This is a genomic window from Pseudomonas sp. microsymbiont 2 (assembly GCF_054788395.1).
The window spans coordinates 5,314,135-5,544,820 of record NZ_CM139112.1 but is presented as its reverse complement, the minus strand read 5'-3'; the positions used below and the strand labels follow the sequence as shown (position 1 = coordinate 5,544,820).

The following is a 230,686-nucleotide window of genomic DNA, read 5'->3' as shown; positions in this document are numbered from 1 at the left end:
GACCACCGTGCCGAGATCATCGCCACGGCCATCCTGAGCATTGGCGTGGTGGCGGCAGGCCTGCTGGTGCACCGCAAGCGTGGCGCTGCCGCGCGGGTGGCGCTGGATAGCTGATCCGCTGGTGTGAAATGAAAAGGCCGCGTCCTGTGAGGGGCGCGGCCTTTTTGTTTGCCGATGCCGGCCCTTTCGCGGGCAAGCCCGCTCCCACAGGTGTCTCGCAAGTCTGCAAGGTAGTGGAGAGCCTGTGGGAGCGGGTTTACCCGCGAAGAGGCGGGTGCATGTTGAGCGGCACTGTCAGCCGAACTGCTTCTGCTGTTGTTGCTGCTTGGCCACCAGTTCCGAGGCGGCAACATAGGCATCCTGGAACTCGTCGCTCTCCAGCCAGGCCATGGTCGCGTCTTCGTCGGTGCCGTCGAGCCACGCGCGGTAAGCGGTGAACACCATGACGATGTAGTCGGTGGCGTGTTCTTCCTTGTGGCCCTTGAGCACCAGTGCCAGCAGCGGATCGACCAGGAACACCGAAATCATCGGTACCAGGCCGTTTTCCTGGGCTTCTTTCATCTTGTCGAACAGGCTGTTGTAGCTGCCCGATTCCATGGCCTTGTTGAACACCTGCTCGACGCTGGCGCTGTCGCCGGCGCTGGCCTTGACCGCCTGGCCGCTGCGCACCATGCGGTTCTGCTTGGCCTTGGTGGCGGCGCGCTTGGCGCGTTTCTGTTGTTTGGTGTTGGTGGCCATGGGGGATCCTTGGGGTAGCGGGTAAAGGCGCGTATTGAAGCTTAGTTGCCCGGGAAACCCAAGTAGGTATTCGAGATTGTCGGGGGCGCTTTGCGCCCCTTTCGCGACACAAGGCCGCTCCTACAGGTGATCGCGTAACCTCTGTAGGAGCGGCCTTGTGTCGCGAAAGGGCTGCGCAGCAGCCCCAAGGATTCAACTGGCCAGCACCGCCGGCTCATCCTCCTCGAACCCTCGCGAGGCCCGCCCGACCAGCAACGGATCCGGTGCATGCGCCACGCTATGGTCCTTGCCCGGATAATCCAGCGAATGCAGGAAATGCCGAATGCAGTTGATCCGCGCCCGCTTCTTGTCGTCCGACTTGATCACCGTCCACGGCGCGTCGGCGGTGTCGGTATGGAAGAACATCGCTTCCTTGGCCGTGGTGTAGTCCTCCCATTTGTCCAGCGACTTGATGTCGATGGGCGACAGCTTCCAGTGCTTGAGCGGGTCGTCGCGGCGGGAGATGAAGCGGCGCAACTGCTCCTCGCGGTTCACCGAGAACCAGAACTTGAACAGCAGGATGCCGCTGTTGCACAGCATGCGCTCCAGCTCCGGGGCCTGGCGCATGAATTCCAGGTATTGCAGCGGGGAGCAGAAGTCCATGACCTTCTCGACCCCGGCGCGGTTGTACCAGGAGCGGTCGAAGAACACCATTTCACCGGCCGTGGGCAGGTGCTGCACGTAGCGCTGGAAATACCACTGTCCCTTCTCCTGCTCGGAAGGCTTCTCCAGCGCGACGATGCGCGCGCCACGCGGATTCAGGTGTTCCATGAAGCGCTTGATGGTGCCGCCCTTGCCCGCGGCGTCGCGGCCCTCGAACAGCACGACGATGCGCTGGCCGGTTTCCTTCACCCAGTTCTGCACCTTGAGCAGCTCGATCTGCAGGTCGTGCTTGGCCTTCTCGTAGTCCTGGCGGCGCATGCGCGTGCGGTACGGGTAGTTGGCCGGCAGGCGTGCCGAGGTGCTGTCTTCGTTGCTGCCTTTGCGGGCGTTGGCCACTTCCAGGGCGGCGGGCTGCTGGCTGACCTGGGTGATCGCTTCCTGCGCGGCGGCGCTGGCGCTCGGTTTGCGCTGGCGTGGGCGCCGGGTGCGGGTGGCGGGTTTGACGCTGGCGCCGGTATCGGCAGGCGCTGGCAAGAGGAGGGCGGCGGATTCTTCGCTCATGGAGGTCCTTGCGGGGTCGGTCGAATGTCCACCTTCCATCCTACGAGCGGGCAGGGGATGGCTTCTTGATGTCGATCAACCGGGCATGCAGGATCCCGAGGCAGAAATCGCAGGCAACAAAAAACCCGCACTAGGCGGGTTTTCTGTTTTGCTTCGACTGGCTTTGCAACCACCCGATGCTTAATGGTGGTGCCCAGAGACGGAGTCGAACCGCCGACACGAGGATTTTCAATCCTCTGCTCTACCGACTGAGCTATCTGGGCGACGAGGTGCATTAAATAGATTTCCGAACCGATCGTCAACGACTTTTTTGAAAAAATTTAAATTAATTCCGTCGCTTACGGTTTTCGGGGTCAGTTCGAGGGTGGCACGTAGCCTTCGGCCTGGGCGTAGTCCTCGCCGGCGAAGAACTTGTCCATCTCGGCCTGGATGAATTTGCGGTCCTCGGCATTCATCATGTTCAGGCGCTTCTCGTTGATCAGCATGGTCTGGTGGTCCTGCCACTCCTTCCAGGCTTTCTGCGAGATGTTTTCGAAGATGTCCTGGCCCTTGGCGCCTGGATAGGGCGGGCGGTCCAGGCCTGGGAGTTCTTCGTTGTACTTGCGGCACTTCACGGTGCGGGTCATCGGGATTCTCCTGCAATCAGTTCGTCGGCCGCGCGTTGCAGCAGCTTCTTGACCGGGGCGGCGAGGCCCAGGCGCGGCGGGGTGGCGAGGTTATACCAGAGCCAGTCGGGCTCGGCCACGTGCGCGCCGACGGGGTCGACACGCACCAGCCAGGGCTCGATGGCCAGCTGGAAATGGCTGAAGGTGTGGGTCAGCCCCTCTAGCGCCTGGCTACCGGTCAGGCGCAGGCCGTGCTGGTAGGCGAGGTCGTCGAGCTGTTCGAGGCTGTCCAGCTCCGGCAGGCTCCAAAGGCCGCCCCACAGGCCGGTGGAGGGCCGGCGATAGAGCAGGATCGCGCCTTCGTGGTTGGTCAGCAGCGGCATCAGGGTCTTGCGCTGGGGCAGGGCCTTGCGCGGCTTGGGTTCGGGGTAGCGAGTCTCCTCGCCGTGCAGGTGCGCTTCGCAGCCGCGCTGCAGCGGGCAGATCAGGCAGCTGGGCTTGCTGCGCGTACACAGCGTGGCGCCCATGTCCATCATCGCCTGGGTGTAGTGGTTGACCCGGGTCATCGGTGTGTAGCGTTCGGCGGTGGCCCAGAGCTGGTTGGCCACTTTCGGCTCGCCGGGGTAGCCGGCCTGCGCACTGAACCGGGCCAGCACGCGCTTGACGTTGCCGTCGAGGATCGGCGCGCGAATGCCCATGCTGATGCTGGCGATGGCCCCGGCGGTGGAGCGGCCGATGCCGGGCAGCTCGGTGAGCTGCTCGACACTGCGCGGGAATTCGCCGCCGTGCTGCTCGACGACGATCTTCGCGGCCTTTTGCAGATTGCGCGCGCGGGTGTAGTAGCCCAGGCCCGTCCACAGGTGCAGCACCTCGTCTTCCGGCGCCTCGGCCAGGGCCTGCACGGTCGGCAGCGCCTGCATGAAGCGGTCGAAGTAGTTGAGCACGGTGCTCACCTGGGTCTGCTGCAGCATGATTTCGGAGACCCACACCCGATACGGGGTGATGCCCTGTTGCCAGGGCAGGTCGTGGCGGCCGTGCTGGTCGTACCAATCCAGCACGGCGCTGGAGAACTGCTGGGGGCTCATCGCTTGAACAGCCCCTTCAGCGCGTCTTTGAGTTCCGGGCTCACCTTGTCTCCGAGTTTCTCTTCGAGCTTTTCATCGATCTTGTCTTTCAGGCGGTTGCCGGCCAGCTTCGCCGCCACCTTGCCCAGGCCGTCCTGATCCAGGCGGCAGGCCTTGGCGCCCAGCTCCAGCGGGCCACGGCAGCGCAGCGGCACTTCGACGCCGACATAGCGCTCGTTGACCTGGCAGGCCGGGTCTGGCATGGCGCGCTGGTCGCCCTCGACGATCACGCCGACGTTGTAGTCCATGCCCAGCACGCGCAGGTCGAGGTCGCCATGGCCATTGACGGTCAGGCCGGGGATACGCGCCTTGAGGTCGGGGTTGCTGGCCACGCCGTTGCGCAACACCAGGCTGCCGCGCAGTTCCTGGAAGGGCGTGTCCTTGCCTCGCGGCTCGCCGCTGAGCTGCTTGCGGTTGAGGGTGGCGATGGCCTGGCACAGCTGCTGCTCGAGGTTGGCGTTGACCAGCACACCGTCGGTGATGGTGAAGCTGGCGTTGCCGTTGAGCGTGTCGACCAGCGCCTTCTGGCTGTTGCCGGTGGCGGTGAGGTCGCTGTTCAGGGCCAGCAGGCCCTTGACCGGCGGTGGCTGGTCGGGGCTTTCGCGCTTGATGAAGTGCTCCACCGGCACGCGATTGATCTTGGTGTTCACGCCAACCTGCGGCACGGCAGGGCGCACGTCGACGCTGCCTTTGGCCTCGAAGGTGCCGTTGTACAGGCCGCCGCGCAGGGTCTGCAGGGTGATCAGGCCACCCTGGCCGGTGGCGGTGAGCTGGGCGTCGCTGATGGGCAGCTTGTCCAGCGTCAGTGCGCCGAACGACAGGTCGGCCTGCAGGTCGAGGGCGCGCAGGCGATCCACCGGCAGCAGCTTGTCGCTGCTCCAGGCCACCTGGGTCGGGGCGTTGGGCAGTGGCGTGGAGCCTGCGCCCGCGACGGCGGCGGCCTCTTGCTGCTTGACCTCGGCCTGACGCGCGGCGGTGGCGCCCTTGGCCTGCTCGCTCTTGGCGGGGAGGTAGCGATCGGCGTCGAACGTGTCGCCTTTGAGGCGAACGCGCAGGGCCTGCTTGGCGAAGTCTTCGACCGCCACGCGGCCGCTGAAGGTGCTGTCGTCCAGTTTCACCGCCAGGTCTTCCAGCGCCAGGCTGTTCTGCGTGCCCTGCAAGCGGGTGACCAGCTCCAGTTTCTTGAACGCCGCCGGGTCGGCGGTGGCCGGCAATGGATGGCCGATGCCGTCGAGGAAGGTGCGCAGGTCGAACTGGGCGATGGACAGGCCGCCGCTGACCTGCGGCGCCTTGTCGAGGTCGCGCACGTTCAGCTCGCCCAGGGCGCGCAGCTGGTTGGCCGAGACTTTCAGGCCGCTCCAGGAGGCGACGTTGGCGGCCAGGTCGACCAGTACCTGGCCCTGTGCGGCGAAGGTCATGGTCTTGCCGGCCAGCGGCTCGCCCGAAGTTTCGCCGGACAGGCGCATGTCCTCGAGGTTGTAGCGCTTGAGTTTGCGATCGAAGCGCAGTTCGCCGGTGAGTTCGGTGCGCGCCTTCATGTTCGGCTGGCTGGCGCTGAGGAACGCGCTGGCCTTGAGCGGGATGTTCGCGCCTTCGTGCACCGGGCCGGTGCTCAGCTGGATGCTTTCGGCACCGTAGGTCTGGCCGGCCTGCTCGTCGGTGTAGAGCACGCGGGCGTTGTTCACGGTCAGGCTGTCGATGTCGAGCTTGACCGAGCGCTCGCTGCTTTGCGGCTTGGCAGGCTCGTCAGCAGGCGTTTGCGCCGGTGTGGCGGCGGGCGTGGTGGCGACGGTCGGGTCCGGCAGCGGCTTGCCGATGTCTTCCCAGTTGCCGTGGCCGTTGGCGTCGCGGGTCAGCGTGAGGTTCAGGCCCTCGACCCGCACGTCGCTCATCTGCACTTCGCGGCGCAGCAGCGGCAGTACGCGCACCGACAGGCCGAGCATCTGCAGGTCGGCGAAAGGCACCTTGGGGTTGTTCAGGGTGGCGATGCTCGCCTCGTGCAGCTCCAGGCCAAGCCAGGGGAACAGGCTCCAGCCAATGTCGCCGTTGAGGGTCAGCTCGACGTGGGCCTTGTCGCGGGCCAGCTGGCGGATCTCGTCTTTGTAGTCGTTGGGATCGAAGAGGTGGGTCAGGGCGAAGCCCAGCGCCACGATGATCAGCAGCAACCCGAGAAGTCCCAGCCCCAGGATTTTGCCGAACGCTTTCATGGGCGAGTCCTTGTAGTCCGATTATGAAATTCAGCGGCGAGTATAACGCCGTGATCGTTTGCTCGGCGTATCCGACGTTTCGACAGTGGCAATGGCGGCAGTTCCTTCGGACTTCATCGCGGGGCAAGCCCGCTCCCACGCTGATCGGGGCGGGAGCGGGCTTGCCCCGCGATGAGGCTGAACGGCCAGCAGTACCGTTTCAGTTGGCAAAAAAAACACGATATCAGATTGCTTTCATGGCATCGGCTGCTGGTAATCTTGCGCCGCCCGTGGAGCCCCCGCGACCCATTGTCGCGGGGTGTCGCCCGAAGCGGCCGGGCTGCCTTGCGTGCAGCATACAGAGCCCTCCGCGAGCATCGCCCACCTACAAGAAGGAGCAATCCATGAACAGCAGTATCACGGCGGGGGCGGTGGCGAGCGCGCCAGACTTCCTGTCGAAGGAGCGCATCATCGCCCGTCCGGGCTTCAACCGCTGGCTGGTGCCCCCGGCGGCCCTGGCCATTCACCTGTGCATCGGCATGGCCTATGGCTTCTCGGTGTTCTGGCTGCCGCTGTCCCAGGCCCTGGGCGTCAGCGCGCCGGTGGCCTGCGCTGCCGACATGGGCTTCGTCGCCCGTCTGTTCAGTGCCGAGTGCGACTGGCCGATCTCCATGCTCAGCTGGATCTACACCCTGTTCTTCGTGTTCCTCGGCTGCTCGGCCGCGGTGCTCGGCGGTTGGCTGGAGCACGCCGGCCCGCGCAAGGCCGGCCTGGTATCGGCGCTGTGCTGGTGCGGCGGCCTGCTGATCTCGGCGATCGGCGTGAAGACCCACCAGCTGTGGCTGATGTGGCTGGGCTCGGGGGTGATCGGCGGGATCGGCCTGGGTCTGGGCTACATCTCGCCGGTGTCGACGCTGATCAAGTGGTTCCCGGACAAGCGCGGCATGGCCACCGGCATGGCGATCATGGGCTTTGGCGGGGGTGCCATGGTGGGCGCGCCGCTGGCTACCGCGCTGATGGGACATTTCTCCAGCCCGACCGAAGTGGGCGTGTGGCAGAGCTTCGTCGCCATGGCCGCGATCTACTTCGTGTTCATGACCGCAGGCGCCCTGGCCTACCGCGTGCCGCCGACCGGCTGGAAGCCTGAAGGCTGGACGCCGCCGGCGAAGAAGGCCAACGCCATGGTCACCGACCGTCACGTGCACGTCAGCGTGGCCTGGAAGACCCCGCAGTTCGCCCTCGTTTGGCTGGTGCTGTGCCTGAACGTGTCGGCTGGTATCGGCATCCTCGGCATGGCCTCGCCGCTGCTGCAGGAAGTGTTCGCCGGCAAGCTGCTGGGCAACGAACTGACGTTCAGTGAGCTGAACGCCGCGCAACTGGCGCAGATCGCCGCCATCGCCGCCGGCTTCACCGGGCTGCTGAGCCTGTTCAACATCGGCGGACGCTTCTTCTGGGCCTCGTTCTCCGACTACATCGGTCGCAAGAACACCTACTTCGCCTTCTTCGCCCTGGGCGTGGGCCTCTACAGCCTGGTGCCGAACATGGGGCACATCGGCAACGTGGCACTGTTCGTGGCGGCGTTCTGCATCATCCTGTCGATGTACGGCGGCGGCTTCGCCACCGTGCCGGCGTACCTGGCCGACCTGTTCGGCACGCAGATGGTCGGTGCCATCCATGGTCGCCTGCTGACTGCCTGGGCGGCGGCCGGCGTGCTGGGGCCGGTGCTGATCACCTATCTGCGCGAGGCGCAGCTGGCGGCGGGCGTGGAGCGGGCCGCGGCCTACGACATGACCTTGTACATCCTCGCCGGGCTGCTGGTGCTGGGCTTCATCTGCAACATGCTGGTGCGACCGGTGGCGGACAAGTACTTCATGACCGATGCCGAACTGGCTGCCGAGCGTGCGCTGAGCCATGACAAGGGCGCCGATTCGGCGCGCTCGCTGGAATGGCATGCGGCGCCGGGCAGCCTGCCGCTGGTGCTGCTGGCCTGGGCCGTGGTGGTGATTCCGCTGGCCTGGGGGGTGTGGATCACCTTGCAGAAGACGGCGGTGTTGTTTCATTGATGGATGACACGGCCGGCTGATTGGCTGGCTTCAAGGGCCTCATCGCGGGGCAAGCCCGCTCCCACGCCAGATCGTGGGAGCGGGCTTGCCCCGCGATGGGTTCAACAGAAAAATCTGCTTGTATAGACCTGTAGGCCCATTCCACCCCCGTAATTACTAGCCCTGCCATATGTCATCCGCGTTTCAAGCCGGCGCGTTCTGGGCCTATAATGGAGCCCTTTTCGCCCAATGATTTTGCGGAGCTGGTGATGGTCGAACGTAAGGCTTCCGTCGAGCGCAATACCCTGGAAACCCAGGTCAAGTGCTCGATCAACCTCGATGGCAGCGGCAAGGCCCGATTCGAAATCGGCGTGCCTTTCCTTGAACACATGCTCGACCAGATCGCCCGACATGGGCTGATCGATCTGGATATCGAGTGCAAGGGCGACCTGCATATCGACGATCACCATACCGTCGAGGACGTCGGCATCACCCTCGGCATGGCGTTCGCCCAGGCCATCGGCGACAAGAAAGGCATCTTCCGCTACGGCCATGCCTATGTGCCGCTGGACGAAGCGCTGTCGCGGGTGGTCATCGACTTCTCCGGCCGCCCGGGCCTGCAGATGCATGTGCCCTATACCCGCGCCACCGTCGGCGGCTTCGATGTCGACCTGTTCCAGGAGTTCTTCCAGGGTTTCGTCAACCACGCCCTGGTGACCCTGCACATCGACAACCTGCGTGGCCACAACACCCACCACCAGATCGAGACCGTGTTCAAGGCTTTCGGCCGCGCCCTGCGCATGGCCGTCACCCTCGACGAGCGCATGGCCGGGCAGATGCCGTCCACCAAAGGGTGCCTGTAAATGCAGACGGTAGCCGTAATCGACTATGGCATGGGCAACCTGCACTCGGTGGCCAAGGCCCTCGAGCACGTGGGCGCCGGCAAGGTGCTGGTGACCAGCGACGCCGCGGTGATTCGTGAAGCCGACCGCGTGGTGTTCCCGGGTGTTGGCGCGATCCGCGACTGCATGGCCGAGATCCGCCGCCTGGGCTTCGACAGCCTGGTGCGTGAGGTCAGCCAGGACCGCCCGTTCCTCGGCATCTGCGTGGGCATGCAGGCCCTGCTCGACCACAGCGAAGAGAACGACGGCGTCGACTGCATCGGCCTGTTCCCCGGCCAGGTGCGCTTCTTCGGCAAGGACCTCAAGGAAGACGGCGAGCACCTGAAAGTGCCGCACATGGGCTGGAACGAGGTCAGCCAGACCATCGATCACCCGCTGTGGCATGACATTTCCGACCGTGCGCGCTTCTACTTCGTGCACAGCTACTACATCAACGCCGGCAAGCCGGGCCAGGTGGTCGGTCGCGGCCACTATGGCGTCGACTTCGCCGCCGCGCTGGCCGACGGTTCGCGCTTTGCCGTGCAGTTCCACCCGGAGAAGAGCCATACCCATGGCCTGCAGCTGCTGCAGAACTTCGTCGCCTGGGATGGGCGCTGGTAAATGAGCCGATCGAAGACCAAGGCCCCGATCATCACGCTGGCCCCGGAGCAGGAGCGCGAGGCGCTCGACACGCTCAAGCGCTTTCTCGAAGACCGCTTCGAGCTGCAACTGGGGTCGTTCGAGGTGGCCGAGGTCCTCGAGCTGTTCAGCAAGGAAATTGCACCCCACTACTACAACAGGGCGATTGCCGATGTTCAGCTGCACCTCAAGGAGCGGTTCGAGAGCATCGAAAGCGACCTGTGGGCGCTCGAGAAGCCCTGAACTCAACGAACAAGACAGGTTTCCAAGATGCTGATTATCCCCGCTATCGATCTCAAGGATGGTGCCTGCGTGCGCCTGCGTCAGGGCCGCATGGAAGATTCCACGGTATTTTCCGACGACCCGGTGAGCATGGCCGCCAAATGGGTCGAAGGTGGCTGCCGCCGCCTGCACCTGGTCGACCTCAACGGCGCCTTCGAAGGCCAGCCGGTCAACGGTGAGGTGGTCACCGCCATCGCCAAGCGCTACCCGACCCTGCCGATCCAGATCGGCGGCGGCATCCGCTCGCTGGAAACCATCGAGCACTACGTCAAGGCCGGCGTCAGCTACGTGATCATCGGCACCAAGGCGGTCAAGCAGCCCGAATTCGTCGCCGAGGCGTGCAAGGCGTTCCCGGGCAAGGTCATCGTCGGCCTGGATGCCAAGGACGGCTTCGTCGCCACCGACGGCTGGGCCGAAGTCAGCTCGGTGCAGGTCATCGACCTGGCCAAACGCTTCGAGGCCGATGGCGTCTCGGCGATCGTCTACACCGACATCGCCAAGGACGGCATGATGCAGGGCTGCAACGTGCCCTTCACCAAGGCCTTGGCCGAAGCCACCTCGATCCCGGTGATCGCCTCGGGCGGCATCCACAACCTGGGTGACATCAAGGCCCTGCTGGACGCCAAGGCCCCTGGCATCATCGGTGCCATCACTGGCCGCGCCATCTACGAAGGCACCCTCGACGTCGCCGAGGCCCAGGCCTTCTGCGACAACTACCAAGGCTGAGGAACGACCATGGCACTGGCCAAGCGCATCATCCCTTGCCTGGACGTGGACAACGGCCGGGTGGTCAAGGGCGTCAAGTTCGAGAACATCCGCGATGCCGGCGACCCGGTGGAGATCGCCCGCCGCTACAACGAACAGGGCGCGGACGAGATCACCTTCCTGGATATCACTGCCAGCGTCGACGGCCGTGACACCACCCTGCATACCGTCGAGCGCATGGCCAGCCAGGTGTTCATCCCGCTGACCGTGGGCGGTGGCGTGCGTACCGTGCAGGACATTCGCAACCTGCTCAACGCCGGTGCCGACAAGGTGTCGATCAACACCGCCGCGGTGTTCAACCCGGAATTCGTCGGTGAAGCGGCGGACCGTTTCGGTTCGCAGTGCATCGTCGTCGCCATCGACGCCAAGAAAGTCTCAGGCCCGGGCGAAACGCCGCGCTGGGAGATCTTCACCCATGGCGGGCGCAAGCCGACCGGGCTGGATGCGGTGGAGTGGGCGAAGAAGATGGAAGGCCTGGGTGCCGGCGAGATCCTGCTGACCAGCATGGATCAGGACGGCATGAAGAATGGCTTCGACCTCGGGGTTACCCGGGCGATCAGCGATGCGCTGGGGATTCCGGTGATCGCCTCGGGTGGCGTGGGCAATCTGCAGCACCTGGCGGACGGCATCCTGGAAGGGCATGCCAGCGCGGTGCTGGCGGCGAGCATCTTCCACTTTGGCGAGTACACGGTGCCGGAGGCCAAGGCCTATATGGCTTCGCGCGGGATCGTCGTTCGCTGACAGAGTGCTGGGAGGGCTATGCCCTCCTTTCGCGACACAAGGCCGCTCCTACAGGGGAACGCGTATCCATCCGGCAAACGCATATCCCTGTAGGAGCGGCCTTGTGTCGCGATGGGCCGCAAAGCGGCCCCCATTGCATCACCCGTGGTTCTTGCCGAGCAGCGCATGGTAAAGCTCGGTATCCCCAAGAATCCCCACCACCTTGTCGTTATCCTGCAGCACCAGCTTGTTGCCGGTCTGGTAGCGAATCTGCAGCGCCTCACGCATGCCGATATCGGCGTGCACCACGGTCGGCCTGCGTTCCAGCAGCTCCACATCCTGCCCCGGTGCCCAGTTCTGCATGTCCAGCCCGTTCTGGCCCTGGCGTGCACGCTTGATCGAACCACCCTCGCCAAGGTCCAGCCACGAGTCGATCCCCGGATCCAGGCACACCGAGCCGTTGACCCGCTTGCACTGTTCCAGGCTGCGCATCAAGCTGCGGCCACACAGCACGTTGAGCGGGTTGGTATGGGCGACGAAGGTGCGCACATACTCGTCGGCCGGATTGAGCACGATGTCCTCGGGCTTGCTGTACTGGATGATCCGCCCGTCCTTCATGATCGCGATGCGGCTGCCCAGCTTCAGCGCTTCGTCCAGGTCGTGGCTGACGAACACGATGGTCTTGCTCAGCTTGCTCTGCAGGGCCAGCAGCTCATCCTGCAGGCCCTGGCGGATCAGCGGGTCGAGGGCCGAGAACGGCTCGTCCATCAGCAGGATGTCGGCGTCCATCGCCAGCGCCCGGGCCAGGCCCACGCGCTGCTGCATGCCGCCCGAGAGCTCGTCGGGCTTCTTGTTGCGCCACTGGGTCAGGCCCACCAGTTCGAGTTTTTCATCGACCAGCTTGCGCCGTTCCTTTTCCGGGCGCCCCTGCATCTCCAGGCCGAAGCTGATGTTCTCGCGCACCGTCAGCCAGGGCATCAGGGCGAACTTCTGGAACACCATGGCGATGCGCTTGGTGCGCATCATCTTCAGCTCCGCCGGGGTGCAGTGGGCGATATCGATATGCTTGCCTTCGTGCTCGACGAACAACTTGCCGCGGCTCACGGTGTTCAGGCCATTGATGCAGCGCAGCAGGCTCGACTTGCCCGAGCCGGACAGGCCCATCAGCACGCAGATCTCGCCCTTGTTGATATCCAGGTTGGCCTTCTCGACACCGACCACCAGGCCGGTCTGCTTGAGGATCTGCTCGCGGGTCTGGCCCTGGTCGAGCAAGGCCAGCGCCTCGCGCGGCTTGCTGGAGAAGATGACGTCGACGTCTTCGAAACGAATGATGCTCATGCCTCACCCCTTACCGGCAGTTCCGGTTGCTTGCAGATGCGGTCGAGCATGATCGCCAGCAGCACGATGGCCAGGCCCGCTTCGAAGCCCAGGGAAATATCGGCGGTGTTCAGTGCGTTGACCACCGGCTTGCCCAGGCCGTCGGCGCCCACCAGGGCGGCGATCACCACCATCGACAGTGACAGCATGATGCATTGCGTCACGCCGGCGGCGATGCTCGGCATGGCGTGGGGCAGTTCGATGCGGGTCAGCAGCTGGCGGCGCGAGCAGCCGAACGCCTTGCCGGCGTCCATCAGTTCCTGCGGCACGTCGCAGATGCCGAGATAAGTGAGGCGGATGGGCGCGGCGATGGCGAACACCACGGTGGAGATCAACCCCGGTACCACGCCCAGGCCGAACAGGGTCAGCGTGGGGATCAGATAGACGAAAGTAGGCACGGTCTGCATCAGGTCGAGCACCGGGCGCATGGCGGTGTAGAACATCGGCTTGTGCGCGGCGGCGATGCCCAGCGGCACGCCGATGACCACGCAGACCACCGTGGCGAAGGTGACCTGCGCCAGGGTTTCCATGGTTTCCTGCCAATAGCCCAGGTTGAGGATCAGCAGGAACGACAGGGCGACGAAGACAGTGAGGGCCCACTTGCGCTGGATCAGGTGGGCGAGGGCGGCGAACAGGGCGATGAGCACGAACGGGTTGAACCAGGTCAGGGCGCTGGTGACCCCATGGATCATGAATTCCAGGCCTGCGGCGATAGCGTCGAAATAGGCGGCGCCATTCTGGGTCAACCATTCGACGAATGAGGCGATGTACTGCCCCAGGGGTATTTTCTGATCGATAAGCATGATAGCGAGCTTCCACCTGCAAAGATTGAAATCAGTCCGGGGCGGCACGGTCCGCCCCGCGGTGTTGCCTGAGCGTCTTGCGTTATTGCGTCAGTTTGGCCTTGGCCGCCTCGAGGCTGGGCTTGCCGTCCACGGTGGTCACGCCGGCCAGCCAGGCATCCAGTTTGCCGGGGTTGTCCTTGAGCCACTTCTTGGCCGCGGCCTCGGGTTTCATCTTGTCGTCCAGGACATAGCCCATCATCGTGCTTTCGTCCTTGAGCTCGAACGACAGGTTCTTCAACAGCTGGCCAACGTTGGCGCATTCCTGGGCATAGCCCTTGCGGGTGTTGGTCAGCACGGTGGCCTTGCCATAGTCGGGGCCGAAGTAGGCGTCCCCGCCAGTCAGGTAGTGCATCTTGAAGCGGGTGTTCATCGGGTGCGGTTCCCAGCCGAGGAACACGATCGCGTCGTCGCGTTTCTGCGCCCGGTCGACCTGGGCGAGCATGCCGGCCTCGCTGGACTGCACGATCTGGAAACCGGCGTCCTTGAGGCCGAAGGCGTTGTCGTCGATCATCTTCTGGATGGTGCGGTTGCCGTCGTTGCCTGGCTCGATGCCGTAGATCTTGCCCTTGAGCTCCTGCTTGAACTTGGGAATGTCGGCGAAGTCCTTCAGGCCCTTGTCGTACAGGGCCTGGGGCACGGCCAGGGTGTACTTGGCGTTTTCCAGGTTGGCGCGCACGGTCTCGACGGTGCCAGCGTCGCGGTATTGCTTGATGTCGTTCTCCATGGTCGGCATCCAGTTGCCGAGAAACACGTCCAGGTCCTTGCCGGTGGCCAGCGACTTGTAGGTCACCGGTACCGAGATCATGGTGGTGTGGGTCTTGTAGCCCAGGGCTTCGAGCACGACGCTGGTGGTCGCGGTGGTGACCGTGATGTCGGTCCAGCCGACATCGGAGAAACGCACCGTCTGGCACTGCTCGGGTTCGGCGGCCTGGGCCAGCAGCGGAGCGGACAGCAACGCGACCAGCAACAGCGAGGGTGAACCTTTCATGGATGGACTCCTGTGATTTTATCTTCGGGTTCGCGTGGGTCGCCGGGCGTTCTCAGGGCTCCGGTCGACCAGGCCTGCAGAGGGCAGGATGCGAGGCCGTGCAATACGAGTCGCTTTCGATAATCCTCCAGCGTTCGGCAATCGCCTACTGGTGGCGTCGTATCCAGTACAGGAAGGGTCGTATCCAGTACGGGCGATGTCGCAACTGGGTTTTTCCACCCCCAAGCCTCGGTTTTTGCGTCGTCCGGGCGCTGGAAAGCGGCGCGCGCAGGGCCGGTACAGCGGCGGCGCTGCTGGACAAAAGTACGTCGGTTGCAGACGGCGAGGGGGTGGGCAAAAGCCCGATGATGCGAGCATTCCAAGGCGGCTCGAAGGTTCAGCCTAGCAGTTGCGCAAGGCGGCGTTCGACGCGGCGAGACAAGCCCATCAAGAGGTGATTCGACAATGGCCATCAGCGTGTTCGACCTGTTCAAGATCGGTGTCGGGCCCTCCAGTTCCCATACCGTCGGCCCCATGCGTGCCGGCGCGCTGTTCGTCCAGGGCCTGCGCGAGCGCGGCGAACTGGAGCGGGTGCGGCGCATCGTAGTACGCCTGTATGGCTCGCTGTCGGCCACCGGTGTCGGCCATGGCACCGACAACGCCACGATCATGGGCCTGATGGGCGAATGGCCCGACGCCATCGACCCGAACCAGATCACCCCGCGCATCGCCGACCTGCGCGAAACCAACGTGCTCAAGCTCGACGGTCGCTTGCCCATCGAATTCGTCTGGGCTCGCGACATGCTGCTGCTGGACGAGAACCTGCCCTATCACCCCAACGCCATGACCCTGATCGCCGAAGGCGAGGGTGGCGAGCTGCACCGCGATACCTACTATTCGGTGGGCGGCGGCTTCGTGGTCGATGCCGCCCAGGCCGCCAGTGGTGTGCTGGACGCCGACCAGACCGTGCTGCCCTATGACTTCAACAGCGCCGCCGAACTGTTGCAGTTGTGCAAGCAAAACGACCTGAGCGTGTCGCAATTGATGCTGGCCAACGAGAAAGTCTGGCGCGATGAAGAAGAGATCCGCGCCGGCCTGCTCAAGCTCTGGCAGGCGATGCAGGAGTGCGTGAACAACGGCCTCAAGCATGAGGGCACCTTGCCCGGCGGGCTCAACGTGCGCCGTCGCGCCGCCCGCCTGCACCGCAGCCTGCAGGAACTGGGCAAGCCCAACGTGATCGGCTCGACCATGAGCGCCATGGAGTGGGTGAACCTCTATGCCCTGGCGGTCAACGAAGAGAACGCCGCCGGTGGGCGCATGGTCACCGCGCCCACCAACGGCGCGGCGGGGATCATTCCGGCGGTGCTGCACTACTACATGCGTTTCTCCGATGTGGTGGATGAATCCAACGTGGTGGACTTCTTCCTCGGCGCGGCGGCGGTGGGCATCCTGTGCAAGAAGAACGCGTCCATCTCCGGCGCCGAGGTCGGTTGCCAGGGCGAGGTCGGTTCGGCCTGCGCCATGGCCGCCGCAGGGCTGGCCGAAGTGCTCGGCGCCACGCCGGCGCAGTTGGAGAACGCCGCCGAGATCGCCCTGGAGCACAACCTCGGGCTGACCTGCGACCCGGTCGGCGGCCTGGTCCAGGTGCCGTGCATCGAGCGCAACGCCATCGCCGCGGTGAAGGCCATCAATGCCGTGCAGATGGCTCTGCGGGGCGACGGCGAGCACTTCATTTCCCTCGACCAGGTGATCCGCACCATGCGTGACACCGGGGCCGACATGCACGACAAGTACAAGGAAACCTCGCGCGGCGGCCTGGCGGTCAGCGTCATCGAGTGCTGATGCGCCGTTCTGGCCCGCGCCTGACCGATGCGCCACATTCTGGCGCACCGGTTGTCATCTACCGACCGTCGCCTGTCGTTACCAGCAGGGTCGTTGTCGGTGACACTCAAGTCTGTCGCATCTGGGCAACCTTCCCACAAGTGCTACCGAATTGCTCAGCGGTGACGCGCAGGGGCGCTGGCGCGCCTGTTTGCGTTTGACCTCACGCTCATTGCCCGGACCGCTGGAAGGCGCATGCCGACGTCGTTTTTGGGTTTTATTGGATGAGCGTTCAATTTCAGGCATGCCATTTGCGTTGAGATTGGCAAAGCCCCTGCATACGAAACGGGGCCATTACAACAACAGTGCTCGCCTGAGGCACACCCTGCATTGTGTGAGGAGAAATCGCGATGACGTCGTACACCTCCGGGAACCCAACCCAGAACCGCACAGCACCCCAGTCCATCGGCTTTCTCCTGCTGGACAACTTCACCCTCATTTCCCTGGCGTCGGCGGTCGAGCCGCTGCGCATGGCCAACCAGCTGTCCGGCCGCGAGCTGTATCGCTGGCACACGCTGACGGTCGATGGCGGCCAGGTCTGGGCCAGCGACGGCCTGCAGATCACCCCCGATGCGGCGATGCACAACGCCCCGCCCATCGACACCGTGATCGTCTGCGGCGGCGTCGGCATCCAGCGTACCGTTACCCGCGAGCATGTCACCTGGCTGCAGGCCCAGGCCCGCCAGTCGCGCCGCCTTGGCGCGGTATGCACCGGCAGCTGGGCGCTGGCCTGCGCCGGCTTGCTCGACGGTTTCGATTGCAGCGTGCACTGGGAATGCCTGGCGGCGATGCAGGAAGCCTACCCACGGGTGAACATGAGCACCCGGCTGTTCACCCTCGACCGCAACCGTTTCACCAGCTCCGGCGGTACCGCGCCGCTGGACATGATGCTGCACCTGATCAGCCGCGATCATGGCCGCGAGCTGTCGGCGGCGATCTCCGAGATGTTCGTCTACGAGCGCATTCGCAACGAGCAGGACCACCAGCGCGTGCCGCTCAAGCACATGCTCGGCACCAACCAGCCGAAGCTGCAGGAAATCGTCGCGCTGATGGAGGCCAACCTCGAAGAGCCGATCGACCTGGACGAGCTGGCGGTCTACGTGTCGGTGTCGCGGCGCCAGCTCGAGCGCCTGTTCCAGAAGTACCTGCACTGCTCGCCGTCGCGCTACTACCTCAAGCTGCGCCTGATCCGTGCCCGGCAGCTGCTCAAGCAGACACCGATGTCGATCATCGAGGTGGCGTCGGTGTGCGGGTTCGTCTCCACGCCGCACTTCTCCAAGTGCTACCGCGAATACTTCGGCATTCCGCCGCGTGACGAGCGCGTGGGCTCGAACACCACCCAGCAGGTGGCGATGATGCCGATCCCGCAGGCCATGGCCCTGTCACCGCACAGCGGGCCACTGGCGGCGCTGAGCCAGGCGCGCAACGAGTCGACGTTTGCCAGTGTGCGCCTGTAGCTGAAAACTGGCCCTTGTAGGAGCGGCCTTGCGTCGCGAAAGGGCTGCAAAGCAGCCCCAGCAATCTAGGCATCAACGCTAAGATCCTGGGACTGCTGCGCAGCCCTTTCGCGACGCAAGGCCGCTCCTACACCGGGCCAGTCAATGCTTCAGGCGCGTTTGTTGAACTGCGCCAAGGCCGGCAGCAACTGCTTGTCGATGGCCTGGCGCACGGCCGGGAGGATGGTCGCGCTGCCGGTGTACATCTGCTCGACCATGCCCTTCAGGGCCCGCGCATTGGGCTCGGTCAGTCCGCGTATCACCACCTCGCACGCCTGCTCGGCGCTGGCGCCGGCCGGAATGTCGAAACCCCGCGAGCGCAGCTGGCCCAGCAGGTCGTCCTGGTCGATCAAGTCCGCATGCATCATGACTAATGTCCTTCGCCGCTGTTGTTTGCCATCGATTCTGTGTCCGGCGCGCCAGGGCGGCAAGGGCGGATTGTCGCGATGGCCGCTTTGGCTAAGAACAGGTCGTTTACGGCTAAATCGAGCGTACTGGAAGGTCGCACACTTAAGTCATTCACGGCACCGAGGGTTTGGTCACCCTCACGTCATGCACAGTGGATGTTGCTCGCTCTTGGCCCCGGATGCTCACGGCTTTCCGGGGTTGTTTTTTTTTGAGCGGTGGGGCTGCGCAACAGCCCCCCAGGATCTGTCAGCCAACAGGTAACCCCAGCACACGCCCGACAAACTGTGGAGCCTGCAGATCACGCTGCTCATCCATCAGGCCCTGCAGCAGCGCAACACTGTGCTCGCCAAACGGCGCCGACTTCGGCCCCGCCAGGTCCACATGCAGCAGCATCTGCTCACTGGCCGCCAACGCCTCGTCAAACCCCTCCCGGTGCAGGCTGTGGTACAGGTGCAGGCGCTTGCCGTCGAAGCCGATGATCTGCGTCTGTACCCACACCTCGGTATCGAGTTTCACCTCGTGCAGGTAGTTGATGTGCGCCTCCAAGGTGAACAGCGAGTGCCCGCTCTGGCCTCGTGCGTCGGCATCCAGACCGATGCGCTCCATCAGCGCATCGGTGGCGTAGCTGAAGATCAGCAAGTAATAGGCATCGCGCAGGTGGCCGTTGTAGTCGACCCATTCCGGCAACACCCGGGTACGGTAGGTGATCAGGGCGGGCATCGTTTTCTCCTCAATCGCCAAAAGCCATGCCGTGCTGGGCTTTGCTGGATTTCACCGCTTCCAGCACTGCCAGCAAGGTGTCGTCACGATAACGCTCCAGCGCGGCGATGCTGCGTTCGCCCAGCTGCACCGAGGTACCTTCCACCACATCGTCTATCAGCTTTTCGGTCAGCTCCGGCGCCGGCAGGTAGGTCCAGGGCAGCTTCAGCGCCGGGCCGAACTGGGCCATGAAGTGGCGCATGCCAGCGTCGCCACCGGCCAGTGTATAGGTGAGGAAGGTGCCCATGAACGACCAGCGCAGACCGGCGCCGAAGCGAATCGCGTCGTCGATCTCGCCGGTGCTGGCGACGCCGTCATTGACCAGGTGCAGAGCTTCGCGCCAGAGCGCTTCGAGCAGGCGGTCGGCGATGAAGCCGGGGACTTCCTTGCGCACGTGCAGTGGGCGCATGCCTAGCGCGGTGTAGATGCTTTTCGCTGCCTCGATGGCCTCGGGGCTGGTGTTTCGGCCGCCGACGATCTCCACCAGCGGCAGCAGGTATACCGGGTTGAACGGGTGGCCGACCACGCAGCGCTCGGGGTGAGTCGCCGACTCGTAGAACTCGCTGGGCAGCAGGCCCGAGGTGCTGGAGCCGATGATCGCATTCGGCTTCGCGGCGGCGCTGATCCTGGCATGCAGGTCGAGCTTCAGGTCCAGGCGCTCGGGGGCGCTTTCCTGGATGAAGTCGGCGTCGCGCACGCATTCTTCGATGGTGGCCACGAATCTCAGGCGGTCCTGGGCGGCACCAGGGGCCAGGCCCTGCTTTTCCAGGGCCGGCCAGGCGTTGGCGATGCGCTTGCGCAGCGCAACCTCGGCACCCGGCGCCGGGTCCCAGGCCACCACGTCCAGGCCATGGGCCAGGGCGCGGGCGACCCAGCCACTACCGATGACGCCACTACCCAGGGCGGCGAAGGTCTTGATGTCGGTGATGAACGGCATATCGAGCTCCTACTGGTAAATTTCATGACGTGGTGACGCACCCTGTGGGAGCGGGTTCACCCGCGAACACCGGCATAGCCGGTGCCATCCACAGCGTCGTCCGATTCGCGGGTAAACCCGCTCCCACAGCAAAGGTGTGCAAGCGTGTTTCAGCGGCGCTTGAGGTTCATCTTTTCCCGGCCCTCGGCCGGGGTGAGCACGCGGGCGCCCATGCGGGTGATGATCTCGGCCGCCCGCTCGACCAGCTGGCCGTTGCTGGCCAGCACGCCGCGGTCCAGGTACAGGTTGTCTTCCAGCCCGACCCGCACGTTGCCGCCGAGCAGCACCGCCTGGGCGGCCATCGGCATCTGCATGCGGCCGATGCCGAAACCGGCCCAGGTGACATTGGCCGGCAGGTTGTCGACCATGGCCTTCATGGTGGTGGTGTCGGCCGGCGCGCCCCAGGGAATGCCCAGGCACAGCTGGAACAGCGGGTCGTCCAGCAGGCCTTCCTTGATCATCTGCTTGGCGAACCACAGGTGGCCGGTATCGAAGATCTCCAGCTCGGCCTTCACCCCCAGCTCGGTGATGCGCTTGGCGCCTGCGCGCAGCTGGGCCGGGGTGGAGACGTAGATGGCGTTGCCGTCGCCGAAGTTGAGGGTGCCGCAGTCGAGGGTGCAGATCTCCGGCAGCAGCGCCTCGACGTGGGCCAGGCGCTCCAGCGGGCCGATCAGGTCGGTGCCCGGGCCGAATTCCATGGGTGATTCGCCCGGGCCGATCTCCAGGTCGCCGCCCATGCCGGCGGTGAGGTTGACGATGATGTCCACGTCGGCCTCGCGGATGCGCTCCATGACTTCACGGTACAGCGCCACGTCGCGGCTGAAACGGCCGGTTTGCGGGTCGCGGACATGGCAGTGGACCACGGTGGCGCCGGCTTTGGCGGCTTCGACGGCAGATTCGGCGATCTGTTGCGGGGTCACCGGGACCAGGTGGCTCTTGGCGACCGTGTCGCCGGCGCCGGTGAGGGCGCAGGTGATGATGACGTCGTGGTTCATGGTGGATTCCTTTTTGTGACTATGGGCCGGATCTCTGTAGGAGCGGCCTTGTGTCGCGATAGGGCCGCAAAGCGGCCCCATCAACATATGCCTGATGCATGAATCCTGGGGGCGCTTCGCACCCCTTTCGCGACACAAGGCCGCTCCTACACCGACCGGGTTGACCTGTCGGTGCGCGAGTAGGCGATGAGGGTCTGTCAGTTGGCGGTGAGCTTGAGGTTGTCCGCGGCCGGCTTGCCGTCGAAGGTGGTCACCCCCTCGAGCCAGCGGGCCTTGTCCTCGGGGTGGTCCTTGAGCCACTGCCGCGCCGATTCCAGCGCGTCCTTGTGGTCGAGCAGCGGCTGCATCATCCGGCTCTCGTCCTCGGCGCTGAAGCTGAGGTTGGCCAGCAGACGATGGGCGTTGGGGCAGCGTTCGGCATAGTCCGGCGCGGTCACCGTCCACACCGTGGCGCGGCCCTCGTCGGGGCCGAGGGCGCCCTGGCTGTCGCCCAGATAAACCATGTCGATGTTCACGTTCATCGGGTGCGGCGCCCAGCCGAAGAACACCACCGCCTCCTTGCGCCGCACCGCGCGGTCGACCGCGGCGAGCATGCCGGCCTCGCTGGACTCCACCAGCTGGAACTTGCCAAGGTCGAACTGGTTCTTGGTGATCATCGCCTTGATCTGGGTGTTGGCACCCGAGCCCGGCTCGATGCCGTAGATCTTGCCGCCGAGCTCCTTCTGGAACTTGTGGATGTCGGCGAACGTCTTCAGGCCCTTGTCGGCCAGGTACGTCGGTACCGCCAGGGTGGCGCGGGCATCCTCCAGGCTGGGCTTGTCGAGCACCTTCACCTGGTTGGCCTGGACGAACGGAGTGATGGTCTGGGTCATGATCGGGTTCCAGTACCCCAGGAACATGTCCAGGCGCTTGTCGCGAATGCCGGCGAAGATGATCTGCTGCGAGGCGCTGGTCTGCTTGGTCCGGTAACCGAGGCCGTCGAGCAGCACCTGGGCCATGGCGCTGGTGGCGATGACATCGGTCCAGTTGACCACGCCCAGGCGCACATCCTTGCAGACGGCGGGTTCGGCGGCGAACAACGGAGTGGCGAGGGTGGTGCTGAGTGCGAGGGACAACAGGCTGCGGCGGATAAAGCGTTGCATGGTGGCTCTCCATCGGCAGTGCATATTGTTATGGGTCCGGCCTCTGCGGGCCGTGTGGACAAGCTACGCTGCCAGCGGGGTGGAAAATCGCACCCTGGCGACCAACAATTGCACGGAGGCGACCACCTTCACCGTGGAGCATGCGATGCCGCAAACCATCCTCTTCCTGTTGTTGCCGGGGTTCTCGGCCATGGGCTTCATCAGTGCCATCGAGCCGCTGCGGGTGGCCAACCGCTTCCGCGGCCCGCTCTACCGCTGGCGCGTGCTGAGCCTGGACGGTGGCGCGGTGCAGGCCAGCAATGGCATGTCGGTGAATGCCGACGGTGCGCTGGGACAGGCCGAGGAAGGACACCTGCTGCTGGTGGTCGCCGGTTTCGATCCGCTGCTCTGCTATGGCCCGGCGTTGCAACAGGCGCTACGCCGCCTCGACCATGAAGGCGTGATGCTGGGCGGCATCGACACGGGCGCCATGGTGCTGGCCGAGGCGGGCCTGCTCGATGGCCATCGGGCCACCCTGCACTGGGAAGCGCTGGATGCGTTCAAGGAGCGCTACCCACGCTTGCAGGCGATCCAGGAGCTGTTCGAGATCGACCGCCGGCGCATCACCTGCGCCGGCGGCACCGCGTCCATCGACCTGATGCTCGACCTGATCGCCCAGGCCCATGGCAGCGAGCTGGCGGTGCAGGTGTCCGAGCAGTTCGTGCTCGGGCGCATCCGCCCGCGCCAGGACCACCAGCGCATGCAGATAGCCACCCGCTACGGGCTGCGCAACAAGAAGCTGGTAAAGGTGATCGGCGAGATGGAGCGCAATACCGAGCTGCCGCTCAATACCCAGGTGCTGGCCGAGGCGGTGCAGGTCACCCGACGGCAACTTGAGCGGTTGTTTCGCCTGCACCTGGACGACACGCCCAGCGGCTTCTACCTGCGCCTGCGCCTGGACAAGGCCCGCCAGCTGCTGCGCCAGACCGACATGAGCGTGCTGGAAGTCGGGGTTGCCTGCGGGTTCGAGTCGGCGTCGTATTTCACTCGGTGCTATCGGGCACGGTTTGCCTGCTGCCCCCGCGAGGACCGCCAGACGCCCGCGCGCCTGGCGCTAGGTGTGTCGCCGTAGCGGGAGCTTTTTCCCGATGCTTGTCGGACGAAGGGTTCTATAGCGTGAGCAATCCACTGACCCAGCAAGGATTGCCATTATGTTTCCTACCCACCAGACCACCCGATTCGCCGGCCTCGCACTGGCTCTGGGGGTTGTCCTGGCTTCTGCCCCCTGGCGCGTCGACGCGGCCGTGGCGGGCTGTGAAAGCACGACCACTGACCGCTTCCAGGACTACTACCAGCCCGGCTGGAATGAGCTGGTCGACTATCCCGACGGCCGACAGAAAATGATCATCGCCTCCGATCCCCAGGCGTTCCGCTACATGCGTCAGCGCATGAACGAGTACGAGGAGGATATCGACTCGGCTGGCTGGTACCGGACCGCGCCTGTCTACAAGGCGATCGCCCGCGAGCGCGACGAGCCCTACCATGTGCCGGTGGTGATCAACGGCGATATCACCGAGTTCGGCCATGGTAACGAGCGAGCGGCGATGCAGAGCATGCTGCGCAAGATGGCCGGCGGTGTGGGAGGGCCGTTGATGCTGCCCGGACTGGGCAACCACGACTACCAGAACAATGTCGACGACTGCGCCAACAATGGCTGCGCCCGGGATGCCGTGTGCGACCACATTGCCTGGGTCCAGGATATCGAGCCGGTGAATGCCTTCGACTACAGCTTCGAGAATGACACCCACCAAGGTTCGCTTTCCTACTCTGTGACGGTCGGGCGTGTGCGCATCATCCAGCTGAATCACGAACCCACCTACCAACGCCAGTGGAGCACGGGCGGCGGGTTCACGCTGAGGCCCAAGCGTTACTTCTCGATTACCCACTCCGTCGACTGGCTGCAAGGGCAGCTGGAGGAAGCTGTGCGTAACGAGGAGGTGGTCATCGTCAACATGCACGCCAGTGAGGACTGGAGCGACGAATGGATGCGCTATCAAGAGTTTCCGGCATTGCTGGAGGCGTATGGCGTGCTGGCGGTGTTCTCTGGGCACACCCATTGGAACGTCGGGAGGTATCACTACGGTTTCGCCAGCGTGCCCAACTTCAAGAGCGGTGCGCTGAATGCCGGTACCTACCTGCGGCTGACCTTCGACTGGCCGGCGCAGCAGCTGGTGGTGCAAGAGGTCAGCATGGACGGCTACTTCGACCAGGCCCATGTGCTCGAGCTGCATCCGGCACGCAGGTGACCGAGCCTGCGCGCAAAGGCGCCGGCTCGGTTGGCGGTCACTGCTGACCGATCGACTGCAGGTACTCCGAGCGCTCGTCGCTGCGTTGCGCGACGCAGGTGTTCCAGGCCGCCTCGAACGCCTTGCTGCCCGGCTTCTCGGCCCAGGTCTCGACCTTGCAGTCGGCATCGCGCAGCTGCGTCCACAGCTTCTCGGCGGCCTCCATCTTGCCGCTAAGCGCCGTGGCCTTGTCGCTTTCGTCGGCATACTGGTCGCGGATGCGCTGGATCAGGTCGTCATAGGCCGCCTTCAGCTCGCGCTCGGCGGTCTGCTTGTTGTAGGCGGCGCAGGCATAGCCTTGCTGGTCGTTTTCGACGTTGTCGCAGGGCGTGCTTTCTTCCTCGGCGGCGTGGGCGCCGCAAGCGACGGCCAGCAGGGCCAGCCATGCCATTGATTTCATCCGTTTTCTCCTGAACAGGCTGACGAATCGCTGGATTCTCGCTCAGCGCAGGTTCGGGCGATAGCTCCCTGACGAAAAGTTCATCAAAGGCCCTTGTCGAGACTCGCTCTCATTGCCGAGGGCCGTGCCAGAGCGTGCCCTGTCGGCCGTTGACGCTTTCGGCAAACCCCCTGTCGTTTTTGCATCGGGGCGCCGCGGGCGGCAGGCATATGCTGGCCCCAAAGCGCCGGCACAAGGTTTGGCGCATGCAGACTTCAATAAAAGGGGACAGCCTGATGAGCCCAGCCGAACTTCACGCCGACAGCATCGTCATCGACGGCCTGATCATTGCCAAATGGAACCGCGAGCTGTTCGAGGACATGCGCAAGGGCGGGCTGACCGCGGCCAACTGCACGGTCTCGGTGTGGGAGGGCTTCAAGGCCACCGTCGACAACATCGCCGCCAGCCAGAAGCTGATCCGCGAGAACAGCGACCTGGTGATGCCGGTGCGCACCACCGCCGATATCCGCAAGGCCAAGGAACTGGGCAAGACCGGCATCCTCTTCGGCTTCCAGAACGCTCATGCGTTCGAGGACCAGATCGCCTACGTCGACGTATTCAAGCAGCTCGGCGTGGGCATCGTGCAGATGTGCTACAACACCCAGAACCTGGTGGGCACCGGTTGCTACGAGCGTGACGGCGGCCTGTCGGGCTTCGGTCGCGAGATCGTCGCCGAGATGAACCGCGTCGGCATCATGTGCGACCTGTCCCACGTCGGCTCCAAGACCTCCGAAGAGGTCATCCTCGAGTCGAAGAAGCCGGTCTGCTACTCCCACTGCCTGCCCTCGGGCCTTAAAGAACACCCGCGCAACAAGTCCGACGCAGAGCTGAAGTTCATCGCCGACCATGGCGGCTTCGTCGGCGTGACCATGTTCGCGCCGTTCCTGGCCAAGGGCATCGACTCGACCATCGACGACTACGCCGAGGCCATCGAGTACACCATGAACATCGTTGGCGAAGACGCCATCGGTATCGGTACCGACTTCACCCAGGGCCACGGCCAGGACTTCTTCGAGTACCTGACCCACGACAAGGGCTACGCCCGCCGTCTGACCAACTTCGGCAAGATCATAAACCCGCTGGGAATTCGCACTGTCGGCGAATTCCCCAACCTCACCGAGACCCTGCTCAAGCGCGGCCATTCCGAGCGCGTGGTCCGCAAGATCATGGGCGAAAACTGGGTCAACGTCTTGAAAGACGTCTGGGGCGAGTAAGCCGCTCTCCAAGCCTGAAAGCCCCTGCCAGCAACGCCGGGGCATCCAAACAAAAAATTTTATGGAGTTTAGTTTCCATGGCCAAGATCGCCCCGCAATTGCCAATCGAAGTCGACAGCGAGACCGGTGTCTGGACCAGCGACGCCCTGCCGATGCTCTACGTGCCACGGCATTTCTTCGTCAACAACCACATCGGCATCGAGGAAGTGCTGGGTGCCGACGCCTACGCCGAGATCCTCTACAAGGCTGGCTACAAGTCCGCCTGGCACTGGTGCGAGAAGGAGGCCGAATGCCATGGCCTGGAAGGCGTGGCGGTGTTCGAGCACTACATGAAGCGCCTGTCCCAGCGCGGCTGGGGCCTGTTCGAGATCCAGGACATCGACCTCGATAAAGGCACCTGCAGCGTCAAGCTCAAGCACTCGGCATTCGTGTACGTGTATGGCAAGTGCGGCCGCAAGGTCGACTACATGTTCACCGGCTGGTTCGCCGGGGCCATGGACCAGATTCTCGCTGCCCGCGGCAGCTCGATCCGCACCGTGGCCGAACAGGTCTACGGCGGGTCGGAAGAAGGCCACGAAGATGGCCTGTTCGTTACAAAGCCGTTGTAAGCCGGAGATAGCGTCATGGCCTTCGAAGCAATGTTCCAGCCGATTCAGATCGGCAAGCTGACCATCCGCAACCGCGTGCTCAGCACCGCGCACGCCGAGGTCTACGCCACCGACGGCGGCATGACCACCGACCGCTATGTGAAGTACTACGAAGAGAAGGCCAAGGGCGGCATCGGCCTGGCCATCTGCGGCGGCTCGTCGGTGGTGGCCATCGACAGCCCACAGGAGTGGTGGTCGTCGGTCAACCTGTCCACCGACCGCATCATCCCGCACTTCCAGAACCTCGCCGACGCCATGCACAAGCATGGCGCCAAGATCATGATCCAGATTACCCACATGGGCCGTCGCTCGCGCTGGGACGGCTTCAACTGGCCGACCCTGATGTCGCCGTCGGGCATTCGCGAACCGGTGCACCGCGCCACCTGCAAGACCATCGAGGTGGAGGAGATCTGGCGGGTGATCGGCAACTACGCCCAGGCCGCGCGCCGGGCCAAGGAAGGTGGCCTGGACGGCGTCGAGCTGTCGGCCGTGCACCAGCACATGATCGACCAGTTCTGGAGCCCGCGGGTCAACAAGCGCACCGACGAATGGGGCGGTACCTTCGAAGGCCGCATGAAGTTCGGCCTGGAGGTGCTCAAGGCCGTGCGCAAGGAGGTCGGCGACGACTTCTGCGTGGGCATGCGTATCTGCGGTGACGAGTTCCACCCCGATGGCCTGAGCCACGAGGACATGAAGCAGATCGCCGCCTACTACGACGCCACCGGCATGCTCGATTTCATCGGCGTGGTCGGCTCGGGCTGCGACACCCACAACACCCTGGCCAACGTCATCCCCAACATGAGCTACCCGCCGGAGCCATTCCTGCACCTGGCGGCCGGCATCAAGGAAGTGGTCAAGGTCCCGGTGCTGCACGCGCAGAACATCAAGGACCCGAACCAGGCCACACGGATTCTGGAAGGCGGCTACGTCGACATGGTCGGCATGACCCGCGCGCACATCGCCGACCCGCACCTGATCGCCAAGATCAAGATGGGCCAGGTCGACCAGATCAAGCAGTGCGTCGGTGCCAACTACTGCATCGACCGCCAGTACCAGGGCCTGGATGTACTGTGCATCCAGAACGCCGCCACCTCCCGTGAATACATGGGCGTGCCGCACATCATCGAGAAATCCACCGGGCCGAAGCGCAAGGTGGTGGTGGTCGGTGCCGGCCCTGCCGGCATGGAGGCGGCCCGTGTCGCCGCCGAACGCGGCCACGACGTCACCGTGTTCGAGAAGAAGGACCAGATCGGCGGGCAGATCACCATCGCCGCCAAGGCGCCGCAGCGTGACCAGATCGCCGGCATCACCCGCTGGTACCAGCTGGAGTTCGCCCGCCTGAAGGTCGACCTGCGCCTGGGCACCGCCGCCGACGTGGACACCATCCAGGACCTGCGGCCGGACATCATCGTGCTGGCGGTGGGCGGTCATCCGTTCGTCGAGCAGAACGAGCACTGGGGCGCCGCCGAAGGGCTGGTGGTCAGCAGCTGGGACGTGCTCGACGGCAAGGTCGCGCCGGGCAAGAACGCGCTGGTGTACGACACCATCTGTGAATTCACCGGCATGTCCACGGCGGATTTCCTGGCCGACAAGGGCAGCCAGGTGGAAATCGTCACCGATGACATCAAGCCGGGCGTGGCCATGGGCGGCACCACTTTCCCGACCTACTACCGCAGCCTGTACCCCAAGGAAGTGATCATGACCGGCGACATGATGCTGGAGAAGGTCTACCGCGAGGGCGACAAGCTGGTGGCGGTGCTCGAGAACGAGTACACCGGGGCCAAGGAGGAGCGGGTGGTCGACCAGGTGGTGATCGAGAACGGCGTGCGTCCGGATGAGCAGCTGTACTACGCGCTCAAGGACGGTTCGCGCAACAAGGGCCAGATCGATGTGGAGGCGTTGTTCGCCATCAAGCCACAGCCGATCCTCGGCCAGCCGGGCGAGGGCTACCTGCTGTACCGCATCGGCGACTGCGTGGCCCAGCGCAACGTGCATGCGGCGATCTACGACGCCTTGCGGTTGTGCAAGGATTTCTGATCGCACCGCCTCTCTAGAGGCGGGATTGGCCCCCTGTAGGAGCGGCCTTGCGTCGCGAAAGGGTCGCGAAGCGACCCCGGGATCTGTGCATCACCGCTGAGCCCCTGGGGCTGCTACGCAACCCTTTCGCGACACGAGGCCGCTCCTACAGGGGTCGATGCCGCCCTTGAGAGCGGCGCAGGATTCTAGCTGTTGTGGGAGCCTCCCATGTTGAACACCCTTCTACCCATCCTGCTGTTCACCGCCCTCGGCCTGGCGGTGCTCGGCGCCCTGCGCCGGGTGCGCATGTGGCGGCGTGGGCGACCGAGCCCGGTGAACCTGCTCGGCGGCCTGCTGGCCATGCCACGGCGCTACCTGGTGGACCTGCACCATGTGGTCGAGCGCGACAAGTACATGTCCAGGACCCACGTCGCCACCGCAGGCGGCTTCGTGTTGTCGGCCGTGCTGGCGATCCTGGTGCATGGCTTCGGCCTGCACAGCAAGATTCTTGGCTATGCCTTGCTGGTGGCCACGGTGATCATGTTCACCGGCGCGATCTTTGTCTTCAAACGCCGACTGAACCCGCCCGCGCGCCTGTCCAAGGGGCCGTGGATGCGCCTGCCCAAGAGTCTGTTGATGTTCGCGGCAAGCTTCTTCATCGCCACCTTGCCAGTCGCTGGCATCCTGCCGGAGGGCACGGGTGGCTGGGTGCTGGTGGCTTTGCTGGGCGTCGGTGTGCTGTGGGGCGTGTCCGAGCTGTTCTTCGGCATGACCTGGGGCGGCCCGATGAAGCATGCCTTCGCCGGCGCCCTGCACCTGGCCTGGCACCGCCGCGCCGAGCGCTTCGGCGGCGGCCGCTCCACCGGTCTCAAGCCGCTGGACCTGGAAGACCCCAATGCACCGCTGGGCGTGGCAAAGCCGGTCGACTTCACCTGGAACCAGCTGCTCGGCTTCGATGCCTGCGTGCAGTGCGGCAAGTGCGAGGCGATGTGCCCGGCGTTCGCCGCCGGCCAGCCGCTGAACCCGAAAAAACTCATCCAGGACATGGTCATCGGCCTGGCGGGCGGCACCGATGCGCAGTTCGCTGGCAGTCCATACCCAGGCAAGCCGCTCGGTGAGCATGGCGGCCATCCGCACCAGCCGATCGTCAATGGTCTGGTCGACGCCGAAACCCTGTGGTCGTGTACCACCTGCCGTGCCTGCGTCGAAGAGTGCCCGATGATGATCGAGCACGTTGATGCCATCGTCGACATGCGCCGCCACCTCACCCTCGAAAAGGGCGCCACCCCGAACAAGGGCGCCGAGGTGCTGGACAACCTGATCGCCACCGACAACCCCGGTGGCTTCAACCCCGGTGGGCGGATGAACTGGGCGGCGGACCTCAACCTCGACCTGCTGTCCGAGGTGAAGCGTACCGAAGTGCTGTTCTGGGTTGGCGACGGCGCTTTCGACATGCGCAACCAGCGCACCCTGCGCGCCTTCGTCAAAGTGCTGAAGGCCTCGGGCGTGGATTTTGCCGTGCTCGGCCTGGAAGAGCGCGACAGTGGCGACGTGGCCCGGCGCCTGGGCGACGAGGCGACCTTCCAGCAACTGGCCAAGCGCAATATCCAGACCCTGGCCAAGTACCAGTTCCAGCGCATCGTCACCTGCGATCCGCACAGCTTCCATGTGCTGAAGAACGAATACGGCGCCCTCGGCGGCGATTACCAGGTGCAGCACCACAGCACCTACATCGCCGAACTGATCGCGGCGAACAAGCTCAACCTCGGCCAGCACAAGGGCGGCAGCGTCACCTACCACGACCCGTGCTACCTGGGCCGCTACAACGGCGAGTACGAAGCCCCGCGCGAAGTGCTCAAGGCCCTGGGCATCGAGGTGCGCGAAATGCAACGTTCAGGCTTCCGTTCCCGCTGCTGCGGCGGCGGCGGCGGCGCGCCGATCACCGACATCCCTGGCAAGCAGCGGATTCCCGACATGCGCATGGACGATATCCGCGAGACCGAGGCCGAGCTGGTGGCCGTGGGTTGTCCACAATGTACGGCGATGCTCGAAGGCGTGGTCGAGCCGCGCCCGCAGATCAAGGACCTGGCCGAGCTGGTCGCCGATGTGCTGATCGAAGAGGCAACTCCTGCGAGCCCAAAGTCGCAAGCGAGCAAACGTGAACCTGCGGAGGTGCATTGATGAGCGACATCATCCGCCGCGACCCACGCGCTGAGTGGATCGCCCGTAACCGCCTGCACCCGTTGCATGCGGCGATGCAGACGCAACAGACGAGCTGGATGGGGCCCAATGGGCTGATCCGCAAGAACCCGCATGCGATCGCTGCTGGTTTCATCGGCCCCACCGGCCTCAAGCGCATCGACCGCAGCGGCGCCCAGCAGGGCACCGCCGTGGGCGGACGGCGCTCGACGACCGCCGAGGTGCAACTGCCGCTGCATCAAGTAGCGGAGCCGGCGTTCTACATCGCGGTCGTGCCGGACATGGTCGGTGGTCGCCTCGGCAGCCACGACCGCGACTTGCTGGGACTGGCCCATGGCCTGGCCGGCAGCGACGGCGCGGTGCTGGCCATCGTTTTTGGCGAGCACAAGGAAAATAACTTTTCCACAGCCGGCGTCGATCGGCTGCTGGTCATCGAGGGCGAGGCCTTCGAAGGTTATGCACCGGAGCAACTGGTGCAAGGTCTACGGGCTGTGGATAACCAGTTCGCGCCGCGGCACTGGTTGCTGCCCGACAGTCGCAGCGGTGGCGGCGAGTTGGGCCGGCGCTTCGCCGCGGCCCTGGGCGAGCGCCCGGCGACGCGGGTGTGGCAGGTCAAGGATGGCCAGTGCATCGGTCGTGCTGGCGCCGGTCAGCAGGATATCCAGCGCTCGCTGCCACGGTTGATCCTGGCCGCCGCCGAGTGCGCCGAACCCGTCAGCGAGACCCGCCACGAAGCCTTGCCGGTGGAGTTGTCCACAGGCGTTGCCCGTAGCCTGTCGCGGATCGAGGATCTTGGTTCGGTGGCCGTCGATCCAGCCGCCATCGCCATGGCCGAAGCCGAGTTCATCGTTTCCGGTGGCAACGGTGTCAAGGATTGGGACCTGTATCACAGGGCCACCGCAGCCCTGGGCGCCACCGAGGGCGCGTCGCGGGTGGCGGTGGACGACGGCTTCATGCCGCGCAACCGCCAGGTCGGTGCCACTGGCACCTGGGTCACCGCGCGGGTCTACGTGGCTGTGGGTATCTCCGGCGCCATCCAGCACCTGCAGGGCATCGGCGCCTGCGACAAGGTGGTGGCGATCAACATGGACCCGGGTTGCGACATGATCAAACGGGCCGACCTGTCGGTGATTGGCGACAGTTCGGCGATTCTCCAGGCATTGATCGACGCTGTGGATAACTACCGCAGCGGTGGCCAGCGCGACGCGGCATAGGGGCAGCGAGCATGAGTACGAAAGTCATCAGCCTGGTCTCGATCGGCGCCCACCCCAGCTCCGGCCGCGCCCGTCGAGCCGAGCAGGATGCGCGGGCCGTCGAGTTGGGTTTGCAGCTGGCTGGGGATAACTTGCAGGTGGTGCATGCTGGCGATCCTCGTGAAGAGGCGCTACGTGCCTACCTGGGCATGGGGCTGGATCACCTGGATGTGCTGGAACAGCCCGCTGGCGCCGATGTGCTGGGCGTGCTTGGCGACTATCTACGCGACGCGGGTGCCCAGCTGGTACTGACCGGCAGCCAGGCCGAAACCGGCGAGGGCTCGGGCATGTTGCCGTTCCTGCTGGCCGAGAAGCTGGGCTGGCCGCTGGTGGTCGGGCTGGCTGAAGTGGAGTCCATCGATAACGGCACCGCCCAGGTGCTACAGGCATTGCCCCGTGGCCAGCGCCGCCGCCTGAAGGTGCGCCTGCCGCTGTTGGCGACTGTGGATAACGCCGCACCCAAGCCTCGGCAGAGCGCGTTCGGCCCGGCGCGCCGAGGCGTGCTGGCGGCGCGCCATGTAGAGGTGGTGGCAGATCCGCTGCTGGCCGAAGATGCCCTGCAACCTGCCCGCCCACGGCCCAAGCGGCTCAAGGTGATCAAGGCCAAGAGCGGCGCCGACCGCATGAAGGCCGCCACGGCCAAGGCCAGCGGCGGTGGCGGCAAGGTGCTCAAGGATATTTCCCCGCAGGAAGGCGCCGAAGCCATTCTCAAGTTGCTGGTGGAGGAGGGCGTGCTGCGCTGAGGCATTGTACCCAGAATCTGTTGGGGCTTCTGTGGATAAAGTGTTTGTGCAATGCTGCAGGCCTTTATCCATAATGCCTGCATAAGATTGATCGATTTTTGTACAAGAGAAGCCACGGTCTGCCCGTGGCTTTTTCATTTGGGTGTGCGGGTGGATCTTCGACATTACCCACAATTGCTGTTGGCCGGTCTGTGGATAATATGTTCGGCCTCTGCTGCAGGGCCCGATTTAATTGGCCTTAAGGCGCTAGCTCAAAAAATGATCAAATGACTTCGATATCGCCTGCATACTCGTGTTTTCAAGGTGTTGTGGGGTTATCCACAGTGATTTTTCAAGCACGCACTGGCTTGCCCACAAAGTCTGTTGGCGAAGGTGTGGACAAGGTGTTCGGATAACGCTGGAGCCAGCGGATTCATTGAGTTACGTAGATTTGATCAGAAATTGATCAGGGGCGAGCAGCGCGTTTGCATGATGAGTTTCCACAATTGCTGTTGGCCGAGTTGTGGATAAAATGTTCGTGCTTGTCTGCGTGCCTTTAAGGGTAGGGCCTGCGTTAGTTTGGTCGTTTTTTGAACAGTGCCGGAAGGCACTGCAGAGTGGATAGTTGCCTTGAGAGTGTCAGAAGGTGGGGATTCGAGTGCAGAGGGTGCTCGAATTGCGAAGGTGCCAGCAAGCTGGCACCTTCGCAGGGAGGTCCGTTTGCAGTGGGTTACTGCGCCTTGATTTCCTTGAGGTACGACGCAGGCTCGGCCCCCAGGTTGTTGAGCATGCGCTGGCTGTACCAATCGATGAAATTCACCACGCCGAACTCATAGGTCTTCGAGTATGGCCCTGGTTGGTACGCCGTCGAATTGATCCCCCGCTGGTTCTCCTCCGCCAACCGCCGGTCCTGGTCATTGGTGGCGTCCCACACCTTGCGCATGTCCTCGGGGTTGTAATCCACCCCTTCCACCGCATCCTTGTGCACCAGCCACTTGGTGGTGACCATGGTTTCCTGGGCGCTGATCGGCCATACGGTGAACACGATCATGTGATCGCCCATGCAGTGGTTCCACGAGTGCGGCAGGTGCAGGATGCGCATCGAGCCCAGGTCAGGGTTCTTGATACGGCCCATCAGCTTTTTGCATGCCACCTTGCCGTCCATGGTCATCGACACGGTGCCCTTGAGCAGCGGCATGCGCACGATGCGGTTACGCAGGCCATGGCTCTTGTGCAGGTACGGGATCTTCTCGGCTTCCCAGGCAGCAGCCGAGGCGGCGACGTGGTCCTTGAATTCCTGGCTGGCGCGGGGGTCTTCGGTGTCGTCCCATTCCAGCAGGGTCTTGAGCAACTCGGGGTGCGAACCGTTGCAGTGGTAGCACTCGCGGTTGTTCTCCAGCACCAGCTTCCAGTTGGCCTTTTCCATCAAGGTGGTCTGCACCGCCACCTTGGTGTTCTCCATGTCGTACGGTTCCATGTAGTGGTCGAGGGTCGCCAGGAATTCGTCGATGGCCGGCGGGTTCTGCGCCAGGCTGATGAAGATGTAGCCACCGGCGACCTTCACGTGCACAGGCTTCAGGCCGTACTGGTTCATGTCGAAGTCGGCGCCCATCTCGGTGCCGGCGAACAGCAGGCGGCCGTCGAGCTCGTAGGTCCACTGGTGGTATGGGCAGACCAGCTTGGCCACCTTGCCCTTTTCGCTGACGCACAGGCGCGAGCCACGATGGCGGCAGACGTTGTGGAAGGCATGCACCTTACCTTCCGCGCCACGCACCACGATGATCGGGTTCTTGCCGATCTGCAGGGTGAGGTAGTTGCCCTTGGCCGGGATCTCGCTGACCAGGCCGGCGATCAGCCATTCCTTGTGGAAGATCTCCTGCATGTCGATCTGGAACAGGCGTTCGTCGCTGTAGAACGGTTGCGGCAGCGAGAAGGTGCGCTCGCGGGTCTGCAGCATCTCGGCGGTGGCCTTGCGTGCAGGTTCCAGTGGATCGCCCAGGCTCAGGGTTGCGGTGACGTCCATCGTGTGGTTCCTCGGGGCCGCGTGCGGCCGGCAAAAGGTGGCTAATCGTTGTTTTTGTGCCGCAAGGCTGCTGGTGGTCAAACAGCGTGTTGTTTTGCCGAGAGTGTGCGTTCGGGCACTGAAATGGCCATGTCCACGGGCGACATGGCCGATTCGAATTCCGACGCGCCAACCCCCGTAGCGCGGGGCTGGTCGCGATAAGCACGCCGATGTCGCGGATGGGAATGTACAAGGCCTGCGGCTTGCGCATTATCGGAGCCATAAGAAAGGCCGACCGTCGGCTGCTGGAGATGAACATGTCCGATACCTTCCTCAATCCGGTCACCACCCAGACCTGGGCCAATGGCCGCCACATCGTGCGCTGCGTCAAGGTCATCCAGGAGACCTGGGACGTGCGCACCTTCTGCTTCATGGCCGACCAGCCGATCATGTTCTTCTTCAAGCCCGGGCAGTTCGTCACCCTGGAGCTTGAGATCGAAGGCCGGCCCGTGATGCGCTCGTACACCATCTCCAGCTCGCCGTCGGTGCCCTACAGCTTCTCGATCACCGTCAAGCGCGTGCCGGGCGGGCTGGTGTCCAACTTCCTCCATGACACCATGCACGAAGGCGCCGAGCTGCCGGTGCATGGGCCGGTGGGGCTGTTCAACGCCATCGACTTTCCGGCGCCCAAGACCCTCTACCTGTCGGGCGGCGTCGGTATCACCCCGGTGATGTCCATGGCCCGCTGGTTCTACGACACCAACGCCAACGTCGACATGGTGTTCGTGCACAGTGCCCGCTCGCCCAAGGACATCATCTTCCACCGCGAACTGGAGCAGATGGCCTCGCGCATTCCCAACTTCAGCCTGCACATCGTCTGCGAGAAGCATGGCCTGGGCGAACCGTGGGCGGGATATCGCGGCTACCTGAACCAGCGCCTGATGGAGCTGATCGCCCCGGACTACCTGGAGCGCATCATCTTCTGCTGCGGCCCGACGCCCTACATGAACGCGGTCAAGCGCATGCTCGAGGCGGTCGGCTTCGACATGAAGAACTACCACGAGGAGTCATTCGGCGCGACGCCGCCGGAAGCCAAGGCCGATGCGGTGGAGCACGCCGAGCAGGCCGCCGACGCGCCGGAAGTGGATGTGGCCGACCTCAACCTGGTGGAGTTCGTCGGCAGCGACAAGAGCATCCGTGTGGCCCCGGGCGAGACCGTGCATGCGGCGGCGGCCAAGGTCGGGCTGATGATTCCCAAGGCGTGCGGCATGGGTATCTGTGGCACCTGCAAGGTGCTCAAGCTCGGCGGCGAGGTGGAGATGGAGCACAACGGCGGGATCACCGAGGAAGATGAGGCCGAGGGCTACATCCTTTCGTGCTGCAGCGTGCCGAAGGGGGATGTGCGGATCGAGTATTGATCTGAGCGTGCAGGGGGCTGCTACGCAGCCCATCGCGACACAAGGCCGCTCCCACAGATACAGCGCAAGATTGTAGGTTGCGCTTTACCTGTGGGAGCGGCCTTGTGCCGCGAAAGGGCCGTAAAGCGGCCCCAGCTTTTTCAGGTACGGAAGCGGGCTACCAGGCTGTTCAGATCCACCGCCAGGCGCGACAGCTCGGCACTCGCCGCGCTGGTCTGATGCGCCCCGGTGGCGCTCTGCACCGACAGGTCGTTGATGTTCACCAGGTTGCGGTCCACCTCGCGGGCCACCTGGGCCTGCTCTTCGGCGGCGCTGGCGATCACCAGGTTGCGCTCGTTGATCTGCGCCACCGCGCCGGCGATGGTGTCCAGCGCCAGGCCGGCGCCGCGGGCGATGTTCAGGGTCGACTCGGCGCGCTCGGTGCTGGTGCGCATCGAGTCGACGGCCTGCTCGGTGCCGCCCTGGATGCTGCCGATCATTCGCTCGATCTCGCTGGTGGACTGCTGGGTGCGGTGGGCCAGGGCGCGCACCTCGTCGGCGACCACGGCGAAGCCACGACCGGCCTCGCCGGCGCGGGCGGCCTCGATGGCGGCGTTGAGCGCCAGCAGGTTGGTCTGGTCGGCCAGCCCACGGATCACATCCAGTACCTTGCCGATATCGCGGGACTGTTCGGCCAGGTGGGTGATCAGCTTGGCGGTGGCCTGCACATCGCCGCTCATGCGCTCGATGGCGCCGACGGTCTCCATCACCAGGTCACGGCCATCGCCGGCCGAGCGGCTGGCTTCGCTGGAGGCCTCGGAGGTGCTCACCGCGTTGCGCGCCACTTCCTCGACCGCGCTGGTCATCTCGGTGACGGCGGTGGCGGCCTGCTCGATCTCGTTGTTCTGCTGCTGCAGGCCACGGGCGCTCTCGTCGGTGACGCTGTTCAGCTCTTCGGCGGCGGAGGCCAGCTGGGTGGCGGAGCCGGCGATCAGTTGCAGGGTGTCGCGCAGCTTGTCCTGCATCTTGGCCATGGCCTTGAGCAGCCGCGCCGCCTCGTCGGTGCCTTCGGCGTGGATGTTGTGAGTCAGGTCGCCCTCGGCGATCTGTTCGGCGGCTTGCAGCGCCTCGTCGATGGGTTTGACGATGCTGCGGGTGAGCAGGAAGGCGAACAGCAGGGTCAGCACCGTGGCGGCCAGCAGCAGGCCGATCACCAGGGCGAAGGCGCCGCTGTACTGGGCGGCGGCCTGGGCGTTGGTGGCGCTGGTCTGGTCGGTGTTGATGCGCACCAAAGTGTCCATGACCTTGTTGATCTGCTCTGAGTTGGCCAGCAGGTCGCGGTTGAGCAGGTCGCGCAGCGCGTCCAGATCGCCACTTTGGCTCAGGCTGCGCATGCGTGCTTCGAGCTGTCGGTACTGGTTGAGCAGCACGCCATACTGGTCGAAGGCGGCTTTCTCATCGGCGGCGGTCACCAGTGGCTCGTAGGTGCGGCGAGCCTTGTCGATCTGCGCGTTGCGTTCGTCCAGCAGGCGCAGGGTGTCCTGCTGGGTGGCCGGCTCGCGGTTGAGCAGCAGGCGGTAGGACAGGGTGCGCAGGCGCAGGTTGAGTGCGGTCAGTTCATCGAGGGTCTTGATGCTGGGCACGCTGACTTCTTCGATGGTCACGCCGGCCTGGCGGATGTTGCCCATCTGGATCAGCGAGAACACGCCCAGACCCAGCATCAGCAGACCGATCACGGCGAACCCGAGCAACGCGCGCGGCGCGATATTCATATTGCGTAAGGACATGGAGGCGGTTCCCAAGGCAGAGGAGGTGCCGCGATCCATGCGACGGAAGAAGACCTGCCTGCCTATCGGTCGTGACCGGCAAGTCTTGAGTCCGTAATGCAAAAATTGTGAGGCAGCTAACTATTTTCCTGACCAGCGGTTGATCCAGGTCGGAACAAGGGGGCTGATCCTGGGTCAACCTGAACCAGGCAAAAACCTTTTGAATCCGATATTTAATGGCGGGGGCGCAGGTTTTTCCTTATCGTGTGCGCCCTTTGCAACAACCCGAGATAGACGCATGTTGGAAACTTCCCTGAATCAACTCGAGCAACTGGTCAGCGACCTGATGCACAAGAACGCGCAACTGGCCGAGCACAACGCCAGCCTCAGCCAGGAATTGGCCCAGGCCAAGGAAGAGAACGACAGCCTGCAGTTGTCGCTGATGGAGCAGGAAGAGAAGCACGGCGCCACCGCCGCACGCATCCAGGCCCTGGTCGAGCGCGCCAGCGCCGGTGTCGTGAACGCATGAGACTGCAAGCGCAGCCGGTCAACGTCGTGTCCATCCTCGGCAACGACTATTCGCTGAAGGCCCCCGCGGGCCAGGAAGACACCCTGAACCAGGCCGTGCGCATGCTCAATGTCGCCCTGGCCGAGACCAAGCGCCAGTTCCCGACCCTGATCGGCGACAAGCTACTGGTGCTGGCCGCCCTGAACCTGTGCTCCAAGCAGATCGAACTGCAGCGTGAGCACGACCGCACCCTCGAGCGTACCCAGGCGCAGATCGACGCCACCGTCGATGCCATCAGCCGGACCATCGGCGACCAGTAAAGCGCTCAAGCATCCCCTGTGGGAGCGGGTTTACCCGCGAAGACGTCGGTGAAGCCACCCTCGTCTTCGCGGGTAAACCCGCTCCCACAGTCGTTTGGTACTGTCGCAGATCACTGGAATAACTGGATACTTAAGTGTATACACTTCCCGAAAAACAATAATGATCGGGGAGTGGAACATGCGCATCTGGCGGCGGAGCATCCAGTGGCAACTGATCGCAAGCATGGGCGCCGCCCTGCTGGCGAGCATTCTGGTGGTGGTGGCGATCTACACGATGGCGCTCAACCGCCTCACCGAACGCTACCTGGTGGATACCGCGCTGCCGGCCAGCGTCGAGGCAATGCGCAACGATATCGAGCGCATGCTCGGCCAGCCGCTGGTGGCGGCGGCTGATATCGCCGGCAACACCCTCCTGCGTGACTGGTTGGCCGCTGGTGAAGCCCCGGCCGAGCTGCCGCGTTTCATCGAGTACCTGGACGCGGCCAAGCAGCGCAACCATGCCTTCACCACCCTGTTCGCCTCGACCGTCAGCGGCCACTACTACAACGAGAAGGGGCTGGACCGCACCCTCAGCCGCGCCAATCCCAAGGACTCGTGGTTCTACGGCTACATCGACAGTGGCGCCGAGCGTTTCATCAACATCGATATCGACGGCTCGACCGGCGAGTTGGCGCTGTTCATCGACTATCGGGTCGAGAAGGACGGCCAGTTGGTCGGCGTGGCCGGCATGGGCCTGCGCATGACCGAACTGTCGAAGCTGATCCACGACTTCAGCTTCGGCGAGCACGGCAAAGTGTTCCTGGTGCGCAATGACGGCTTGATCCAGGTCCATCCCGACCAGCAATACAGTGGCAAGCGCCAACTTGCCGAGCAGTTGGACGCCGAGGCGGCCAAGGCTGTGCTGGTTGGCGGCGAAGGTTTGCGCAGCAGCCGTTTCCAGCGCGATGGCGAAGACTACCTGGCCCTTGGCCTGCCTCTGCGTGACCTGAATTGGACCCTGGTGGCCGAAGTGCCGGAGGCCGAGATCTACGCCCAGGCGCGTCAGGCCATCTGGCAGACCTGCCTGATCGGCGGTGGCGTGGCACTGCTGTCGTTGTTGCTGGTGGTGCTGCTGGCCCGTGGCTTGGTGCGACCGATTCGCCAGGTCACCGCGGCACTGGTGCAGATCGGCGGTGGCGCGGGTGACCTCAGCCATCGTCTTGACGATTCGCGCCAGGATGAGCTGGGCGACCTGGCCCGGGGCTTCAACCGTTTCCTCGACAGCCAGCGTGGCCTGATCGGTGAAGTGCTGCGCACCACCGAACGCCTGCATTTTTCGGTAGAGCAGGTGACCCAGGTAGTGGACAACACCGCCGAACGCTCGGGCCGCCAGCAGGAAATGACCGAGATGGTCGCCACCGCCGTGCATGAGATGGGCCTGACCGTGCAGGACATCGCCCAGAACGCCGGCTCCGCCGCCCACGCCTCGCAGTCGGCGCGCGACGAGGCGTTGCAGGCGCGGGAGGTGGTACGCCGTTCCATCCACAACATCGAAGGCATGTCCGGGGAGATCGGCCGGGCTGCCGAGGCGGTGACGCGACTGGCGGACGAAGTCGCCTCGATCGACGAAGTGCTGGCGGTGATCCGCAGTATTTCCGAGCAGACCAACCTGCTGGCGCTCAACGCCGCCATCGAGGCGGCGCGGGCTGGAGAGATGGGCCGGGGCTTCGCCGTGGTGGCCGACGAAGTGCGGACCCTGGCGCGGCGGACCCAGGTGTCCACCGATGAAGTGCAGCAGATGATCCAGCGTCTCAAGCACGGCGCGGGCACGGCGGTGGCGTCGATGCAGGCGGGTCAGCAGGCGACCGGCAACGGAGTCGAATCGAGCCAGCGCACCGGGGCATCGCTGGGGGCGATCACCGATCAGGTCGAGCGCATCAGCGGGATGAACGAGCAGGTGGCCACGGCGACCGAGGAGCAGTCGGCGGTGACCGAGGAGATCAACCGCACGGTGCAGGGGATTTCCGACCTGGCGCGGCAGACGGCCAGCGAAGTGCAGGGGTGTCGCGAGGAGTGCCAGGCGCTGCGTGGATTGGCCGATGACCTGGCGCGGCAGATGGGCGGGTTCAGGCTTTAATCGGTGCTGGATTCTTCGCGGGTAAACCCGCTCCCACAGGTTGTTCACTGCCCTTGTGGGAGCGGGTTTACCCGCGAATGCGATCGGTCAGGCGCCGAAGATGGCGCGGATATCCGCCGCCAGCTGACGCACGCGTGTTTCCTCGGTATCCCACGAGCACATGAACCGTGCGCCACCGCTGCCAATGAAGGTGTAGAAACGCCAGCCCTTGTTGCGCAGCGCCTCCAGCGCATGCTCCGGCATCTGCAGGAACACCCCGTTGGCCTCCACCGGGAACATCAGTTCCACGCCCGGCAAGTCACTCACCAGTGATGCCAAGAGCTGCGCGCAGTGGTTGGCATGCTGGCCATGGCGCAACCAGGCGCCGTCCTCCAGCAGCCCGACCCACGGCGCGGACAGGAAGCGCATCTTCGACGCCAGCTGCCCGGCCTGCTTGCAGCGGTAGTCGAAGTCCTCGGCCAGGTCGCGGTTGAAGAACAGGATCGCCTCGCCCACCGCCATGCCGTTCTTGGTGCCGCCGAAGCACAGCACGTCGACGCCGGCCTTCCAGGTCAGCTCGGCCGGCGAGCAGCCGAGGAAGGCGCAGGCATTGCTGAAGCGCGCGCCATCCATGTGCAGGTTCAGGCCCAGTTCCTTGCAGGTGGCGCTGATCGCCTTGAGCTCGTCGGGGCGGTACACCGTGCCCACTTCGGTGGCCTGGGTGATGGTCACCACGCGCGGCTTGGGGTAGTGGATGTCCTGGCGCTTGAGGGCCACTTCGCGAATCGACTGGGGTGTCAGCTTGCCGTTGACGCTGGCGGCGGTCAGCAGCTTGGAGCCGTTGGAGAAGAACTCCGGCGCGCCGCATTCGTCGGTCTCGACGTGGGCGGTCTCGGAGCAGATCACGCTGTGGTAGCTCTGGCACAGCGAGGCCAGGGCCAGGGAGTTGGCGGCGGTGCCGTTGAAGGCGAAGAACACCTCGCAGTCGGTCTCGAACAGCTTGCGGAAGTATTCCGAGGCGCGTTCGGTCCATTGGTCGTCGCCATAGGCGCGGTCGTGGCCGTGGTTGGCCTTTTCCATGGCGGCCCAGGCTTCGGGGCAGATGCCGGAATAGTTGTCGCTGGCGAATTGTTGGTTGTTGTCGGTCATGACGCCTGTCCTTTTGTACGACGCAGGATCGCACTGTAAACCATCGATTTGGCGGTTGCCTATACAGGCTGTTTGACCCGGATGCAGCCTTGTGGGAGCGGGCTTGCCCCGCGATTGCGCCAGCCCTGCCAATGGTTTTACCCGCACCACCGTCATCGCGGGGCAAGCCCGCTCCCACAAGGCCCCAGCATGGCGCTTTCAGCCAATGTCGTAAACGCGCCATTGCAAGGCGCGCGCAGGCATCTGTACCGCCGTGCCCGGTCATACCATCGCCGCAAAGGGTGGGAAAACCCTCACCAGACAAGAAACGATCGCTGCCGGGAGATACACGATGTTCAGCAAGCAAGACCAGATCCAGGGTTATGACGACGCACTGCTGGCGGCGATGAATGCCGAGGAACAGCGCCAGGAAGATCACATCGAGCTGATCGCCTCGGAGAACTACACCAGCAAGCGCGTGATGCAGGCCCAGGGCAGCGGCCTGACCAACAAGTACGCCGAGGGCTACCCAGGCAAGCGCTACTACGGTGGCTGCGAGCATGTGGACAAGGTCGAAGCCCTGGCCATCGAGCGCGCCAAGCAACTGTTCGGCGCCGACTACGCCAACGTTCAGCCGCACTCCGGTTCTTCAGCCAACAGCGCCGTCTACCTCGCCCTGCTGCAGGCCGGCGATACCATCCTGGGCATGAGCCTGGCCCACGGCGGCCACCTGACCCACGGCGCCAAGGTGTCGTCCTCGGGCAAGCTGTACAACGCTGTTCAATACGGCATCGACACCACCACGGGCCTGATCGACTACGACGAAGTCGAGCGCCTGGCCCTCGAGCACAAACCGAAGATGATCGTCGCCGGTTTCTCGGCCTACTCGAAGACCCTCGATTTCCCACGTTTCCGTCAGATTGCCGACAAGGTCGGCGCGCTGCTGTTCGTCGACATGGCCCACGTCGCTGGCCTGGTCGCCGCCGGCCTGTACCCGAACCCGATCCCCTTTGCCGACGTGGTCACCACCACGACCCACAAGACCCTGCGCGGCCCGCGTGGTGGCCTGATCCTGGCCAAGAGCAACGAAGAGATCGAGAAGAAGCTCAACGCTGCCGTGTTCCCCGGCGCCCAGGGCGGCCCGCTGATGCACGTGATCGCCGCCAAGGCGGTGTGCTTCAAGGAAGCACTGGAGCCTGAGTTCAAGAGCTACCAGAAACAAGTCATCGAAAACGCCCAGGCCATGGCCCAGGTGTTCATCGAACGTGGCTACGACGTGGTCTCCGGCGGCACCGACAACCACTTGTTCCTGGTCAGCCTGATCCGCCAGGGCCTGACCGGCAAGGACGCCGACGCCGCCCTTGGCCGCGCCCATATCACCGTCAACAAGAACGCCGTGCCCAACGACCCGCAGTCGCCGTTCGTCACCTCCGGCCTGCGCATCGGCACCCCGGCCGTCACCACCCGTGGCTTCAAGGTCGCCCAGTGCGTGGCGCTGGCCGGCTGGATCTGCGATGTGCTGGACAACCTGGGCGACGCCGATGTCGAGGCCGATGTGGCCAAGAACGTCGCCGCGCTGTGCGCCGACTTCCCGGTCTACCGCTGAGTGGAGCAGAACACCATGCAACGTTATTCGGGCTTCGGCCTCTTCAAGCACTCCCTCAGCCATCACGAGAACTGGCAGCGCATGTGGCGCACGCCGACGCCGAAGAAAGTCTACGACGTGGTCATCGTCGGCGGTGGCGGCCATGGTCTGGCCACGGCCTACTACCTGGCCAAGGAACATGGCATCACCAATGTGGCGGTGGTCGAGAAGGGCTACCTGGGCGGCGGCAACACCGCTCGCAACACCACCATCGTGCGTTCCAACTACCTGTGGGACGAGTCGGCGCACCTGTACGAACACGCCATGAAGCTGTGGGAAGGGCTGTCCCAGGACATCAACTACAACGTGATGTTCTCCCAGCGCGGCGTCTACAACCTGTGCCACACCCTGCAGGACATCCGCGACTCCGAGCGTCGGGTCAACGCCAACCGCCTCAACGGCGTGGACGGCGAGCTGATTCGCACCGAGCAGGTCGCGGCCGAGATCCCCTACCTGGACTGCTCGAAGAACACCCGCTACCCGATCCTCGGCGCCACCGTGCAACGGCGTGGCGGCGTGGCCCGTCACGACGCCGTGGCCTGGGGCTTCGCCCGTGCCGCCGACGCCCTGGGCGTGGACCTGATCCAGCAGACCGAGGTGATTGGCTTTCGTAAAGAGAACGGCGCCGTGATCGGTGTCGAGACCAACAAGGGCTTCATCGGCGCCAAGCGCGTCGGCGTGGTCACCGCCGGCAACTCCGGGCACATGGCCAAGCTGGCCGGTTTCCGCCTGCCGCTGGAGTCGCACCCGCTGCAGGCCCTGGTATCCGAGCCGATCAAGCCGATCATCGACAGTGTGATCATGTCCAACGCCGTGCATGGCTACATCAGCCAGTCCGACAAGGGCGACCTGGTGATCGGCGCCGGTATCGACGGCTGGGTCGGCTACGGCCAGCGCGGTTCCTACCCGATCATCGAGCACACCCTGCAGGCGATCGTCGAGATGTTCCCGATCCTCTCCCGCGTGCGCATGAACCGCCAGTGGGGCGGCATCGTCGACACCACCCCCGACGCCTGCCCGATCATCTCCAAGACCCCGGTGAAGAACATGTTCTTCAATTGCGGCTGGGGCACTGGCGGCTTCAAGGCCACTCCCGGCTCGGGCAACGTGTTCGCCGCGAGCCTGGCCAAGGGCGAGATGCACCCATTGGCCGCGCCTTTCTCCATCGACCGTTTCTACAACGGTGCGCTGATCGACGAACACGGCGCCGCTGCCGTCGCCCACTGACCCGGAGACAACCGTCATGTTGCAAATCTTCTGTCCCCACTGCGGCGAGCTGCGCTCCGAGGAAGAGTTCCACGCATCGGGCCAGGCGCACATCGCCCGCCCGCTGGACCCGAATGCCTGCTCCGACGAGGAGTGGGGCACCTATATGTTCTTCCGCGACAACCCGCGCGGCATCCACCACGAGCTGTGGGATCACGTCGCCGGTTGCCGCCAGTACTTCAACGTCACCCGCGACACCGTGACCTACGAGATCCTGGAAACCTACAAGATCGGCGAGAAGCCGCAGGTCACCGCCGCCTCGAAACAGAGCACCGCGCCAGCGACCGCCAAGGGCCAAGGGGAAAAAGTATGAGCCAGACCTATCGCCTCGCCAGCGGCGGCCGTATCGACCGCAGCAAGGTGCTGAACTTCAGCTTCAACGGCAAGACCTACCAGGGCTATGCCGGCGACACCCTGGCCGCCGCGCTGCTGGCCAACGGCGTCGACATCGTCGGGCGCAGCTTCAAGTACTCGCGTCCGCGCGGGATCATCGCCGCCGGCACCGAAGAGCCGAATGCCATCCTGCAGATCGGCTCCAGCGAAGCCACTCAGATTCCCAACGTGCGCGCCACCCAGCAGGCCCTGTATGCAGGCCTGGTGGCCAACAGCACCAACGGCTGGCCGAACGTCAACAACGACATGATGGGCATCATCGGCAAGGTCGGCGGCAACATGATGCCGCCCGGGTTCTACTACAAGACCTTCATGTATCCCAAGTCGTTCTGGATGACCTACGAGAAGTACATCCGCAAGGCGGCGGGCCTCGGCCGTGCGCCGCTGCAGAACGATCCGGACAGCTACGACTACATGAACCAGCACTGCGACGTGCTGATCGTCGGCGCCGGCCCTGCCGGCCTGGCCGCCGCCCTGGCCGCCGCGCGCAGCGGTGCCCGGGTGATCCTCGCCGACGAGCAGGAAGAGTTCGGCGGCAGCCTGCTGGACACCCGCGAGACCCTCGACGGCAAACCGGCCGCCGAATGGGTCAGCGCTGCGGTGGCCGAGCTGGAAAGCCTGCCGGAGGTCACTCTGCTGCCACGCAGCACGGTCAACGGCTACCACGACCATAACTTCCTCACCATCCATGAGCGTCTCACCGACCACCTAGGCGACCGTGCGCCGATTGGCCAGGTGCGCCAGCGTGTGCATCGCGTCCGTGCCAACCGTGTGGTGCTGGCTGCCGGCGCCCATGAGCGTCCGCTGGTGTACGGCAACAACGACCTGCCGGGCAACATGCTCGCTGGTGCCGTATCAACCTACGTGCGCCGCTACGGCGTGGCCCCGGGCCGCAAGCTGGTGCTGTCGACCAACAACGACCACGCCTATCGCGCCGCGTTGGACTGGCACGATGCCGGTTTGCAGGTGGTCGCCATCGCCGACGCCCGCCACAATCCGCGTGGTTCGCTGGTCGAAGAGGCCCGCGCAAAAGGCATCCGTATTCTCACCTCCAGCGCGGTGATCGAGGCCAAGGGCAGCAAGCACGTCACCGGCGCCCGCGTGGCCGCCATCGATGTGCAGGCGCACAAGGTCACCAGCCCTGGCGAAACCCTCGAGTGCGACCTGATCGCGACTTCCGGTGGCTACAGCCCGGTGGTTCACTTGGCCTCGCACCTGGGCGGTCGCCCGGTATGGCGTGAGGATATCCTTGGCTTCGTGCCGGGCGATGCCCCACAGAAACGTGTCTGTGTCGGTGGCGTGAACGGCGTCTACGCCCTGGGCGATGTGATCGCCGATGGCTTCGAAGGCGGCGTGCGCGCGGCCACCGAGGCCGGCTTCAAGGCCAGCGCCGGCACCCTGCCGAAAACCCTGGCGCGCAAGGAAGAGGCCACCGTGGCGCTGTTCCAGGTGCCCCACGACAAGGGCACCGCCCGTGCGCCCAAGCAGTTCGTCGACCAGCAGAACGACGTCACCGCGGCTGCCATCGAACTGGCCACCCGCGAGGGCTTCGAGTCGGTCGAGCACGTCAAGCGCTACACTGCCCTGGGCTTCGGCACCGACCAGGGCAAGCTGGGCAACATCAACGGCCTGGCCATCGCCGCCCGTTCGCTCGGGATCGGCATCCCGGAAATGGGCACCACCATGTTCCGCCCCAACTACACGCCGGTGACCTTCGGCGCGGTGGCGGGCCGGCACTGCGGCCACCTGTTCGAGCCGGTGCGCTTCACCGCCCTGCATGCCTGGCACCTCAAGAACGGCGCCGAGTTCGAGGACGTTGGCCAGTGGAAGCGCCCGTGGTACTTCCCCAAGCCCGGCGAAGACATCCATGCCGCCGTGGCCCGCGAATGCAAGGCCGTGCGTGACAGCGTCGGCCTGCTGGACGCCTCGACCCTGGGCAAGATCGACATCCAGGGCCCGGACGCCCGCGAGTTCCTCAACCGCATCTACACCAACGCCTGGACCAAGCTCGACGTGGGCAAGGCCCGCTACGGGCTGATGTGCAAGGAAGACGGCATGGTCTTCGACGACGGCGTCACCGCCTGCGTCGGCGACAACCACTTCATCATGACCACCACCACCGGTGGCGCCGCCCGCGTGCTGCAATGGCTGGAGCTGTACCACCAGACCGAATGGCCGGAGATGAAGGTGTACTTCACCTCGGTCACCGACCACTGGGCGACCATGACCCTGTCCGGCCCCAACAGCCGCAAGCTGCTGGCCGACGTCAGCGACATCGACCTGGACAAGGAAGGCTTCCCGTTCATGAGCTGGAAGGAAGGCCTGGTCGGCGGCGTGCCGGCGCGGGTGTTCCGCATCTCGTTCACCGGCGAGCTGTCGTACGAGATCAACGTCCAGGCCAACTACGCCATGGGCGTGCTGGAGCAGATCGTCGAGGCCGGCAAGAAGTACAACCTGACCCCGTATGGCACCGAGACCATGCACGTGCTGCGCGCCGAGAAGGGCTTCATCATCGTCGGCCAGGACACCGATGGTTCGATGACCCCGGACGACCTCAACATGAGCTGGTGCGTGGGCCGCAACAAGCCATTCTCGTGGATCGGCCTGCGTGGCATGAACCGCGAGGACACCGTGCGCGAGAACCGCAAGCAGCTGGTGGGCCTCAAGCCTGTGGACCCGAACGTGTGGCTGCCCGAGGGTGCCCAGCTGGTGTTCGATCCGAAGCAGCCGATCCCGATGGACATGGTCGGCCACGTCACCTCCAGCTATGCGGCCAACTCCCTGGGCTATTCGTTCGCCATGGGCGTGGTCAAGGGTGGTCTCAAGCGCATGGGCGAGCGGGTGTATTCGCCGCAGGCCGACGGCAGCGTGATCGAGGCCGAGATCGTGTCTTCGGTGTTCTTCGATCCGAAGGGCGAGCGGCAGAACGTCTAAGGCTTCCGGCTGGTAACGCCGGACCCTGTGGGAGCGGGTTCACCCGCGAATGCGATGTTGGCTGTACCGCCGCATTCGCGGGTAAACCCGCTCCCACAGGTTCGGTGTCGCTCTGACCCACAGAATTCAAGGCAGGTAAGAAATGAGCGCTATCAACGTCTTCCAGCAAAACCCAGGCTCTGACGCCAAGGCCCAGTCGCCGCTGCACCACGCCGACCTGGCCAGCCTGGTCGGCAAGGGCCGCAAGAATGCAGGCGTGACCCTGCGCGAGAAGAAATTCCTCGGCCACCTGACCATTCGTGGCAACGGCCACGACCAGGCCTTCGCCGGCGGCGTGCACAAGGCCCTGGGCCTGGAGCTGCCGGTGGCCCTGACCGTGGTCGCCAACGGCGAGATGTCGCTGCAGTGGATGGGCCCGGACGAGTGGCTGCTGATCGTGCCCGGCGGCCAGGAGTTCGCCGTCGAGCAGAAACTGCGCGATGCCCTCGACGGCCAGCATATCCAGGTGGTCAACGTCAGCGGCGGGCAGACCCTGCTCGAATTGAGCGGCCCCAACGTGCGCGACGTGCTGATGAAGTCCACCAGCTATGATGTGCATCCGAACAACTTCCCGGTCGGCAAGGCCGTCGGCACGGTGTTCGCCAAGTCGCAACTGGTGATCCGCCGCACCGCCGAGGACACCTGGGAACTGGTGATTCGTCGCAGCTTCTCCGATTACTGGTGGTTGTGGCTGCAGGACGCGTCGGCCGAGTACGGCCTGGCCATCGAAGCATAAGGAGCAACAACATGAGTCGGGCACCGGACACCTGGATTCTCACTGCCGACTGCCCGAGCATGCTCGGCACGGTCGATGTGGTGACGCGTCATCTCTACGAGCAGCGCTGCTACGTCACCGAGCACCATTCCTTCGATGACCGGCTGTCGGGGCGGTTCTTCATTCGCGTGGAGTTCCGCGTGCCGGATGGCTTCGACGAAGATGCCTTCCGTGCAGGGCTGGCCGAGCGCAGCGAGGCCTTCGGCATGGCCTTCGAGCTGGTCGCGCCGAATCACCGCCCCAAGGTGGTGATCATGGTGTCCAAGGCCGACCATTGCCTGAATGACCTTTTGTATCGCCAGCGCATTGGCCAACTGGCCATGGACGTGGTCGCGGTGGTGTCCAACCACCCCGACCTCGAACCGTTGGCGCACTGGCACAAGATTCCCTACTACCACTTCGCTCTCGACCCCAACGACAAGCCGGCGCAGGAGCGCAAGGTAGTGCAGGTGATCGAGCAGACCGGCGCGGAGCTGGTGATCCTCGCCCGCTACATGCAGGTGCTGTCGCCGGAGCTGTGCCGCAGGCTCGATGGCTGGGCGATCAACATCCATCACTCGCTGCTGCCCGGGTTCAAGGGCGCCAAGCCGTATCACCAGGCCTACAACAAGGGCGTGAAGATGGTTGGCGCCACCGCGCACTACATCAACAACGACCTGGACGAAGGGCCGATCATCGCCCAGGGCGTCGAGGTGGTGGACCATGCCCACTATCCCGAGGACCTGATCGCCAAGGGGCGCGATATCGAATGCCTGACCCTGGCGCGGGCTGTTGGTTATCACATTGAGCGGCGGGTGTTCCTCAACGCCAATCGGACTGTGGTGCTTTGACATTGGGGCTGCTTTGCAGCCCATCGCGACACAAGGCCGCTCCTACAGGATTGCGCTGTCCCCTGTAGGAGCGGCCTTGTGTCGCGAAAGGGCCGCACAGCGGCCCCGGCTTTTGGCCTGCCGTGAACAGGTATCTGCCTGTCGCATCCAGTCACCGCCCCACCGCCCATCCAGCCCACAATCCCCTTCATCCAGTAACACAGGCCGCCCACGGACGGCGGCGCTTTCCACCACCGCTGCATAAATACAAATCAAGCGAGGTAAGAGCATGTCTGGTAACCGTGGAGTGGTGTATCTCGGCGCGGGCAAGGTCGAGGTGCAGAAGATCGACTACCCCAAGATGCAGGACCCGCGCGGCAACAAGATCGAGCACGGGGTCATCCTCAAGGTGGTCTCCACCAACATCTGCGGCTCCGACCAGCACATGGTCCGTGGCCGTACCACTGCCCAGGTCGGCCTGGTCCTGGGCCACGAAATCACCGGTGAAATCGTCGAGATGGGGCGTGATGTCGAACGCCTGAAAATCGGCGACCTGGTGTCGGTACCCTTCAACGTCGCCTGCGGCCGCTGCCGCTCCTGCAAAGAGATGCACACCGGCGTCTGCCTCACCGTCAACCCGGCCCGCGCCGGTGGCGCCTACGGCTACGTCGACATGGGCGACTGGACCGGCGGCCAGGCCGAGTACGTGCTGGTGCCCTACGCCGACTTCAACCTGCTGAAACTGCCGGACCGCGACAAGGCCATGGAGAAGATCCGCGACTTGACCTGCCTTTCCGACATCCTGCCGACCGGCTACCACGGCGCCGTCACCGCTGGTGTCGGCCCGGGCAGCACGGTCTATGTCGCCGGTGCCGGCCCGGTCGGCCTGGCCGCCGCTGCTTCCGCGCGCTTGCTGGGCGCCGCCTGCGTGATCGTCGGCGACCTCAACCCGGCCCGCCTGGCCCACGCCAAGGCCCAAGGCTTCGAGGTGGTCGATCTGTCCAAGGACACGCCTTTGCATGAGCAGATCGTCGACATCCTTGGCGAGCCGGAAGTGGACTGCGCCGTCGACGCGGTTGGCTTCGAGGCCCGCGGTCACGGCCATGAAGGCGCCAAGCACGAGGCCCCGGCCACCGTGCTCAACTCGTTGATGCAGGTGACCCGCGTGGCCGGCAAGATCGGTATCCCCGGCCTGTACGTGACCGAAGACCCGGGTGCGGTGGATGCCGCCGCCAAGATCGGTGCGCTGAGCATCCGTTTCGGCCTGGGCTGGGCCAAGTCGCACAGCTTCCACACCGGCCAGACCCCGACCATGAAATACAACCGCCAACTGATGCAGGCGATCATGTGGGATCGCATCAACATTGCCGAGGTGGTGGGCGTGCAGGTGATCAGCCTGGATCAGGCACCGGAAGGCTATGGTGAGTTCGACGCGGGCGTGCCGAAGAAATTCGTGATCGACCCGCACAAGACCTTCAGCGCGGCGTGATGGCCAGCCCTTCGCGGGAAAGCCCGCGAAGGGCTCTGGCGGTGATTGGGCCGGAACAAAGTGCCGCACTCCCAGTCCAACCCTCGTTTCCCGGCCATTCCGGCCGACGAGGTCCCTTCCGATGAAAGCACTCACCCTGGCAACCCTGATGACCCTGGCCGCAAGCCCGGTGTTCGCCTTCAACCTCAACGATGTCGCCAATGCGGTCTCCGCCACGCAGAACCCGAGCGGTCAGGTGCAGGCCCCTGCGGCGCAGGCCAACCTGCTCAATACCTTGGGCAGCGAGCTGAAGATCACCCCGGAACAGGCCATTGGTGGGGCGGGAGCGATGCTCGGGCTGGCGCGCAACAACCTCAGTGGCGATGACTATGGGCAACTGACCAAGGCCGTGCCGGGGCTGGACCTGCTCTCCGGCAACAATGCCCTGGGTGGGTTGGGCGGCCTGGGGCAGTTGCTGGGCAAAGACAAGAACAGTTCGGCCCTGAGCAATGCCCTGGGCGGTGAGGTGGAGAATCGCAACGACCTGGATAACGCCTTCAAGGCGCTGGGCATGGATACCGGGATGATCGGCCAGTTCGCGCCGTTGATCCTGCAGTACCTGGGGCAGCAGGGGATCGCCGGATCGCTGCTGCAGAACCTGGGAAGCTTGTGGAATACCCCTGCGCCGTTGAGCCAGCCATCGGTCTGAGCGCCCTACACACGGCACTGTAGGAGCGGCCTTGTGTCGCGAAAGGGCCGCTCCTACAGGGACCGCGAAATCCTGTAGGCGCGGGCCTGCCTGCGATTAGGCCATTGGCTTCAACGCATCTCGGCGCGCAACTCCTCGATCCGCTGGTCCTTGTCCAGCCACAGCTGGTTGACCCAGGCCTGCACCGTCTGGCGGAACGCCGGATCGCTCTCGTAATCGCCTTCGCTTAGCGCCGGGTCCAGCTCACGCACGCGAATGTCGATGATCACCCGGCTGATGCTGCCATTGAGCAGGTCCCAGAACCCCGGCGCCTTGTCGCCGGGATAGACGATGGTCACGTCGAGCAGTGCATCCAGCTGCTCGCCCAGCGCCGCCAGCACGAAGGCCACGCCGCCGGCCTTGGGCTTGAGCAGGTGGCGGTAGGGCGACTGCTGTTGCTCGCGCTTGGCCTCGGTGAAGCGGGTGCCTTCCAGGTAGTTGACCACGGTCACCGGCTGGCGCTTGAACAGCTCGCAGGCGGCCTTGGTGATTTCCAGGTCCTTGCCCTTGAGTTCCGGGTGCTTGTCGAGGAACGCCTTGCTGTAGCGCTTCATGAACGGGTAGTCCAGCCCCCACCAGGCCAGCCCCAGCAGCGGCACCCAGATCAGCTCTTTCTTGAGGAAGAACTTGAAGAACGGCACCCGGCGATTGAGGCTTTCGATCAGCGCGGGGATGTCGACCCAGGTCTGGTGGTTGCTGACGCACAGGTATGAAGTGTCCTTGCGCAGCGTGTCGACGCCGCGGATGTCCCATTGGGTGGGGATGCACAGGGCGAAGATGACTTTGTCGATCTCCGACCAGGTTTCGGCGACCCACATCACCGCAGCCGATGCGTAGTCGCGGCCACGGCCCGGCAGCACCAGCTTGAGCAGGGCGAAGACCAGCAGCGGACCGATCAGCACCAGGGTGTTGAGCAGCAGCAGGGTGAGGGTGAGGATGCCGGTCAGCAGGCGACGCATAAAGGAGACTCTTGTTGTCGGAAGGAAACGGTTGGCAATGATAAGCAGGGCGACGGCCTACGCCAAACGTCGTACGTCCATTAACTGGGACAAATGTTTCACATTGTGTTGTTTACCCTGTGACAACGAACCTATCCTGCCTGCCTGGTCTAAGCACTGACCCCTCTCAAGGAAGCCCGCATTGTGAAACCCCTGCTTGCCCTGCTGTCCCTTCTGGCGCTGCCGGTGATGGCCGCGGAACCGACGCTTTATGGCCGTTACGAGAACATCGCGCTGCCGGAGATCGGTGAAACCCTCAAGGCCAAGATGGACACCGGTGCCTATACCGCGTCGCTGTCGGCCAAGGATATCGAGCTGTTCAGCCGTGATGGCGAGGACTGGGTGCGTTTCCGCCTGGCGACCAAGGATGCCGATGGCAAGGTCTACGAGCACAAGCTGGCGCGCATCAGCAAGATCAAGAATCGCGCCGACGAGGAAGACGAAGGCGATGTACCCGAGCTGTCGCGGCGCCCGGTGGTGGACCTGGAGCTGTGCCTGGGCGATGTGAAGCGTACCGTGGAGGTCAACCTGGTGGACCGCAGCAGTTTCAACTACCCGTTGCTGGTGGGCGCCAAGGCCCTGCGCGAGTTCAAGGCGGCGGTGAATCCGGCGAAGAAGTTCACCGCGGGCAAGCCTGACTGCTGATTCGCCAGCTACAAGCTGCAAGCTGCAAGAAACAGCGGATCGGTGTAAGTTGCCACGATCCGTTTTCACTTGCAGCTTGCAGCTTGAGGCTTGCCGCTCAGATGCCCCACATCCTCATCGTCGAAGACGAAGCCGCCATCGCCGACACCCTGATCTACGCCCTGCAGGCTGACGGCCACAGCACCGACTGGGTGACCCTCGGCAGCGCCGCCGTAGAGCAGCAGCGTCTGTGCCCGGCTGACCTGGTGATCCTCGACATCGGCCTGCCCGATATCAGCGGTTTTGAAACCTGTCGCCAACTGCGCCGCTTCAGCGAGGTGCCGGTGATGTTCCTCAGCGCCCGTGACGCCGAGATCGATCGCGTGCTGGGCCTGGAAATCGGCGCCGACGACTATGTGGTCAAGCCCTTCAGCCCGCGCGAAGTGGCGGCGCGGGTGCGGGCGATCCTCAAGCGCATGGCGCCGCGCGCCGAGCCCGCCGAACCGCTGGCGTTCCAGGTCGACACCCTGGCCATGCGCATCGTCTATCGCGGTCAGCCGCTGGCGCTGACCCGCCATGAGTTCCGCCTGCTGCAATGCCTGCTCGAGCAACCGCGCCGGGTGTTCAGCCGCGAGCAATTGCTCGATGGCCTGGGCGTGGCCTCGGACGTGGGCTACGAGCGCACCATCGACAGCCATATCAAGAGCCTGCGCGCCAAGCTGCGTCAGGTCGCGACCGACGCCGAGCCGATCCAGACCCACCGCGGCCTGGGCTACAGCTACAGCCCGGATCACGCCTGATGCGCCTGGGCATTCGCATCTTCCTGGTGTACTTCCTGTTCGTCGGGCTGGCCGGGTATTTTTTGCTCAATACCGTGCGCGAGCAGATTCGCCCGGTGGTGCGCCAGGCTTCGGAAGAGACGCTGGTGGACACCGCCAACCTGCTGGCGGAGATCCTGCGCGACGATCTCAGGCACGGCACCTTGAACCAGAGCCGGCTGTCGCACGTCCTGCAGTCCTACGGCGAGCGCCGACCGAGCGCACAGATCTGGGGCCTGGCCAAGACCCAGGTCAGCCACCGCATCTACGTGACCGATGCCAAGGGCATCGTGCTGCTCGACTCCACCGGCCAGGACCTGGGCAAGGACTACTCGCGCTGGAACGATGTCTACCTCACCCTGCGCGGCCAGTACGGCGCGCGCTCGACGCGCAGCGATCCGGAGGATGAAAACACCTCGGTCATGCACGTGGCGGCGCCGATCCTCGACGCCGGCAAGGTCATCGGCGTGGTCACCGTGGCCAAGCCCAACAGCTCGCTGCAGCCGTACATCGACCGTTCCGAGCGGCGCCTGCTGACGCTCGGGGTGGGGCTGATCGTGCTCGGCCTGCTGGTCGGCGCGGCTTTGTCGTGGTGGCTGACCCGGTCGTTGCGGCGCCTGACCCACTACGCCGAGGCCGTCAGCGCCGGCGAGCGCGCCGCCTTGCCGCACTACAAGGGCGGCGAGCTGCTGCAACTGGCCACGGCGGTGGAGCGCATGCGCACGCAACTGGAGGGCAAGGCCTACGTCGAACGCTACGTGCATACCTTGACCCACGAACTGAAGAGCCCGCTGGCGGCGATCCGCGGCGCCTCGGAGCTGCTCCAGGGCGAGATGCCCGCCGAGCAGCGGGCGCGCTTCGCCGGCAACATCGAGCGCGAGAGCGAGCGTTTGCAGCAGATGATCGAGCGCCTGCTCAACCTGGCCCGTGTCGAACAGATGCAGGCACTGGAGGATGAGCAACAGGTGGCGTTGGCAGCGTTGGTCGACGAGCTGCTGCTGGGCCATGCGGCACGGATAGAAAGCAGCGGCTTGCGAGTGCGCCAGCGGCTGCCGGAGGGGACACGACTGCTGTGCGACCCGTTCCTGATGCGTCAGGCGCTGGCCAATCTGCTGGACAACGCCCTGGATTTCACGCCACCCGGTGGCGCGCTGCTGTTCGAACTGGAGCGGGCGGGGGAGCGGGTGGCGCTGAGCCTGTTCAACGAAGGGCAGGCCATTCCCGGCTATGCCATCGGCCGGGTCGCCGAACGTTTCTACTCCTTGCCAAGGCCAGGCTCCGGACGCAAGAGCACGGGCCTGGGGCTGAACTTCGTCGCCGAAGTCATGCAACTGCACGGCGGGGCGCTGGCGGTCGACAACGTCGACGGTGGCGTGCGGGTCAGGCTGTGGCTGCCGGCGCGGCGCTTCGGCTGAGCGCTCAGGCGGCCTTGGCGGGCAGTCGGCTCAGGTGCAGGGCCACCAGCAAGGCCAGCGCCAGCAGGCTGCCGATGAACAGGCCGATACCGTTCCAGCCGGCCTGGTGCCAGAACACGCCGCCCGCCGTGCCGGCGACGCTCGAACCTGCGTAGTAGCAGAACAGGTACAGCGATGACGCCTGGCCCTTGGCCTTGAGCGCGCGGCGGCCGATCCAGCTGCTGGCCACCGAATGCGCGCCGAAGAAGCCGAAGGTGAATACCAGCATGCCGACGATGACCAGCGCCAGCGGGCTGGCAAGGGTCAGCAGCAGGCCCGCGGCCATCACCAGGATGCTGGCCCAGAACACCTTGCGCCGGCCCAGCTTGTCGGCCAGGGCACCGACCTGCGCCGAGCTGTAGATGCCCGAGAGATACACCACCGACAGCAACCCGACCAGTGCCTGGTTCATGTGGTACGGCTCGGCCAGCAGGCGGTAGCCGATGTAGTTGAACAGGGTGACGAAGGCGCCCATCAGCAAGAAGGCCTCGAGGAACAGCCAGGGCAGCCCGGCATCCCTGAAGTGCATGACGAAACCGTCGAGCAGGCTGCGCGGGTTCAGTGGCTGGGGGCGGAAGTTGCGCGACTCGGGCAGTACCTTCCAGAACACCAGGGCCGCCACCAGGGCTAGCGCGCCAATGACCAGCATCGCCGTGTGCCAGCTGACGAAGTCGATCAGCACCCCGGTGATCAGCCGGCCGCTCATGCCGCCGATGGCATTGCCGCCGATGTACAGGCCCATGGCCAGGCCGATGTGCTGCGGATGGATTTCCTCGCTGAGGTAGGTCATCGCCACCGCCGCCAGGCCGCTCAATGACAGGCCGACCAGCGCGCGGCTGGCCAGCACCAGTTGCCAGGTCGGCATCACGGCGCTGGCCAGGGTGGCCAGGGCGGCGCAAAGCAAGGCGAAGACCATCACCGGCTTGCGCCCGATGCGATCGGAGATCGGCCCGGTGACCAGCAGGCCGAAGGCGAGCATGGCGGTCGAGACCGACAGCACCAGGCTGCTCTGCGCGGCATTGATGGCGAACTCCTGGGACAGCAGCGGCATCATCGGCTGCACGCAGTACAGCAGGGCGAAGGTGGCGAAGCCGCCGCTGAACAGGGCCAGCACGGTCTTGATGAAGGCGGGGCTGCCCTTTTCGATCCAGATGTCGCCCAGGATGGGCTCGGGTTCGGCGGGCAGGGGGGCTACGGCGGATCTCACGGAAGGGTACCTCGGGCACGGGGCCGGTGCTGCGATGGGAAAAAGCATATAGCTGGCTAATAATTAGATCCAATATATTGTTCGACCTGTTTGATAGGTTTTACGACTTGATTGGAGCCCATCATGGAGCTGCGTCACCTGCGCTATTTCATCGCCGTGGCCGAGGAGTTGCATTTCGGTCGGGCCGCCCAGCAACTGGGCATTTCACAACCACCCTTGAGCCAGCAGATCCAGGCGCTTGAGCAGGAGCTGGGGGCGCGCCTGTTCGAGCGCACCAACCGTCGCGTGGAGCTCAGCGAAGCCGGACGGCTGTTCCTCGACGAAGCGCGCCTGGTGCTGGCGCAGGTGGACAAGGCCGCCGACGTGGCGCGCCGCGCGCAACTGGGCGAGCTGGGCGAGATGAAGATCGGCTTCACCTCGTCGGCGCCGTTCACCTCGAAGATTCCCAAGGCGTTGCACGCGTTTCGCCAGCGCTTCCCGGCGGTGCATCTGAACCTGCGGGAAATGAGCAGCCGCGAGGTGGCCGAGGCGGTGCTCGACGAGTCGATCGAAGTGGGGCTGATGCGGCCCATGCCGCTGCCGGAGGGGCTGCTGGTCACCGAGCTGTTGCGCGAACCGCTGGTGGCGGTGATCAACGCCTCGCACCCATTGGCGCAAGGCAGCGAACAGGGTCTGTACATGCAGGCGTTGGCCGACGAGCCGTTCGTGTTCTTTCCGCGCAGCTACGGCAGCGGCCTGCATGCGCAGTTGCTGAGCCTGGCGCGCGCGGCCGGGTTCAGCCCGCATTTCGCCCAGGAGGCGGGCGAGGCGATGACCATCATCGGCCTGGTGTCGGCGGGGCTTGGGGTCTCGGTGCTGCCGGCGTCGTTCCAGCGCATGCGCATCGATGGCGTGGTGTACCGCACGCTGCTGGATGAGGCGGCGGTCACGGCGGTGTGGCTGGTGCAGCGTGAACGTGGCGGGTCGGCGATGGCCAAGGCTTTCGCCGAATTGCTGACGGGGCAGGTGGGCGGCCAGTAGGCGCGCGGCCAGTGCCGACGCTTTCGCGGGTAAACCCGCTCCCACAGGGATCGCGTGTGACTCATGGTCAGCGCGCTCGCTGCGGGAGCGGGTTTACCCGCGAAGCAAGATGGCTCACTTGAGGGCGGTGCCCTGCTGCGTGAGGTTCTGCGTATAGGCGTTGTTCAGCTGCTGCACGATGGCGCGATCCAGGTTGTACACCCAGCGGTTGTAGTTGCGGTGGATCTTGCCGTCCTTGTAGCCCAGCTCGCGGCTGTCGCGGTAGGCGATGCGGAACTGGCTCGGGCTGTAGTGGATGTCCACGGCGGCGTAGAAGGTGTTGCGCACGGTGATGTCGGCCTGGATCAGGCTGGGGCCGACATTGCGCGCGGTCCAGCCGCGCTCGGCGATGGCCTTGAGGATCGCCTGCTGCACCTGCGCCTGGCTGTAGTTGTGGTTGGCGGTCAGCTGCTCGGCCGGGTTGAGTACCGGCTTCGAGGTGCAGCCGGCCAGGCCGGTCAGTGCCAGGCCCAGGGCCGCGGCGCGAATCAATGGGGACATTCCTTGCTCTCCAGTCAGGGTGGTGGTGTCAGGGCCAGCGGCGGAAGATCAGCGAAGTGTTGACGCCGCCGAAGGCGAAGTTGTTGTTCATCACATGCTCGTGGCTCATGCCGCGGAATTCGCCGCGCAGGTAGTCCAGCTCGCCACAGCGTGGGTCGATGTCATCGAGGTTGAGGGTGTGCGCGTAGCGGTCGCTGTTCATCATCTCGATGCTGAACCACGACTCCAGCGCGCCGCAGGCGCCCAGGGTATGGCCGAGGAAGCTCTTCTGCGAGCTGATCGGCATGCCCGGTCCGAACAGGCTGCTGGTGGCCAGGGTCTCGGCGATGTCGCCCTGCTCGGTGGCGGTGCCGTGGCCGTTGACGTAGCCGATCGCCTCGGGCGGCAGGGCGGCATCCTCCAGCGCCAGCTCCATGGCCCGGCGCATGGTGGCCTGTTCGGGACGGGTGGTGTGCTGGCCATCGGCGTTGCTGCCGAAACCGACGATCTCGGCGTGGATTCGCGCGCCGCGCGCCAGCGCGTGTTCCAGTTCCTCGAGCACCAGCATGCCGCCACCCTCGCCGATCACCAGCCCGTCCCGGCCACTGTCGTACGGGCGGGGGCTCAGGTGCGGGGTGTCGTTCTTCAGGCTGGTGGCGTACAGCGCGTCGAACACCATCGCCTCGGTGGGGCACAGTTCTTCGGCGCCGCCGGCGAGCATCAGCGGCAGGCGGCCGTACTTGATCGCCTCGTAGGCGTAGCCGATGCCCTGGCTGCCGCTGGTGCAGGCGCTGGAGGTGGGGATCAGGCGCCCGGTGAGGCCGAAGAAGATGCTGATGTTGGCGGCGGTGGTGTGCGGCATCATGCGCACGTAGGAGTTGGCGTTGAGGCCGTCGGCCACCGAGTTGAGCAGCATGTTGCCGAACGCCTTGATCTCGTCGGTGCTGCCGGTGGAGGAGCCACAGGCCACGCCCATGCGCCCGTCGCGAATGCTCGGGTCGTCGAGCAGGCCGGCGTCGGCCAGGGCGCGCTCGGCGGCGGCCACCGCCAGGCGCGATACCCGGCCCATGCTGCGCAGCTGCTTGCGGGTCCAGTGGCCGGGCACCTGGAAGTCATCGATCGGCCCGGCCAGGCGTGTGTTCAGTTCCTCGAACCGGTCCCACTCGTGCATGCGGCGGATGCCGCTGCGCTGGCCGGCGAAATGCCCGGCGATGGTGGCCCAGTCGTTGCCCAGGGCGGTGAGGCCGGCCATGCCGGTAACCACGACGCGACGCATCAGCACAGCCCTCCGTTGACCGCCAGCACCTGGCGGGTGATATAGGCCGCCTCGGGCGACATCAGGAAATTCACCGCGCCCGCCACTTCTTCGGGCGTGCCCATGCGTCCGGCCGGGATCATCTTCAGCAGCTCGTCGACCGGCACATGCTCGTCGAGCATGGCGGTGTCGATCAGCCCGGGAGCCACGCAGTTGACGGTGATGCGGCGCTTGCCCAGCTCGATGGCCAGGGCCTTGGCGGCGCCGATCAGGCCGGCCTTGGAGGCGCTGTAGTTGACCTGGCCACGGTTGCCGATCAGCCCCGACACCGAGGTGATGCAGACGATGCGCCCCGGTGCGCGGCGGCGGATCATCGGCATGCTCAGTGGCTGCAGCACGTTGTAGAAACCGTCGAGGTTGGTGCGCATGACCTGGTCCCAGTCTTCGTCGCTGAGCGCCGGGAAGGCGCCATCGCGAGTCAGGCCGGCGTTGCACACCACGCCGTAGTAGGCGCCGTGGGTCTCGACATCGGCTTCGAGCACGGCCCGGCAGGCGGCGCGGTCGGCCACGTCGAACTGCAGTACCCGTGCCTGGCGGCCCAGCGCCCGGATTTCGACGGCCACGGCATCGGCCTCGGCGCGGCCGCTGCGGCAATGCAGCACCAGGTCGAAACCGGCGCGGGCCAGGCGCAGGGCAATGGCCCGGCCGATGCCTCGGCTCGAGCCGGTGACCAGGATGGTGTCAGTCATGGGAGGGCTCCTCTGGGTCCGCCTCGGCCAGGTAGCTGGCCACTTGCGGTGGGCGGTAGACATTCAGGCGGGCGCTGGCATGGATGCCGGGGCCGCGCAGGTGGCATTCGAACACGCCCATGCCGTTCTCGTCTTCGAGCGAGCGCAGGGCGTGGATGTGCAGTTCGCTGCCGACCGGGAAGTGCTCGACATCGCATTCGTACTTGCGGGTACCCAGCAGGAAGCCCAGCTCCACCGGTTGGCCGTTGCGACGGGCGCGGCAGCCGGCATAGGCGGCCACGCTCTGGGCCATCAGCTCGACGCCCAGCCAGGCCGGCAGGCTGCCGTCGGCGCGATTGAACAGGCCGCCAGGGCGCACCGTGGCACGGGTGTGGATCTGCTCCTGATCGCAACTGTCGATCCGCTCGATCAGGATCATGTCGCCGGCGTGGGGCAGCAGTTCGGCCAATGGCCAGGGGATCATGGGGTGTCTCCGAGAATCAGGCTGACGTTGTTGCCGCCGAAGGCGAACGAATTGCTCATCAATCGGCGTGGCCGCCGCGGGTCGAGGCGCTGGTTGCCGTCGACCAGGGCCAGGGCCGGCAGCTGCGGATCGCGCTGGCCGTCCCAGATGTGCGGTGGCAGCAGGCCCTGTGGGTTGTGCCCGCTCAGGCTCAGCCAGCAGAAGGCCGCTTCCAGGGCGCCGGCGGCGCCGAGGGTGTGGCCGGTCATCGGCTTGCTCGACGAGCAGGGCAGCGTGCTGCCGAACAGGCTGTGCACGGCCAGGCTCTCCATGGCGTCGTTGTGCGGCGTGGCGGTGCCGTGCAGGTTCAGGTAGTCGATCTGCGTCGGCGCGAGGCCGGCATTGTCCAGTGCTTTGCCCATGCACTGCAAGGCGCCGGCGCCGGTCGGGTCCGGCGCGGAAATATGGTGCGCATCGGAGCTGGCGCCGGCGCCGAGCAGGGCGATGGAGGGGCCTTGGCGGTTGCGTTCGCGGGTCATCAGGAACAGCGCCGCGGCCTCACCGATGTTGATGCCGTCGCGATTGACCGAGAACGGGTTGCAGCGTTGCTCGCTCACCGCTTCCAAGGCACTGAAGCCGTTCAGGGTCAGGCCGCACAGGCTGTCCACGCCACCGCACAGCACCGCGTCGCACAGCCCTTGTTCCAGCAGGCGGCGGGCGCTGAGCAGGGCCCGGCCGCTGGAGGTGCAGGCGGTGGAGATCACATAGGCCGGGCCGCTCAGTTGCAGCCAGTCGGCGAGGAAATTGGCCGGCGCGCTCAGCTCTTGCTGGTCGTAGCGATAGTGTTCGGGGAACTGCCCGACCTGCAGGTAATGGGCGATGCCCGCGCTGGCTTCGGCGATGCCAGAGGTACTGGTGCCGAGAATGACCGCGATGCGCTGTGGGCCATGCTCGGCGATGGCCTGGCGAATGGCCGGCTCGATCTGCAGCGCGGCGCTGTACAGCAGCTGGTTGTTGCGGCTTTGCCGGTCGGCCAGCGGCAGCGTCGGCAGCTCGCCGCTCACTGCGCCGACCGGGGGTTGGCGTCCGGGGATCCAGCCAGCCTGGTGGCGCATGCCGGAGCAATCGCCGGCGAACAGGCGGGCAGCCACTTCGGCCTGGCTGCGGCCGAGGGCGCAGACCAGGCCCAGGGCATTGAGATAGGCGGTCATGGCGTGGTCTCGCTGGGCAGTGGGTCGATTACATAGCGCAGGCCCTGGCCCAGGTTCAAGTCGAAGCGGTCGCTGGCCCGATAGGTGACCTGCCAGCGGTCGTCGAGCCAGCGCCGCTCGCCTTGCTGGCGGGCCTGCGGATACAGCTGTGGCAATTGCCTGGCCGGGGTCAGGGCGAACAAGATGGCGGCGAACAGCTCGCGGGCCTCGGGGTTGGGCGGCAGCAGGCCGTCGGCCTGCCAGCGCTGGCCATCGAGCAACTGGCGGGCCTGGGGGATGCCCAGCAGGTCCAGCAGCGACCAGCGCAGGCGGTCCTCTTCACGCTGGATCACCAGCAGCCAGTCCTGGCGCTGCCCGGCCTGCTCGCGGGCCACATGCAGTTGCTGCGGCAGGGTCAGTGCCGGCAGTTGCGCGGGCAGCGGCGTGCGCGCGGCGCAGGCGCCGAGCAGCAGGCACAGGGTCATCGCCAGCAGTGCTTTCATGCGGGCTCCAGGGGCTTGCGCGCCACCACGTTGACCAGCGTCTCCTCACGCTGGCCGACCGCTGGCGGCTTGCGCAGGCCGAGACGTTCGAGCAGGCCGAAATCCTTGGCCCGGCTCCACCACAGGTAGGGGTACGAGACGTTTTGCGGGCCGAACTCGAAGCCTTGCTCGCGGAGCATCTGCAAGTAGCCTTCGGCGCTCTTCTGCACGTGCATGGGGTGGCGGAAGAACCAGCGGATCACCCAGGTGTCGATGTAGGCCTCGGTGGACTCGGCGAACAGCAGGTAGCCACCGGGCTTGAGCACGCGATGGAACTCGGCCAAGGCCTTTTCCTGCTCGACCAGGTGGTGGAAGGTCTGGTGGCAGAACAGGATGTCGACGCTGGCATCCGGGTACTGCAAGTGGGCGCAGTCGCTGCCCTGCAGCTCCACCTCGATGCCCAGGCGTCCGGCTTCGGCGGCGCTGAGCTCGAGGCTGTGCGGGTCGGCGTCGGTGCCGAGCAGGCGCGACGGAGCGAACACCCGGTGCAGGTGCTTGAACGACTTGCCCTGGCCGCAGCCGGCATCGAGCAGCACCGGGGCCTGGGGCGGTTCGCCGTCGAACAGGCGACGCAGGTCGTCGATGGCCACGCGCAGCACGTGGTGCTGCCAGGTGTGGCTGCTGAGGAAGCGAAAACCAATACGGGTTTCCTCGACATAGGTGTCGCTCAGGTAGGGCTGCTGGCTCATGCCGGTTCCCTCGCGCACAGTTCGGCCAGGGTGCGCAGGCGCCGCCGGGGCTCGGCGACGAATGGGTTGCGGTTGTCCCAGGCGTAGCCGGCGAGGATCGAGCTGATCATGGCGCGGATCTCCGGCGAGCTGCCGGGGTGGTAGATCACGTCCTGGAAGCCGCCGTCGTACCAGCCCTCCACATACACCCGGAAGGTGTCGACGCCGCGCTTGAGCGGTTCGGCGAACTCGCGCTGCCAGTCCACCGCTTCACCCAGCAGCTGGCGGTGCAGCACGCCGGCGGCCATGCTCGCCGAGCGCATGGCGATGGTCACGCCCGAGGAGAACACCGGATCGAGGAACTCGGCGGCGTTGCCGAGCAGGGCGAAGCCGTTGCCATGCAGGCATTTGACGTTGGCCGAGTAGCCGCCGATGGTGCGCGCCGGGGTGTCCCACACCGCGTTGGCCAGGACCTTGGACAGGCTCGGGGTCTGCGCGACGAAGTGTTTCAGGCACAAGTCCAGGTCGGACGGCGCCTCGGCGAAGCGTTCGGCGGCGGCGACTACGCCCAGCGAGGTGCGGCCATCGCTGAACGGGATGGTCCAGAACCAGATATCGCGGTGTGCGGGGTGGGTGGTGATGAGGATCTTGTCGCGGTCGAAGCCGGGATGGTCGATGCGGTCCTCGACATGGGTGAACACCGCCTGGCGCACTGGGAAGTTCGACGGCGCCTCCAGGTCGAGCAGGCGGGGCAGCACCCGGCCATAGCCACTGGCATCGAGCACGAAGGTGGCCTGCACCTGGTACTCGCTGCCATCTTCGCGGCGCACGCGCAGCAGGGGCTGCGCGCCGCTCATGTCGGCGCTGACGATCTCCTGCTGGTAGCGGATCTCCACGCCCTGGGCCTCGGCCTGGTCGGCCAGCAGCTGGTCGAAGCGCGCACGCTGGACCTGGAAGGTGCTCGGCTTGCCCTGGGTGAAGGTCTGGCCGAAGTCGAAGTGCGTGTATTCGTCGCCCCAGGCGAAGGCCGCGCCGTTCTTGTGCTGGAAGCCCGCGGCCTGCAAGGCCTCGAGCATGCCGGCTTCCTCGACGAAGTCGAGGCAGTGCGACAGCAGGCTCTCGCCGATGGAGAAGCGCGGAAAACGCTGGCGTTCGATGATCAGCACGTCATGGCCCTGGCGCTTGAGCAGCGCGGCGGCGATGGCGCCGGACGGGCCGGCACCGATCACCAGGACCTGGCGTTGTTGCAGTTCAGTGTTCGGCATGAGGCCTCCTTGCCGGGGAAACAGATGTAAGGGGTAGACGGTGCAGGCCCGCCAGCGCGGGCATCAGGGTGGCGACCAGGCTCATCAGCATCAGCGCGAAGTACAGCGCCGGACTGATCAGCTGCTGGGACAGCAGCAGGTTGAGAAAGACGATTTCGCTGAGGCCGCGGATGTTCAGCAGCAGGCTTTCACGCCATTTGCTGGCGCCGGCGAACGACGGCGCCGCCCAGCTCAGGCCGAGCCAGTTGCCGAGCAGCTTGCTGAAGATCGGCAGCGCCAGCAGCGCCGCCAGCTGCCAGGTGTCGAAGCCCTGCAAGGCATGGTGCGCGTCGATCTGCACCACACCGTAGGTGAGGATCAGCGGCACCGCGAAGCCCTGTTGCAGGCGGCGGCTCCAGGCCTCGGACAGTGGCAGGCGCACCGGCACTTCGAGCCACGCCAGGCACCCCAGGTAGCCGATGCCGAAGATCAGGGCATTGAGCTTGTAGTGTTCGGCGCCGAACAGCAGTAGCAGGAACAGCAGGCCGTAGGCCTTCGGCGCGCGCAGGCCGAGGGCGTATAGCGGCAACGGCAGCAGCGCCGCCAGCAGTGGCAGCGCCAGGCTGGCGGGCTGCAGGCTGCCCTGGCCAAGGCCCAGCAGCAGCCAGCACGCCAGGTCGATCAGGATCGCCGCCTGCAGCAGACGGCGGCTGGCGCTGGGCGGGTAGTCGATGGCGCGCAGGTACAGGTACAGCACCGGGATCGCGGTGATGGCGAACACCAGGCCCAGGGCCAGCGCGCTCACCCCGCCCAGGTCGAGCAGCCACACCGCGCAGCCCAGGCCGCAGGCGAACGGCACCAGGAAGCTGGGCAGGGCGAGCTTCAGCGCCTCGCGGTCGGGGCGCAGTTCCACCACGTCGCCGAGGATATGCCCCAGCAGCAGGGCGAAACTGCAGCCGTAGAGGATCTTCAGCCAGGCCGGGGCCACCAGCGCGGGACCATCGATTTGCCAGTACGGCTCGATCCACAGGAGCATGAGCACCGGCAGCACCAGGGTCGCCAGCAGCAACTGGCTGACGATCGGGATCAGCCCCAGGCGCTTGCCCAGGGCGCTGGCCAGCGCATACAGCGCCAAGGCCAGGGCCCAGAAGGACAGGACGGTCATGGTTGCTCGTGCGCTCCATCGCCAGAGGCGGCCCAGGGCGCCAGGAGGAAACTGAAGGCCAGGCCCAGGCTCACCGCCAGGCCGAAGTTGCTCACCGCCGGGGTGCTGGACAGTGCCAGCAGGCCGAACGACAGCCAGGTGGTGAGGGCGGCGAGCAGGGTGCCAAGCAGGCTGACCGCGGCGCCGCCGATGCGCTCGTGCATGAGGATCGCGTAGTCGACGCTGATGGCGGTCACCAGCAGCAGGCCGAACAGGCTGAACAGGGTCAGTGGCTGACCGAGCCAGCCTAGGCTGGCCAGGCTGCACAGCGCCGCCAGCAGTGGCAGGGCGACGATGCGCAGCGAGCCGCGCAGGCCGAACGGCAGCACCAGCAGCACCAGGATCAGCGCGCAGGACAATAGCTTGAGTTCGGCGGCGCTGACCTGGGTGGCGGCGAACAGCTGGTTCAGCTCGCCGAGCCGATCCACCAGCTGGACGCCCTCCAGGTCATCGACCTGCAGGCGCAGCAGGGCCGCGTCGGCCTGGCCTTGCAGGCTGACGATCGCCGCCACGCCATCGCCGTCCTGGCCCAGCCACAAAGGGCGCCAGGCTTCGCCGAGCGGGCCGGCCAGCACCTGGTCGATGGTTTGCGTGGGCAACTGATCCAGCCGCGCGAGTTCTGCGTCCAGGGCGGCCTGGGGGACACCCAGGGCCAGCAGCGGTTGCCAGTGCGCGGGCAGGTTGGCCAGTGCCTGGCGCGTGCGCGCCTGTTCGGCCGGGCTGGCGATGAGCTGGCCGAGGCTCATGTAGCCCTTGAGCTTGTCCAGGTCGCGCAGCTCGCCGAGCTTGACCGACAGCGCTTGCAGGCGTTCGAGCAGCTGTTGCTGGTCGGCGCCGCGCACCAGGTAGAACTGGCTGGTGGGCTGATAACCGGTGATGCGCGCCACCGCCTGCGCCTCTTCGAGCAACTGAGGCGGGCTACCGACCCATTGGCGAATGTCGTTGTGGGTCTCGAGGCGCCACAGGCCGGTCGCGCAGAACGCCAGCAGCAGCGCCAGCAGCGCGCCACTCGGCACCTTGCGCAGCAGGCGCTGGCGCCAGCCGGTGAGGGTTTTGGCGACCCGCAGCGGCCATTGCGCCGGGCGCAGTTCGACGCCGCCCAGCAGCGCCGGCAGCAGGCACACCGCGCACAGGTAGGCGCCGACCAGGCCGGCGGCGGAGAAGGCGGCGATCTGGGTCAGCGCCGGGAACGGCGTGAAGGCCAGCGCCAGGTAGCCGATGCAGCTGGTGGCCAGGCTCAGGCTCATGCCCGGCAGGGTCAGGCGTACCGCGGGCCAGCTGCGCCAGGGCCGCAGGCTCCAGCTTTTCGACAGGTAGTGCAGGGGATAGTCCACCGCCACGCCGATCAGGCTGGAACCCAGGACCAGGGTCATTACATGCATCTGGCCGAACAGCGCCACGCACACCACCGAGCCGAACAGCATGCCCACCAGGACCGGGACGAAGGCCAGCAGCACGCGCCAGCGGCGAAAGGCCAGCAGCAACAGCAGGAGAATGCCCAGGGTGGCGCCACCGCCGACCCAGGTGATCTCGCGGCTGGCCTGCTGTTGGCCGGCGGCGGCGTGCAGCAGGCCGCTGGCCGCCAGCAGCCGCGCGCCTTGCTGTTCGGCCTGCGCGCGGCCATCGGCCAGCAGCCCGGCCACCTGCAGCGGTAACTGCAGGTCGAAGGCATTGCCCAGCGTGCGGGCGCGCAGCAGTACCCAGTGGCGACCGTCGGCCTCGGCGACCAGGGCGCCGCTGGCGGTGTCCAGGGTGACGTTGGCAGGCTTGGGCTGGCTGTTCTGGATGCGCCCGGTCAGGCCCAGCCAGTCGTCCTGGCTCGGCACCAGGCTGAAGCCGGCGAAGGGATCGAACAGGCTCTGCACGCGCTGCTCGACGAACGCGTCGGGCTGATCGCGCAGCTGCTGGCGATCCGCTGTCGAGAGCATTGCCAGACGCCCCTGGAGCAACTGTTCGCGCACGGCGCCAAGGTCGGTCTGCACGCTCCACTGGACTTTTTCGAACAGCCCGCTGGCCTGCCACTGGCCGGCCAGCCGCTCGGCCAGCGCCAAGGCCTGCTGGCGATCGGCATGGCCGACCAGTACCAGCAGTTCGCGGTTGAGCGGTTCCTGCATGCGCTGCTCGGCGCGCTCCACCAGCGGGTCATGGGTGGCGCCGGGGACCAGGGTCATCAGGTCGGCCGACAGCGGCGCGCCGCGATGCCATTGCCAGCCGGCGACGGCGAGCATGACCAGCAACAGGGCCAGGAACAGGCGGGGCAACAGACGTTCAGTCGGCAAAGTCGCTGCGCTCCGCATCGCTCAGCGCTGGGGCGCCGCTGCTTTCGGGCAGACGCAGCACGGTGCTGTCGCCCTGGGTTTCGCTCAGCTCGATGCGTTCGACGAAGCGCCCGCCACTGATGTCGATGCGCTCGAACACTTGCTTGAGCAGCAGTGAGCGGGGCGTCAGGCGCAACTGCCAGTGCGTCGCGTCGCCCGTCAGGTTCAGCTCGAAGTCGCGTTGCAGGCCGCTGCTGTCACCCTGCAGCACGGCGAAGAACAGGCGGTTCTGCTGGGCCCCGGCACTGTGGCTGGGCAAGGTCTGCCAGCCGCTCGGGTCGCGGCGGGCGATGCCGTCGGCGTCGATGCGGTAGTCCTGGCGCAGCGGGGTTTGCAGCAGCCAGAGCAAGCCATGGTCGCGGGCCAGGACGAAGCGGCCTTTGCTCAGCAGCGGCTGGGGCAGGGCGCGCAGGTGTTTCTCCTGGATGAACGGGCCTTTGACCACGGCGGGTTCGCTGAGCTGCTTTTGCAGGTCGTCGAGGGTGAAGGCCTGGGCCAGGGGGCTGATGAGCAGCAGCAACAGGGTGAGCAATGCCGGGACCTTCGCGGGTAAACCCGCTCCCACAGGTTTTGCGCTGCCTGTGGGAGCGGGTTTACCCGCGAAGAGGCCGGCAATGCCAACGCAGAGACCGTGGCTCATGGCAGCACCTTGGCGACGGCATCGAGCATCGCCTGGGGCGAGGCCAGCTGCATCTCGCCGCTTTCGATATGCACCGCCACCTGCACGGTGCTGGCACGGGTCATGCGCTCACCGGTGGTGGCGTCGCTGATCAGGTAGTGGATCTTCAGGCGATTCTCCCACTCCACCAGGCTGGCGCGCACGGTCAGGCGCTGGCCAAAGGTGGCGCCGCGGATGTAGCGCAGCTGCAGGTCGATCACTGGCCACGCGTAGCCGCTGGCCTGCATCCGCCGGTAGTCGTGCTCCAGGCGGTCGAGCAGCGCGCAGCGGGCGACTTCCAGGTACTTGACGTAGTGGCCGTGCCAGACGATGTGCATGCTGTCGACGTCGAAGAACGGGACGACGATCTCGCTGTCGACGTGGAACACCCCGGGGTTACGCATGCAGCCTCCAGTGGCGCTGGCCGATGCGTGCCAGGCACAGGCGCAGGTCGTGTTCCAGGGCGCGGTCCTCGGTGACCGGCGCGAAATCCACCAGCAAGGCCGCATGCATCTGCGCCAGGGCCGGTGGCAGGGCGTGCGCGTCGGCCAGGCGCTGGCGCAGCCAGACACCCTGGTTGGCGGCCAGCAAGGTAGCGGCGGCGACCTGTTCGGTCAGTTCCAGCACGCGCAGGGCATCGCGGGCGGCGATGGTGCCCATGCTGACCTTGTCCTGGTTGTGGCACTCGGTGGAACGGGAGAACACGCTGGCTGGCATGGTCTGCTTGAGCGCCTCGGCGGTCCAGGCGCTGGCGCCGATCTGCACGGCCTTGAAGCCGTGGTTGAGCATGGCACGCTCGGGGGCGGCGCCGGACAGGTTGCTCGGCAGGCCGTGGTTGTAGCGCACGTCCACCAGCAGCGCGAGCTGGCGATCGAGCAGGTCGGCGACGTTGGCCACCAGGGTCTTCAGGCTGTCCATGGCGAAGGCGATGTGTCCGCCGTAGAAGTGCCCGCCGTGCAGCACGCGCTCGGCGTCGCCGTCGATGATCGGGTTGTCGTTGGCGCTGTTCAGCTCGGTCTCGATGAAGCCGCGCAGCCAGCCCAGGCTGTCGGCCAGCACGCCCAGCACATGGGGCGCGCAGCGCAGCGAGTAGCGGTCCTGCAGGCGGTGCAGGGGTGGCAGCGGGGCATCGATGGCCAGGTCCTGGCGCAGCCAGGCGGCAACCTGGGTCTGGCCGGGGTGTGGCTTGGCGGCGAACAGGCGCTCGTCGAAATGCTCCGGGTTGCCCTGCAGGGCGATGACGTTGAGCGCGGTGATGCGCGTCGCCAGCTTGAGCAGGTAGTCGGCGCGGGCGTAGGCCAGGCAGGCCAGGCCGGTCATCACCGCGGTACCGTTCATCAGCGCCAGGGCCTCCTTGGGCCGCAGCACCAGCGGTTGCCAGCCCAGTTCGCGGTGTACGTCAGCGCTGCTGCGCCGCTCGCCGCGGTACATCACCTCGCGCTCGCCGGACAGCGTGGCGGCCACGTACGACAGCGGCGTCAGGTCGCCGCTGGCGCCCACCGAGCCTTCCTCGGGGATCAGCGGCAGGATGTCGTGTTCGAGGAACTGCTGCAGGCGCTCCAGCAGCACCAGGCGCACCCCCGACACGCCGTGGCTCAGCGAGCGCAGGCGGGCGGCGAGCACGGCGCGGGTGGCGGCGGCGTCGAGCAGCTTGCCCAGGCCGCAGCCATGGAAGGTGTAGAGGTGGCGCGGCAGGGCCTCGACGTGCTCCAGCGGCACGGCGACCACGCAGGAGTCGCCGTAGCCGGTGGTCACGCCGTAGATCACCCCTTCCTTGTCGAGCAGGGTGTCGAGGAAGCGCGCGCCGCGTTCGATGCGCTCGCGGTAGGCGGTGTCGCCGTCCAGCCGTGCCGAGGCCCGGCGCTCGGCCAGGGCGAGGACGTCTTCGATCGCGAGCGGCGACTCGCCGAAGGTTACAGGCTCATGCGGATGCATCGTCATCGGTCTTCCAGAAAGGGTAGAAATTGAACCACTGCAAGGGCGCCTGGCTGCAGTAGTGGCCCAGGCGCTGGGCATAGCGCGCCGCCCACTCGGCGATCACCTGGTCGCGCTGGCCGCGCCGCCACTGCACGCGCTCGGCGAAGGGTTCGAGGGTGACCCGGTAGCGACCCTGGTGCTTGAGGCAGAACAGCAGGTTGAGCGGGCATTCGAGCATGCCGGCCAGCAGCCACGGGCCTTGCGGGAAGGCGGCCGGGTGGCCGAGGAAGTCCACCTCGACCGTGCGCGCGCCGTGCAGGGGCACGCGGTCGCCGGCGATGGCCAGCCACTCGCCGCGCTCCAGGCGCTCGGACAGCTGCAGCATGACCGCCGGATCCAGCTCGCTGACCTGGATCAGGCGCAGGTTGCTCGCCCCGGCCTCGCCCAGCAGGCGATTGAAGCGCTCGGCGTGGCGGGTGTGCACCAGCACGTTCATGGTCACCTGTTCGCCGAGCTCGGCCAGGGCGCGACACACCTCGAGGTTGCCCAGGTGCGCGCCCACCAGCATCTGGCCGCGCGCGCCGCGCAGCTGCTGGCGCAGTTGCGCCGGGTCGTCGATCTCGATGTCTTCCAGGCGCAGTTTGCCGTTCCACACGTCGAGCTTGTCCAGCAGCGCCTCGGCAAAGGCCATGAACTGGCGGAACACTCGCCACTGGCCGGGCATCGGCGTCTGTCCGCCATTCCACTGGGCGAGCCGTTGCTGGTACTGCCAGGCACTGCGCCGGGCGCGACGACCGAACAGGAAGAAATAGCCGACGATGGCATGGATCAGCGGGCTGAGCAGGCGTCGGCCGAGCAGGCGCACCAGGGTGGCGGTCAGCTTCATCAGCCAGAAGCTGCCGCGCTCCTGGTGCTCGGCCCAGTGCCTGGACTGCTGGCTCATGCGCGCCACCTGCGCCAGAGGATCAGCGGCGCGCGCAGGAGCATGCCGAAGAACAGCTTGGCGTGCATCTTGGAGATCAGCGCGTTGTCGTGGAACAGGCGAAAGTGCGACAGGCCGTCCTGCGGGTAGTGGACCCGGGTCGGCAGCCAGTGCATCGGCTGGTTGCGCCAGGCCAGGCGCACGAGGATTTCCGGATCGAAATCCATGCGCCGACCGAGGGCGACGCTGTCGATCAGCGCCAGGGTCGCGGGCAACGGATAGACCCGGAAGCCGCACATGGAGTCGGGGATCTGCAGCGACAGGCTGTTGATCCAGACCCAGACGTGGGTCAGGTAGCGTGCGTACAGGCGGCCCTTGGGCACGCTGGCGTCGTACTGCGGATAGCCGCACACCAGCGCCTGCGGGGACGCCTGCGATTGTTCCAGGAAGCGGCTGACGTCGGCCAGGTCGTGCTGGCCATCGGCATCCACCTGCAGGGCATGGCTGAAGCCCAGGCGCGCGGCTTCGCGCAGCCCGGCCATGACCGCGCCGCCCTTGCCCTGGTTGACCGCGAGGGTGACCAGATGCACATCGGCCTGTGCCGCCAGCTGCCCCAGTACCTGGGCGCAGGCCGGGTGGCTGGCGTCGTCGACCAGCACGCAGGGCAGGCCGGCACGGCGCAGGTCGGCGACCACGGCGGGCAACGCCTGTTCGTGGTTGTACACCGGGATCACGGCGCAGGGCTTATGCACTCGCCACCTCCAGCAGGATTCGACCACTGGAGCAGGGCTGCCCGGCGTAGGTGTAGGCGAAGTACAGCTTGCCGCGTTCGCGGTCGAAGCGCAGGGTCAGGGTCAGCTCGTCGCCGGGGCGCACCAGCTGCTGGAACTTGAGCACTTCCATGCCGGCGAAACGGCCCTGTATGCCAAGCCGCTCGCCAGCCAGGGCGATGGCCCAGTCGACCTGCACCACGCCTGGCAACACGGGCGTGCGCGGGAAGTGGCCGGTGAAGCAGGCCAGGTCCACCGGCACGGCCAGGCGCAGATGCGTCTCGTCCTGTTCGTGCCGTAGCTCCAGCACCTCCGGTGCCAGGTTGCGCGGGGCGAGCAGCAGCGCCTGGAGGGTGGCCTGTGGCAGTTTGCCCTGGGCGTTGAGCGGCATTTGTCGCACCAGCCGCCAGCGCCTCGGCAGGGCCAGGGCTTCGCAGTGTTCGGCCATGTGCGCGCGCAGGCCCTGCACCAGCGCCCGGCGTCCCTGGTTGCGCAGGGCATGCAGGCCGCTCGGCGAGAGCACCAGCACGGCCCCGAGGTAGGCGCGGCCTTCCTCGATCATGCCCAGGCGCGCTTCGCCGACCCAGGCGTGGGCGCCCAGGACGTGCTCCAGCATGGGCAGGGACACGCGTTTTTCCTCCAGCTTGACGATGCGATCGAGGCGACCGAGCAGGCGCAAGCGCCCATCCTCGGTCAATTCGGCGGCATCGGCGCTCTGCTCGACATGGCCGTCGGGCAGGTAGGGCGAGGCGATGCGCAGGGCGCCGTGTGCGTCCAGGCTCAGGCGGACGTCGGCGAACGGCTGCCACAGCGCTTCGCCCTGGCGCCAGGCGATGCCCCCGGTCTCCGAGCTGCCGAGGATTTCCGTGGGCCACTGGCCAAGGCGCTGGTGCAGGCGCTCGGCGGCGTCGGCGGGCAGTTCGCCGCCGGAGGAGAATACCTTGCGCACGGGTTGCAGGGCCGGCCAGTCGAGGTTGTCGCCCATGCGCTTGAGCAGCGCCGGGCTGGCCACCCAGGCGAATACCGGGTGCTCACGGCTGGCGCGTTGCAGGTCCTCGGGGAAGGGCAGTTGGCGGCGCTCGAAACCGCGCCCGGCGCACAGCGGCCAGAGCACGCGGAACAGCAGGCCGTAGATATGCTGGGTGGCGACGCTGCCAATGATCCAGGCATCGCCCAGGGCGTTGCCCCACAGGCGTTCGAGGGCGTTCACCTCGTTGGCCAGCTGGCGCAGCTGCTTGTCGATGCGCTTGGGCTCGCCGCTGGAGCCGGAGGTGCACAGGCTGACGCGGCTCTGCGCCAGGTCGAGGTCGGCGGCAGGCAGCGGTTCGGCCAGCAGGGCCTCCAGGGCGGTGTCACCGGGCTGCTCGCTGAGCCACAGGTCGACCTGGCCGCCCCAGCGTTCACGGGTGCCTGGCTGCAGGTCGCTCGGCAGCAGCACCTCGGCCCCGGCGCGCCAGGCGCCGAGCAGGGCGATGGCCAGTTGCGCGGCATCCTCCAGGTAGATGGCCAGGCGCGTCACGCCGCGCTGGCGCAGGCCGCCGGCCAGGCGCAGGGCCTGCTGGCACAGCTGGGCGTGGTCCAGCTCGGGTGCCTGGGTCACCTGGCGCGGCGCATCCAGCGGGCGCAGCAGGTGTTCGAGGTTGATCCAGCTCATGGGCGTCCTCGCACACGTTGTCGTATCAGCCATTCGATGGCGAACAGCAGGCCCATCGCGACATAGGCGATCAGGCCGTTGTACAGGGTCCACCAGCTCAACGGCGCCCACAGGGTGAGGCCGGCGGCGATCAGGCCGTTGAGCAGGAAGAACAGGCTCCATGCCTGGGTGACCCGGCGCGTGTAGCGCACGGCCCGGGGTGGCAGCTCAGGGTCGCGCAGGCGGGCCAGGCGTTCGGCCATGGGCATGCCGTGCAGCAGGGTGGCGCCGAACAGGGCGAGCATGAACGCGCTGATCAGCACCGGATACCAACGCAGCAGCTGCGGGCTGTCGGACAGCCCCAGCAGGGCACAGAAGGCCAGGGCGGCCACGGCCATCCACAGGCTGCCAGGGCGGCGCGGCGCGCTCAGTGCGCGGGCCAGCCACAGCACGCCGAGCAACAGGGCGAACTGCCAGGGGGCGAAGTGGCCCATGCCGAAATGCACCGCGAAGGGATACAGTACCCCGGCCAGCAGCAGGCCGAGGCCGATCAGGCCCTTCATGCCGCGGGATTGACCAGGCGGTACACGGCTTCGACCACGTCATTGACGGTGCGCACCGACTTGAAGTCATCGGCGGCGATCTTCTTGCCGGTCTGGCGCTTGATGTGGTCGATCAGGTCGACCGCGTCGATGCTGTCGATTTCCAGGTCCTGGTAGAGGTTGGACTGCAGGCTGATGCTCGCCGGCTCCAGTTCGAACAGCTCGACCAGGGCGTCGCGCAGGATGTTGAAAATGTCTTCGCGGGTTTGCATGGTGCGGTCTCAGGCGGCCTTGCGGGCAGTGACGAACGCGGCCAGGGCGGCCACGTTGCTGAAATGGTTGCGGGTGTCCTTGGCGTCGGCGTCGATCTTGATGCCGTAGCGCTTCTGGATCGCCAGGCCGAGTTCGAGAGCGTCGACCGAGTCCAGGCCCAGGCCTTCGCCGAACAGGGTCTGGTCGTCGGCGATGTCCTCCACGCCGATGTCCTCGAGCCCCAGGGCGTCGATGATCAGCTGCTTGAGATCACGGTTGAGGTCTTGTTGTGGCGCGCTCATTGGCGGCGAGCTCCTTGATGTAGTGCTGGTGCAGGTGGTCGTTGAGTTTGCGCGAGGCCTGGGGCGCCGGCCCCTGTGCCGCGAAGGCCTGGGGGTCGATGTCGGCGCCGACCCGCAGGGTGAAATGCACGCGGCGGGCGGGAATGCGGTACCAGGGCTCATGCTTGGTCAGGGTGGTGGGGCTGACCTGGATGGTCACCGGGGTGATGATCTTCGCACCGCGCAGGGCGATGGCGGCGGCCCCGCGATGAAAGGTGGGGGGCTGGCCGGGCGCGGTGCGCGTGCCTTCGGGGAAGATGATCAGCGGCTGGCCCTGCTGCAGCGAGGCCACCGCGGCATCGAGCATGTCCATGCTGCCGTCGTTGCCGATGTACTGGGCCTCGCTCACCGGGCCGCGGGTGAACGGGTTGTCGAACAGGCTCTGCTTGACCACGCAGTTGGCCTGGCGCACGAGGCCGATGAGAAACACCACATCGATCAGCGAGGGGTGATTGGCGATGATCATCTGCCCGGGACGCCCCAGGCGCTCGGCGCCTTCGATCCGATAGGTGAGCACGCCGACGGCGTGCATGAAGCGCACGAAGCGCCAGAACAGCCAGCCGATGGTGTGGCGGGCGCGCTGGCGGTGGCGTTCGGCGCCGCCTGGCAGGCAGGCGAGCAGGGGAAACACCAGCACGCGCAGGGCCAGGCCGCCCAGGCCGAACAGCACGAAGCTTGCGGCGGTCGCCAGCAGTCGCCAGTAATAGGCGTCTCGCGTGCGGCTCACGGTTGGCGTTGCCAGTTCCATGCTCGACGCTTCCATATATGGGTGAAGGAATCCCGGCCGCTCAGCGAGGCCTGCAGCCAGCTCAGGGCGTGGGGCAGGGGCGCCGTGGCGGAGGTGGCCGCCTGGCCAGGGGTCAGTTGCCATTGCATTCCCGGGGTCAGCAGCAGGCCCAAGGCATAGGCGAAAGGCACGTCGTCGATCCAGGGGCTGTAGGCTTGCGGAGGCAACTCCTCGGTCACCACCAGAAGCACCGCCGGGGCGCCCTCGCCCAGCAGCGTCGCCGCTTCGAGCAGGCCATGCTCGAAACCATCGCCGGCCGCGGCCAGGGCGGTCATCTCGCAGGTCGATCCGCGCAGGATCGACCACTGGCCGATCACCGCGTTGTGCACCGACAGGCTGAACTGGGTGGGCGACAGTGGTTGCGCGGCGGCCAGCTCGCTGAGGATCGAGAAGGTGCGCGGGGTCTCGCCGTGACGGGAGACGAACACCAACGGCAACCGCTCGTGCCCTTCGGCCAGCGGCCAGCCCACGGCGAAGGCCATGCGCGCCAGGTGGCTGAGGCGACGGCGTTGCATGGCGGGCAGGAACGAGACATCGGGAGCGGCCCCGTCCTGATGCGGCTGCAACTCGCCGTGGGCCCATGCCTGCCACTGGGCGGAGGTTTGCAGGCCGGGGGCCCAGGCGCGCCATTGGCTGATATCGAAGCTGATCATGATGAATATGACGTTCGCGTCTGCTGTGTGCCCTGAAGGATTTCCTTGCCGTGGGAATGATCCCTGGCCACCAGCCTTGCAGGGGAGCGCATGGGCGAGTGGCGGGCATTATCCCGGTGACCGGGGTGTGTATCAATCCGCATGGTGGCAATCAGACAATCGCCGCACGCATGTGCACCATGTCTGGCTATCCATATGTGTGATTTCCGACAATCGGTTGGCTATACAGTGTCGGATGCAATCGCCACAACTTGAGCGAAGAACGCTGGCCATTGACGCCTGGTCGCCACATACTCGGGCATTCGTTGATACACGGAGGTCTGACATGCGGCGCGTGGTGTTCAATCAGAAAGGTGGCGTGGGCAAGTCGAGCATTGCCTGCAATCTCGCGGCGGTCAGCGCCAGTGAAGGCTATCGGACCCTGCTGATCGACCTGGATGCCCAGGCCAACTCCACTCAGTACCTGACCGGGCTGACCGGCGACGACATCCCCATGGGCATCGCCGACTTCTTCAAGCAGTCGCTGTCCAGCGGGCCGTTCGCCAAGAAGAACAAGGTCGATATCTACGAAACCCCCTTCGACAACCTCCATGTGGTCACCGCCACCCCGGAGCTGGCTGACCTGCAGCCCAAGCTTGAGGCCAAGCACAAGATCAACAAGCTGCGCAAACTGCTCGACGAGCTGGACGAAGATTACGAGCGGATCTACATCGATACGCCACCGGCGCTGAACTTCTATGCGGTTTCAGCGCTGATCGCCGCTGATCGCGTGCTTATCCCCTTTGACTGCGACAGCTTCTCGCGCCAGGCCCTGTACGGCCTGCTGGCCGAGATCGATGAGCTCAAGGAGGATCACAACGACGAGTTGGTGGTCGAAGGTATCGTGGTCAACCAGTTCCAGTCACGCGCCAGCCTGCCGCAGCAGATGCTCGACGAGCTGCTGGCCGAGGGCCTGCCGGTGCTGCCGGTGTACCTGGGCAGTTCGGTGAAGATGCGTGAATCGCACCATGCCAGCCTGCCGCTGATCCATCTGGAGCCACGGCACAAGCTGACCCAGCAGTTCGTTGAGTTGCATGATTTGCTGGAGCGTAGTGCGTGAGGGCTTGCAGGTGTTCGCCGAAAGTTCTTCGGCGCCCATGAGATCGAGCGCCGCCCGCGCGGCGCATCGCGACGCAAGGCCGCTCCTACATTTGTTGCAACGTGCCGAACCTGTCAGGCCATGGTTGCCCGCCTTGGCGCATGTCTTGAGACAGGTGAGGCGCCAGTGGTGCCCACACTGAAACCGCGTCGTACCCACAAGGCGGACCAGGTAATGGCACAGGATTGACTGGTCCGAAATAGATGTAGGAGCGGCCTTGCGTCGCGATGCGCCGCGCGGGCGGCGCTCGATCTCATGGGCGCTGCAAAACTTTCGCCTAGCACCTGTCAGCCCTGATGCGATCCCCTCAAACCCCTTGCCCGCGCAACCATTCCAGCAACGACTGCAACGGAAACGCCCCAGCCTGGCGCGCCACCTCGCGGCCATTCCTGAACAGGATCAGGCTGGGAATCGAGCGGATGCCCAGCTGCCCGGCGAGGTTGCGGTTGGCCTCGCTGTCGAGCTTGGCCAGGCGACAGCGGCCGGCGAGCTGGCGTGCGGCCTGTTCGAACACCGGGGCAAAACTCTTGCACGGGCCGCACCAGTCGGCCCAGACATCCAGCAGCAGCGGCAGGTCGCCCTTGATCTGGGCGGCGTAGGCACCCTCATTCAGTTCGAAGGGCTGAGAGAGCAGCACGTCCTGCTTGCAGCGGCCACATTTGGGGCTGTCGCCCAGGCGCTCGGCGGGCAGGCGGTTGAGACCATTGCAATGGGGGCAGGGGATTACGAGTGGGTCAGCCATGTAGCTCTCCTAGAGGACATCGTGGGAGAGGCGGTGCCCTCTCCCGCAGAAGGGGATGGTCATGATGAACAGCTGATCTCCAGGTGCTTGCCCCACTCCGGCGGTCGCTCGGCATACGCCTGCATCCCAGGTTGTTCCTCGAACGGCCTGCTCAGCACCTGATGCAGCCGCCGTACTTCACTGTAGTCGCCGCCCTCGGCGGCTTCGATGGCCTTCTGCGCCAGGTAGTTGCGCAGCACGTACAGCGGATTGACCGCATGCATGCGCTCACGACGCCCTTCGGCATTGCCTGGCTCGCGCTCGCAGCGCGCCTGGTACTCGGCGCTCCAGGCGTCGAAGCCGGCCAGGTCGATGAATTCGTCGCGTACCACCTGCAGGGCCTGGGCCACGGGCTGCTCGCCCAGGCGACGGAAGAACAGGGTGTAGTCCACGCCGCCGCGCTGCATGCACTGCAGCAGGCGTTCGACCAGCGCCATATCGTCGTCCTCGGCCGTGGTCAGGCCCAGGCGGCGGCGCATCAGGTCCAGGTAGTGCGCCTGGTACAGGGGCAGGAACAGCCCCAGCGCCTCCTTCAACGGTTCGACGTCGATCACCGTGGTCAGGGCCTGGGCCAGGGCGCTGAGGTTCCAGTGGGCGATCGGCACCTGGTTGGCGTAGCTGTAGCGCCCCCGGTCGTCGGAGTGGTTGCAGATGAAGTTGGCGTCGAAGTCGTCGAGGAAGGCGTAGGGACCGAAGTCGAAGGTGATGCCGAGGATCGACATGTTGTCGGTGTTCATCACCCCATGGCAGAAGCCATAGGCCTGCCAGCGGGCGATCAGCTCGGCGTTGCGCTCGACGATGCTGCGGAACATGGCCAGGTAGGGTTGTTCGGCGTCGCGGCACTCGGGGTAGTGCTGCTCCAGTACATGGTCGATCAGCACCCGCTGCTGTTCCGGCTGTTTCGTGTAGTAGAAGTATTCGAAGTGGCCGAAGCGCACGTGGCTCTGGGCCAGGCGCAGGAGCATGGCGGCGCTTTCGCGGGTTTCGCGCCATACCGGGGTGCTCGAGCCGATCACGCACAGCGCGCGGCTGCTGGGGATGCCCAGGGCGTGCAGGGCTTCGGAGGCGAGGAACTCGCGGATCGACGAGCGCAGCACGGCGCGGCCATCGCCCATGCGCGAGTAGGGGGTCTGGCCGGCGCCCTTGAGGTGCAGGTCCCAGTGCTCACCGGTATCGTTGAGCACTTCGCCCAGCAGCAGGCCACGGCCATCGCCCAGGCGCGGGTTGTAGGAGCCGAACTGGTGGCCGGAGTAGACCATCGCCCGTGGGTCGGCCTCTTCCCACAGCTTGGCGCCGCTGAACAGCTCGGCGAACACCGGCAGGTCGGCCTGGGCCGGATCGAGGTCGAGCAGGGCCATGGCCGCTTCGCTGGCGACGACCAGGCGTGGGTCGGCGATCGGGTCGGGCAGGACCTGGGTGGAGAAGGCGTCACCCAGGCGGGCGAAGCGGTTGTCGAATGTCAGGTGGTCGAGGGTTTTCACAGGCCGGCTCCGCAGTTGGAATGATCGCGGGGCAAGCCCGCTCCCACGATCGGTGCGTGGGAGCGGGCTTGCCCCGCGATGCGGTAGGACATTGTCAGGGTGTCCACCCCCTGGCGTCCACTCAGCTCGGCGTAGCGCTGTCCGGCTTGCGCTCCATCGGGATCAACTGCTGCTTGCCGCCTTTGGTATCCATCAGGAACACCTCCACCTGGCGTACCGAGATCTTGATGTCGTGCGCCTTGAACTCGCGGTTGATATAGCGGTTCATCTCGTCCAGCGTCGGGTTGCGGTCACCCAGGTCGCGTACGTGCATGCGCAGTTCATGGTCCAGCGAGCTCTCGCCGAAGTTGAGGAAGTACACCAGCGGCTCCGGATCCTTGAGCACCCGTGGGTTCTCGTGCGCGCCCTTGAGCAGTAGGTCGCGGACCAGGTCCAGGTCCGAGCCGTAGTCGATGCCCAGCTTGAGCGTCACCCGGGTGACCGTGTCGGTCAGCGACCAGTTGATCAACTGTCCGGTGATGAAGGTCTTGTTGGGGACGATGATGTCCTTGCGGTCGAAGTCGGTGATGGTGGTGGCGCGGATGCGGATCTTGCTCACCGTGCCGGACAGGTTGCCGATGGTGATGGTGTCGCCGATGCGCACCGGACGCTCGAACAGGATCATGATGCCGGAGATGAAGTTGGCGAAGATCTCCTGCATGCCGAAGCCCAGGCCCAGCGACAGCGCCGCCACCAGCCATTGCAGCTTGTCCCAGCTGACCCCAAGGGTGGCCAGGGTGCTGACGATGCCGACGCCGGCGATCACATAGGACAGCAGCGTGGTGATCGCATAGGCGCTGCCCTGGGCCAGATTCAGGCGCGACAGCACCAGCACTTCGAGCAGGCCCGGCAGGTTGCTGGCCAGGGCCACGGCGATGCCGGCGATGACCATGGCGCCGAGCAGGTCGCCGAGGCTGATCGGTACCATGCTGGCCGCAGCGCCCGTGCCGCTGCTGTACTCGTAGAGGGTGATGTTGTTGAGGTAGGAGAACACCGTGATCAGGTCCGCCCACACCCAGTACAGCCCACCGATGAAGCCGCCGAGCAGGGCCAGGCGGATCAGGCGCAGGGACTGCTGGTTGACCTGCTCGATATCCAGGGTCGGCTCCTCGACCACCACTTCGCCGTCGAGCCCCTCCTTGGCCGCCTGGCGTTTGCTCAGGGCGCGCTGGTAGGCCAGGCGCCGCGCCGCCACCGACAGGCCACGAACGAACGCGGCCTCGATCACCAGCCAGAACAACAGCAGGTAGAGGGTGTAGATCAGTCGGTCGGTGAGCTTGAGGGCGGTGTAGTAGTAGCCGAAGCACACCGCCACGAACAGGGCGATGGGCAGGGCGGTGAAGGCCACCCCGACGGCCTTGCGGAACAGCGAGGTGTCCTGGTGCGCCGGGCTGCTCAGCAGCAGGCGGCTGAGTAGCCAGGCCATCAGCGCATAGCAGGTCAGCACCACGCCGATGCCCAGCACGTCGTCGGCCAGGGCCGACGGCTGATGCTCGGCCACCGCCACCACGCCGACCAGGGCCAGCACCACGGTGCCGAGCCGGCGTACCCAGCCCCGCAGGAACTCGACCTGGGGCTTGGGCCAGCGGAAATGGATCTCGGCCACGCCGCCCGGGGCGAGGATGCGGTAGGCGGTGTAGAACACCAGCCAGGCCTGGGCGATCTGCCACAAGGCGGCGCCGAGGTTGGCGTTCTGTCCGCGGGCGTCGAGCTGCAGGGCATAGCTGCCCAGGGTCAGGGCCAGGGCCACCGGCAGGGCCAGCAGGATGTTGATCAGGATCGCCTGGGGCGTGTGCCACTGGCTGTCGCGCTTGAAGTGGCCGATGTCCTGGTGGACCTTGCCCAGGCGCCGGTACAGCGCCTTGCGCCGCCACAGCAGGGCGCCGATCACCAGGATCAGTGGCAGGAACAGCAACGGCTGCTGCACCAGGCCGTCTGCGAGTTCCTTGATGCCGGCGCCCCACGGCAGGCTGGCCACCTGGTAGGTCAGGCGCTCGGGCACCTCGCGCAGCCATTGCCAGTCCAGCGGCTTGTTGCTGGGGATCCAGAACATCTGCTCTTCCAGGGTGGTGCGCAGGTTCTGGGCGGTGCTCAGCAGCTGCTTCTGGTTCAGCTGCAGGGTGATGCACTCGTTGAGCAGCGCCGACAGCTCGCGGTTCAGCCGCTCGAGCAGGTCGCTGCGGGTGATCGCCACTTCCAGCAGGGCCTTGCGCAGCTGTGGGGTGACGTCCTCCTGGGGCTGGTTGGCCAGCAGCTTGTCGACATAGCTGGACGGGCTGCTCATCTGCTCGCGCTGCTGGTTGACCTCGAACTGGTACAGGCGGATATCGGCGATCTGGTCGGCCAGGTCGCGATCGACCTTCAGGTGCGGCAGCGCCTGCTTCTGCTTGTAGAGGATCTTGGACAGCAGCAGGCTGCCCTTGAGCACGTTGATCTGCTCGTCGAGGGCCTGATCGGCCTGGGTGAGGGTATCGAGCTGCTGCTTGGTGCGCAGGTTCTGCTGGGTCACCTCGTTGAGGCGGTCGGTGCTGCGCAGCAGGTAGTCGGAGAGCTGCAGGTTGGCGGTGCTCTCGGTGGCCAGCAGGTTACTGCCACCGGCCTTCTGCGCCTCGAGCGACTGCTGGGTGACGGTCTGCTGCGACTGGGCCAGACGCTTTTCGTTGATCAGCGTCTGCAGGTCCTGGATTTCCTGTTCCAGGCGCGCGGCGCGCTCGATCAGCAGGTCATGGCGGGCATTGCCCAGGTCTTGCAGCACACTGTTGCCGGCCAGTTCCTGGCGGCGCAGCAGGGTGAGGGCATTGAGCGAGGCCAGTTCGGCGTTGAGCTGGTTGCGCTGGTCGGCGTTGAGCGTCTTGCCGCCGTCCTTGCCGCTCTTGAGGCTGTTGTTGATCTGCTGGATGCGGTTCTGGTTGTTGCTGATCTCGGCCTGGGCGCGCTCGGGGCGGGTCTGCGAGTTGATGACCAGGCTGTTGGCTTCGGACAGCGCCTTCTGCAGCTCGCCCTGCTGGGTGCTGCGCTCGCTGAGCATCTGTTCGAGCTGGGGCACGCTGAGGCTGACGTAGCGCTGCGCCACTGGCACGCTGAGGGTGGCCTTGAGCTTGATCAGCTCGCGCTGGCTGTCGCGGATCTCCTGGGGCGCGCTGGCCAGCTGCTGCTTGAGCGCCTCGAGCTTCTTCTCGCTGTCGTCGCGGGCGGCGAGCAGTGCCAGGGTCTGCTCCAGCACCTGTTGCACGGCTTTCTGCTCGGCTTCGGGCAGCTTGCGCTCGGTGATCTTGCTCAGGCTGCTCTGGATGCCCGGGGTGGTCGGGACTTCCACCGCGGCGGCGGCGAACGAGAGGGTCAGGCACAGCCCCAGCAGGGCTGCGCGGCAGTGGTCACGCAGGGACATAGGCAGAGTTCTTGGGTAACGAGGCAAATCGGAGTTTAGAGGAACAACCCGGGTCCGGGTCGGGTACCTTCGGGGAATCTGACGCCCACTTTCTGGATCTTGTTCCCGTCCATGACCGCGACGGTCCAGATCGTGCTGTGCCATTCGATCTGGTCGCCTACTACTGGAGCGCCTCCGACCTTCTGTCGGATGAACTGCGCCAGCGGCATTTTCGCGTCCAGACCGTCGAGTTTCAGGCCATAAAGCGCGGCCACCGCGCCCAGCTCGGCGTCGCCTTCGAGCACGAAGTCGCCGAAGAAGCGCAGGTCCAGGCCACGCTCCGGCGCCTGGCTGAACAGCTTGCCCAGGGCCGGCAGGTTATGTTCGTGGCCGATCACGCAGAGCATGTCGCCGACTTCCAGCACGGTGCTGCCCGACGGGTGCAGCAGTTGCTCGTTGCGAAACAGCGCGGCGATGCGCGTGCCTTCGGGCATCTTCAGCTCGCGCAGGGCGGCGCCGATGCACCATTTCTCGGCGCCCAGGCGGTAGATGAACAGCTCCCACTCGCTGGTGACATGCACCTCGAGCGCGGAGCGGGAAATCGGCGCCGGGTCCGGCGGCACGGTGACTTTCAGCAGCTTGGCCATCCACGGCAGGCTGGTGCCTTGCACCAGCAGCGACACCAGCACGATGAAGAAGGCCAGGTTGAAGAACAGCTGGGCCTGCGGCAGCCCCGCCATCAGCGGGAACACCGCCAGGATGATCGGCACCGCGCCGCGCAGGCCGACCCAGCTGATGAAGCCCTTCTCGCGGCCATGGAAGGCCTTGAATGGCAGCAGCGCCGCGACCACCGACAGCGGGCGGGCGACCAGGATCATCCACAGCGCCAGGCCCAGGGCGGGCAGGGCGATGGGCAGCAGGTCGTGGGGCGTGACCAGCAGGCCCAGCACCAGGAACATGCCGATCTGCGCCAGCCAGGCCATGCCGTCGAGCATGTGCAGGATGCCGTGGCGGCTGCGGATCGGCCGGTTGCCCAGCACCAGGCCGCACAGGTACACGGCGAGGAAGCCGCTGCCGTGCAGGGCGTTGGTCAGCGAGAACACCGCCAGGCCGCCGGCCACCACCAGGATCGGATACAGGCCGCTGGCCAGGTTGATGCGGTTGACCAGTTGCAGCATCAGCCAGCCACCGCCCAGGCCCATCAGCCCGCCGATGCCGAACTCGCGCAGCAGGTGAGTGAGCAGGCTCCAGTGCAGGCCGGTCTGGCCACTGGCGATCATGTCGATCAGGGTGACGGTGAGAAACACCGCCATCGGGTCGTTGCTGCCCGACTCGATTTCCAGGGTGGCGGTGACCCGCTCGTTCAGGCCCTTGCCGCCGAGCAGCGAGAACACCGCCGCGGCATCGGTGGAACCGACGATGGCGCCGATCAGCAGGCCCTGGATCAGGCTCAGGTCGAACAGCCAGGCGGCGACCATGCCGGTCAGGCCGGTGGTGATCAGTACGCCGACGGTGGCCAGCGATAGCGCCGGCCACAGCGCCACGCGGAAACTCGCCACCCGCGTGCGCAGGCCACCGTCGAGCAGGATTACGGCGAGCGCCAGGTTGCCCACCAGGTAGGCGGTCGGGTAGTTGTTGAAGATGATGCCGCCACCATCGACCCCGGCGAGCATGCCGACGGCGAGAATGATGACCAGGATGGGGATGCCGAGACGCGACGACAGCGAGCTGACCAGGATACTGGCCCCGACCAGCAGAGCGCCGATCAGGAACAGGCTGTTGATGGTGCTCGCATCCAAAGGCAGTACTCCGGTACATCACGGGAAAGGACCTGGCGCGTGAACTAGCAGGTCGCGTGCCAATCGATTCTAACCTGATGAATTGGCAGGCTGTAAAGCGTTTCTGCAGATGACAAAAGCAGCGTTCAAGAGGGTGTGTGGGTTGGGTGGTGCATGAGTACCACGCTGGCGAACGGGGAATGGCGATTCTGTTGCCGACCAGAAGCTGCGAGCATCGAAGGACGCTTTATGAGCTATACCCCCGCACAACCCGAAATCGTCGCGCATGGCGAGCCCTACTTGCCAGAGCCGGCTATCCATGCCGAAACGGACATTTTTCTGCTCGATAGCCAGGATCCCTATGTGGATGCCTATGCCGTCGATTCACCGAGCACCCTCGACCCAGACCCATTGCCATCGATCGAGCGCGTCTTTGCTGGCCAGCAGGTCATGGTGCAGACACCAGAGGCATTCGCTGGCCGCAAGATCCGCGAGTTCCTGGCCAGGCACGGCATCGACGATGATCCCGAGGACTTGATCCTGGCAACCCTGATCGTGCGTTTCGTCAAGCTCAGGCCCGGCCCCTGGAAGGCGCAGGTTGCCCATGCCATGACCCTGGTTCAGGCAGCCCTCGGCGACTGGCAGCAGAGCGGCATCGGCAGTTGGTCCGATCACCTGGCGCATCCGATGACCTGGCGCCAGTCGGGCTATGCGGTGAATGAACTGGGCCCCTTGGGCAAGTCGGAGCTGGCCGACAGCCAAGCTTACGATGCGATCTACCGGCGCACCACGCCACAGACCTACGATGCCTCGAACCAGGTCGACCTCGACCCGCAGACGTTCAAGGATTTCGTCTGGGAAACCCGCCTGCAGGCGCATTACCTGGCACATCTGGATCGCTTCTGGAGCGATCATCAGCACAACTATGTCATGCAGTACAAGGGCGGCCTGGTGCGTGCGGCGTTACTGCAACGGGACGAAGGTAGCCTGACGGCGCAGCATGCCGAGATCGTGCTCAAGAGCATGACCCTGCATCCACTGACCAGTTGGGAGAACACCTCGTACCGCTATTTCACCGACAACCTGATCTCGCCCAGGTATGCGATGTGCGAATTGCGTATCTACGGTTATGTGGCCTCGGACATCCTGGCGATTCGGCGCATTGGCGGACAGGACCTGGTGCTGTACATCCCTGGCAACTCCTCGCCGTTGCATGGCTTTGCCAATCAAGGGGAGATGTGTGATTGGATCGCGCACCAGTGTCGTGATCCACGCAAGCGCGCTGCGCTGGGCAGTCACTTTCGCGCCTGCGACAGGCCCGATGGCGCTGTCTTCAGCGGTTTGGACACGGCATTGCGGGGGCTTGCCAGGTATCCCTCCAGCCTCGACAGGGAGACAGGGCTCTGGTCGCCGAGCAGCATGATCACCCTTGGTGAGCGCTTGCCCTATCCGGCCAATCACATGACCAGGCTGATCAAACAGCGCTACTACGCCGATGCGAAGTTCGAGATAGATACCCGTGGCGACTTCTATGCCAAGCGCGTGGCTGCCGGGCTGGAGGTCATGAGCAACGTGGTGGGTGCGCTCGCGCTGGTGTTCCCGGCATTGGTGCCGGTGGCTATCGCGCTGGGTGCCGGCCTGCTGGCGGCAGGCGTGGGCGAGGTCATCGCGGCCAAGCGTCGAGAAGACACCGAGCAAGGCGCACTGCGCGTGGTATTCGGCCTGCTCAACGCGTTGCCATTGGCAGGCGAGGTGAAGTCGCAGTTGCAAGCCACGAAAGCGCTGTTGGAGGGTGAGGAACTGACAGCGCTGGAGTCCGCGCAGCAGGCGCGTGACCAGGAACGGTTGGCGCGAATCGATGTGGCCGAGGACGCCGAGGGCACCGTGTTGGGCGCGCGATGGCCAACGAAGATGGAGGTCAGGGCGCATCGCCCGGTGCTGGACACGCTGTCGCCGGAGCTCAGGGCGCGCATGAACGCCCTGAAAGCAACAGGCAGCGAAGGCATGGATGTGCAGGGCGGTGGTCGTGGGACGTTCAGGGTGGATGGCAAGCTGTACATCAACTTGCGTCATGACGTGTATCGGGTGCAGTGGATCGAGCATGAGGGGCAGTTTCGTATTCGCTCCGATGCGCAGCCGGTGCAATGGGGGCCGTTTCTGCGCGCCACGCAGGAGGGCTACTGGGATCTGGACCTGCGCCTTGGGTTGCGTGGCGGCGGGAGTGCTCTTGGCAAGATGCGAAGGCCTGGGGCTGGCGCCGGCCTGACGCCTCTGCCAACGGAGATCGAAGGGATCGCACAGCAGCCCATGCTGGAGAAGATCAGTGTGACCATGCCCATGGATCGTATCGAGATCAACATACTGGGAAGGTACAGCGCCCGTTTGCGTTCCGGATCGAGGGCCACTGTCTGCTTCGATGCGGATGCCGGCTGCTGGCGAACGGTTAGCGACGGACGCTATGTGTGGACCGACAAGGGCGCACCGGAAGCAGCCTCGGAGCCGGAGTTCGACGAGTATGGCGTCTATATCGAAAAGCCATACGGGGACGAGATGGAATCAGGCTCGGCCAGCGACTATGAGCGGGTGCGTCATGCCTTGCCCAAGCCTGTCTCGGTGGAGCATTTCACGTTTCCCCGGTTGCCCTTCGTGCCCGAGCAGGCGGCCGAAATTCCCCGGGAGGTCGGCATGATCTGGGTGGGCGACCAGGCACCCGCCAGCCATTTGATCGAGCGCATGAAGGCCAATGCTGTCACCAACCCTGACCACGTCTTCACCTTGTACGTGGATGTCGACGACCTGCAGATCGTCGACGCGGTGCGCAAGGCAGGTATCAATGTGCAAAACCTGAGGGAGCAGACTTGGTTCAACCGCTGGGTCGCGGCGCCGGAGGGGCGCGCCTATCGGTACTTCAGGAACGGCGCCAATCACAACTATGCGGCGGCCTCGGACCCGTTGCGTTTTCGTCTCGTCGAAGAGCACGGCATGATCTATATGGATTGCGACGACGAACTGGTGCGGCCACTGGCGTCGGTCTCTCTCAGGGCCATGCCCCACGATGTGCTGTTTGGGCGGCCGATCGAATGGTCTGGGATGAATGGGGCGCACTACTTCGGGCCGAACAACAGCAACTTCGCCAGTCAAAGGGGCAATCCGCTGCTGGGCAGGATCGTCGACGATATCAATGCGCGGTTCGATGCCTTGCCGGCGTCGTTCCTGTCCAGGCCGCGTCCGAAGTTCAGCTTTGGACGCATGGACTCCGACGATGAGGCCTACATCGATACGATCTTCAATGTCACGGGACCTATCGGCATGGGCAGCACCATGCGCCGGCTGCGCCCGGACTACATGTCGTTCCCCTGGGGGTATCCGCAGATCCAGGTGAAGGCGCAGGCGTATGACCAATTGCGCAAGGAAGTGCTGGATCACTATTTCCCATTGCGCGATGTCGTGAAACTGGGCGCTGAACACTCCTGGCAGAGCACCTGACGCGTCGATGCGGCACATGAAAAAGGCACCGTCCGCGCAGTCGCGGGCGGTGCCTTTTTCATGTGCCTCGAACGGGGCGGCAGGCGCCCCGTGCGGGCATCAGCCTTGCTTCACTTCACGCATGGCCTTGCCTTTCACCGGTGCATCACCCGCCACGTAGTACTTGGCGGTGCTGCGTGGCAGCGGCTTGCGGCCACGGATCTTGTCCGAGATCTTCTCGGCGATCATGATCGTGGTGGCGTTGAGGTTACCGGTGATGATCAGCGGCATGATCGACGCGTCGACCACACGCAGACCCTGCATGCCGTGCACGCGGCCTTCACCATCCACTACCGCCATGTCGTCGGTGCCCATCTTGCACGAGCAGGACGGGTGGAAGGCGGTTTCGGCGTGCTCGCGGATGAACTTGTCCAGCTCTTCATCGGTTTGCACATGGGCGCCTGGGCTGATCTCGCGACCACGGTACGGGTCCAGCGCCGGCTGGGCCATGATTTCGCGGGTCAGGCGGATGCCGTCGCGGAACTCCTGCCAGTCTTGCTCGGTGGACATGTAGTTGAACAGGATGCTCGGGTGCTGGCGTGGGTTCTTCGACTTGGCCTGGATACGACCACGGGCCGGCGAGCGCATGGAGCCCATGTGCGCCTGGAAACCGTGCTCTTTCACGCCGTTGGAGCCGTTGTAGTTAATGGCCACCGGCAGGAAGTGGTACTGGATGTTCGGCCATTTGAACTCAGGACGGGTACGGATGAAACCACCGGCCTCGAACTGGTTGCTGGCGCCGATGCCGGTGCCGTTGAACAGCCACTCGGCACCGATGGCCGGCTGGTTCCACCACAGCAGCGAGGGGTACAGCGACACTGGCTGGGTGCAGGCGTACTGCAGGTACAGTTCCAGGTGGTCCTGCAGGTTTTCGCCGACGCCCGGCAGGTCGTGGACCACCGGAATGTCGAGGCTTTCCAGCAGGGCACGCGGGCCGACGCCGGAACGCTGCAGCAGCTGCGGCGAGGCGATGGCGCCGGAGGAAACGATGACTTCCTTGCGTGCGCGGGCTTCGACGCGCTCTTCGCTGTCACCTACCAGGTAGGTCACGCCAATGGCGCGCTTGCCGTCGAACAGCACGCGGTCGCTCAGGGCATGGGTGACGATGGTCAGGTTCGGGCGCTTCTTGGCCTGGTCCAGGTAGCCGCGGGCGGTGCTGGAACGACGGCCTTTCTTGGTTACCGAACGGTCCATCGGGCCGAAGCCTTCCTGCTGGTAGCCGTTGAGGTCTTCGGTGCGCGGGTAGCCGGCCTGCACGCCGGCTTCGACCATGGCGTGGAACAGCGGGTTGTTGCCGGCTTTCGGCGTGGCCACGCTGACCGGGCCTTCGCCGCCGTGGTAGTCGTTCGGGCCGATGTCGCGGGTTTCCGCTTTGCGGAAGTACGGCAGGCAGTCCAGGTAGGTCCAGTCCTCGAGGCCTGGCAGTTCCGCCCAGCCGTCGAAGTCCATGGCGTTGCCACGGATGTAGCACATGCCGTTGATCAGCGACGAGCCACCCAGGCCCTTGCCGCGACCACATTCCATGCGGCGGCCGTCCATGAACGGCTCCGGGTCGGTCTCGTAGGCCCAGTTGTAGCGGCGGCCTTGCAGTGGGAAGGCCAGTGCGGCCGGCATCTGGGTGCGGAAGTCGAAGCGGTAGTCGGGGCCACCGGCTTCCAGCAGCAGCACGGAGACGCTGGCGTCTTCGGTCAGGCGGGTGGCCAGGGTGTTACCGGCCGAGCCGGCACCGACGATGATGTAATCGTATTCCATGGGTTACTCCCATTTGAGCGGCAAGCTTCAAGCTACAAGCTGCAAGAAAAAGCAGTCGTGCGAAGCTCGCGAATGGATGAGGCCTGCAAGGGCCGGTGGCATGACGCCGACCGGCTCTTTCTTGCAGCTTGAAGCTTGGGGCTTGCAACTGGCCTTAGAAGACCGAGTTGTAGCCGCCCAGCTCGACCTGGACCGACTTGATGCGAGTGTATTGAGCCAGCGAGCTGACACCGTTCTCACGGCCGACGCCCGACTGCTTGTAGCCGCCAACCGGCATCTCTGCCGGCGATTCGCCCCAGGCGTTGATCCAGCAGATACCGGCTTCGAGCTTGTGGATGATGCGGTGGGCGCGGCTGATGTCGTTGGTGCACACGCCAGCGGCCAGACCGTATTCGGTGTCGTTGGCGCGACGGATGACTTCTTCCTCGGTCTCGTAGCTGAGGATGCTCATCACTGGGCCGAAGATCTCTTCCTTGACGATGGTCATGTCGTCGCTGCAGTCGGTGAACACGGTCGGGGCCACGAACGCGCCCTTGGCGAAGTCGCCGTCCAGCAGACGTTCACCGCCGCACAGCACGCGGGCGCCTTCTTCTTTACCCTTGGCGATGTACGACAGCACGCTTTCCATGTGCTGGAAGCTGACCAGCGGGCCGAAGTTGGTGTTCTCGTCTTCCGGGTTGCCGGCACGGATGCGGGCGACGCGCTCGGCGATCTTGGCTTCGAAGGCGGCCTTCATCGCGGCAGGCACGAATACACGGGTGCCGTTGGTGCAGACCTGACCGGAGCTGTAGAAGTTGGCCATCATGGCGATGTCGGCGGCCTTGTCCAGGTCGGCGTCGTCGCAGATGATCAGCGGCGACTTGCCGCCCAGTTCCATGGTCACTTCCTTCAGCGACGAGCTGGAGGCGCTGGCCATGACTTTCTTGCCGGTGGTGGTGCCGCCGGTGAAGGAGACTTTCTCGATGCGCGGGTGCTCGGTCAGCCAGGTGCCGACTTCGCGGCCGCTGCCGGTCAGGACGTTGAACACACCGTTCGGCAGGCCGGCTTCGGTGAAGATCTCGGCCAGTTTCAGGGTGGTCAGCGAGGTGACTTCCGACGGCTTGAAGATCATCGCGTTGCCAGCGGCCAGGGCCGGGGCGGATTTCCACAGGGCGATCTGGATCGGGTAGTTCCAGGCGCCGATGCCGACGGTCACGCCCAGCGGCTCGCGGCGGGTGTAGACGAAGGACGATTCGCGCAGCGGGATCTGCTCGCCTTCGATGGCCGGTACCAGGCCTGCGTAGTATTCCAGCACGTCGGCGCCGGTGACGATGTCGACGTAGCGGGTCTCGGAGTACGACTTGCCGGTGTCCAGGGTTTCCAGCATGGCCAGCTCGTCGTTGCGCTCGCGCAGGATGTCGACGGCGCGGCGCAGGATGCGCGAACGCTGCATGGCGGTCATCGCCGCCCAGACTTTCTGGCCGCGCTCGGCGCTCTCGACGGCCTTCTCGACGTCAGCCTGGGTGGCGCGCTGCACGTGGGCGAGGACTTCGCCGGTGGCCGGGTTGATGGCTTCGAAGGTGGCGTCGCTGCCAGCGTCGACGTAAGCGCCATCAATGTAGAGTTTTTGCGTTCCGAAACGGGCCATAGTGTCCTCGCAAGTGCAGTGTGTGGTTGGCTGCCGCGTCACGCTCCTGCCGATTGGCTGGTCGCTGCGCGCGGCTGTTCAGAGACCTGGTCGGTTGTGCCCAGGGACTGCTGTTTAGCCAGTTGTAGATCCATGTATTCGTAAGCAATTCGTATCGCCTGGTCGGTGTCGAATGCATCTCCCGACAGGGCGCCACGCAGCCACAGGCCGTCGATCAGGGCCGCCAGCCCGCGGGCGGCCTTGCGCGCATGGTAGAGCGGCAGGACGCGGCGGAACTGGCAGCACAGGTTGGAATACAGGCGGTGATCGTTGATCCGCTGCAACCTGTGCAAAGACGGCTGGTGCATGCTGGAGGCCCAGAAGGCCAGCCAGGTTTTCATTGCCGGGCCATTCACCTGGCTCGCATCGAAGTTGCCTTCGATGATCACCTTCAGGTGGGCACGCGGGCTGTCGTCCGTGAGTGCCTGACGACGCGCGATCACACCCTCGTTGAGCATGTTCATGATGTAGCGCATCGTCGCTGCGATCAGGCCGTTCTTGTCCTGAAAGTAGTGACTGATGATGCCGTTCGACACGCCGGCCAAACGGGCAATCAGCGCAATGCTGGCATCTCCCAGTCCGACCTGATCGACCGCCTGCAACGTGGCTTCGATCAACTGCTGGCGGCGGATGGGTTGCATACCGACCTTGGGCATCTTGCTATCTCCTCAGGCCTGCGGACAGACGACGAGCGGCTGCCTCGGCGAAGGCCAGTCTATTTTGTTTTGATTGAACGTTCAATCAATAAAGAATAAGCTCTGCGACAATTTGTGCCATTGACAGTTTTTCAGGCGGTCAAGAGGGCACGAATCGACACCCCAGGAAATCGTGTAACCCCCGGAATACAAGGCGTTGACGGGCATGAGCGATGCAAAGGACAGATTCTGCCGAGCGGTCATGGACTGCGCGGGCGGCCCTTGGAGCGGGCCAGGTGGTCTGTGGCGAATGCGCGCACCTTCTGCTGAGTGCGTGGCAAGGCGACAGGCGGCCGGTCTGTTTTTTTGCAGCGTTTCGATTCGGGATCACGGTTTCCAGGTGCCTTTTATAACACCTTGCGCAGTAGGGCTATTGCACCAATTGCGCGGGAAATAACTGTATAGCCTCCACTGCCGCACTGCCCGGAGCATTCGTGCAATGAGTTCTGCCTCCCTGACAAAGCCTCCCGCCGAGCGGGTACGGGTCAATCGCGTGGTGTTCTTCACCTCGGCGATGATGATCCTCGTTCTGACTGCCTTGCTGATCGCTGTCCCCGAAACCGCCGGCCAGGTGCTGGGCGTCGCCCAGAAATGGCTGACCCGTACCTTCGGCTGGTATTACATGCTGGTGATCTGCGGTTACCTGCTGTTCGTCGTCTACCTGGCCTTCTCCGACTTCGGCAAGCTCAAGCTTGGCGGCAAGGACGACACCCCCGATTTCAGCTACGGCGCCTGGGCCGGCATGCTGTTCTCCTCGGGCATCGGTATCTCGCTGCTGTACTTCGGCGCCTCCGAGCCGCTGGACCATTACTTCAACCCGCCGGAAGGCACGCCTGCCAGCCTCGAGGCCGCGCGCCAGGGCCTGCAGCTGACCTTCCTGCACTGGGGCCTGCACGGCTGGGCGATCTACGCCCTGGTGGGTCTTGCCGTGGGTTACTTCGCCTACCGTCACAACCAGCCGCTGGCACTGCGCTCGGCGCTGTACCCGCTGGTCGGTGAGCGTTGGGTCAAGGGCGGCGCCGGCCATGCCGTGGACATCTTCGGCATGTTCGTCACCCTGCTGGGCCTGGTGACCAACCTCGGCATCGGCTCGATGCAGGTGGCGTCCGGTCTGGAATACCTGTTCGGCATGGATCACAGCAAGACCAACCTGCTGGTGGTGATCCTGGTCATGGCCGGCGTGGCCACCGTGGCGGCCGTGTCCGGCGTGGAGAACGGCATCCGCCGCCTGTCCAACCTGAACATCCTGCTGTTCAGCGGCCTGCTGATCTTCGTGCTGCTGGCCGGCAACACCCTGCACCTGCTCAATGGCTTCGTGCAGAACGTCGGCGACTACCTCAACGGTGTCGTGCTCAAGACCTTCGACCTCTACGTCTATGAAGGCGACAGCGACAAGTCCGAGCGCTGGCTGGGCCTGTGGACCGTGTTCTACTGGGCCTGGTGGATCTCCTGGGGCCCGTTCGTCGGCATGTTCATCGCCCGTATCTCCAAGGGCCGTACCGTGCGCCAGCTGGTCAGCGGCGTGTTGCTGATCCCGCTGGGCTTCACCCTGGCCTGGCTGTCGATCTTCGGCAACACTGCGCTGGACCTGGTGATCAACCAGGGCGCCGTGGAGTTGGGCAAGACCGCGCTCGAACAGCCGTCGATGTCGATCTACCAGCTGCTGGAATTCTTCCCGGCCGCCAAGATCGTCATCGGTGTGGCGGTGTTCGTCGGCTTCGTGCTGTTCCTCACCCCGGCCGACTCCGGCGCGGTGATGATGGCCAACCTGTCGTGCAAAGGCGGCAAGGTCGACGAGGATGCCCCGCACTGGATGGTGGTGTTCTGGTCGGTGGTCATCACCCTGGTCACCATCGGCCTGCTGTTCGCCGGTAACTTCGAAGCCATGCAGACCATGGTGGTACTGGCCGGCCTGCCGTTCTCGGTGGTCCTGGTGCTGTTCATGTTCGGCCTGATGAAAGCCATGAAGCAAGACGTCGCGGTCGAGAGCGAACGCGCCGAACTGGCCGCCCGTGGTCGTCGTGGCTTCAGCGAGCGCCTGAGCCAGCTGGAGCTGCAACCGACCCAGGCCGTGGTCCAGCGCTTCATGGACAAGCAGGTCAGCCCGGCGCTGAAAGAGGCCGCCGAGCAACTGCGCACCCTGGGCTTCGAGGTCGAGACCCGCGTCGGCCAGTCGCGCAACATGATGGGCCTGCGGGTGATGATGGAAGAGGGCAACCCGTTCGTCTACGAAGCCAGCCTGGACGGCTACCTGGCCGCGCCGAGCGAAGCGCCGGTCGAAGGCGAGCCGGAAGTGCGCCAGCGCTTCTACCGTGCCGAGGTGTACCTGCACGATGGCAGCCAGGAATACGACCTGATGGGCTTCACCCGCGAGCAGATCGTGCGTGACGTGCTCGATCAGTTCGAAAGCCACCGCCAGCTGCTGGGGCGTGTGTACAGCTGATCACGGCTGATATGAGCGAGGGGCCCGGCGCGCAAGCGTCGGGCCCTTCGTCGTTGTGGGCGATGGTGTTGCAAGAGTAGCGCCTGGCTGTGCTGGCCGCGGCTTAGCGTGGTCCTCCGAATCCTCGACCGGAGTACTCTCATGGCTACAATCACTGTACCTTCACTCACCCTCAAGGACGCTGTCGCACGACAGTTCGCCCATCGACCCACGCTGCGCCAGGTACTGGGCAGGGAGTGTTTCAAGATCCTTGTCCGGCACTATCCGCTGGTCATCAGCAGCTACCCGCACCTCGACAGCCTGGCAGGGTTTACCCTGATGCGTGCGCGGGATGCGACCGGATGGGTCCGCTACACCCCCTTGCTCGATTACTTGCTCGAGGTGTTTCTGGTGGGGGGCCAGGTTGCACTGACTGACGATGATCACCTAAGCCTCAATCCACCACACCGTTTTCGTGCTGCCGAGGTGATCACCCGGGACATGTCTCCATCGGCGGTCAATCTTCACCTGAGCCAGTTGAATGATGACCTCGACCAACTGCTGTCAGGCCTGGTCGATCGGTTCCAGCAGGCCCAGGTCAGTTTCTGGAACGGCAGCGAGGCAGACGTGGGCGTCGTGCGTGTCGACTGGATGATGCAGATGCTCAAGGCAGCCCTGGCACGCAATGTCGAGCACCAAGGCTTGAGCGAGCCGATCAAGACGTTGCTGTATGGGGTGTTGATGGGGAACAGCGGCACGGTGCAGGTGCATGCTGTCGAGTGCTGCATGACGGTCGATGGCAGCGAGTACCGGGAGCTGTTGCCGAACCTGCTGATCAGCGGCGAGGCCGAAGAGGGCAGTCTGCTGGTGTGGTGCGAGCCTTCCGCAAGCGTGCAAGTCTTCGACGATATCCTGGGGTTCGCCGAGGCTTTGAGGAACTCGCTCGCCGCCCGCTACCGGTTCGACACGCTGTCATGGTCGCGCAGCCTGCTGCAGGGAGACCCCTTTTCCGGGCAGGCGAGGCTGTTGCTGCAGTGCACGCTGGAGCGCGTCGAGCGGCTGAAGCTGTGGCAGGCCGACACGATTCACGCGCTAGAGGCCTGCTTCGAAATATGGAGTGATCCATCGCGCGATCTTCCCGAAACCGTGGGGCCGAGTCTTGACCTGCCCACGGTCGAGCTACCCGCCTGGCTAAGCCAGGCCAGCAGTGCCGATCGCTTCGAATACCAGATGGCGTTGCAAGAGCAGGGCGCCCGCCAAGCGCTCTCCAAGGGCGTCACCTCGCTGGACGGTATAGAGACTTTGCATGCCTACACCGTGCGCCGCTTGAGCGAGCGGATGCAGGCCGACCATCCCCAGCGGACGCCTTACGACCCTGACCAGTTGCTGATCACCCTGGCGGTTCCCGATCCGGCGGTGGACGTCGAGTTGCCAGCAGCCCTGAAGCCTGCAAGGCGCCTCAGTCTGACGGAACTGGCGTATACCCAGCCGTCGGTCGAAGCGCTGGAAGTGGTGACGGGCGTAACCCGGGCCGATGGCCAAGCCGTCAATGGTTGGATGAACCCAGCCTACGTGAACCAATTGGTGGCAGGCGCGGACATCGGCGGTACCTACCCGGCCTATGCCGGACGCCTGCTCGATGACAGTGCCGGCCAGGCTGATCGAATCGCTCGGTTTGCCACCGAATGGCGCAGCGCATTGTTGTTCCAGGCACTGCGGGCGAAGATCGAAGGGCACCTGGATGAGGAATGCTGGCAGGTCGTAGCGGCTTTCTGTCGCAGTACCCGGGATTTCGCCGAGTACTTGAGCATCGCGCCATTGGCCTTCAAGTGCGCACCGGGCGCCAAGTCAGCGGACAAGGTCTTGGGCATGTTCGTGATTCGCTTCAACCTGCTGGACAAATGGATACTGTACCGCCCCATGTACGAAACCCAGGCGATCCTGCCCTTTGCCGGCCTGGATGCCTTGATGGTGAAGCTGCGCGAGACGGGTGAACTGCAGCAGAATGTCTTGGACTGGCTGCCTGACGATGTGCGTTCGGTCTATGACAACGGTGGTTTCAGCCGACCGCACCTGCATGATGCGCTGAAGTCGATCATGCACTTGCTGACCTTGGAAACCGATAACGTGGCAACCTATCTGGAGAGCCTGCGTGAGCCGGCGAAGGCCACGCCGAAATTCTGGTTGGCCGATCTCGATGCGCGGATGTACCAGGCCCGGGGTCAAATGCTGCTGATGTTGGCTTCGCGGCAGACCGTGTCGAACGCACAGCGCCGTTGGGCAATCGCCAACCAGATGGGGTGGCTGTTGTTCAACCTGGTCACGCCCATGCTGCCAGGTCCCCTGGCCGCCGTGACGTGGCTGGCGGCGCTGGTGCATAGCCTGCCGGATGATTTTCGTGCGTTGGCCAGCGGCGACGATGCGCAGAAGTCGCTCGCGCTGGTCGACGTGCTCAACAACCTGGCCATGCTGCTGGTTCACGGGCAGGGGGCCAAGGATGGCCAGGCAACGCTTGCCGTCAACGACAACTCCGTCACCCTGCAAGGTCCGCCCCGGCGTATGGTGCCTTGGGAGGCTCCAGCCTCCGTGTTTGGGGAGCAGGCCGGTTTGTCCGGTGAAGACGTTGACGTCCAGGCATCGCGGCCAGTGCGCGTCGTAGAGGCGCCTGCCCCCGAGCAGGCGATGGAGGACCGCGCGGCCTTGCAGGCCTGCGATTGGAACGAGCAGCGCTTCAACGTTCTGACACCGTCATTGCGGGCACAGCTGGCGACGTACGAGGCGTCGATCTCCTTGAGTGGTCGATTGGTCGAGCGGCAATGGCCGATGCGCGGACTGGTGAAGGTGGATGGGCACCTGTACCTGGCGCTCGACGGACGGCCCTACGAAGTGCGCGTGGATTGGGGCAGCGCGCGAATCGTGACGTCCGATGGCCGGGAAGGCCCCTGGTTGCGTCCAGGCGGTGAAGGTTGGGAGCTCGACCTGGGGCTCAGAGGGGGCTCGGGCCGGGGGCGCGCAGCGGGAGCTGCCAGCTCTACGCGCAGAAATCAGGCCAAAGGGCAAGAGATCCTGAAGAAGATCAGTGCTTGCAACACTACGATCCGGGGGATGAACGACAACATCTCCAAGATGCAGGAGACGCTGAACAAAGACAATGCCGACCTCAAGCTCCAGAGGGCCGCAGTGCATGCGCCTGGCAGCACCGCATACAAGAGAATGGCGGTGCTGGAAGCGAGTGTCAAAAGTCAGCTTGTGACGATTCGCGAGACCGCCCAGAAGCGGGAGGGCATTCGATATTCCATGATGGTTCACAACGACGATCTTCTGGCACTGCTCGATAAAGCCAAGAAGGGAAAAGTCCCCTTCCTCAACCATGACGAACGGTATGGTGTTTCTCTCAGGCTGCTGGTGGGGGAAGGTTTCACGTTGCTGAGCGTTCTGACCAAAGCCAACAGGTCTCCGGAGTTGAGTGAAGCGCGAGAGCGAGCATTTGCCGCGAACAGTGACTTGGCGGTCGAATGGCCCATCTACCAACGCGCTTTGCGTGAAGCTGTCGAAAACGAAGAGCTCATGATCCGTGCGTTGGCGCTCATCGACAAACGGGTCGTCGAGCTGCCGCCGGAGGCGCAGGTCAGCTATCTGGAGAACTCATTCAGCCGGGAGCAACTGATCGAGCAACGCCAGCAAACCTATGTCGACTATCGCTTCCATGCTGCATTGGGCTACGCCAACCTGGCGCTCGATGTCACCAGGGTCACCGATGTCCATAGGCTTGCACGTGTCTCGAGACAGCTGGCGGGTCTCTCCTTGCGTGTCGTCAGTGCCGCGCATCGCAATGTGCTGATGAGCGATGTGAGCATCGATGATCGCCTGGAGATCCTGCAGACTGCCTGGCGTCGATATGGCAACGCAATCGTGAAGGCCGATGTACTCCTGCACAGAGACACCGAGACCTACGACCCGGAAATGATCAGGCGCTACAAGGCGCGCATGAACGAGCTCAAGGACGCCATGGCGGCGGACTTGCTCCGGGCGCAGGCGCAAGCCGAGGGCGAGCCGGTAGCGGTCGAGATTTCGCCCTATCCAGTGAAAACCGGCTACCGCGCCGTGCGGACCCGAGCACAGATACTGGTCATCGCCAGCGAGGTCGTTCAAGAGGACGGTACGACGGTCTTGCAGGTGATCGAGCCGTTGAGCAACAGGGTGCTGTTGCAGTTCGAAGCCAATGAACACGGGGATTGGGTCCAGACCGGAGGAGCTGCCGATCTCGCGCTTGGCGATGAATCCGGGTCCGAATCGGGGTCGGTTTCCAGAACGGAGGCCGTCTCCAGACCGGTGTCCGAGAGTGAGGCTGAATCGGAGTCGGACACTGAATCCAGCTCGAGCTCGGACACAGCCTCTGCTACGGCTGGCGGCGGCAAAGGCGCGCAGTTGATCGACATCGCCAGGCATCTGGAAACCCAGGCGCTGGCCGATAGCGCGAGGGTGGAGGCGATTGCGCGGGGTTACCTCGATGGCGATGCGGGGTCCGAGGCGCTGATCGAGCTGGTCAACGGGCATCTGCAACAACTCGAGGACGCCAGGGCGGCCCTGCAGCGTGCGGGGGAGCAGACAGAACGTATCGAGGCGCGTATCGCGCAATGGCAAACCAACAAAGAGAACTGGCTGACCCAGTTGTACAAGGGCACCGCCTATCCAGACCTCGAGGCCCTGCGATTCCTGTTCGAGCATGGCCGGTTGAGAATCACCTACAGGTCGCGCTCGGTCATCGCCAATGGCTCGGCCATGGACGAGTACATGATCCACTGGTTGAACACTCCCCACGGTTCGGGGAAAGGCACCGAGCTTTGGGTCGCGCATTTCCATTTCGATCATCAAGGGGATGTCGCCACCGCGTTTACGCGCGGCCATCTCAAGATCGCGAGCCAGCGCATGAAGAAAGGCCCTGGCGTCAACTACGGTCGGATTACCTACGAGCAGGTCAAGGACATCATTCCATTCAACCGGTGACGCCCTGCGACGGTAACTGGCCATGCAGCGGCGGGATTGGTCCGTCATGAGCATCGCCATGCGGATGTAGCCGCCTCAACCAATGCCCCGGTTTTTCAACCGGGGCATCTTTCTTCACTGATCGAGCGCCGGTGCAGGCCGGTTGTCCAGGCTCATGCGAGCAAAGATCGATGGTAGTGCATGAGTAGCGCGTGGCGATGGCCGCAGCGGCTTAGCGTAGGCCCGTAATCACCAAGCGGAGAATCTACCCATGGCTACCCCTGCGACACCCCCGGTTACCATCAGAGAAGCCGTCGTGCTTCAGTTTGCCCAGCGCCCCTCGCTGCGTTACGTCCTGAGCAAGGCAATCCATGAGCTCCTGCTCAAGCATGATCCTGACAAGGTCACGGCCACGATCGACCATCACTCTGAAGAGCCCTACACGCTGGTTCGTCCCGGCCTGGACGGCAAGCTGCGACCTGAAAGGTTGTTGTCGTTGTTGCTGGGTGTGTTCGTGCAAGGCCAGAGGGTCGCCTTTGGTGTGCGCGATACGCTACGCCTGAAGGCTTTTGGGTTTTCCTACCTGGAAGATTTCTTCGAGCAGGTGACCGGCGTCGACAGTGACGACGACTCGATCGAACTGCCCCTCGCCCCTCTCAACGACGCTTTCAACGAGCTGCTGGAGTCTCTGGTCGCCAAGTTCCAGCAAGCGCAGGCGAACTTCTGGGATCAGGACAACGGTGCTACCGCGAGCATTGCACACATCAGCCGGCATGGCTGGATGCGCGAAGTGCTGAGATCGATCCAGTTGAACCACGTGGTGCGCTCCGGCTGGGGCGATGAGGAGAAGGACTGTCTCTATGCGTTGATGCTGGGACTCAAGAGTAGTGCCTCGGTTTCGGCTATCGAACTGACTTTCACGGTTGATGGTGCTTCGTTCAAACAGTTGCTGCCAGACCTGCTGATCGAAGCCGAGCGCGAGACGAGCACGCTCATCGTGCGTTGCGAGCCCGGTGGGCGTATCCAGCGCTTCGAATCACTGGCGGACTTCACCGACAACCTGCGCGACGAGCTGGCGCAGCGCTTGGATTTCGATGAGCTGACCTGGCAGCGGCGTACGTTCACTGCCGATCCTTTCCTGCAGCAGTCGGGCTTATTGCTGGACAGCCTGCTGGCGGATGTCGAGCGCTTGCGTATGGTGGATATCACCAGTGCCGAACAGTTGGAGCAGACCTTGGCGCGACTGGTCGATCCTTCTCGGTATTTCTACGCTGACGACCTCTTCGCGCTGCAGAGTAACGCGCCTGACCTGCCGGGGTGGCTGATTGCGGCGTCGGAGCCGGACCGTTTCGAATACCAGGTCGCCATGCTGGACCTGGCCGCTGCCCAGGGGCTTTCCCGAGGAAAGACCTCGCTCGACGGGGTGGAGGACCTGCACGCTTTCGCGGTGCGGCGCCTGAAGGAGCAGATGGCTCTGGATCATCCGGATGAGCCAGGCCCGGCGCCAGATGAGGTATTGGTCCATGTCTCGGTACCGGACCCTATCGTCGACGTGGAGCTGCCGGTGAAACTCAAGCCCGTGGGCAGCAAGACCTTGGCCGAGTTTTCCATTGCTCGTCTGGACGGCCAGGAGGACGCGCTGATTTCCTCGATCAGCCATCGCGATGGAAAACCGCTGGCCGCCTGGATGACGCCTGTTCAGGTGGTCGAGCTGGTCGAGAGGGTCGATATCGGTGGCACCTATCCGGCATACGTCGCTACTCTGCTCGACGATTCGGTCCAGCAGGCCGCTCGGATCGAACGGTTCGGTCGCGAGTGGCGCTGCGCATTGCTGTTCGATGCCTTGCGCGCCAAGGTCGAGGGTAAGCTGGACGCCGCGTGCTGGCGAGCATTGGCCGAGTTCTGCCGCAGCGAAAGGGATCTGAAGGGCAACATCGATATCGCGCCCCTGGCGTTCAAGGCCGATGCGGACAGTCAGCGGCGGGATGCCGCCATGTACATGTACGTCATTCGCCTGCGCGAGCCCGCGGCGGTATTGCTGTATCGTCCGCTTTACCAACAACAGTCTTTGCTCAGCTACGCCGACGAGGCCGCCTTGATGGACGTGATCAGCGCGGCGGGCGAGCTTCAGGACAGTGTTCTGCAATGGCTGCCTGAAACGGTTTTCAACGTTTATGCACGAGGTGGTTTCCTGGAGCCGCACCTGCGGCGAGTCATCTTCGATACCTCGATCTGGCCGGAACCGGTCAAGCCTGTGAGGCTGGCCCTGAGTCCGTTCCTGGCGGACATCGATACATGGATGTATGACGACAAGCGCCGAGCGTTGATCCTGCTGGCAGGACGTGGCGCCATTTCCAACACCCAGCAGAGGTGGGCCACGATCAAGCGCTTTGGGTGGTTGCTGTTCGATCTCGTCGCTCCCGTGCTGCCGGGGGCGCTGGGCAAGGTGGCCTGGGTCGCCGGCTTGCTGGCGCCCTTGCTGGAAACGGAAAAAGGTACAAGGCCCGAAGGTGCCGACACGATTCTCGCTGTCGACCTGGCGGCCAACCTGGCCATGGCGCTGCTGCATGAACGCCTTCCTGAAACCAGGCCAAAAACCTACGGACCTGAGTCGGAGCCGTCCAGGCTGGCCGGACCGGCGCTACGTGAACCGTTCCGTGTGGCGCAGGTAGCGCAGCAGGTCAGGCATGAACCGGAGGATCTGGCATTGCAGGATTGGACCGGGCATGTCTCGCTGGGGCACGGCTGGGGTGTTGGTCCCTATGCGCAGCGTGAGATTCTCAAGCCTTTCAAGGCTGTCGTCGATCTGGCGGGCGTGGTGCCCCACAACGATGTTTACCAGCATGACGGGCGCTCCTATGTCGCTGTGCTGGGTGACAAATACCAGGTGGTGCTCGAGGGGGAGGGGCGGCGCATCGTTGGCCCGGTCGGTGAGCCTGGCCCTTGGCTGTTTCACGACGGTGGCTGGCGGATACGAATCGATGGTTTTGCCTTGGGTGGTGCGCCGAAGCGGACAGGGGGCTCGCGGGTCACTCAGGCACAGGTCGAGAGCCAGGCGAGAACACTCAGGGCGCTGATCAACAACTACGACACGTTCAAGGCTGATGCGTTCGAGTTGAGCGAAATCGAAACGGGCTGTCGAGTCGACTGGGATAAAGCTCAAACCTTCAAGAGCAATATCGAGCAAAGCAGCAGCGGGCTCGAAAAAGACAAGCGCGATCTATTGCTGTCTCTGAGCGAGAAGAAACTAAGCGATACGAAAGCCGCGTTCGAAAAAGCGCGCAGCGATTATGTCGTTCATATGGAGAAAATGGTCGAAAACGATCTCCAGGTCATCTCCGGTGCAGAGAAACTGATCGACATGCAGCGGCGTCCCGGCATCGCCAAAGTACTCGACCGTATCACTCTTGAGGCGCAGATCATCTTCTCTCGCGAGACCATCGTGAGAAGCATTTGGGGGGCTACGCCGCGCCTGAGTGACATGATCGACTACCCCGGTCTCAGCAAATTGGGGAGTATGTTGCATGGCCGAATCGTCACCGAGGTCCCCGAGCTTTACCAGACGTTCCGCCAGCGCATAAGCGAAACGACGCTGTTGCAAGAGCGCCAGATCAAGCTTAGCAGCCAGCTCGACCAGCAATTGCCTTACCTCGATCCGCAGGGAGAGCTGGTCAGGGATTCCGAAGACCGTGTTGTGCTGCGGGTCGGTGAGCTGATGAAGCAGCGTACCCTGACGACCGTGGACATCCAGTTCCAGCAAGCGGTGCACTATTGCGAACTGACGATCCACTATGAGATGGCGGATCCGACACACAAGCTCGCGCGCTATCGCCAGACATTGATGAGCGTGCATTTGCGCGCCGCGGCCTATGCCCATGGCGAGGCGCAGTTCGGCAGTCTGACGGCCTCCGATCAGGTCGAGGCCCTGCAAAGCGCCTGGGACGAATACACCTCGGCGATCATCGGTGCGATGGACATCAGGCGTGAAGGTAGTGCGTTGTTGAACATGAGCAGGCTCGATCAATATATCGAGGTGATCGAGCTGCTCAAGAAGGATGCGGGCGATCGCCTGGTCGAGGCGATCAGTGCCTCGGATGGCGAGTCAGTCCCGGCTGTTGGCGCATACGATCCGAGTGGGCGCGTTCGTGCGGTGGCGCACAGAGCCGATGGCCAGATCGTGGTGGGCGAGCGGATCGAGGTGAAGGGTAAGCCCGTACTGGAAGTCCGCGACCCAGGGAGCAATCAGGTGATCGCCCACTTCGAGCGCAAGGAGCAGGAGTGGGTCGAGGTGGTGGATCCCCCTGCGCCTACGCCGACGGTGAGCGAGAGCGAGTTGCTTGCCCAGGCCTCGGAGGTACTTGCCAGAGACCAATTGTTTCGAACGCCTGTCGACCAGAAGCTCAAGCCCGGTCTGCTGGTACGGGCGATAGATGAGCAAATTAGCGAGCTGCAGCATCTGGCTGATGCGTTTGGCGACAATTCGGGAACCGTCGCATTGCAGGTCAAGGAACAGCTTGCCCAATGGCCGGCCAGGCGGGAGTCCTTGTTGACGGAGCTGTACAAGACAACGCGCTTCCCTGATTTTGCAGGCATGCGCTTTCTCCAGGAGCACAACCTCATTCAAGTGCAGTACCAGCGCAATCGCAAGGTGCTCAGCGATGGAGGGGCTCTGGACGAGTACGCTGTTCGGCTGCGTCAGGGCAAGGACGGCAAGCCTGGGAAGTATCTCTGGGCGGTGCACTACCACTATGCCGGGCAGGCCGATCCGGCCAACCAATTCTTCCAGGCTCACATCAAGACCTGGGAACAGCGCTTGTACGGTAGCAAGGATGCCAAGCGCTTGGCTGCCCAAGGCGATCGGATTCACCGTGAGTTGCTGACGGTCGAGCAAGGGAAAACGATCATCGCCTGGGCGGAAAGCACGAAGGCCTAGCGTGCTGGGGGGCGCAATCGTCGACATCGGCTCATCGAGGTGATGTTCAGCGATTGCTGTAGCGCCCCTGGTGGCCGTGGCCTGGCATGGCCTGGTTGCCGCGTTCGGCGATCATCTGGCGCAGGCCGATCAGTTCGATGCCCTGGCTCTTGAGCCGGGGCATTTGTTTTTCCAGCACCTCGAGTGTCTGCGGGTAGGGGTGGCCGATCAGCACCGCCGAGCCTTGCTTGCGCGCCAAGGCGACGCCCTGTTGCAGCTGTGCGCTGATCGCTTGCACGGTGCGCTCGTCGTCAAGGAACACATCGCGCGAGACATGGGCCAGATCGACGGCCTGCGCCTCGGCGGCGGCTACCGTGGCGGCGCTGGTGCGGCTGTCGACGAAGAACAGGTGGCGGCGCTGCAGTTCCTCCATCAACCAATGCATCGGCTCGCGCTGGGCGGTCATGCGGCTGCCCATGTGGTTGTTGAGGCCGGCGGCGTAGGGCACCTTGGCCAACGCCGCGTTCAGGCGTCGGGCCAGCTCTTCGATCGGTGTGCCGGGGTGCCAGGCGTAGGGGCCGGTGGCCGGATCCATGGGCATGTGCAGGATCACCGTCTTGCCCGCCTTGTGCGCTTGGCGGGCGAAGTCGGTGGCATGCGGGGTGTCGGGCATGATGGCCATCGTCACCGGCCCGGGCAGGGCGAGGGTGCGGCTGTCGCGCTCGGCGCTCTGGCCCAGGTCGTCGATGATGATGCTCATGTAGGCCTTGCCCGGCGCCGCCTGGGCGGTACCGAGCATGAGGCAGAACAGCGTGAACAGCAGATAACGCATGGGAGCGGTCAGTCACCCTTGGTGATGTTCAGGCCCTTGAGCAGGCTGAGGGCCTGGCTGAGCTGGAAGTCGTTGTCCTGCGGGCGATCCTTGCGCTTGCTGCTGCCGCTCGGGCGGTCGGCACCACCGTTGCCATTGCCCAGGTGACCCTGCAGGTCGGCTTCCTTGAAGTTGTCGTTATCGGCCTCGGCGGTAAGCTTGGCCGGACGTACCTCGATGTCCGGGACGATGCCCTGTGCCTGGATCGAGCGGCCGTTGGGGGTGAAGTACAGCGCGGTGGTGAGCTTCAGCGCACGGTCGTTGGCCAGCGGCAGCACGGTCTGCACCGAGCCCTTGCCGAAGCTGTCGGTGCCCATCAGCACGGCGCGTTTCTGGTCCTGCAGGGCGCCGGCGACGATTTCCGAGGCCGAGGCGCTGCCGCCGTTGATCAGCACCACCAGCGGCACGCCTTCGCTGGCGTCGGCCGGGTCGGCGGAGTAGCGCAGTTCGGAGTTGGCGATGCGGCCCTTGGTGTAGACGATCAGGCCCTTGGTGAGGAAGTGGTCGGCCACTTCCACCGCCGACTGCAGCACGCCGCCGGGGTTGTTGCGCAGGTCGAGGACCACGCCGCGCAGCTTCTTGCCGTTGTCCTTGCGCAGCTTGGCCAGGGCCTTGCCCACCTCTTCGCCGGTCTTGACCTGGAACTGGGTGATACGGATATAGCCGTAGTCGTTCTCCAGCAGCTGGCTCTTGACGCTCTTGACCTGGATCACCGCGCGGGCCAGCGTCACGTCGAACGGCGTGCCGCCGTCGCGCACCAGGGTCAGGGTGATTTTCTCGCCGATCTTGCCGCGCATCTTGTCCACGGCCTCGGTCATGGTCTGGCCACGGGTCGGCGCGCCATTGATCTTGACGATCAGATCGCCCGCCTCGATGCCGGCGCGCGAGGCCGGGGTATCGTCGATGGGCGAGACCACCTTGACGAAGCCGTCTTCCATGCCCACTTCGATGCCCAGGCCGCCGAACTCGCCGCTGGTGCTTTCCTGCAGCTCCTGGAAGTCCTCGGGGCCAAGGTAGGCCGAATGCGGGTCGAGGTTGCTGAGCATGCCCTTGATGGCGTTCTCCAGCAGGGTCTTGTCATCCACCGGCTCGACATAGGCGGCCTTGATGCGGTCCATGACCTCGGCGAAGGTACGCAGCTCCTCCAGCGGCAGCGGCGCCTTGGCGGTCACCTCGGTGACTGGCTTGGCGGCGACGGGCTTGGCCGGCTCGGCGGCTTGGGCCAAGGGCGCGCCAATGACCAGGGCGATGGTCAGGGCCAGCTGGGTGAGACGAGGCGAGTGCAGCATGTCGAACGAACTCCTGATCCTGTTGGCGCTCCCGGCGGGAGCATCGGTGCGCCCGTTTCAAGGGCTGCGCCGTAAAAGTAGTCGGTGCCTAGCCGCGGCACCATTGCGCAGGGTCGGTCGGGCGGCCCTGCTGGCGAATCGCGAAGTACAGCCCGGCGCTGTCCTGGCCGCCACTGTCGCCGACGGTGGAGATGGCCTCGCCGGCCTTGACGATGTCGCCGGCGCGCTTGAGCAGGCTCTGGTTGTGGCCGTACAGGCTCAGGTAACCGTTTCCGTGGTCGAGGATGACCAGAAGTCCGGCGCCGCGCAACCAGTCGGCGAACACCACGCGCCCGCCGTGTACGGCGCGCACCTGGGTGCCGGCGTTGGCGCCGATCATCACGCCATCCCACTTGGCCCGAACGTCGCCGCCTCGGGTATCGCCGAAGCGCGCCAGCAATCGACCATTGACCGGCCATGGAAGTTTTCCCCGGGCCGCGGAAAATGCGCCGCCGTAGTTGGCGCCGTCGCTGGAAACCACCGGGCCGAGGGTGGTGCGGGCCTTTTTCGGCGCTTCCTCCGGCTCCGGCGCGCGGGCGGCGGCCAGGGCCTGCTCCTTGCGGCGTTTTTCTTCTTCCTGCTTGGCCAGCAGGGCGCGCTGGCGTGCCTCTTCGGCCTCGCGCGCCTGGCGGGCGAGGGTTTCCTCGATGGTCTTGAGCACCTTGCTCAGGTCGGCCTGGTCCTGTTCACGGCTTTGCAGCTTCTGGTCGCGGGCCTTGAGGTCGCCGTTGAGCTTGGCCAGCACCTGCTGGCGCTTGTCGCGCTCGGCGACCAGGGCCTGACGGCGGCTGTCGAGGTCGGCGCGCTGGGTCAGCAGTTGTTCCTGCTGACGGGCGATGTCCTGCTCGACGTTGGCCAGCTGGCGCAGGGTTTCGTTGAAGGCGCGCAGTTGCTCCATGCGCGCCTTGCTCAGGTAGTCGTAGTAGGCCAGGGTGCGGGCGAACTTCTCTGGGTTCTGCTGGTTGAGCAGCAACTTGAGATATTCCTCGCGGCCATTGTTCTGGTAGGCCGAACGGGCCTGGATGGCAATCAGGCGTTGCTGTTCAACGCGGGCGCTCTGGAGTTTTTTTTTCTCGTGATCAAGGCGCTCCAGCTCGCCCTCGGTCTTTTTTAGTTCTTGCTGCAGTGCCTCCACCTGTTTCTCGAGCTTGCCGATATCGGTCTCGGTGGCCTTGAGGTCTTTCTGCACGCCGGCTTTTTCCTCCTGGAGCTTGCCCAGCATTTTCTTCAGCTCGGCGATGTCCTGGCGGGTGGCGTCCAGCTGCTGCTGGGTCTGTGCGCGCTCGTCGGCAGCGAAGGCCGGGGCGAGCAGGCATGACAGGGCTAGTAGGAAGAGGGCGCGGAGCATGAGGTTGGGCGTACCAAGGATGGAGACTGGCCTAGTATGCCCGCGCGGGGCTGCAAAAAAAACGCCTCGCGGCGTGTGCGGCGAGGCGTTTGTCTGGAATTCAGGCTCGCGAGCCACTGTGGGCTGCGTGGGAGCGGGCTTGCCCCGCGATCGCATTCGCGGGGCAAGCCCGCTCCCACGCAGTGATTACAGGTCGACCAGGATCGAGGTGCCGGTCATCTCGGCTGGCTTTTCCAGGCCCAGCAGCTTGAGCATGGTCGGCGCCACGTCGGCCAGCACGCCGCCTTCGCGAACCTTGACGCTGCGCTTGCCGACATAGATGAACGGCACCGGCTCGGTGGTGTGGGCGGTGTGCGCCTGGCCGGTGCACTCGTCCTCCATCTGCTCGACGTTACCGTGGTCGGCGGTGATCAGCGCTTCGCCGCCGACCTTGTCCAGGGCCTCGACGATCCGCCCGACGCAGCCATCCAGGGCCTCGACGGCCTTGACCGCAGCGTCGAACACGCCGGTGTGGCCGACCATGTCGCCGTTGGCGTAGTTGACCACGATCACGTCATAGCGCTGCTGCTCGATGGCCTCGACGATGCGGTCGGTGACCTCGGGGGCGCTCATTTCCGGCTGCAGGTCGTAGGTGGCGACCTTCGGCGACGGGATAAGGATGCGCTCTTCGCCCTCGAACGGCTCTTCGCGGCCACCGGAGAAGAAGAAGGTGACGTGGGCGTACTTCTCGGTCTCGGCGATGCGCAGCTGGGTCTTGCCGTTCTTCGCCAGGTACTCGCCCAGCACGTTGTTCAGGCTGGCCGGGGCGAACGCCGCGGGAGCCGGGATCTTCGCCGAGTACTGGGTCAGGCCGATGTAAGCCGCCAGTTTTGGCAGGCGGGCGCGGGGGAATTCGTTGAAGTCCGGTTCGACGAACACGCGCGACAGCTCGCGGGCGCGGTCGGCGCGGAAGTTCATGAAGATCACGGCGTCGCCGTCCTCGACCTTGACCGCTTCGCCGATGCGCGTGGCCTTGACGAACTCGTCGCTCTCATCGCGGGCGTAGGCGGCCTCGAGGCCGGCCATGGCGGTCGGCGCGCTGTATTCGGCGGCGCTGTCGACGATCAGGTTGTAGGCGGCGCTGACACGGTCCCAGCGGTTGTCGCGGTCCATGGCGTAGTAGCGGCCGATCAGGCTGGCGATGCGGCCCTTGCCCAGGCGGGCGAAGGTTGCGTCGAGCAGCTCGATGGACGACTGGGCGCTGCGCGGCGGGGTGTCGCGGCCATCGAGGAAGGCATGCAGGTAGATCTTCTCGGCGCCACGCTGCGCGGCCAGTTCGGCCATGGCGATCAGGTGGTCCTGGTGGCTGTGCACGCCGCCGTCGGAGAGCAGGCCGAGGATATGCACCGCCTTGCCGGCGCCGACCGCCTTGTCCACCGCGCCACCGAGTACCGGGTTCTCGAAGAACTCGCCGTCACGGATGGCCTTGGTGACGCGGGTGAAGTCCTGGTACACCACGCGGCCGGCGCCGAGGTTCATGTGACCGACTTCGGAGTTGCCCATCTGCCCGTCGGGCAGCCCCACGTCCATGCCGGAGCCGGAGATCAGGCCATGCGGCTGGGTGGCGCGCAGGCGGTCGTAGACCGGCGTGTTAGCAGCGAAGATGGCGTTGTATTCGGGGCTTTCGCTGTGACCGAAGCCATCCAGGATGATCAGGACCAGGGGTTTAGGCGTGCTCGTCATCAATCAAACTCACGGTTGTTCAAAGATGATAAAGACACGCATTTTAGGGCAAATCCGCCAGCGACGGCGAATATTCCTCCCCGTGCCCGACAAGCGCGGTCGGATATGCAACATGAAGGCTGTTTCCTTGCCGGCCCGGTGGGCTTTGGCGGTCATGGGGGGCTGTGTATACTGGCCGCCATTTTCAATCGCCTGGAACACCCCTGATGGTTGCTAACCTGATCCAATTTGCGACAAACCACTTCATCCTGGTAGCGATCTTCGTTGTACTGCTGGTCCTGCTGCTGGTCAACGAAGTCCGTCGCGGCGGCCAGAGCCTGAGCAATGGCCAGCTGACCGCGCTGGTCAACGCCGAGAAGGCGCTGGTGATCGACATCCGTCCGGCCAAGGAATACTCCGCGGGCCACATCGTCGGCGCGCTGAACATCCCGCAGGACAAGGTGGCCGGCCGCATGACCGAGCTGGAAAAACACAAAGAGAAGACCCTGATCGTCGTCGACGCGATGGGCCAGCAGTCCGGCACCATCTGCCGCGAACTGCTCAAGGCTGGCTACACCGCTGCCAAGCTCAGCGGTGGCGTTTCCAGCTGGAAAGCCGATAACCTGCCCCTGGTGAAGTGATATGAAGCCCGTCATCGTCTACTCCAGCGACTACTGCCCCTACTGCATGCGCGCCAAGTACCTGCTCGAGAGCAAGGGCGTGGCGTTCGAGGAGATCAAGGTCGACGGCAAGCCCCAGGTTCGCGCCGAAATGAGCCAGAAGGCCGGCCGTACCTCGGTGCCGCAGATCTGGATCGGCGGCACGCACGTCGGTGGATGCGATGACCTCTACGCCCTGGAGCGCGCGGGCAAGCTCGACGCGCTGCTGGCGGCCTGATTCGCACTGCATTCAAGAACATTAGGAAAAGGATCTGCAATGACTGACCAACAGAACAACGGCGCTGCCGAAGCCAACGCCCCGCAATTCTCCCTGCAGCGCATCTACGTGCGCGATCTGTCGTTCGAGGCGCCGAAAAGCCCGCAGATCTTCCGCCAGCAGTGGGAGCCGAGTGTCGGGCTGGACCTGAACACCCGCCAGAAGGCCCTGGAAGGTGACTTCCACGAGGTGGTGCTGACCCTGTCGGTGACCGTCAAGAACGGTGACGAAGTCGCCTTCATCGCTGAAGTGCAGCAGGCCGGCATCTTCCTGATCGCGGGCCTCGATGCGGCCTCGATGAGCCACACCCTCGGCGCGTTCTGCCCGAACATCCTGTTCCCCTACGCTCGCGAAACCCTGGACAGCCTGGTGACCCGCGGCTCGTTCCCGGCACTGATGCTGTCGCCGGTCAACTTCGACGCCCTGTACGCGCAAGAGATGCAGCGCATGCAGGAAGCCGGTGAAGTGCCGACCGTGCAGTGATTTTTGCCGGCAATGAAAAAGGCGACCTTCGTGGTCGCCTTTTTCATGTGTCATCTGTGCCGGCCTCTTCGCGGGCAAGCCCGTTCCCACAGGTATTGTGTGGGCCCTGAACGCAGCACAGTCCCTGTGGGAGCGGGCTTGCCCGCGAAGAGGCCGGTGCATTCAACACATCAGCTCCCGGCGAACCCCTGTTGCCGCCATGCCTCGTATACCGTCACCGCCACGGTATTGGACAGGTTCAGGCTGCGGCACCCTGGCCGCATCGGCAGACGCAGGCGTTGCTCCGCCGGCAGGCTGTCCAGCACGTCCGCTGGCAGGCCACGGCTTTCTGGGCCGAACAGGAAGGCGTCGCCAGGCTGGTACTCGACCTCGTGGAACGGATGCGAGCCCTTGGTGGTGAAGGCGAACAGCCGTGGATTGCCCAGGCTCTCCAGGCACGCGGCCAAGCTGGCATGGCGCTTGAGCGTGGCATACTCATGGTAATCCAGCCCCGCCCGGCGCAGGCGCTTGTCATCGAGTTCGAAGCTTATCGGCTCGATCAGATGCAGGTCGCAGCCGCTGTTGGCGCACAGGCGGATGATATTGCCGGTATTCGGCGGAATTTCTGGTTGAAAAAGGATGACGTGAAACATGCACGGCTCCAGGCGTGAAGATGACGAGCATTCTACCCTCGAACCGGACCTGCGTTCGAAAGCCTTCCCGCGAGTGATCCTGTCGCTGGCCATCGTCGGACTGATGGTGGGCATGATGATCGGCCGCCTTACCGCGCCCGAGGAGCGGGTGCTGGAACAGGTGGCGGTGGTGCAGGATGGGCTCGACCTGTGGTTCAACGAAGAGCCACAGCTGCATGGCGAGAATGTCGAAGGCACCGTGGCCGTGGTGTTCGAGGCCCAAGGCAAGGTCCAGCGTGGCCAGCTGATGCTGCAGGGCAAGCCGGTGGGCTGGCGCCTGCAGAAGAGCGATCAGGGGTTGCTGCTGACCGTGGTGGCCGCTCGTCCCCTGCGCGGCGAGTGGACCGGCGCAGAGGACGATGGGCGTTGGCGGGTGCAGGTCAGGCTGCACGAATAAAAGAGGGGATATCCCGGCCTGCCTGTACCAGGGTCCCCGAAAGCGGCGTTACTGCGAAGAAAAGAGGGGTTTACCCGGCCTGCCTGTACCAGGACCCCGAAACTGGAGATGTATTACCTTTTGCAGGGGGCGTGCCAGTTTTACCAAGCTCATGAATACGGGGGCTTTGATGGGGATTTGGCCGGGTTTTGAAGGGGATTTTGCCTTCGCGAGGTGCATCGGGCACAGGAACGGTGCATCGAAGGGCAGAAATGGCTGGGGCCGCTTTGCGGCCCTTTCGCGACACAAGGCCGCTCCCACAGGGAAACGCGATCGCCTGTGGGAGTAACTGTCTTCTTTGTGGAAGCTGGCTCCTTGAAGCTCAGGCTTATCGCGGTCCATGTGGGAGCGGCCTTGTGTCGCGAAAGGGCTGCGCGGCAGACTTCGCGGTCTTGCAGGTGTAGCGTCGGATCAGTGCTCCTCACCCTCTTCGTCATCCCCGCCATCGACCTTCATCCCCAGCTCCTTGATCTTGCGCGTCAGGGTATTGCGCCCCCAGCCCAGCAGCACTGCCGCGTCACGGCGGCGACCGGCGGTGTGCTTGAGCGCGGTCTCGATCATGATGCGTTCGAAACTCGGCACGGCGCTGTCGAGCAGGCTCGACTGGCCACGGGCCAGGGCCTGGTCGGCCCATTGGCGCAGGGCCTGCTCCCAGTTGGTCACCGGCGCGGCATCCTGGGGCAGGTTGAGCAGCTCCGGCGGCAGGTCGCCGATCAGCACCTCGCGGCTGGACGCCATCACGGTGATCCAGCGGCAGGTGTTCTCCAGCTGGCGCACGTTGCCCGGCCAGGGCAGGTTGCGCATGAACTCTTCGGTTTCCGGCTTGAGCAGCTTGGGCTCGACCGCCAGCTCCTGGGCGGCGCGCCCCAGGAAGTGACGGGCCAGGGCCGGGATGTCCTCGCGTCGATCCGCCAGGCGCGGGATGTGGATGCGGATCACATTGAGGCGGTGGAACAGGTCTTCGCGGAACTTGCCGGCCTGCACCAGTGATTCGAGGTTCTGGTGGGTGGCGGCGATGATGCGCACGTCCACCTTGACCGGCACATGGCCACCGACCCGGTAGAACTCGCCGTCGGCCAGCACCCGCAGCAGGCGGGTCTGGGTGTCGGCGGGCATGTCGCCGATCTCGTCGAGGAACAGCGTGCCGCCGTCGGCCTGCTCGAAACGGCCACGGCGCAGGTTGGCGGCGCCGGTGAAGGCGCCTTTTTCATGGCCGAACAGCTCGGACTCCATCAGGTCCTTGGGAATCGCCGCCATGTTCAGGGCGATGAACGGCGCCGCCGCGCGCGGGCTGTGGCGGTGCAGGGCGTGGGCCACCAGCTCCTTGCCGGTGCCGGACTCGCCGTTGATCAGCACGGTGATGTTGGAGTGACTGAGGCGGCCGATGGCGCGGAACACCTCCTGCATCGCCGGGGCTTCGCCGATGATCTCGGGGGTGCGGGCCAGGGCCTGGGGCACGTCCAGCGCCTGCTGCTCCTGGGCATGCTGGTTGGCGCGTTTGACCAACGATACCGCCTCGTCGACGTCGAACGGCTTGGGCAGGTACTCGAAGGCGCCGCCCTGGTACGAGGCCACGGCACTGTCCAGGTCGGAGTGGGCGGTCATGATGATCACCGGCAGGCGCGGGTGCTGTTCGCGGATCTGCGCCAGCAAGTCGAGGCCGCTGGCGCCCGGCATGCGGATGTCCGAGATGATCACGTCCGGTTGCTGGCGGGCAAGGCGGCCCATCACGCCGTCGGCGCTGTCGAAGCTCTGGGTGGTCATGCCTTCTTGTTGCAGGGCTTTTTCCAGGACCCAGCGGATGGAGCGATCATCATCGACGATCCAGACGGTTTCACTTCGGCTCATGGGGCGGTGGCTCCTTGTTCCAGGGGCAGGTAGATCGAGAAGGCGGTATGGCCGGGGTGGCTTTCGCACTCGATCAGGCCCTGGTGCTGGCTGATGATGTTCTGGGTAATGGCCAGGCCCAGCCCGGTGCCGTCCGGGCGGCCGCTGACCATGGGATAGAAGAGGGTGTCCTGCAGTTCCACGGGGATGCCGGGGCCGTTGTCGACGATCTCGACCCGCGCCACCAGGCGGTGGCGCACATGGCCGATGGTGAATTGACGCACGGCGCGGCTGCGCAGGCTGATACGGCCCAGGCGCAGCTCGTTCTGGCTACCGATGGCCTGCATGGCGTTGCGCACGATGTTGAGCACGGCCTGGATCATCTGTTCGCGGTCGATCAGCACGTCCGGCAGACTCGGGTCGTAGTCGCGGACCAGGGTGATGCCGCCCTGACTCTCGGCCTCGACCAGACTGCACACGCGCTCGAGCACTTCGTGGATGTTGGTCATGGCCAGCGAGGGCAACTTGTTCGAGCCGAGCATGCGGTCGACCAGGTTGCGCAGGCGGTCGGCCTCTTCGATGATCACGTTGGTGTAGTCGCGCAGGCCGTCTTCCGGCAGTTCGCGGGCCAGCAGCTGCGCCGCGCCACGAATCCCGCCCAGCGGGTTCTTGATCTCGTGGGCCAGGCCGCGCACCAGCATCTTGGTGGTTTCCTGCTTGCTCAGCTGGGCCTCTTCCTTGGTGATGCGCAGGAGCCGATCACGGGGGTGCACCTCGAGCAGCAGCAGGGTCTGGCCCTGGTGCAGGATCGGCGTCACGGCGTAGTCGACGGTGATGGTCTGGCCGGTCAGCGAGGTCAGCTGCGCTTCGCGCTTGGTGAACGGGTGCGCCTGTTCCACCGCCTGGCGCAGCGAGTTGAGCGCCTCGGTCGACTCGGTGAACAGCTCGCTGATGAACTGCCCATGGCTGCGCTGGCCGCTGACGGCCAGGAGCATCTCCGCGGCCGGGTTCATGTACTCCAGGCGCAGCTCGCCATTGAGCAGCAGCGTGGCGGTGGTCAGGTTGTCCAGGAGCAGACGGTGCTGTGCATCGCTGATGGTCATAAGGCGTCGTTGACCTCTTTTGGCACATTGGCGCTCCCGGGGCTGGCCGGGAGCGCGCACGGATGACGTGCTGGATGCAGTGAAAATGCAAGAACCAAACCAAGGCTCCGAAAAGAAGCGGAATTTGCCGATAAAGCCCTGGGTTTGCGCGAATTCGGGCCAGAAAGCCCTGGTTTATCGATTCTTGTGAACCAAATTGGGGTGCATGATGGGGCGCGCTGCTTCAACATGCACCAATATGGAGCATAGGGCGATCAGGGCGTTTTGCACAGCTGGCCGCTGGCGCGGACCAGGGCAAGATGGCGGCCAGGATCGTCCGTGCGCTGCTGCAGGGCATCGGCGAGGCGCTCACTGCACGCAGTGGATGGTGCCTGGTCGAAGCGGGCGAGGGCGGCGAGCAGTTGGCCTTGCAGGCGGTCCAGTTCGGGGCGTACGTCGCTGCCCAGGTCGCGCCGGGGAAGGTTGGGCGCCTGCCGCGCGAGGTGCCAGGTATCCAGCAGGTGATACTGGAGCAGTTTGTTCGCCTCCATCTGGTCGGCGAAGAAGGCTTCGGCCCTAGCGGGTGCCAGGTGATGGGCGGGAGCGGCCTGGCGCACGCTGGCCAGCACCTGGGCTTCGCGCGCGCTGGCCTGCACCGGCTGGCGCTGGTCCCACTTGTGCAGGGCGACTGCTTCGGCAAGGTCCAGGCGCTGCTCGAGGGTGTCGAGCAGCTGCTCGAGTGCCGGATCGGGCGATGTTGGGGAGGCACAGCCGGACAAGGCCAGGCTGCAAGTCAGACAAGGGCGGTACGCATGGCGATCTCCTGGATTGAATGGAGACCTGAGTCTCAGCAAACGAGCGAAGTCGGCCATAGGTTTAGTCCGATTCTGCGAGCGTGAAAATGAAAACGGCCTCCCGAGGGAGGCCGTTTCACAGCGATGCCGGTGACGCCAAGGCGTCGCCTACATCACACGCTGTAGTACAGGTCGTATTCCAGCGGGTGAACGAAGGTGCGGACCTTGATCTCTTCTTCGGACTTCAGCTCGATGTAGGCATCGATGAAGTCGTCGGAGAACACGCCGCCCTTGGTCAGGAACGCACGGCCCTTGTCCAGCTCTTCCAGGGCTTCCTTCAGGCTGCCGCAAACCTGTGGAATCTCTTTCGCCTCTTCAGGCGGCAGGTCGTACAGGTTCTTGTCGGCGGCATCGCCTGGGTGGATCTTGTTCTGGATACCGTCCAGGCCAGCCATCAGCAGGGCGGCGAAGCACAGGTACGGGTTGGCGGCCGGGTCCGGGAAGCGCGCTTCGATACGGCGGGCTTTCGGGCTGGACACGTACGGGATACGGATCGAGGCGGAACGGTTGCGGGCCGAGTAGGCCAGCATGACCGGGGCTTCGAAGCCAGGCACCAGACGCTTGTAGGAGTTGGTGGCCGGGTTGGTGAAGCCGTTCAGGGCCTTGCCGTGCTTGATGATGCCGCCGATGAAGTACAGGGCGGTGTCGGACAGGCCGGCATAGCCTTCGCCGGAGAAGGTGTTCTTGCCGTCCTTGGAGATCGACATGTGCACGTGCATGCCCGAGCCGTTGTCGCCGTACAGCGGCTTCGGCATGAAGGTAGCGGTCTTGCCGTAGGCGTCGGCCACGTTGTGCACGCAGTACTTCAGGGTCTGGACTTCGTCAGCCTTGGTCACCAGGGTGTTGAAGCGCACGCCGATCTCGTTCTGGCCGGCGGTGGCCACTTCGTGGTGGTGAACTTCGACGACCAGGCCCATCTCTTCCATGGCGTTGCACATGGCAGTACGGATTTCGTGGTCGTGGTCGCACGGCGGAACCGGGAAGTAGCCGCCCTTGACGGCTGGACGGTGGCCCTTGTTGCCGCCGTCGACGTCCTGGTCGGTCATCCACGAGCCTTGCTCGGAGTAGATCTTGAACATCGAGCCGGAGATGTCCGACTTGAACTTGACCTGGTCGAAGATGAAGAACTCTGGCTCCGGGCCCACCAGCACGGTGTCGCCGATGCCGGTGGACTTCAGGAACTCTTCGGCGCGCTTGGCGATCGCGCGCGGGTCGCGGTCGTAGCCTTGCATGGTGGACGGCTCGATCACGTCGCAGACCAGGATCAGGGTCGGCTCTTCGGTGAACGGGTCCAGCACGGCGGAGGAATCGTCCGGCAGCAGGATCATGTCGGAGGCTTCGATGCCTTTCCAGCCTTCGATCGACGAGCCGTCGAACATCTTGCCGGCTTCGAAGAAGTCCTCATCCAGCGCATCGCGAGCCGGCATGGTGACGTGGTGCTGCTTGCCCTTGGTGTCCGTGAAACGCAGATCAATCCACTTGACGTCATGATCTTTGATGAGTTGAACCGACTTCGACATGTTGTCCTCCGGATGGTCTAGGGCGCGGTGGGCCGCTGCCCTGGAAAAAGGGTGTTGCCGGGCGCGGATAGTCGGCCAAGCTTACCTGCCTCACAAGGGAGCAAATTGCATGCCAGTGCCCGAAAATGGCGAGGTCGGGATAAAAGGGGGCGTTGGCAGGCATTTGCGAGGTGGCGGGGTGGAAAGAATGCACCGTTAAAAGGCGCTTTTTGAATGCATGGCACTATTTTGGTGCGCCACTGAGGCGTTGTGCTTCTTTCGGGGGCCCTTTCGCGGGCAAGCCCGCTCCCACAGGATCTCCACTGGCTTCGATGATTGTGCGATCCCTGGGAGGCGGGCTTGCCCGCGAAAGGGCCGGTACAGGCGCTGCACAAGCCCCTGGCGCATTCATTGCAAAGCTTCTGATCAAAAGTTGCTCAAACCTTGAGCGATTTCCGCTATAATTCGCGCCCCCTATTTTTGGCAGGCCCTGCGCGCGCTGTTAAACCAATGAAACTTATCGTCAAAGTCTTCCCGGAAATCACCATCAAGAGCCGGCCGGTGCGCAAGCGCTTCATCCGCCAGCTCGGCAAGAACATCCGCAACGTGCTCAAGGACCTCGATCCTGAGCTCGCGGTCGATGGTGTCTGGGACAATCTCGAGGTGGTCACCCGCGTCGAGGACGAAAAGGTCCAGCGCGAGATGATCGAGCGCCTCACCTGCACCCCGGGTATCACCCACTTCCTGCAGGTCGAGGAATACCCGCTGGGCGACTTCGACGACATCGTCGCCAAGTGCAAGCACCACTTCGGCCACCTGCTGGCCGGCAAGCACTTCGCCGTGCGCTGCAAGCGCGGCGGCCACCACGACTTCACCTCGATGGACGTCGACCGCTACGTCGGCAGTCAGTTGCGCCAGCAGTGCGGCGCCGCCGGCATCGAGCTGAAGAAGCCCGAAGTGCTGGTGCGCATCGAGATCCGCGACCAGCGCCTGTACGTGATCCACAACCAGCACAACGGCATCGGCGGCTACCCGCTGGGCGCCCTGGAGCAGACCCTGGTGCTGATGTCCGGTGGCTTCGACTCCACCGTGGCCGCCTACCAGATGATGCGCCGCGGCCTGATGACGCACTTCTGCTTCTTCAACCTCGGTGGCCGTGCCCACGAGCTGGGCGTGATGGAAGTCGCCCACTACCTGTGGAAAAAGTACGGCAGCAGCCAGCGCGTGCTGTTCATCAGCGTGCCGTTCGAGGAAGTGGTCGGCGAAATTCTCAACAAGGTCGACAACAGCTACATGGGCGTGACCCTCAAGCGCATGATGCTGCGCGGTGCCGCACACATGGCCGACCGCCTGCAGATCGACGCGCTGGTCACCGGCGAGGCGATCTCGCAAGTGTCCAGCCAGACCCTGCCGAACCTGTCGATCATCGATTCGGCCACCGACAAGCTGGTGCTGCGCCCGCTGCTTGCCAGCCACAAGCAGGACATCATCGACCAGGCCACCGAAATCGGCACCGCCGACTTCGCCAAGCACATGCCCGAGTACTGCGGCGTGATCTCGGTGAACCCGACCACCCATGCCAAGCGTCATCGCATGGAGCACGAAGAGAAGCAGTTCGACATGGCGGTGCTGGAGCGCGCCCTGGAGCGCGCCAAGTTCATCTCCATCGACCATGTGATCGACGAGCTGGGCAAGGATGTCGAAATCGAAGAGGTGGCCGAGGCCCTGCCGGGCCAGATCGTCATCGATATCCGCCACCCCGACGCCCAGGAAGATGAACCCCTGGTGATCGAGGGCATCGAAGTCCAGGCCCTGCCGTTCTACGCGATCAACAGCAAGTTCAAGCACCTGGATGCCAACCGCCAGTACCTGCTGTATTGCGACAAGGGTGTGATGAGCCGTCTGCACGCACACCACCTGCTCAGTGAGGGACATGCCAATGTGCGTGTTTATCGTCCGACATAAGACGCCAGGGCTGTATGGCGGCAGCATCCGCCATCGCCCTCCCGACCACCGGGCCCGCTGAGCCGCAAACCGTACACATTGGCCGCCTACACTGGCGGCAACCGAATCCTCTGATCGAGATACAGTTGTGATCGAAAATCTGCGTAACATCGCCATCATCGCCCACGTTGACCATGGTAAAACCACCCTGGTCGACAAACTCCTGCGCCAGTCCGGCACCCTGGAGCGTAACGAGCTCAACGACGAGCGCGTCATGGACTCCAACGACCAGGAAAAAGAGCGCGGCATTACCATTCTGGCGAAAAACACCGCCATCAACTGGAACGGCTACCACATCAACATCGTCGACACCCCCGGCCACGCCGACTTCGGTGGCGAGGTCGAGCGTGTAATGTCGATGGTCGACTCGGTGCTGCTGCTGGTCGACGCCCAGGACGGCCCGATGCCGCAAACCCGCTTCGTGACCAAGAAGGCCTTCGAAGCCGGCCTGAAGCCGATCGTCGTGATCAACAAGGTCGACCGTCCGGGCGCGCGTCCTGACTGGGTTCTGGACCAGATCTTCGACCTGTTCGACAACCTCGGCGCCACCGACGAACAGCTGGACTTCAAAGTCGTCTACGCCTCGGCCCTGAACGGCATCGCCGGTCTGGACCACACCGCCATGGGCGAAGACATGACCGCGCTGTACCAGTCGATCGTCGACAACGTACCGGCACCGGACGTCGACCGTGACGGTTCGTTCCAGATGCAGATCTCGGCACTGGACTACAACAGCTTCCTCGGCGTTATCGGTGTTGGCCGCATCGCCCGTGGTCGCGTCAAGCCGAACACCCCGGTCGTCGCCATCGACACCAACGGCAAGAAGCGTAACGGCCGTATTCTGAAGCTGATGGGTCACCACGGCCTGCACCGCGTCGACGTCGAGGAAGCCCAGGCTGGCGACATCGTCTGCATCAGCGGCTTCGACGAGCTGTTCATTTCCGACACCCTGTGCGCCCCGGACGCGGTAGAAGCGATGAAGCCGCTGACCGTCGACGAGCCAACCGTTTCGATGACCTTCCAGGTCAACGACTCGCCGTTCTGCGGCAAGGAAGGCAAGTTCGTCACCAGCCGCAACATCAAGGACCGCCTGGACAAAGAGCTGCTGTACAACGTTGCCCTGCGCGTTCAGGAAACCGATTCCCCTGACAAGTTCAAGGTATCGGGCCGTGGCGAGCTGCACCTGTCGGTACTGATCGAAACCATGCGTCGCGAAGGCTTCGAGATGGCCGTAGGCCGTCCAGAAGTGATCATCCGCGAAGTCGACGGCGTCAAGCAGGAGCCGTTCGAGAACGTCACCATCGACATCCCTGAAGAATCCCAGGGCAAGGTCATGGAAGAGATGGGTCTGCGTAAAGGCGACCTGACCAACATGGTTCCGGATGGCAAGGGCCGTGTTCGCCTGGAATACAACATTCCAGCCCGTGGTCTGATCGGTTTCCGTAACCAGTTCCTGACCCTGACCAACGGTGCAGGCATCCTGACCTCGATCTTCGATCGCTACGACACCATGAAGTCGGGCCAGATGTCCGGCCGTCTGAACGGTGTCCTGGTTTCGGTCGAGACCGGCAAGGCCCTGACCTACTCGCTGGAAACCCTGCAGGCTCGCGGCAAGCTGTTCGTTGAGCACGGCCAGGAGATCTACAACGGTCAGATCATCGGTCTGAACAGCCGTGACAACGACCTGGGCGTGAACCCGACCAAAGGCAAGAAGCTCGACAACATGCGTGCTTCGGGCAAGGACGAAGTCATCGCCCTGGTTCCGCCGGTTCGCCACACCCTCGAACAGGCCCTGGAATTCATCCAGGACGACGAGCTGTGCGAAGTGACGCCGAAGTCGATCCGTCTGCGCAAGAAGATCCTCGACGAAGGCGAGCGTACCCGCGCTGCCAAGAAAGCCAAGAACTGAGACATTAGTTCAGGCTGAATGAAAACGCCCCCGGTCGAAAGGCCGGGGGCGTTTTCTTTGTGCGAGCACCAAGCCTCGGCCCAAGGGCGAACAGGCTGGTCGCATAGAACATGCTAACGCTTGCCGACGGTGAGTGACCCCTAGCATCGAGCGTTCCATTCAAGGAGCCTCGCCCATGACCTCTCCCTCATCTGTTTCCGATGAAGCCGCGCCTGCCAAGCACGATAGATTTGCTCGCCAGCGTGTGATCGAAAGCAAACTGCCCGCCTGGATATCGACGGCGAAGCCTGCAGATCATCAGGATCTGCGCAAAGCGATCAAGTCTCCCCCATCCTGGTTCTTGCAAGCGCGTCTGCTGCACCCGCAAGTCGCTCGCACGCTTGCCGATGACTACGCTGCGTATCGGCAGTGCGAAGCCGATCTGGCCGCATTGCTTGCACCGCTGCCAGACCTGGACGCGTTCGCCTCGAAAATCCTGACTCCGGCCTTCAAGAAGCGCTTCGGCCTCGATCTGGATATGTCGAAGACCTATCTGGTGAATCCCCGCAAGGCCGTGGAGTACAAGCTGAGCTTCGATCGAGATCCGCTCACCGATGCCCAGCGCGCATTGAAATTGGCCACCCAATCACTGCTGCGTTGCGCCATGCAGAATTTCGAGGCATCGGAAGCGCAGCCTGGCGGCATGGACGCTGACTCGATGCAGGCTGTCATTCTCGACAGTGATGCGTTCGTCCTCACCCGCGCGACAGGGAACAGGCTGCCCGTCGTGGCTGATCAGTTCGCGGCCTTGTCGCGGGAGCTGGACATCGGTGGCCAGTACCAGGCGTTGATCGACGCGACCTGGCAATCCGCGCCTGCGCAGCTGCTCAGCGACAGTGAGCGTTATGCCTTCAGGGTTCATGCTCACCTTGCGTACATGCGCGAAAAACTTAGTGAGTCCATGTACGAGGCGTTGCTGGAGCTATCGCTCAACAACGAGGCCAGCTATCAGGGCAGCCGCTTGCAGTGCAACTTCATTACGCTGTGGAAGCGCCAGCTCACCGGTGCCTTGATCATCGGTGTTCCTCCTTACAGGGGGCGGCTGGTGTGCTATTTGCCTGGCGCCTCCACGCCTTTGGTGGAGTACCCGTCGATCGATGCACTGATCGCAGAGCTGCCACGGCAACTGCTGGATCTCAAGGTGAGTAGCTTGCAGCGCTTGCTGCCGGCTCGCTATGAAGAAGAACTCATGGCTAAGCTGCAGCAGCGGTTGATTCCCATGAAATGGGATCCGGAGGCGAAGTTTTACCGGGTGCAGCCTGACCCGGCAGCGGAAATACCCTTGGGGGTGCACTACTTCGGGTTACCGTTCCTCGATGAGCTGGTGGCCAACAAAAAAGCCCGCCTTAAGGATGATGCAGCGTTTCATGCTGTTTCCACCGCATCCGAAGATGAGATGACTGCGCAAAAGCGCAAGGCTTACTTCATTCAGACGGCCTTCCAAGTGCTCAATGTCGCGGCGTTTTTCGTGCCGGGGCTGGGGCCGGTCATGATGGGCGTGACCGCTTTGCAGATCGGTTTCGAAGTTTTTGACGGCCTGGAAAGTTGGGCCAACGATGACCGTGAGCAGGCACTGGGCTATCTGGTGGATGTGATGGAGAACGTGGCGTTGTTCGCTGCCCTGGGCGTGGCGGGAGCCGGCGCCGGTACCCCCGCGGTGGAAAGAGCCCCGGTAGAGACCCCCTCGTTCATCGAAGAGCTCAAGCCTGTGGAAATGCCCGATGGCAAAACCCGCTTCTGGTACCCCGATCTAGCCCCCTTTGCCCACGATGTAATCTTGCCCGCCGACTTGAAACCAGATGAGTTCGGGCTTTATCACTATCAAGGCAAGACCTGGCTTGCGCTTGAAGACAAGGTCTACTCGGTCAGCCCAACAGGGTCTGGCGGCCAGTATCGGCTCGAACACCCCAGCGATGCTGATCGTTATCCTCCGATCGCCCGCCATAACGGTGCCGGTACCTGGCAACATGAGCTGGATCAACCTCTCGAATGGCAGGGGCACATGCTGGTTCGGCGTGTGGGTCTGAATACAGCTCGAATCGATGCTAGCACCGCGCAGCGCGTGCTATGGGTCAGCGGTACCTCGGAAACCGTCCTGCGGGGCATGTACAGCGATAACCTGCGTCCCCCTGCGTTGTTCGAAGACACCCTTGAGCGCTTCAGGCTCGATGAGCAGGTGGTCAGCGAACTGCCCTCGGCCAATGCCGCAACGCGAGCTGCTGCATTCGAAACTCGCTATCAGGCGCTTCACGCCAACCCACAAGGCCCTGCCAGGGCTATTCGCGCTGCCTATCCCAGTCTCCCCGGCAGCATCGCCGAGGAGCTTGCTCGCAACGTCAATGCGGACGAACTGCTGCAATTGCAAGCCGGCAAAGTCCCTTTGCGCCTTTCGCAAGAAATTCGCATCTATCAGCAACACTTGCGCCTGCAACGGGCATACGAAGGGCTTTACCTGGAGTCGGTGCGCAACCCCGATACCGATACGCTGATCCTGCACAGCATCGAGCGCCTGCCTGGCTGGTCTTCCGAGGTGCGCATCGAGTTGCGCGACAGGTGGTTCGGAGGCAGGTTGCTCGATAGCATCGGCGTCGAAGATGCCGGCATTCGCAAAGTACTGGTTCGCCAGGGCGATGGCTTCGAGGCGTTCGACAGTGATGGGCTGCATCTGCACGGGCGCGACAGCCTGTACGCGGCAGTGCTGCATGCCTTGCCCGATGCTCCCCGCGCAAACCTGGGGTTCCCTGGCTCCTGGGAAGGGGAGCGACTCAAGGCCAAGCTTCAGGGGGGGCCGCTGTTGCCGCGATCCGCGCTGCGAGAGCTGCTGAAGATGCAACCCCGCCATCCTGCCGGGCGTTCTCCCATGCGCCTCGCCGATGGTCGTGTGGGTTATCCCTTGAGCGGCAGAGGTGTAACCAACGAGTACATCGTCAGGGAGACGCTGCTCGACATGATCCGCTTGGTCGGGTTGCCACGTCGAGTGGAGTCCGCTGAACAGTTGCTCGGTGAACTGGAAGCCGCTGGCTTTAATCGTCAGCAGATCCATGCCCGACTTTGCGAACTGCTCACGGAGCGCACGACCTTGAGCGCTCGGCTAGACGCCTGGGGCGATGAATCCAGCGCGATTGTCGATCTCGACCGGCGTGCCGCTAGTCGAGGACGTATTCTTGAGGCGATCTGGCAACACTGGTCCGACACCCACCTACCAGAACTTGGACGTTCCGATACGACACTACGCCTGGAACAGGTCTTTCTGATCGACTTTCCTTCAGGGCTGCCCGATTTCTTCCTGTCGCGTGTTCAAGGCCTGCAGCTCATAGACGTGGAAATCAGCGGGCTTGCGGCCAGCTTCGATCAGGCGTTAGCGGACCCGCGTACCCTCGGCGACTTCTACCAAGGGTTTACGCAACTGACCTCACTGGACCTCAGCCAAGGCCGCTCGGTCTTGAGTTCACGAGAGCTTGCGGTCTTGACGCTTTCTCGAATCGACCAGCATTTGCCAAGGCTTCGAGTGTTGAGCCTGCGCAATCAAGGCATTACCTTCACTTCAATCGAAGCGGACCGGCTACGTCGCCTGAGCAACCTCGAGCATCTCGACCTGAGTGGCAACCGCCTCGGTGTACCCACAGGGCAAGACTTGATGCATGGACTGTCGTTGCGCTTTCTGGGGCTCGACCGCATGGGCCTGGGTGGGTGGCCAATCTGGCTCGACGAGCAGGTACTGTCATCCCTGCAGAGCCTATCAATGCGTGACAACTATCTGCAGTCCGTGCCTGACGCTCTGATCAGCGATGCTCGAAGAACCCCTCCTCAAACGATGGTTTCGCTACAAGGGAATCCGATCCAATCACGCTACCTCATGCAGGTCATGCTTCGCGATAACCCGGCCGACGCGCGGTTTGTCTTCGAAGTCGATGTGTCCCCCTCGACCCGGAGCCTCTTCGATGAAAGCCGGCGCCTTCACAGCGAGCTGCGGCGGCTCCTCGACAATTGGCAACAGGCGCCGAGTACCTCCGGCACCAGCCGTGCCAGGGCACAGATCAGTGATACGCTGCTCGCCCATCTGCACACCATGCAGATGGGCGAGCGGCGTGCTCCTTTGTCTATCGAGGCGATTGATCTGGCTGACTTTCCTTCCAATCTGCCTGAGCGCTACTTGACTCAAATTCAAGACCTGCATCTGGTCCGCATCAGCGCCAGCGCCGAGCAACTGAATACCTTCCTCGGCCGGTTTCAGGAGCTGGACACGCTGACCCTGGAGGGCTTTACCCTGCCATCGCAGGTGCTGCCCGAGGCACTGGTGGCACTCCCTGAGTTGCAGCAATTGAACCTGTATGACATCGGCCTGCAGGTGAACCAGCAAACGGTCGCCGCCTTGGCTCGCATGCCGAGGCTGCAATCGCTGGCGCTGGACGGCAATCGCATCGGCGTGATCACCGATGCTTCCCGGCTATCCGGGCGCCTGCAGTCGCTTTCATTGATCAATACCGGGCTTGAAGCATGGCCCGCCTGGGTGGAAGTCCTGTTCCCCCTCGAAACACTGGGTCTGGACAACAACCGGATCATCGACTTGCCCGAGCGTATCCTCTACAACCCTCGCAATCCGGAAGGGCAGACGGAGATCTCCCTGCTGGGCAATCCGCTGAGCGAGCACACCATGCAGCAAGCTCACGCCTCCGAACGTTATGAACGCTCTTACACCTTCAACATGGACCTGCCGGATTCGATCGCCAACGACGAGTCGCGGGACAGGCATGCTTCAGATACAGAGTCAGAGGCCGGCTCCGAGGCTAGCTCCGAGGCTGGCTCCGAGAGCGGTTCGCAGAGCGAAGGGCATATCCATAGTCCGCCGACTGCCTTCGCGCAAGGCATCCCTGACATCGAACCGTGGTTGTTGGGCGGTGGCGAGGAGAACGCGGCCCACCGCACCACCTGGCAGACACTGCTGGCGGCCGATGATGCTCCGGATTTGCTGGGGCTCGTCGGACGCCTGACCGAGGCCGCGTCCTATCGAACCAGCAGCACCCGTGCAGCTTTTGCGACCAGGGTCTGGCAGGTGCTGGAGATCGCCGCTGCCAGCATGGAGCAGCGGCAATTGTTCAACGTGATCGCCCAGGAAGCGGCAGGTACTTGCGCGGACGGTGCCTGGTTGCTGCTCAATCAGATGGAGATTCGTGTCTTCACCGATCAGGCAGTACGAGACGCCCCCGCACTTTCGCGCGGTTCGGCGCTCTACCGACTGACCGTGCGGTTGTACCGCTTGCAAGAGCTGGACGACATTGCGCGTGCAAATGCAGGGTCGAGGGATGAGGCGGAAGTCCGTCTGGCCTACCGTCTGCACTGGGCGCAAGAGCTGGACCTGCCACTGCCACCAAGCAGCATGCTGTTCCGCAGCTTTGCCAACCTGCGTCGGGGCGAGCTGGATGAAGTCTTGGCCCAGGTACAGCGTGGCGAGCATGGCGACCCATTCATTGATTACGCCGTCAGTCGTGACTATTGGGTCGATTACTTGAAAGAAGTCCACGCTGACCGCTTCGCGGCCTTGGAGCAGGATTATCGGCGGCGCGTGCTGGCAATCCCCGACGAACATCCCAGGCAAACGATCGAGCAGCTGCAGCCGATCTACGATCGCCTGCAGGTCGAGTACGGCGAGCAAGTGCTGCGTCTGATTCGCGAACTCACCATTACAGAGGGGCACGCGCACCTGCCAGGTTAGAGCCGTCAGGTTCAGGGGCCGTGGGGCTTAGCGCCCTGCGGCCTTTGGCTTGTATGCGCAATATCCAGGCCGTGGCCCGACCTTGGGATGATTGCGGCAGGTATCCGGGCGCTTGTCATAAATGGTGCACAGCCGGCTCTTGCGGTCCAGATAGAGGCAGTCGTCGTTGCTCATCCGGGTCAGGGTGAAGATCCCCGACTTCTGGTTGAAGCGTTCGATGATGCCGTCCTTTTGCAGGCGTTTGGCGATGTTCTTCGGCGGCTCGTCCTTCTCGAACTCGTCCACCACGCCGATGCGGATCAGATCCTTGATCTTCACCTCCACCGGCAGGGTGCAGCAGGTCGAGTGGCAGCCACCGCACATATGGCTGGCATAGCGCTGCCAGGTCTCCAGGCGGTCGACTTCGGCGGCGGCGATCAGGGTCGGTTTCATGGTTGCGGTTTTATTCTTGCAAGGGAAATCACGGTTTTGGGGCGCGCGATCATACCGGAGTTGTTCAAATTGTGAACAACCTTTTGCCGGTTCGGCGAGCGGTTGGTGAAAACCGCGAACCGTCGCTGTCGCTCCGTGTCAGAGCGTCTAGGCTGAACAATCTCCCTGCGCTTTCGCCCATTTGCCCGAGGATGCCTCATGTCCCAGGAAACCGAAGCCCGTGACGAAAAGGACCATAGTGCAGAGGTGGCGGCCTTTCGTGCCGCCGTGCTGGCCAAGCTGACCTACGCGGTCGGCAAGGACCCGGAACACGCCTTCGACCACGACTGGTTCGAGGCCATCGCCCTGGCCGCCCGCGACCATATGGTCGATCATTGGATGGATCACACCCGCCAGGCCTATCGGCGCAGCCAGAAGCGCGTCTACTACCTCTCCCTCGAGTTCCTCATCGGCCGTCTGCTGTACGACAGCCTGAGCAACCTGGGTTATCTGGAGATCGCGCGCGAGGCGCTGCAAGGGCTGGACGTTGACCTGGAGCGCATTCGCCTGCTGGAGCCCGACGCGGCACTGGGCAATGGCGGCCTGGGACGCCTGGCAGCGTGCTTCATGGAGAGCATGTCGACCCTGGGCATTGCCGCCCACGGCTACGGCATCCGCTACGAGCATGGCTTGTTCCGCCAGGCCGTGGTCGATGGCTGGCAGCAGGAACAGACCGAGAACTGGCTGGACTTCGGCAACCCCTGGGAGTTCGAGCGTGCCGAGGTGATCTACCCGATCAGTTTCGGCGGCAGCGTCGAGACCGTGCATGAAAGCAATGGCCAGCAGCGCCAGGTCTGGTGGCCGGGCGAAACGGTGCGGGCGGTGGCCTACGACACGCCGGTGGTCGGCTGGCGCGGCGCCAGCGTCAACACCCTGCGCCTGTGGCGGGCTCGGGCGCTGGAGGAGTTGCACCTGGAACGCTTCAATGCCGGCGACCACCTGGGCGCGGTGGCCGAGGTGGCCCGCGCCGAGAGTATCTCGCGGGTGCTGTACCCGGCCGACAGCACCGAGGCCGGCCAGGAGCTGCGCCTGCGCCAGGAGTACTTCTTCGTCTCCGCCTCGCTGCAGGACCTGCTGCGCCGTCACCTGAACATGCACAAGGACCTGCTCAACCTGCCGGACGCCGCGGCCATCCAGCTCAACGACACCCACCCGTCGATCGCCGTGGCCGAACTGATGCGCCTGTTGGTGGACCAGCACGAAATCCCCTGGGACAAAGCCTGGGAGCTGACCGTCGGGACCTTGGCCTACACCAACCACACCCTGCTGCCCGAGGCCCTGGAAACCTGGCCGGTGGCGCTGATGGAGCGCATGCTGCCCCGGCACATGCAGATCATCTACCTGATCAATGCCTACCATATCGATGCCTTGCGCGCCAAAGGCCTGCACGACTTCGACGTGCTGCGCGCGGTGTCGCTGATCGAAGAGGACAACGGCCGCCGGGTGCGCATGGGCAACCTGGCGTTCCTCGGCTCGCACAGCGTCAACGGCGTGTCGGCGCTGCACAGCAAACTGATGAAGAGCACGGTGTTCGCTGAGCTGCACAAGCTCTACCCGCAGCGCATCAACAACAAGACCAACGGCATCACCTTCCGCCGCTGGCTGTACCAGTCCAACCCGCAACTCACGGCGATGTTGATCGAGGCGTTGGGGCCGGAGGTGCTGGACGACCCGGAAGGCAAGCTCAAGGGCCTGGCGCCCTTCGCCGACAAGGCCACCTTCCGCAAGCAGTTCGCCGCTCAGCGCCTGCACAGCAAGCGTGCCCTGGCCAGCATCATCCAGGACCGCCTGGGCGTGACGGTCAACCCGGAGGCGCTGTTCGATGTCCAGGTCAAGCGCATCCACGAGTACAAGCGCCAGCTGCTCAACCTGCTGCACACCGTGGCGCTGTACCAGGCCATGCGCAACGACCCCGGCACCAACTGGGTGCCGCGGGTGAAGATCTTCGCCGGCAAGGCGGCGGCCAGCTACCACCAGGCCAAGCTGATCATCAAATTGGCCAACGACATCGCCCGGGTGGTCAACAACGACCCGACCGTGCGCGGCCTGCTCAAGGTGGTGTTCCTGCCCAACTACAACGTCAGCCTGGCCGAGAGCATCATCCCGGCGGCGGATCTGTCCGAGCAGATCTCCACCGCTGGCTACGAGGCGTCCGGTACCAGCAACATGAAGTTCGGCCTCAATGGCGCGCTGACCATCGGCACCCTGGATGGCGCCAATGTCGAGATGTGCGAGCAGGTGGGCGCCGAGAACATGTTCATCTTCGGCCTGACCGCCCAGCAGGTGGAGGCGCGCAAGCGCAGCGGCGATTTCGGCGCCGCCGCGGCGATCGCCGCCTCTCATCGCCTGGGTGATGTGCTGCAGGCGATCCGCAGCGGGGTGTTCTCGTCGGACGACCCGGCGCGCTATGCCGGGTTGGTGGATGGCTTGATCGCCTATGATCGCTTTCTGGTATGCGCCGACTTCGATGCCTACTGGGATGCCCAGCGGCGGGTCGAGGAACTGTGGCATTCACCGCAGGACTGGTGGCGCATGGCGGTGCTCAACACCGCGCGGATGGGCTGGTTCTCGTCGGACCGGACCATTCGCGAGTATGCGACCGAGATCTGGAAGGCGTTGGATTGATGTGAGGCCATTCGCGGGCAAGCCCGCTCCCACAGGATCACCACAGTGCTCGAAACCTGTGGGAGCGGGCTTGCCCGCGAATGGAGCCACAACCGACCATCGGCCTGGCGCGGGCTGAACTACCGACCTAATGTGCCGTCTGACAGCCCAGGCAAGTCTCTTTGCTCGCTAGCCCGCAACTCTCCCTGTAAACTGCGGGGGTTTTTCTCCCCCTTTCCACTTCGGAGCCATACATGTCCCGCGTTACCCTGAGTCGCTATCTGATTGAGCAGACCCGCAGCAACAACACCCCTGCCGATCTGCGCTTCCTGATCGAAGTGGTGGCGCGTGCGTGCAAGGAGATCAGCCACCACGTGTCCAAGGGTGCCCTCGGCGGCGTGCTGGGCAGCATGGGCACCGAAAACGTGCAGGGCGAAGTGCAGAAGAAGCTCGACGTGATCTCCAACGACATCCTGCTCGAGGCCAACGAGTGGGGCGGCCACCTGGCCGGCATGGCCTCCGAGGAAATGGACAACGCCTACCAGATCCCGGGCAAGTACCCTAAAGGCGCCTACCTGCTGGTCTTCGACCCGCTGGACGGTTCGTCGAACATCGACGTCAACGTGTCGGTCGGCACCATCTTCTCGGTACTGCGTTGCCCTAACCAGTACCTGAGCCAGAACGAAAGCCTTAACGAGAATGCCTTCCTGCAGCCAGGCACCGAGCAGGTCGCCGCCGGTTACGCCATCTACGGCCCGCAGACCATGCTGATCCTGACCCTGGGCAACGGCGTCAAGGGCTTCACCCTGGACCGCGAGCTGGGCAGCTTCGTCCTGACCCACGAAAACATCCGCGTACCGGAAACCACCGCCGAGTTCGCCATCAACATGTCCAACCAGCGTCACTGGGAAGCCCCGGTACAGCGCTACGTGGGCGAGCTGCTGGCCGGCGAGACCGGTCCGCTGAAGAAGAACTACAACATGCGCTGGATCGCCTCGATGGTGGCCGACGTGCACCGCATCCTGACCCGTGGCGGTCTGTTCATGTACCCGCGCGATGCCCGCGAGCCGAGCAAACCGGGCAAGCTGCGCCTGATGTACGAAGCCAACCCGATGTCGTTCATCATCGAACAGGCCGGTGGCGCTTCCACCAACGGTTACGAGCGCATCCTCGATATCAAGCCGGAGAGCCTGCACCAGCGCGTGTCGGTGATTCTCGGCTCGAAGGAAGAGGTCGAGCGCGTCACCGCCTACCACAAGGAGTAAGTCATGCTGGCACCTTGGCAGCCGTTGCTGGAGTGGTGGTTCGGTTGGGGCTCCAGTCCCCAGGCCGTGGCTGACGAGAAGAGCACGCTGTGGTTCGGCAAGCACCATGATGCCGATGCCCAGGCGCTGTTCGGCGATCTCACCGAGCAGGCCCTGGCGGGCGGGCTCGACGAGTGGCAGCAGAGTCCGCAGGGCTGGCTGGGTTTGCTGATCTTGCTGGACCAGATGCCACGCATGATCCATCGCGACACGCCGCGCGCCTTCGAAGGCGATCGGCGGGCCCAGGTGGTGGCCATGCAGGGCCTGCAGAAAGGCTGGGACTACCAGCTGCTGCCGATCCAGCGGGTATTCGTGCTGCTGGTGCTGGAGCATGCCGAGGTGCTGGACTGGCAGAACCTGTGCGTCGAGCGTTATCAGGCGTTGCTGGACGAGCAGCCGGAAGCCAATCGCCGCTTGTTCGAAGGTTTCCTCGACTATGCCGAGCAGCACCAGCGGGTGATTGCCCGCTTCGGGCGCTTCCCGCACCGCAACCTGGTGCTGGAGCGGCCGAGTACCAGCGAGGAGATGGATTTCTTGCTGGAGCCTGGGTCCCGCTTCTGAATAGCCGGGCCTGCTGCGCAGGCCTTTCGCGACCCAAGGCCGCTCCTACAGGGAATCGCATCCCCCTGTAGGAGCGGCCTTGTGTCGCGATGGGCCGCAAAGCGGCCCCCAGGGCCTTCGAATCAGATCCTGAAACTCCCCACCAGATGCTTCAACCGCTCGACCTGATGCTCCAGGTCGCTGCAGGCACGCAAGGTGCTCTGCAGGTTGTGCACCCCTTCCTGATTCAGCGTGTTGATCTCGGTGATGTCGACATTGATCGACTCGACCACGGCCGTCTGCTCCTCGGTGGCGGTGGCCACCGACTGGTTCATGCCGTCGATCTCGCCGATACGCTGGGTGACGCTGCCCAGGCGCTCGCCGGCCTGGTTGGCGATGCCTACGCTGCGGTCGCTGTGCTGCTGGCTCTGGTTCATGGTGCTGACCGCCACCTGGGCGCCGGCCTGCAGTTCCTCGATCAGGCGCTGCACCTGTTGCGCCGAGTCCTGGGTACGGTGGGCCAGGTTGCGCACCTCGTCCGCCACAACCGCGAAGCCGCGGCCAGCCTCACCGGCGCGGGCGGCCTCGATGGCGGCGTTGAGCGCCAGCAGGTTGGTCTGCTGCGAGATGCCGCTGATCACATCGAGGATCTGGCCGATGTTCGCCGTGTGGTTGTTCAGCGTCTCGATATTGCCGCTGGCGTCACTGATGCGTGCCGACAGCTGGTTCATCACCTCGATGGTCTCGCCGACCACCTGCTGGCCTTCTTCGGCCAGGCCACGGGCGGCGCTGGAGTGCTGCGAGGCGAGGGCGGCGTTCTGGGCGATTTCCTGGGCGGCGGCGCCCAGCTGGTTGATCGCCGCGGCCACGCTGCTGGTACGACTCGACTGCTGGTCAGCGTTGTGGATCGAGGCATTGGAGGCGCTCACCACCTGGCTGGCCACGGCATTCACCTGGCCGGTGGCCGAGGCCACCTCGCGGATCGACTCGTGGATGCGCTCGACGAAGCGGTTGAACGACTGCGCCAGGCTGCCGAATTCGTCCTGGGCGTGAATGTTCAGGCGGCGGGTCAGGTCGCCTTCGCCCTCAGCGATGTCACGCATGGCGCGGCCCATCACGTGCAGCGGCTCCATCAGCACGCGGATCAACAGGCCGAGCAGGGCGATGATCACCACCACCGCGATCAACGTCGCCACCACCGCCGAGCTGCGCAATTCGCCGAGCATGGCGAAGGCCGCATCCTGGTCCAGCACCAGCGCCACGTACCAGTCCGCCGATGGCACACCGTCGACATGGGTGAAGCTGATGAACTGCCGGCGACCCTCGATCTCGACTTCTTTCAGGCCGCTGCCGATGCGCAGGTCGTTGCCGGGGTAGACATCGGCCAGGGTCTTGAGCGCCAGCTCGCCCTTGGGATGGATGAGCACCTTGCCTTCACCGTTGACGATGAACGCGTGCCCGTGGCCGCCGAAGTCCAGGGTGTTGATCAGGTTGCTGATGGTCTGCAGGTCGGTGTCGACGCCGCTCACGCCGATCAGGCGCCCACCCTGCTGTACCGGGGTGGCCAGGGTGATCACCAGCTTGCCGGCCGAGACCGAGATGTATGGCTCGGTGACGATCGTCTGGCCTGCCGCGCTGGCCGCCTTGTACCAGCCGCGCACGCGCGGGTCGTAGTCGGCGGCGCGGTTGCCCAGCGGCACCGACTGCATGCTGCCGTCCTGGCCGCCGAAGTAGGTGAGGATGAAGTTGCCGCTGTACACCGGCAACGCCAGGATGCGCTCGAGGCTGCCCTTGGTCGGTCCGTCGACGGCGATCTGTTGGGCCACCGAGTTCACCAGCTGGATACGGCTGTCGAGCCAGGTGCGGATGTTGCCCGCGGTCAGGTTGCCCAGTGACTGCAATGTCGATTCGGTGTCGCTGCGCAGCGACTGGCGCTGTCGGTAGTCGTTGAACAGGACGAAGCAGGTAAAGGCGACGGCCACCACCAAAGCGGCGGCCAGCAGGATCTTGTGGCTGAACTTGAGGTTCTTGGTCATTTTTTTGAAGTCTGCGCACGGGCACTAAGAAGGGGCGGGTGCGGCAAAAGGCCACGCCACCGTTCTATGTCGTCACGCCGGGATAAAACATTAATCGTTTGCGCGCCAGCCGACCAACGGAGCACTACTAAACCTGGGGGGGCAGGGAACCGAGGAGCCATTTTCCCTTCTAAGCTCCCTGCAGGTTCTCGTCCCTGCGTATCCACCTCCAGGAGTGTCCTTCATGTCGTTGCGTTCCCTCGCCCTGTTGTCCTTGTGCGTCGTCCTGACCGCCTGCAGCAAGATCAACCAGGAAAACTATTCCAAGCTCAAGGCCGGCATGAACAAGGCCGAGGTCGAGCAACTGCTGGGCTCGCCCAAGGAGTGTTCCGGCGCGCTGGGCATGAGCAGCTGCACCTGGGGTGACGAGAAGAGCTTCATCAGCGTGCAGTACGCCGCGGACAAGGTCCTGATGTATTCCGGGCAGGGCCTCAAATGAGGCGTCTGCACCTGCTGCTGGGCGTGTGCCTGGTGATGCTGCTGGGTGGCTGCGCCACCTCGGCCACCGACCCGCTGGCGCCGAAGACCGCGGGTGCGGTCGACCTCAAGCGTTACCAGGGCAAATGGTTCGAGCTGGCGCGCCTGCCGATGAAGTACCAGGACGGCTGCGCCCAGTCCGAGGCCCATTACAACCTCAAGCCCGATGGCACGGTCGGCGTGCTCAATCGCTGCCGCACCCTGGGCGACGAGTGGCTGCGCGCCGAAGGCCATGCCACGCAGCAGGAGGCCGGGCACACCGACAAGCTGTGGGTGGAGTTCGACAACTGGTTCACCCGCCTGGTGCCGGGGGTGGCCAAGGGCGACTACTGGATCCTGTTCGTCGACGAGCGCTACCGCACGGCGATCGTCGGCAGTCCGGACCGCAAGTACCTGTGGATTCTGTCGCGCTCGCCTTCGCTGCCGGCCTGGGAGCGCGAGAGCCTGCTGGCCAAGGCTCGGCAGCAGGGATATGACACCAATCGGCTGATCTGGCGCACGCCCGACAGAGAGATCGTCGCCCGGCATTGAGCAGCAGGCTGACTCGTCCCCTGTAGGAGCGGCCTTGTGTCGCGAAAGGGCCGCAGAGCGGCCCCGGCGATATGTGCATTGACATTGAAACCCTGGGGGCGCTTCGCACCCCTTTCGCGACACAAGGCCGCTCCTACAGAGCCGGCGTTCAGGCTAGAAGCTGGCGCAATACCTCGACAAACGCCACCGCGCTTTCCTCTTCCTGGCCATGCCGCCCCTGGCGCACCACCCAGCGTCCGTCGACCATCACATCGCGCACCTGGCGATCGCCGCCCGCGAACAGCCAGCGGTTGAGGATGGCATCGCCGTCGGCCACGGCCAGGTATGGATCCTGCCCATCGAGCACCAGCCAGTCCGCGCGCTTGCCCACGGCCAATTCGCCGATCGGCTGCCCCAGCGCCTGGGCGCCACCTGCCAGCGCGGCGTCGTAGAGGGTGCGGCCAACCATCGGCTGGTCGCCGCGATACAACCGGTTGCGCCGTTGGTCGCGCAAGCGCTGTCCATACTCCAGCCAGCGCAGCTCCTCGACCACGCTGAGCGACACATGGCTGTCCGAGCCAATGCCCATGCGCCCGCCCTGGGCCAGGTAGTCCACTGCCGGGAAGATTCCGTCGCCCAGGTTCGCCTCGGTGGTCAGGCACAATCCGGCCACCGCGCCGCTGCGGGCCATGGCGGTGACTTCGTCGGCTTCGGCGTGGGTGGCGTGGACCAGGCACCAGCGCTGATCGACATCGACGTGTTCGTACAGCCACTGCAGCGGACGGCGGCCGCTCCAGGCCAGGCAGTCATCGACTTCCTTCTGCTGCTCGGCAATGTGGATATGCACTGGGCAGGCCGCATCGCCGGCGCCCAGCACATCGGCGATCTGGCCCGGCGTCACCGCACGCAGGGAATGGAAGCATAGTCCCAGCGCCTGCGCCGGTTGTTGCGCCAGCAAGGGGGCAAGCTGCTGTTGCAGGCGCAAGTACTGCTCGGTGGAGTTGATGAAGCGTCGCTGTCCGTCGTTGGGGGCCTGGCCGCCGAAGCCGGAATGGCTGTACAGCACCGGCAGCAGGGTCAGGCCGATGCCGCTGGCACCGGCGGCGGCGCTGATGCGGCGCGACAGCTCGGCAGGGTCGGCGTAGGCCTGGCCGTTCTGGTCATGGTGCACGTAATGGAACTCGGCCACCGAGGTGTAGCCAGCCTTGAGCATCTCGATGTACAGCTGACGGGCGATTACCTGCAATTGCTCCGGGGTGATCCGGCCGACCAGGCGGTACATCAGCTCGCGCCAGGTCCAGAAGCTGTCGTTGGGGTTGCCGGCCACTTCCGCCAGCCCCGCCATGGCCCGCTGGAACGCGTGCGAATGCAGGTTGGGCATGCCTGGCAGCAATGGCCCGGCCAGGCGCTCGGCGCCGGCGGCGCTGGCATCGGCCTCGATCGAGGCCAGTCGGCCGTCGGCGGCGACCTCCAGGCGGACATTGCGGGCCCAGCCCGAGGGCAGCAGGGCGCGTTCGGCGAAATAGGCGGACATCGGTGAAATCCTGTTATTGTTAACTTGTATATACATATACAGCCGTTTGCCTGCCGGGTAAACTCCGGCAAGCTACCGTTCACGCCAACCGTACAAGGATTCAACGCCGTGCCGACACCTCCTGTCTCCGCGCTGGTTGCCCAGATGGGCGAAGGGCCGGCGCCGCTCTACGCCCGGGTGAAACAGATGATCATCCAGCAGATCGAGAGCGGCAACTGGCCGCCTCATCACCGGGTGCCTTCGGAGAGCGAGCTGGTCAGCGAGCTGGGCTTCAGCCGCATGACCATCAACCGCGCCTTGCGCGAACTGACCGCCGAAGGCCTGCTGGTGCGCATGCAGGGCGTTGGCACCTTCGTCGCCGAACCCAAGAGCCGCTCGGCGTTGTTCGAGGTCAACAACATCGCCGACGAGATCGCCGGCCGTGGCCACCAGCATAGCTGCCAGGTGATCACCCTGGCCGAAGAGGCGGCTGGCTCCGAGCGCGCCCTGGCCCTGGACATGCGCGAAGGCCAGCGGGTGTTCCACTCGCTGATCGTGCATTACGAGAACGGCGTGCCGGTGCAGATCGAGGACCGCTACGTCAACGCCGCCATCGCCCCGGATTACCTCAAGCAGGATTTCACCCGGCAGACGCCCTACGCCTACCTGTCGCAGGTCGCGCCGCTCACCGAGGGCGAGCACGTGGTCGAGGCCATCCTCGCCGAGCCTGAAGAATGCACGCTGTTGCAGATCGAGCGGGGCGAGCCGTGCCTGCTGATCCGCCGTCGCACCTGGTCGGGCCGCCAACCGGTAACCGCCGCGCGCCTGATCCACCCCGGTTCCCGTCATCGCTTGGAAGGAAGGTTCAGCAAATGACCCGGTTGCAGCTGTTGCGCGCCCAGGATTACCCGCGCATGCCCTGGAAGAACGGTGGTGGTTTCACCGAAGAGATTACCCGTGACGCAGGCGACAGCCTGGACGGTTTCGGCTGGCGCCTGTCGATTGCCGATATCGAGGAGTCTGGTGGTTTTTCCACCTTTGCCGGTTATCAGCGGATTATCACCGTGTTGCAGGGCGACGGCATGCGGTTGCTGGTCGATGGCCAGGCCAGTCGGCCACTGCTGCCGTTCGATGCGTTCGCCTTCAGTGGTGAAAGCCAGGTCAGCTGCAAGCTGTTGGGCGGGGCGATCCGCGATTTCAACCTGATCTATGCGCCGCAGCGGTATCGGGCGCGGTTGCAGTGGTTCGATGGCGGCAACCGGGTGTTCAGTTCGGCGGCGACGCTGTTGCTGTTTGCCGCCAGCACTCATGTCGAGGTGGGGCTGGCCGGGGAGGAGACGCAGCAGCTTGGGCGGTATGACTGCCTGCGGATCGATGGCAACGAGGGGTTGCTGGAGCTGGATGTACAGGGGCGGTTCTGCCTGATCGAGCTGATTTCGCGCTGATCCAACTGTAACAAGATCGCGGGGCAAGCCCGCTCCCACGACCAGCGAGCGTTGGCGTGGGAGCGGGCTTGCCCCGCGATGCTTTTCGGAGGAGCGGTCCGGTTTTTTGGTTGCCTATGCTTGTACATACAAGTAAAGGTGTGTTTGTATAGTCGCCACGACACACACATGCCGTCGGACGACCGCAGAGGACATCCCCGTGACTGACAACAACAAATACCGTGACGTAGAAATCCGTGCCCCGCGTGGCAACAAGCTGACCGCCAAGAGCTGGCTGACCGAAGCCCCCCTGCGCATGCTGATGAACAATCTCGACCCGCAGGTCGCCGAAAACCCGAAAGAGCTGGTGGTGTACGGCGGCATCGGCCGCGCCGCGCGCAACTGGGAGTGCTACGACAAGATCGTCGAGACCCTGACCCGCCTGGAGGACGACGAAACCCTGCTGGTGCAGTCGGGCAAGCCGGTCGGCGTGTTCAAGACCCACAGCAACGCCCCACGCGTGCTGATCGCCAACTCCAACCTGGTGCCGCACTGGGCCAACTGGGAACACTTCAACGAACTGGACGCCAAGGGCCTGGCCATGTACGGCCAGATGACCGCCGGCAGCTGGATCTACATCGGCAGCCAGGGCATCGTCCAGGGCACCTACGAAACCTTCGTCGAGGCCGGCCGCCAGCACTACAACGGCAGCCTGAAAGGCAAGTGGGTACTGACCGCGGGCCTAGGCGGCATGGGCGGCGCCCAGCCACTGGCCGCCACCCTGGCCGGTGCCTGCTCGCTGAACATCGAGTGCCAGCAGAGCCGCATCGATTTCCGCCTGGAAACCCGTTACGTCGATGAGCAGGCCAAGGACCTGGACGATGCCCTGGCGCGCATCGCCAAGTACACCGCCGAAGGCAAGGCCATCTCCATCGCCCTGCATGGCAACGCCGCCGAGATCCTGCCGGAGCTGGTCAAGCGTGGCGTACGCCCGGACATGGTCACCGACCAGACCAGCGCCCACGACCCGCTCAACGGCTACCTGCCCGCCGGCTGGACCTGGGAGCAGTACCGCGACCGCGCCCAGACCGACCCGGCTGCCGTGGTGAAAGCCGCCAAGCAGTCGATGGCCGTGCATGTCCAGGCGATGCTCGACTTCCAGAAGCAAGGCATCCCGACCTTCGACTACGGCAACAACATTCGCCAGATGGCCAAGGAAGAGGGCGTGGCCAACGCGTTCGACTTCCCGGGCTTCGTGCCGGCCTACATTCGTCCGCTGTTCTGCCGCGGCGTCGGTCCGTTCCGCTGGGCCGCGCTGTCCGGCGACGCCGAGGACATCTACAAGACCGACGCCAAGGTCAAGGAACTTATCCCGGACGACGCCCACCTGCATCGCTGGCTGGACATGGCCCGCGAGCGCATCAGCTTCCAGGGCCTGCCGGCACGTATCTGCTGGGTCGGCCTGGGCCTGCGCGCCAAGCTCGGCCTGGCCTTCAACGAAATGGTGCGCAGCGGCGAGCTGTCGGCGCCGGTCGTCATCGGCCGTGACCACCTGGACTCGGGTTCGGTGTCCAGCCCCAACCGCGAGACCGAAGCCATGCGCGACGGCTCCGACGCGGTCTCCGACTGGCCGCTGCTCAATGCCCTGCTCAACACCGCGGGCGGCGCCACCTGGGTTTCGCTGCACCACGGCGGTGGCGTGGGCATGGGCTTCTCCCAGCATTCGGGCATGGTCATCGTCTGCGATGGCACCGACGAGGCCGCCGCGCGTATCGCCCGCGTGCTGACCAACGACCCGGGGACCGGCGTCATGCGCCACGCCGATGCCGGCTACCAGATCGCCATCGACTGCGCCAAGGAGCAGGGCTTGGACCTGCCGATGATCACCGGCTGATCGCCGCGCTTTGGATCGCACCCTTCAAGGGTGATACTGAACAACAATTTAGGGGCCTGAAGGCCCCAAGCGATTGGAGTAGCGAAGTGACCGAACTGACCCTCAAGCCCGGCACCCTGACCCTGGCTCAGCTGCGCGCCATCCACGCCGCCCCGGTGCGCCTGCAACTGGATGGCAGCGCCGCGCCGGCCATCGACGCCAGCGTCGCCTGCGTCGAGCAGATCATCGCCGAAGACCGCACCGCCTATGGCATCAACACCGGTTTTGGCCTGCTGGCCTCGACCCGCATCGCCAGCCACGACCTGGAGAACCTGCAGCGCTCGCTGGTGCTGTCCCACGCCGCCGGGATCGGCGCGCCGCTGGACGACGACCTGGTACGCCTGATCATGGTGCTGAAGATCAACAGCCTCAGCCGCGGCTTCTCCGGTATCCGCCGCAAGGTCATCGACGCGCTGATCGGCCTGGTCAACGCTGAAGTCTATCCGCACATTCCGCTCAAGGGCTCGGTCGGCGCCTCCGGCGACCTGGCCCCGCTGGCGCACATGTCGCTGGTGCTGCTGGGTGAAGGCAAGGCCCGCTACAAGGGCCAGTGGCTGCCCGCCACCGAAGCCCTGGCCGTCGCCGGCCTGGAGCCGCTGACCCTGGCCGCGAAAGAGGGCCTGGCCTTGCTCAACGGCACCCAGGCTTCCACCGCCTATGCCCTGCGCGGCCTGTTCCAGGCCGAAGACCTGTACGCCGCGGCCATTGCCTGTGGCGGCCTGAGCGTGGAAGCCGCACTGGGTTCGCGTTCGCCATTCGATGCACGGGTCCATGAAGTGCGTGGCCAGCGCGGTCAGATCGACACCGCCGCCTGCTTCCGCGACCTGCTGGGCGACTCCAGCGAAGTGTCGCTGTCGCACAAGAACTGCGACAAGGTCCAGGACCCGTACTCGCTGCGCTGCCAGCCGCAAGTCATGGGCGCCTGCCTGACCCAGATCCGTCAGGCCGCCGAGGTGCTGGGCATCGAGGCCAACGCGGTATCGGACAACCCGCTGGTGTTCGCCGCCGAAGGCGATGTGATCTCCGGTGGCAACTTCCACGCCGAGCCGGTGGCCATGGCCGCCGACAACCTCGCCCTGGCCATCGCCGAAATCGGCTCGCTGAGCGAGCGGCGCATCTCGCTGATGATGGACAAGCACATGTCCCAGCTGCCGCCGTTCCTGGTGGAGAACGGCGGGGTCAACTCCGGCTTCATGATCGCCCAGGTCACCGCCGCCGCGCTGGCCAGCGAGAACAAGGCGCTGTCGCACCCGCACAGTGTCGACAGCCTGCCGACCTCGGCCAACCAGGAAGACCACGTGTCGATGGCCCCGGCCGCTGGCAAGCGTCTGTGGGAAATGGCCGAGAACACCCGTGGCGTGCTGGCCATCGAATGGCTGGGTGCGTGCCAGGGCCTGGACCTGCGCAAGGGGCTGAAGACTTCGGTCAAGCTGGAGCAGGCGCGCCATGCGCTGCGCCGTGAAGTGCCGCACTACGATCGCGACCGTTTCTTCGCGCCGGATATCGAGGCGGCCTCGACGCTGCTGGCCAAAGGCACCTTGACCGGCCTGCTGCCGGCCGGGGTCCTGCCTAGCCTGTAACACCGCAATCGCGGGGCAAGCCCGCTCCCACGCCGATCGTGGGAGCGGGCTTGCCCCGCGATGGGATGTCCGCAGCCCTCCCGAATTCACGACCAGAACAACAATAAGGACGTGACATGCAACAAGCTCAAGGTCTCAAGCGCGGGCTATCGGCCCGGCATATCCGTTTCATGGCGCTCGGTTCGGCAATCGGTACCGGGCTTTTCTACGGTTCGGCCTCGGCCATCCAGATGGCTGGCCCGGCCGTGCTGCTGGCCTACCTGATCGGCGGCGCTGCCGTGTTCATGGTCATGCGTGCCCTCGGCGAGATGGCCGTGCACAACCCGGTGGCCGGTTCCTTCGGCCACTACGCCAGTACCTACCTCGGCCCCATGGCCGGCTTCATCCTCGGCTGGACCTACGCCTTCGAGATGGTCATCGTCGCCATCGCCGACGTCACCGCCTTCGGTATCTACATGGGCTTCTGGTTCCCGGAGGTCGCCCGCTGGATCTGGGTGCTGGGCATCGTGTTCCTGATCGGCGGCCTGAACCTGTGCAACGTGCGGGTCTTCGGTGAAATGGAGTTCTGGCTGTCGCTGCTCAAGGTCGGCGCCATCGTCGCGATGATCCTGGCCGGCCTTGGCATCATGGCCTTCGGCTTCAGCCAGGTGGGCACCGGGCACGCGGTTGGGGTGAGCAACCTGTTCGACCACGGCGGTTTCATGCCCAATGGCGTCAGTGGCCTGATCGCCTCGTTCGCGGTGGTGATGTTCGCCTTCGGTGGCATCGAGATCATCGGCGTCACCGCTGGTGAGGCGAAAGACCCTCAGCGCGTCATCCCCAAGGCGATCAATGCTGTACCGCTGCGCATCCTGCTGTTCTACGTGCTCACCCTGTTCGTGCTGATGTGCCTGTACCCGTGGCCGCAGATCGGCAGCCAGGGCAGCCCGTTCGTGCAGATCTTCAGCAATCTGGGCATCGGCTCGGCTGCGGCGGTGCTCAATATCGTGGTGATCTCTGCGGCCATCTCGGCGATCAACAGCGACATCTTCGGCGCCGGCCGCATGATGTACGGCCTGGCCCAGCACGGCCAGGCGCCACGCGGCTTCGGCAAACTGTCGAAGCATGGCGTGCCGTGGATGACCGTGGTGGTGATGGGTGCGGCGCTGCTGATCGGCGTGCTGCTCAACTACCTGATCCCGGAGAACGTGTTCCTGCTGATCGCCTCGATCGCCACCTTCGCCACCGTGTGGGTGTGGCTGATGATCCTGATCACCCAGGTCGCCATGCGTCGCAGCATGAGCCGCGAGGAAGTCGCCCAGCTCAAGTTCCCGGTACCGTTCTGGCCTTATGGCCCGGCCATGGCCATTGCCTTCATGGTGTTCATCTTCGGTGTGCTCGGCTACTTCCCCGATACCCAGGCGGCCTTGATCGTCGGGGTGATCTGGGTGGTGTTCCTGGTGGCGTCCTACCTGCTGTGGTGCAAGCCACGCGCCGGTGGTGGCGAGCCGCTCCGGGAGCCTGCCGAGCTGCACCGCTGAATTCGAAAGGAGATCCTGATGAGAACCCTCTGGCAGCACTGCCACGCCGCGACCATGACCGACGGCCGCTACGCGGTCATCGAGGATGCGGCGATCGTCACCAGCGCCGGCCTGATCGAGTGGATCGGCCCCCGCGCTGACGTGCCGCCGGTCGCGGCTGACCGCGTCGTCGACCTGGGCGGGGCCTGGGTCACCCCCGGGCTGATCGACTGCCACACCCACGCGGTGTTCGGCGGCAACCGCAGCGGTGAGTTCGAGCAGCGCCTGCAGGGCGTCAGCTATGCCGAAATCGCCGCCCAGGGCGGTGGCATCGCCAGCACCGTGCGGGCCACCCGCGCGGCCAGCGAGGACGAGCTGCTGGCCAGTGCTCGCCAGCGGGTGCAAGCGCTGATGCGCGATGGTGTGACCACGATCGAGATCAAGTCTGGCTACGGCCTGGACCTCGACAACGAGCGCAAGATGCTGCGCGTCGCCCGGCGCCTGGGCGAGGAGCTGCCGGTCACCGTGCGCAGCACCTGCCTGGCTGCGCACGCCTTGCCGCCGGAATACGCGGGCAGGGCGGACGACTACATCGACCATATCTGCGAGCAGATGCTCCCGGCGCTGGCCGCCGAGGGGCTGGTGGATGCGGTGGATGCCTTCTGCGAGCACCTGGCCTTCTCCCCGGCCCAGGTCGAGCGCCTGTTCATCAAGGCGCGCGAGCTGGGGCTGCCGGTCAAGCTGCATGCCGAGCAGTTGTCATCGCTGCACGGCTCGAGCCTGGCGGCGCGCTACCAGGCGCTGTCGGCCGACCACCTGGAGTTCATGACCGAGGAAGACGCCATCGCCATGGCCGCAGCCGGTACAGTCGCCGTGCTGCTGCCAGGGGCGTTCTATTTCCTGCGCGAAACCCAGTTGCCACCGATGGACGCCCTGCGCCGACACGGCGTGAAGATCGCCCTGGCCAGCGACCTCAATCCCGGCACTTCGCCGGGGCTGTCGCTGCGCCTGATGCTGAACATGGGCTGCACCTGTTTCCGCATGACCCCCGAGCAAGCCCTGGCCGGCGTCACCGTGCATGCCGCCACGGCGCTGGGGCTGGGCGACAGCCACGGCTCGCTGGAAGTGGGCAAGGTGGCGGACTTCATCGCCTGGCAGATCGAACGCCCGGCCGACCTCAGCTACTGGCTCGGCGGCGACCTGCCCAAGCGCGTGGTGCGCCTGGGTCACGAGATATCCAACTGAACGGTAGTTTCGTGGGGGCGGGCTTGCCCCGCGATACCGGCGAAGCCGGTGCCCTCCATCGCGGGGCAAGCCCGCTCCCACGACGGTCAATCAGATACGCTGTAGGAGTCATATGGACAAGGTATTGAGTTTTCACCAAGGCCGGCTGCCATTGCTGATCAGCATGCCCCACGCCGGGCTGGGTCTGACCGACAAGGTGCGTGACGGCCTGGTCGATCAGGCACGCAGCCTGCCGGACACCGACTGGCACATTCCGCGCCTGTACGACTTCGCCCGCGAGCTGGGCGCCAGTGTGGTGGCGGCGGAGTATTCGCGCTTCGTCATCGACCTGAATCGCCCGGATGACGACAAGCCGCTGTACGCCGGCGCCACCACCGGCCTGTACCCGGCGACATTGTTCGATGGCGAGCCGCTGTTCAAGGATGGCCAGGTGCCGAGCGCCGATGAGCGGGCCACGTACCTGGAAGGGATCTGGCGCCCTTACCACGACACAATTCGTCGCGAACTGGAGCGCCTGCGCGCAGAGTTCGGCTATGCGCTGCTGTGGGACGCCCATTCGATCCGTGCGCACATCCCGCACCTGTTCGACGGAAAACTGCCGGACTTCAACCTGGGCACCTTCAACGGCGCCAGTTGCGATCCGGAGCTGGCCGAGCGACTAGTGGGCGTATGCGTCGAGGCCAAGGACTACAGCCATGTGCTCAACGGCCGCTTCAAGGGCGGGCATATCACCCGCCACTATGGCGACCCGGCCAGCCATATCCACGCGGTACAGCTGGAGCTGGCCCAGAGCACTTATATGGAAGAAGTGGTGCCGTTCGCCTACCGCGAAGACCTGGCGCAACCGACTCAAGCCGTCTTGCGCAAGCTGCTGCAAGCGCTGATCGCCTGGGGCAAGGACCGCTACGGCCGTTGATCGTCGATGGCCGGCCCGTCTGGACGGGCCGGCCTCGGACGGTATCACTCATGCCGGACGTGCAGGATGGTCAGCTCCAGTAGTAACGCCTTCTCATGCTGCTCTTTGTCGGCCTGCAGGTTCTGCTGCAGGGCCAGCTCCTCCGCCAGCGGTAGGTCGAGCTCGCTCACTGCCCGCACCCATTCACCGAAGCGCTGCTCGATTTCGCTGAAGCGGTCCTGGTACTCCCCACGCAGACGGCTGGTCCAGGCGTCGATTTTCAGCAGGTATTCGAGATATGCGTCACTGCTTTCCCTCTCCCTTACCTGCGCCAGCACATCGGCCAATTCATCGCTGTCCAGTTGAGCGGCACTGCGATGACGCAGATTGTCGCAAAGCGGTAGGTCAAGTTCGCGACCGAGGTCGTGACGGTAAGTCAAGCGCACCGAAGCCCGATCTCCCGGGCGGGTACGCTGGCTGGCCAGCATCTCAAGCTCGCCCATGCGGAAAAACTGCCGATAGCGCTGATGCAGGCTTTCCAAGGTGTCGCCTGCATCTGCCAGCACACGGTTGTTCATCATCAGCAACTCGATGTTGTTGAACTCCTGGAGTACTCCGTCGTGGCAGGTTTGCGAGCGGGTCTTCGGATCTGGCAGGGCGGCCTCGGCGATAGCACTCATGATCGGGCGCTCGGCATCATCGGCTGCCGCCGTCACCAGCATCATGCGCACGCGCTCGCAGAACGTGACTCGCGTGGTTGGATCGAGATACGGCGCGGCATTGCGCAAGCGACCAGCCAGGCGTAGCAGGATGTTGCCATCCTCGAGCGCTTCGAGCGTGGCCCAGGCATCGCTCAAGGCGTCGTTCTGCGCCTGGGTGCCCAGCATCCAGTCTGCGCGTGTCGGTGTGTCATCCATGGCGCCAGGCACGGGAAAGTGGTGGTGATCGAGCAACGAGCCCTCGTCCGAGGAGTCGACGAGCATCAGGTTGTCAGGCAGGTCCATGGCGAAGGAACGGCTGTGCTGGCTGTCCGAATAGGTGCGGACACGCTCGATAGTGTCGTCCGACAGCGGATTGCCGAACAGCGATACCGACGAGATTGGCATCGGACTCTGGATGGTCTCCAGAATATGATCGGGCAGTTGCGTGATGTTGTTGTTGCTCAGGTCGAGGAATTCCAGGGGCAGCAGGCGATCGCACCAGGTTGGCCAGGCCGGCAGGCTCATGTTGCTCAGGTAGAGCGATGTCAGGTTGCTGGACAAGCTGCCTGGAGGCTGGGTGATGGCGCCGATTCGGTTTCCGGACAAGTCCAGCGACGATAGACGCGGTAGGCGACCAAAGGCTTCGAGCATGGCCTGGTCGATTTCCAGGCCCATGTTGCGAAACTCCAGGTGGGTGAGCCGTGTCAGGCGGGACAGCACCCCGGCCAGCGCGGAGGTCGGGGCAGCGTGTGCATCGATGGTCAGACGGGTAATGTTGGGGAAGCGATCGAGCAGCTCGCCCAGCTGCGTGGCGGAGCCGCTCACGCGGGTCAGCACCAGGGATTCCAGCCGTCCGCCAAAGAAACCAGGCAGGCGCCTGGGGAAGTGTTCCAGCGCCACATCCTCGAAGCGCAGCCGCAGGTAACGCTGGCCACGCTCCTGGTTCGCCCAGAACGTGTTGATGGCCTGTTCGATGCCGCGCCTGTCCTGTTGAGCCGCCTGTGTCAGTGGGGCCGAGGAGCTCGAGGCATCTCGCCAGCCGTCGAGTGCTTCCTGCAGCTGTCGCCGCTCACGCTGAGCGCGCTCGAGCTGTGCGGTGACGTCCGCTGGCACGTCGGCCCGCACCCGCGACACCGTGCCGCGCTCGTTGAGCAGCAAGCGCTGCAGGTGGTGCGCGTTGATGTCATTGCCCTCCAGTGAGAGCAGGGGGAGATTGGTCGTGGTGTCTGGCGCCTCGAACAGGAACGCGGGCAGCGACCTGAGGCTGTTGTTGCGCAGCGACACATGGGCGATCCGTCCCAGGGACGTCCTGCCAAGGCCGGTCGGCCATTGTCCCAGGTGCATGTTGTCCAGGCCCAGATAGTCCAGGGAAAAACCGTCGAAGTCAGGGCTGGTGTGCTGTGCGAAGCGATTGCCGCTCAGGTCGAGGCGTCGCAGCTGGTTCAGTCCCGCCAGTCGCCCGACGTCATTGGCGGTAAGGGGAATGTTCTGGTTGGTCAGGAGCAGTGTCTGCAGATTGGGCAATTGCTCGGCGATGACAGAGAGGCTGTGCTTGAAGGGCGTTGGTGTGGCCATGCGGTTGTAGGGCCGACTGACTTCCAGCTCCCGAAGTTGCGGGACCTGTTGCAGGAGGCGCTGCAGCAAGCGCTCGTGTTGCGCCCAGCCAGCCAGGCTGCCCGAGGGGAGATTGAGCAGGCGCAGTCGATGGATACGTGAGGTGAAGAACGCAGGCAACGTCATTGGGACGTCGGTCAGTGGCACACCCTGGATCGACAACTCCGCCGTGTGCTCGCCATTCTCGGCCAGCGCGGTGTCGTACCAGTGCTGCATGATGGCCGTGCGCAGGGTCTCGTAGTTCTGCGCGGCTTCGTCGGAGCTGGGCGAGATCGCTTCGCTCCAGTCATCGAGCCTGCTTTGCAGCTCGCTGCGTTGTTCGAGCAAGGTCTGCAGCCGTGCGAGCACCTGGGCCTGGGTGCGGCCAGGGCTGGTGATGATCATCAGGATCTCGGCTGCCGAACGCCGGGTGTGTTCGGTCAAGCCCGTCGCGACAATGGTGTCGAGCAAGGTCTGGCGGGTGATGCCCTGTTCCGTCGGCAGGCCACCGCTCAGTGGATAACCCAGGCGACCGTCGGCCAGGCGCATGGGCGAGCGATAGCCAGGGCGTACAGCTTGCATCCCCAGTACTTGCCTTGCCGTCGCGCGTGGCAGCGGGTGCTCCTGCAGCAATCGACGCAGCCCGTCCTCATCGGCGATGCCCAGTTGCGTCATGGCTTCGGGCAACGCCCGGCACAACGCGGCATGGAGGGTCGCGCTGGGCGTCAGAGCGGTGTCGGCGTTATCCACGCCAGTGACGAGATAGCCGGCCTCGACACTACTGATGATCCTGCGCAAGGAGGTGTCCGTCGGACCTATGTCGATGTGCTCGCCAGGCAAGTAACGCAGTTGCTGAAGTAGCAGCCGGGTTTCTGCAGGCCAGCCTGGCAGGCGTTCGAGGGTATGCATGAGCAGGCGCTCGCTGTCCCGGCTGCGCACGCTCTTGAGGTACAACCCTTCGTAGGCCCTGGCCAGGCGAATCCGCTGCTGGTAGACGCGAATTTCCTCGGCCAGGCGTAGCGGTACCTTGTCGGCGTCGAGCGCCTGCAGCTCGACAGGGCTGGCCTTGTCCAGCAGTTCATCGATGACCGGTGTCGGGAGCTTCGGGTACACCCGCCGGATCACGGCGGCTCCTGTCGCCTGGCTGGCGGGCAGGCGCTCGTAGGCCCGCTCGAACTCCTTCGACAGCACGAGGTCACCCGGCAGGCGTTGTGTGGCCTGGTCCAGCTTGAAGCGTGCAATCGTGTCCTGAAGCACGGCCGGTAACCGTTCGTTCTCCGTGAGCGTGCGCCGCAGCGCGTCCTCCTCGATACCGCTGACCTGCAGCATGTGGCGGGCGGTGTCGGTGCCGAGGTGGGTGGTCGAGAGGTCCATGCGCTGCAACAGCTTGTCGCGTGTCCATTGCATGGGATTCTCGCGCGGCAGCAGCCAGGCGCCGGCGCCATTGTGGCGCACGGCGGGACGTGCTGCTGAGGCTTTGGTCGGATGAATGAGGCGGAACTGGGCGCTCGGCGTCGCCTGCTCGACCCGGTACTGGGCGCCCTGGATCACCAGCCAGCGCTGGCCCTGGTGGTCGCGCAGGCCGTTTTCATCCGGCTCGAGGGTCTCGGGCAGCGACTGGTCGGAGTGATAGCGCGTCAGGTCAGGTTTCCACAGACGAACCTGGCCGTCGGGCATCTCGACATCCTCCAGCTCCTCGATGAAGGACGGTGTCTCCACGGTGGGCCGCTCTGCCTCTGCCTCTGCCTCTGCCTCTGGCTGTTGCGCGTCGTCAATGGCCTCGGTCCCGCCGTTGCCACGCACAATCTTGGCGACGCCGGCCATCGCCGCCATGAGCGCGATGTTCTCGGCCACGTCCACCAGGTACTTGCAGGCCAGGTCCTGCTCGTCGTTCTGCCAGCTCTCGAAGCCTTCGTAGACTTCATACGCCAGCTGCATGACACACACGGCGAGCATCGCCTCGCCCAGGCCTGGCACGAAGAAGCCGGCGATGTTGAGGGCCGTGAGCAGCCGTGTGGCGATCAAGGCATGGTGTGCCTTGGCGCTCTGCAGGTCGACGACGTGTGTCGGCACTGCGTGGAAGATGGCGTCTTTCTCGTGGCGCTCGACCTTTTGGAACGCCATTGTGCCGAGAAACGAGTAGCCAAAGGGGTGTGCCACCGGAGCCAGGCCGGCGGATGGCGCCGATACGCGTTCGCGCAGGCCTCGACGGCTCCACCCCAGAGGGGTGAGGCGATCGGCAAGCCTGCTGCTGAACGATGCCTTGTCGCGCTCGGCGACATGCTTGTCCAGATAATGGATGTTCGCCCGCAGCCGGTCGCGCAAGTCGTCTTGCAAATCCTGCAGGGAGGCAAATGCCTTGATCGGCGTTTCGCTGTCCTCGGGCGTGTACAGCGCCACGGTCTTGCGCGCTTGCTCCTGCAGGGTCACGAGCGCGATACCGACCAGTTCCACTTCCCAGAGCGAGAGCAGACTGAACTCGACGGCACCGCTGGTGGCAGCTGAATCTTCCTGATCCAGCGCGGTGGCGAGAGCGGCATCGTAAAAGGGCTGGTCTATGTCACCTTTGAGTCGGGCGAAGTGCAGGGCTTGCCGGAATGCCGATTCCTCGACCCGACCAAGGGTCTGGTAGACCGCCAACGCTGTCGCAGCGTCGGGCTTGGCCGATTCGTCTGTGGGGTAATAGATGCTGTGGAGCCTGTCGTGATACTGGCCGCCGATATCCAGTGTGCGGCACAGATCGGCGAAAGCCTCTGGGTCAAGGTTCAGTGCATTGCCGATCGGAACGGTCCCCATGAACCGGCGATGATCGAGGATGACCGACCGCTTCAGCGGGGCCTCGGCGGCGTCCATGCCGCCAGCCTCGGTGGCTGCGGCATCGAAGTTGTGCAGGGCGCTTTGCAGCAGGGAGCGGGTTGCCCGGTCGACAGCCTGGCGAGCGTCGATGGCGGTCGAGGCGTCGATCAGGCGGGCGTCCACAAGATAGGTCGCATCCACATCGAGCGTGAGGCCGAAACGCTTGGTCACGGCCTCGCTCAACTGCTGCCTGGCGAATGTCGCGAGGTCTGGAAGTTGCTCGAACAACTTCGCGACCTGCGCCTGGCGCTCGCGCAGTTTGGCGTGCTCTTCGCTCCAGGCCTTGGCGATGCTGGGCTTTTCCTGGATTGCCGTTTCCAGCCAGGCCGGTGGCCGTGGCCGCTCGCGCATGGCCGTGCGAAGCTCCGGTGAGGCGGTTTTCAACCACTGGGGCAGCTGGCGTTCGACAGTGCTGTAATGAATGCTGCGGCGCGGATGAGAGGTGTCGTTCGGGGTGGTCATCAAGTAGTCCGTCATGATCAATGGGACACGGACTATGAGGGGGGCTTGGTGGCGTGGTGGGGTAGATAGGTCTGCCAGGCGCCGGGTACGCCTGGCCCGGGGCGAGGCCGGTCGAGCACGATGGTTGCCATGGATGCATGCTCAAAGCGCAATTCGGGTTTATGATGCCAGGCGGCAGATTAAAACCTCACACGGAGTGCGCAATGCAGACCCTGTACCCGCAGATCAAACCTTACGCCCGACACGATCTGGCCGTGGAAGCGCCGCATGTGCTGTATGTCGATGAAAGCGGCTCGCCGGAAGGTCTGCCCGTGGTGTTCATCCATGGTGGCCCGGGCGCTGGCTGCGATGCCCAGAGCCGCTGCTACTTCGACCCGAACCTCTACCGCATCATCACCTTCGACCAGCGCGGATGCGGTCGTTCCACGCCCCATGCGAGTCTGGAGAACAACACCACCTGGCACCTGGTCGAGGACCTGGAGCGCATTCGCGAGCACTTGGGTATAGACAAGTGGGTACTGTTCGGCGGCTCATGGGGATCGACCCTGGCCCTGGCCTATGCCCAGACCCACCCCGAGCGCGTGCATGGCCTGATCCTGCGCGGCATCTTCCTGTGCCGCCCGCAGGAGATCAGCTGGTTCTACCAGGAGGGCGCCAGCCGCCTGTTCCCCGACTACTGGCAGGACTACATCGCGCCGATCCCGCCGGAAGAGCGCGGCGACCTGGTCGCCGCGTTCCACAAGCGCCTGACCGGCAACGACCAGATCGCCCAGATGCACGCCGCCAAGGCCTGGTCGACCTGGGAAGGCCGTACCGCCACCCTGCGCCCGAACCCGCTGGTGGTCGACCGCTTCTCCGAGCCGCAGCGCGCGCTGTCGATCGCCCGCATCGAATGCCACTATTTCACCAACAACGCATTCCTCGAGCCGGACCAGCTGATCCGCGACATGCCGAAGATCGCCCACCTGCCGGCGGTGATCGTGCATGGCCGCTACGACGTGATCTGTCCGCTGGACAACGCCTGGGAGCTGCACCAGGCCTGGCCGAACAGCGAGCTTAAAGTCATTCGCGATGCCGGCCACGCCGCTTCCGAGCCTGGCATCACCGATGCCCTGGTGCGAGCCGCCGACCAGATGGCTCGACGCCTGCTCGACCTCCCCCTGGAAGAAGCATGAAGGGGCTGATCCAGCGCGTGCGTGGCGCCCGGGTGGAAGTGGCGGGGGAGATCGTCGGTGCCATCGACCAGGGTTTGCTGGCGCTGGTGGCGGTCGAGCCTGAAGATTTGCCCGAACATGCCGACAAGCTGTTGCACAAACTGCTGAACTACCGGGTGTTCAGCGACGAGCAGGGCAAGATGAACCGTTCGCTCAAGGATGTCGGCGGTGGCCTGCTGCTGGTGTCGCAGTTCACCCTGGCCGCCGATACCCGCAACGGCATGCGCCCGAGCTTTTCGACGGCGGCGCCGCCGGCACTCGGCGCCGAGCTTTTCGACTATCTTTTGCGCCAGGCACAGGGACAGCACCCGGTCGTGGCCAGTGGTCGCTTCGGCGCTGACATGCAGGTGCATTTGGTCAATGATGGCCCGGTAACATTTATGTTACAAATATGAGGTCAAAAAACCCTTTGTTTGTCGAAAACAAGGGGTTTTGTACGATAAATAGTTTGTTCAGCCTGATGCGTTGTAACGCGACCTGCTGGATAATCGCGCGCTGCATGAGCCTGCGTTCGCAGGTTCGTTTCACTTTGACTCGAGCATTGTCTGGATCCGTTTGGGGAATCATTAGGCCCTCACGGGGTCCGAACAGTGCTCGCCAACCCGGCATTGGTCGCTGGCCGTTGGTTTCATGATCTGTTTTCGGCGAGGATTGCTCGTGATTGTAAGCCCCTGTATTGCACCAAGAATCCCCGGCAATCGGTTGCGCAAGGCCATGCTGGCCGGCGTGGCGATGGTTGGCCTGCTGAGCGCGGGCCAGCTGTGGGCATTCAATCTGGACGATGTTGCAGCCAAGGCAAAGGATCTGGCCGGTCAGAAATTCGAGGCACCGAAGAGCAACCTGCCGCCGGTGTTCCGCGACATGAAGTACGCCGACTACCAGAAGATCCGCTTCATCCAGGAAAAGGCCGAGTGGGCCAAGGACAAGACGCCGTTCAAGCTGTCCTTCTACCACCAGGGCATGCACTTCGACACGCCGGTGAAAATCAACGAGGTCACCGCCAGCAAGGTCGAGGAAATCAAGTACGACCCGAGCCGCTTCGAGTTCGGCGACGTGCCGCATGACGCCGATGCCACCAAGGATCTGGGCTACGCCGGTTTCCGCGTGCTCTATCCGATCAACAAGGCGAACAAGCAGGACGAGATCATGACCCTGCTTGGCGCCAGCTACTTCCGCGTGGTCGGCAAGGGCCATCGCTATGGTCTGTCGGCCCGTGGCCTGGCCATCGACACCGCGCTGCCGTCCGGCGAGGAGTTCCCGCGCTTCCGTGAGTTCTGGATCGAGAAGCCCAAGCCCAACGACAAGCACCTGGTGATCTACGCGCTGCTGGATTCGCCGCGTTCCACCGGCGCCTACAAGCTGACCCTGCGTCCCGGCGATGACACCCTGGTCGATGTGAAGTCGCGCGTGTACCTGCGCGATCAGGTCAGCCGCCTGGGCATCGCACCGCTGACCAGCATGTACCTGTTCGGCCCCAACCAGCCATCGAAGGTCATGAACTACCGTCCGGCCCTGCACGATTCCGAGGGTCTGTCGATCCACGCTGGCAACGGCGAATGGCTGTGGCGTCCGCTGAACAACCCGAAACACCTGGCCGTCAGTAACTTCAGCGTCGAGAACCCGCGTGGCTTCGGCCTGCTGCAGCGCCAGCGCGCCTTCAGCGACTACGAAGACCTCGACGACGAATACGAAAAGCGCCCGAGCACCTGGATCGAGCCCAAAGGCGACTGGGGCAAGGGCACCGTCGACCTGGTCGAGATCCCGACCGCCGACGAGACCAACGACAACATCGTGGCTTTCTGGAGCCCGGAGAAGCTGCCTGAGCCAGGCAAGCCATTCGAGTACGACTACCGCCTGCGCTGGACCATCAAGGAAGACCAGCTGCACTCGCCGGATCTGGGCTGGGTCAAGCAGACCCTGCGCTCCACCGGTGACGTCAAGCAGTCCAACCTGATCCGCCAGGCGGATGGCACCGTTGCCTTCCTGGTCGACTTCGTCGGCCCGAACCTGGCCAGCCTGCCGGCCGACACCGCCGTGCGCAGCCAGGTGAGCGTTGGCGACAATGCCGAGCTGGTCGAGAACAACCTGCGTTACAACCCTGAGACCAAGGGCTGGCGCCTGACCTTGCGCCTGAAGGTGCAGGATCCGAAGAAGTCGACCGAGATGCGCGCCGCGCTGCTGCGCGACGTGCCGGTCGAGCAGCCCAAGCCGGCCAAGGACGCCAAGCAGGACAAGGCCGCGGCCAAGCATGCTCACGCCAAGGCCGAGAAGGTCAAGGCCGAGGCAGCCGCCGAGCAACCCGCCGCCGACGCGGCATCCACCAACGGGACCCCGGCCACCACCGAGAAAGTGCTGACCGAGACCTGGAGCTATCAGTTGCCTGCCGATGAGTAACTCAAGCGCAAGGCCGGAATCGCTTGGCGAGTACCTGGCCCACCTTCCCCTGAACGACGAGCAGCGCGCGGAACTCGCCCGTTGCGCCTCGTTCAGCGAACTGCACCAACGCCTGGCGGCCCAACCGGCCGCCGGCACCGCCGAGGCCGCCCAGGCTTCGGTGGGCTCGCGCCTTACCGTCGGCAGCGCCGCCGAGCTCGAGGAGGCCGAGATGCTCGGCGTCGATGCCGGTGGCCGGCTGTGCCTGAAGATCGCGCCGCCGATCAAGCGCACCAAGGTCGTGCCCGAGCCCTGGCGCACCAACATCCTGATTCGCATGTGGCGGCGCATGACCGGCCGCACCAATGCCCCGCAGCCGCCCAAGCGCGAGCTGCCGCCGGCGCGCTGGCGCACGGTCGGCTCGATCCGCCGCTATATCCTGCTGACCTTGATGATCGGCCAGACACTCGTCGCCGGCTGGTACATGAAGGGCATCCTGCCGTATCAGGGCTGGTCGTTCGTCGACTTCGACGAAATCCTCAACCAGCCGCTCTGGGACACGGTGGTGCAGGTCTGGCCCTATGCCTTGCAGACCTCCATCCTGATCCTCTTCGGCATCCTGTTCTGCTGGGTGTCGGCGGGCTTCTGGACCGCGCTGATGGGCTTCCTCGAGCTGCTCACCGGGCGTGACAAGTACCGTATTTCCGGCAGCAGCGCCGGCAATGAGCCGATCGCCGCCGATGCCCGTACCGCGCTGGTGATGCCGATCTGCAACGAAGACGTGCCACGGGTGTTCGCCGGCCTGCGCGCGACCTTCGAGTCGGTGGCCGCCAGCGGCAACCTCGACCGTTTCGATTTCTTCGTGCTCAGCGATACCAACGACACCGACATCGCCGTCGCCGAGCAGCAGGCCTGGCTCGACGTATGCCGCGAGACCAAGGGCTTCGGCCGCATCTTCTACCGCCGCCGTCGGCGCCGGGTGAAGCGCAAGAGCGGCAACCTCGACGACTTCTGCCGGCGCTGGGGCGGCGACTACAAGTACATGGTCGTACTCGACGCCGACAGCGTGATGAGCGGCGAATGCCTGAGCAGCCTGGTGCGCCTGATGGAGGCCAATCCGGACGCCGGCATCATCCAGACCGGGCCGAAAGCCTCGGGTATGGACACCCTGTACGCGCGCATGCAGCAGTTCGCCACCCGTGTGTACGGCCCGCTGTTCACCGCCGGCCTGCACTTCTGGCAGCTCGGTGAGTCGCACTACTGGGGCCATAACGCGATCATTCGCATGAAGCCGTTCATAGAGCATTGCGCCCTGGCGCCGCTGCCGGGCAAGGGCGCCTTCGCCGGCGCGATCCTTTCCCACGACTTCGTCGAAGCCGCGCTGATGCGCCGTGCCGGTTGGGGCGTGTGGATCGCCTACGACCTGCCGGGCAGCTACGAAGAGCTGCCGCCGAACCTGCTCGACGAGCTCAAGCGCGACCGCCGCTGGTGCCACGGCAACCTGATGAACTTCCGCCTGTTCCTGGTCAAGGGCATGCACCCGGTACACCGCGCGGTGTTCCTCACCGGGGTGATGTCGTACCTGTCGGCGCCGCTGTGGTTCCTGTTCCTGGTGCTGTCGACCGCGCTGCTGGCGACCAATACCCTGATGGAGCCGCAATACTTCATCGAGCCGTTCCAGCTCTATCCGCTGTGGCCACAATGGCATCCGGAGAAGGCCATCGCGCTGTTCTCCACCACCATCGTGCTGCTGTTCCTGCCCAAGCTGCTCAGCGTCATCCTGATCTGGGCCAAGGGCGCGATCGAGTTCGGCGGGCGGATCAAGGTCACCCTGTCGATGCTGCTGGAGATGCTGTTCTCCATGCTGCTGGCACCGGTGCGCATGATCTTCCACACCCGCTTCGTACTGGCTGCGTTCCTCGGCTGGGCGGCGACCTGGAACTCGCCGCAGCGTGACGACGACTCCACCCCGTGGAGCGAAGCGGTGCGCCGTCATGGTCCGCAGACCCTGCTGGGCATCGCCTGGGCCGCGCTGGTCGCCTGGTTGAACCCGAGCTTCCTGTGGTGGCTGGCACCGATCGTCGGTTCGCTGGTGCTGTCGATCCCGGTGTCGGTGATCTCCAGCCGCACGCGCCTGGGCCTGGCGGCCAAGGACGAGAAACTGTTCCTCATCCCCGAGGAGTACGCGACGCCGCAGGAGCTGCTGGCGACCGACCAGTACACCCACGAGAACCGCTGGCATGCCATGCACGACGGTTTCGTCCGTGCCGTGGTCGACCCGCGCCAGAACGCCCTGGCCTGCGCCATGGCCACGGCGCGGCATGGCCAGGCCGCGCCGATCGAGGCGCTGCGCGCCGAGCGCGTGGCCAAGGCACTTGAAGTCGGTCCGCAAGGCCTGGATCTGAACACCCGCCTGGCGCTGCTCAGCGACCCAGTGGCGCTGTCGCGTCTGCACGAGCAGGTGTGGGCCGGGCACAACACGGCGTGGATCGATGTGTGGCGGGCGTCCATCGCCAACGATCCGCACTCGCCGCTGCTGCCGCTGCATCCGGAAAACTTGGCCCAGCCAGCCCTGGCTTGAGCCCGTTGCTCCGATAATCGCGGGGCCAGCCCGCTCCCACGCCCTGTCAACGGTGCGTGGGAGCGGGCTGGCCCCGCGATGCTTTCTGGTCGATTTTGGCCAACAAAGTCCCCCCCGGCTCTAGGTCCCAGGCCACGCATGCGTTAGCATCCCACCCGACATTACGCATCGGTCTGTCAGGCCGTGCTTACAAGAAAAATCTGCGTACTTCTTGCTAGGGGACTTGGTGATGATGAAGAAATTCCTGTCGCGACTGCTGGTCGGCGCGACCGCCCTGATCGCGGTGACCGCCGCCCAGGCCGGCGCCATCGATGATGCGGTCAAGCGCGGCACTCTGCGTGTGGGCATGGACCCGACCTACATGCCGTTCGAAATGACCAACAAGCGCGGCGAGATCATCGGCTTCGAAGTCGACATCCTCAAAGCCATGGCCAAGGCCATGGGCGTCAAGCTGGAAATGGTCTCCACCGCCTATGACGGCATCATCCCGGCCCTGATGACCGACAAGTTCGACTTCATCGGCAGCGGCATGACCCTGACCCAGGAGCGCAACCTGCGCCTGAACTTCAGCGAACCCTTCATCGTCGTTGGCCAGACCCTGCTGATCCGCAAGGAGCTGGCGGGCGAGATCAAGTCGTACAAGGACCTGAACAACGAGAAGTACCGCCTCACCTCCAAGCTCGGCACCACTGGCGAGATGGTCGCCAAGAAGCTGATCGGCAAGGCCAAGTACCACGGCTACGACAACGAGCAGGAAGGCGTGATGGACGTGGTCAACGGCAAGGCCGATGCCTTCGTCTATGACTCGCCGTACAACGTGGTGGCGGTGGAGAAGGCCGGTGCCGGCAAGCTGGTGTTCCTGGAAGAGCCCTTCACCTACGAGCCGCTGGCCTTCGGCCTGAAGAAAGGCGACTACGACAGCATCAACTTCATCAACAACTTCCTGCACCAGATCAAGCATGACGGGACCTACGATCGTATTCACGACAAGTGGTTCAAGAGCAAGGACTGGCTGAAGGAAATGGAATAAGGGTCGGGCCACAAACCCAGACTTTGACCCCGACGCGCAGGTAGGGCTAAGGGCGTTAGATCGAGGCCAGCAAGTACGACGCACGCTCCACGGGCTACCGCTAAAGCTCCACCCGGCGCGTTTCTTTTTTTGTGGAAGTACCCCAAGTGATCAAACACAAGAAAGCACAGTGGCCCTGGCATGGGCTGACCGCGCTGGTCCTGGTGGGCCTGGCGTTCAGCCTGTACCTGGCCACCTCGATGATTTCCTACGAGTGGCGCTGGAACCGCGTTCCGCAATACTTCGCCTACAAGGCCGAGGAAACCCAGCGTGCCGCCAACCCAGGCACGGTCGAGGAAATCGTGGTATCCGGCGACAACGCCCGGGTCACCCTGAAGGACGAGAACGGCGACACCCAGGTCGTCGAAGTGGCCAAGGACAGCATGCTGCTGGCCCGGGGCGACGACGTCGCCGAGGGCGATGCCATCGGCGTTACCCGGCACTGGGCTGCCGGCCCCTTGGCCTGGGGCTTGTGGACCACCCTGTGGATCTCGGTGATCTCCGGTGCCCTGGGCCTGGTGCTCGGCCTGTTCGCCGGGCTGTGCCGGTTGTCCAGCAACCCCACGTTGCGCGACCTGTCCACGGTTTACGTCGAGCTGGTGCGCGGCACGCCGCTGCTGGTGCAGATCTTCATCTTCTACTTCTTCATCGGCACCGTGCTCAACCTGTCTCGCGAGTTCGCCGGGGTGGCGGCGCTGGCGCTGTTCACCGGCGCCTACGTGGCCGAGATCGTCCGCGCCGGCGTGCAGTCGATCGCCAAGGGGCAGAACGAGGCGGCACGCTCGCTGGGCTTGAACGGCGCCCAGTCGATGCGTCATGTGATCCTGCCCCAGGCGTTCAAGCGCGTGCTGCCGCCGCTGGCCGGGCAGTTCATCAGCCTGGTCAAGGACACCTCGCTGGTCTCGGTGATCGCCATCACCGAGCTGACCAAGAGCGGCCGCGAGGCCATCACCACCTCGTTCTCGACCTTCGAGATCTGGTTCTGCGTGGCGGGCCTGTACCTGCTGATCAACCTGCCGCTGTCGCACATCGCCAGCCGGCTCGAGCGGAGGCTTGCGCAAAGTGATTGAAGTCCGTGACCTGTTGAAAGTCTTCGACACCCGTGGCCACGTCGTGCGCGCGGTGGACAACGTCACCACCCAGGTCGCCAAGGGCGAGGTGGTGGTGGTGCTCGGCCCGTCCGGTTCGGGCAAGTCGACCTTCCTGCGCTGCCTGAACGGCCTGGAGCACTTCGACGAGGGCCATGTGTCCATCGACGGGCTGCAGCTGGACAACCCCAAGACCGATATCAACGCCTATCGTCGCGAAGTCGGCATGGTGTTCCAGCACTTCAACCTGTTCCCGCACATGACCGTTCTGGAAAACCTGTGCCTGGCGCAGAAGGTGGTGCGCAAGCGCAACAAGGCCGAGCGCGAAGCCAAGGCCCGGGCGTTGCTGGAAAAGGTCGGCATCGCGCAGAAGGCCAACGAATACCCTTCGCGCCTGTCGGGCGGCCAGCAGCAGCGGGTGGCCATCGCCCGGGCCCTGGCGATGGAACCGAAGGTGATGCTGTTCGACGAGCCGACCTCGGCGCTCGACCCGGAGATGGTCGGCGAGGTGCTGGACGTGATGAAGACCCTGGCCCAGGAAGGCATGACCATGGTCTGCGTGACCCACGAGATGGGCTTTGCCCGGGAAGTGGCGGACCGCGTACTGTTCTTCGACCACGGCAAGTTGCTGGAAGACTCGCCACCGCAGCAGTTCTTCGCGGCGCCGAAGGACCCGCGGGCCCAGGCGTTCCTGCGCCAGGTGCTCTAGCCCCTGCGCGGGTAAACCTGCTCCCACGGAGGCAATGTATGGCCTCTGTGGGAGCGGGTTTACCCGCGAAGCGAGCGATGCAGATCTAGAGACTGAAGCGCCCCACCATCCCGCGCAGCTGCTGCCCCAGCTGTTCCAGCTCGCCGCTCGATGCCGCCGTCTGTTCACTGGCCACGCTGGTGCGGTCCGAGACATCCCGGACATTCATGACGCTGCGGTTGATCTGCTCGGCGACCACGCTCTGCTCTTCGCTGGCCGTGGCGATCTGCTGGTTCATGCCCTGGATGGTCGACACTGTCGCGCTGATCTGCCCCAGGGCATCGCCGGCCTTGCGGCTGAGCTCGACGCTCTGTTCGGTGAGGCGCTTGCTGTTGTCGAGCAGGCCGGTGACCTCGTCGGTGCCGCGGTGCAGGTTGTCGATCAGTTGCTCGATTTCCTCGGTCGATTGCTGGGTACGTTGGGCCAGCCCGCGTACCTCGTCGGCCACCACGGCGAAGCCACGCCCGGCCTCGCCCGCCCGCGCCGCCTCGATGGCCGCGTTGAGGGCCAGCAAGTTGGTCTGTTCGGATACCGACTTGATCACGTCGAGGATCGAGCCGATGCGCTGGCTTTCGCCGGCCAGATGCCCCATCGCCTCGAGACAGCGGTCCATCTGTCCGGCCAGTTGCTCGATGCGTGCTACCGCTTCAGCGACCACCTGATCGCCCTGCCGGGCCTGGCCGTCGGCGGTGGTGGCGGCCACGGAGGCCTGCTCGGCGCTTTGCGCGACCTCTTGAACCGTGGCGCTCATCTGGTTCATCGCGGTGGCCACCTGGTCGGTCTCATCGCGCTGTTGGCTGATGCGTTCGCGGGTGTCCGCGCTGGAGCTGGCCAGTTCGCTGGCCGATCGCGACAGGTGGGCAACGCCATTGTCGATACCGCCCAGCAGCTCGCGCAGGCTCAATGTCATCTCGTGCATGCGGCCCTGCAGTTGGCCCATCTCGTCGCGGCGCCGCACTGCATCCCGCTGGCTGAGGTCGCCTGCGGCGATTCGCGATGCCTGGGCCAGTACCTGCCGCAGCGGGTGGGTGATCTGCCGGGTGATCAGCCAGCCCGCGAGTACGCCGACCAGCAGGGCCAGGACGGCCACGGTGGTGAGCAGCGAACGTGCGGCCACGGCTTCGCTGTCGCGCTGTTCGACCTTGCGCTCGGCCAGTTCCATGCTGATTGCCTGGAGCTGCGCTCCCGTCTTTTCCATGTCGTCTTGCAGCCGTTCGACCTCCAGCGCCGCATCGCGGTACTGGCGCAGGGCTGTGCGGTAGCGGTCCAGTTCCGCCTTGGGGCGCTGGGTCAGCGTGTGTGGCAGCTCCAATGGCGCTATGCCCCGCAGCAGTTGGGCGAGGCTGGTGTCCGCGGCATCCAGCGCGGCATCGCCCATGAGGGCAAAGGCATCGCGCGAGGCGAAGGCGTAGGCCGGTACCTGGCTTTGTTGGCCGGCGCTGTCCACGTGGCGACTCAGGGTGTCCATCGAGCCGATGATGGTGCCTTGCTGGCCATCGGCCGGCATTTTCAGCAGCGCCTGGGTCTGTAGTTCGTCAATCACCTTTTCCAGTGCCATGGCCTGTTCCTGCATGGCCGTGCGCCGGCCCTGGCGGCTGTCGACCGCGCGCTGCAACGCGGCGAAGTCCTGCTGCAGGCGCTCGAGCAATTGCAGTTTCTGCTTCAGCATCTGCCTTGACTGATCGACCTGGCTGCGTTGCTGCAACAGGGTGAGACGGCTGTGCAACTGTTCGAGGATCCGGGTGATCTGCGCCTTGCTGGCATCGTCGGCGAGTACCCGGTAGGTGATGCGCTCGGCGCGCAGGTCGCGGGTCAGGTCGTTCAGCTCGCTGATATCGCTGAGCTGCTCCGAACGGTTGATGGCGCCATCCAGGGCGCGCCAGCCGCTGAGCGTGGTGGCCAGGGTGAGCAGCAACACCACGGCGAAGCCCAAGGCGAGCTTGAGCCCGACGTTCAGGTTGCCGAGTTTGCGATCGAGGTAGGCGAACATGACAGGTCTCCATCCAGTTGAGAAAAGGTCATGCCGGCAAATTGCCGCCATGGCCTTTTTTCATCGGCAGAGAGGGCGTCGGACTGGACCTGCAAACTGAGTAGGAAAATTCCCTGCAATTCGAAGGATTTGGCTTCTGATCAGAGCTTGAATCGGCCCACCAGCCCTTGCAGGTGAGTGCCCAGACGCGCCAGCTCGACACTGGAACTGGCTGTTTCTTCGCTGGCCGCCGAGGTCTGGTCGGAAATGTCGCGCACGTTCATCACGCTGCGGTTGATCTCTTCGGCCACGGCGCTCTGCTGCTCGGCGGCGGTGGCGATCTGCTGGTTCATCGCCTGGATCGACGACACGGTGCGGGTGATGGTCTCCAGCGAGCCGCCAGCGCGGCGGGTGAGTTCGACGCTGCTGTCGGTGAGCGCGCGGCTGTTGTCCATGACGCTGGCCACGCGTTCGGTGCCGTTCTGCAGGCCGGCGATCAGCTCTTCGATTTCCTCGGTGGACTGCTGGGTGCGCTGGGCCAGGCTGCGCACCTCGTCGGCGACCACCGCGAAGCCGCGCCCGGCCTCGCCGGCACGGGCGGCTTCGATAGCGGCATTGAGCGCCAGCAAGTTGGTCTGCTGGGCCACCGATTTGATCACGTCGAGCACGCTGCCGATCTTGTCGCTTTCGGCCTTGAGCTGGTTCATCGCCTCGCTGGAGTTCACCACCTCGCCGGCCAGGCGCTCGATCTGGGCAATTGCCTCGCCGACCACCTTGTCACCCTCGCGGGCCTGTTGATCGGCCATCAGCGCCGCCTCCGAGGCCTGCTCGGCATTGCGCGCGACCTCCTGCACGGTGGCGGCCATCTCGTTCATGGCGGTGGCGACCTGGTCGGTCTCGACTTTCTGGTTGTTGACCCCGGCGCTGGTCTGCTCGGTCACCGCCGACAGTTCTTCGGCGGCGCTGGCAATCTGCGTCACGCCATCGCCGATGCCGCCGATCAGCTCGCGCAGGCTCTGGGTCATGCGTTGCATGCTGGCCTGCAACTGGCCCAGTTCATCGCGACGTTGCACCTGGAGGTCCTGGCGCAGGTCGCCGCCAGCCACGCGTTCGGCGGCGGCGAGGGTCTGGCGCAAGGGGACGATGATCTGCCGGGTGATGGCGAAGGCGGCCAGCACGCCCAGCAGCAAGGCCAGGCCGCTGGCGCCGGCGAGCAGGGTCTTGGCCTGCTGCGTGCCTTGGTCGCGAACTTCAGTCTGGGAAACGGTCATCGCTTCGCTGGTGCCGAGCAGGATCTGGCCCTGTTCGGCCATGTGCGCCAGGGCCTGCTCGCTGGCGGCCTGGGCACTGCCGAACTGGTTCACCGCGTCGCGGTAGCCCGCCAGCGCCACGGCGGCGTCGTCGAGGCTGCTGGCGAACTCGGCCGGGAGCTTGGCCGGCAGGGTCTTGAGCACGGCCATGGCCTGGTCGATGGCGGACAGTGCGGTCTGCTGGAATTCGGCCTTGCCGCTGTAGGTGTAGCCGCGCACCTGGAAGCGCGCCTGCTGCAGCAGGGCGGCGACTTGCACGGCTTCCTGGTACTGCTGGATATCGCCACCCTGCAGCAGGCGCTGCTGGGCCTTGCCGATCAGCTCGGCGGCCTGGTCGGCGCTATCGCCCAGCACGCCGCGGCTGGCCTCGCGGCGTTGGCCCGCCTGCCTGAGCTCGGCGAAGGCCTGCTGGTACTGGCGCACGGCGTCCTGTTGCTGGTCCAGGCGCTGGCGGTCGGCGGGCAGCTCGATCTGCTCGAGCATGAACCGTACCTGGCGCTCGAGGTTGGCCAGGGCTTTCTCCAGCTCTGCCACGGCGGCGTCGTCACGGCTGCGCTCATAGTGCTGGCGAGCGATGCGCAGGTCCTGGGTGTACTGGTGGATCACCGAGATGTTGCCGAGCTTGTCGCCACGGCTGGTGACACTGTCGATGCCCAGCCAGCCGGTGAAGGTGATGCCGAGGGTGAGCAGCAGCACCAGGCCGAAGCCGATCCCCAACTTGCGATTGACGCTTACATTTCCCAGTGATTGGGCGAACCAACGGTACATAGACGACTCCCCGGCGTGCGGCTGTGCGGATTATTGTTCTGTTGCACAGGCCATCGGCGTGGGGTGGGGAAACTTGATGAGAAAAACCTGACCTGCCTGTCAGAAAATTCGCGAAAGCAAGGCCGTGACCGCCGTTTCCACGCGCAAGATGCGATCGCCCAGCTGTACAGGAGCCAGCCCGGCTTTGCCGAGCAGGTCGACTTCGTACGGGATCCAGCCGCCTTCTGGGCCGATCGCCAGGGTTACCGGACCTTCCACCGCGCGCGGGCAGGCCGGGTAGGGGCCGGGGTGGCCCACCAGCCCGAGGGTGCCAGTGGCGATCGCAGGCAGGCGATCTTCGACGAACGGCTTGAAGCGCTTTTCGATGATCACTTCGGGCAACACCGTGTCGCGGGCCTGTTCGAGCCCGAGGATCAGGTTTTCGCGGATGTTCTCGGGGTTGAGGAAGGGCGTCTGCCAGAAGCTTTTCTCGACCTTGTAGCTGTTGACCAGGATCAGCCGTGGCACGCCCAGCGTGGCGACGGTCTGGAACAGTCGGCGCAGCATCTTCGGCCGGGGCACGGCCAGCACCAGGGTCAGCGGCAGCTTGGCCGGTGGTGCCTGGTCGAAAGCTACCCGCAGTTCGGCTTCATGGCCTTCGAGGCGAATGACCTCGGCCTTGCCCATCAAGCCGCCGATACGGCCAACGCGCAGGCTGTCGCCCACCGCCACGCGGTGGATCTCCTGCATGTGGATGAAGCGGCGATCGGCCAGGACAACACGGTCGGCCGACACGAAGTCGGCCTCTTCAAGAAGCAACAGGTTCACGGTTGGGTCGCAGGTGGCTGGTCGTTGTGGTCGCTGGGGGCTTCGTCGCGTTCGTGACTGCGCTTGCGGATCAGGCTGCCGCACAGCACGCCGACCTCGAACAGCATCCACATCGGCACGGCCAGCAGGGTCTGGGAGAAGATGTCCGGCGGTGTCAGGACCATGCCGACCACGAAGCAGCCGATGATCACGTACGGGCGGATCTTCTTCAGGTACTGCACATCGACCACGCCGATCCACACCAGCAGCACCACCGCCACCGGGATCTCGAACGCTACGCCGAAGGCGAAGAACAGCGTCATGACGAAGTCGAGGTAGCTGGCGATGTCGGTCATCATCGACACGCCCTCGGGCGTGGCGCTGGCGAAGAAGCCGAAGATCAGCGGAAATACCAGGAAGTAGGCGAAGGCCATGCCGGCGTAGAACAGGAAGATGCTCGACACCAGCAGTGGAATGGCGATGCGCTTTTCGTGGCGGTACAGGCCGGGGGCGATGAAGCCCCAGATCTGCTGCAGGATGAACGGGATCGCCAGGAACAGCGAAACGATCATGGTCAGCTTGAACGGCGTCAGGAACGGCGAGGCCACGTCGGTGGCGATCATCGTCGCGTTGGCCGGCAAGTGCGCGCGCAGCGGCGCCGAGACCAGGGTGTAGATCTGCTGGGCGAAGGAGAACAGCCCGGCGAAGATCAGGAAGATGGCGGCGACGCAGCGCAGCAGGCGGGTGCGCAGCTCGGTCAGGTGCGAGACCAGCGGCATCGGCTGGTCATGTTCCGGATTCTCGCTCATGGGGCTCGTGGCGGTTGTGGCTGCTCGGAGGGTGGCGTCGCGGTCGGCTGCGTGGGGGCGGCTTCGACAGCGGGTGTGGCGGGCGTTTCAGCGCTGGCCGGCGGCTGCGCCGATGGCGTCAGCGGATTGAGGATGCGCTTGGCTTCCTGCTCCATCTGCAGGATGTGCTCGTTGTGCAGCTGGCGGCGGATGTCGTCGGCGCCGATCTCGCGCTCGACTTCCATCTTGATCGCGTTGAAGCTGCGCTTGAGGCGGCCGATCCACAGGCCCGCGGTACGCGCGGCCCCCGGCAGGCGCTCGGGGCCGAGCACCAGCAGGGCGACCAGGCCGACGAGCAGCAGCTCGCTGAAACTGATGCCGAACATGGGTCAGTCTTTCCGCTGCGGCTCTTGGACCGGCTGGGCCTGGCCCTCGATGGTGTGGCCTTGGGCCTGCTGGGCGGTGTTCTGCACCGGTGGAGCTGGTTGCGCCGGTGGCGGTGTCTGCTCGGCGGGCTTGGTTTCTTCTTCGTTCATGGCCTTGCGAAAGCCCTTGATCGATTCGCCAAGGTCGCTGCCGAGGTTCTTCAGTTTCTTGGTGCCGAACACCAGCACCACGACGACCAGCAGGACGATCCAGTGTTTCCAGTCAAAAATGCCCATTTCGTACTCCTGAAAAATGTGTGTCTGTCTTTCGGGCCCTGGGGGCTGCTGTGCAGCCCTTTCGCGACACAAGGCCGCTCCTACAGGGTATTGCGAATCTGTCAGGCGACGCGGACGCCTGTAGGAGCGGCCTTGCGTCGCGAAAGGGGCGCAACGCGCCCCCGGCATTCTTCAGGCAGAAGGCTGACGCGCAGCCTTCTCATCATGCCCGGACAGCCCGAACCGACGCTCCAGCTCATCGAGCACCGCCTGCGGATGCTGGCCCAGCGCGCTGAGCATGACTAGGCTATGAAACCACAGGTCCGCGGTCTCATAGATGACATCGCTGTAATCCTTGCTGGCGGCGGCATCCTTGGCGGCGATGATGGTCTCGATGGACTCTTCGCCGAGCTTCTCGAGGATCTTGTTCAGGCCCTTGTGATACAGGCTGGCCACGTAGCTGCTGTCCGGCGCCGCGTGCTTGCGTTCTTCCAGCACCTCGGCGAGGCGGTTCAGGGTGTCGCTCATGTCAGTGTCCCGCGCTGTAGATGGCGTCCGGATCCTTCAGGACCGGGTCGACGATTTTCCATTGGCCGTCTTCGAAGACGCGATAGAAGCAGCTTTCGCGGCCGGTATGGCAGGCGATATGGCCCAGTTGCTCGACCATCAGGATGATCACGTCGGCGTCGCAGTCCAGGCGCATTTCATGCAGTTTCTGCACATGGCCCGACTCTTCGCCCTTGCGCCACAGCTTGCCCCGCGAGCGCGACCAGTAGATGGCGCGATGCTCGGCGGCGGTCAGGGCGAGGGATTCACGGTTCATCCAGGCCATCATCAGCACGCGCCCGGTCTTGTGGTCCTGGGCGATCGCCGGCACCAAGCCATCGCTGTTCCACTTGATCTCGTCCAGCCAGTCTTTCATCGTCGACTCCAAACCGGGCCCGCTCCTGTACCGGGCCCCTGTGCGCTAGTGTGCCAGCCAGCGGCGCGGCTGGCTATCGGCGCACGATCAGGTACAGGCCGGCGGCGAGCATCAGCCAGGCTGGCCAGGCGGCCGGGGCGCTGAGGCTGACGGCGCCGGCGGCCAGGGTGGCGCCGCCGCCGAGCAGGCCGGCGCCGAGCAGGCGCAGCGCCCAGTTGTCGCCGGCACGGCGTCGTTCGGGCAGTTGCGCGTCGTGCAGGTGCGGTTGCGACAGGCGCTCGAGCAGGTCGCGGGTCATGTCGGCCAGGTGCGGCAACTGCTCGGCCTGGCTGTACAGGTTGCCGATCACCGCCTTCGGACTCATGCGTTCGCGCATCCAGCGCTCGAGGAACGGCTTGGCGGTGCTCCACAGGTCCAGGTCGGGGTACAGCTGGCGGCCCAGGCCTTCGATGTTGAGCAGGGTCTTCTGCAGCAGCACCAGCTGCGGCTGGACTTCCATGTTGAAGCGCCGGGCGGTCTGGAACAGGCGCATCAGCACCTGGCCGAAGGAGATGTCCTTGAGCGGTTTTTCGAAAATCGGCTCGCACACCGTGCGGATCGCCGCCTCGAACTCGTTGACCTTGGTCTGCGCCGGCACCCAGCCTGAGTCGATGTGCAACTGGGCCACGCGGCGGTAGTCGCGCTTGAAGAAGGCGATCAGGTTGCGCGCCAGGTAGTCCTGGTCCTCGGACGTGAGGCTGCCGACGATGCCACAGTCGATGGCGATGTACTGCGGGCTCCACGGCTTGACCGTGCTGACGAAGATGTTGCCCGGGTGCATGTCGGCGTGGAAGAAGCTGTCGCGGAACACCTGGGTGAAGAACACCTCGACGCCGCGCTCGGCGAGCATCTTCATGTCGGTGCGCTGGTCGGCCAGGGTGGCCATGTCGGTGACCGGGACGCCGTAGATGCGCTCCATCACCAGCACCTTGGGCCTGCAGAAATCCCAGTACACCTGCGGCACGTACATCAGCTCCGAGCCTTCGAAGTTACGCCGCAGCTGGCTGGCGTTGGCCGCCTCGCGCAGCAGGTCGAGCTCGTCGTAGATGGTTTTTTCGTAGTCGCCGACGATCTCCACCGGGTGCAGGCGGCGGGCATCGGCCGAGGCCCGCTCGGCGGCCTTGGCGATCAGGAACAGCCAGGCCAGGTCCTGGGCGATCACCGGCTTCAGGCCCGGGCGCACCACCTTGACCACCACTTCCTCGCCGCTCTTCAGACGCGCGGCGTGGACCTGGGCTACCGAGGCCGAGGCCAGGGGCTCGACATCGAAGCGGCTGAACACCTCGGTCACCTTCGCCCCGAGCTGCTCCTCGATCAGCGCCACGGCGTGCTGAGGGTCGAACGGCGGCACCCGGTCCTGCAGCAGCATCAGCTCGTCGGCGATGTCGGTGGGCAACAGGTCGCGGCGGGTGGACAGCAACTGGCCGAACTTGATGAAGATCGGCCCCAGGTCCTGCAGCGCCAGGCGCAGGCGCGCACCACGGCTCAGCTCCAGGGGCTTGCGCGGCAGCCAGCGCCAGGGCATCAGCAGGCGCAGGCTGGCCAGCCACCAAGGCAGCAGGGGTTGTTCGAACAGCAGGTCATCGAGGCGGTAGCGGATCACGACGCGCTGGATGCGCAACAGACGGCGGACGGCGAGCAGCTTCATGCGTTATCGCTGGTATCAAGAGTGTGGGCGAGGCGGTGCAGGCGTGCCTCGAGGCGCTCGATGTCGACCTTCAGCGCATCGAGCTCGCTGAACGCCGCTTCGGCTTCGCGTTTGCCGACCAGGGTGCGGGACTCCTCGGCCAGGTATTCGGAGAGGTTCTGGCTGAAACGGGCCAGGCCCTGGCGGGTCCAGCGCGCGCGCAGGCGCAGGTGGCCGGCGATCAGTGCGGTGGGCACCGGGCCCAGCCAGCGCTGCAGCTCGTACTCCCAGTCCAGCTCCAGGTCCTGCAGGATGCCGAACAGATCGAGCAGCACGGCACTGTCGCCATGCAGTTCGACCTGGGGGCTATGCAGCACGGCGGTCTTGTCCCGGGCCAGCGCCAGTTGCGCCAGGCGCCCAGCGGGGGCGCGCAAGGTGCAGTCGACCTCGCTCTCCCAGTGGGCGGCGAGCATCAGGCCTTCTTCGTCGGGCAGCACGAACAGCTTCAGGGCCGGCTGCACGCAGTCGATCTCGATCACCTTGCCCTCCAGCGCGGCCAGGCGCGGCAGGGCGGTGCTGTCCAGGCGCAGGACACGGTTGAGCCCGTGCTCGGCGCTGGCGAGCAGGCCGGCCAGGAGCATCAGGGCTTGATCCCCCGGTGCACGGCGACGATGCCGCTGGTCATGTTGTGGTAGGTGACGCGGTCGAAGCCGGCCTCGACCATCATGCTCTTGAGCGTTTCCTGGTCGGGGTGCATGCGGATCGATTCGGCCAGGTAGCGGTAGCTTTCCGAGTCGTTGGTGATCAGCTTGCCGGCCAGCGGCATGAAGGCGAACGAGTAGGCGTCGTAGGCCTTGGACATCAGCTTGTTGGTCGGTTTGGAGAACTCCAGGATCAACAGGCGGCCACCGGGCTTGAGCACCCGCAGCATGGAGCGGATGGCCTCGTCCTTGTGGGTCACGTTGCGCAGGCCGAAGGCGATGGTCACGCAGTCGAAGTGGTTGTCCGGGAACGGCAGCTTCTCGGCGTCGGCCTGGACGAACTCGATGTTGCCGGCCACGCCACGGTCGAGCAGGCGGTCACGGCCGACCTTGAGCATCGAGTCGTTGATGTCGGCCAGCACCACCTGGCCGGTCGGGCCGACCAGGCGCGAGAACTTGGCGGCCAGGTCGCCGGTGCCACCGGCGATGTCCAGCACCCGGTTGCCGCTGCGCACGCCGGACAGCTCGATGGTGAAGCGCTTCCAAAGGCGGTGCATGCCGCCGGACAGCACGTCGTTCATCAGGTCGTACTTGGCGGCCACCGAGTGGAACACCTCGGCGACTTTCTTCGCCTTCTGGCTCTCGGGCACGTCTTGGTAGCCGAAGTGGGTAGTGGGTTCGGCGTGGTCGCCTTTGCGCTGGTCGGTCATATCGCTTCACCAGAAAAAAATTACGGCCATTCTAGGGGCTGCGGGCGGATTTGTCTTGGCGGGGTGTGCGCTCGGTCGGGCGGGGGCATAATGCGCTCATTGTCTTCATCTCCAGGATCACCCGCATGACCCAGATCAGCGTCGAACGCAAACACACCCTCGGCCGCGAGGCGGCCCGCGCCAAGGCCGAGGCGCTGGTGGACAAGCTGACCCGCGAGTACGACCTCAAGGCCAGCTGGAACGGCGACCGCGTCGATGTGTCGCGCAGCGGCGCCAACGGCAGCGTGCACATCTTCGATGACCGTATACGCGTCGAGCTCAAGCTGGGCATGATGCTGTCGATGATGAGCGCCAGCATCAAGGGCGAGATCGAGCGAGCGCTGGACAAGGCGCTCGCCTGACCCAGGCGCCCGTCACGTCGCGGGGAACGGAATCAGGTCCTTGACCTGTTCCAGGCGAAGATCCCCGCGATAGATGGCAATTCGCTCCTTTGCGTTGGTCGAGCGTTCCAACTGTTCATCCCGGCTCATCGAGCGCGGCTCCCAGAACTTCAAGTGCCCTTTGGCGAACGCATGGGCTGGCGCCTGGGCGCGGGTGTAGTGGAAGTGGGCTTCCCAGATCTTCTGCCTGGGCGCCTTGCGGGTGATGGTGTAGACATCGAGAAAGTCGTTCGCCTTGAGCCGTTTGCGGTCTGTGGTCGGCGTGATATCGACTTCCTTCTCGTCCACCAGGAACTGCAAGGCCCTGCTGTCCGGATGGCGGGTATTGAAGTAGGCGTCGACCAGCATGCGGCGTTTTTCGCTCTGCACCTCCTTGACGGCCGTATCCAGCTGGGCAGCCAACGCTTTCTCGCTGGCCGTGCCGCCCGCGAGCGGCCGCGCGACATCCGCCATATCCTCGATCTGCCAGTCCATCAGGTCCGCCAGGCTGTTGGGTTCGTTGGCGTAGCGCGATGCCAGGATGATCCTCGCATCCTTTTGTGCCAGCAGGCGCCTGGCGGTGTTGGCCAGCTCGGCCATGCCGCGTGTTGGCGCCACCGTGGCGTCGGCAACGCTCTCCCAATGCTCGCCCCGCTGTTCGTAATGGTAGGCGACCTGGGTCATGGGATTGGTCTGTACCGCCCGGTTGCTGTCCTGCTCCTGCTCGGCGAGGATCGCTCGTCCTCGTTGGGTATGGATCAGTCGAGGCTTGGCCGGGCGCGCCCGGTAGGTCATCGGTCTGGGCTTCGGTGTAATGCCTTGGTCGCTGTCGCGCAGGCAATTGCTCAGCTCGCTTTCCGCGAGCGACTTCAGCGCGCCGAGCGCATCGATGTATTCGTTCAGCCGGGCGCCATCCAGCGCAGGTTCGTCATCCTTGAGCGAAAGCAGGTAACTGGCCTTGCCGAGCGAAGCCTCGTACTCGCGCAGTGCCGTGGTCAGCACCTCGGCCTGTTGGCCAAGGGGCAGGTTGGTTTCCATCAGGCTGTCATGGCTCAGCAGTGCCTCATGAAAGTCCCGGTTGCGCAGATCCGCTTGCAGGCGCAGCAACTGGTCGTAGTTTTCCGCAGTCAGCAGATCCCTTTTGATCAGCAACTGGCTCACATCGCTGATGACCTGGGCGTGAATGATGACGATGGAGTAATGCCGCTGAGCGATGATTTCGTCGAGCCTGTTTTTCTTGTCCTTGAACTGGAGGCTCATATCGTTGAGCGCGGTACTGATGTTCTCGTCGAGTCGCTTGCTGGTCGCCAGGATACGTTTATGGATGCCCAGCGCGGCCTCCACGTTGGGGCGAAACGTCATGAACACACTTGCCTGTTGCTGGCCGAAGGGCAGCGATGCGAGCTGCTGCGACTGTTTCTTGAGCACGCGGTAGTCCGTCAGGTCGAGCAGGTTGTGGAACAGGCGCAGGTCGGCCTCTATCCATTGCTGCCACCATATGCTGCGCGCGTAGATGGAGACGTTGTTGCGATCGAAGCGGGTGAATCGTGGCTCGCTCAGCTGCGCATACAGTTGGACCTGCGACCCTAGCAGGGTCGACAGCTTTTCGTAGGCCAGCGACAGCATGTACAGGTCGGTTCGATGGCTATTGCGCAAGTCCTGCAAGTCCTGCAACTGTTGGCGCAGGTTTTCGGGCAAGGTGCCGCGGGTGACGCCAGGATGGTCGGCCAGCGCTTTCTTGAACGTCGTGTTGGCAATATCGTAAGCCTTGGTCTTGGCGAGGTAGCGCTCGACCAGCCCATCGTTCATCTTCAACTGAGTATCGATGTCATTGGTCTGCTCTCTCAGAGCGTCAAAGGTCTTCTTGTTGCTTTCACGAACGGCCTGCGCACTTCTGGGCATGCCGCCGGCGAGTCGGAGGTCGAGCATCCAATCGCCATTCCAGCGGGTTATCCACGGCCCCCGGCTTCGTTCACGGCCAGGAATATAGTAGCCATCCCAGTTGCCACCCCACAGGTCGGTCCATTGTCCACGGCTCTCGTCGGGGCCGATGAGACGGACGCCTTCCCAGGTCTCTTCGATTTCATAGGGGCGGTCCTGCAGTTTCACGTAGTGCTGCTCCCCTACCTTGTAGAGTCCGCGCAAGCGCCCGGTTTTCACGGCAGTGCGTCCCGTCAGGTCGATGCGTGCCCGTAGAGGGGGCAAGGCCTGGAGCAGCTCGGCGGGCAGATTGCCCAGGCGCTGGTTGTCATGCCAGCGCTTCAAGCCGACAGCGCCGGTTCGCTGGGGGTCGGCGGTGGTTTTCCAGGCTCTGGCTGCAGGCGTTACCGTGGTGCTCAGCGTTGCCGGTTCGCGCGGTTGTGGGCCGTCGAAACGCGGTTGGAGGTGTTCGGGCAGTACACGGCTCGTCTCACCTGGAACGCTGGCGTGGAGCAGCAGCATGGCCAGGTTGATCAGCAGGTCGGTGCCCGCCAGCACTTTCTGCGCGGTGCTACCTTCGGTCAGTGCGGACAGGTCGTCCTTGAGGGTGACCAACGTGGCGACCAGCCAGGTCAGCGTGCCTGCCGGCCCAGGCAGCAATGGCGCCAGTGTGTTGAAGGCCAACCATGCGTACTGCTTGATCAGCGCCCAACGCTCCTGAGCGTTGGACACGCTCTGCCGCGAAGCCAGCAGCACCATTGCCTTGGCCTTTGCTTGCATCACCTGCTTGTCCAGGTCGCTCGTCCATGGTCTGAAGGCGATGCTGGCCGGGCCTTGCAGCATCGACAGCAGCGAATCGGTCAGTGTCGAGCCAGGCCCTGCCAGGTGCGCGAGCTCCGAAAGATGGCGGTGCAGGTGCGGGCGCTCGAAGCCATCGTTGGCATAGATGGGGCGGGCACTGTCATCCAGCCAGGCGAGCACGTTGTCTTGCAGCTTGCCTTTGGCGCTGATGGCGGCCATCAGTTTGCCCCGGCTGGAGAACGCCTTCACGGTGTCGTCTTCGCTCAGGGGGCGGTAGAGAATCCAGGTACGCGGGCTATCGATCTTGATCACGAACATGCAGTGTGCCTGGTTGACCTTCGCCCTCGGCGCGCAACGAAACGCCAGCTGCGCCATGCTCAGGCGGGGCGAGGCGTCGTCCTTGCCGCGACAGAAGTCGGCGAGCACTTGCCAGGGGCGCTCCTTGAGCTGGCCTTCGATCTTGGCTTGCAACGCGCTCAGCAGCAGGCCGTATCGCCACTCGGTGCTGAAGCGTGCCAGGCGCGCGGCACTGTTGGTCGAGTCCTGCATCTGGCGGTTGACGTAAATCGGGTACTGACCGCCGATGTCCACGCGGTGGATCAGTTGCTGCACATAGTCCAGGTCGATCCAGAGGTCGTCGGATTGCTTGCCGGCAATGGCGATCGTGGTCGCCACCTCCTGATCGCTGTCGTTCAGGCGAGAAATCGCCAGGTCGACAAGGGTGACCGTTCTCAGGTATTCCAGGCGCACCGGCCCGGTGGACGATATCTGTACCCGCTGGGCAATGCTGATGAGTAGCTGGCCAGGGTCATGTTGCGTCTTGTCCGGGTGATCGGCATGCATCTGTTCGCGCAGGCGCCGGGCGGCATACGCTCGCAGGTTGTCGATCCCCTCCAGTGATGAGACGCCTTTGGCCAGCACTTGGGCGGCGGAAAGTTCCAGCAATGCCATGTGATATTGAAAACGGTCCTCGGTCGAGGCTTTGACCAGCCAAGCCGGCTGCGGGACCTCGAGTGCCTGGTGCAAGACTTCGGCATGGTCGGGGAAGGCCGAACCCGGGTCGCTCAGCGTGCTGAAAAGCGTCTCGAGGTCATCGACAGTGTCGATCGCGTGCAATTGCAGGCGGTCGATGCGCTCCAGCATGGCGTTGAGCAGCTGCGTGGCCTGATAGCTGAACGCATCATCCGTCAGTGCGTTGCTGGCCCAGGCCATCGCATCGAAGCGATACAGGTCGGCGAGCTCGTCGCGCAGGGCGTTGGCGAACGCCGGTATGCTGGCGAAGCTGCGCACGGTGCCTGAGGGCTTGCACCAGAGCAGCCGTTGGCGATTGTCGCGCTGAACGGCGACCAGCAGGTCGGGCAGTATCAGGTCGTGGGCGCTGTCCTGCTGGCCGAGCGTTACCTGCAGGCCATGGATGGCGAGCGTGTCGTTACCGCCATTGACAAGTGTGTACAAGGCAGCCTTCTCGACCTCGTCCAGATCCTGCCGTTCTATGGTGCCGAGCAGCGATGCCTTGATGATCTGTTCCATCCAGCGCAGACGCGGCACGGCCGTTGCGTTCTCGCTACCGTTCCAGAAGCTGATCTGCGCCTGCAGGAAAATCTCCACCAGGTTTTCCAGCAGGTCATCGAAGAGGCTGTTCAGGATCGACATGTCGAGGTCGACTGGTTGGCGACCGGTGCTCTGCGCTTGGGCCTGGAACACCAGCGGCGGCGCGATGCTCAGATGATCCGATGGGCTCAACGCCAGATCGCGGTTGGCAAGGAAATGCGTGAGCAACTCGTCCAGCAGGACTGTCTGACGGACAGTGCCTTGCTCATCCGCTGCTTGAAGCAGGGTGAATGCCTCGAGCGACGCCAGTTCGGGGTGGTTCACGCGGATCCAGGGGTAACGGTCGGCCAGCTTGGCGAAGCCTGCCTTGGCCAGGACCTGGCGCAGGCTGGGTCGTGTTGCGAACCTCGCGCTTACCAAGCTTTTGTACGATAGCGGGAGTGTGGTGGATGCGTCGGGCATTGCTGGAGGCTCCAGGAGATCGAGGGACGAACATGCTGGGGTGTCCGCTCGGCCTGGCTGCGTTAGATAGAGCTGCGTGCGACCTTAGGGTGAGAATTCTAATTTCTGCCTCTAACGTGTACCCAAGCCCAACCTCCATGGGCGGTTCCTCCCTCCACTCATGAGCATGAGGTACAGAACATGGCCAAAGTGAACGTAAAGAAAAAGGAAGAAATCCAGGGCACCCTGGGTGAGGTGCGCGGTTATGCGCGCAAGATCTGGCTGGCGGGACTGGGTGCTTACGCCCGTGTCGGCCAGGAAGGTTCGGAATACCTGAAGGAGCTGGTCAAGGCCGGCGAAGGCGTCGAGAAGCGTGGCAAGAAGCGTCTCGACAAGGAGCTCGACGCCGCCAATGGACAGATCGATGACGCCGCCCGTGAAGTGACCCGCGTACGTGGCAAGGTCGAGGTCCAGCTGGACAAAATCGAGCAAGCCTTCGATGCACGTGTCGGTCGCGCCTTGAATCGCCTCGGCATTCCGTCTAAACATGACGTTGAGGCGTTGTCCATCAAGCTTGAACAGCTGCACGAGCTGCTCGAGCGCGTCGCGCACAAACCATAAGGAGAGCAGGATGGCTGGCAAGAAGAACACCGAGAAAGAAAGCAGCTCCTGGGTCGGCGGGATCGAGAAGTACTCCCGCAAGATCTGGCTGGCGGGCCTGGGTATCTACTCCAAGATCGACCAGGATGGTCCGAAGCTGTTCGATTCGCTGGTGAAGGACGGCGAAAAGGCCGAGAAGCAGGCGAAGAAGAACGTCGACTCGGCCGCCGACAGCGCCAAGACGGCGACCACCTCGCGGGTGTCGGACGTCAAGGAACGTGCGCTGGGCAAGTGGAGCGAGCTCGAGGAAGCCTTCGACAAGCGCCTGAACAGTGCAATCTCGCGCCTGGGCGTGCCCAGCCGCAATGAGATCAAGGCACTGCACCAGCAGGTCGACTCGCTGACCAAGCAGATCGAGAAACTGACCGGCGCTTCGGTCACTCCGATCTCCAAGGCCAGCGCGAGCAAGACGGCGGCCAAGCCACTGGCCAAGCCTGCGGCCAAGACAGCCGCGGCAAAGCCTGCAGCAAAACCGGCGGCCAAGCCCGTGGCGAAAACCGCAGCGGCCAAACCGGCAGCCAAGCCTGCGGCGAAACCTGTAGCGGCCAAACCAGCGGCCAAGCCGGCTGCGGCGAAAAAACCGGCCGTGAAGAAGGCCCCAGCCAAGCCGGCTGCGGCCAAGCCCGCCACTGCGGCACCGGCCGCCACTGCAGCGCCGGCACCAAGCGCGGCTCCGGCCAGCGGCACCCCGTCGGCACCGGTGAATGCGACCACCCAGGCCTGATACCGCGTCGCCCTGATCGCGGGGCAAGCCCGCTCCCACCGAGCCTGTCCGGGCCGCGTGGGAGCGGGCTTGCCCCGCGATTGTTTCAACCCTCCAGATACCTCATCGCCAACTGCTCCGCCGCCTTGCGCGCTGGCGCCTGCAAGTGTGGCGCCACCAGCATCATCACCTGGTACACCACCACGCCCACGTCGCCCTCGCGGCCCAGCACCCGCTGGTAGTCCAGCGAGCACATCAGCGTCAGGGTGATCTGCTCGACCAGTTGCCCCAGCGCCAGGGTTTCACTGGTTACCTGGCCCTGGCTCTTGAGGCTGGCCAGCAGCGCGGCCAGGGTGCGCTTGAGGGCGTTGATCAGGCTGCGCATGCCCCGGGCCAGCTTGGGCAGGCGCCCGGTCAGGTTGGACAGGTCCTGGAACAGGAAGCGGTACTGGGCCATGCGCTCGACGATCAGGTGCAGGAACAGCCAGTAGTCCTCGGCGTCCAGGCGCACGTCCAGCGGCGGGTCGAGCAGCGGCATCAGCGCCTCTTCGAAGCGCTCGAACAGGCCGATCACCAGCGGCTCCTTGCCGTGGAAGTGGTAGTACAGGTTGCCCGGGCTGATCCCCAGTTCGTTGGCGATCTCCAGGGTCGAGACGTTCGGCTCGCCCTGGCGGTTGAACAGCTGCAAGGCACATTCGAGGATACGGTCGCGGGTCTTCATCCGGTCAGCGCGCCAATACGTAGCTGCCTGGTGCCGGGCCCAGCGCTGGATAGGTGGCGTTGCCCAGTTCCTCGCGTGGCGCCTTCAGCGTGCCGGAGCGCTCGCTGATCCATTCCAGCCACAGCGGCCACCAGCTGCCGTCGCGGCGCCGGGCATCGTGGAACCAGGCCCGTGGGTCGCTGGAGAGCTTGGGGTTTTCCAGGTAGTAGGCCTTGGGGTTGCCGGGCGGGTTGATGATGCTCTGGATATGCCCGCTGTTGGCCAGGACGAAGCGTCGGTCGCCGCCGAGCAGCAGCGCCGAGCGGTAGACCGCGTCCCACGGCGTGATGTGGTCGTTGCTGCCGGCCACGGTGAAACTGTCCAGGCCGACCTGCTTGAGATCGATCGGCGTGCCACACACTTCCAGGCCTTCGGGGAAGGTCAGCGGGTTGAGCTTGAAGAAATCCAGCAGGTCGCCGTGCAGGGCCGCGGGCAGGCGGGTGTTGTCGGCGTTCCAGTAGAGGATGTCGAAGGCCGGTGGGGTCTTGCCCATCAGGTAGTTGTTGACCCAGTAGTTCCAGATCAGGTCGTTGGGGCGCATCCAGGCGAAGATCCGCGCCACTTCGCCGCCGTCGAGCACGCCGCGCTGGTACGAGCGGCGCTTGGCCGCCTCGATGGTCTGCTCGTCGGCGAACAGGCTGGCGGGGCTGTCGAACTGGCTGTCGAGCAGGCTCACCAGGTAGGTGGCGCTGCGCACCTTGCGCAGTTGTTTCTTGGCTTGCAGGTGGCCTTGCAGGGCAGCCATGGTCAGGCCGCCGGCGCAGGCGCCCATCAGGTTGGGGTCGCGGTTGCCGCTGATGCTGCGGCAGGCATTGAGCGCTTCCTCCAGGGCCTGCACGTAGCTGGACAGGCCCCACTCGCGGTGGCGGGGATCGGGGTTGCGCCAGCTGACCATGAACACTTGCAGGCCCTGCTTGAGCATGTACTGGACGAAGCTGTTGGTCGGGCCCAGGTCGAAGATGTAGAACTTGTTGATCTGTGGCGGCACCACCAGCAATGGCCGGGAGTACTGTTTCTCGCTCATGGGGCTGTATTGGATCAGCTCCAGCAATTCGTTGCGAAACACCACCGCGCCCGGTGTGGCGGCCAGGTTGCCGCCGACCTCGAAGGCCCGTTCGTCGACCTGGCGTGGCAAGCCGTCGTTGTGGCGCAGGTCGTCGAGCAGGTGGCTGGCGCCACGCAGCAGGCTCAGGCCTCCGGTGTTGAGCAGCTCCTTGACCGCCAGCGGATTGAGCAGCGAGTTGCTGGGGGACAGGGCGTCGCTGACCAGGTTGAACAGGAATTGCGCGCGGGCGCGGTCATCGTCGGCCAGGCTGCTTTGCTCGATCCACAGGCGGGTCTGCTTCTGCCAGGCCAGATAGGCCTGCAGGCCGCGGCGGTAGAACGGGTTCTGGCTCCAGGTCGGGTCGCTGAAGCGGGCGTCGCGTGGGTGGGGCTGGTAGGGGCTGTCTCCGATTAGCACGCGGCCCAGCTGGCCGCCCAGGCTCAACAGGTGGTGGGCGGTATGCAGTGGATTGCGCAGGCCTATCCGGCCGACCTGGCGCAGGGTCGAGATAAGGTCGCGACCGCGCAGGCCGGTGATGGCGTTCTGCACGTTCATGCTGGTGGCGGGCACCGGTTTGTCTTTCATGCCAACACTCCATCGTTTAGCAATCGGGCCGATCGCGGGCAAGTCAGCTCCCACGCTAGGTTTCCTGGGGCCGTGGGAGCGGGCTTGTCCCGCGATCGGCATCAGGTGCGCGCAGCGGGCCGTGGGTGCATGACCGCGCGTTGGCGTTCCTGCTCGAGGAATTTCATGATGATCGGCGCGACGGCCTCGGCCCGGGTGATCAGGAACAGGTGGCCGTCGTCGATTATGTGTAGCTGGGCATTGGGAATTCGCCAGGCCAGCAGGCGCATGTTGATCAAGGGGATCAACGGGTCGTCGTCGCCGGCCAGTACCAGGGTCGGCTGCTGGATCTTGTGCAGCCAGTGGATGCTGGTCCAGCCGAGCCCGGCGAACAGCTGCCAGTAGTAGCCCATCTTGCCGCCGGAGCGCACCTTCGAGGCATGGTGCATGGCCAGGTCCGGGTCGCGGCGAAAGCCGCCGCCGTAGATCAGCGGGGCGATGCGGATCACGTGGGACGGCTGCACATAGCGCCGAGGGCTGGCCATCATCCACAGCACCTTGGGCTTGCCCGGCACCATGACCGCGCCCGCGGCCGTGGCGGCCAGCACCAGTTTCCTGCAGCGCTCTGGGTAGTCGTAGGCGAACTGCTGGGCCAGCGCGCCGCCCCAGGAGACACCGATGACATTGACCTGGCCGTAGTCCAGGTAATCGAGCATGCGCGCGGTGAGCTTGGCCAGCCCGGGGAAGCGGTAGGGGTGACGTGGTGTCGACGAGCCGCCGACCCCGGGGACGTCGAAGGCGATGACCTCCAGGTCCGGGTCCAGCGCCTCGATGAACGGAAACACCAGCTCCAGGTTGGCGCCGATGCCGTTGAAGATCAGCAGCGGCGTCAGGTGGGGCTTGCCCGGGCGGACCGCGGTGCGGATGGACTGGTTGTCAAGCTCGACGGTCCTGAAGATGTACGGTTGCGGCATGCGCGTGACTCTGTGGTGAAGGTAGCGTCGCGACACCGCCGTGGAGGCGTCGCGACGGTTTTGCTCAACGCTCGTGAACGTAGGTGCCAGGCGCCGCCTCGCCTGCGGCGTAGGCGCGATTGCCCAGGCGGTTGGGGGCCTTTTTCAGCTCGCCGGCGCGCTCGCCCAGCCAGGTCTGCCAGTGCAGCCACCAGGAGTCGGCGTGCTTGATCGCGTTCTCCTGCCAGGCCACCGGATCGTCCGGCCGGTCCTCGCCGGTCATGAAGCGCGCCTTGGGGTTGCCCGGCGGGTTGAGGATGCTCTGGATATGGCCGCTGTTGGACAGCACGAACTCGATCTTGCCGCCGAACAGGTGCGCCGAGCGGTAGCAGGATTGCCAAGGGGTGATGTGGTCGGCGGTGCCGGCGACGCTGTAGATATCGCAGTCGACTTTCTTCAGGTCGATGGCGGTGCCGCACACCTCCAGGGCATCGGAGCGGGTCAGCGGGTTGTTCTTGAACATCTCGATCAGGTCGCCGTGGAAGGCGGCCGGCAGGCGCGTGGTGTCGTTGTTCCAGAACAGGATGTCGAACACCGGCGGCTCGTTGCCGAGCAGGTAGTTGTTGACCCAGTAGTTCCAGATCAGGTCGTTGGGACGCATCCAGGCGAACACCTTGGCCATGTCGCTGCCTTCGAGCACGCCGGCCTGGTAGGAGTGGCGCTTGGCGGCCTCGAGGGTCTGTTCGTCGACGAACAGCGCGACCTGGGTGTCGACCGTGGTGTCGAGCACGCTCACCAGCAGGGTGAGGGCGTTGACCTTCTTCTCGCCGAGCGCGGCGTAGTGGCCCACCAGCGCGGTGCAGGTGATGCCGCCGGAGCAGGCACCGAGCATGTTCAGGTCCTTGCTGCCGGTGATCGCCAGCACCGCGTCGACCGCCTCCTTGAGCGCGTCGATGTAGGTCGACAGGCCCCACTCGCGCTGGGCCTTGGTCGGGTTGCGCCAGCTGACGATGAAGGTCTGCTGCTGCGAGCGCAGGCAGAAGCGTGCCAGGCTCTTCTCCGGGCTCAGGTCGAACACGTAGAACTTGTTGATCTGCGGCGGCACCACCAGCAGCGGGCGGCTGTGCACCTGTTCGGTGATCGGGCGGTACTGGATCAGCTCCAGCACATCGTTGCGGTACACCACCGAGCCTTCGCTGGTGCCCAGGTTCTTGCCGACCTCGAAGGCCTCCATGTTGACCTGGCTGGGCATGCCACCATTGTTGACCATGTCCTTGGCCAGGTTGGACAGGCCGTCGAGCAGGCTCTTGCCGCCGGTCTCGAAGAAGCGCTTGACCGCGGCGGGGTTGGAGAGGGTGTTGGTGGGAGCCATGGCCTCGGTCATCAGGTTGATGACGAACTGCCCGCGACTGATGTCCTGCGGCGACAGGTCGCTCTCGGCGATCCAGTCGTTGAGCTCCTTGCGCCAGGCCAGGTAGGTCTGCAGGTAGCGGCGATACAGCGGGTTCTTGCTCCACGCCGGATCGCTGAAGCGACGGTCGTCGCCTTCGGGCTGCAGGGCCGACTTGCCCAGCAGCACGTTCTTCAGTTCCAGGCCGAAATGCGCCACGTGCTTGGCGCTGTGCAAGGGCTGGCGAATGGCCTGGCGCAATACCGTGCGCGCCGAGGTCAGCAGATCCTTGCGGCGAATGCCGATGACCGGGTTCAGCCCCAGGGTGTTTTCCGAGGCCTGCCGCTGCAACTCATCGTTGTTCTTGTTACTCATCTACGACGCTCCGTTGTCCTGAGACGAGTACCGGTGTGCTGTGACAGCCCGGTACTGCTACTCGGGTGACCAGTGATAAGGAACAGCGGTGCTGCGACCGGATGCGTGTCGATGATGAGCTGCGGGGGTTTCTGCGTGTGAAGACAACCTGCTTTCGCTCGCGACCTCTACATACCGGCCTGGCCCTGCTTGCTCGAAAAGCGATGCAGGGAACTTGCCAGCTCCATTGGTTACCCGACTTTCATGTAATGCGCAAGACAGCCAGTCTTTGGCGGCCATTGAAGCATTCAAGCAGATGAGATTAGAAAATGCGCTCTAAAGCCTCGGGGGCTTGAGCTAGAGCATCAGTTTCACCACCGATTCGGACGGGTCGCGGGATTTTCCGGCCTTGTGCAGTTCGTCGAGGTACTCGGCCCACAGCTGTTCCTGGCGCAGGCACAATTGCTCGAGGTACTCCCAGGTGAACAATCCGGAGTCATGACCGTCGTCGAAGGTCAGTTTCAGTGCGTACTGGCCTGCCGGTTCCAGGCCGCTGAGGCCGACGTTGATCTTGCCGAATTGCAGGATGGGGTTGCCGTGGCCCTGGACCTCGGCGGACGGCGAATGCACCCGCAGGAATTCGGCGGGCAGGTGGTAGACCTCGCCGGGGGCGTAGGTGAGGGTGAGGGTTTTCGAGGCTTTGTGCAGGTTTATCGCGGTGGGGAGGCGGGCCATGGGCTTGGTCTCAGGGAAGCGGATGGAGCTAGCTTCGAGAGATTCCGGCCAATGTGCAAGGGGGCTGCTGCGCAGCCCAATCGCGACACAAGGCCGCTCCTACAGGGAAGCGCGATCCTCTGTAGGAGCGGCCTTGTGTCGCGAAAGGGCCGCGCAGCGGCCCCATGCGGTCTTACAGGATATAGCGCGACAGGTCTTCGTTCTGCGCCAGCTCGCCCAAGTGGCTGTTCACGTAAGCGGCGTCGATGTGGATCGGCGTCTCGTCATGGGCGCTGGCCAGGTCACCGGCGCTGAACGACACCTCTTCGAGCAGGCGCTCAAGCAGGGTGTGCAGGCGGCGGGCACCGATGTTCTCGGTCTTTTCGTTGACCTGGAAGGCGATCTCGGCCAGGCGCTTGAGGCCTTCGTCGGCGAACTCGATGTTCAGGCCCTCGGTCTTGAGCAGGGCGCTGTACTGCTCGGTCAGCGAGGCGTGCGGTTCTTTCAGGATGCGCTCGAAGTCTTCCGGAGTCAGGGCCTTGAGCTCGACGCGGATCGGCAGGCGCCCCTGCAGCTCCGGCACCAGGTCGCTCGGCTTGCTCAGGTGGAACGCGCCGGAGGCGATGAACAGGATGTGGTCGGTCTTGACCATGCCCAGCTTGGTGTTGACGGTGCAGCCTTCGATCAGCGGCAGCAGGTCGCGCTGCACGCCTTCGCGCGAGACATCGGCACCGCCAACGTTGCCACGCTTGGCGACCTTGTCGATCTCGTCGATGAACACGATGCCGTGCTGCTCGACCGCTTCCAGGGCCTTGGCCTTGAGCTCTTCCTCGTTGACCAGGCGGCCGGCCTCTTCGTCGCGGACCATCTTCAGGGCGTCCTTGACCTTCAGCTTGCGTGCCTTGCGCTTGCCCTTGCCCATGTTGGCGAACAGGTTCTGCAGCTGGTTGGTCATCTCTTCCATGCCGGGCGGCGCGGCGATCTCGACGCCCATGCTCTCGGCGACCTCGATCTCGATTTCCTTGTCGTCCAGCTGGCCTTCGCGCAGGCGCTTGCGGAACAGCTGGCGGGTGTTGGAGTCGCCGCTGGACTGCTGGGCTTCCTCGCTGAAGCTGCTGACCCGCGCCTGCGGCAGCAGGGCGTCGAGGATGCGGTCTTCGGCGGCGTCTTCGGCGCGGTGGCGCACGCGGACGATCTCCTGCTCGCGGAGCATCTTCAGCGCGGCGTCGGCCAGGTCGCGGATGATCGACTCGACGTCACGGCCGACGTAGCCGACCTCGGTGAACTTGGTCGCCTCGACCTTGATGAACGGCGCGTTGGCCAGCTTGGCCAGGCGGCGGGCGATTTCGGTCTTGCCGACGCCGGTGGGGCCGATCATCAGGATGTTCTTGGGCGTGACTTCGGCACGCAGCTCGGCGGGGAGCTGCATGCGCCGCCAGCGGTTGCGCAGGGCGATGGCGACGGCGCGCTTGGCGTCGTCCTGGCCGATGATGTGGCGGTTGAGTTCGTGGACGATCTCGCGGGGGGTCATGGACATGATGAAAATGGTCCTCGAGCAGGGTGATCAGTGTGGAAAAGTCCCGCTGCGAGCGGGACGCCAGAACAACTGATTCACTCGGCCAGGTCCTGCTCCTCGATGGTCAGGTTGTGGTTGGTGAACACGCAGATGTCGCCGGCGATGTTCAGGGCGGTCTCGGTGATTTCGCGGGCCGAGAGGTCGGTCTTGTTCAGCAGGGCGCGGGCCGCGGCCTGGGCGTAGCCGCCGCCGGAACCCATGGCGATCAGGCCGTCCTCGGGCTCGACCACGTCGCCGTTGCCGGTGATGATCAAGGATGCGTCCTTGTTGGCCACGGCCAGCATGGCCTCCAGGCGGCTCAGGGAGCGGTCGGTGCGCCATTCCTTGGCCAGTTCGACGGCGGCACGCACCAGGTGGCCGGAGTGTTTCTGCAGCTGGGCTTCGAAGCGCTCGAACAGGGTGAAGGCATCGGCGGTGGCACCGGCGAAGCCGGCGATGACCTGGCCGTTGTACAAGCGACGGACCTTTTTGGCGTTGCCTTTCATCACGGTATTACCGAGGGAAACCTGGCCGTCGCCGCCCATGACGACTTTGCCGTTACGGCGGACAGAAACGATGGTAGTCAAGGGAGAGTCTCCACGCAGCGGGGCGAAAATGCCTGATGCAGACTCATATGGGGGGAGGGGGGAAGGATTTCAACCGGGGGGGATGAATGGTCGATGCTCTCCAGGCCTGCACGCGAACCTTGTAGGAGCGGCCTTGCCGGGGCGCCGGACCGGTCGGAAAGGGCTGCGAAGCAGCCCCAGGATCTCGGCATCATGCATGAATTGCTGGGGCCGCTGCGCGGCCCTTTCCGACCGATCCGGCGCCCCGGCAAGGCCGCTCCTACACAAAGCGGATGTGCGCTTTGTCAGGCCTCGTGGCAGACGTGCCCGTCGACCAAGGTATAACGCACCGCGCCCGGCAGGCAGTGACCGATGAACGGGCAGTTCGCGCCGCGAGAGAACCACTGCTCGCCGGCAACAGTCGACGCTTTCGGATCGAACAGCACCAGGTCCGCCGCGCCGCCCACCTTCAATTCGCCGGCCGGCAGACGCATGGCCGCGGCCGGGCCGTGGCTCAGGCGTGCCAGCAGGGTCGGCAGGTCGAGCAGGCCGTCTTCCACCAGGGTCATGGCCAGCGGCAGCAGCAGTTCGACGCTGCTGATACCCGGCTCGGTGGCACCGAACGGCGCCAGCTTGGCGTCGCGCTCGTGAGGCTGGTGGTGGCTGGAGATGGCCTGGATCACGCCCGACTTCACGGCCTCGCGCAGGCCGTCGCGGTCGGCGGGCGTGCGCAGCGGCGGTTGCACGTGGTACAGGCTGGAGAAGTCGCGCAGGGCTTCGTCGGTGAGGATCAGCTGGTACAGCGCCACATCGGCGGTGACCGGCAGCCCCAGCTGCTGGGCCTGGGCGATCAGCCGGGCGCCACGGGCGCTGGTGATCTGGCTGAAGTGAGCGCGCACGCCGGTCTGCTCGACCAGCAGCAGGTTGCGCGCCAGGGCCACGGTCTCGGCGCTTTCCGGGATGCCCGGCAGGCCGAGGAAGCTGGCCATCGGGCCTTCGTGGGCCAGGCCGCCCTGGGCCAGGTCACGGTCCTGGGAGTGGAACACCACGGTCAGGTCGAAGGTTGCCGCGTACTCAAGCGCGCGGGCCAGGGTGCGGTTGTTGGGAATCTCTTTCAGGCCATTGCCGAAGGCCACGCAACCGGTGTCGCGCAAGGCCACCAGCTCGGCCAGCTGCTCGCCGTCCAGGCCCTTGGTCAGGGCGCCGATCGGGTAGACCTTGCTGTTGGCCGCCTCGCGGGCGCGGTCGAGAATCAGCTCGGCTACCGCCGAGGTGTCCAGTACAGGCTTGGTCTGCGGCGGGCAGCACAGGCTGGTGACGCCGCCGGCTACCGCTGCGCGGGTTTCGCTGGCGATGTTGCCTTTGCGGCTGTAGCCCGGCTCGCGCAGGGAGACGCCGAGGTCGACCAGGCCCGGAGCGGCCACCAGGCCGTCGGCCTGGATCGTGCGGCTGGCGCTGAAGCCGGCCGGCGCCGCGCCGATGGCGGCAATGCGCCCGCCGTCCAGGTGCAGGTCGGTGATGCGGTCCAGGCCGCTGGCAGGATCGATGACCCGGGCGCCGATGATACTGATGGTCACTGGGCGTTCTCCTGCTCGAATTGACGTTGCGCGGTCTGTCCGCTCATGGCCATGGACAGTACGGCCATGCGCACGGCGATGCCGTAGGTGACCTGGTTGAGGATCACCGAGTGCTGGCCGTCGGCCACCGCCGACTCGATCTCCACGCCACGGTTGATCGGGCCTGGGTGCATGACGATGGCATCGGGCTTGGCCCCGGCCAGGCGCGCGGTGGTCAGGCCGAACAGACGGTAGAACTCGCCTTCGCTGGGCAGCAGGCCGCCGGCCATGCGCTCACGCTGCAGGCGCAGCATGATCACCACGTCGACGTCTTTCAGGCCTTCGGCCAGGTCGGTGTAGACCTTCACCCCGTACTGCTCGATGCCGATCGGAATCAGGGTTTTCGGGCCGATCACGCGGATATCCGGGCAGCCCAGGGCCTTGAGCGCGAGCATGTCCGAGCGGGCCACGCGCGAGTGCAGGATATCGCCGACGATCGCCACCGAGAGGTTCTCGAAGCTGCCCTTGTGCCGACGAATGGTCAGCATGTCGAGCATGCCCTGGGTCGGGTGGGCGTGGCGACCGTCGCCACCGTTGATCACCGCCACGTCCGGGCACACGTGCTCGGCGATGAAGTGGGCGGCGCCGGAGTCGGAGTGGCGCACGACGAACATGTCGGCGGCCATGGCCTCCAGGTTGCGCAGGGTGTCGAACAGGGTCTCGCCCTTGCTGGTCGAGGAGGTCGACACGTTCAGGCTGATCACATCGGCCGACAGGCGTTGGGCGGCCAGTTCGAAGGTGGTGCGGGTACGGGTGGAGTTCTCGAAGAACACGTTGCATACGGTCTTGCCGCGCAGCAACGGGACTTTCTTCACGGCCCGGGCGCCGACTTCGAGGAACGAGTCGGCGGTGTCGAGGATCTCGGTGAGCAGTTCGCGGGGCAAACCGTCGAGCGAGAGGAAGTGGCGCAGCTGGCCCTGGTCATTGAGCTGCAGCGGGCGCTTGGCGTCGAATGGCGTCATCGCGGGGGACTCTTAAAGGGCGGATGCGGAAGCGAGGTCCTGGCGCTCGAGGGCGAGCGGCGAAGGTCCGGTCAATTTTACCCGTTCATGGGCGGCCAGCGACAGGGTGGCGCCGAGCACGTTCGGGCGGATCGGCAGTTCGCCGGCATCCAGGTCGAGCAGGCACACCAGGGTCACGCTGGCCGGGCGGCCATAGTCGAACAGTTCGTTGAGGGCGGCACGGATGGTGCGGCCGCTCATCAGCACGTCGTCCACCAGCACCAGGTGCTGGCCTTCGATGTCGAACGGCAGCTCCGAAGGGCGTACCTGCGGGTGCAGGCCGTTCTGGCTGAAGTCGTCGCGGTAGAAGGACACGTCGAGGGTGCCCAGGGGGCTGTCGTCGCCCAGCGCCGCCTGCAGGGCCTGGGCCACCCACACGCCGCCGGTGCGGATGCCGATGAAGCGCGGTTCGACGATGCTGCGGCGGGCCAGGTGGGCGCGAAGGTCGACGGCCATCTGCCGGATCAGGTCGGCGGGATTGGGTAGGCTCATTGCGTGCTCCTTGGAAGGCGGGCGCCGGCGTGGTCCGGCGGCAAAGCGGATTTAAGTGTTGGCCTCCAGCCAGCCTTGCAGCAGCAGGGCGGCGGCGATGGCGTCGACCGGGTTGTCGCGGTAGCTGCCGTGGCGCCCGCCACGGGCCATCTGCTCGCCCTTGGCTTCGAAGGTGGTCAGGCGTTCGTCGTGGGTGTGCACCGGCAGGTTGTAACGACCGTGCAGGCGGCGGGCGAACTTTTCGGCGCGCTCGCTCATCTCGCTGGGCGTGCCGTCCATGTTCAGCGGCAGGCCGACGACGATGGCGTCGGGTTTCCATTCCTTGATCAGCTTCTCGACCTGGTTCCAGTCCGGCACGCCGTTCTGCGCCTTGAGCGTGCACAGCTCGCGGGCCTGGCCGGTGATGACCTGGCCGACGGCGACGCCGATCTGCCGGGTGCCGTAGTCGAAGCCCAGCAGCAGGCGTAGCTCAGGCTGTCGCTCGGCCATCAGGCGTGGCCCGCCTGGCTGGTCAGCAGGCTGAGGTTGATCCCCAGGCTGGCGGCGGCGGCATCGAGGCGCAGGTCGCTGGCCAGGCCGAAGATGATCTCGGGGTCGAACGGGCAGTTGAGCCAGGCATTGTCGGCCAGCTCCGCTTCCAGCTGGCCGGCTTCCCAGCCGGCATAGCCGAGGGTGATCAGGCTCTGTTTCGGCCCCACGCCCGCGGCGATGGCCAGCAGCACGTCCTGCGAGGTGGTCAGCGACAGCCCTTCCAGCGCCACGGTGGCCTGGAAGCTGCACTCGTCGCTGTGCAGCACGAAACCGCGATCGGTCTGCACCGGGCCGCCCTGGTAGATCGGCACGTGCAGGGTGCTGGCTGGCGGCTGTTCGTCCGGGCGCAACTGCTCGAGGATATCGGCCAGGTTCAGCTCCTGCGGGCGATTGACCACCAGGCCCATGGCGCCTTGGGCATTGTGCTCGACGATGTAGGTGAGGGTCTGGGCAAAGTTCGGATCGGCCATGTGCGGCATGGCGATCAGGAACTGGTGCTTGAGGTAGCTGGGGGCGAGGGTTTTCATGAGCGATAGTGTGGCGCCAGGTGGCGAGGCTGACAAGGTGCGCGAGAGGCTGTCGGTGACCCTTGTAGGAGCGGCCTTGTGTCGCGAAAGGGCTGCGTAGCGGCCCCAGGATCTTGGCCTCATGCAGAATCGCCGGGGCTGCTGTGCAGCCCTTTCGCGACACAAGGCCGCTCCTACAGGGGCAAGCAAGCCTTGCGTCAATTGCTCGACAGCTTGTCCCCGCGCGCAAAACGCCAGGTACGGATGATCTCCAGCCGGTCGAACTCGGCCAGGTCGCCGGTGAACGGCGCGAACGGCGCGGCCAGGCGCACAATGCGCTGGGCCGCCTGGTCCAGTACCGGCTGTCCGGACGACTCCAGCACCAGCACTTCGTACAGCGAACCGTCGCGATTGATCGACACCATCATGCGCAGGCTGCCGTACATCTGTTGGCGCCGGGCCTCCTCGGGGTAGTTGAGGTTGCCGATGCGCTCGACCTTCTTGCGCCACTCTTCCTTGTACCAGGCACCCTTGTCGCGCATGGTCGAGGCGGCATTGATGCGGTGAATGCGCGGGCGCTTGGCGTACAGTTGCTGCTCGTTGGACAGCTCCGCCTCGAGGCTGGCGATCTGGCTGGACAGCTGCGAGCTGTCGAAGTCCGGCACCTTGGTCTCGGGCTTGGGCTGCGGCTTGCTCTCTTTTGGCCTGGGCTCGACCTTCTGTGGCTTCGGCGCCTGGGTGGCGACCACCGACTTGGCCGGGGCCGGCGGTGTTTCCGGCCTGGCGGCCGGTGGCGGGGTGATCTTGTTGATCTTGCTGTCCTGGAACGGCGCCACCTCGGTGGTCTTGGGCAGCGCCTTTTTCTCCAGGGTGCCGCTGCCCTGCTGGTTGTCCTGGGCCTGGAAGTCGGCTTTCTCGGGCGCCTTCTCGCTCTTGAAGGTGGCCAGGGTGATGTCCATGGTGTGACGGATTTCGGCCGGCTTGACCACGCTGAAGCCCACGCCCAGGATCAGCGCCAGGTGCACCAGGGCTGCCAGGAACAGGGTAAAGCCGAGCCGGTCCGCCGGGCGAACGCGCGGTGGCAACAGGTCGGGCGGGATGTCGGCGAGCAGCGTCATCGGGTATCCAGCAACCGCGCAGTGGGGCAGCGGCTCAGTCGAAAAGGACCGGCATCATACCCCACTGCGTGGCATTGCCACCTGTCCTCGGTCAGCGCGCCTGCAGCTTGCGATCAATGGCATCCATCAACTGGCCACCGATATCGGTGTTGTAGGCCGCGTCGATCTCGCGGATGCAGGTCGGGCTGGTGACGTTGATTTCGGTGAGGTGCTCGCCGATCACGTCCAGGCCGACGAACAGCAGGCCCTTCGCGCGCAGCGTCGGACCGACCTGGGCGGCGATCCAGCGGTCGCGCTCGCTCAATGGGCGGGCCTCGCCACGACCGCCGGCGGCCAGGTTGCCACGGGTCTCGCCGCTGGCCGGGATACGCGCCAGGCAGTAGTCCACCGGCTCGCCGTCGATCATCAGGATGCGCTTGTCGCCGTCCTTGATCGCCGGCAGGTAGGCCTGGGCCATGATCTGCTGGGCGCCCAGCGCGGTCAGGGTCTCGAGGATCACCGACAGGTTGGGGTCGCCGGCGCGGTGGCGGAAGATCGAGGTGCCGCCCATGCCGTCCAGCGGCTTGAGGATCACGTCGCCATGCTCGGCGGCGAACTGCCGGATGATGTCCGGGCGGCGGCTGACCAGGGTAGGCGGCGTGCATTGCGGGAACAGCGTGGCGAACAGCTTCTCGTTGCAGTCGCGCAAGCTCTGCGGGCGGTTGACCACCAGCACGCCTTCGGTCTCGGCCTGCTCCAGCAGGTAGGTGCTGTAGACGAACTCCATGTCGAACGGCGGGTCCTTGCGCATCAGGATCACATCCAGCTCGCTCAGCAGGCTGTCCTGCTCCTCGCCCAGTTCGAACCAGCGGGCCGGGTCGGCGAACACCCTGAGCGGGCGCATCCGCGCGCGGGCCTTGCCCTGGCCCTGGTACAGGTCGCGCTGCTCCATGTAGAACAGGTCCCAGCCGCGGGCCTGGGCGGCCAGCAACATGGCCAGCGAACTGTCCTTCTTGTAGGAGATGGACGCGATGGGGTCCATGACAATCCCGAGGCGAACGCTCATGGGGTAGTTCCTCTTGGCGGCCGGTGGCCGCGATGGCACGAAAGAAAAAAGTGGCTCAGGGTGGCGCCGGGCGCGCCCCTGGTCAAGGGGGCGGCGGATGGAATGGCCATCGCGAGTGTGCTAAAAAGGCCAGGCACATGGCCTGCACGGCCTTTTGGCGAATTCGCTCCCAGGCAGAAGCGCGACTATGGAACAACCCCTGAAGGTGATGGTGATCGACGATTCCCGCACGATTCGCCGCACCGCCCAGATGTTGCTTGGCGAGGCGGGCTGCGAGGTGATCACCGCCAGTGACGGCTTCGACGCCCTGGTCAAGATCGTCGACCACAAACCCCGGATCATCTTCGTCGATGTGCTCATGCCGCGCCTGGACGGCTACCAGACCTGCGCGGTGATCAAGCACAACAGCGAATTCAAGGACATCCCGGTGATCCTGCTGTCCTCGCGCGATGGCCTGTTCGACAAGGCTCGCGGCCGGGTGGTCGGCTCCGACCAGTTCCTGACCAAACCCTTCAGCAAGGAAGAACTGCTCGATGCGATCCGCGCCCATGTGCCCGGTTTCGCCGCGCAGGACCCACACGCACCCTGACACCGCCCAGTGGCGGCGTCTCACGTTCCTCATGGGGAAACAGCATGGCCCGAGTTCTGATTGTCGACGACTCGCCGACAGAGATGTACCGATTGACCGAATGGCTGGAGAAGCACGGCTATGGGGTACTCAAGGCCGACAACGGTGCCGATGGCGTGGCGCTGGCGCGCCAGGAGAAGCCCGACGCGGTGCTGATGGACATCGTCATGCCCGGCATGAACGGTTTCCAGGCCACCCGCCAGCTGAGCAAGGACCCGGAAACCAGTGCCATTCCGGTGATCGTGGTGACCACCAAGGATCAGGACACCGACCGTATCTGGGCCCAGCGCCAGGGGGCCCGCGATTTCCTGACCAAGCCGGTGGAAGAGGGCGCGCTGATCGCCAAGCTCAAAGAAGTGCTCGGCGCTTGACCACCCGCCCCCAGGGCGCGTCGCTGACCGCCTTCGAGCTGTTGCTGGACATCGACCGGCGCTGCCGCCTGCTGGTGGCCGACCAGCCGCCGCAGGACACGCGCCTGCAACAGTGGAGCGGCATCGGCTTTCGCATCGCCGGGCAATGGTTCGTCGCGCCCATGGGCGAGGTCGCCGAAGTGTTGCGCGAGCCCCGCAGCAGCCGGGTCCCGGGCGTGCAGCCCTGGGTGCGCGGGGTGGCCAACCTGCGCGGGCGGCTGTTGCCGGTGATGGACCTGTGCGCGTTCTTCGGCCTGGGGCCGGCGGCCCCGGGCAAGCAGCGGCGGGTCTTGGTGCTCGACCACGAAGAGCTGTTCGCCGGGCTGCTGGTGGACGAGGTGGTGGGCTTGCAGCATTTCGCCCTGAGCAGCCTCGAACTGTCGCCGCCGCAGCCTCTGATCCGTGCCGCGGCGGCGTTCGTGCAAGGGCACTTCCCCCGTGAACGCAACTGGGCGATCTTCAGCCCGTTCGCCCTGGCCCAGGCGCCGGGCTTTCTCGACGTGGCGTTGTAGAGGACTTTCGACGTGAACAAGCCAGGCCCCATCGTTCCCACCGCGACCGTTTCCCCGGCCGCCGTGGCCCAGCGGCCGCGCAGCACGGCGCAGATCACCGTGCTGTTCGTGGTGCTGATCCTGTCGATCATCCTGCTGTTCGCCAACTTCGCCTACCTCAATACCCAGGCCAACCACGACAAACAGTACATCGGCCATGCCGGCGAGCTGCGCGTGCTGTCCCAGCGCATCGCCAAGAATGCCACCGAGGCCGCTGCCGGCAAGGCCCTGGCGTTCAGGTTGCTGAGCGATGCGCGCAACGATTTCGAGCGGCGCTGGAGCTACCTGCGCGAAGGCGACAAGACCACCGGCCTGCCCGCCGCGCCCGCGACCGTGCGCGACGAAATGGACGCGGTGCGCCAGGACTGGGAGAACCTGCGCAAGAACACCGACACCATTCTCGCCAGTGAGCAGACCGTGCTGTCGCTGCATCAGGTGGCCGCCACCCTGGCCGAAACCGTGCCGCAGCTGCAGGTGGAGTACGAAAAGGTCGTCGAGATCCTGCTGCAGAGCGGCGCCCCGGCCAGCCAGGTGGCTGTGGCCCAGCGCCAGTTGCTGCTGGCCGAGCGCATCCTCGGCTCGGTCAATACCGTGCTCGCCGGTGATGACAGCTCGGCGCAGGCCGCCGATGCCTTTGGCCGTGATGCCAGCCGCTTCGGCCAGGTGCTCGAAGGCATGCTCGCCGGCAATCCGGCGATCCAGGTGACCCGGGTCGAGGACGCCGACGCTCGGGCCCGCCTGGCCGAGATCGCCGAGCTGTTCCAGTTCGTTGCCGGCTCCGTGGATGAAATCCTCGAGACCTCGCCCGAGTTGCTGCGTGTGCGCGAAGCCGCGAGCAATATCTTCAGCCTTTCGCAGACGTTGCTCGACGAAGCCTCGCACCTGGCCAACGGTTTCGAGAACCTGGCGGGCGGGCGCACCCTGGACACTGTCGGCGGCTACGTGCTCGGCTTGCTGGCGTTGGCCTCGATCATCCTCATCGGGCTGGTGATGGTCCGCGCCACCAGCCGCCAGTTGCGCGAGACCGCCGAGAAGAACGAGCGCAACCAGCAGGCGATCATGCGCTTGCTCGATGAAATCGAAGAGTTGGCCGACGGCGACCTGACGGTCACCGTGTCGGTCACCGAGGACTTCACCGGGGCCATCGCCGACTCGATCAACTATTCGGTCGACCAACTGCGCGACCTGGTGGCCACCATCAACCACAGCGCCGAGCAGGTCGCCGCCGCCGTGCAGGACACGCAGAACACCGCCCGCCAGCTGGCCAAGGCCTCCGAGCACCAGGCCGAGCAGATCAGCGAGGCCTCCGAGGCGGTGGGCGACATGGTCGAGTCGATCGACCGGGTCTCGGCCCATGCCTACGAGTCGGCCAAGGTGGCCGAGCGCTCGGTGACCATCGCCAACAAGGGCAACGAGGTGGTGCACAACACCATCCACGGCATGGACAACATCCGTGAGCAGATCCAGGACACCGCCAAGCGAATCAAGCGCCTGGGCGAGTCTTCCCAGGAAATCGGCGATATCGTCAGCCTGATCGACGACATTGCCGACCAGACCAACATTCTCGCCCTCAACGCGGCGATCCAGGCGTCGCTGGCCGGCGAGGCCGGGCGCGGCTTCGCCGTGGTCGCCGACGAGGTGCAGCGCCTGGCCGAGCGCTCGTCCTCGGCCACCCGGCAGATCGAGGCGTTGGTGCGTACCATCCAGGCCGATACCAACGAGGCGGTGATTTCCATGGAGCAGACCACCGCCGAGGTGGTGCGCGGCGCGCGCCTGGCCCAGGATGCCGGGGTGGCGCTGGCCGAGATCGAAGGCGTGTCGCAGACCATGGCCGAGCTTATCCACAGCATCTCCGATGCCGCCCAGTTGCAGACCTCGTCCGCCGGGCAGATCTCCCACACCATGGCGGTGATCCAGCAGATCACCGCGCAGACCTCCGCCGGCTCCGGCGCCACCGCCGACAGCATCCGCCACCTGGCGCGCATGGCCAGCGAGATGCGCCGCTCGGTGTCCGGCTTCACCTTGCCGAAACCGGCGCAGCGATCGTGAGGGCGCTGGGCGTGACAGCGAGCACGGGGCACCGCGAACGCCACGACACGGTGGCCCTGGCCTGGACCAAGGCACCGATCCTCGATTGCCTGGGCCAGGCGCGCCAGGCCCTGGAGCGCTTTTCGGGCGAGCCGGGCGACGTGTCGATGCTGGCATTCTTCGTCGACAACCTGCATCAGGTCCATGGCTGCCTGCGCATGCTCGAACTGCCGGGCGCCATGCGCCTGGCCGAGGAGCTGGAGCTGCTCGGGCGGGCCATGGTCGACGGCCAGGTCAGCCCTCGCGGCGATTGCCTGGGGGCGTTGTTCCGTGGGTTGGAGCAGTTGCCGCCATACCTCGACCGGCTGCGCGGCGCACGGCACGACCTGCCGCTGGTGGTCATGCCGCTGCTCAACCAGCTGCGCGCCTGCCGGGGCGCCGAGCCGCTGGCCCAGGCCAGCCTGCTGGGCGAGCTCGGGCAGCGCCTGGCGGGGCCGGCGGACCTGGCCAACCTCGATCTTTCCCTGGGCAGCTGGCGCGAGCACATGCAGGCTGGGACCGGGCGTGACGCATTGCACTCGGTGGTGACGGCGCTGTGCGACGACCTGATGCGGATCAAGGACCGCCTGGATCCGTTCGTCGCCGGCGAGCGCGCGCCGAACGAACCGCTGGAAGCCCTGCTCGCGCCCCTGCGGCACGTCGCCGATACCCTGGCGGTGCTCGGTTTCCAGCAGCCGCGGCGGGTGATCATCGATCAGGTCCTGACGTTGCAGGCCCTGGTCGAGCGGGACGGGGCGGTGGATGAGGCGGTGTTGATGGACGTGGCTGGCGCGCTGTTGTACGTCGAGGCGACGCTCAACGGCATGGTCGGCCCGCTGGAAGAGACCGCCCTCGGCAGCCTGCCGGGTTCGGACCTGGCCGATCTGCGCCAGCTGCTGCTCAACGAATGCCTGAACGTGCTGCAACAGGCCAAGGACCTGATCGGCGATTGCCTGGAGTCGGACTGGTCGCGCCAGCGCCTGCAGGCCTTGCCGGGCCTGTTGCAGCAGGTGCGGGGGGCGCTGGCCATGCTGATGCTGGCTGACGCCGCCGAGGTGTTCGGCGGTTGCGCCGGTTACGTGCAGGGCTGGCTGGTTCACCTCGAGGACGAGCCGTCGGCGGACGAACTGGCGCACCTGGCCGATGCGTTGAGCGCAGGCGAAGCCTGGCTGCAGTGGCGGGTGGCCGACCCGTTGGCCGACGCCCAGCGCTTTCTCGACATGGCCCGGGCCAGCCTGGCCGCACTGGGCGTGCAGTGTTCGCGACTGGTCGCCACTGGCGGCCTGGCCGGGGACGAGGTCGATGACGAGCTGCGCGAAGTGTTTCTCGAAGAAGCCGGCGAACTGTTGCCGGAGATCGAGCGCCACTGGCTGCGCTGGCGCGCCGACAATGGCCTGCGCGATGCCCTGGTCGAAGTACGCCGCGCCCTGCACACGCTCAAGGGCAGCGGACGCATGGTCCACGCCGAGGCCTTGGCGGAGCTGGCCTGGGGCGCCGAACACCTGCTCAACCGGGTACTGGAAGGACGTATCGTGCTCAGCTCAGAGGGGTTGGTGGCGTTGCAGCAGGTGTTCGTGCGCCTGCCCGACCTGCTGGCCGACTTCGCCGCCGGTCAGCTGTCGGCCAGCGCGGAAACCGAACAGTTGGCAGGCCACCTGCATGCCCTGGCGCTCAATGACGCGCCGGCCAGCGCCCGCGTCGATGGGCTCGACCCGCAGTTGCTGGAGATCTTCCGCAACGAGGCCCAGACCCACCTTGCCGGGCTCGATGCCTATCTGCACAGCGCCGATCCCCTGGGCGCGCCGGTCAGCGACAGCCTGCAGCGCGCCCTGCACACGCTCAAGGGCAGCGCGGCCATGGCCGGGGTGATGCCGGTGGCGGAACTGGCCACAGCGCTTGACCGACTGGTGCGTGAGTACAAAGGGCATCAGTTGCCCCTGAAGCTGGCCGAAATCGAACTGCTGGAGGCTGCGCGGGCGTTGTTCCACCTGGGGCTGACGCAGCTGGACAGCACGCCGCTGGCCGCCATCGCGGGGGCGGCGCAGCTGATCGAGCAGGTCGGGTTGACGGTCGATGCCAGGCTGGCGCAACTGCAGGCCGAACCGCATGCGCCGCGCCGGGCCCGGCGCGACCCGCAGCTGACCGCCACTTTTCTGACCATGGGCATGGATATCCTGCTCGACGCCGAGGCCCGCCTGGCGCATTGGCAGGGCGATCCCACGCAGCACCACGAACTGCAGTTGCTGCTCGATGAAATGACCACCTTGGGCCACGGCGCGCACCAGGCCGAGCTGTGGCAGGTGGACGAGGTCTGCGAAGGCCTGCTGGACCTGTACGGCGCGGTGGAGGAGGGCAGCCTGGCGGTGACGCCGCGGTTCTTCGACGTCGCCCGGCAGGCCCACGAAGCGCTGCTCGATCTGTTCGACGAGATCGCCGCCGGGCAGGACCCCAGCGCCCGCCCGGAATGCCTGGCGGCTCTCTACGGCCTGCTCGACGATGCCCTCGACCCGGCCGCCATGGGGTTGGTCGGCGCCGGCGCGGTGACGCCGCTGATCGTCGCGGGCGAGTTGCCTGACCCTGCGGTCGTCGAGCTGTTCCTCGAGGAAGCCGGGGACATTCTCGATGGCGCCAACCAGGCATTGCACCAGTGGCGGCAGGACCCGGACAGTGTCTCGGCGTTGTCCGTGCTGCAGCACGACATGCTGACCCTGAAGGGCGGCGCGCAGATGGCGGCGATCGGCGCGGTCGAGGTGCTGGCCCAGGAACTCGCGCTGCTCTACGAAGCGCTGGTGGACCGCCGCCTGGGCGCCAGCCCGGCACTGTTCGAGCTGCTCGGGCGTAGCCATGCCGCCCTGGCCGACATGCTGCAGAGCCTGCGCCAGGGGCAGCCACCGGTATCGGCGGCGGCGTTGCTCGGCGAGCTGCGTGAATTCCGCCACGGCGCGCCGCCTCCCGGCGTGGTCGAGTCGCCGGGCGACCAGCAGGAGGCCGCCAGTGACAAGGAGCTGCTCGAGGTGTTCCTCGAGGAGAGCTCGGACATTCTCGAAAGCGCCGCCGAGTCCCTGGCGCGCTGGCAGGCCGATCCGCGTGGCACGGTCGAGGTGGAGAACCTGCTGCGCGACCTGCACACCCTCAAGGGTGGCGCGCGCATGGTCGAGATCGCCGCGATCGGCGACCTGGCGCACGAGCTGGAGTTCCTCTACGAGCTGCTGGCCGCCGGGCGCCTGCCACCGACCGCGCCGCTGTTCAGCCTGCTGCAGAACTGCCATGACCGTCTGGCGCACATGCTCGATGCCGCGCGGCTGGGCCAGCCGCTGCACGCGGCGACGGCGCTGATCGACTATATCCGCAATTTCTCCAGCGCCGCGCTGACCGACAGTGTCGCTGGCCAGCCCCAGGCCGAGTCGGCCCCCGCCGAAGCGCCCGCCGCCGCCCCCGAGCGGACCGGGGACATGGTCAAGGTCGATGCCGAGCTGCTGGACGACCTGGGCAACCTGGCCGGCGAACACTCGGTGATCCGCGGACGCATCGAGCAACAGGTCAACGACGCCCAGTTCGCCCTCAACGAGATGGAGACCACGCTGGAGCGCATGCGCGACCAGCTGTTGCGCCTGGACATCGAGACCCAGGGGCGGATCTCCAGCCGCCAGCAGCTCGAAGGCGACACCTACGACGATTTCGACCCGCTGGAGATGGATCGCCACTCGCAGTTGCAGCAGCTGTCCCGCGCCTTGTTCGAGTCGACCTCGGACCTGCTCGACCTCAAGGAGACCCTGCTCCAGCGCGCCCAGGAAGCGCACGGTCTCCTGCAGCAGCAGGCACGGGTCAACAGCCAGCTGCAGGAAGGCCTGACCGCCACCCTGATGGTGCCGTTCGAGCGCCTGGTGCCGCGCTTGCAGCGGGTGGTGCGGCAGGTGGCCAGCGAGCTGGGCAAGCAGGTCGAGCTGGTGGTCGGCAACGCCGAGGGCGAGTTGGACCGCAGCGTGCTGGAGCGCATGGTCGCGCCGCTCGAGCACATGCTGCGCAACGCCGTCGACCACGGCCTGGAATCGCGCGAGGCGCGCCTGGCGGCAGGCAAGCCGGAGCAGGGCACCATCCACCTGAACCTGCTGCACGAAGGCGCCGACATCGTCATCGAGATGAGCGACGACGGCGCCGGGGTGCCGCTGGAGGCGGTGCGCAACAAAGCGATCAAGCGCGGCCTGCTCGATCCGCAGGCGCGCCTGAGCGACCACGAGATCCTGCAGTTCATCCTGCGCCCGGGGTTTTCCACCGCCGAGAAGATCACCCAGATTTCCGGGCGCGGCCTGGGCATGGACGTGGTCCACGAGGAGGTCAAGCAGCTGGGCGGTGCCATGAGCATCGAGTCCAGCCCGGGCAAAGGCGCGCGTTTTCTGATCCGCCTGCCGTTCACCGTGTCGGTGAACCGGGCGCTGATGGTTCATGTCGAGGATGAGCAGTACGCCATCCCGCTGAACACCATCGAGGGGATCGTGCGCGTGCCGCCGGCGGAACTCGAGGCCTGCTACCGGCTCGATCCGCCGCGCTACACCTACGCCGGGCACGACTACGCGCTGCGCTATCTGGGCGAGCTGCTGCAGGGCAGCGGCCACTCCAGCCTGCTGGGCCAGAGCGTGCCGCTGCCGGTGCTGCTGACCCATTCCCACGAACAGTCGTTTGCCATCCAGGTCGACAGCCTGTCGCCCAGCCGCGAAATCGTGGTCAAGAGCCTCGGCCCGCAGTTCGCCGCGGTGCCGGGGCTGTCGGGCGCAACCTTGCTGGGTGACGGCCGGGTGGTGCTGATTCTCGACCTGCTCGGCCAGTTGCGCGGCCAGCAACGGCGTCTGGCGCGCTTGCCGGGCGCAGCCGACGGCCAGCACGCGCTGACCGGGCCAGCGCCGCGACGGCCATTGCTGGTGATGGTGGTGGACGACTCGGTGACCGTGCGCAAGGTTACCAGCCGCTTGCTCGAACGCCACGGCATGAGCGTGCTGACCGCCAAGGATGGCGTCGATGCCATGGCCCAGCTGGAGGAGCATCGCCCGGATGTGCTGCTGCTGGACATCGAGATGCCGCGCATGGACGGCTTCGAGGTGGCCACGCGGATCCGCCGCGACGAGCGCCTGAAGCAGCTGCCGATCATCATGATCACCTCGCGCACCGGGCAGAAGCACCGCGACCGGGCCATGGCCATCGGCGTCAACGAATACCTTGGCAAGCCTTATCAGGAGTCGGTCCTGTTGCAGAGCATCGCCCACTGGAGCCAGCCTCATGCTTGAGCATATCGCCGGCCAGCGCAGCAGCCTGACCGGGCTGCTGCTGCCCTTGGGCGACCGTACCCTGGTGCTGCCCAATGTGGCGGTGGCCGAGCTGATCGGCCATCGCGCCCTGGCCTGCGAGCCGGGCGAGCCGGCTTGGCATCTGGGGTGGGTCGACTGGCGCCAGCAGCGCTTGCCGCTGATCGGCTTCGAGGCGGCCTGTGGCGGCCAGACCGTGTGTGGCGAGCGGGCGCGGATCGTCGTGCTCAACGCGCTGGGCGATACCGGCTTGCGCTACCTGGCGGTGCTGCTGCAGGGCATTCCGCGCTCGTGCAAGCTCGATAGCCAGCTCAACTATGTGGATGTGCCGCTGGCCGCGCTGGAGCTGGCGGCGGTGCAGGTGGGCGAGCAGGTGGCGCGGGTGCCTGACCTGGCGGCGCTGGAAAGATTGGTGCGTGACGCGCAACTGCAACCTGTCGCTGGCTAGGATGTGATGCTCAGGGCCTGTTCGCGGGTAAACCCGCTCCCACAGGATTTGTGCATGTTCCCTGTGGGAGCGGGTTTACCCGCGAACAGGCCGGAACCGACTCCACCAGGAACCCGCCGCGCCTCAGGAGGTCTGTGCTTGCATGTACTACGGTGAACGTTTCAACGCCTGGACCCATCTGGTCGGTGCGGTGCTGGCCTGTATCGGTGCGGTCTGGCTGATCGTCGCGGCCGGCCTGCAAGGCGATCCCTGGAAGATCGTCAGTTTCTCCATCTACGGCTTCACCCTGCTGCTGCTCTACAGCATCTCCACCCTCTACCACAGCACCCGTGGGCGGGCGAAGCGGGTCATGCGCAAGCTCGACCACCTGTCCATCTACCTGCTGATCGCCGGCAGCTATACGCCGTTCTGCCTGGTGAGCCTGCGCGGGCCGTGGGGCTGGAGCCTGTTCGGGGTGGTCTGGGGGCTGGCGCTGATCGGCATGCTGCAAGAGATCAAGCCGCGCTCGGAGGCGCGGATCCTGTCGATCGTCATCTACGCGGTGATGGGCTGGATCGTGCTGGTGGCGGTCAAGCCGCTGCTGTCCAGCCTGGGGGCCGCGGGGTTCGCCTGGCTGGCGGCCGGCGGAGTGTTCTATACCGTCGGCATCATCTTCTTCGCCTTCGACAGCCGCTTTCGCCACTGGCACGGCATCTGGCACCTGTTCGTCATCGCCGGCAGCCTGATGCACTTCGTCGCGGTGTTCTTCTACGTCCGCTAGAAGTCGCCCCACAGCTGCTGGGCCACCGACAGCGCCACCACCGGCGCGGTCTCGGTGCGCAGCACCCGAGGGCCGAGGCGGGCGGCGTGATAGCCGCTGGCCTTGGCCTGCTCGACTTCCGTCTCGCTCAGGCCGCCTTCGGGGCCGATCAGGAAGGCCAGCTTCGCCGGCTTGTCATGGCTGGTCAGTGGTTCGGCCACCGGGTGCAGCACCAGCTTGAGATCGGCCTCGGTGTCTTTGAGCCACTCGGCCAGGGTGAGCGGCGGGTGGATGACCGGCAGGGTGGAGCGGCCGCATTGCTCGCAAGCGCTGATCGCCACCTGGCGCCAGTGCGCCAGGCGCTTGTCGGCGCGCTCGTCCTTCAGGCGCACTTCGCAGCGTTCGCTGACGATCGGGGTGATTTCGTTGGCACCCAGTTCGGTGGCCTTCTGGATTGCCCAGTCCATGCGCTCGCCGCGGGACAGGCCCTGGCCAAGATGGATGTGCAGCGGCGAGTCGGCCTGGCCGGGCAGGGCCTGGTCGAGGCTGACGCGCACGCTTTTCTTGCCGACTTCGAGCAATTGGCCGAGGTATTCCTGGCCGCTGCCGTCGAACAGCTGCACGGCGTCGCCGGGGGCCATGCGCAGCACGCGGCCGATGTAGTGGGCCTGGGCTTCGGGGAGGTCGTGCTCGCCGAGGGCCAGAGGGGCGTCGATGAAGAAGCGGGAGAGTCTCATGGGGGGCTCATTGAAAGGATTAACTCGACTTCTGTAGGAGCGGCCTCGTGTCGCGAAAGGGCTGCGAAGCAGCCCCAGGATTTTAGCGACGACGCATAGATTGCTGGGGCCGCCTTGCGGCCCTTTCGCGACACAAGGCCGCTCCTGCAAGGGTATGTGCTTTGCTCCGCAGGCTAGCCCGGATCGCGGAAGTCGGGGTGGAAGTCGGCCGGCACCGCCACGCTGACGCTATCGCGGGTGGCAATGTCGATCCCTTCCGTGGCCACCTCGGCCAGGAAGTCGATCTGCTCCGGGGTGATCACGTAAGGCGGCAGGAAATACACCACGCTGCCCAGCGGACGCAGCAGCGCGCCACGGGTCAGGGCGTGTTCGAAGACCTTCAGGCCGCGACGTTCCTGCCAGGGGTAGGCGGCCTTGCTTGCCTTGTCCTGGACCATCTCGATCGCCAGGGCCATACCGGTCTGGCGGATCTCGGCGACATGGGCATGGTCGGCCAGGTGCGCGGTGGCGCTGGCCATGCGCGCCGACAAAGCCTTGTTGGCCTCGATCACGTTGTCCTGCTCGAAGATGTCCAGGGTCGCCAGGGCTGCGGCGCAGGCCAGCGGGTTGCCGGTGTAGCTGTGCGAATGGAGGAAGGCGCGCAGGGTCGGGTAGTCGTCGTAGAAAGCCTGGTACACCTTGTCGGTGGTCAGGCAGGCGGCCAATGGCAGATAGCCGCCGGTCAGGGCCTTGGACAGGCACAGGAAGTCCGGGCGGATGCCGGCCTGCTCGCAGGCGAACATCGTGCCGGTGCGGCCGAAGCCCACGGCGATCTCGTCGTGGATCAGATGCACGTCGTAACGATCGCAGGCTTCGCGCAGCAGCTTGAGGTACACCGGGTGGTACATGCGCATGCCGCCGGCGCCCTGGATCAGCGGCTCGACGATCACCGCGGCGATGCTGGCGTGGTGTTCGGCCAGGGTCTGTTCCATGGCAGCGAACATGTTCCGCGAGTGCTCTTCCCAGCCCATGCCTTCGGGGCGCAGGTAGCAGTCGGGGCTGGGCACCTTGATCGTGTCCAGCAGCAGGGCCTTGTAGGTCTCGGTGAACAGCGGCACATCGCCCACCGACATCGCCGCGATGGTTTCGCCGTGGTAGCTGTTGGTCAGGGTGACGAAGCGCTTTTTCTGCGGTTTGCCGGTGTTCTGCCAGTAGTGGAAGCTCATCTTCAGCGCCACTTCGATGCACGACGAGCCGTTGTCGGCGTAGAACACCCGGTCCAGGCCAGCGGGCGTCATGGCGACCAGGCGCTCGGACAGTTCGATCACCGGTTGGTGGCTGAAACCGGCGAGGATCACATGCTCCAGCTGGTCGACTTGATCCTTGATGCGCTGGTTGATGCGCGGGTTGGCGTGGCCGAACACGTTGACCCACCAGGAACTGACGGCGTCCAGGTAGCGCTTGCCCTCGAAGTCCTCGAGCCATACGCCCTCGCCGCGGCGAATCGGGATCAGCGGCAGCTGCTCGTGGTCTTTCATCTGGGTGCAGGGGTGCCACAGGACCTTGAGGTCGCGCTGCATCCACTGATCGTTGAGGCCCATGGGCACTTCTCCTGGCGTTACGGCTCGGTTTGACCGCGTAAGCCTAAGCAATGCCGGGGGGCAGGACAACCGCTCAATGACGCCAGGCCGGAAGCCACTCCAGCTGACGGATATGCATGATGCACTGGGGCAGGGTCGACAGGGTCAGGCGGTCGAGCGGGCCGGGCACGTCGTGCCAGAAGGGGCCGAGGCTGCACGGGCCAGGGGTGAACTCGATGTAGGCGCCCTCGTGCAGGGTCAGCCAGTAGGACGTCGAGGCCGCCTTGCCGAGTGTCTTGATGTCCACCTCGAGCAGCAGGCAATCGATCGTCTGGCCAAAGCTGATTTCGATTTCGCTCTGGCCGAGCACGATCAGCTCCGTGCCGACGTGCCCTTCGTCGGATTCGTAGCGCGCGCTGTAGGCGATGCCGTTGGTCACGATACTCAGGCCGGTTGGCGTGTGCCAGATGATCTCGGGCGTCGGCGCTGACGGCGTCCACTTGGCAAAATCCTCTGTGTAGATCACCGTCGGGTCCCCGGCCTGCCTCTGGAGTGCCTGCCAAGCCTGAACGGTCTTGCGCCTGCTTGCTACTGACAAAAATACCAGTTGCCAAAAGCACTTGATGTCACTGCGGTGGCAGGGTGGGCGGAGGTGACGTATTCTTAACGCATCTCTCCCGGGGCATTCTTCCCCGTCTCTTCTATCGCTTCTCTAACCGGAGTTCGCCATCATGGCTGCTGCTTGGGTGCGCCTGTGCGCGTTGGTATTGATCGGGGTGTCCAGCGGTGCCGCGCTGGCCAAGGAAAAGACGGCGATCGTCGTCGGTGGCGGCCTGGCGGGCCTGACCGCGGCCTACGAGCTGCAAAGCAAGGGCTGGCAGGTCACCCTGCTGGAGGCCAAGTCGGGCATGGGCGGGCGTTCGGGCCTGGCCACCAGTGAGTGGGTCGGCAACAGCAAGACCCAGCCGGTGCTCAATCAATACCTCGAGCAGTTCAAGGTCGGCACCCTGCCGGCGCCCGAGTTCGTGCGCACCCCCGGCTACCTGATCGACGGCGAATATTTCAGCGCCGCTGACCTCGCCACCAAGCAGCCGGCGACGGCCGAGGCGCTCAAGCGCTACGAGAAAACCCTGGACGATCTAGCCCGTTCCATCGACGATCCGCTCAACCCAGCGGCCAACAGCACCCTGTTCGCCCTTGACCAGATGAACGTCTCCACCTGGCTCGACAAGCTACAACTGCCGGCTACCGCCCGTCAGCTGGTGAACCAGCAGATCCGTACCCGCTATGACGAGCCGTCGCGCCTGTCGCTGCTGTATTTCGCCCAGCAGAGCCGCGTGTACCGCAACGTCAGCGACCGCGACCTGCGCGCGGCGCGCCTGCCAGGTGGCAGCCCGGTGCTGGCCCAGGCCTTCGTCAAGCAGCTCAAGACCATCAAGACCAGCTCGCCGGTCACTGCCATCATCCAGGACAAGGATGGGGTGACGGTCAAGGTCGGCGCCGTCGGCTACCAGGCCGATTACCTGGTCATGGCCGTGCCGCTGCGTGCCCTGGCCAGGATCCAGATGACCCCAGGCCTGGACGGCCAGCACCTGGCCGCCCTCAAGGGCACCAATTACGGCTGGCGCGACCAGCTGATGCTCAAGTTCAAGAACCCGGTGTGGGAGAGCCGTGCGCGCATGTCCGGCGAGATCTTCAGCAACACCGGCCTGGGCATGCTGTGGATCGAGCCGGCGCTCAAGGGCGGCGCCAACGTGGTGATCAACCTGTCCGGCGACAATGCGCGCCTGCTGCAAGCCTTCGGTGACAAGCAGATGGTCGACCAGGTGCTGATCCGCCTGCACGCCTTCTATCCGCAGGCCCGTGGTGCCTTCACTGGCTACGAAGTGCGCCGCTACAGCACTGATGCCGGCATGGGCGGTGCCTACCTGGCCTATGGGCCGGGCCAGATCAGCAAGTACTGGCGGCTGTGGGAGCGCCCGGTGCAGCGCATCGCCTTTGCCGGCGAGCACACCGACGCGCTGTACCCAGGCACCCTCGAAGGTGCCCTGCGCAGCGGCCAGCGCGCCGCGAGCCAGGTCCAGGACCTGGCCGCGGGCAAGTCGTTCGACCCGGTCAAGGCCGCGCCGGTTGCCGCCGCAGCCGCTGCCGGAGCGGTAGGTGCAGCCGCAGCGAAGGACAAGGGCGGATTCTTCTCCAACCTGTTCGGTGGCTCCGCCGACAAGGCCCCGGCCAAGCCTGAGCCAGTGAAGGTCGAGGAGGCCAAGCAGGACAAGCCGGGCTTCTTCTCGCGCCTGTTCGGGGGGGGTGACAAGCCCGAGGCCAAGGCGGCGCCGATCGCCAAGGCCGAGGAGGTAGCACCTGCGCCTGCCCCAGCACCGGTCGCTCCGGCGCCTGTGGCCAAGGAGGAACCGGTGAAACCGGCCGCCACCAAGCCAGCGCCAGCCAAGCCTGCGGTCAAGCAGGCACACAAGCCCGCAGCCAAACCGGCTCCGGTGAAGAAGGCCACCGCCAAGTCGGAACCGGCCAAGAAGCCGGCGGCCAATAGCCAGGCCAAGGCCGGCTGACCCTTCCACAGGCAATTGCCCTGTCTCTTGTGGGAGCGAGCTTGGCGGTGCGCTGAACCCGCCGCCAAGCAGGCACCGCGGTGCTTGGCACCGGCTTTGCCGGTGTTCGCGGGCGAGCCCGCTCCTACAGAGATCACGCCAGTTAAGAAATCTCAGCAAGACAGTTGCTCACACAGGCTTGCCGAAGCGACGGTGCTGGCAAGCTCATCCCTAACGTCTATCGTTAATGTTTCCTTAATAGGAAGCTTTCACACTAAATATCGGATTTTTCGATAATCCAAAGCAATTTTTTGTGCTTTTATTCGATACGTTACGCGTTAGTCTTGTGCACAGCTTTCACGGGGAAATACGCCAACATGCAACTGCGCAACTCATCTTCTCGCTATGGCCTGGTCAGCATCATCCTGCACTGGGGCGTGGCGCTGGCGGTCTTCGGTCTGTTCGGCCTTGGGCTGTGGATGGTCGGTCTGGATTATTACAGCCCCTGGCGCAAGTCCGGCCCCGACCTGCACAAGAGCATTGGCCTGGTGTTGCTGGCGGTGATGCTGCTGCGTGTACTGTGGCGTCTGGCCAGCCCGCCACCGCCGGCCCCGGCCAACCACGGCAAGGTGACTCGCCTGGCCGCCAAGCTGGGTCATCTGGCGCTGTACCTGGGCCTGTTCGCGGTGATGATCGCGGGCTATCTGATTTCCACCGCCGACGGTGTCGGCATCCCGGTGTTCGGGCTGTTCGAAGTGCCGGCCTTGGTCAGCGACCTGCCGGACCAGGCCGATACGGCCGGGGTGATCCACTTGTGGCTGGCCTGGGGCCTGGTGATCTTCGCCGTGCTCCACGGGCTGGCGGCGCTCAAGCACCATTTCATCGACCGTGACGCGACCCTCACCCGCATGCTGGGCCGCAAAGCTTGACTCTCACCCTCAATTGCATAGGAAGGAATAAAGGATGTTGAAAAAGACTTTTGCCGCTCTGGCGCTCGGTACCGCCCTGATCTCCGCCGGCCAGGCCATGGCCGCTGAGTACAAGATCGACAAGGAAGGCCAGCACGCGTTCGTCGACTGGAAGATCAGCCACCTGGGCTACAGCTTCATCCACGGCACCTTCAAGGACTTCGACGGCAACTTCACCTGGGACAGCGCCAAGCCCGAAGCCAGCAAGATCAGCGTCGACCTGAAGACCGCCAGCCTGTGGTCGAACCACGCCGAGCGTGACAAGCACATCGCCAGCGCCGACTTCCTCGATGTGAAGAAGTACCCGGATGCCAAGTTCGTCTCCACCAGCGTCAAGTCGACTGGCGACAAGACCGCTGACGTCACCGGCGACCTGACCCTGCACGGCGTGACCAAGCCAGTCACCTTCAAGGCTGTGTTCAACGGCGAGGGCAAGGACCCGTGGGGCGGCGAGCGTGCCGGCTTCAATGCCAAGACCACCCTTAACCTGAACGACTTCGGCATCAAGGGCCCGGGCGCGACCTCCCAGACCCTGGACCTGGATATCAGTGTCGAAGGCGTGAAGCAGAAGTAAGCCTCAAGATTCATTCGCGGGTGAACCCGCTCCCACAGTTCAAGCATTGCGTCTTGTGGGAGCGGGTTTACCCGCGAAGAGGTCAGCCTTAATCAGGACCAATGAAAACGCCGCCCAGAGGGCGGCGTTTTCATTGGCTGCGGTTCTGCTCAGCCCTTGCGGGTCAGCAGCGCCGGGCGCTCGCCCCGTGGGCGGCTAGGCAGATCGTCCAGCTGCTCGGGCGTCGGGTAACGGTCGAGCTTGGACTCCTTGCGGATGATCACCGGCGCGCTCTGCGATTCGCGCGGGTTGCGCACGGCCGGTTCCTGGCGCGCCGATTCGTCGCGGCGGTTGCGACCGCCGTTGTTGTCGCGACGGGCGCCGCCGTTGCTGCCGCCAGCGTTGCGCGGGCGCTTCTCGCCGGAACCCTGTCCCTGGCGTTGCTGGCCATTGCCACGGCCCTGGGCCTGACCCTGGTTCTGGCCGCCACCGCTACGCTGGCCCTGGCCTTGTCCGCCATTTCCACCCGGGCGGCGATTGCGGCCCTGGTTCTTGGCGTTCTGGTAAGGGCTGACGTAGTCGGCACGGTTGCCGAAGTTATCCACATCGTCGTCCAGGAACTCTTCTGGATCACGATCGGCGGGGGCCGACGGGATGGCTTTCTGGCCCTGCGCGGCCTGCTGCTGGCGTGGTTTCTTGTCACGCGGCTTGCGCTGCTGCTGGCCTTGCTGCTGTTTCTCGCCGGACTTTTCCTTGTCGGCCGGCTTTTCGCCCGCAGGCTTGTTGCGGCCTTTGTCCTTGCCTTTGTCCTTGCGTCCGCCACTGCCTTCCTTGCTGCCTTCGCCGCGAGGTTGCTGGTTGCGGCCACCGCGGCCGCTGTTCTGCGGGCGCTCGCGGACTTCAGGCTTTTCAGCCTCGACGTTGGAGGCGTCGAAGCCCATCAGGTCGCCATCCGGGATTTTCTGGCGGGTGACACGCTCGATGCTCTTGAGCAGCTTCTCTTCGTCCGGTGCGACCATCGAGATGGCCTCGCCCGAACGACCGGCACGACCGGTGCGGCCGATGCGGTGAACGTAGTCTTCCTCGACGTTGGGCAGCTCGAAGTTGACTACATGCGGCAGCTGGTCGATGTCCAGGCCACGGGCGGCGATGTCGGTGGCCACCAGCACGCGCACGGTGTTGGCCTTGAAGTCGGCCAGGGCCTTGGTGCGGGCGTTCTGGCTCTTGTTGCCATGGATCGCCGCGGCAGTCAGGCCGTGCTTCTCGAGGTACTCGGCCAGACGGTTGGCGCCGTGCTTGGTGCGGGTGAACACCAGTACCTGTTCCCAGGCACCCAGGGTGATCAGGTGCGCCAGCAGGGCGCGCTTGTGGCTGGCCGGCAGGCGGTAGACGCGCTGCTCGATGCGCTCGACGGTGGTGTTCGGCGGCGTGACCTCGATACGCTCGGGGTTGTGCAGCAGCTTGTCGGCCAGATCGGTGATGTCCTTGGAGAAGGTCGCCGAGAACAGCAGGTTCTGGCGTTTGGCCGGCAGGCGCGCCAGTACCTTCTTGACGTCGTGGATGAAGCCCATGTCGAGCATGCGGTCGGCTTCGTCCAATACCAGGATCTCGACGTGCGAGAGGTCGACGCTGCCCTGGCCAGCGAGGTCGAGCAGTCGACCCGGGCAGGCGACCAGCACGTCGACGCCCTTGGCCATGGCCTGGACCTGCGGGTTCATGCCGACGCCGCCAAAGATGCAGGCGCTGATGAAGTTCAGGTCGCGGGCATAGATCTTGAAGCTGTCATGCACCTGGGCAGCCAGCTCGCGGGTCGGCGTCAGCACCAGCACGCGCGGTTGACGCGGGCCGTGACGTTGCGACTTGTCGGGGTGGCCGCCCGGGAACAGGCGCTCGAGGATCGGCAGCGCGAAGCCGCCGGTTTTACCAGTACCTGTCTGGGCGGCGACCATCAGGTCGCGACCTTGCAACACGGCGGGAATGGCCCGCTGTTGCACCGGAGTGGGCTGGGTGTAGCCCGCTGCCTCGATAGCGCGGACAAGAGCCTCGGAGAGACCGAGGGAAGCAAAGGACATGGGCAATCCTGTTCTCGTGGGGGCTGGGCCCGATGGGGTGTTCTGCCTGGCGCGACGGGCATCGGCGGGATGCGATCGCGTCCGGTCCAGCTGGGCGTTCACGGCGCATCCGGGGGCCCGGTGGGCGGGCACCGAAGGTGCGCGGCAGCGGGTCGAGATGCCTGTTGCGAGGCCGAGCGTCCGGGCGTGAGCCGGGCGGGAAGGCCCGAGTATAACAGAGCAATCAGCGTGTGCTGTGTTCCTGCTGCTCAACGGCGAAAGGAAAAACCTGATCGCCGAGGTAGCGGGCGTTGATCGCGGCGTAGGCCGGCTCCTGCTTGAAGCGCCGCAGTTCGTCGCTGAACGCCTGGGCCAGGTGCTCGCGGCCGGGTTTGCGGGCCAATCCCAGGTACTGCTGGCGATGGCTGATCAGCAGTGGCAGCTCCTCGACTTCGTGCTCCAGCCCCAGTTGTCGGCTCAGGTAACGGCCAACCCGGCGATCGGTCACCAGCAGGTCGATGCGCCCGAGCAGCAGTTTGCCGAAATTGGCCTCGTGGCTGGGTGCCGGTTCGCGCTGGAACAGCGGCGAGTCGGCGAAGCCGTCGCCATAGACGTAGCCAGGCGAGGTGCCCACGCGCAACCCGGCCAGGTCCTCCAGCCGTTCGACCGGATGCGGACGGGCGCGGGCCTGGTAGAGCACGAACTCGACCGGCGACATGGGTTCGTCCGGATAGATCATGAATGAGCGCCGCGACTCGACCGTGAAGATATCCATCACGGCATCCGCCAGGCCTTGCTCGATCATGGCCAGGCAGCGTTTCCAGGGCAGGAATTCCCACTGCACATCGACGCCCAGGCGCTTGAACACCTCGCTGGCGACTTCGTAGTCGATGCCTTTGGGCTGGCCGTTGTGCTGATAGATGTAGGGGGCCCAGTCATCGCTGACGATGCGCAGGCGCTCGGCGTGGGCAGGCGAGCCCAGGCAGGCGAGCAGCAACAGCAGAAAGGAGGGAATGAGCGTGCGCATGGCGGCAGAGTACGCTGCCGCTCTGGCGGGCGCCAGTGACCCATGGTCGCCGCGAAGCAGGCCGGCAACGCAAATGGACAAGGCTTTGATCTGGGCCAAAGCCTTGTCCATGGCCATCAGCGTGGCAGCTTCAGGTTGTTCCAGATCGCCAGGCTCGGTTCGGCCTGGTTGAGGGTATAGAAGTGCAGCCCCGGCGCGCCGCCTTGCAGCAGCTGTTCGCACATGCGGGTGATCACTTCCTCGCCGAACGCCTGGATGCTGGCGCTGTCGTCGGCATAGGCTTCCAGCTGCTTGCGGATCCAGCGCGGGATCTCGGCGCCGCAGGCATCGGAGAAGCGCGCTAGCTTGCTGTAGTTGGTGATCGGCATGATGCCGGGCACCACCGGGATGTCCACGCCCAGCTTTTGCGCGCGCTCGACGAAGTAGAAGTAGCTGTCGGCGTTGAAGAAGTACTGGGTGATGGCGCTGTCGGCACCGGCCTTGACCTTGTGCACGAAGTTGGCGAGATCCGCCTCGAAGTTGCGCGCCTGCGGGTGCATCTCGGGATAGGCGGCCACCTCCAGGTGGAAGTGATCGCCGGTTTCCTGGCGGATGAACTCGACGAGGTCGCTGGCATAGCGCAGCTCGCCGCTGGCCATGCCCATGCCGGATGGCAGGTCGCCGCGCAGGGCGACGATGCGCTTGATGCCGGCGGCCTTGTACTCGGCGAGCAGGGCGCGCAGGTCGTCCTTGCTGTCACCCACGCACGACAGGTGCGGAGCGGCGGGGACCTTCACTTCGCTTTCCAGCTGCAGCACGGTGTTCAGCGTGCGGTCGCGGGTCGAGCCGCCGGCACCGTAGGTGCAGGAGAAGAAGTCGGGGTTGTAGCTGGCCAGCTGGCGGGCGACGCCCATCAGCTTTTCGTGACCGGCGTCGGTCTTGGTGGGGAAGAACTCGAAACTGTAGCGGCGTTCCTGGGACATCACTCGTTCCTCAAGCAGCAAGCTTCAAGCGGCGAGCTGCAAGTAAAAGCCAGACCGGTGATGGCCGATCTGGCTTGGGCACATTCAAGAGCTTCCAAGGCTGAGTCGCAAGCAGCAACGACACGGTCTGCCGTATCTTGCCGCTTGCAGCTGCAAGCTTGCCGCTTAGTAGCGGTAGGCGTCCGGCTTGAACGGACCTTCGACGGTCACACCGATGTACTCGGCCTGCTGCGGGGTCAGCTGGGTGACCACGCCGCCGAAGCCGCGGACCATTTCCAGGGCCACTTCCTCGTCCAGCTTCTTCGGCAGCACTTCCACGGTCAGGCGCTCGGCCTTCTTGGCGGCTGGCAGCTCGGCGAACTTCTGCTCGAACAGGAAGATCTGCGCCAGGACCTGGTTGGCGAACGAACCGTCCATGATGCGGCTTGGGTGGCCGGTGGCGTTGCCCAGGTTCACCAGGCGGCCTTCGGCCAGCAGGATCAGGTAGTCGTCGTTCTGCGGGTCGAAGGTGCCGGCGCCGGTGCGGTGGATCTTGTGCACCTGTGGCTTGACCTCTTCCCAGGCCCAGTTCTTGCGCATGAAGGCGGTGTCGATCTCGTTGTCGAAGTGGCCGATGTTGCAGACCACGGCGCGCTTCTTCAGGGCCTTGAGCATGTTGGCGTCGCAGACGTTGACGTTACCGGTGGTGGTGACGATCAGGTCGATGCGGCCCAGCAGGTCCTTGTTGATGCCGGCTTCGGTACCGGTGTTGATGCCGTCCTTGAACGGCGAGACCACTTCGAAGCCGTCCATGCAGGCCTGCATGGCGCAGATCGGGTCGACTTCGGTGACCTTGACGATCATGCCTTCCTGACGCAGCGACTGGGCCGAGCCCTTGCCCACGTCGCCGTAGCCGATCACCAGGGCCTGCTTGCCCGACAGCAGGTGGTCGGTGCCGCGCTTGATGGCGTCGTTCAGGCTGTGGCGGCAGCCGTACTTGTTGTCGTTCTTGCTCTTGGTGACCGAGTCGTTGACGTTGATCGCCGGGACTTTCAGCTCGCCCTTGGCCAGCATGTCCAGCAGGCGGTGCACGCCGGTGGTGGTCTCCTCGGTCACGCCGTGGATCTTGTCCAGCATGGCCGGGTATTTCTTGTGCAGGATTTCGGTCAGGTCACCGCCGTCGTCCAGCACCATGTTGGCGTCCCATGGCTGACCGTCTTTCAGGATGGTCTGCTCGATGCACCACTCGTATTCCTGCTCGGTTTCACCTTTCCAGGCGAACACCGGGATACCGGCGGCAGCGATGGCGGCGGCGGCCTGGTCCTGGGTGGAGAAGATGTTGCACGACGACCAGCGCACTTCGGCGCCCAGGGCGACCAGGGTCTCGATCAGCACGGCGGTCTGGATGGTCATGTGGATGCAGCCGATGATCTTCGCGCCCTTGAGCGGTTGCTCGGCTTGGTACTTACGGCGCAGGCCCATCAGCGCGGGCATTTCCGACTCGGCGATGATGACTTCCTTGCGGCCCCAGTCGGCCAGGGAGATGTCGGCGACCTTGAAGTCGGAAAAACCAGCAGGCGTGTTTACAGCGCTCATTGAGAGCCTCCATTCGTAGTGTGCGAATGGGCGCCGTTGTGCGTTGAGCGTCCGCTTGCGCGGACAACGCCCCAACCGAGCCTGACAGGCTGAGCCTGCTGCAGCGCCCCTCGGTCGGGTGGCGGGATGGCCGCCACTGCGGGTGGCCAGGTGAAACGGCGAGATTATAGCCAGGGCCGTGTGACACACCCAAGACTTTCTGTCGATTAATCGAGACGATAGTCGATGTTCAATGGAGGGCGCGCGAGCGGTCTGCCATCATTACCGCACGTCAGCCAAGCCGGTCAGGAGTACAGATGAATTTTCACACCCGCAAATGGGTAAAACCCGAAGACCTCAACCCCAACGGCACGTTGTTCGGCGGCAGCCTGTTGCGCTGGATCGACGAAGAAGCGGCGATCTACGCCATCGTCCAGCTGGGCAACCAGCGCGTGGTGACCAAGTACATCTCGGAGATCAACTTCGTCAGTGCCTCGCGCCAGGGCGACATCATCGAGTTGGGCATCACCGCCACCGAGTTCGGCCGCACCTCGATCACCCTCAAGTGCGAAGTGCGCAACAAGATCAGCCGCAAGGCGATCCTCACCGTCGACAAGATGGTCTTCGTCAACCTGGGCGAGGATGGCCAGCCAGCGCCGCACGGGCGTACCGAGATCAAGTACATTCAGGACCAGTTCCCGGACAGCGCGGTGGAGTGAGACCGGCGTTCGCCCTTCGCGGGCAAACCCGCTCCCACAGGTCCTGCCATCCTGTGGGAGCGGGCTTACCCGCGAAGCAGCCAGCTCGATGCATCAGGCTTGTTGGCTTACGCCCTTGACCACCTTGCCGATCGACAGTCCCTGCACCAGGATCGACGACAGCACCACGATGTAGGTGATCGACAGCAGCAGGTCGCGCTCGTCGCCCTGCGGCAGCGACAGCGCCAGGGCCACCGACACGCCGCCGCGCAGGCCCCCCCAGGTCAGCACGCGAATGGTGCCTTGCGGCACCGCGCGCCAGCGGCGCAGCAGCATGATCGCCGGCGCCACGGTGAGCAGGCGCGAAGCCAGCACCGCCACCGCCAGCACGCCGCCCGCCGCCAAGTGCAGCCAGTTGAACGGCAGCAGCAACAGTTCCAGGCCGATCAAGGCGAACAGCAGGGCGTTGAGCATGTCGTCGATCAGTTCCCAGAAACCGTCCATGTAGCGGCGGGTCATGTCGTTCATCGCCAGGTTGCGCCCCAGGTTGCCGATGATCAGACCGGCCACCACCATGGCGATCGGCGCCGAGACGTGCAGCTCGTAGCACATGGCCGAGCCGCCGATCACCAGGGCCAGGGTCAGCATCACCTCTACCTGGTACTGCTCGACGCTCTTGATCATGCGATAGGTGGCATAGCCGATCACCCCGCCGAACACCACCCCGCCGATGGCTTCGCGGGCGAACAGCAGGGCGGTGTCGGCGACGCTCGGCGTCTCGCCCAGCTGGATGATGCCCAGCAGCACGGTGAACACCACCACCGCGGTGCCGTCGTTGAACAGCGACTCACCGACGATGGTGGTCTTCAGCGGCTTGGAGGCGTTGGCGGTGCGCAGCGCGCCGAGCACGGCGATCGGGTCGGTCGGCGAGATCAGCGCGCCGAACAGCAGGCAGTAGATCAGCGGCACGTTCCAGCCGAATAGCGCGAACACCCAGTGCGCCAGGTAGCCAATCACCACGGTGGCGATCAGCACACCAAGGGTGGCCAGCAGGCCGATCGGCCAGCGATAGCTGCGCAGGTCGCTGAGGTTGACGTGCAGGGCGCCGGCGAACAGCAGGAACGACAGCATCCAGTGCATCAGCAGGTCGTTGAAGTCGATCTGGTTCATCAGGCCTTCGACGCGTTCTTCCAGACCGGGGAAGCCGATCAGGCTCAGGCCCTGCAGGATCAGGGAGAACAACAGTGCGGTGACCATCACGCCGATGGCCGGCGGCAGGCCGATGAAGCGGTAATTCACATAGGTGAGAAGGGTGGTGAGGCAGATAAACGCGGCAACTAATTCAAGCATCCCGAATCCTGTAACAGTGGCTTCCAAGTCGTTTCCCGAGTGACTCGGGCAGTTCTTGGATGATCTGGCGCGGTGCTCGGGACACAGGCTTTGACCGAATCAGTCCAAATCGTTCCCATTCAGTGAGTACACCGCATACCCTGTGGGAGCGGGTTCACCCGCGAACAGCGGCGCAGCCGGTGCCATCTACCCAGTCGCATTCTTCGCGAGCAACTGCTCCCGCAGAGCTTTTCCAAACGCTATATATTCACAGCCTTGGACAGTCACAAGGATAAGACGGCGTGCTGGCAACTTCCCTGGTACTGGTCGCAGCCCTGCTGCACGCCACCTGGAACACCCTCATCAAATTCAGCGGCGAACGCCTGCTGGTGATTGCCAGCATGGATCTGGTGGCATTGGTGTTCGCCGTGCTGGCGGTGGCCTTCGTCGATTTCCCTCCCGCACGGATCTGGCCGTGGCTGCTGGCCTCGGCGCTGGCCGAGCAGCTGTACCGCTACCTGCTGATCAAGGCCTATCGGGTCGGCGACCTGGGCCTGGTCTATCCCCTGATGCGTGGCTTGTCGCCCTTGGTCGTGCTCGGCTTGACCCTGGCCTTTGCCGGCGAGTCGCTGAGCCAGCAACAGATCGTCGGCATCCTGCTGATCCCCTGCGGCATGGCCTGCCTGCTGTGGCAGGGCGGGGGCGGCGATCGCCTGCCCTGGTCGATGTTGCCGGTGGTGGCGCTGATCGGCCTGTGCATCGGCTGCTACACCTGGTTCGACGGCCAGGCCGTGCGGCTGTGGGGTAAACCGTGGGACTACCTGGTGTGGCTGACCCTGCTCAGTGCCTGGCCGTTCCCGCTGGTGGCCAGCGTGGCGCGGCGGGCGCCGTTCGTGTCGTTCTGGCGCACGCAGTGGCGCCTGGGCCTGGCGGTGGGGCTGTGCGTACTGTTCAGCTACGCTCTGGTGCTGTGGGCCATGCACCTGGGGTCGGTGGCCGAGGCGGCGGCGCTGCGCGAGCTGAGCGTGATCCTGGTGGTGCTGCTGGGCATGCGCTACCTCAAAGAACCTTTTGGCGGACCGAGACTCCTAGCTTGCGGGCTGGTCCTGGCAGGCATGCTGGTGATGAAGCTCTGAACCGATCCTCTGCGAACAAGGAGTCCTGTCCATGACCGTTGCCCTGTGGTGCATTCTCATCGCCCTGTGCCTGGCGCCGCTGTGCGCGCTGATCGCCAAGGTCAGCAGTGGGCGTTTCGGCCTGCGTGACAACCACGACCCGCGGGCGTTCCTGGAAACACTGTCCGGCCTGCCCAGGCGCGCGCACGCGGCGCAGCAGAACAGCTTCGAGGCATTCCCGGCGTTCGCCGCGGCGGTGTTGGTGGCCGATATCGTCGGCAATGCCGAGCAGGTGACCCAGGATGTGCTGGCGGTGCTGTACATCACCAGTCGCCTGCTCTACATCATTTGCTACCTGGCGGACTGGGCGGCATTGCGCTCGCTGGTGTGGTTCACCGGGTTGGCGCTGATCGTGTCGTTCTTCGTGGTGTCCATCTGAGGCCGAGTCGCCTGTTTCGCGGGTAAACCCGCTCCCACAGGGGCGCTGCCGCCAATCTGTGGGAGCGGGTTTACCCGCGAAGATTCCAGCGCCGACTCAAGGGACTTTAGGTACTTCAGGCAGCGCCTGGCCCTTGGGCCACAGCATCCAGATCTGCCCCTGCTGCTTCATGTTCCCTGCCAGCTCGCCGGCCTCGGGCCCGGTGCCCCAGAACAGGTCCGCGCGAACCTCGCCGGTGATCGCGCCGCCGGTGTCCTGCGCGCCCACCGGGCGTACCACGGGCGAGCCATCCGGGCGGGTGGTGGACAGCCACAGCAGGCTGCCCAGCGGAATCACCTTGCGGTCGATGGCCACGCTGTAGCCGGCGGTCAGCGGTACGTTCAGCGAGCCACGCGGGCCTTCGTTGCTGTCTGGACGAGTGCTGAAGAACACGTAGCTCGGGTTGCTGGCCAGCAACTGCGGAACGCGTTGCGGATTGGCCTGGGCCCAGGCGTGGATGCTGCCCATGGTCACCTCTTCCTTTGGCAACTGACCCTGCTCCACCAGCCAGCGACCGATTGGCCGGTAAGGATGGCCGTTCTGGTCGGCATAGCCCAGGCGCAACTGGCGACCGTTTTCCAGCTGGATGCGCCCCGAGCCTTGGATCTGCAGGAACTGCAGGTCCATCGGGTCGGTCAGCCAGGCCAGCACCGGTGCCTTGGCGCCATCGCGGTTGATCACCTCGGCGGTGTCGTAGGGCTTGAGGACCCGCCCTTCGAGGCGCCCGCGCAGGCGCTTGCCCTTGAGCTCGGGGTACACGCTGGCCAGGTCGACCACGATCATGTCGTCAGGCACGCCGTACACCGGCACGTGGGCGCTGTCGCTGCGTTCCAGGCTGCCTGGGTAGACCGGCTCGTAGTAACCGGTGATCAGGCCGCTGGCGCTGTTCTGCGCCGAGCGCAGGCCGTAGACCTCGAGGTTGTGCTCGAGGAAGGTGCGCACCTGGGCGGCGCTGGCCGTTGCCGACCCCGCTGCTTCGCAGGTGGCGGCCCAGACCGGGTCGCGGGTGAGCTTCTGGCAGCCGTTGCGCCAGGCGTAGAAGCCGGCCAGCAGGTCTTCGTCGCTGACCTGGGGCAGGTCCTTCCAGGTGGCCGGGGCGTAGGTGGCGATGGCGTGCGGCTCGGGCTTGGTGCTCTCGCCGCCGTTGCAGCCGGCCAGTAGCGCCAGGGCGGGCAGTGCCCAGGCGAGATGGCGCAATGCAGATTTCATGTCGTCGATCCTGTAAGGGGGGAAGGATGAAGATTCACCCCTGTTTTCTGTGTGGCTATTGGTCTTTGTTCAGGACGCGGCGATACTGGCCGCCCGTTTTCCTGGCCGAAGAGACCGTGATGTTCAAGCGATTGACCGTAGTACTGCTCGCCGCCCTTGCCTTGAGTGCCTGTGACGGCGTCGACCCCAACTCGCCGTTGGGCCAGCGCAAGGCGATCTTCAAGCAGATGCTCAAGACCAGCGAGGACATGGGCGGCATGCTGCGCGGTCGCCTGCCGTTCGACGGAGTCAAGTTCGCCGATGGCGCGGTGAAGCTCGATACCCTGGCCCAGGAGCCCTGGCAGCACTTCCCACAGGTCCGCGACAACGGTGACAGCAGTGCGCGGGCCGAGGTCTGGGAGCGCCAGGCGCGGTTCCAGGACCTGGCACGGCAACTGGAAGGCGTTACCGGCGAGCTGGTCGCGGTCACCCGTACCCAGCCACTGGACGCGGCGCAGGTGAAGGCGCCGATGGACAAGGTCGAGGCGGCGTGCAAGGCCTGTCATAGCGAGTTTCGCAATCACTGAGCGAATGGGCTGTTGTGAGTGCGGGCTCGTGGGAGCGGGCTTGCCCCGCGATGACGTCAGCCCAGGTAACGTCACTGTCCGATCCGACGCCATCGCGGGGCAAGCCCGCTCCCACAAGCGTTCGCACACATGAGGCTGTCAGGCTAGCGTTCGAGCTCGTCCACGGCCTCCTGCAGCTCCTTCTTCGCCTCGGCCAACTTGTCCTTGCGCTTGTTGATCTTCTCCGCGTCACCTTTCTTCATGGCCTTGTCCAGGTCCTTGGTGCGCTGGTTCACTTCGTGACGGGCGTCGAGCACCTTCTGCTCGCGCTCCTTGCGCAGGCCTGCGTCGGTGCAGTGCTCGGTGACTTCGCTCAGGGCCTTTTCCAGGCCGGCCTGCTGGTCGCTGTTGCCATGGGCGCGGGCTTGTTCGATCTGTTCGCTGATGGCCTGGCGCTTGGCCGCGCAGCCGGTCAGGCCCGGCTGCTCTTCGGCGGCCAGCAGCGGGCTGGCGGCGAAGCCGAGCAGGGTGGACAGGGCGAGGGACGAAAGCAGTTTCATCGGGGGCTCCATTCGGGGCGGGGCGGCAGAAAGCGAAATGCTGCCCTGATCCGCGCAAATTAGAAACCCTCGATTGCATGGGTACGTAGTTGCAGGGCCAATGCCTGCACCTGGTCATCGGCGAAAAACGCCAGCAACTGGCCGGCCCGTCCGGGTCCGACGCCGGGTTCGGCAAGCCATTGCTCGATGTTTCTGGAAGTCAGGGCGAACCAGTCCGCCTCTAGCCTGGTGTTGGCCGGCGCGGGTAGACCGATGCCGCGCAGCCAGCGCTGGAACGGCTGCCGGCGTCCCTGCTCGAAGGCTTGCAGCAGCCGATCCGCGCGTGCCTGGGCAATGCCTGGCACGCCGAGCAGGTCGTCGCGGTCCAGTTTCAACCAGTCGGCCAAGGTGGTGACCCGTCCGCTGTCCACCAAGGTTTTCCACAGGCCCGGGCCGGTGCCGGGCATGTCCAGGCCATGCTTGCCGCTCAACCAGGCCAGGCGGGCAAGGAACTGCGGCCGACAGGCAGTGCTGGCCGTCCAGCAGCTCAAGGCGTGATGCGCTGCCGGGTCCGGCGCTGGCACGGCGGCGCGCACGGGGCTTCGATGAACCACGCGCTCCAGGCGTGGGATGGCCAGCCCGGCCAGGCTCACCGCGACCTGATCGCCCGGGCGGATATCCAGGGACTGCCAGCGGGTCAGCGAACCCAGGCTCAGCCGGCCGATCCGGCGGTCGTCCAGGGTCACCGGCTCCAGTTGCAGCAATGGTGTGATGCGCCCGGTGCGGCCGATGCGAAAGCGTACGTCGCGAACCTCGGCCAGTGCCTGCCGCAAAGGGTGCTTCCAGGCCGCGATCCAGTAGGGTGCCTGGGCCTGCCAGCGCCGCGCGGGTGGGCGGTGGTCCTGGCGCAGGATCACGCCGTCGGTGGCGAAGGGCAGTGCATGCTGGTACCAGTGCTGACGCCAGCGTGCCGCGTCGTCGAAACTTTCGATGGCCACGCTCAGCCGCTGGCTGTCGCTGAAACCCAGGGTGTCGAGACGGGCGAGGCGTTCGGCCTGGTTGTTCGGTCCGTCCGGCCAGTCCCAGACGAACAGGCCGATGCCCGCGCCCTGTGCCTCGCTCAGCTGCTTGCGTGCCAGGAGCCCGGCGACGATGCCGCGGGCGTTGGCGCTGCCGTCCTTGGCTTGCACATGATCGTCCAGGCGCCAGTACAGCTCGCCCTGGAACACGGTGTCCAGCGGCTGCGGCAGCTGGCGCACGATGCCGCTCAGCACGGTGATGTGCCTGCTCCAGTCGTGCCCGCGTTCCCCGTCGCCGCGGCTGAGCACGCTGGTCAGGCGCCCTTGCCGGTAAATCAGCGAGACGGCGACGCCATCTACTTTCGGCTGAATCCAGACGCCCTGGCGGCCTTGCAGCCAGCGGCGCACGGCCTGTTCATCGGCCAGCTTGGCGACACCGGTATGGGCGACAGGGTGGGCTATCGTCCCGCGGGCGCCGGCCAGCGGATTGTCAGCGTCGTCGGGGTAGGAGAAGCAGGCCAGCAGGTCCTGCAGGCGCTGACGGCTCTGGTCGTAGAGTTCATCGTCAATCAGCGTCACGCCCTGGCGATGGTAGTGATCGTCCCAGTCGGCGAGGGTCTGGCGCAGCTGCTGCACCTCGGCCTGGGCGCGTTGCCCTGACCAGTCGGGGCAGGCTCGAGCGCTGGCGGGTGACCACGGTAACAACAGCAGCAACAACAGTAGCCCGAACGGCATGGCCGGCATCCTTGCTAGGCGAAAGGGAACGCTCAGCCTAGGCACTGCCGCCGCTGCGCGTGGCGGCGGATTGTCAGGCGATATGTCATGAAAAAGCCCCTGCCGATCGCTCGGCAGGGGCTTTCCTGTGACGCTGTAGGACGCTTACAGGCCAGCGGCGTCGCGCAGGGCGGCGGCGCGGTCGGTGCGCTCCCAGGTGAAGGTGGTGAAGGTATCGTCACCCACGGTCTTCTGCTGCGGGGTGCGGCCAAAGTGACCGTACGCAGCGGTTTCCTGGTACATCGGGTGGAGCAGGTCGAGCATGGTGGTGATGGCGTACGGACGCAGGTCGAAGCATTCGCGCACCAGCTGCACGATCTTCTCGTCGGAAACCTTGCCGGTGCCGAAGGTATTGATCGAGATGGAGGTCGGCTGGGCCACGCCGATGGCGTAGGACACCTGGATCTCGCAACGTTCGGCCAGGCCCGCGGCGACGATGTTCTTGGCCACGTAGCGGCCGGCGTAGGCGGCGGAGCGATCGACCTTGGACGGGTCCTTGCCGGAGAACGCGCCACCACCGTGACGGGCCATGCCGCCATAGGAGTCGACGATGATCTTGCGACCGGTCAGGCCGCAGTCGCCCACCGGGCCACCGATGATGAAGTTGCCGGTCGGGTTGATGTGGTACTGGGTGTCCTTGTGCAGCAGTTCGGCCGGCAGCGTGTGCTTGACGATCAGCTCCATCACCGCTTCCTGCAGGTCTTTCTGCGACACTTCAGGGTTGTGCTGGGTGGACAGGACGACGGCGTCGATGCCGACTACCTTGCCGTTCTCGTAGCGGCAGGTGACCTGGGACTTGGCGTCCGGGCGCAGCCACGGCAGCAGCTTGGACTTGCGCGCTTCGGCCTGGCGCTCGACCAGGCGGTGCGAGAAGCAGATCGGCGCCGGCATCAGCACGTCGGTCTCGTTGCTGGCGTAGCCGAACATCAGGCCCTGGTCGCCGGCGCCCTGGTCTTCCGGCTTGGAGCGGTCGACGCCCTGGGCGATGTCCACCGACTGCTTGCCGATGATGTTCATCACGGCGCAGGTGGCGCCGTCGAAGCCGACGTCGGAGCTGTTGTAGCCGATGTCGATGATGACCTTGCGCACCAGCTCTTCCAGGTCGACCCAGGCCGAGGTGGTGACTTCACCGGCGATGATGGCGACACCGGTCTTGACCAGCGTCTCGCAGGCCACGCGGGCGTACTTGTCCTGGGCGATGATGGCGTCCAGCACCGCGTCGGAGATCTGGTCGGCGATCTTGTCCGGATGCCCTTCGGACACGGACTCGGAGGTGAAAAGGGAGTATTCGCTCATCTCGATGGGTTCCTGAAATTTACCGATGTTGTATGTCGCCAGCGGCCCGCTGGAAATGCCGGACCTGGATCTGGAAACCGTTACGCAAGCCCACGTAGAGGCTGTCTCCGGGGACCAATCCCGCTACGTTGGCCCAACGGGCCAGGTCGTCCTGCTCGAAGCCGAGCCAGAGATCGCCGCAGGCTTCGCGCGCCCACCCCTGGTCATGGCTGCACAGCTCGGTGACCAGCAGGCTACCGCCTGCCTTCACCCGTTTGGCCAGCAGGCGCAAGGCCAGGGCCGGGTCGCTGAAATGGTGCAGGACCATGTTCAGCACGACGCAGTCGGCTTGTACATCCGTTGCACCCAGTGCATCGGCCAACTGCAGGTTGACGTTGTTCAGTTGATGGCGCTCGCAGACCTGGCGGGCCAGCTCGAGCATGGTCGGGCTGTTGTCCATCGCCGTGACCTGTTCGAAGCGCCTGGCCAGGTCGGGCAGGAAGCCGCCGTCGCCTGGGCCCACTTCCAGGGCGCTGGCGCCGTCGTCGAAGCTGAGCTTGTCGAGCAGCGCCAGCAGGCTCTCGCGGTACTGCGGCAGCCCGGCGATCAGGTCTTGCTGGGCGCGGAATTTTTCTTCCACGCGCAGGAAGAAATCCTGGCTGGTCGCCGCGCGGCGCTGCTGGACCTGGGCGATGCGCGCTTGCACGTCCTGCGCCAGCGCCAGGTCGTCGACTTCCTCGAGCAGCGCCGAGTGCAGGCGGCCACCGAGACGCTGGCTGTCGGGCAGGGCGCGGCGGTAGAAGATCGCATTGCCTTCGCGACGGGTCGCCACCAGGTCGGCCTGGGCCAGCACCTTCAAGTGGTGGCTCATGCCCGACTGGCCGATGTCGAAGATCTGCGCCAGCTCCAGCACGCCGAACGAGTCGCTGGCCAATGCGCGCAGCACGTTCAGACGCAGAGGATCGCCGCCGGCCTTGCACAGGGCGGACAGCTCGTCGCTGCGTTGCGGGGTGATGGGCGCATTGAGGTTCATGGGGCGGGAGTCTAGACAGGCATCGTTGCCCTAGCAAGATCAATATCAAAAAGTTTTGATATTGCCTGATCAGTGGCTTACGGGGAGCTCTCGTGGGAGCGGGCTTGCCCCGCGATGGCGTCAGATCAGACGCAGCAGAGGCCAGGGCCGGCGCAATCGCGGGGCAAGCCCGCTCCCACGACCCCGCTTTTTTACTCTTTTCCCAACCAATCACAGGAAAAAAACCCGACTGCGACCATCCGTCATTGCCCCCAGGGGCCCCAGTGGGCGAAAATGGCCGCCTTTTTTCGTTTCACTACTTATCAAAGCCTCAGGAGACTCAGCGATGCCCAGCCGTCGTGAACGCGCCAACGCCATTCGTGCCCTCAGCATGGATGCCGTGCAAAAGGCCAACAGCGGCCACCCAGGTGCCCCCATGGGCATGGCGGATATCGCCGAAGTACTTTGGCGTGACTATCTGAAGCACAACCCGAGCAACCCAAGCTTCGCCGACCGTGATCGCTTCGTGCTGTCCAACGGCCATGGCTCGATGCTCATCTATTCGCTGCTGCACCTGACCGGCTACGACGTCACCATCGACGATCTCAAGGGCTTCCGCCAGCTGCACAGCCGCACCCCGGGCCACCCGGAGTACGGCTACACCCCGGGCGTCGAGACCACCACCGGCCCGCTGGGCCAGGGCATCGCCAACGCCGTGGGCTTCGCCCTGGCGGAAAAAGTGCTGGCCGCCCAGTTCAACCGTGAAGGCCACGACATCGTCGACCACAACACCTACGTGTTCCTCGGCGACGGCTGCATGATGGAAGGCATCTCCCACGAAGTCGCCTCGCTGGCTGGCACCCTGGGCCTGAACAAGCTGATCGCCTTCTACGACGACAACGGCATCTCCATCGACGGCGAAGTCCACGGCTGGTTCACCGACAACACCCCGGCGCGCTTCGAAGCCTACAACTGGCAGGTGATCCGCAACGTCAACGGTCACGATGCCGACGAGATCAAGATGGCCATCGACACCGCGCGCAAGAGCGACCGTCCGACCCTGATCTGCTGCAAGACCATCATCGGCTTCGGCTCGCCGAACAAGCAGGGCAAGGAAGATTGCCACGGCGCACCGCTGGGCAACGACGAAATCGCCCTGGCCCGCAAAGAGCTGAACTGGAACCACGGCCCGTTCGAAATCCCGGCCGACATCTATGCCGAGTGGGATGCCAAGGCCAATGGCGCCAAGGTCGAAGCGCAGTGGAACCAGCGCTTCGAGGCCTATGCCGCTGCCTACCCGGAGCTGGCGGCCGAGTTCAAGCGTCGTACCGCCGGCGAGCTGCCAGCGGACTTCTCCGAGAAGGCCCAGGCCTACATCAACGAAGTCGCCGCCAAGGGCGAGACCATCGCCAGCCGCAAGGCCAGCCAGAACACCCTGAACGCCTTCGGCCCGCTGCTGCCTGAGTTCCTCGGCGGCTCCGCCGATCTGGCCGGCTCCAACCTGACCCTGTGGAAAGGCTGCAAGGGCGTCGAAGCCAATGACGCCAGCGGCAACTACGTGTTCTACGGCGTGCGCGAGTTCGGCATGACCGCCATCATGAACGGTGTCGCCCTGCACGGCGGCCTGGTGCCCTACGGCGCTACCTTCCTGATGTTCATGGAATACGCCCGCAACGCCGTGCGCATGTCGGCACTGATGAAGCAGCGCGTGATCCACGTCTACACCCACGACTCCATCGGCCTGGGCGAAGACGGCCCGACCCACCAGCCGATCGAGCAGCTGACCAGCCTGCGCAGCACGCCGAACCTGGACACCTGGCGTCCGGCCGACGCGGTGGAATCCGCCGTGTCCTGGAAGCACGCCCTGGAGCGCAAGGACGGCCCGTCGGCGCTGATCTTCTCGCGCCAGAACCTGCAGCATCAGCAGCGCAATGCCCAGCAGATCGCCGATATCGCCCGTGGCGGTTACGTGCTGAAAGACTGCGCCGGCGAGCCTGAGCTGATCCTGATCGCCACCGGTTCCGAAGTGGGCCTGGCCGTCCAGGCGTTCGACAAGCTGAGCGCTGAAGGTCGCAAGGTCCGCGTCGTGTCGATGCCGAGCACCAGCGTGTTCGATGCCCAGGACGCAGCCTACAAGCAGTCGGTGCTGCCGCTGGAAGTCGGCGCGCGTATCGCCATCGAAGCCGCTCATGCCGACTTCTGGTACAAGTACGTCGGCCTCGAAGGCCGCGTGATCGGCATGACCACCTACGGTGAGTCGGCCCCGGCCTCCGCGCTGTTCGAGGAGTTCGGCTTCACCCTGGACAACATCCTGGGCACCGCCGAAGAACTGCTGGAAGACTGATTCAGACTGTGCGAGGCGAGGGCGTTGCCCTCGTTTCGCGACACAAGGCCGCTCCTACAAGGTATGACGTACACCGTACCTTGTGGGAGCGGCCTTGCGTCGCGATGGGCCGCAACGCGGCCCCCAAAGCCATCATGCGTTAGCGAGCCATCGAATGCCCCACCCGCGTCCCTACAAAGTTGCACTCAACGGTTACGGCCGCATCGGCCGCTGTGTCCTGCGCGCACTGTTCGAGCGGGGGGCGAAGGCCGGTTTCGAGATCGTCGCGCTGAACGACCTGGCCGACCAGGCCAGCCTGGAATACCTGACCCGCTTCGACTCCACCCACGGGCGCTTTCCCGGCGAGGTGAAGGTCGACGGCGATTGTCTGCATATCAATGGCGACTGCGTGAAAGTGCTGCGCAGCGCCACCCCGGAAGGCATCGACTGGGCCGCCCTGGACATCGACCTGGTGCTGGAGTGCTCCGGCGCCTACCACACCCGTGCCGACGGCCAGCGTTTTCTCGACGCCGGCGCGCCACGGGTGCTGTTTTCCCAGCCCATGGCCAGCGAGGCGGACATCGACGCCACGGTGGTCTACGGCGTCAACCAGGATTGTCTGACCGGCAGCGAGCTGCTGGTGTCCAACGCCTCCTGCACCACCAACTGCGGCGTGCCGCTGCTGCGGGTGCTGGATCAGGCGTTCGGCATCGAGTACGTGCAGATCACCACCATCCACTCGGCGATGAACGACCAGCCGGTGATCGACGCCTACCACCACGAGGACCTGCGCCGCACCCGTTCGGCGTTCCAGTCGGTGATCCCGGTGTCCACGGGCCTGGCCCGTGGCATCGAGCGTCTGCTGCCGGAACTTGCCGGGCGAATCCAGGCCAAAGCGGTACGCGTGCCGACCGTCAACGTCTCGTGCCTGGACATCACCCTGCAGACTTCCCGCGATACCAGCACCGAGGAGGTCAACCGGGTGCTGCGCGAGGCCGCCCTGGACGGCCCGCTGAAAGGCTTGCTGGCCTACACCGAGCTGCCCCACGCCAGCTGTGATTTCAACCATGACCCGCATTCGGCCATCGTCGATGCCAGCCAGACCCGTGTCTCAGGCCCTCGCCTGGTGAACCTGCTGGCCTGGTTCGACAACGAATGGGGGTTCGCCAACCGTATGCTCGACGTTGCCGAACACTATCTGCACGTCGTTCACCCAACCCGCAGCAAACAGCCCTGAAGGACTGCATTCATGACCGTGTTGAAGATGACCGACCTCGACCTGCAAGGTAAGCGCGTACTGATCCGCGAAGACCTCAACGTCCCTGTGAAGGACGGTGTGGTAACTAGCGACGCGCGCATCCTGGCAGCGCTGCCGACCATCAAGCTGGCCCTGGAGAAGGGCGCGGCGGTGATGGTCTGCTCGCACCTGGGCCGCCCGACCGAAGGCGAGTTCTCCGCCGAGAACAGCCTCAAGCCGGTCGCCGACTACCTGAGCAAGGCCCTGGGCCGCGACGTGCCGCTGGTCGCTGACTACCTCGATGGCGTCGAGGTGAAGGCCGGTGACCTGGTGCTGTTCGAGAACGTGCGCTTCAACAAGGGCGAGAAGAAGAACGCCGACGAGCTGGCGCAGAAATACGCCGCCCTGTGCGATGTGTTCGTGATGGACGCCTTCGGCACGGCCCACCGCGCCGAGGGTTCGACGCATGGTGTCGCCAAGTTCGCCAAGGTCGCCGCCGCCGGCCCGCTGCTGGCCGCCGAGCTGGATGCCCTGGGCAAGGCCCTGAAGGCCCCGGCCAAGCCGATGGCGGCCATCGTCGCCGGTTCCAAGGTGTCGACCAAGCTGGACGTGCTGAACAGCCTGAGCGCGGTCTGCGACCAGCTGATCGTCGGTGGCGGCATCGCCAACACCTTCCTCGCCGCTGCTGGTCACCCGGTAGGCAAGTCGCTGTACGAGCCTGACCTGATCGACACCGCGAAGGCCATCGCCGCCAAGGTCAGCGTGCCGCTGCCGGTGGATGTGGTGGTCGCCAAGGAATTCGCCGAAAGCGCCGAAGCCACCGTCAAGGCGATTGCCGACGTCGCCGCCGACGACATGATCCTGGATATTGGCCCGAAAACCGCCGAGCAGTTCGCCGAGCTGCTGAAGACCTCGAAGACTATCCTTTGGAACGGTCCGGTCGGCGTGTTCGAGTTCGACCAGTTCGGCAACGGCACCCGGGTACTGGCCAAGGCCATCGCCGACAGCGCCGCGTTTTCCATTGCCGGTGGCGGTGACACCCTGGCGGCCATCGACAAGTATGGCGTCAGCAAGGATATCTCCTACATTTCCACCGGTGGCGGCGCGTTCCTCGAGTTCGTCGAGGGCAAGGTCCTGCCTGCCGTGGCAATCCTGGAAGAACGGGCCAAGGCCTGAGCGTGAAGGCGCCTGGCAAAGGGAGCGACCTGATGGTCAAGCAATTGCCTGTGATGATCGTGGCCGTGCTGCTGGGCGCCTGTTCCAGCAACAAGGGCAGCGAGGCCGATCCGGCGCAGCCGCCCAAGGGCGGCTGCTACCAGTCCCAGTGGCAGGCCGAGACGGTGCCGGTGATCAACAAGCGCCTGGGCCCGGACGGCCTGGAAAAGTACGACGACGAACACCAGCGCAAGGCGCCTGGCTGCCCTTGATCGGGCGGCTGGCAACCACGCCTGGGTTTTGTGGTCTTGGAAGAGGGGCTGCTGCGTAGCCCTTCGCGGGTAAATCGCAGCGGCGAACCGCCGCTCCCACAGGGAATGCACTGACCTTGTGGGAGCGGGTTTACCCGCGAAGGGCCGCGCAGCGGACCCATGACGAGGTTTTAGGATGAAAGCGCTTCTGGCCGCACTGGCCCTGGCGACCCTGGCAGGTTGCTCGCTGCTGCAGTCGGCCCAACCCGCCCCGGCGGACAACTGGACCCGCTGGGTCTGCGACAGCCAGGCCGAAGTGCTGTGGCGTTTCGCCGATGCGCAGCAGGATGCGGTCGATGTACGCCTTGGCGGCGGCGACCAGGTCCATCGGCTGAAGGCCGAGCCGGGTGCCTCGGGCGCGCTGTACAGCGATGGCATGCTGGCCTTGCACACCAAGGGCGACGAAGGCCTGGTGTACTGGGTGGCGACCAACGATCTGATTGGGCGGGGCTGCAAGGCACCGTGACTGGCCGGGCCGCCAAGGTGGCCCACACTACTTGAACAGCAACCGCCCCTGCGGCAGGCTTGCACGAAACAAACGACGCTTGTCGGGAGAGAGATACACCATGGCACTCATTAGCATGCGCCAGATGCTGGACCACGCCGCCGAGTTCGGTTACGGCGTCCCAGCTTTCAACGTCAACAACCTCGAGCAGATGCGCGCCATCATGGAAGCCGCCGACAAGACCGACTCTCCGGTCATCGTCCAGGCCTCCGCCGGTGCCCGCAAGTACGCTGGTGCCCCCTTCCTGCGCCACCTGATCCTGGCGGCCATCGAAGAGTTCCCGCACATCCCGGTGTGCATGCACCAGGACCACGGCACCAGCCCGGACGTGTGCCAGCGCTCGATCCAGCTCGGCTTCAGCTCGGTAATGATGGACGGCTCGCTGGGTGAAGACGGCAAGACCCCGACCGAGTACGAATACAACGTCCGCGTCACCCAGCAGACCGTTGCCATGGCGCACGCCTGCGGCGTTTCGGTGGAAGGTGAGCTGGGTTGCCTGGGTTCGCTGGAAACCGGCATGGCCGGTGAAGAAGACGGCATCGGCGCCGAAGGCGTGCTGGATCACAGCCAGATGCTGACCGACCCTGAAGAAGCGGCCGACTTCGTCAAGAAAACCCAAGTGGACGCCCTGGCCATCGCTATCGGCACCAGTCACGGCGCCTACAAGTTCACCAAGCCACCGACCGGTGACGTGTTGGCGATCGACCGCATCAAGGAAATCCACAAGCGCATCCCCAATACTCACCTGGTGATGCACGGTTCGTCCTCGGTGCCGCAAGAGTGGCTGGCGATCATCAACCAGTACGGTGGCGACATCAAAGAGACCTACGGCGTGCCGGTCGAAGAGATCGTCGAAGGCATCAAGTACGGTGTGCGCAAGGTCAACATCGACACCGACCTGCGCCTGGCCTCCACCGGCGCCATGCGTCGCCTGATGGCGCAGAACCCGAGCGAGTTCGACCCACGCAAGTTCTTCGGTGAAACCGTCAAGGCCATGCGTGACGTGTGCATCGCCCGCTACGAAGCCTTCGGCACCGCTGGCAACGCCTCGAAGATCAAGCCGATCTCCCTCGAAGGCATGTTCCAGCGCTACGCCAAGGGCGAGCTGGCGGCCAAGATCAACTGATCCGACGCCGTCTTACGAAGAAACCCGCAGCGATGCGGGTTTTTTTGTGCCTGCGATCTGCTGGGCGTCTTTACGGGGGCGCGTGCGTGATCGAGGTAACCGGGCAAGAC

At 65.0% G+C, this 230,686-nt stretch carries 186 protein-coding genes, 1 tRNA gene, 4 pseudogenes and 1 riboswitch (1 of these 192 cut by a window edge); of the genes and pseudogenes, 88 read left to right on the top strand and 103 right to left on the bottom strand.

Annotated elements, in window-relative coordinates; translation table 11 throughout:
• Positions 1 to 114, top strand: partial view of a GABA permease gene (gene gabP / locus ACYUME_RS24865; RefSeq protein ID WP_279883479.1) — the 3' portion only. It extends 1,272 nt beyond the left edge of the window; only the last 114 of its 1,386 coding nucleotides appear in the window; the start codon falls outside the window, past its left edge; it ends in the stop codon at positions 112 to 114.
• A 180-nt stretch (positions 115 to 294) separates the two neighbouring features.
• On the opposite strand, the gene ACYUME_RS24860 is transcribed toward gabP, so the two are convergent.
• From ACYUME_RS24860 to ACYUME_RS24835, 6 genes are all read right to left on the bottom strand, one after another.
• Positions 295 to 738: a hypothetical protein gene (locus tag ACYUME_RS24860; RefSeq protein ID WP_279883477.1), complete on the bottom strand. Its 444-nt coding sequence runs from the start codon at positions 736 to 738 to the stop codon at positions 295 to 297.
• A 192-nt stretch (positions 739 to 930) separates the two neighbouring features.
• A complete protein-coding gene (gene ppk2, locus ACYUME_RS24855) occupies positions 931 to 1,941 on the bottom strand; it encodes a polyphosphate kinase 2 (RefSeq protein ID WP_460417381.1) in 1,011 nt (336 codons plus the stop codon).
• A gap of 187 nt (positions 1,942 to 2,128) precedes the next feature.
• A tRNA-Phe gene (locus ACYUME_RS24850) sits at positions 2,129 to 2,204 on the bottom strand.
• A 90-nt stretch (positions 2,205 to 2,294) separates the two neighbouring features.
• The gene (locus ACYUME_RS24845; protein WP_110734368.1) at positions 2,295 to 2,567 is read right to left on the bottom strand and encodes an oxidative damage protection protein; all 273 of its coding nucleotides are present in this window, start codon (positions 2,565 to 2,567) and stop codon (positions 2,295 to 2,297) included.
• Positions 2,564 to 3,631, bottom strand: coding sequence for an A/G-specific adenine glycosylase (gene mutY, locus ACYUME_RS24840; RefSeq protein WP_460417379.1), 1,068 nt, complete (start codon positions 3,629 to 3,631; stop codon positions 2,564 to 2,566). Before mutY ends, ACYUME_RS24845 begins: the two co-directional genes overlap by 4 nt.
• Positions 3,628 to 5,877, bottom strand: coding sequence for an AsmA family protein (locus ACYUME_RS24835; RefSeq protein ID WP_460417378.1), 2,250 nt, complete (start codon positions 5,875 to 5,877; stop codon positions 3,628 to 3,630). Before ACYUME_RS24835 ends, mutY begins: the two co-directional genes overlap by 4 nt.
• Before the next feature lie 383 nt (positions 5,878 to 6,260).
• Here ACYUME_RS24835 and ACYUME_RS24830 point away from each other — a divergent pair, with 383 nt between their 5' ends.
• From ACYUME_RS24830 to hisF, 6 genes are all read left to right on the top strand, one after another.
• Positions 6,261 to 7,919, top strand: a complete 1,659-nt coding sequence (locus ACYUME_RS24830; protein WP_460417376.1) for an OFA family MFS transporter — start codon at positions 6,261 to 6,263, stop codon at positions 7,917 to 7,919.
• A 248-nt stretch (positions 7,920 to 8,167) separates the two neighbouring features.
• Positions 8,168 to 8,761: an imidazoleglycerol-phosphate dehydratase HisB gene (gene hisB, locus ACYUME_RS24825; RefSeq protein ID WP_028688464.1), complete on the top strand. Its 594-nt coding sequence runs from the start codon at positions 8,168 to 8,170 to the stop codon at positions 8,759 to 8,761.
• On the top strand, positions 8,762 to 9,400 hold the full coding sequence (hisH, locus tag ACYUME_RS24820) for an imidazole glycerol phosphate synthase subunit HisH (protein ID WP_060512243.1): 639 nt from the start codon (positions 8,762 to 8,764) through the stop codon (positions 9,398 to 9,400).
• Entirely contained in the window at positions 9,401 to 9,661 is a 261-nt protein-coding gene (locus ACYUME_RS24815) for a DUF2164 domain-containing protein (RefSeq protein WP_054903416.1), read from the top strand.
• Positions 9,662 to 9,688: 27 nt separating this feature from the next.
• Positions 9,689 to 10,426 carry a 1-(5-phosphoribosyl)-5-[(5-phosphoribosylamino)methylideneamino]imidazole-4-carboxamide isomerase gene (gene hisA, locus ACYUME_RS24810; RefSeq protein ID WP_003257484.1) on the top strand — a complete coding sequence of 246 codons (738 nt, stop codon included), beginning with the start codon at positions 9,689 to 9,691 and terminating at the stop codon, positions 10,424 to 10,426.
• A 9-nt stretch (positions 10,427 to 10,435) separates the two neighbouring features.
• Positions 10,436 to 11,206, top strand: coding sequence for an imidazole glycerol phosphate synthase subunit HisF (gene hisF, locus ACYUME_RS24805; RefSeq protein WP_008091498.1), 771 nt, complete (start codon positions 10,436 to 10,438; stop codon positions 11,204 to 11,206).
• A 138-nt stretch (positions 11,207 to 11,344) separates the two neighbouring features.
• On the opposite strand, the gene choV is transcribed toward hisF, so the two are convergent.
• The 3 genes from choV to choX (ACYUME_RS24790) form a co-directional block, all read right to left on the bottom strand.
• Entirely contained in the window at positions 11,345 to 12,523 is a 1,179-nt protein-coding gene (gene choV, locus ACYUME_RS24800; RefSeq protein WP_279886412.1) for a choline ABC transporter ATP-binding protein, read from the bottom strand.
• Positions 12,520 to 13,368 carry a choline ABC transporter permease subunit gene (gene choW, locus ACYUME_RS24795; protein WP_279886421.1) on the bottom strand — a complete coding sequence of 283 codons (849 nt, stop codon included), beginning with the start codon at positions 13,366 to 13,368 and terminating at the stop codon, positions 12,520 to 12,522. The genes choV and choW overlap by 4 nt, the downstream gene beginning before the upstream one ends.
• Before the next feature lie 79 nt (positions 13,369 to 13,447).
• Positions 13,448 to 14,395 (bottom strand): choline ABC transporter substrate-binding protein, encoded by a 948-nt coding sequence (gene choX / locus ACYUME_RS24790; RefSeq protein ID WP_460417374.1) that lies wholly within the window; start codon positions 14,393 to 14,395, stop codon positions 13,448 to 13,450.
• Between the two features lie 444 nt (positions 14,396 to 14,839).
• Here choX (ACYUME_RS24790) and ACYUME_RS24785 point away from each other — a divergent pair, with 444 nt between their 5' ends.
• Both ACYUME_RS24785 and gbdR read left to right on the top strand, forming a co-directional pair.
• A complete protein-coding gene (locus ACYUME_RS24785) occupies positions 14,840 to 16,216 on the top strand; it encodes an L-serine ammonia-lyase (protein ID WP_460417372.1) in 1,377 nt (458 codons plus the stop codon).
• 389 nt (positions 16,217 to 16,605) lie between these two features.
• Complete coding sequence (gene gbdR, locus ACYUME_RS24780) at positions 16,606 to 17,712, top strand: choline metabolism transcriptional regulator GbdR (protein ID WP_279886406.1); 1,107 nt, start codon at positions 16,606 to 16,608, stop codon at positions 17,710 to 17,712.
• 149 nt (positions 17,713 to 17,861) lie between these two features.
• Here the strand turns inward: gbdR and ACYUME_RS24775 are convergent, their stop codons facing one another.
• From ACYUME_RS24775 to choX (ACYUME_RS24755), 5 genes are all read right to left on the bottom strand, one after another.
• Positions 17,862 to 18,119 carry a hypothetical protein gene (locus ACYUME_RS24775; RefSeq protein ID WP_028688456.1) on the bottom strand — a complete coding sequence of 86 codons (258 nt, stop codon included), beginning with the start codon at positions 18,117 to 18,119 and terminating at the stop codon, positions 17,862 to 17,864.
• A gap of 286 nt (positions 18,120 to 18,405) precedes the next feature.
• The gene (locus ACYUME_RS24770; RefSeq protein ID WP_279886404.1) at positions 18,406 to 18,879 is read right to left on the bottom strand and encodes a thioesterase family protein; all 474 of its coding nucleotides are present in this window, start codon (positions 18,877 to 18,879) and stop codon (positions 18,406 to 18,408) included.
• 10 nt (positions 18,880 to 18,889) lie between these two features.
• Positions 18,890 to 19,855, bottom strand: a complete 966-nt coding sequence (locus ACYUME_RS24765) for an L-carnitine dehydrogenase (protein WP_460417371.1) — start codon at positions 19,853 to 19,855, stop codon at positions 18,890 to 18,892.
• Between the two features lie 149 nt (positions 19,856 to 20,004).
• Positions 20,005 to 20,889, bottom strand: a complete 885-nt coding sequence (locus ACYUME_RS24760) for a beta-keto acid cleavage family enzyme (RefSeq protein ID WP_460417369.1) — start codon at positions 20,887 to 20,889, stop codon at positions 20,005 to 20,007.
• Positions 20,890 to 21,086: 197 nt separating this feature from the next.
• On the bottom strand, positions 21,087 to 22,031 hold the full coding sequence (gene choX, locus ACYUME_RS24755) for a choline ABC transporter substrate-binding protein (protein ID WP_460417367.1): 945 nt from the start codon (positions 22,029 to 22,031) through the stop codon (positions 21,087 to 21,089).
• Between the two features lie 145 nt (positions 22,032 to 22,176).
• Here choX (ACYUME_RS24755) and ACYUME_RS24750 point away from each other — a divergent pair, with 145 nt between their 5' ends.
• Complete coding sequence (locus tag ACYUME_RS24750; RefSeq protein ID WP_279886395.1) at positions 22,177 to 23,142, top strand: GlxA family transcriptional regulator; 966 nt, start codon at positions 22,177 to 22,179, stop codon at positions 23,140 to 23,142.
• Between the two features lie 79 nt (positions 23,143 to 23,221).
• Positions 23,222 to 24,316, top strand: a complete 1,095-nt coding sequence (locus ACYUME_RS24745; RefSeq protein WP_460417365.1) for a metallophosphoesterase family protein — start codon at positions 23,222 to 23,224, stop codon at positions 24,314 to 24,316.
• Between the two features lie 37 nt (positions 24,317 to 24,353).
• Here ACYUME_RS24745 and ACYUME_RS24740 read toward each other — a convergent pair whose 3' ends face one another.
• Complete coding sequence (locus ACYUME_RS24740; protein ID WP_279886392.1) at positions 24,354 to 24,755, bottom strand: lysozyme inhibitor LprI family protein; 402 nt, start codon at positions 24,753 to 24,755, stop codon at positions 24,354 to 24,356.
• Positions 24,756 to 25,030: 275 nt separating this feature from the next.
• Between ACYUME_RS24740 and ACYUME_RS24735 the strand changes: the two genes are divergently transcribed.
• The 6 genes from ACYUME_RS24735 (at position 25,031) to etfB (ending at position 32,866) form a co-directional block, all read left to right on the top strand.
• On the top strand, positions 25,031 to 26,008 hold the full coding sequence (locus ACYUME_RS24735; RefSeq protein ID WP_186712608.1) for a dipeptidase: 978 nt from the start codon (positions 25,031 to 25,033) through the stop codon (positions 26,006 to 26,008).
• Positions 26,009 to 26,085: 77 nt separating this feature from the next.
• A complete protein-coding gene (locus ACYUME_RS24730; protein WP_054891724.1) occupies positions 26,086 to 26,616 on the top strand; it encodes a DUF5943 domain-containing protein in 531 nt (176 codons plus the stop codon).
• A 15-nt stretch (positions 26,617 to 26,631) separates the two neighbouring features.
• Positions 26,632 to 28,692, top strand: coding sequence for a dimethylglycine demethylation protein DgcA (gene dgcA, locus ACYUME_RS24725; protein WP_460417362.1), 2,061 nt, complete (start codon positions 26,632 to 26,634; stop codon positions 28,690 to 28,692).
• 207 nt (positions 28,693 to 28,899) lie between these two features.
• Positions 28,900 to 30,852, top strand: a complete 1,953-nt coding sequence (gene dgcB / locus ACYUME_RS24720) for a dimethylglycine demethylation protein DgcB (RefSeq protein ID WP_460417360.1) — start codon at positions 28,900 to 28,902, stop codon at positions 30,850 to 30,852.
• Entirely contained in the window at positions 30,852 to 32,084 is a 1,233-nt protein-coding gene (etfA, locus tag ACYUME_RS24715; protein WP_460417359.1) for an electron transfer flavoprotein subunit alpha, read from the top strand. The genes dgcB and etfA overlap by 1 nt, the downstream gene beginning before the upstream one ends.
• Positions 32,085 to 32,095: 11 nt before the next feature.
• Entirely contained in the window at positions 32,096 to 32,866 is a 771-nt protein-coding gene (gene etfB, locus ACYUME_RS24710; RefSeq protein ID WP_460417357.1) for an electron transfer flavoprotein subunit beta, read from the top strand.
• Between the two features lie 709 nt (positions 32,867 to 33,575).
• Here the strand turns inward: etfB and gbcA are convergent.
• Entirely contained in the window at positions 33,576 to 34,868 is a 1,293-nt protein-coding gene (gene gbcA, locus ACYUME_RS24705) for a glycine-betaine demethylase subunit GbcA (protein ID WP_460417355.1), read from the bottom strand.
• 296 nt (positions 34,869 to 35,164) lie between these two features.
• Between gbcA and gbcB the strand changes: the two genes are divergently transcribed.
• Positions 35,165 to 36,265: a glycine-betaine demethylase subunit GbcB gene (gene gbcB / locus ACYUME_RS24700; protein WP_460417353.1), complete on the top strand. Its 1,101-nt coding sequence runs from the start codon at positions 35,165 to 35,167 to the stop codon at positions 36,263 to 36,265.
• 140 nt (positions 36,266 to 36,405) lie between these two features.
• On the opposite strand, the gene ACYUME_RS24695 is transcribed toward gbcB, so the two are convergent.
• The gene (locus ACYUME_RS24695; protein ID WP_460417352.1) at positions 36,406 to 38,031 is read right to left on the bottom strand and encodes a methyl-accepting chemotaxis protein; all 1,626 of its coding nucleotides are present in this window, start codon (positions 38,029 to 38,031) and stop codon (positions 36,406 to 36,408) included.
• A gap of 277 nt (positions 38,032 to 38,308) precedes the next feature.
• On the opposite strand from ACYUME_RS24695, the gene ACYUME_RS24690 reads away from it, so the two are divergent.
• The 4 genes and pseudogenes from ACYUME_RS24690 to ACYUME_RS24675 all read left to right on the top strand — a co-directional run bounded on the left by ACYUME_RS24690 (position 38,309) and on the right by ACYUME_RS24675 (position 40,954).
• Positions 38,309 to 38,539, top strand: coding sequence for a hypothetical protein (locus ACYUME_RS24690; RefSeq protein WP_279888828.1), 231 nt, complete (start codon positions 38,309 to 38,311; stop codon positions 38,537 to 38,539).
• A complete protein-coding gene (locus ACYUME_RS24685; RefSeq protein WP_279911653.1) occupies positions 38,536 to 38,838 on the top strand; it encodes a cell division protein ZapA in 303 nt (100 codons plus the stop codon). The genes ACYUME_RS24690 and ACYUME_RS24685 overlap by 4 nt, the downstream gene beginning before the upstream one ends.
• Positions 38,839 to 38,998: 160 nt before the next feature.
• Positions 38,999 to 40,090, top strand: a pseudogene (locus ACYUME_RS24680) (HAMP domain-containing protein); the annotation flags it as partial.
• Positions 40,091 to 40,216: 126 nt separating this feature from the next.
• Positions 40,217 to 40,954, top strand: a complete 738-nt coding sequence (locus ACYUME_RS24675; protein ID WP_460419447.1) for a methyl-accepting chemotaxis protein — start codon at positions 40,217 to 40,219, stop codon at positions 40,952 to 40,954.
• A gap of 87 nt (positions 40,955 to 41,041) precedes the next feature.
• Here ACYUME_RS24675 and ACYUME_RS24670 read toward each other — a convergent pair whose 3' ends face one another.
• The gene (locus ACYUME_RS24670; RefSeq protein ID WP_279880356.1) at positions 41,042 to 42,082 is read right to left on the bottom strand and encodes a threonine aldolase family protein; all 1,041 of its coding nucleotides are present in this window, start codon (positions 42,080 to 42,082) and stop codon (positions 41,042 to 41,044) included.
• A gap of 331 nt (positions 42,083 to 42,413) precedes the next feature.
• Here ACYUME_RS24670 and ACYUME_RS24665 point away from each other — a divergent pair, with 331 nt between their 5' ends.
• The 8 genes from ACYUME_RS24665 (at position 42,414) to ACYUME_RS24630 (ending at position 52,099) form a co-directional block, all read left to right on the top strand.
• A complete protein-coding gene (locus tag ACYUME_RS24665; RefSeq protein WP_460417350.1) occupies positions 42,414 to 43,667 on the top strand; it encodes a serine hydroxymethyltransferase in 1,254 nt (417 codons plus the stop codon).
• A 15-nt stretch (positions 43,668 to 43,682) separates the two neighbouring features.
• Positions 43,683 to 44,933, top strand: a complete 1,251-nt coding sequence (locus tag ACYUME_RS24660; protein ID WP_011536148.1) for a sarcosine oxidase subunit beta family protein — start codon at positions 43,683 to 43,685, stop codon at positions 44,931 to 44,933.
• A 16-nt stretch (positions 44,934 to 44,949) separates the two neighbouring features.
• On the top strand, positions 44,950 to 45,285 hold the full coding sequence (locus ACYUME_RS24655) for a sarcosine oxidase subunit delta (RefSeq protein ID WP_028688435.1): 336 nt from the start codon (positions 44,950 to 44,952) through the stop codon (positions 45,283 to 45,285).
• Positions 45,282 to 48,299 (top strand): sarcosine oxidase subunit alpha, encoded by a 3,018-nt coding sequence (locus tag ACYUME_RS24650; protein WP_460417349.1) that lies wholly within the window; start codon positions 45,282 to 45,284, stop codon positions 48,297 to 48,299. The genes ACYUME_RS24655 and ACYUME_RS24650 overlap by 4 nt, the downstream gene beginning before the upstream one ends.
• A gap of 142 nt (positions 48,300 to 48,441) precedes the next feature.
• Complete coding sequence (locus ACYUME_RS24645; protein WP_460417347.1) at positions 48,442 to 49,074, top strand: sarcosine oxidase subunit gamma; 633 nt, start codon at positions 48,442 to 48,444, stop codon at positions 49,072 to 49,074.
• An 11-nt stretch (positions 49,075 to 49,085) separates the two neighbouring features.
• On the top strand, positions 49,086 to 49,943 hold the full coding sequence (gene purU, locus ACYUME_RS24640) for a formyltetrahydrofolate deformylase (protein ID WP_279880349.1): 858 nt from the start codon (positions 49,086 to 49,088) through the stop codon (positions 49,941 to 49,943).
• A 268-nt stretch (positions 49,944 to 50,211) separates the two neighbouring features.
• Positions 50,212 to 51,411, top strand: coding sequence for a formaldehyde dehydrogenase, glutathione-independent (fdhA, locus tag ACYUME_RS24635; protein ID WP_279880346.1), 1,200 nt, complete (start codon positions 50,212 to 50,214; stop codon positions 51,409 to 51,411).
• Between the two features lie 121 nt (positions 51,412 to 51,532).
• A complete protein-coding gene (locus tag ACYUME_RS24630; protein ID WP_279880344.1) occupies positions 51,533 to 52,099 on the top strand; it encodes a DUF2780 domain-containing protein in 567 nt (188 codons plus the stop codon).
• A gap of 110 nt (positions 52,100 to 52,209) precedes the next feature.
• Here the strand turns inward: ACYUME_RS24630 and ACYUME_RS24625 are convergent, their stop codons facing one another.
• Complete coding sequence (locus ACYUME_RS24625; protein ID WP_460417345.1) at positions 52,210 to 53,097, bottom strand: acyltransferase; 888 nt, start codon at positions 53,095 to 53,097, stop codon at positions 52,210 to 52,212.
• A 183-nt stretch (positions 53,098 to 53,280) separates the two neighbouring features.
• Between ACYUME_RS24625 and rloA2 the strand changes: the two genes are divergently transcribed.
• The 3 genes from rloA2 to creC all read left to right on the top strand — a co-directional run bounded on the left by rloA2 (position 53,281) and on the right by creC (position 55,993).
• Positions 53,281 to 53,781, top strand: a complete 501-nt coding sequence (gene rloA2 / locus ACYUME_RS24620) for a retropepsin-like aspartic peptidase RloA2 (protein WP_460417344.1) — start codon at positions 53,281 to 53,283, stop codon at positions 53,779 to 53,781.
• A gap of 101 nt (positions 53,782 to 53,882) precedes the next feature.
• Entirely contained in the window at positions 53,883 to 54,560 is a 678-nt protein-coding gene (gene creB / locus ACYUME_RS24615; protein WP_460417342.1) for a two-component system response regulator CreB, read from the top strand.
• Positions 54,560 to 55,993 (top strand): two-component system sensor histidine kinase CreC, encoded by a 1,434-nt coding sequence (gene creC / locus ACYUME_RS24610; protein ID WP_460417340.1) that lies wholly within the window; start codon positions 54,560 to 54,562, stop codon positions 55,991 to 55,993. Before creB ends, creC begins: the two co-directional genes overlap by 1 nt.
• Positions 55,994 to 55,997: 4 nt before the next feature.
• Here the strand turns inward: creC and ACYUME_RS24605 are convergent, their stop codons facing one another.
• Positions 55,998 to 57,239 carry an MFS transporter gene (locus tag ACYUME_RS24605; protein ID WP_279880334.1) on the bottom strand — a complete coding sequence of 414 codons (1,242 nt, stop codon included), beginning with the start codon at positions 57,237 to 57,239 and terminating at the stop codon, positions 55,998 to 56,000.
• A gap of 123 nt (positions 57,240 to 57,362) precedes the next feature.
• Here ACYUME_RS24605 and ACYUME_RS24600 point away from each other — a divergent pair, with 123 nt between their 5' ends.
• Positions 57,363 to 58,259, top strand: coding sequence for a LysR family transcriptional regulator (locus ACYUME_RS24600; RefSeq protein ID WP_460417338.1), 897 nt, complete (start codon positions 57,363 to 57,365; stop codon positions 58,257 to 58,259).
• Between the two features lie 114 nt (positions 58,260 to 58,373).
• Here ACYUME_RS24600 and ACYUME_RS24595 read toward each other — a convergent pair whose 3' ends face one another.
• Genes ACYUME_RS24595 through ACYUME_RS24495 form a run of 21 tightly spaced genes read right to left on the bottom strand, consistent with a single transcriptional unit; the run spans position 58,374 to position 76,865 of the window.
• Entirely contained in the window at positions 58,374 to 58,799 is a 426-nt protein-coding gene (locus ACYUME_RS24595) for a hypothetical protein (RefSeq protein WP_460417336.1), read from the bottom strand.
• 28 nt (positions 58,800 to 58,827) lie between these two features.
• Positions 58,828 to 60,054, bottom strand: coding sequence for a beta-ketoacyl-ACP synthase (locus ACYUME_RS24590; protein ID WP_460417335.1), 1,227 nt, complete (start codon positions 60,052 to 60,054; stop codon positions 58,828 to 58,830).
• Positions 60,054 to 60,782 carry a 3-oxoacyl-ACP reductase FabG gene (gene fabG / locus ACYUME_RS24585; protein ID WP_279880325.1) on the bottom strand — a complete coding sequence of 243 codons (729 nt, stop codon included), beginning with the start codon at positions 60,780 to 60,782 and terminating at the stop codon, positions 60,054 to 60,056. The genes ACYUME_RS24590 and fabG overlap by 1 nt, the downstream gene beginning before the upstream one ends.
• Positions 60,775 to 61,245 (bottom strand): hotdog family protein, encoded by a 471-nt coding sequence (locus ACYUME_RS24580; RefSeq protein WP_279880324.1) that lies wholly within the window; start codon positions 61,243 to 61,245, stop codon positions 60,775 to 60,777. The genes fabG and ACYUME_RS24580 overlap by 8 nt, the downstream gene beginning before the upstream one ends.
• Entirely contained in the window at positions 61,242 to 62,435 is a 1,194-nt protein-coding gene (locus ACYUME_RS24575; protein ID WP_460417333.1) for a beta-ketoacyl-[acyl-carrier-protein] synthase family protein, read from the bottom strand. Before ACYUME_RS24575 ends, ACYUME_RS24580 begins: the two co-directional genes overlap by 4 nt.
• Positions 62,432 to 62,917, bottom strand: a complete 486-nt coding sequence (locus tag ACYUME_RS24570) for a hypothetical protein (protein ID WP_279880319.1) — start codon at positions 62,915 to 62,917, stop codon at positions 62,432 to 62,434. Before ACYUME_RS24570 ends, ACYUME_RS24575 begins: the two co-directional genes overlap by 4 nt.
• Positions 62,914 to 63,645, bottom strand: a complete 732-nt coding sequence (locus tag ACYUME_RS24565) for a class I SAM-dependent methyltransferase (RefSeq protein ID WP_460417331.1) — start codon at positions 63,643 to 63,645, stop codon at positions 62,914 to 62,916. The genes ACYUME_RS24570 and ACYUME_RS24565 overlap by 4 nt, the downstream gene beginning before the upstream one ends.
• Positions 63,642 to 64,889 (bottom strand): NAD(P)/FAD-dependent oxidoreductase, encoded by a 1,248-nt coding sequence (locus tag ACYUME_RS24560; protein WP_279880314.1) that lies wholly within the window; start codon positions 64,887 to 64,889, stop codon positions 63,642 to 63,644. Before ACYUME_RS24560 ends, ACYUME_RS24565 begins: the two co-directional genes overlap by 4 nt.
• Positions 64,876 to 66,033 (bottom strand): sodium:proton antiporter, encoded by a 1,158-nt coding sequence (locus ACYUME_RS24555; protein ID WP_460417329.1) that lies wholly within the window; start codon positions 66,031 to 66,033, stop codon positions 64,876 to 64,878. Before ACYUME_RS24555 ends, ACYUME_RS24560 begins: the two co-directional genes overlap by 14 nt.
• Positions 66,030 to 68,369 (bottom strand): MMPL family transporter, encoded by a 2,340-nt coding sequence (locus ACYUME_RS24550; RefSeq protein ID WP_460417328.1) that lies wholly within the window; start codon positions 68,367 to 68,369, stop codon positions 66,030 to 66,032. Before ACYUME_RS24550 ends, ACYUME_RS24555 begins: the two co-directional genes overlap by 4 nt.
• Positions 68,341 to 69,030, bottom strand: a complete 690-nt coding sequence (locus ACYUME_RS24545) for an outer membrane lipoprotein carrier protein LolA (RefSeq protein ID WP_460417326.1) — start codon at positions 69,028 to 69,030, stop codon at positions 68,341 to 68,343. Before ACYUME_RS24545 ends, ACYUME_RS24550 begins: the two co-directional genes overlap by 29 nt.
• Positions 69,027 to 69,452, bottom strand: coding sequence for an acyl-CoA thioesterase (locus ACYUME_RS24540; protein WP_279880307.1), 426 nt, complete (start codon positions 69,450 to 69,452; stop codon positions 69,027 to 69,029). The genes ACYUME_RS24545 and ACYUME_RS24540 overlap by 4 nt, the downstream gene beginning before the upstream one ends.
• Positions 69,445 to 70,989 (bottom strand): HAL/PAL/TAL family ammonia-lyase, encoded by a 1,545-nt coding sequence (locus ACYUME_RS24535; protein WP_460417325.1) that lies wholly within the window; start codon positions 70,987 to 70,989, stop codon positions 69,445 to 69,447. The genes ACYUME_RS24540 and ACYUME_RS24535 overlap by 8 nt, the downstream gene beginning before the upstream one ends.
• The gene (locus ACYUME_RS24530; RefSeq protein WP_460417324.1) at positions 70,970 to 71,908 is read right to left on the bottom strand and encodes an LpxL/LpxP family acyltransferase; all 939 of its coding nucleotides are present in this window, start codon (positions 71,906 to 71,908) and stop codon (positions 70,970 to 70,972) included. Before ACYUME_RS24530 ends, ACYUME_RS24535 begins: the two co-directional genes overlap by 20 nt.
• A complete protein-coding gene (locus ACYUME_RS24525) occupies positions 71,905 to 72,639 on the bottom strand; it encodes a glycosyltransferase family 2 protein (RefSeq protein WP_460417323.1) in 735 nt (244 codons plus the stop codon). Before ACYUME_RS24525 ends, ACYUME_RS24530 begins: the two co-directional genes overlap by 4 nt.
• On the bottom strand, positions 72,632 to 74,311 hold the full coding sequence (locus tag ACYUME_RS24520) for an AMP-binding protein (RefSeq protein ID WP_460417321.1): 1,680 nt from the start codon (positions 74,309 to 74,311) through the stop codon (positions 72,632 to 72,634). The genes ACYUME_RS24525 and ACYUME_RS24520 overlap by 8 nt, the downstream gene beginning before the upstream one ends.
• Complete coding sequence (locus ACYUME_RS24515) at positions 74,308 to 74,853, bottom strand: COG4648 family protein (RefSeq protein ID WP_460417319.1); 546 nt, start codon at positions 74,851 to 74,853, stop codon at positions 74,308 to 74,310. Before ACYUME_RS24515 ends, ACYUME_RS24520 begins: the two co-directional genes overlap by 4 nt.
• Positions 74,850 to 75,104, bottom strand: a complete 255-nt coding sequence (locus ACYUME_RS24510; RefSeq protein ID WP_279880292.1) for an acyl carrier protein — start codon at positions 75,102 to 75,104, stop codon at positions 74,850 to 74,852. Before ACYUME_RS24510 ends, ACYUME_RS24515 begins: the two co-directional genes overlap by 4 nt.
• 9 nt (positions 75,105 to 75,113) lie before the next feature.
• Positions 75,114 to 75,386, bottom strand: coding sequence for a phosphopantetheine-binding protein (locus ACYUME_RS24505; RefSeq protein WP_279880289.1), 273 nt, complete (start codon positions 75,384 to 75,386; stop codon positions 75,114 to 75,116).
• Entirely contained in the window at positions 75,355 to 76,173 is an 819-nt protein-coding gene (locus ACYUME_RS24500; protein WP_279880286.1) for a lysophospholipid acyltransferase family protein, read from the bottom strand. Before ACYUME_RS24500 ends, ACYUME_RS24505 begins: the two co-directional genes overlap by 32 nt.
• Positions 76,149 to 76,865, bottom strand: a complete 717-nt coding sequence (locus tag ACYUME_RS24495) for a beta-ketoacyl synthase chain length factor (protein ID WP_460417318.1) — start codon at positions 76,863 to 76,865, stop codon at positions 76,149 to 76,151. Before ACYUME_RS24495 ends, ACYUME_RS24500 begins: the two co-directional genes overlap by 25 nt.
• A gap of 325 nt (positions 76,866 to 77,190) precedes the next feature.
• Between ACYUME_RS24495 and ACYUME_RS24490 the strand changes: the two genes are divergently transcribed.
• On the top strand, positions 77,191 to 77,964 hold the full coding sequence (locus ACYUME_RS24490; RefSeq protein ID WP_028688427.1) for a ParA family protein: 774 nt from the start codon (positions 77,191 to 77,193) through the stop codon (positions 77,962 to 77,964).
• 346 nt (positions 77,965 to 78,310) lie between these two features.
• Here the strand turns inward: ACYUME_RS24490 and trxC are convergent, their stop codons facing one another.
• The 4 genes from trxC to ACYUME_RS24470 all read right to left on the bottom strand — a co-directional run bounded on the left by trxC (position 78,311) and on the right by ACYUME_RS24470 (position 85,470).
• Positions 78,311 to 78,745: a thioredoxin TrxC gene (gene trxC, locus ACYUME_RS24485; RefSeq protein ID WP_460417316.1), complete on the bottom strand. Its 435-nt coding sequence runs from the start codon at positions 78,743 to 78,745 to the stop codon at positions 78,311 to 78,313.
• A gap of 59 nt (positions 78,746 to 78,804) precedes the next feature.
• Positions 78,805 to 80,265: a protein adenylyltransferase SelO gene (selO, locus tag ACYUME_RS24480; RefSeq protein ID WP_460417315.1), complete on the bottom strand. Its 1,461-nt coding sequence runs from the start codon at positions 80,263 to 80,265 to the stop codon at positions 78,805 to 78,807.
• A 121-nt stretch (positions 80,266 to 80,386) separates the two neighbouring features.
• Positions 80,387 to 83,692 carry a mechanosensitive channel MscK gene (mscK, locus tag ACYUME_RS24475; protein ID WP_460417313.1) on the bottom strand — a complete coding sequence of 1,102 codons (3,306 nt, stop codon included), beginning with the start codon at positions 83,690 to 83,692 and terminating at the stop codon, positions 80,387 to 80,389.
• Between the two features lie 35 nt (positions 83,693 to 83,727).
• The gene (locus ACYUME_RS24470) at positions 83,728 to 85,470 is read right to left on the bottom strand and encodes a potassium/proton antiporter (protein ID WP_460417312.1); all 1,743 of its coding nucleotides are present in this window, start codon (positions 85,468 to 85,470) and stop codon (positions 83,728 to 83,730) included.
• A gap of 228 nt (positions 85,471 to 85,698) precedes the next feature.
• On the opposite strand from ACYUME_RS24470, the gene ACYUME_RS24465 reads away from it, so the two are divergent.
• A complete protein-coding gene (locus ACYUME_RS24465) occupies positions 85,699 to 88,935 on the top strand; it encodes a dermonecrotic toxin domain-containing protein (RefSeq protein WP_460417311.1) in 3,237 nt (1,078 codons plus the stop codon).
• A gap of 99 nt (positions 88,936 to 89,034) precedes the next feature.
• On the opposite strand, the gene betA is transcribed toward ACYUME_RS24465, so the two are convergent.
• The 3 genes from betA to betI all read right to left on the bottom strand — a co-directional run bounded on the left by betA (position 89,035) and on the right by betI (position 93,048).
• A complete protein-coding gene (gene betA / locus ACYUME_RS24460) occupies positions 89,035 to 90,726 on the bottom strand; it encodes a choline dehydrogenase (protein WP_460417309.1) in 1,692 nt (563 codons plus the stop codon).
• Positions 90,727 to 90,880: 154 nt separating this feature from the next.
• Positions 90,881 to 92,353, bottom strand: coding sequence for a betaine-aldehyde dehydrogenase (gene betB, locus ACYUME_RS24455; protein WP_460417308.1), 1,473 nt, complete (start codon positions 92,351 to 92,353; stop codon positions 90,881 to 90,883).
• A 38-nt stretch (positions 92,354 to 92,391) separates the two neighbouring features.
• The gene (gene betI, locus ACYUME_RS24450; RefSeq protein WP_460417306.1) at positions 92,392 to 93,048 is read right to left on the bottom strand and encodes a transcriptional regulator BetI; all 657 of its coding nucleotides are present in this window, start codon (positions 93,046 to 93,048) and stop codon (positions 92,392 to 92,394) included.
• A 535-nt stretch (positions 93,049 to 93,583) separates the two neighbouring features.
• On the opposite strand from betI, the gene ACYUME_RS24445 reads away from it, so the two are divergent.
• The 3 genes from ACYUME_RS24445 (at position 93,584) to ACYUME_RS24435 (ending at position 105,428) form a co-directional block, all read left to right on the top strand.
• Positions 93,584 to 95,530 carry a BCCT family transporter gene (locus tag ACYUME_RS24445; RefSeq protein WP_279880366.1) on the top strand — a complete coding sequence of 649 codons (1,947 nt, stop codon included), beginning with the start codon at positions 93,584 to 93,586 and terminating at the stop codon, positions 95,528 to 95,530.
• Positions 95,531 to 95,671: 141 nt separating this feature from the next.
• Positions 95,672 to 100,516, top strand: coding sequence for a dermonecrotic toxin domain-containing protein (locus ACYUME_RS24440; RefSeq protein ID WP_460417304.1), 4,845 nt, complete (start codon positions 95,672 to 95,674; stop codon positions 100,514 to 100,516).
• Positions 100,517 to 100,766: 250 nt separating this feature from the next.
• Positions 100,767 to 105,428 carry a dermonecrotic toxin domain-containing protein gene (locus ACYUME_RS24435; protein ID WP_460417303.1) on the top strand — a complete coding sequence of 1,554 codons (4,662 nt, stop codon included), beginning with the start codon at positions 100,767 to 100,769 and terminating at the stop codon, positions 105,426 to 105,428.
• A gap of 46 nt (positions 105,429 to 105,474) precedes the next feature.
• Here ACYUME_RS24435 and ACYUME_RS24430 read toward each other — a convergent pair whose 3' ends face one another.
• The 4 genes from ACYUME_RS24430 to gpmI all read right to left on the bottom strand — a co-directional run bounded on the left by ACYUME_RS24430 (position 105,475) and on the right by gpmI (position 110,676).
• The gene (locus ACYUME_RS24430; protein ID WP_460417302.1) at positions 105,475 to 106,239 is read right to left on the bottom strand and encodes a divergent polysaccharide deacetylase family protein; all 765 of its coding nucleotides are present in this window, start codon (positions 106,237 to 106,239) and stop codon (positions 105,475 to 105,477) included.
• An 8-nt stretch (positions 106,240 to 106,247) separates the two neighbouring features.
• Positions 106,248 to 107,567 (bottom strand): S41 family peptidase, encoded by a 1,320-nt coding sequence (locus ACYUME_RS24425; RefSeq protein WP_279880253.1) that lies wholly within the window; start codon positions 107,565 to 107,567, stop codon positions 106,248 to 106,250.
• An 88-nt stretch (positions 107,568 to 107,655) separates the two neighbouring features.
• Positions 107,656 to 108,954, bottom strand: coding sequence for a murein hydrolase activator EnvC family protein (locus ACYUME_RS24420; RefSeq protein WP_460417300.1), 1,299 nt, complete (start codon positions 108,952 to 108,954; stop codon positions 107,656 to 107,658).
• 186 nt (positions 108,955 to 109,140) lie between these two features.
• Positions 109,141 to 110,676, bottom strand: a complete 1,536-nt coding sequence (gpmI, locus tag ACYUME_RS24415) for a 2,3-bisphosphoglycerate-independent phosphoglycerate mutase (RefSeq protein WP_460417299.1) — start codon at positions 110,674 to 110,676, stop codon at positions 109,141 to 109,143.
• 206 nt (positions 110,677 to 110,882) lie between these two features.
• Here gpmI and ACYUME_RS24410 point away from each other — a divergent pair, with 206 nt between their 5' ends.
• Genes ACYUME_RS24410 through secB form a run of 3 tightly spaced genes read left to right on the top strand, consistent with a single transcriptional unit; the run spans position 110,883 to position 112,074 of the window.
• Complete coding sequence (locus ACYUME_RS24410) at positions 110,883 to 111,296, top strand: rhodanese-like domain-containing protein (protein WP_279880247.1); 414 nt, start codon at positions 110,883 to 110,885, stop codon at positions 111,294 to 111,296.
• A gap of 1 nt (position 111,297) precedes the next feature.
• Complete coding sequence (gene grxC / locus ACYUME_RS24405; protein ID WP_258703394.1) at positions 111,298 to 111,552, top strand: glutaredoxin 3; 255 nt, start codon at positions 111,298 to 111,300, stop codon at positions 111,550 to 111,552.
• 39 nt (positions 111,553 to 111,591) lie between these two features.
• A complete protein-coding gene (gene secB, locus ACYUME_RS24400) occupies positions 111,592 to 112,074 on the top strand; it encodes a protein-export chaperone SecB (RefSeq protein ID WP_279880240.1) in 483 nt (160 codons plus the stop codon).
• A gap of 170 nt (positions 112,075 to 112,244) precedes the next feature.
• Here the strand turns inward: secB and trmL are convergent, their stop codons facing one another.
• Positions 112,245 to 112,706, bottom strand: a complete 462-nt coding sequence (trmL, locus tag ACYUME_RS24395) for a tRNA (uridine(34)/cytosine(34)/5-carboxymethylaminomethyluridine(34)-2'-O)-methyltransferase TrmL (RefSeq protein WP_279880238.1) — start codon at positions 112,704 to 112,706, stop codon at positions 112,245 to 112,247.
• Here trmL and ACYUME_RS24390 point away from each other — a divergent pair.
• Positions 112,705 to 113,142 carry a hypothetical protein gene (locus ACYUME_RS24390; protein WP_279880235.1) on the top strand — a complete coding sequence of 146 codons (438 nt, stop codon included), beginning with the start codon at positions 112,705 to 112,707 and terminating at the stop codon, positions 113,140 to 113,142. The genes trmL and ACYUME_RS24390 overlap by 2 nt on opposite strands.
• Positions 113,143 to 113,592: 450 nt before the next feature.
• Here ACYUME_RS24390 and ntrC read toward each other — a convergent pair whose 3' ends face one another.
• The 4 genes from ntrC to glnA all read right to left on the bottom strand — a co-directional run bounded on the left by ntrC (position 113,593) and on the right by glnA (position 118,464).
• Positions 113,593 to 115,029: a nitrogen regulation protein NR(I) gene (gene ntrC, locus ACYUME_RS24385; RefSeq protein WP_460417296.1), complete on the bottom strand. Its 1,437-nt coding sequence runs from the start codon at positions 115,027 to 115,029 to the stop codon at positions 113,593 to 113,595.
• Positions 115,026 to 116,111, bottom strand: a complete 1,086-nt coding sequence (gene glnL / locus ACYUME_RS24380; RefSeq protein ID WP_279880228.1) for a nitrogen regulation protein NR(II) — start codon at positions 116,109 to 116,111, stop codon at positions 115,026 to 115,028. The genes ntrC and glnL overlap by 4 nt, the downstream gene beginning before the upstream one ends.
• A gap of 254 nt (positions 116,112 to 116,365) precedes the next feature.
• On the bottom strand, positions 116,366 to 116,869 hold the full coding sequence (locus tag ACYUME_RS24375; protein ID WP_460417294.1) for a chorismate mutase: 504 nt from the start codon (positions 116,867 to 116,869) through the stop codon (positions 116,366 to 116,368).
• A gap of 188 nt (positions 116,870 to 117,057) precedes the next feature.
• On the bottom strand, positions 117,058 to 118,464 hold the full coding sequence (gene glnA / locus ACYUME_RS24370; RefSeq protein ID WP_279880223.1) for a glutamate--ammonia ligase: 1,407 nt from the start codon (positions 118,462 to 118,464) through the stop codon (positions 117,058 to 117,060).
• Positions 118,465 to 118,953: 489 nt separating this feature from the next.
• Between glnA and thiI the strand changes: the two genes are divergently transcribed.
• From thiI to ACYUME_RS24355, 3 genes are all read left to right on the top strand, one after another.
• Positions 118,954 to 120,408, top strand: coding sequence for a tRNA uracil 4-sulfurtransferase ThiI (thiI, locus tag ACYUME_RS24365; protein WP_460417292.1), 1,455 nt, complete (start codon positions 118,954 to 118,956; stop codon positions 120,406 to 120,408).
• A 127-nt stretch (positions 120,409 to 120,535) separates the two neighbouring features.
• Positions 120,536 to 122,356, top strand: a complete 1,821-nt coding sequence (typA, locus tag ACYUME_RS24360) for a translational GTPase TypA (RefSeq protein ID WP_027921032.1) — start codon at positions 120,536 to 120,538, stop codon at positions 122,354 to 122,356.
• A gap of 175 nt (positions 122,357 to 122,531) precedes the next feature.
• Positions 122,532 to 128,108, top strand: coding sequence for an NEL-type E3 ubiquitin ligase domain-containing protein (locus ACYUME_RS24355; RefSeq protein WP_460417289.1), 5,577 nt, complete (start codon positions 122,532 to 122,534; stop codon positions 128,106 to 128,108).
• A gap of 27 nt (positions 128,109 to 128,135) precedes the next feature.
• On the opposite strand, the gene ACYUME_RS24350 is transcribed toward ACYUME_RS24355, so the two are convergent.
• Positions 128,136 to 128,540: a YkgJ family cysteine cluster protein gene (locus ACYUME_RS24350; protein ID WP_460417287.1), complete on the bottom strand. Its 405-nt coding sequence runs from the start codon at positions 128,538 to 128,540 to the stop codon at positions 128,136 to 128,138.
• A gap of 198 nt (positions 128,541 to 128,738) precedes the next feature.
• On the opposite strand from ACYUME_RS24350, the gene ACYUME_RS24345 reads away from it, so the two are divergent.
• The 3 genes from ACYUME_RS24345 (at position 128,739) to ACYUME_RS24335 (ending at position 133,048) form a co-directional block, all read left to right on the top strand.
• A complete protein-coding gene (locus ACYUME_RS24345; protein ID WP_279880216.1) occupies positions 128,739 to 131,204 on the top strand; it encodes a glycogen/starch/alpha-glucan phosphorylase in 2,466 nt (821 codons plus the stop codon).
• 233 nt (positions 131,205 to 131,437) lie between these two features.
• Positions 131,438 to 132,448 carry a class 1 fructose-bisphosphatase gene (locus tag ACYUME_RS24340; protein ID WP_050707287.1) on the top strand — a complete coding sequence of 337 codons (1,011 nt, stop codon included), beginning with the start codon at positions 131,438 to 131,440 and terminating at the stop codon, positions 132,446 to 132,448.
• Positions 132,449 to 132,451: 3 nt separating this feature from the next.
• Entirely contained in the window at positions 132,452 to 133,048 is a 597-nt protein-coding gene (locus tag ACYUME_RS24335) for a DUF924 family protein (protein WP_279880212.1), read from the top strand.
• 122 nt (positions 133,049 to 133,170) lie between these two features.
• On the opposite strand, the gene ACYUME_RS24330 is transcribed toward ACYUME_RS24335, so the two are convergent.
• Complete coding sequence (locus tag ACYUME_RS24330) at positions 133,171 to 133,896, bottom strand: methyl-accepting chemotaxis protein (RefSeq protein ID WP_460419445.1); 726 nt, start codon at positions 133,894 to 133,896, stop codon at positions 133,171 to 133,173.
• Positions 133,897 to 134,073: 177 nt separating this feature from the next.
• Positions 134,074 to 135,063, bottom strand: a pseudogene (locus ACYUME_RS24325) (cache domain-containing protein); the annotation flags it as partial.
• Positions 135,064 to 135,286: 223 nt separating this feature from the next.
• On the opposite strand from ACYUME_RS24325, the gene bamE reads away from it, so the two are divergent.
• Together bamE and ACYUME_RS24315 are read left to right on the top strand one after the other, a co-directional pair.
• Positions 135,287 to 135,541: an outer membrane protein assembly factor BamE domain-containing protein gene (gene bamE, locus ACYUME_RS24320; RefSeq protein WP_028688397.1), complete on the top strand. Its 255-nt coding sequence runs from the start codon at positions 135,287 to 135,289 to the stop codon at positions 135,539 to 135,541.
• Positions 135,538 to 136,110 carry a lipocalin family protein gene (locus tag ACYUME_RS24315; protein ID WP_279880205.1) on the top strand — a complete coding sequence of 191 codons (573 nt, stop codon included), beginning with the start codon at positions 135,538 to 135,540 and terminating at the stop codon, positions 136,108 to 136,110. The genes bamE and ACYUME_RS24315 overlap by 4 nt, the downstream gene beginning before the upstream one ends.
• A 148-nt stretch (positions 136,111 to 136,258) precedes the next feature.
• On the opposite strand, the gene ACYUME_RS24310 is transcribed toward ACYUME_RS24315, so the two are convergent.
• Positions 136,259 to 137,623 carry a formimidoylglutamate deiminase gene (locus ACYUME_RS24310; protein WP_460417284.1) on the bottom strand — a complete coding sequence of 455 codons (1,365 nt, stop codon included), beginning with the start codon at positions 137,621 to 137,623 and terminating at the stop codon, positions 136,259 to 136,261.
• Between the two features lie 144 nt (positions 137,624 to 137,767).
• Between ACYUME_RS24310 and hutC the strand changes: the two genes are divergently transcribed.
• From hutC to hutG, 7 genes are all read left to right on the top strand, one after another.
• A complete protein-coding gene (gene hutC, locus ACYUME_RS24305) occupies positions 137,768 to 138,478 on the top strand; it encodes a histidine utilization repressor (protein WP_279880364.1) in 711 nt (236 codons plus the stop codon).
• The gene (locus tag ACYUME_RS24300) at positions 138,475 to 139,047 is read left to right on the top strand and encodes a HutD/Ves family protein (RefSeq protein ID WP_460417282.1); all 573 of its coding nucleotides are present in this window, start codon (positions 138,475 to 138,477) and stop codon (positions 139,045 to 139,047) included. The genes hutC and ACYUME_RS24300 overlap by 4 nt, the downstream gene beginning before the upstream one ends.
• A gap of 199 nt (positions 139,048 to 139,246) precedes the next feature.
• Complete coding sequence (gene hutU / locus ACYUME_RS24295) at positions 139,247 to 140,920, top strand: urocanate hydratase (RefSeq protein WP_166885829.1); 1,674 nt, start codon at positions 139,247 to 139,249, stop codon at positions 140,918 to 140,920.
• 86 nt (positions 140,921 to 141,006) lie between these two features.
• Complete coding sequence (gene hutH, locus ACYUME_RS24290) at positions 141,007 to 142,539, top strand: histidine ammonia-lyase (RefSeq protein ID WP_460417279.1); 1,533 nt, start codon at positions 141,007 to 141,009, stop codon at positions 142,537 to 142,539.
• Positions 142,540 to 142,655: 116 nt separating this feature from the next.
• The gene (locus ACYUME_RS24285; RefSeq protein ID WP_460417277.1) at positions 142,656 to 144,059 is read left to right on the top strand and encodes an amino acid permease; all 1,404 of its coding nucleotides are present in this window, start codon (positions 142,656 to 142,658) and stop codon (positions 144,057 to 144,059) included.
• A gap of 18 nt (positions 144,060 to 144,077) precedes the next feature.
• A complete protein-coding gene (hutI, locus tag ACYUME_RS24280) occupies positions 144,078 to 145,283 on the top strand; it encodes an imidazolonepropionase (RefSeq protein WP_460417276.1) in 1,206 nt (401 codons plus the stop codon).
• Between the two features lie 112 nt (positions 145,284 to 145,395).
• Complete coding sequence (gene hutG / locus ACYUME_RS24275; RefSeq protein WP_460417274.1) at positions 145,396 to 146,199, top strand: N-formylglutamate deformylase; 804 nt, start codon at positions 145,396 to 145,398, stop codon at positions 146,197 to 146,199.
• Positions 146,200 to 146,243: 44 nt separating this feature from the next.
• On the opposite strand, the gene ACYUME_RS24270 is transcribed toward hutG, so the two are convergent.
• Complete coding sequence (locus tag ACYUME_RS24270; protein WP_460417272.1) at positions 146,244 to 151,790, bottom strand: dermonecrotic toxin domain-containing protein; 5,547 nt, start codon at positions 151,788 to 151,790, stop codon at positions 146,244 to 146,246.
• A 203-nt stretch (positions 151,791 to 151,993) separates the two neighbouring features.
• Here ACYUME_RS24270 and pip point away from each other — a divergent pair, with 203 nt between their 5' ends.
• From pip to ACYUME_RS24235, 7 genes are all read left to right on the top strand, one after another.
• Positions 151,994 to 152,965, top strand: coding sequence for a prolyl aminopeptidase (gene pip / locus ACYUME_RS24265; RefSeq protein ID WP_279880187.1), 972 nt, complete (start codon positions 151,994 to 151,996; stop codon positions 152,963 to 152,965).
• The gene (dtd, locus tag ACYUME_RS24260) at positions 152,962 to 153,399 is read left to right on the top strand and encodes a D-aminoacyl-tRNA deacylase (protein ID WP_460417270.1); all 438 of its coding nucleotides are present in this window, start codon (positions 152,962 to 152,964) and stop codon (positions 153,397 to 153,399) included. The genes pip and dtd overlap by 4 nt, the downstream gene beginning before the upstream one ends.
• 262 nt (positions 153,400 to 153,661) lie before the next feature.
• On the top strand, positions 153,662 to 155,398 hold the full coding sequence (locus ACYUME_RS24255; RefSeq protein ID WP_460417268.1) for a glucan biosynthesis protein G: 1,737 nt from the start codon (positions 153,662 to 153,664) through the stop codon (positions 155,396 to 155,398).
• Complete coding sequence (gene mdoH / locus ACYUME_RS24250) at positions 155,391 to 157,958, top strand: glucans biosynthesis glucosyltransferase MdoH (RefSeq protein ID WP_460417266.1); 2,568 nt, start codon at positions 155,391 to 155,393, stop codon at positions 157,956 to 157,958. The genes ACYUME_RS24255 and mdoH overlap by 8 nt, the downstream gene beginning before the upstream one ends.
• Positions 157,959 to 158,190: 232 nt before the next feature.
• Positions 158,191 to 158,988 carry a transporter substrate-binding domain-containing protein gene (locus ACYUME_RS24245; RefSeq protein ID WP_279880362.1) on the top strand — a complete coding sequence of 266 codons (798 nt, stop codon included), beginning with the start codon at positions 158,191 to 158,193 and terminating at the stop codon, positions 158,986 to 158,988.
• A gap of 146 nt (positions 158,989 to 159,134) precedes the next feature.
• Positions 159,135 to 160,097: an amino acid ABC transporter permease gene (locus tag ACYUME_RS24240; protein WP_460417265.1), complete on the top strand. Its 963-nt coding sequence runs from the start codon at positions 159,135 to 159,137 to the stop codon at positions 160,095 to 160,097.
• Positions 160,090 to 160,824 carry an amino acid ABC transporter ATP-binding protein gene (locus tag ACYUME_RS24235; RefSeq protein ID WP_279880360.1) on the top strand — a complete coding sequence of 245 codons (735 nt, stop codon included), beginning with the start codon at positions 160,090 to 160,092 and terminating at the stop codon, positions 160,822 to 160,824. Before ACYUME_RS24240 ends, ACYUME_RS24235 begins: the two co-directional genes overlap by 8 nt.
• Positions 160,825 to 160,909: 85 nt before the next feature.
• Here the strand turns inward: ACYUME_RS24235 and ACYUME_RS24230 are convergent, their stop codons facing one another.
• The 13 genes and pseudogenes from ACYUME_RS24230 to ubiE all read right to left on the bottom strand — a co-directional run bounded on the left by ACYUME_RS24230 (position 160,910) and on the right by ubiE (position 171,124).
• Positions 160,910 to 161,614 carry a methyl-accepting chemotaxis protein gene (locus ACYUME_RS24230; protein ID WP_460419443.1) on the bottom strand — a complete coding sequence of 235 codons (705 nt, stop codon included), beginning with the start codon at positions 161,612 to 161,614 and terminating at the stop codon, positions 160,910 to 160,912.
• A gap of 198 nt (positions 161,615 to 161,812) precedes the next feature.
• Positions 161,813 to 162,853 (bottom strand): annotated as a pseudogene (locus ACYUME_RS24225) (methyl-accepting chemotaxis protein); the annotation flags it as partial.
• Between the two features lie 140 nt (positions 162,854 to 162,993).
• Positions 162,994 to 163,698: a methyl-accepting chemotaxis protein gene (locus tag ACYUME_RS24220; protein ID WP_460419442.1), complete on the bottom strand. Its 705-nt coding sequence runs from the start codon at positions 163,696 to 163,698 to the stop codon at positions 162,994 to 162,996.
• A gap of 198 nt (positions 163,699 to 163,896) precedes the next feature.
• Positions 163,897 to 164,910, bottom strand: a pseudogene (locus ACYUME_RS24215) (methyl-accepting chemotaxis protein); the annotation flags it as partial.
• 99 nt (positions 164,911 to 165,009) lie between these two features.
• Positions 165,010 to 165,717, bottom strand: coding sequence for a 16S rRNA (uracil(1498)-N(3))-methyltransferase (locus tag ACYUME_RS24210; protein WP_460417263.1), 708 nt, complete (start codon positions 165,715 to 165,717; stop codon positions 165,010 to 165,012).
• Positions 165,714 to 166,505 carry a twin-arginine translocase subunit TatC gene (tatC, locus tag ACYUME_RS24205; protein WP_279880171.1) on the bottom strand — a complete coding sequence of 264 codons (792 nt, stop codon included), beginning with the start codon at positions 166,503 to 166,505 and terminating at the stop codon, positions 165,714 to 165,716. Before tatC ends, ACYUME_RS24210 begins: the two co-directional genes overlap by 4 nt.
• Entirely contained in the window at positions 166,502 to 166,870 is a 369-nt protein-coding gene (tatB, locus tag ACYUME_RS24200; RefSeq protein WP_279880169.1) for a Sec-independent protein translocase protein TatB, read from the bottom strand. Before tatB ends, tatC begins: the two co-directional genes overlap by 4 nt.
• 3 nt (positions 166,871 to 166,873) lie before the next feature.
• Positions 166,874 to 167,146, bottom strand: a complete 273-nt coding sequence (locus ACYUME_RS24195; RefSeq protein ID WP_460417261.1) for a twin-arginine translocase TatA/TatE family subunit — start codon at positions 167,144 to 167,146, stop codon at positions 166,874 to 166,876.
• A gap of 171 nt (positions 167,147 to 167,317) precedes the next feature.
• Positions 167,318 to 167,653 (bottom strand): phosphoribosyl-ATP diphosphatase, encoded by a 336-nt coding sequence (locus tag ACYUME_RS24190; protein WP_050707262.1) that lies wholly within the window; start codon positions 167,651 to 167,653, stop codon positions 167,318 to 167,320.
• Between the two features lies 1 nt (position 167,654).
• The gene (hisI, locus tag ACYUME_RS24185) at positions 167,655 to 168,047 is read right to left on the bottom strand and encodes a phosphoribosyl-AMP cyclohydrolase (RefSeq protein WP_023632585.1); all 393 of its coding nucleotides are present in this window, start codon (positions 168,045 to 168,047) and stop codon (positions 167,655 to 167,657) included.
• 73 nt (positions 168,048 to 168,120) lie between these two features.
• Entirely contained in the window at positions 168,121 to 169,734 is a 1,614-nt protein-coding gene (ubiB, locus tag ACYUME_RS24180; RefSeq protein ID WP_460417259.1) for a ubiquinone biosynthesis regulatory protein kinase UbiB, read from the bottom strand.
• Positions 169,731 to 170,354, bottom strand: a complete 624-nt coding sequence (locus ACYUME_RS24175) for a ubiquinone biosynthesis accessory factor UbiJ (protein ID WP_460417258.1) — start codon at positions 170,352 to 170,354, stop codon at positions 169,731 to 169,733. Before ACYUME_RS24175 ends, ubiB begins: the two co-directional genes overlap by 4 nt.
• Complete coding sequence (gene ubiE / locus ACYUME_RS24170; protein WP_050707258.1) at positions 170,354 to 171,124, bottom strand: bifunctional demethylmenaquinone methyltransferase/2-methoxy-6-polyprenyl-1,4-benzoquinol methylase UbiE; 771 nt, start codon at positions 171,122 to 171,124, stop codon at positions 170,354 to 170,356. The genes ACYUME_RS24175 and ubiE overlap by 1 nt, the downstream gene beginning before the upstream one ends.
• A gap of 125 nt (positions 171,125 to 171,249) precedes the next feature.
• Here ubiE and ACYUME_RS24165 point away from each other — a divergent pair, with 125 nt between their 5' ends.
• On the top strand, positions 171,250 to 171,525 hold the full coding sequence (locus tag ACYUME_RS24165) for a polyhydroxyalkanoic acid system family protein (protein WP_279880161.1): 276 nt from the start codon (positions 171,250 to 171,252) through the stop codon (positions 171,523 to 171,525).
• Between the two features lie 12 nt (positions 171,526 to 171,537).
• On the opposite strand, the gene ACYUME_RS24160 is transcribed toward ACYUME_RS24165, so the two are convergent.
• Positions 171,538 to 176,277, bottom strand: coding sequence for a hypothetical protein (locus ACYUME_RS24160; protein WP_460417256.1), 4,740 nt, complete (start codon positions 176,275 to 176,277; stop codon positions 171,538 to 171,540).
• Between the two features lie 180 nt (positions 176,278 to 176,457).
• Here ACYUME_RS24160 and ACYUME_RS24155 point away from each other — a divergent pair, with 180 nt between their 5' ends.
• Positions 176,458 to 176,877, top strand: a complete 420-nt coding sequence (locus ACYUME_RS24155) for a phasin family protein (protein ID WP_460417254.1) — start codon at positions 176,458 to 176,460, stop codon at positions 176,875 to 176,877.
• 10 nt (positions 176,878 to 176,887) lie between these two features.
• Entirely contained in the window at positions 176,888 to 177,640 is a 753-nt protein-coding gene (locus ACYUME_RS24150) for a phasin family protein (protein ID WP_460417252.1), read from the top strand.
• A gap of 85 nt (positions 177,641 to 177,725) precedes the next feature.
• On the opposite strand, the gene ACYUME_RS24145 is transcribed toward ACYUME_RS24150, so the two are convergent.
• The 14 genes from ACYUME_RS24145 to gshB all read right to left on the bottom strand — a co-directional run bounded on the left by ACYUME_RS24145 (position 177,726) and on the right by gshB (position 191,829).
• A complete protein-coding gene (locus ACYUME_RS24145; protein WP_279911593.1) occupies positions 177,726 to 178,340 on the bottom strand; it encodes a TetR/AcrR family transcriptional regulator in 615 nt (204 codons plus the stop codon).
• A gap of 4 nt (positions 178,341 to 178,344) precedes the next feature.
• On the bottom strand, positions 178,345 to 180,009 hold the full coding sequence (gene phaC / locus ACYUME_RS24140; RefSeq protein WP_460417250.1) for a class II poly(R)-hydroxyalkanoic acid synthase: 1,665 nt from the start codon (positions 180,007 to 180,009) through the stop codon (positions 178,345 to 178,347).
• 101 nt (positions 180,010 to 180,110) lie between these two features.
• Positions 180,111 to 180,962, bottom strand: a complete 852-nt coding sequence (phaZ, locus tag ACYUME_RS24135; protein WP_279887788.1) for a poly(3-hydroxyalkanoate) depolymerase — start codon at positions 180,960 to 180,962, stop codon at positions 180,111 to 180,113.
• Positions 180,963 to 181,026: 64 nt separating this feature from the next.
• Positions 181,027 to 182,706: a class II poly(R)-hydroxyalkanoic acid synthase gene (gene phaC, locus ACYUME_RS24130; protein WP_279887790.1), complete on the bottom strand. Its 1,680-nt coding sequence runs from the start codon at positions 182,704 to 182,706 to the stop codon at positions 181,027 to 181,029.
• Positions 182,707 to 183,042: 336 nt separating this feature from the next.
• Positions 183,043 to 183,420: a gamma-butyrobetaine hydroxylase family protein gene (locus ACYUME_RS24125; protein ID WP_011536058.1), complete on the bottom strand. Its 378-nt coding sequence runs from the start codon at positions 183,418 to 183,420 to the stop codon at positions 183,043 to 183,045.
• Positions 183,421 to 183,592: 172 nt separating this feature from the next.
• Positions 183,593 to 184,936 carry an ATP-dependent protease ATPase subunit HslU gene (gene hslU, locus ACYUME_RS24120; RefSeq protein ID WP_279887792.1) on the bottom strand — a complete coding sequence of 448 codons (1,344 nt, stop codon included), beginning with the start codon at positions 184,934 to 184,936 and terminating at the stop codon, positions 183,593 to 183,595.
• A gap of 74 nt (positions 184,937 to 185,010) precedes the next feature.
• Positions 185,011 to 185,541 carry an ATP-dependent protease subunit HslV gene (hslV, locus tag ACYUME_RS24115; RefSeq protein ID WP_054884302.1) on the bottom strand — a complete coding sequence of 177 codons (531 nt, stop codon included), beginning with the start codon at positions 185,539 to 185,541 and terminating at the stop codon, positions 185,011 to 185,013.
• A gap of 284 nt (positions 185,542 to 185,825) precedes the next feature.
• Positions 185,826 to 187,097: a dihydroorotase gene (locus tag ACYUME_RS24110; protein WP_279887794.1), complete on the bottom strand. Its 1,272-nt coding sequence runs from the start codon at positions 187,095 to 187,097 to the stop codon at positions 185,826 to 185,828.
• Positions 187,094 to 188,098, bottom strand: a complete 1,005-nt coding sequence (locus tag ACYUME_RS24105) for an aspartate carbamoyltransferase catalytic subunit (RefSeq protein WP_279887796.1) — start codon at positions 188,096 to 188,098, stop codon at positions 187,094 to 187,096. The genes ACYUME_RS24110 and ACYUME_RS24105 overlap by 4 nt, the downstream gene beginning before the upstream one ends.
• Before the next feature lie 12 nt (positions 188,099 to 188,110).
• Complete coding sequence (pyrR, locus tag ACYUME_RS24100; RefSeq protein ID WP_279887798.1) at positions 188,111 to 188,629, bottom strand: bifunctional pyr operon transcriptional regulator/uracil phosphoribosyltransferase PyrR; 519 nt, start codon at positions 188,627 to 188,629, stop codon at positions 188,111 to 188,113.
• A gap of 51 nt (positions 188,630 to 188,680) precedes the next feature.
• The gene (gene ruvX / locus ACYUME_RS24095; protein WP_279887800.1) at positions 188,681 to 189,118 is read right to left on the bottom strand and encodes a Holliday junction resolvase RuvX; all 438 of its coding nucleotides are present in this window, start codon (positions 189,116 to 189,118) and stop codon (positions 188,681 to 188,683) included.
• Entirely contained in the window at positions 189,118 to 189,687 is a 570-nt protein-coding gene (locus tag ACYUME_RS24090) for a YqgE/AlgH family protein (protein WP_279887802.1), read from the bottom strand. Before ACYUME_RS24090 ends, ruvX begins: the two co-directional genes overlap by 1 nt.
• A gap of 197 nt (positions 189,688 to 189,884) precedes the next feature.
• Complete coding sequence (locus tag ACYUME_RS24085) at positions 189,885 to 190,784, bottom strand: energy transducer TonB (protein WP_460417246.1); 900 nt, start codon at positions 190,782 to 190,784, stop codon at positions 189,885 to 189,887.
• A gap of 91 nt (positions 190,785 to 190,875) precedes the next feature.
• On the bottom strand, positions 190,876 to 191,829 hold the full coding sequence (gshB, locus tag ACYUME_RS24080; RefSeq protein ID WP_460417245.1) for a glutathione synthase: 954 nt from the start codon (positions 191,827 to 191,829) through the stop codon (positions 190,876 to 190,878).
• 187 nt (positions 191,830 to 192,016) lie between these two features.
• Here gshB and pilG point away from each other — a divergent pair, with 187 nt between their 5' ends.
• The 7 genes from pilG to trhA all read left to right on the top strand — a co-directional run bounded on the left by pilG (position 192,017) and on the right by trhA (position 201,990).
• Positions 192,017 to 192,418 (top strand): twitching motility response regulator PilG, encoded by a 402-nt coding sequence (gene pilG, locus ACYUME_RS24075; RefSeq protein ID WP_279887807.1) that lies wholly within the window; start codon positions 192,017 to 192,019, stop codon positions 192,416 to 192,418.
• A gap of 44 nt (positions 192,419 to 192,462) precedes the next feature.
• Positions 192,463 to 192,828: a twitching motility response regulator PilH gene (pilH, locus tag ACYUME_RS24070; protein WP_279887809.1), complete on the top strand. Its 366-nt coding sequence runs from the start codon at positions 192,463 to 192,465 to the stop codon at positions 192,826 to 192,828.
• Positions 192,825 to 193,379, top strand: coding sequence for a chemotaxis protein CheW (locus ACYUME_RS24065; RefSeq protein ID WP_279887810.1), 555 nt, complete (start codon positions 192,825 to 192,827; stop codon positions 193,377 to 193,379). The genes pilH and ACYUME_RS24065 overlap by 4 nt, the downstream gene beginning before the upstream one ends.
• A gap of 63 nt (positions 193,380 to 193,442) precedes the next feature.
• The gene (locus ACYUME_RS24060; protein ID WP_460419441.1) at positions 193,443 to 195,467 is read left to right on the top strand and encodes a methyl-accepting chemotaxis protein; all 2,025 of its coding nucleotides are present in this window, start codon (positions 193,443 to 193,445) and stop codon (positions 195,465 to 195,467) included.
• Positions 195,468 to 195,478: 11 nt separating this feature from the next.
• On the top strand, positions 195,479 to 200,764 hold the full coding sequence (locus ACYUME_RS24055; protein WP_460417244.1) for a hybrid sensor histidine kinase/response regulator: 5,286 nt from the start codon (positions 195,479 to 195,481) through the stop codon (positions 200,762 to 200,764).
• Entirely contained in the window at positions 200,757 to 201,230 is a 474-nt protein-coding gene (locus tag ACYUME_RS24050; RefSeq protein WP_460417242.1) for a chemotaxis protein CheW, read from the top strand. Before ACYUME_RS24055 ends, ACYUME_RS24050 begins: the two co-directional genes overlap by 8 nt.
• A gap of 142 nt (positions 201,231 to 201,372) precedes the next feature.
• Entirely contained in the window at positions 201,373 to 201,990 is a 618-nt protein-coding gene (gene trhA / locus ACYUME_RS24045; protein WP_279884417.1) for a PAQR family membrane homeostasis protein TrhA, read from the top strand.
• Here trhA and ACYUME_RS24040 read toward each other — a convergent pair.
• The 3 genes from ACYUME_RS24040 to ACYUME_RS24030 form a co-directional block, all read right to left on the bottom strand.
• Positions 201,987 to 202,706, bottom strand: a complete 720-nt coding sequence (locus ACYUME_RS24040) for a 16S rRNA (uracil(1498)-N(3))-methyltransferase (RefSeq protein ID WP_460417241.1) — start codon at positions 202,704 to 202,706, stop codon at positions 201,987 to 201,989. The genes trhA and ACYUME_RS24040 overlap by 4 nt on opposite strands.
• A gap of 173 nt (positions 202,707 to 202,879) precedes the next feature.
• On the bottom strand, positions 202,880 to 204,286 hold the full coding sequence (locus ACYUME_RS24035) for an adenosylmethionine--8-amino-7-oxononanoate transaminase (RefSeq protein WP_460417240.1): 1,407 nt from the start codon (positions 204,284 to 204,286) through the stop codon (positions 202,880 to 202,882).
• Positions 204,287 to 204,359: 73 nt separating this feature from the next.
• The gene (locus tag ACYUME_RS24030; protein WP_460417238.1) at positions 204,360 to 204,791 is read right to left on the bottom strand and encodes a hypothetical protein; all 432 of its coding nucleotides are present in this window, start codon (positions 204,789 to 204,791) and stop codon (positions 204,360 to 204,362) included.
• A 205-nt stretch (positions 204,792 to 204,996) separates the two neighbouring features.
• Between ACYUME_RS24030 and ACYUME_RS24025 the strand changes: the two genes are divergently transcribed.
• From ACYUME_RS24025 to ACYUME_RS24015, 3 genes are all read left to right on the top strand, one after another.
• Positions 204,997 to 206,832: a flavin monoamine oxidase family protein gene (locus ACYUME_RS24025; RefSeq protein ID WP_460417236.1), complete on the top strand. Its 1,836-nt coding sequence runs from the start codon at positions 204,997 to 204,999 to the stop codon at positions 206,830 to 206,832.
• Positions 206,833 to 207,188: 356 nt separating this feature from the next.
• The gene (locus tag ACYUME_RS24020; RefSeq protein ID WP_460417234.1) at positions 207,189 to 207,740 is read left to right on the top strand and encodes a cytochrome b; all 552 of its coding nucleotides are present in this window, start codon (positions 207,189 to 207,191) and stop codon (positions 207,738 to 207,740) included.
• A 34-nt stretch (positions 207,741 to 207,774) separates the two neighbouring features.
• Positions 207,775 to 208,353 (top strand): YceI family protein, encoded by a 579-nt coding sequence (locus ACYUME_RS24015; RefSeq protein ID WP_460417233.1) that lies wholly within the window; start codon positions 207,775 to 207,777, stop codon positions 208,351 to 208,353.
• Positions 208,354 to 208,502: 149 nt separating this feature from the next.
• Here the strand turns inward: ACYUME_RS24015 and ACYUME_RS24010 are convergent, their stop codons facing one another.
• The 4 genes from ACYUME_RS24010 to ahcY form a co-directional block, all read right to left on the bottom strand.
• The gene (locus tag ACYUME_RS24010; protein ID WP_460417231.1) at positions 208,503 to 210,404 is read right to left on the bottom strand and encodes a DEAD/DEAH box helicase; all 1,902 of its coding nucleotides are present in this window, start codon (positions 210,402 to 210,404) and stop codon (positions 208,503 to 208,505) included.
• A gap of 223 nt (positions 210,405 to 210,627) precedes the next feature.
• A complete protein-coding gene (locus ACYUME_RS24005) occupies positions 210,628 to 211,410 on the bottom strand; it encodes a substrate-binding periplasmic protein (RefSeq protein WP_460417229.1) in 783 nt (260 codons plus the stop codon).
• Positions 211,411 to 211,526: 116 nt separating this feature from the next.
• Complete coding sequence (metF, locus tag ACYUME_RS24000; protein WP_279884399.1) at positions 211,527 to 212,372, bottom strand: methylenetetrahydrofolate reductase [NAD(P)H]; 846 nt, start codon at positions 212,370 to 212,372, stop codon at positions 211,527 to 211,529.
• A gap of 165 nt (positions 212,373 to 212,537) precedes the next feature.
• On the bottom strand, positions 212,538 to 213,947 hold the full coding sequence (gene ahcY, locus ACYUME_RS23995; protein ID WP_186656321.1) for an adenosylhomocysteinase: 1,410 nt from the start codon (positions 213,945 to 213,947) through the stop codon (positions 212,538 to 212,540).
• A 21-nt stretch (positions 213,948 to 213,968) separates the two neighbouring features.
• Positions 213,969 to 214,065, bottom strand: a riboswitch (S-adenosyl-L-homocysteine riboswitch).
• Between the two features lie 178 nt (positions 214,066 to 214,243).
• On the opposite strand from ahcY, the gene ACYUME_RS23990 reads away from it, so the two are divergent.
• Positions 214,244 to 214,645: an acyl-CoA thioesterase gene (locus tag ACYUME_RS23990; protein WP_125465821.1), complete on the top strand. Its 402-nt coding sequence runs from the start codon at positions 214,244 to 214,246 to the stop codon at positions 214,643 to 214,645.
• Between the two features lie 93 nt (positions 214,646 to 214,738).
• On the opposite strand, the gene ACYUME_RS23985 is transcribed toward ACYUME_RS23990, so the two are convergent.
• The gene (locus ACYUME_RS23985) at positions 214,739 to 215,974 is read right to left on the bottom strand and encodes a cation:proton antiporter (protein WP_279884396.1); all 1,236 of its coding nucleotides are present in this window, start codon (positions 215,972 to 215,974) and stop codon (positions 214,739 to 214,741) included.
• 281 nt (positions 215,975 to 216,255) lie between these two features.
• On the opposite strand from ACYUME_RS23985, the gene ACYUME_RS23980 reads away from it, so the two are divergent.
• Both ACYUME_RS23980 and ACYUME_RS23975 read left to right on the top strand, forming a co-directional pair.
• Positions 216,256 to 217,089, top strand: coding sequence for a DMT family transporter (locus tag ACYUME_RS23980; protein ID WP_279884394.1), 834 nt, complete (start codon positions 216,256 to 216,258; stop codon positions 217,087 to 217,089).
• Between the two features lie 31 nt (positions 217,090 to 217,120).
• Positions 217,121 to 217,507 carry an MAPEG family protein gene (locus ACYUME_RS23975; RefSeq protein WP_460417226.1) on the top strand — a complete coding sequence of 129 codons (387 nt, stop codon included), beginning with the start codon at positions 217,121 to 217,123 and terminating at the stop codon, positions 217,505 to 217,507.
• 96 nt (positions 217,508 to 217,603) lie between these two features.
• Here the strand turns inward: ACYUME_RS23975 and mltA are convergent, their stop codons facing one another.
• Entirely contained in the window at positions 217,604 to 218,755 is a 1,152-nt protein-coding gene (gene mltA, locus ACYUME_RS23970) for a murein transglycosylase A (RefSeq protein ID WP_460417224.1), read from the bottom strand.
• 119 nt (positions 218,756 to 218,874) lie between these two features.
• Here mltA and ACYUME_RS23965 point away from each other — a divergent pair, with 119 nt between their 5' ends.
• Positions 218,875 to 219,321 (top strand): c-type cytochrome, encoded by a 447-nt coding sequence (locus tag ACYUME_RS23965; RefSeq protein ID WP_460417223.1) that lies wholly within the window; start codon positions 218,875 to 218,877, stop codon positions 219,319 to 219,321.
• A 143-nt stretch (positions 219,322 to 219,464) separates the two neighbouring features.
• On the opposite strand, the gene ACYUME_RS23960 is transcribed toward ACYUME_RS23965, so the two are convergent.
• The 4 genes from ACYUME_RS23960 to ACYUME_RS23945 form a co-directional block, all read right to left on the bottom strand.
• Positions 219,465 to 219,860: a DUF1090 domain-containing protein gene (locus ACYUME_RS23960; RefSeq protein ID WP_186733341.1), complete on the bottom strand. Its 396-nt coding sequence runs from the start codon at positions 219,858 to 219,860 to the stop codon at positions 219,465 to 219,467.
• A 59-nt stretch (positions 219,861 to 219,919) separates the two neighbouring features.
• Complete coding sequence (gene ligB, locus ACYUME_RS23955) at positions 219,920 to 221,593, bottom strand: NAD-dependent DNA ligase LigB (protein WP_460417221.1); 1,674 nt, start codon at positions 221,591 to 221,593, stop codon at positions 219,920 to 219,922.
• 144 nt (positions 221,594 to 221,737) lie between these two features.
• Positions 221,738 to 222,928, bottom strand: a complete 1,191-nt coding sequence (metK, locus tag ACYUME_RS23950) for a methionine adenosyltransferase (RefSeq protein WP_279884384.1) — start codon at positions 222,926 to 222,928, stop codon at positions 221,738 to 221,740.
• 19 nt (positions 222,929 to 222,947) lie between these two features.
• Positions 222,948 to 223,940, bottom strand: a complete 993-nt coding sequence (locus ACYUME_RS23945) for an ArsR/SmtB family transcription factor (protein ID WP_279884382.1) — start codon at positions 223,938 to 223,940, stop codon at positions 222,948 to 222,950.
• A gap of 325 nt (positions 223,941 to 224,265) precedes the next feature.
• On the opposite strand from ACYUME_RS23945, the gene tkt reads away from it, so the two are divergent.
• The 6 genes from tkt to fba all read left to right on the top strand — a co-directional run bounded on the left by tkt (position 224,266) and on the right by fba (position 230,576).
• Positions 224,266 to 226,263, top strand: coding sequence for a transketolase (gene tkt / locus ACYUME_RS23940; protein WP_460417220.1), 1,998 nt, complete (start codon positions 224,266 to 224,268; stop codon positions 226,261 to 226,263).
• A 154-nt stretch (positions 226,264 to 226,417) separates the two neighbouring features.
• Positions 226,418 to 227,479 carry an erythrose-4-phosphate dehydrogenase gene (gene epd / locus ACYUME_RS23935; protein ID WP_050707217.1) on the top strand — a complete coding sequence of 354 codons (1,062 nt, stop codon included), beginning with the start codon at positions 226,418 to 226,420 and terminating at the stop codon, positions 227,477 to 227,479.
• Between the two features lie 12 nt (positions 227,480 to 227,491).
• The gene (locus ACYUME_RS23930; RefSeq protein ID WP_279884378.1) at positions 227,492 to 228,655 is read left to right on the top strand and encodes a phosphoglycerate kinase; all 1,164 of its coding nucleotides are present in this window, start codon (positions 227,492 to 227,494) and stop codon (positions 228,653 to 228,655) included.
• Between the two features lie 32 nt (positions 228,656 to 228,687).
• Positions 228,688 to 228,906: a hypothetical protein gene (locus ACYUME_RS23925; RefSeq protein WP_279807962.1), complete on the top strand. Its 219-nt coding sequence runs from the start codon at positions 228,688 to 228,690 to the stop codon at positions 228,904 to 228,906.
• Positions 228,907 to 229,081: 175 nt separating this feature from the next.
• The gene (locus ACYUME_RS23920) at positions 229,082 to 229,411 is read left to right on the top strand and encodes an MliC family protein (protein WP_279884376.1); all 330 of its coding nucleotides are present in this window, start codon (positions 229,082 to 229,084) and stop codon (positions 229,409 to 229,411) included.
• A gap of 100 nt (positions 229,412 to 229,511) precedes the next feature.
• Entirely contained in the window at positions 229,512 to 230,576 is a 1,065-nt protein-coding gene (fba, locus tag ACYUME_RS23915) for a class II fructose-bisphosphate aldolase (protein WP_011536013.1), read from the top strand.
• The last annotated feature ends 110 nt before the right edge of the window (positions 230,577 to 230,686 follow it).

Coding starts and splice junctions, on each gene's coding strand:
- mltA (WP_460417224.1), bottom strand. CDS start 218,755: ATGAAATCTGCATTGCGCCATCTCGCCTGGGCACTGCCCGCCCTGGCG.
- hisB (WP_028688464.1), top strand. CDS start 8,168: ATGGTCGAACGTAAGGCTTCCGTCGAGCGCAATACCCTGGAAACCCAG.
- ACYUME_RS24285 (WP_460417277.1), top strand. CDS start 142,656: ATGCAACAAGCTCAAGGTCTCAAGCGCGGGCTATCGGCCCGGCATATC.
- ACYUME_RS24410 (WP_279880247.1), top strand. CDS start 110,883: ATGGTTGCTAACCTGATCCAATTTGCGACAAACCACTTCATCCTGGTA.
- ACYUME_RS24195 (WP_460417261.1), bottom strand. CDS start 167,146: ATGGGCATTTTTGACTGGAAACACTGGATCGTCCTGCTGGTCGTCGTG.
- ACYUME_RS23975 (WP_460417226.1), top strand. CDS start 217,121: ATGACCGTTGCCCTGTGGTGCATTCTCATCGCCCTGTGCCTGGCGCCG.
- creB (WP_460417342.1), top strand. CDS start 53,883: ATGCCCCACATCCTCATCGTCGAAGACGAAGCCGCCATCGCCGACACC.
- ACYUME_RS24435 (WP_460417303.1), top strand. CDS start 100,767: ATGGCTACCCCTGCGACACCCCCGGTTACCATCAGAGAAGCCGTCGTG.
- ruvX (WP_279887800.1), bottom strand. CDS start 189,118: ATGGCCGAGCGACAGCCTGAGCTACGCCTGCTGCTGGGCTTCGACTAC.
- hslU (WP_279887792.1), bottom strand. CDS start 184,936: ATGTCCATGACCCCCCGCGAGATCGTCCACGAACTCAACCGCCACATC.
- ACYUME_RS24655 (WP_028688435.1), top strand. CDS start 44,950: ATGTTGCAAATCTTCTGTCCCCACTGCGGCGAGCTGCGCTCCGAGGAA.
- trhA (WP_279884417.1), top strand. CDS start 201,373: ATGTACTACGGTGAACGTTTCAACGCCTGGACCCATCTGGTCGGTGCG.
- phaC (WP_460417250.1), bottom strand. CDS start 180,009: ATGAAAGACAAACCGGTGCCCGCCACCAGCATGAACGTGCAGAACGCC.
- ACYUME_RS24005 (WP_460417229.1), bottom strand. CDS start 211,410: ATGCGCACGCTCATTCCCTCCTTTCTGCTGTTGCTGCTCGCCTGCCTG.
- ACYUME_RS24565 (WP_460417331.1), bottom strand. CDS start 63,645: ATGAGCCAGCAGCCCTACCTGAGCGACACCTATGTCGAGGAAACCCGT.
- pilG (WP_279887807.1), top strand. CDS start 192,017: ATGGAACAACCCCTGAAGGTGATGGTGATCGACGATTCCCGCACGATT.
- ACYUME_RS24785 (WP_460417372.1), top strand. CDS start 14,840: ATGGCCATCAGCGTGTTCGACCTGTTCAAGATCGGTGTCGGGCCCTCC.
- pip (WP_279880187.1), top strand. CDS start 151,994: ATGCAGACCCTGTACCCGCAGATCAAACCTTACGCCCGACACGATCTG.
- hisH (WP_060512243.1), top strand. CDS start 8,762: ATGCAGACGGTAGCCGTAATCGACTATGGCATGGGCAACCTGCACTCG.
- choX (WP_460417374.1), bottom strand. CDS start 14,395: ATGAAAGGTTCACCCTCGCTGTTGCTGGTCGCGTTGCTGTCCGCTCCG.
- trxC (WP_460417316.1), bottom strand. CDS start 78,745: ATGGCTGACCCACTCGTAATCCCCTGCCCCCATTGCAATGGTCTCAAC.
- ACYUME_RS24220 (WP_460419442.1), bottom strand. CDS start 163,698: ATGGCCGCCACCGTGCAGGAGGTCGCGCGCAATGCCGAGCAGGCCTCG.
- ACYUME_RS24695 (WP_460417352.1), bottom strand. CDS start 38,031: ATGTCCTTACGCAATATGAATATCGCGCCGCGCGCGTTGCTCGGGTTC.
- ACYUME_RS24520 (WP_460417321.1), bottom strand. CDS start 74,311: ATGAGCTGGATCAACCTCGAACACCTGCTGCGCCCGCTGGATGCGCCG.
- ACYUME_RS24745 (WP_460417365.1), top strand. CDS start 23,222: ATGTTTCCTACCCACCAGACCACCCGATTCGCCGGCCTCGCACTGGCT.
- gbcA (WP_460417355.1), bottom strand. CDS start 34,868: ATGGACGTCACCGCAACCCTGAGCCTGGGCGATCCACTGGAACCTGCA.
- choV (WP_279886412.1), bottom strand. CDS start 12,523: ATGAGCATCATTCGTTTCGAAGACGTCGACGTCATCTTCTCCAGCAAG.
- tatB (WP_279880169.1), bottom strand. CDS start 166,870: ATGTTCGGCATCAGTTTCAGCGAGCTGCTGCTCGTCGGCCTGGTCGCC.
- betB (WP_460417308.1), bottom strand. CDS start 92,353: ATGGCCCGTTTCGGAACGCAAAAACTCTACATTGATGGCGCTTACGTC.
- ACYUME_RS24595 (WP_460417336.1), bottom strand. CDS start 58,799: ATGTCCCCATTGATTCGCGCCGCGGCCCTGGGCCTGGCACTGACCGGC.
- ACYUME_RS24740 (WP_279886392.1), bottom strand. CDS start 24,755: ATGAAATCAATGGCATGGCTGGCCCTGCTGGCCGTCGCTTGCGGCGCC.
- ACYUME_RS24670 (WP_279880356.1), bottom strand. CDS start 42,082: ATGACCGACAACAACCAACAATTCGCCAGCGACAACTATTCCGGCATC.
- ACYUME_RS24230 (WP_460419443.1), bottom strand. CDS start 161,614: ATGAGCGCCACGGTTCAAGAGGTCGCGCAAAGCGCCGAGCAGGCCTCC.
- ACYUME_RS24050 (WP_460417242.1), top strand. CDS start 200,757: ATGCTTGAGCATATCGCCGGCCAGCGCAGCAGCCTGACCGGGCTGCTG.
- secB (WP_279880240.1), top strand. CDS start 111,592: ATGACTGACCAACAGAACAACGGCGCTGCCGAAGCCAACGCCCCGCAA.
- hisA (WP_003257484.1), top strand. CDS start 9,689: ATGCTGATTATCCCCGCTATCGATCTCAAGGATGGTGCCTGCGTGCGC.
- metF (WP_279884399.1), bottom strand. CDS start 212,372: ATGTCCCAGGAACGCCGCTACAGTTTCGAGTTCTTCCCCACCAAGACC.
- ACYUME_RS23965 (WP_460417223.1), top strand. CDS start 218,875: ATGTTCAAGCGATTGACCGTAGTACTGCTCGCCGCCCTTGCCTTGAGT.
- betA (WP_460417309.1), bottom strand. CDS start 90,726: ATGGAATACGATTACATCATCGTCGGTGCCGGCTCGGCCGGTAACACC.
- pyrR (WP_279887798.1), bottom strand. CDS start 188,629: ATGAGCCTACCCAATCCCGCCGACCTGATCCGGCAGATGGCCGTCGAC.
- ACYUME_RS24600 (WP_460417338.1), top strand. CDS start 57,363: ATGGAGCTGCGTCACCTGCGCTATTTCATCGCCGTGGCCGAGGAGTTG.
- ACYUME_RS24350 (WP_460417287.1), bottom strand. CDS start 128,540: ATGAAACCGACCCTGATCGCCGCCGCCGAAGTCGACCGCCTGGAGACC.
- ACYUME_RS24025 (WP_460417236.1), top strand. CDS start 204,997: ATGGCTGCTGCTTGGGTGCGCCTGTGCGCGTTGGTATTGATCGGGGTG.
- ubiE (WP_050707258.1), bottom strand. CDS start 171,124: ATGACCGACCAGCGCAAAGGCGACCACGCCGAACCCACTACCCACTTC.
- ACYUME_RS24040 (WP_460417241.1), bottom strand. CDS start 202,706: ATGAGACTCTCCCGCTTCTTCATCGACGCCCCTCTGGCCCTCGGCGAG.
- choX (WP_460417367.1), bottom strand. CDS start 22,031: ATGCAACGCTTTATCCGCCGCAGCCTGTTGTCCCTCGCACTCAGCACC.
- ACYUME_RS24530 (WP_460417324.1), bottom strand. CDS start 71,908: ATGAGCCAGCAGTCCAGGCACTGGGCCGAGCACCAGGAGCGCGGCAGC.
- ACYUME_RS24340 (WP_050707287.1), top strand. CDS start 131,438: ATGTCCCGCGTTACCCTGAGTCGCTATCTGATTGAGCAGACCCGCAGC.
- ACYUME_RS24390 (WP_279880235.1), top strand. CDS start 112,705: ATGCACGGCTCCAGGCGTGAAGATGACGAGCATTCTACCCTCGAACCG.
- ACYUME_RS24465 (WP_460417311.1), top strand. CDS start 85,699: ATGAGCTATACCCCCGCACAACCCGAAATCGTCGCGCATGGCGAGCCC.
- ACYUME_RS24760 (WP_460417369.1), bottom strand. CDS start 20,889: ATGAACCACGACGTCATCATCACCTGCGCCCTCACCGGCGCCGGCGAC.
- ntrC (WP_460417296.1), bottom strand. CDS start 115,029: ATGAGCCGAAGTGAAACCGTCTGGATCGTCGATGATGATCGCTCCATC.
- etfA (WP_460417359.1), top strand. CDS start 30,852: ATGAGCGACATCATCCGCCGCGACCCACGCGCTGAGTGGATCGCCCGT.
- ACYUME_RS24660 (WP_011536148.1), top strand. CDS start 43,683: ATGCAACGTTATTCGGGCTTCGGCCTCTTCAAGCACTCCCTCAGCCAT.
- ACYUME_RS24175 (WP_460417258.1), bottom strand. CDS start 170,354: ATGCTCCTGGCCGGCCTGCTCGCCAGCGCCGAGCACGGGCTCAACCGT.
- hutI (WP_460417276.1), top strand. CDS start 144,078: ATGAGAACCCTCTGGCAGCACTGCCACGCCGCGACCATGACCGACGGC.
- ACYUME_RS24625 (WP_460417345.1), bottom strand. CDS start 53,097: ATGCGTCGCCTGCTGACCGGCATCCTCACCCTCACCCTGCTGCTGCTC.
- gbcB (WP_460417353.1), top strand. CDS start 35,165: ATGTCCGATACCTTCCTCAATCCGGTCACCACCCAGACCTGGGCCAAT.
- ACYUME_RS24770 (WP_279886404.1), bottom strand. CDS start 18,879: ATGCCCGCCCTGATCACCTACCGTACCCGGGTGTTGCCGGAATGGGTC.
- ACYUME_RS24500 (WP_279880286.1), bottom strand. CDS start 76,173: ATGGAACTGGCAACGCCAACCGTGAGCCGCACGCGAGACGCCTATTAC.
- ACYUME_RS24420 (WP_460417300.1), bottom strand. CDS start 108,954: ATGCTCCGCGCCCTCTTCCTACTAGCCCTGTCATGCCTGCTCGCCCCG.
- ACYUME_RS24830 (WP_460417376.1), top strand. CDS start 6,261: ATGAACAGCAGTATCACGGCGGGGGCGGTGGCGAGCGCGCCAGACTTC.
- phaZ (WP_279887788.1), bottom strand. CDS start 180,962: ATGCCGCAACCGTACATCTTCAGGACCGTCGAGCTTGACAACCAGTCC.
- ACYUME_RS24815 (WP_054903416.1), top strand. CDS start 9,401: ATGAGCCGATCGAAGACCAAGGCCCCGATCATCACGCTGGCCCCGGAG.
- ACYUME_RS24440 (WP_460417304.1), top strand. CDS start 95,672: ATGGCTACAATCACTGTACCTTCACTCACCCTCAAGGACGCTGTCGCA.
- ACYUME_RS24575 (WP_460417333.1), bottom strand. CDS start 62,435: ATGACCGCCTATCTCAATGCCCTGGGCCTGGTCTGCGCCCTCGGCCGC.
- ACYUME_RS24035 (WP_460417240.1), bottom strand. CDS start 204,286: ATGGGCCTCAACGATCAGTGGATGCAGCGCGACCTCAAGGTCCTGTGG.
- ACYUME_RS24345 (WP_279880216.1), top strand. CDS start 128,739: ATGTCCCAGGAAACCGAAGCCCGTGACGAAAAGGACCATAGTGCAGAG.
- dtd (WP_460417270.1), top strand. CDS start 152,962: ATGAAGGGGCTGATCCAGCGCGTGCGTGGCGCCCGGGTGGAAGTGGCG.
- ACYUME_RS24690 (WP_279888828.1), top strand. CDS start 38,309: ATGTTGGAAACTTCCCTGAATCAACTCGAGCAACTGGTCAGCGACCTG.
- ACYUME_RS24355 (WP_460417289.1), top strand. CDS start 122,532: ATGACCTCTCCCTCATCTGTTTCCGATGAAGCCGCGCCTGCCAAGCAC.
- ACYUME_RS24550 (WP_460417328.1), bottom strand. CDS start 68,369: ATGCGGAGCGCAGCGACTTTGCCGACTGAACGTCTGTTGCCCCGCCTG.
- ACYUME_RS24090 (WP_279887802.1), bottom strand. CDS start 189,687: ATGAAAACCCTCGCCCCCAGCTACCTCAAGCACCAGTTCCTGATCGCC.
- fdhA (WP_279880346.1), top strand. CDS start 50,212: ATGTCTGGTAACCGTGGAGTGGTGTATCTCGGCGCGGGCAAGGTCGAG.
- ACYUME_RS24650 (WP_460417349.1), top strand. CDS start 45,282: ATGAGCCAGACCTATCGCCTCGCCAGCGGCGGCCGTATCGACCGCAGC.
- hutG (WP_460417274.1), top strand. CDS start 145,396: ATGGACAAGGTATTGAGTTTTCACCAAGGCCGGCTGCCATTGCTGATC.
- ACYUME_RS24560 (WP_279880314.1), bottom strand. CDS start 64,889: ATGCCGAACACTGAACTGCAACAACGCCAGGTCCTGGTGATCGGTGCC.
- ACYUME_RS24125 (WP_011536058.1), bottom strand. CDS start 183,420: ATGGCCCGCCTCCCCACCGCGATAAACCTGCACAAAGCCTCGAAAACC.
- ACYUME_RS24160 (WP_460417256.1), bottom strand. CDS start 176,277: ATGCCCGACGCATCCACCACACTCCCGCTATCGTACAAAAGCTTGGTA.
- mdoH (WP_460417266.1), top strand. CDS start 155,391: ATGAGTAACTCAAGCGCAAGGCCGGAATCGCTTGGCGAGTACCTGGCC.
- etfB (WP_460417357.1), top strand. CDS start 32,096: ATGAGTACGAAAGTCATCAGCCTGGTCTCGATCGGCGCCCACCCCAGC.
- ACYUME_RS24495 (WP_460417318.1), bottom strand. CDS start 76,865: ATGATCAGCTTCGATATCAGCCAATGGCGCGCCTGGGCCCCCGGCCTG.
- ACYUME_RS24165 (WP_279880161.1), top strand. CDS start 171,250: ATGACCCAGATCAGCGTCGAACGCAAACACACCCTCGGCCGCGAGGCG.
- ACYUME_RS24775 (WP_028688456.1), bottom strand. CDS start 18,119: ATGATGCATGCGGACTTGATCGACCAGGACGACCTGCTGGGCCAGCTG.
- ubiB (WP_460417259.1), bottom strand. CDS start 169,734: ATGAAGCTGCTCGCCGTCCGCCGTCTGTTGCGCATCCAGCGCGTCGTG.
- ACYUME_RS24645 (WP_460417347.1), top strand. CDS start 48,442: ATGAGCGCTATCAACGTCTTCCAGCAAAACCCAGGCTCTGACGCCAAG.
- ACYUME_RS24315 (WP_279880205.1), top strand. CDS start 135,538: ATGAGGCGTCTGCACCTGCTGCTGGGCGTGTGCCTGGTGATGCTGCTG.
- ppk2 (WP_460417381.1), bottom strand. CDS start 1,941: ATGAGCGAAGAATCCGCCGCCCTCCTCTTGCCAGCGCCTGCCGATACC.
- pilH (WP_279887809.1), top strand. CDS start 192,463: ATGGCCCGAGTTCTGATTGTCGACGACTCGCCGACAGAGATGTACCGA.
- purU (WP_279880349.1), top strand. CDS start 49,086: ATGAGTCGGGCACCGGACACCTGGATTCTCACTGCCGACTGCCCGAGC.
- ACYUME_RS24540 (WP_279880307.1), bottom strand. CDS start 69,452: ATGCGTAACCCCGGGGTGTTCCACGTCGACAGCGAGATCGTCGTCCCG.
- epd (WP_050707217.1), top strand. CDS start 226,418: ATGCCCCACCCGCGTCCCTACAAAGTTGCACTCAACGGTTACGGCCGC.
- ACYUME_RS24535 (WP_460417325.1), bottom strand. CDS start 70,989: ATGACGATGCATCCGCATGAGCCTGTAACCTTCGGCGAGTCGCCGCTC.
- ACYUME_RS24310 (WP_460417284.1), bottom strand. CDS start 137,623: ATGTCCGCCTATTTCGCCGAACGCGCCCTGCTGCCCTCGGGCTGGGCC.
- ACYUME_RS24335 (WP_279880212.1), top strand. CDS start 132,452: ATGCTGGCACCTTGGCAGCCGTTGCTGGAGTGGTGGTTCGGTTGGGGC.
- fabG (WP_279880325.1), bottom strand. CDS start 60,782: ATGACTGACACCATCCTGGTCACCGGCTCGAGCCGAGGCATCGGCCGG.
- gpmI (WP_460417299.1), bottom strand. CDS start 110,676: ATGACGAGCACGCCTAAACCCCTGGTCCTGATCATCCTGGATGGCTTC.
- metK (WP_279884384.1), bottom strand. CDS start 222,928: ATGAGCGAATACTCCCTTTTCACCTCCGAGTCCGTGTCCGAAGGGCAT.
- ACYUME_RS24590 (WP_460417335.1), bottom strand. CDS start 60,054: ATGCGTCGCGTCGTGGTTACCGGCATGGCCGGCCTCACCGCCCTGGGC.
- glnL (WP_279880228.1), bottom strand. CDS start 116,111: ATGACCATCAGCGATGCACAGCACCGTCTGCTCCTGGACAACCTGACC.
- ACYUME_RS24505 (WP_279880289.1), bottom strand. CDS start 75,386: ATGAGCGCGCCACAACAAGACCTCAACCGTGATCTCAAGCAGCTGATC.
- ACYUME_RS24750 (WP_279886395.1), top strand. CDS start 22,177: ATGCCGCAAACCATCCTCTTCCTGTTGTTGCCGGGGTTCTCGGCCATG.
- hisF (WP_008091498.1), top strand. CDS start 10,436: ATGGCACTGGCCAAGCGCATCATCCCTTGCCTGGACGTGGACAACGGC.
- ACYUME_RS24490 (WP_028688427.1), top strand. CDS start 77,191: ATGCGGCGCGTGGTGTTCAATCAGAAAGGTGGCGTGGGCAAGTCGAGC.
- ACYUME_RS23960 (WP_186733341.1), bottom strand. CDS start 219,860: ATGAAACTGCTTTCGTCCCTCGCCCTGTCCACCCTGCTCGGCTTCGCC.
- ACYUME_RS24145 (WP_279911593.1), bottom strand. CDS start 178,340: ATGAAGACCCGCGACCGTATCCTCGAATGTGCCTTGCAGCTGTTCAAC.
- mscK (WP_460417313.1), bottom strand. CDS start 83,692: ATGTCCCTGCGTGACCACTGCCGCGCAGCCCTGCTGGGGCTGTGCCTG.
- grxC (WP_258703394.1), top strand. CDS start 111,298: ATGAAGCCCGTCATCGTCTACTCCAGCGACTACTGCCCCTACTGCATG.
- ACYUME_RS24685 (WP_279911653.1), top strand. CDS start 38,536: ATGAGACTGCAAGCGCAGCCGGTCAACGTCGTGTCCATCCTCGGCAAC.
- ACYUME_RS24015 (WP_460417233.1), top strand. CDS start 207,775: ATGTTGAAAAAGACTTTTGCCGCTCTGGCGCTCGGTACCGCCCTGATC.
- ACYUME_RS24580 (WP_279880324.1), bottom strand. CDS start 61,245: ATGATCCCCTGGCCATTGGCCGAACTGCTGCCCCACGCCGGCGACATG.
- ACYUME_RS24570 (WP_279880319.1), bottom strand. CDS start 62,917: ATGAAAGCACTGCTGGCGATGACCCTGTGCCTGCTGCTCGGCGCCTGC.
- ACYUME_RS24735 (WP_186712608.1), top strand. CDS start 25,031: ATGAGCCCAGCCGAACTTCACGCCGACAGCATCGTCATCGACGGCCTG.
- ACYUME_RS24190 (WP_050707262.1), bottom strand. CDS start 167,653: ATGAGCGACACCCTGAACCGCCTCGCCGAGGTGCTGGAAGAACGCAAG.
- ACYUME_RS24300 (WP_460417282.1), top strand. CDS start 138,475: ATGACCCGGTTGCAGCTGTTGCGCGCCCAGGATTACCCGCGCATGCCC.
- ACYUME_RS24730 (WP_054891724.1), top strand. CDS start 26,086: ATGGCCAAGATCGCCCCGCAATTGCCAATCGAAGTCGACAGCGAGACC.
- ACYUME_RS24020 (WP_460417234.1), top strand. CDS start 207,189: ATGCAACTGCGCAACTCATCTTCTCGCTATGGCCTGGTCAGCATCATC.
- ACYUME_RS24665 (WP_460417350.1), top strand. CDS start 42,414: ATGTTCAGCAAGCAAGACCAGATCCAGGGTTATGACGACGCACTGCTG.
- ACYUME_RS24765 (WP_460417371.1), bottom strand. CDS start 19,855: ATGCCGTTCATCACCGACATCAAGACCTTCGCCGCCCTGGGTAGTGGC.
- ACYUME_RS24425 (WP_279880253.1), bottom strand. CDS start 107,567: ATGCTGCACTCGCCTCGTCTCACCCAGCTGGCCCTGACCATCGCCCTG.
- dgcA (WP_460417362.1), top strand. CDS start 26,632: ATGGCCTTCGAAGCAATGTTCCAGCCGATTCAGATCGGCAAGCTGACC.
- ACYUME_RS23920 (WP_279884376.1), top strand. CDS start 229,082: ATGAAAGCGCTTCTGGCCGCACTGGCCCTGGCGACCCTGGCAGGTTGC.
- hutC (WP_279880364.1), top strand. CDS start 137,768: ATGGGCGAAGGGCCGGCGCCGCTCTACGCCCGGGTGAAACAGATGATC.
- ACYUME_RS24630 (WP_279880344.1), top strand. CDS start 51,533: ATGAAAGCACTCACCCTGGCAACCCTGATGACCCTGGCCGCAAGCCCG.
- ACYUME_RS23990 (WP_125465821.1), top strand. CDS start 214,244: ATGAATTTTCACACCCGCAAATGGGTAAAACCCGAAGACCTCAACCCC.
- ACYUME_RS24860 (WP_279883477.1), bottom strand. CDS start 738: ATGGCCACCAACACCAAACAACAGAAACGCGCCAAGCGCGCCGCCACC.
- ACYUME_RS24010 (WP_460417231.1), bottom strand. CDS start 210,404: ATGTCCTTTGCTTCCCTCGGTCTCTCCGAGGCTCTTGTCCGCGCTATC.
- ACYUME_RS23945 (WP_279884382.1), bottom strand. CDS start 223,940: ATGAACCTCAATGCGCCCATCACCCCGCAACGCAGCGACGAGCTGTCC.
- ligB (WP_460417221.1), bottom strand. CDS start 221,593: ATGCCGTTCGGGCTACTGTTGTTGCTGCTGTTGTTACCGTGGTCACCC.
- tatC (WP_279880171.1), bottom strand. CDS start 166,505: ATGAGCGAGAATCCGGAACATGACCAGCCGATGCCGCTGGTCTCGCAC.
- trmL (WP_279880238.1), bottom strand. CDS start 112,706: ATGTTTCACGTCATCCTTTTTCAACCAGAAATTCCGCCGAATACCGGC.
- ACYUME_RS24150 (WP_460417252.1), top strand. CDS start 176,888: ATGGCTGGCAAGAAGAACACCGAGAAAGAAAGCAGCTCCTGGGTCGGC.
- ACYUME_RS24675 (WP_460419447.1), top strand. CDS start 40,217: ATGACCGAGATGGTCGCCACCGCCGTGCATGAGATGGGCCTGACCGTG.
- dgcB (WP_460417360.1), top strand. CDS start 28,900: ATGTTGAACACCCTTCTACCCATCCTGCTGTTCACCGCCCTCGGCCTG.
- gshB (WP_460417245.1), bottom strand. CDS start 191,829: ATGAGCGTTCGCCTCGGGATTGTCATGGACCCCATCGCGTCCATCTCC.
- ACYUME_RS23985 (WP_279884396.1), bottom strand. CDS start 215,974: ATGCTTGAATTAGTTGCCGCGTTTATCTGCCTCACCACCCTTCTCACC.
- gbdR (WP_279886406.1), top strand. CDS start 16,606: ATGACGTCGTACACCTCCGGGAACCCAACCCAGAACCGCACAGCACCC.
- ACYUME_RS24245 (WP_279880362.1), top strand. CDS start 158,191: ATGAAGAAATTCCTGTCGCGACTGCTGGTCGGCGCGACCGCCCTGATC.
- ACYUME_RS24835 (WP_460417378.1), bottom strand. CDS start 5,877: ATGAAAGCGTTCGGCAAAATCCTGGGGCTGGGACTTCTCGGGTTGCTG.
- ACYUME_RS24155 (WP_460417254.1), top strand. CDS start 176,458: ATGGCCAAAGTGAACGTAAAGAAAAAGGAAGAAATCCAGGGCACCCTG.
- ACYUME_RS24555 (WP_460417329.1), bottom strand. CDS start 66,033: ATGACCGTCCTGTCCTTCTGGGCCCTGGCCTTGGCGCTGTATGCGCTG.
- ACYUME_RS24515 (WP_460417319.1), bottom strand. CDS start 74,853: ATGAAGGGCCTGATCGGCCTCGGCCTGCTGCTGGCCGGGGTACTGTAT.
- ACYUME_RS23930 (WP_279884378.1), top strand. CDS start 227,492: ATGACCGTGTTGAAGATGACCGACCTCGACCTGCAAGGTAAGCGCGTA.
- fba (WP_011536013.1), top strand. CDS start 229,512: ATGGCACTCATTAGCATGCGCCAGATGCTGGACCACGCCGCCGAGTTC.
- mutY (WP_460417379.1), bottom strand. CDS start 3,631: ATGAGCCCCCAGCAGTTCTCCAGCGCCGTGCTGGATTGGTACGACCAG.
- ahcY (WP_186656321.1), bottom strand. CDS start 213,947: ATGAGCGCTGTAAACACGCCTGCTGGTTTTTCCGACTTCAAGGTCGCC.
- ACYUME_RS24270 (WP_460417272.1), bottom strand. CDS start 151,790: ATGACCACCCCGAACGACACCTCTCATCCGCGCCGCAGCATTCATTAC.
- ACYUME_RS23925 (WP_279807962.1), top strand. CDS start 228,688: ATGGTCAAGCAATTGCCTGTGATGATCGTGGCCGTGCTGCTGGGCGCC.
- hisI (WP_023632585.1), bottom strand. CDS start 168,047: ATGAAAGACTGGCTGGACGAGATCAAGTGGAACAGCGATGGCTTGGTG.
- betI (WP_460417306.1), bottom strand. CDS start 93,048: ATGCCCAAGGTCGGTATGCAACCCATCCGCCGCCAGCAGTTGATCGAA.
- phaC (WP_279887790.1), bottom strand. CDS start 182,706: ATGAGTAACAAGAACAACGATGAGTTGCAGCGGCAGGCCTCGGAAAAC.
- bamE (WP_028688397.1), top strand. CDS start 135,287: ATGTCGTTGCGTTCCCTCGCCCTGTTGTCCTTGTGCGTCGTCCTGACC.
- ACYUME_RS24845 (WP_110734368.1), bottom strand. CDS start 2,567: ATGACCCGCACCGTGAAGTGCCGCAAGTACAACGAAGAACTCCCAGGC.
- thiI (WP_460417292.1), top strand. CDS start 118,954: ATGAAACTTATCGTCAAAGTCTTCCCGGAAATCACCATCAAGAGCCGG.
- ACYUME_RS24430 (WP_460417302.1), bottom strand. CDS start 106,239: ATGCGTTATCTGCTGTTCACGCTGTTCTGCCTCATGCTCGGTACCGCC.
- ACYUME_RS24085 (WP_460417246.1), bottom strand. CDS start 190,784: ATGACGCTGCTCGCCGACATCCCGCCCGACCTGTTGCCACCGCGCGTT.
- ACYUME_RS24545 (WP_460417326.1), bottom strand. CDS start 69,030: ATGAGCCACGGTCTCTGCGTTGGCATTGCCGGCCTCTTCGCGGGTAAA.
- ACYUME_RS24105 (WP_279887796.1), bottom strand. CDS start 188,098: ATGACGCCATTCGACGCCAAGCGCCCGCTGCAGCTCAATGACCAGGGC.
- ACYUME_RS24510 (WP_279880292.1), bottom strand. CDS start 75,104: ATGCAAACCCGCGAAGACATTTTCAACATCCTGCGCGACGCCCTGGTC.
- tkt (WP_460417220.1), top strand. CDS start 224,266: ATGCCCAGCCGTCGTGAACGCGCCAACGCCATTCGTGCCCTCAGCATG.
- glnA (WP_279880223.1), bottom strand. CDS start 118,464: ATGTCGAAGTCGGTTCAACTCATCAAAGATCATGACGTCAAGTGGATT.
- creC (WP_460417340.1), top strand. CDS start 54,560: ATGCGCCTGGGCATTCGCATCTTCCTGGTGTACTTCCTGTTCGTCGGG.